The sequence below is a fragment of the Bradyrhizobium sp. CCBAU 53351 genome (assembly GCF_015291745.1).
In the GTDB taxonomy this organism is placed as follows: domain Bacteria; phylum Pseudomonadota; class Alphaproteobacteria; order Rhizobiales; family Xanthobacteraceae; genus Bradyrhizobium.
This window is the reverse complement of sequence record NZ_CP030059.1, coordinates 1924760-2149742: the sequence shown is the minus strand read 5'-3', so window position 1 is coordinate 2149742 and position 224983 is coordinate 1924760. Positions and strand designations below refer to the sequence as shown.

Sequence of the window (224983 nt, the reverse complement as noted above, 5' to 3'; positions counted from 1 at the left end):
CGTCCTCATTGACGCTGTGCCGGCCTCTTCAACCACCATCGGCGGATCATCAGGCACTGCATGGCGCAAATCGTCACGCCGGTGACAGCGACCATGCCGTAGACGGTCAAGAGCGAAACGAAATTGAACGGATCGCTCTCAAATGTGACGAGCTGCCACCTCCTGAGGTGATCCGTGCCGCGAAACAAGCCGAGCAGCGCGCCTGTCGTGCACCAGCGCCACAGCTCGGAAAGCCCGATCCACGCCATGAACAGGCAGGCTCCCCAACCGGTGATGTAGGCACCGATCGATTTCATGATGGTCAGCCATCCCGCCATGACGCGGTATCTGCCATGATCTCGGCAGGAACGGCCACCGCGAAGTCAAAACAAGGCTACCGGAAGTTGAATGCCGTGAGTCTGGACGACGCCTGTAGATGGCGGAGCGCCGTGAACCCGACGACGGCTTTCGACACGGAGCATCTCGGGTTTCGCAGGTGCTCAGCCGTCCTTCGAGCCGCATCCAGAAAATTCGCGGATCCAAATTAAACGAATCTTTTGCTTTTCATCCTCAGGTAGCAGCCGAACCTGCCCTGTTCGGAGCGAGCGAAATGGCATTCGGCAAGCGTCAGTCCGGAGTTGGTGCCGCAGCTCAAACGTTCGACGTCGGCCTGCCCGCCGCGCCCGCAGCCAGCCAGGCCACTTCCGGGACTCCGGTGGCGACAGGCAGCCCGCTCCGCTGGCTGGTTGCGCTGCTGGCTTGCGGCGCCATGCTCTACGGGCTGATCGCAAGCTACGGCGCGGGCATTCTGCGCGACCATCGCCTTTCCGGCACCTGGCAACCTGCCTATGACCTGCGTGCCACCGAAGGGACGTGCGAGCGAACGAACTTCGTGATCACCTTCTGCAGCACCAAGATCATTTCAGTCGCAAGGCCCGACCAGCCGGCCGTGATCCACAAGTTCATGATGCTCTTCAGCAGCGGCGGCGGAGAAACCCTGGTGCCGGCGCGTTCGACGACCGACCGCGCGGCGATCACGGTTCTCTATGCCGCGGAAACAAAGCTCTGGAACCGGACGGTCTCGTTTGTTTCCGTGGCGGGCCTGGTGGCGTTGTTCACCTTCGGCTCGCTGCTCCTGTTCTGGCGATCGCTCAATTCGTGAACCTGGGCGAGTAGAGCATGTCACGGCTCGTAACCGTCCTCGGTGCCGGCGGCATCTTGCTGCTGTGGGGCATCTGTCAAATGCCGTCTGGTTCCAGGGAGGCAGCGTCACGCCAGACGCTGTCCATCAGCAAAGAGCCGGACCGCATCCTGCTCGGCTGGAGCGGCCCCGTCCAGGAGCCCATGAGCGAGCGGGTGGGCGCCGCCCTTGATCAATTCAAGTCCGATCAACGCCGGCTCGTGCTGGTCCTCAACTCGCCCGGCGGCTCGATCGAGCACGGCCGCAAGGTCGTCGCCGCGATCCGCGCCCGCAACCGTGCGATGGACACGTTCGTGCAGAAGGCCGGCGTCTGTGCCTCCATGTGCGTTCCGATCTTTCTCGCGGGCACAAGGCGCGTGGCCGATCCCGACGCCTACTTCATGTTTCACGAGGCCAGCCTGACCGGCAGCGCCAGGGACATGATGAAGCGACAGGAATTAGGCGAGGCCAACAGGGCCGTGGTCGCGGAGGTCGTGAAGACCGTCGAGACGCAAGCCACCGACGACCTGTTCCACAAGGACATGGGCATTCGCCGCGTCAACACGGCCTGGCTCGCGGGACTGCGCAAGAAGATTCCCGGCCGCGATATCTGGATGAGCGCTCAACAACTCGTCGACGAGGGCTCCGGCGTCGTCGACAGCCTGAGCGTCACACCGTCCCAATAGAGGCGGTGCTGGCTGACCCATTTCGGAATCGCGGCATGTCGGAAGGGTTCCTCGCGAATCCGCGCGGCTCTATGCCGGAACGGTCGATCCGCCAACGCGTTAGCTCTCATATATAGAAGGAGAACATCATGAGCGTTGAAGGCAAGATCAAGGAAGGCGCCGGTTACATCAAGGAAGAGATGAACGAGCACGGCAAGGATCCCGAGAGCCAGCGCAAGGCCCAGGAGGGGCGCGATCTTCGCAACGAGGGCCGCATGGAAGACGGCAAGCCGCCGAAGACCACCAAGCCCGGCACCGGCCACTGAGCCGATCTGATTCAACACCGCCTCCGGTCAAAGCCGGGGGCGGTTTTTGTTTGAGCGATACGAGAGCGAGGAACGTGAGGTTCATCCCGCCGTTGCTCAAGCCTCATTGGAGGAAAGTTCATGCCCAAGACGTCGCTTGCCGAAATCGCGAAGGACATGGCCGGGATCGACATCGCCATTCTTTCGACCCACACCGAGATCGGCGAGATCGCCAACCGTCCAATGAGCAACAACGGCGATGTCGCCTATGACGGCACGTCCTACTACTTTGCTTATGAGCAAACGCGGACCGTGTCGGACATCCAGCGCAATCCGAAAGTCGCGCTCGGGTTTTCGTCGGAAGCGGGCCTGTTTTCGAACGGGATCTACGTCGCCGTCGAAGGGACCGCCGAGCTGATCCGCGACAAGGCGGCTTTCCAACAGCATTGGATTAGCGATCTCGACGATTGGTTCGACGACGGCATCGATACGCCAGGCCTCGTCCTGATCAAGGTCAAAGCCAACCGCATCACTTATTGGAAGGGCGGTGAAGAGGGTGAGGTTAAGCTCTGACCTGCGCGGGAACGTGCGGCGATTTCTTGAGTGGTTCTTCAGAAGCCGTGAAACTGGTGCCATCACCATCGCGCAGTGGCCGAATCTCGTCCTCTGGATCGTGATCGTTGCGGGAGTTCTGCTTTGGATCTGGCCTGCCGCAGGCAAATCCAGCGTCGCTTTGACGATCGTCATGAAAGCCGGACTGATCATCTGGGGCGCCGACGAGATCTTTCGCGGCGTGAATCCGTGGCGACGCTGTCTCGGCGCCGCCGTCGTCGTCTATGTGGTCACGACCGTTCTGCCGTGAAGCCATGGACATGACCGGCGGGGGGGGGTGACCCTCAGGACAGACGAACGCCCTTCATCCCTGGCCCGCCGGCGGCACCACATAGAGCGTCAGCGCGAAAACCGCATAGATGAAGATCATCAGCGCGCCGACGAACCATGCCGAGCGGCCGCTGGCGGTGATGTAGGCCGACGTGACCGTCGCGATCATCACCATGGTGACGGCGCCCGGCCAAAACTGCAGGTCCATCGGCTTCGGCCCCACGACATAGCTGAGCAGCACCAGCGCGGGTGCGACGAACAGCGCGATCTGCGAGGCGCTGCCGAGCGCGATGCTGACGGCCATGTCGAGCCGGTCCTTGCGCGCCGCACCGAACGCCACCGCGAATTCGGCGGCGGCGCCGACCAGCGAGACGACGATGAAGCCGACAAAGGCCGGGCTCATTCCGAAGGTTTCCGCCGCCTTCTGTACTGATTCCACGAAAATCTCGCTGACCAGCGCGACCAGCACGGTGACGACCAGCAGCGTGCCCACGGCTAATCCGATCGGCCAGTGCGCCTCCTTGTCGTCGCCGTGATCGGCGCTGGCGAACAATTCCTTGTGGGTCACGAGTGAGAACCACAAACCGAGTGCGTAAGCGAGGATCAGGAGGATTGAAATGCCGAGGCTGAGCTTATTCAGAACGCCCCCGTCCGGCGGCAGGTGCTCGAGATCGGCGACCGCCGAAGGCGCAAGCAACGCCACGGTTGCCATCAACAGCAGGCCCGACGAGAGCCGCGCGCCGGCGCGGTTGTACTCCTGCACGTGGTAGCGCAAGCCGCCGAGCAGCAGGCAGGCCCCCAGCATGAACACCGCGTTGGTGACGATCGCGCCCGCGATCGAGGCCTTCACCAGCATGTACTGGCCTGCGCGCAGCGCGGTGATGGCGATGATCAGTTCGGTGAGATTGCCGAGCGTGGCATTGAGCAGTCCGCCCACGGCATCGCCTGTCTTCGCGGCGACCGCCTCGGTGGCATGGCTGAGCAGGGCCGCGAGCGGCACGATGGCCAGTACCGCCAGCACGAACAGCAGCGTGTGGGAATGCGGGGCCGCCTTCTCGGCCACCAGCACGATGGGCACGAACACCAGCATCCAGAGCAAAGGAGTATTCCGGATTTCCCTGAGTAGGATCTGCATGTCGGCCGCTCTTTCCATCGATGCCTCATGGAAAGGTCCGCGAGCTTGCTGCGGGAGTGTTGATCTGGCTCAACGTCGGCCGACAGATGCGCGCCGCCATTAGCGACCGATCCGGGCAAACTAGGTGGGAGTGCACCGTGCCCCAGTCCCCAGGGCCAGGCAGCGGCTCAGTGTTTTGCCCGATGGCTCAACTTGATCGCGGCTGCGGACGCCCCCTCGGAAACGTTTCGAAAATCCCTTATCAATCAAGGGACTTCTACTGTGCATGGGGTTGTTCTTCGACTTTTTGGTCTGGAGCCTCACCCCGCCTGCAGGATCTCCGCAACCGCCGCCCCCGCCGCGATGGTGCCGAGCTTGCCGCCGACATCCCGCGTCGCCCTGCCCTCGCCGATCGCTTTGGCCACCGCCGCCTCGATCGCACGCGCGGCCTCTTCATAGCGGACGGCGCCCGTCTTCTCGCCGTGCCAGGCGAGCAGCAGCGCTGTCGACAGGATCAGCGAGATCGGATTGGCGACATCCTGTCCGGCGATATCGGGCGCCGAGCCATGCGCGGCCTGCGCCATGGCGTAGCGCTCGCCGACATTGAGCGAGCCGCCGAGGCGGAGGCTGCCGGAGAGCTCTGCCGTGAGATCGGACAGGATGTCGCCGAACATGTTGGTGGACACGATGACGTCGAAACGGTCGGGACTGCGCACCACATGCGCCATCATGGCATCGACCAGGATGTCGTCGACCGCGAGGCCGGGATAGGCCTTCGCCGCCTCGCGGCAGATGTCGAGGAACATGCCGTCGCCGATCTTGAGCACATTGGCCTTGTGCACGATGGTGAGATGCCTGCGCCGCTTCATCGCCAGACGGCAGGCGGCATGGGCGATGCGTTCGCAGCACAGCCGCGTGATCCGGCGCAGCGAGATCACGACGTCGGGCGTGACCAGCATCTCGCCATTGCCCTGTTCCAGATTGCGGTCGGCATAGAAGCCTTCAGTGTTCTCGCGGACCACGACGAGGTCGAAATCACTGATGCGGCCCGGCCTCCCCGCATAAGTGCGCGCGGGCCTGATATTGGCGTAGAGGTCGAGGTTCTTGCGAAAATGACGGGACGGATTGATCTCGCCACGCGCCTCGTCCTTGAAGTCGAACGTCGCGGTCGGGCCCAGGATCAGGCCGTCGGCGGCCCGGACGATGTCGAGCAGCTCTGGCCGTACCGTGGTGCCCGACAGCTTCAGGCTGGCATGCCCGACCGCATGCTCCTCGAGGCGCAGGTCGAGCTGGAAGCGCTCGGACGCCGCGCGCAGCACGCCCGTGGTCGCGGTCGTGATCTCAGGTCCGATGCCATCACCGGGCAGAACGACGATTTGCATGGCGCTTCCCTCGTTGCAGCAGCTGGCGCGATCATACGCCCGCGCGAAGCACCATCGCCCAGCCTTCGCGCATACACATCATGCACGCATATGCCTGTGGAAGCAGCGCGGGCCGTAGTACATGCCAATGTCCCCTCAGCGAGGCCGCCGGAGCAACGCGCCAACGCAATGACAATCACGTTACCTGCCGCCGCGCGCGAGCCCGATCATCCCATCGCCGATGGCCTTCCGGCCGCCCAGCGCCGCTGGGCGATCGCGGCGATCTTCACCGCGCTGGCGATGGCCTCGCTCGACACTGCGATCGCCAACATCGCCTTGCCCGCGATTGCCGCCGATTTGCATGTCTCACCGGAGCAGTCGGTCTGGGTGGTCAACGTCTACCAGATCGCACTGGTGGCGACGCTGCTGCCGCTCGGGGCGCTCGGCGAGATCGTCGGGCACCAGCGCATCTATCTCGGCGGCCTGATCCTGTTCACCATCGCCTCGTTGTTCTGCGCGGTGGCGTGGTCGCTGGAGAGTCTCCTGGTCGCGCGCACGCTGCAGGGCTTAGGTGCGAGCGGCATCATGAGCGTCAACACGGCGCTGGTGCGCTTCGTTTATCCGGGCCGGATGCTCGGCCGCGGTTTTGGCCACAACGCGCTCGTTGTCGCGACCGCCTTCACGTTCGGGCCGTCGATCGCCTCTGCCATCCTCGCGCTCGGCCCGTGGCCCTGGCTGTTCGCCGTCAACATCCCGTTCGGCCTCGTCGCGATCGGCATCGGCTTTGCAATGCTGCCGAAAACGCCGCGCGCCGATCATGGCTTCGATTTCCTCGGCGCGGTGCTGGCGTCGGCCTGCCTCGGCCTGTTCATCACCGGCATCGGCAGCGCCGCGCACAATCTCTCGCCTGTCCTCGTCGGCATCGAGCTGGTCGCCGCCCTTGCGCTCGGCTTGATCCTGACGCGGCGGCACGCCGATCATCCGGCGCCGATGCTGCCGATCGACCTGTTCGCCCGGCCGATGTTCGCGCTGTCGGCGGCGACGGCCGTGTGCTCCTTCGCCGTGCAGGGCCTCGCCTTCGTCTCGCTGCCGTTCTATTTCGAGGACGTGCTCGGCCGCTCGCAGGTCGAGACCGGCTTCTTCATGACGCCATGGCCGCTCGTGGTCGGCATCATGGCGCCGATCGCCGGGCGCCTGTCAGACCGCCATGCGGTCGGCCTGCTGGGCGGCATCGGCCTCGTGCTGCTCGGCCTCGGCATGGCGCTGCTCGCAACACTGCCGGCCAACCCCGCCATTGCCGACATCATCTGGCGGATGGTGATCTGCGGCATGGGGTTCGGGTTCTTCCAGGCGCCGAACATGAAGGCGGTGATGTCGAGCGCGCCGCCGCATCGCAGCGGCAGCGCCTCCGGCATCGTCGCCACCGCGCGGTTGACGGGACAGACGACGGGCGCCGCGCTTGCCGCGGCCTGCTTTGCGCTCGCCGGCCACGAGGGCGCAACGCTGGCTCTGGCGCTCGGTGCCGGCTTTGCCGCCCTCGGCAGCGTGATGAGCTTCCTGCGGCTGGCGGTGAAGTAATCCTCAGGCCAAATGGCGGGCCGCCGTCACATCGACGGCCGCCGCCGGAACGATCGTCTCGTCGTCCAGCGCGGCCAGGCGCGCATCGATGGCATCGATGACCTTTCGCGAGAACGGCCCGAGATGCGCATAGGCCGCGATCATCTGCACCGCGATCCGCGCGGATGACGTGTCACGCTTGGCGCAATTCATGAAGGTCTGCCACAGCGGCCCGCGCGCCTCGGGAATGGCGGTGACGACCTTGTGCACGGTCTCCATCGCGCCGACCCTGGCGCGGATGTCGCCCTCGGCGAGCTCGTGGCGCTGCCTGGAGCGGTCGAGCAGCGTCATCAGCTTGTCGACGCGGCCGGCGTAGGCGGCCGGGCTGTACACGCGCTCCAGCACGGTCTTGTAGTCCGTCAGAATGTCGCGCAGCGGCCGCACCGGATCGAAATTGATGCCGCCGGTGCACTGGTCGCCGCCCGTTGTCGAAGCCAGATCATGATCCGGATGCAGCCGGCCCTCCTTGGCGAGCCGCCGCGTCAGCTGCGTGTTCGGCAACGCATACAGTAGCCCGACCATGGCGACGGGAATCGCGGCCTCCTCGATGAAGTCGATCATCGCCTCCGCCATCGAGACCTTCTCGTTGTCGAAGCCGACGATGAAGCCGGCGGTAACAAGCATGCCGGCCGCGTAGATCTTATGGATGCTCTCGGCGATGTTGCGCCGCGTGTTCTGCTTCTTGCGCATCGCGACCAGCGTTGCGGGATCGGGGCTCTCGATGCCGACGAAGATGCCGAAGAAATTGGCGGCGCCCATCAGCTCCAGCAATTCAGGATCGTCGGCGAGATTGACCGACGCCTCGGTCGACAGCTCGAAAGGATAGTTGTGGGCGCGCTGCCACTCGGCCAGCTGCGGCAGGAACTGGCGCAGTGACTTCTTGTTGCCGATGAAATTGTCGTCGACGAAGTCGAGATGGCCGCGGTAGCCCATGTTGTAGAGCGTCTCGAGCTCGACGAACATCTGCTCGGTCGTCTTGGTCCTGGGCACGCGGCCGTAGAGCTCGATGATGTCGCAGAACTCGCAGGTGAACGGGCAGCCGCGCGAATATTGCACACCGAGATAGAGATAGTCCTCGAACTTCAGGAGGTCGAAACGCGGCACCGGCGTCCTGGTGACGTCGGCCTGGAATTTCGGCGCGGTGAAGATGCCGGAGCGGGCTCCGCCCTCCCAGGCCGCGATGAATTCGTCGATGACGCTCTCGGCCTCGCCGAGCACCCGGAAGTCAGCCTTTTCATAGACGTGGGGGCTCGACGTGGGATCGGGACCGCCGACGACAACCGGCTTGCCCGCCGCACGGCATTTGTCGATCAGGTGCAGCGTATCCGCCTGCTGCGGCAACATGCCGCCGGTGAATACGACGTCAGCCCAGGCGAGATCGTCGTCACCGAACGCCTGCGTGTTGCAGTCGATCAGCCGGACGGTCCAGCTCGACGGCAACATCGCCGCGACCGTAATCAGACCGAGAGGAGCGGCGGGACGCCGGACGCCCATCAGCTTGCAGGATTCGCCGAAGCTCCAGAACGATTCCGCCGTGAACAGCGGATAGAGCATCAGCACGTTGCAGGGGCTCGGCACGATCATGGAACTCCTCTGGCGTCGTTCGCACTGTAGCAAAGCATCGCCGACTTGCATCCCGACATTGGTGGCAAATTACGCTGGGCGGAACACCGGAACGTCGTCTCAGGCCGCCTGTTGGCGGCAAGAGAGAAGCCTCCGCTCGGACCCGGGCGGGCTTCGACGCGACCCCGCTTGGCCCATGATCTTCCCACACCCGCGAAAATTTTCGGCAGCCACCCCGCGGACTGTTGATTTGAACAGTTCCATTTTGCCGGACACATTGCGCGCCTGCGTCCAATCGGTGGATTGGGCCAATCAGGGGACTGCGATGGCAAACCTAATAATCAACGGAAAAACCTTCACTCTCGACGTCGAGCCGGATACGCCGCTGCTCTGGGCGATTCGCGAGAATGCCGGCCTGACCGGCACCAAATACGGTTGCGGCATTGCACAATGCGGCGCCTGCACGGTCCACATCGAAGGCGTCGCCACCCGCTCCTGCGGCGTCTCGGTCAGCGAGGCCGAGGGCAAGAAGATCACCACGATCGAGGGGCTCGCCTCGGGCGGCACCCTGCACAAGGTCCAGGAGGCCTGGATCGCCCAGGACGTGCCGCAATGCGGCTATTGCCAGAGCGGCATGATCATGGCGGTGGCGGCGCTGCTGACCGAGAAGCCGAAACCGACCGACGCCGACATCGACGAGGCCATCACCAATATCTGCCGCTGCGGCACCTTCCAGCAGGTGCGCGAAGCGATCCACACGATCGCAAGCGCCTAAAGGAGCCGCCCATGAACAAGCATGTTTCTCCCAAGATGAATCGCCGTGCCTTCGTCATCGGCAGTGCCACGCTCGGCGCCGGCCTCGCCATCGGCCTCGACATCCCCTTCGGCGGGCCCGCCATTGTGCGCGCGGCCGACGGCTCGCCCGAAATCGGCGCCTGGGTCGTGGTCAGGCCGGACGACACCGTGGTGATCCGCATCGCCCGCTCCGAGATGGGCCAGGGCTCGCTGACGGGTCTCGCCCAGCTTGTCGCCGAAGAGCTCGAATGCGACTGGACCAAGGTCACGACCGAATATCCGACACCGGGCCAGAGCGTCGCACGCAAGCGCGTCTGGGGCGATTTCTCGACCGGCGGCAGCCGCGGCATCCGCTCCTCGCAGGACTATGTCCGCAAGGGCGGCGCCACCGCGCGCGTGATGCTGATCCAGGCCGCCGCCGACGCATGGAAGGTGCCGGCCTCCGAATGCTCGGCCGAAAACAGCGTCATCACGCATAAGGCGTCGGGCCGGACCACGACCTACGGCAAGGTCGCCGAAGCCGCCGCGAAGCTGACGCCGCCGGCCGAGGTCAAGCTGAAGGACCCGAAGGACTGGAAGCTGATCGGCAAGGGCGTGAAGCGCCTCGACACCGTCGACAAGACCACCGGCGCCATGATCTACGGCGCCGACGTCAAGCTGCCGGGCATGCTGAATGCCGCGATCAAGGACTGCCCGGTGTTCGGCGGCAAGCTGAAGAGCTTTGACGAAGCCAAGATCGCCGGCATGAAAGGCGTCAAGAAGGTCGTCAAGGTCGGCGACACCGCCGTTGCTGTGGTCGCCGACACCTGGTGGCACGCCAAGACCGCGCTGGAGGCCCTGCCGATCGTCTGGGACGAAGGCGACAACGCCAAGGTCTCCAGCGAGTCGATTGCGAAATGGCTCAACGAGGGCCTCGACGATTCTCAGCCGGCCTATGTCGGCAACAAGAACGGCGATGCCAAGGCCGCGATTGCGAGTGCGGCAAAGAAGGTCGAAGCCGTCTACTCCTATCCCTACCAGAACCACGCCACGATGGAGCCGATGAACGCCACCGCGCTCTACACCGCGGATAAATGCGAGGTCTGGTGCGGCACGCAGAACGGCGAAGCCGCCTTCGCTGCAGTGCTGGAAGCGTCCGGCCTGCCCGCGGAGAAGTGCGACGTCCACAAGGTAATGCTGGGCGGTGGTTTCGGCCGGCGCGGCCAGACCGACTATGTCCGCCAGGCGGTCGTCATCGCCAAGCAGATGCCGGGCACACCGATCAAGCTGTTGTGGTCGCGCGAAGAGGACATGGCGCATGGCCGGTATCACCCGATCACCCAGTGCAAGATGACCGGCGCGTTCGATGCCAACAACAATCTGGTCGCGCTGCACTACCGCCTGTCCGGACAATCGATCCTGTTCTCGCTGCGCCCCGAGGCGCTGCAGAACGGCATGGATCCGGCGGCGTTCCAGGGCGTCGCTCAATCGGGCGAAGCCGCGTTCGGCTATTCGGTGCCGAACCTGCTGGTCGAGCACGCGATGCGCAACCCGCACGTTCCGCCCGGCTTCTGGCGCGGCGTCAACGTCAATCACAACGCGATCTACATGGAATGCTTCATGGACGAGCTGGCCCAGGCCGCAGGCCAGGACCCGCTCGAATTCCGCCGCAAGCTGATGGGCAATCACCCCAAGCACATCGCGGTGCTCAATGCGGTCGCGGAGAAGATCGGCTGGGACAAGCCGGCGCCACAGGGCATCTATCGCGGCATCGCCCAGGTCATGGGCTATGGCAGCTATGTCGCCGGCGCCGCCGAGATCTCGGTGACCGACGGCAGCAAGATCAAGGTGCATCGCATCGTCGCCTCCACCGACCCCGGCTACGTCGTCAATCCGGCGCAGGTGGAGCGGCAGATTGCGGGCTCCTTCGTCTATGGCCTCTCCGCGCTGTTCTACGGCGGCTGCACTGTCAAGGACGGCAAGATCGAGCAAACCAACTTCGACACCTACAACTCGATGCGCATCAACGAGATGCCGAAGGTGGAATCGGTGATGGTGCCGAGCGGCGGGTTCTGGGGCGGCGTCGGCGAGCCGACCATCGGTGTTGCCGCGCCGGCGGTGCTGAACGCCTATTTCGCCGCGACCGGCAAGCGCATCCGCTCGGTGCCGCTGCGCGACCAGAACATCACCTTCGCCTGAGAAACGCCGCGGCGGCCACGATAGCCGCCGCGGCACATTTTTCCGGACAAGCCTCATGAATGTGCCGGTGACACGGCGGAATGCCGTCCTCGGCATCGCCGCCGCGGCCGCATCGCTCGCCACACCTTCGATCCTGCGTGCGCAATCGGCAGGCCGCATCGTCGTGGTCGGCGGCGGCTTCGGTGGCGCGGCCTGCGCGCGTGCGCTCAAGCGCGCCGACGCGAACCTGCAGGTCACCCTGATCGAGCCGAACAAGGTTTTCACGTCCTGCCCGTTCAGCAACGAGGTGATCGCCGGGCTGCGCAAGATGGAGACGCAACGCTTCGGCTATGACAGGATCGCGGCCGAGGGCATCGTCGTGGTGGCTCAGGCCGCGACGGCCATCGACCCGCAAAAGCGTAGCGTGACCACAGCCGAAGGCACCGCGTTTGCCTATGATCGTCTCGTGCTCTCCCCCGGCATCGACTTCCATGGCGAGGCCCTGCCCGGCTATGACGAGGCCGCATCGGACAAGATGCCGCATGCCTGGAAGGCCGGCGCGCAGACGCTGCTGCTGCGCAAGCAGCTGGAAGCGATGGCAGATGGCGGCACGGTCGCCATTGCAATCCCGGCCAATCCGTCGCGCTGCCCGCCTGCGCCTTACGAGCGCGCCAGCCTGATCGCGCATTACCTGAAGACGAACAAGCCACGCTCGAAAGTCCTGATCCTCGACGCCAAGGACAATTTCTCCCAGCAGCGGCTGTTCGAGAGGGCGTGGAAGGAGCTGTACGGCGACATGATCGAGCGCGTTGGCCTGTCGCAAGGCGGCCGCGTCACCTCCGTCGATCCTGGGACCATGACCATCGTCACCGAGTTCGGCAATTACACCCCTGACGTCGCCAACGTCATCCCGCCGCAACGTGCGGGACGCATCGCCGAGATCGCGGGCGCTGCAGATACGACCGGCTGGTGCCCAATCGATCCCGTGAGCTTCGAGTCGAAACTCGTCAAAGACATCCATGTCATCGGCGATGCCTGCCTCGGCGGCGGCATCCCCAAATCGGCGTCGGCCGCAAGCGGGCAAGGCAAGGCCTGCGCCGCCGCCATCGTCCGTCTCCTCGCCGGCCGCGCGCCGGAAACGCCGCGGCTCACAGGCGTCTGCTACAACACCGTCGCACCCGGCTACGGCTTCTCCCTTGCCGGCAATTACCAGCCAAGAGGCGACATCTTCGCCGAGGTCGAAGGCGGCGCGACCAGTCCGGTCGATGCGCCACGCGAATTGCGGGCCCGCGAAGCCGCGGAGGCGGAGCGCTGGTTTCAAACCATCACGGCGGACACCTTTGGCTAGAGCGATGATGGACCAAGCTTGCCGCGAACACCTCGGTGCGCTCCCTCCCCCGCCTGCGGGGGGTGTCTCCACTCGCGAGAATCTCCAAGAAGCGAGAACCCTCACCCTCGCCTTCGGTTCGACCTCTCCCGCAAGCGGGAGAGGTAAGTGGAGTTCGCGGCAGTCGCAGCCATCCTTCCCGACATCTGCGATTGTCGCATTCCTCATAATGGGCCTCACCTTTGCCAGCGTTGTGCACGCGGACGAACTCGTCTCCTACAACATCGTCGGCGATGGCATTCCAACCTCGCTCACCGGCTCGCCTGGCGATGCCGCGCGCGGACGGACCCTGGTGCTCGCACGCAGCACGACCTGCATCCTCTGCCATTCCGGCCCCTTCCCGGAAACGCGGTTCCAGGGCGACCTCGCGCCTGACCTCACCGGGGCCGGGAACCGATGGACGGCGAGCCAGTTGCGGCTTCGACTGGTCGATGCCTCGCGATTCAACGCAGAGACCATCATGCCGTCCTACTATCGCAACGACGGCCTCGTGCGGGTCGGACGCAATTTTGCCGGCAAGGCGATATTGTCGGCCGCCGAGATCGAGGACATCGTGGCCTTTCTTGCAACGCTTCGTGACTAGGACTGTTCATGCCAACCACGCGACGACAATTCTTGAGCCTCGCCGGAGGCATCACCGCCGCCGGAACGCTCCCGATCGTCACCCTGCGTCCGCTTCGGGCAACGCCCGCGATGCTCAATGGTGCGATCCGCAACATCGTCGGCGAAGCATCCGTCAGCACCGGCAGGGTGAAGCTCGATATTCCTCCGCTGGTCGAGAACGGCAACACCGTGCCGATGACGGTGAGCGTCGCAAGCCCGATGACGGCTGACGATTACGTCAAGAGCATTCACGTCTTCAACGAGAAGAACCCGCAGCCGAACATCGGCAATTTCTATCTCGGCCTCTCCTCCGGCCGGGCCCAGGTCTCGACCCGCATCCGCCTTGCCGACACCCAGAAAGTGGTGGCGATCGCGCGTATGTCCGACGACACGTTCTGGCAGGTTGTCGCCGACGTGGTCGTGACGCTGGCGGCCTGCACCGAGGAGATGAACTGATGGCCGCGCTCATCAACGTTCCCGCGAAGGCCAAACGCGGCGACGTCATCGAGATCCGTACGCTGACCTCGCACATCATGGAAACAGGCTTCCGCCACACTGTGGACGGCAAGCTGGTGCCGCGCGACATCATCACGAGCTTCATTTGCCGTTACAACGGCGCCGAGATCTTCCGCGCCGACCTGTTTCCGGCGATCGCGGCCAATCCCTATCTGTCGTTCTTCACCGTCGCCAAGGAGAGCGGCAAGTTCGAGTTCGAATGGATCGGCGACAACGGCTACTCGTCCACCGCGTCGGCATCGATCACGGTCGAATGAGCGTTTGGCGCGCGATAGCCGCGGCGACCTTGTTCGCTGTGGCCCCTGCCCTGCTCGCCGGTGAAATTCCGCCCGATGCGCGCCGGTCCGGCTATTCGTTCATGGGACCCGACACCCGGGCGATGCAGGACGACGACACCTCCAATCCGGCCATGCTGTTCGTGCTCGACGGCGAACAGCTGTGGGCGAAGAAGACCGGCAGCGCGGAGAAGGCCTGCGCGGATTGTCATGGCGATGCGCGCGGCAGCATGAAGGGCGTCGCGGCGCGCTACCCCGCGATCGACACGACGCTCGGCCGCCCCGTCACGCTCGACCAGCGCATCAATCTCTGCAGAGCCGATCATCAGCAGGCGACGCCGCTGCCCTACGAGAGCCGCGACCTCCTCGCGCTCTCCGCCTTCGTCGCCCATCAATCGCGCGGGGCCGCGATCACGGCCGGGGACGATCCGCAGGCCAAACCCTTCGTGGAGCAAGGCCGCGAGCTCTTCATGCGGCGCGAGGGTCAGCTCAATCTCGCTTGCACCAATTGCCACGACGACAATTTCGACAAGCGCCTCGCGGGCGCGCCGATCACGCAGGGACAGCCGACCGGCTATCCGCTCTACCGCCTGGAATGGCAAACGCTGGGATCGCTGGAGAGGCGCTTGCGCAGCTGCATGAGCGGCGTGCGCGCCCAGGCTTATGAGTACGGCTCGCCCGAGCTGGTCGCGCTCGAGCTCTATCTGATGTCGCGGGCGCATGGCCTGCCGATGGAGACACCGGCAGTGCGGCCCTGAAGCGAAAGCGGCCGGCACAGGCCGGCCGCTTCACGGAAGGCCGCGCTGTTCTGCTATTCCGCCGGTGCGGCAGACATCTCCGGATGCGAGGCATAATGTTCGCCGGCGCCGAGCCTGCTGGCCGCGAACAGGCCAGCGGCCATCGCGGCATAGGCCAGCGCGACCGCGGGTGTGACGCCGAAGCCGCCGCCGATGCCGACCGCCTCGCCATGCATGAAGCCGAAATAGGTCAGCACGGCACCGACCAGCGCAAACGCCGAGGCTTTCTCGAAATCCCGCTCGATGATGAAGACGCCGATCGCACCCAGGATGAGGCCACCGAGGATGGAGCCGCCGCCCATCACCTCGAGGCCGTGGTAGAACACGCCCTGCTGCGGCAGCGCTGCGATCGCGGCAGCCTTCACCGCGTCGGCCTTGTCGGCGGCCATCCCGCCGACGGTTGCCGCCGCATTCATGGTCGAACCGAGCATCGTGTCGATCTGCAGCTTGGCCCAGGCGGCCAGATGCGGCGTCAGCGCCAGCACGATCGCGGGCGCGTGCTTGACCGGCGTGGTCTGGAACGCCTGCGCGCCGATCAGCATGCCGATGTAGAGCAGGATCGGCGAGATCGCGACCACGGGCACGAGTGCCAGCAGCACCGAGATGATGCCGAACCAGGCCAGCACGATTACCATGATGCCGGTTGCCGCCGAATAGCCGATGCGGCCGCCCATCGCCTTCCAGCCGGGATGGCCGATATAGACGGCATTGATGAAGGGATTGCCCATCAGGCAGCCGATCAGGCTGACGACGCCGTCGGCCGTGAGCACCCGCGTGGTCGGATATTCGTCGCCGGCCGCTTCCGCGCTCTCGACATTGTCCATGGCCTCGACGAGGTCGTAGATGCCGAACGGAATGGCGGTGACGAGGATGATGCCGAGAAATTCGAAACCGGAGAAGACGTGGCCGATTGCCGGGATCGGCACCGAGAAGCCGAAGTTCGCGAAGGCATCGCCAACGCCCTTGATGCTCAAGCCTCCGAGACCGAGCCCGAACAGGTTCGAGCCCCAGGCGATGACCATGCCGACCGCGATGGCGACGAGGCCTGCGGGAATGCCCCGCGGATATTTCACGCCGCCGAACCAGCTCACCAGGATGATGGCGAAGCAGACCAGGCCAATCTGCGGCGTCATGTACATTTCCAGCGCCGGCCGCATCGAGATGAAGGTGACGGAGACGCCGGCGAGCGTGCCGAGCAGTGCCGCGCGCGGCGTGATCTTGCGAATGAACGGCGCAATGAAGCCGCCGATCATGAGAATGAAGCTCTGGAAGAACACCCAGACCAGGCCGGCGGACCAGCCCTTGAGCGGATCACCCGTCTTCAGTGTGATCGGCAGCATGATCACGAAGGTGACGATGAACATGTGCGGCACGCTGACGCCCGAGGGCAGCGCGCAGACATCGTTGCGACCGGTCTTCTGCGCCAGACGGTAGGCAAGGTAGGCGTAGTAGAACGTCGAGAGGCACATCATCAGCCCGAGCGCGGGCAGGATGCGGCCGAACACCAGACTGTCCGGCATCTTCAGGACGAAGCGCAACAGGCCCGTGAGCACCAGCATGTTGACTAGGATGTTGGTGCCGAAGCCGAAAAACGCGTTCCAATCGCCAGATGTCCATAGTGCCGGCTTGAAACCGGACGTATCGATCTCAGACTTGCCGGCCGTCCCCGTCAATGTGCTCATGATCGTCCCCCTGATGTGGTCGAAGTCCTCATTGCCTCCAGAACTGCGGCCGAGTCCGTGACCCAGCCGAAGATGCCGCCTTGGGCCTTGATCATCTTCAGGCCCATCTCGTGAAACTCGGGAAAGTAGGACGCGCAGCCGTCCGACATGACGACGCAGCGGTAGCCGCGGTCATTAGCCTCGCGCACCGTGGTGTTGACGCACACTTCGGTGGTGACGCCGCACACCAGCAGGTTTTCGATACCGTATCTCTCCAGGACGTCGCCGAGCTCAGTGGCGTAGAACGCGCCTTTGCCGGGCTTGTCGATCACGACCTCGCTGTCGAGCGGATAAAGTGCGGGAATGATGTCGTGGCCGGCCTCGCCGCGAATGAGGATGCGGCCCATCGGGCCGGGATCGCCGATGCGAAGACTCGGCGCGCCGCGCTCGATCTTCGCCGGCGGCGCATCGGAGAGATCGGGCAGATGGCCTTCGCGGGTGTGGATCACCAGCATGCCGGTGTCGCGCGCCGCCGCCAGCACCGCGCCGATCGGCTTCACCGCGCGCGCCAGCTGGCTGACGTCGTTGCCCAGCGTCTCGCCGAAGCCACCGGGCTCCATGAAGTCGCGCTGCATGTCGATAATCAGAAGCGCGGTGGCGGACCAGTCGAGTGCGATCGGCTCGGGCTCGGCGCTGATGACGCCCAATGTCGGCTTGCTCAAGTCCAGCATGACGCCCGCCCCTCGCGAGAACTGCGCCAGGAGTTCTGCAAGCGGCGTGCCATTGTGTACAATTGCGACGGCGTGCAGGCCGCGGAGGAATTCGAAGCACGCTCAGAAGGTTAGGAAGAACGCCTGTGCCTGCTTATTCCCTGTGCGACGGCTTTGCGGCGTGCATTTGCCTAGAGGATGAGCGGCGCGACTTTGGTCTCCATCATTCCGAGGCACGCTGCGCCTGCGAGTCTCGGCAGCAACGCCGTCTCCCCCGGCAGGTCAGCGTTAGATAAAGCCGAGGCCCGGCCGCGCATCCTGCCGCTTGGCGGGTGTCCCGTCCCCACCCGATCTTGCACCGGCCGACAAATCGGGTAGCATTCTCTCATTGCGCAACATTTGATTGTGGAGTTTTCCGATGGCCATTTCACTGGGCGACCTCGTCCCGGAATTCCGCTCGCTGGTCAGCGAGTTGCTTCAAGCCTGTGCGGCAAACGGCGTCACCATGGTGCCGACCGAAAGCGTCAGGACGCCGGCGCAGCAGGCGCGCTACTGGCGGCAATCGCGTTCGATCATCGAGATCAACAATGCGATCGCGACGCTTCGGCAAAACGGCGCGTCGTATCTTGCGGACGTGCTGCAGTCGGTCGGCCCCCAGAACGGAGACGAGGTGACCAAGGTCCTTCCGGGGAACAGCTGGCATCAATGGGGCGAGGCCGTCGACTGCTTCTGGGAGGTCGAGGGAAGAGCCGAATGGTCCACGACCAGGAAGATCAACGGCATCAACGGCTATCAGGTCTACGCCCAGGAAGCGAAGCGGCTCGGTCTGACCGCAGGCCTGCTCTGGCCGCGGTTCAAGGATGCGCCGCATGTTCAACTACGGTCCGACGACAATCCGATCTCGTCCGGTCTGACATGGCCGCAGATCGATCAAACCATGCGCGAACGCTTCGGCGGCGCGCCTGCCGTCGCCAATTTTGGTGCCGAAATGCTGGGGGTCGCGCCGGCGCACGACCCCATCCGGCTCGCCTATAGCGCTCCCGAGGGTTGGCAGGTCTACGAGACGACCGATGTCTGCGCGGCCGTCTTCCGCGGCCGCTTCGCGGTCGACGCAGACGGGGCGCCGAAGGCCTATCACCAGAACAACGCCATCGCGCTCGATTTCCTCGCGAACGCTGGACGGCCCGGAAACTGGTGGGCGCTCGTGACCGATGCGCACGGCGTTCCCAGGGTTCAGGACAATGCGGATCCGGCGCCCGGCTATTATGTCGCAACGACATCGCTGACCAACCCCGGTTTCCCTGCCGATCGGCCCAGCCACTACATCGATGCGAGCACCATTCCGTTCGTCGTCCTGCCCGGCGGCCGCTTCCGGCACTTCACCTCGGCGAAAGTGCTGCGGCTCGGCGACCTTGGAGTCGCCTACAACAAGCTGAACGGCAAGCTCTGCTTCTGTCAGTTTGCCGAGACGGGCCCGGCCGACAAGATCGGCGAAGGCTCGATCGCGCTGGCTTCCAGCCTCGGCATCAATGCCGATCCCAAGCGGGGCGGCCTCGGAACGCGAGACGTGATCTGGACGGTGTTCGCCGGTTCGGGCGTGGGCCGAGGAATGTCGATTGCGGAGATCAATGCGACGGCACAGCCCATCTTCGAGCAATGGGGCGGGATGGCGCGCATGCGGTCATACGAACAGCTCTGACGTCGCCTGGCCTACGCGCCGTATAGCAGCCGATACTCTTCCTCGTACGGCGCGTAAGAATCCTTCAGCGTCGCCATGTTCAACAGCATGGTCGCAACCAGCGTGTTCGTCTTGTCGAACACGCTGGTCCTGGCCCAGGCGCTTTCGGTGCGGCGGCTGCCGGAGAGCGCAACCACCTCGCGCTCGACCTGGTACTCCTCGCCCTCGAAGAGCGGCCCCTTCACCAGGCGGATCTGCTGGTCGGCGAACAGGCCGACGGCCGGTCCCTTGGCCGGCAATGGATCGTCCTTGGAGCGATACTGGAACAGCACGCTCAGCATCTCCATGGGGATGATGGCCCTGCCCCACGGATTGTCGGCGCCGGAATAATAAGGCGAACTCTCGGTGATGACCGCGAGCTTCTGCCTGAGGGAGAACGGATAGAGGTCGCCCATGATCTGGTCGAACGCCATCCGTACCGTCTGCCGCTTGCCGGTCACGCCGACCCGCACGTCGCGCAGGATCACGGGATCGGCCAGCGGTTTGAGCTCGGCAAGGCGGGCCTCCAGTGCCGTCGCTGCATGGGGTTCACCGACGGACGCCGTGCCGCGCAGCACCTCCGTGCCGTCGTGCTTGACCATCTGGACCTGGCACTGACTGTTGCCGGGCAACGGCTTCGACAGGATTGCCTGCACCTCCTCGCCCTCATAGCAGACGCTGCGATAATGCGCGGACAGACATCCGGTCTCGAACCAGGCGCGGCCCCACAGACGCGCGCCGAGCGGCGCAAACTGGCTGAAATGCGTGGGACCCTCGATGGTGCCGCCCTTGAAGCCGAGCTTCTGCGCGGTGGCGTCGTCGTGGATCGAGGCATGCGCGTCGTAAGTTTGGGCCTGCAGCATCTGACGCGGCTGGCGCCATGGGCCGACCAGGGCCTCGGTCGTCTCGGTGATTTGAGTGTCGAATGCGTTTGCAGCCATGATGTCCTCCGCCAGCAAGCCATGACGAGCAGGAGCGCCACGGATGCGGCCAGCGATATTGACTTCGCCGGCCCATGCTCTTGACTGGGTATCTTCCGCTTCGCAAAGCCGCAAGCCTCCCGCGGCGCAAAATCCCTCCCGGACCAGGACAACAAGGACCTTGAAATGACGCTGTTGCAGGTCGAGCTGGACGACAAATACCGGCTCGAATCGAAGCGGATCTTCCTGTCCGGCACACAGGCCCTGGTCCGCCTGCCCATGCTGCAGCGCGAACGCGACCGGCTCCAGGGGCTGAGCACTGGCGGCTTCGTCTCCGGCTATCGCGGCTCCCCGCTCGGCATGTACGACCACGCGCTGTGGCGCGCGAAGTCGCATCTCCAGCAGCACGACATCGCCTTCGTCCCCGGACTGAACGAGGACCTGGCGGCAACCGCGGTCTGGGGCAGCCAGCAGGTCGGCCTGTTTCCCGGCGCCAAGGTCGATGGCGTGTTCGGCATCTGGTACGGCAAAGGCCCGGGTGTGGACCGCTCGGTCGATGCGCTCAAGCACGCCAATGCGGCCGGCACCGCGCTCAACGGCGGCGTGCTCGCGCTCGCCGGTGACGACCATGGCTGCCAGTCCTCGACGCTGGCGCATCAGAGCGAGCAGGTGTTCGCGGCGGCAATGATCCCCGTGATCAATCCCGCAACGCTGCAGGACTATCTCGATCTCGGCCTGTACGGTTTTGCGCTGTCGCGCTTCTCCGGCTGCTGGGTTGGCTTCAAGGCGATCAGCGAGACCGTCGAGAGCTCTGCGTCGATCGACAGCGATCCCGAGCGTATCAAAATTGTCCTTCCTGATGATTTCGAAATGCCGCCCGGCGGCCTCAACATCCGCTGGCCCGATCCGCCGCTCGAAGCGGAGAAGCGCCTGTTCGGGCCGAAGATGGCGGCCGTGCAGGCCTTTGCCCGCGCCAACCAGCTCGACCGCATCGTGCTCGATTCCAAACCCGCGCGGCTCGGTATCGTCGCGACCGGCAAGGCCTATCTCGATCTGCGGCAGGCGCTGGCCGATTTGGGCATCACCGACAAGGACGCGCAGGATCTCGGCCTTCGCATCTACAAGGTCGCGCTGACCTGGCCCTTGGAGGAAAGCGGCGCCAAGCGTTTTGCGGAAGGCCTGCAGGACGTGCTCGTGGTCGAGGAGAAGCGCGGCTTCATCGAAGACCAGCTGATGCGAATACTCTACAATATCGACGCCTCAAAGCGCCCGACCGTCACAGGCAAGCGCGACGAGCGCGGCGCGCCGCTGCTGCCGAGTGAGGGCGAGCTGACGCCGACCATCGTCGCGGGCGCATTGGTGGCGCGCCTGCGCAAGCTCGGCCATCACAGCCCGGTGCTGGAGCAGCGCCTTGCCCGGCTCGAGGCCTTCGACAATCCGGTCGCCGCAAGCACGCAGATCAAGCTCGCCCGCACGCCGTTCTTCTGCTCGGGCTGCCCGCACAACACCTCGACGCGCGTGCCCGAAGGCAGCCGCGCCATGGCCGGCATCGGCTGCCACGGCATGGCGCTGAGCATGCCGACCCGCCGCACCGATCTGATCTCGCATATGGGCGCCGAGGGCGTGAACTGGATCGGCCAGTCGCCCTTCACCAGCGAGACGCACATCTTCCAGAACCTGGGCGACGGCACCTACACCCATTCGGGCTTGCTGGCGTTGCGCGCGGCATCGGCCGCCGGCATCAACATCACCTACAAGATCCTCTACAACGACGCCGTTGCCATGACCGGCGGTCAGCCGGCGGAAGGCGCCTTCAATGTCGCGCAGATCGCACACCAGGTCTGGGCCGAAGGCGTCAAGCGGCTCGCGATCGTCTCCGACGATCCCGCCAAGTATCCGCAAGGCAATTACTTCCCGCAAGGCGCGACCATCCATCATCGCCGCGAGCTCGATGCCGTGCAGCGCGAGCTGCGCGACATCAAGGGCCTCACGGTCCTGATCTACGACCAGACCTGCGCCGCCGAGAAGCGCCGCCGCCGCAAGCGCGGGCTCTATCCGGATCCTGCCAAACGCGCCTTCATCAACGAACTGGTCTGCGAAGGCTGCGGCGATTGCTCGCAGGCCTCCAACTGCGTCTCGGTGCAACCGCTGGAGACCGAGTTCGGCCGCAAGCGCCAGATCGACCAGTCGAATTGCAACAAGGACTTCTCCTGCGTCGAAGGCTTTTGCCCCAGCTTCGTGACCGTGCATGGCGGCAGCCTGAAGCGCATGAAGACGTCGGCGGTGGATTCCGGCCAGCTGTTCGCCGATTTGCCGCTGCCGCCGGCGCGCGAGCTCGACGGCCCCTACAACATCCTCGTCACCGGCATCGGCGGCACCGGCGTCATCACCATCGGCGCAGTGCTCGGCATGGCCGCCCATGTCGATGGCCGCGGCTGCTCGGCGCTCGATTTCACGGGCCTGTCGCAGAAGAACGGCGCGGTGATGAGCCATGTTCGCATCGCCCCGAAGCCGGAAGATATTTCGGCAGTCCGCATCACCACGGGCGGTGCCGACGTCATCCTCGGCTGCGACATGATCGTCTCGGCAGGTCCCGCCGCGCTCAGCCGCGCCGAACGCGGCGTGACCAAGGCCTTTGTCAACGCCGATCTGCAGCCGACCGCGAGCTTCGTGCAAAACCCCGACCTCGATTTCGAGATGGGCACGATGCAGACCGTGCTGCGTGACGCCGTCGGCGACACGAACCTCGACATCATCGATGCGACAGGCATCGCCGCGGCGCTGATGGGCGACAGCATCGCGACCAACCCCTTCATGCTCGGCTTCGCCTTCCAGAAGGGCGCGATCCCGCTGTCGTTGGAGGCCCTGCTGCGCGCCATCGAGATCAATGGCGCCGCGATCGAGATGAACAAGCTCGCCTTCACCTGGGGCCGTCTCGCAGCCCATGACATGTCGCGGGTGCGCAGCGTGCTGCAGTTCAAGAACCGCGCCGCCGCGCCGACCAAGTCGCTCGACGACATCATCGCGACGCGCGCCGAATTCCTGACCTCCTATCAGGACAAGGCCTATGCCGACCGCTATCTCGCTGAGGTCGCCAGGGTGCGCAAGGCTGAGAATGCCGCCTCGCCGGCGTCCACGGAGCTGACCGAGGCGGTCGCCAAGAACCTGTTCAAGCTGATGTCCTACAAGGACGAGTACGAGGTCGCGCGGCTCTACACCGACGGCAGCTTCGCGAAGAAGGTGTCGGAAAAGTTCGATGGCGATTTCACGCTGAAATACCATCTCGCACCGCCGATCTTTGCCAAGCGCGACAAGGTGACGGGCCGGCTTCAGAAGCAGGAGTTCGGCGGCTGGATGCTCCACGCCTTCCGCGTTCTCGCCAGCCTGAAATTCCTGCGCGGCAGCGCGTTCGATCCGTTCGGCCGCACCGACGAGCGCCGGACCGAGCGCAAGCTGGTCGAAGATTATCTGGCGATGATCGACCGGCGGATCGTCGGGCTGAAGGCCGGGCAGATCCCGCTGCTGACGCGGCTTTCGCGCGTGCCCGAGACGATCCGCGGCTTTGGCCACGTCAAGGAAGCCAACGTCAAACTGGCGGCGGCCGAGACGGCGCGCCTGGAAGCGGAGCTGGAGAACAGCCGCTTTGCCGCGGCGGCGGAGTAACCTTCAGAGCCCGCGCTCCCTCCGCGTCATTGCGAGGAGCCCTTGCGACGAAGCAATCCAGACTGCCTCCGCGGAGAGATTCCTGGATTGCTTCGCTGCGCTCGCAATGACGGGGGTCGTAGGACGCGCTCGTCACACACTCAGTGTCATCGCCCGCGAAGGCGGGCGATCCAGTACTCCGAGACGGTTGTGATTTGACCGATAGGCCGCGGCGTACTGGATGCCCCGCTTTCGCGAGGCATGACAGCGGTGGGGATGGCTAGACTGAAGTCGTGGCGACGGCGGGCGTTGTCGCAAACGTCATCGCCCCCTCCGCCAGATGCCGCCCAGCGATGTACCCGAACGTCAGCGCCGGCCCGAGCGTGATCCCCGGCCCCGGACAATTCCCGTTCATGATCGAGCCCATGTCGTTGCCGCAGGCATAGAGGCCGGCGATCGGCGTGCCGTCCGCGCGCAGCACGCGGGCCTGCGCGTCTACCTTCAGGCCGATCGCCGTGCCGAGATCGGCCGGATAGATCCGCATCGCGAAGAACGGCCCCCGCGTGATCGGCGCGACGCAGGGATTGGGCTTGTGGCTGATGTCGCCGAGGTGGCGTTGATAGATGGTGCTGCCGCGGCCGAACTCGGGGTCACGGCCCTCCTTTGCCCCTTCGTTGTAGCTCGCCAGCGTCGCCGCGAGCACGGAGGGCTTGACGCCGATCTTGCCTGCGAGCTGTGCGATATCAGGCGCCTCGATCAACTCGCCGCTCGCCACATAACGCCGATAGCTGCGCGTGAACGGCTTGATGCGGCCAAGGCCATAGGTCCAGAGGAACGCGCGGTCGCAGATCAAATGGAACGGCCGGTCCGGCTCGCCATTGCCATCACGCAGCATGCCGAGCACGAATTCATGGTACGACAGCGCCTCGTTGACGAAGCGCCGGCCCGCGGCGTTGACGGCGATCACCCCCGGCTTGGCGCGGTCGGCTACGGTGTGCGGGAACACGCCGCGGCTGCCGTCGGCGCGGCGAAACAGCGAGGCCGGCACCCAATGGGCCGGGCTGGTCGCGTCCGTATTGAGCGCCGCACCTGTCGCTGCCGCAAGCCGCAGCCCGTCGCCGGTGCTGGAGGTGTGGGCCACCGAGACAAATCCAGCCGCCGCCGGAAAATAACGCTTGCGCAACACGGCGTCGTGCGAAAAGCCGCCGGTCGCCAGCACCACGCCGCGGCGCGCCGCGATCGGCCGGTCGCGGGAGCCATGGCGGATCACCACGCCGCTGACGCGATCACCCTGCATCGAGAGAGCCTCGACGTCGGCGCTGAAGAGAACTTCAACCTGCCGCGCCAGCAGCGAGGCGTATAACTGGGCGGCAAGCGCGTTGCCGAGATGCAGCGTCGTGCCACGCCGGCTTCGCAGCCGCTGCAGTGCATAGGCCGAGACGAGCCGCGCCGCGCGCATGGTCGAGCGCAGCGATCTTCCAACCCTGTGCAAATGCTGACTATCGGGGCGATTGACCATCATGCCACCGAACAGCGTGAACTCCGGCAGCGGTGGCCGCAATCGCGCAAAAGCTCTGCCCAGCCCCGTTCCGTCGAACGCAGCCGGCTCCAGCACGCGGCCGCCTGATGTGGCGCCCAGGCGTTCCGGATAATAGTCCGGACAGGCCTTCACCGACTGGAGACGAACTTCCGTGTTGGCTTCGAGCCAGGCGATCGCCTCGGCCCCGCGCGTGAGGAAGGCGGCGCGCAGGCCGGCATTGGCGGTTTCAGGCACCGTGCTCGACAGATATTGGACGGCATCGGCGATCGTGTCCGAGAGCCCCGCCTCCTTCATCTTGGCGTTGGCGGGGATCCAGACCATGCCCTCGGACCAGGCCGTGGTGCCGCCGACAAAGGCGGTCTTCTCGATCACCAGCACGTGCAGACCTTCGGCCGCGGCAACGGCCGCCGCCGTCATGCCACCGGCACCGGCGCCGATGACGATGACATCGTAGGTCTCATGTGTCGGCATCATGCGGCGGGTGTCCGAAAGCGAGGCATGACAAAGTCATACCTCGCCTCGCCCGTCGGACGCTAGCGGGCGGGCTTCCGCTCTACGGGATCGATATCGATCGCCCGCAGTCGGCCGAGCCGCAGCACGTCCATGGCGAGCCGCCGGCCGATCCGGTCGCGGTCGAGCACGCGGATCAGATCGTCGACGCCGTTGATCTCGACGCCGTCGAGCCTGATCACGACGTCGCCGGGCAGCAGGCCCGCCTTTGCCGCAGGTCCATCCGGCTCGATCTGCATCAGAAGCGCGCCCATCTTGTTCTCGACGCCGGCCGCGACCGCGTGCCGCCGCGGCACCGGCGCGGTCTGCCCGGCGACGCCGATATAGGCGCGGCGGACATAGCCGTGGCGGATGATCTCCGACAGCACGAATTGCGCGGTGTTGCTGGCGACAGCGAAGCAGATGCCCTGCGCCCCGTTGATGATGGCGGTGTTGATGCCGATCACCTCGGCATGCGACGACACCAGCGGTCCGCCGGAATTGCCGGGATTGAGCGCGGCGTCGGTCTGGATCACGTCCTCGATGGTGCGGCCGCTCACCGAGCGGATCGAGCGACCGAGCGCGGACACCACGCCGGCGGTGACGGTCGATTCGAAGCCGAGCGGATTGCCGATGGCGATCACCAGCTGGCCGCGCCGCAAGCTCTTGGAATTGCCGAGCGAGGCATAGGGCAGATGGCGCGCGCCGTTGGCGCGCAGCAGCGCAAGGTCGGTATCGGGATCGACACCGAGCACCTGGGCCTCGCCGACATGGCCCTCGACATCGCGCAGCCGGATCTCCTTGGACGTGCCGACCACGTGGCTGTTGGTGAGCACGAGGCCATCAGGCGAGATCACGATGCCCGAGCCGAGCCCGCCGCGCTCGCGTCTATCAGGCACCTTGGGCCCGGTCTCGACCCGCACGACCGCAGGGCCGACGCGGTCGGTCACGTCGATCACGGCATTGGAATAGGCGTCCAGCAGCGTTCCGTCATCGACCGGAGCAGCCGCCGCCGTTCGCGATGACGGTGCGTCATCGACGATATCTGAGGTGAAATCCAGCATGGCAAGAGTCCTTGAAGGCTCACACAGATGGTGGCCTGTTCCCTGCCGCGCAAGGTGCGCAGGGCTGGACTGCCCAGATGGCTAGGGCGCCCGCCTTAGCGAGCCGCCTCTTGCCTTGACCGGATCGAGCAGCGACCAGTCACCGTCAGGCAGCACATAGCCCTTGGGGAACGGCGCACGCAGCTCGAGCCCGAGCGAGCGCAGCACGCGGTCGTCGCGGTAATAGCATTGCAGGACGACGCGGACGAGCGTCGCCGCAGCAGCGCCGCCGTGCTTACGGAACTCCTGCGCGACGCCGTCGCGCGCGGTGGGCTCGAGGTCGGCAAATGGCATCCCCGCGAGCCGCGCCAGGTGATCGAGCGCTGCGGCCACCAGCCCGGTGTCACGGCCGAGCGTTGCCAGAATGTCGGCCTGGATTGCCGCATCGTCGGCGCCGGGCACCTTGTATTCATCGCTGGCGGGAATGATCATCGCGGCGATGATACGGAGGTCATCGCGCTGCCGCGGCGTCAGTTGATTATCTGCGGACATGACGGCCTCAATCGAACAAATTGGTCAGGCGCTGCTTCATCTGGTCGGCAATGTACAGCGCGAGAGCCTGGATGGTGGAGGTCGGGTTCACCCCGCCCGATGTTACGAAGATGCTGCCGTCGACGATGAAGAGGTTCTTGACGTCGTGCGAGCGGCCCCATTCGTTGACCACGGAGCGCTCCGGGTCGGTGCCCATCCGCGCGGTGCCGAGCAGATGCCATCCGCCCCACGGGATCGGCGAGTTGATGCAGATATCGGTCGCACCAGCGGCCTCGAGCACCTCCCGCCCGCGGGTGAGTGCGTGCTCCATCATCTTCCGGCTGTTCTCACTGATCGTGTAGTCGATCTTCGGCGCCGGGATGCCGTGGCTGTCCTTCAGGACCGGATCGAGCGTGACCTGGTTGTGCTCCTCCGGCAAATCCTCGCAGATCGCGGAGAAACCGAGACGATGGCCGTTGAGCTTGCGGAAAACGCGGTGATGATCCTCGCCCCACGGCAAAATGCCCTTCTGCTCGCTGACGACGGCCTCAAACACCGGCCCGGCGCCGCGCACGAACTGCACGCCGTAGCCGCGCACGAAGCCGCGCGACAGGTCGGTGTCGTACCATTCCTTGCTCCAGAGGCAGGTCGGCGGCGCGCGGTTGCTATCGGTCGGCTCCTTCACATAGCCGTAGATCTGCGCGTAGGGATGGAACATCAGATTCTTGCCGACGAGGCCGGATGAATTGGCAAGGCCGTTCGGGAAGCGGTTTGATTTCGAGTTGAGCAGCAGGCGGGGCGTGCCGACGCCGTTGCAGGCGATGATGACGACATGCGCGGGCTGGAACTGCTCGACGCCATCCTTGTCGTAATAGACCACGCCCGAGGCCATGCCGTTCTCGTCGGTGGTGATCTCGCGCACCCGGCAATGGGTGCGCAACTCGACGCCGGCGCGGATCGCATGCGGCCAATAGGTGATGTCGGTGGACGACTTCGCGCCTTGCGCGCAGGCCGGCGTGCAATGGCCGAGATTGATACAACGCGCCCGCCCCTCATAGTCCATCGTCGCGACCGTCGTGTCCGACGGCCACCAGTGCCAGCCGAGCTGGTTCATGGTCTTGCCGATGATGGCGCCGGACAATCCCATCGGCTGTGGCGGCATCGGCGGATGCGTCAGCGGCGAGAGCGGATCGCCCGAGAGGCCTGACGTGCCCATCATGCGATCGTTCTCCTCGAAGAACGGGGTCAGGGCGTCGTAGTCGATCGGCCAGTCGTCGGCGACGCCGTCCAGCGTCTTCACCTTGAAATCGGAGGGATGCAGCCGCGGCCAATGCGCGGTGTACATCACGGTCGAACCGCCAACCGCATTGTAGTTGACGACCTTGATGGGCGAATTGTCGTCGTTGATGGGATAGTCCTCGGGCCGGCCACGCACGTTCGGGCTCGACGACCATTCGCCGTAGAATTTGGCCTCCCAGTCCCGGCCCGTGCTCGGATATTCAGCCGGGTTCATCCAGCCGCCCTGCTCCAGGCAGAGAATGTGCATCTTGGTCTCGGCCAGCGACCACGCCACCGCCGCGCCCGAAGCGCCGGCGCCGATGATCAGGACGTCCACGGGGTCTTTCATCGCAACCTTGTCCTCCCGCCCTCGCCGCTTACCGGGCGATTCGGCCTGCACGGTTCGCAAGCTCCGCGAACGATAGGATCAGAGCGGCCGGGGAGTAAAGCCGCGAGGCCGGAATGTCGCACTTCGCAGGGCGCAGACCATTGGTATCGCCACATCTGGATGCTAGGAACAGGCGGTCCGAGCCATCGATAGCGAGACCTTATGTCCTTCCGAAATGTCTTTGCCGCCGCCCGCGCGTTTGCGCTTCTTTGTTTCTTCGCCTTGTCCGGATTCCTGGCGTCGTCCCAGCCGGCCTCCGCGCTGACCGCCGCCGCGACGGTGCGCGACGGCAACTCGATCCAGCTCGGCGACGTCACCTACCGGCTCGACGGCGTCGACGCGCCCGAGTTGGACCAGGTCTGCATCGACGATCATGCCGATCCCTGGACCTGCGGCATCGATGCGCGGGACCAGCTGGCCAAGCTGATCAACAAGCGGCCCGTGCGCTGTGACGATGTCGGGCCGGAGAAAAGCTTCGGCAAGCGGCACCGGGCGATCTGCACGGCCGAGGGCGACAAGTCGACGCTGAACGAGCATCTGATCAAGCTCGGCTTTGCCATCGCGCGGGAGCCGATCAAGGCGAACGTCAAGCCGGCGGCAGGCGAAGCCAGGACGGCCTCGGCCGGAATCTGGAAAGGCTGCTTTGTTGCACCGCAAGACTTCCGCGCCGGCAAGAAGGACGGCGCACTGCTGGGCGCGGCCTGCCGCCAGGACCGCGACAAGGAGATTCGCGCCGCGCTGTTCCCGGAGGAGCTGACGATGCCGCCGAGCTGCAGCATCAAGGGCAAGCTTGCGGTGCGCGCGCGCGTTACCGGCAATATCGGCATCTATCATTTGCGGGGTTGCCCGAGCTACCCGGCGACCACCAAACCGGACCGCTGGTTCTGCTCGGAGGACGACGCCCAGGCGGCCGGCTTCCGCAAGGCCTATAATTGCCGCCGGCCGAAGTGAACAAACCCGCTCACGCATCCGTGAGTGGTAGTCCGGGACCGTATTGATCCGGAATTGAACTCCTTCGCGAGTTGCTGCACTTATGAACATACGCAAGCGCTTGCGCATGCGTTTCCTTGGCGGACGATCCTCATTGGATTGTCTTTGCTTGGGCGTTTCCTCCCTAGACTTGGGCCGCTTGTCACAACAAGCGGCTCTTCTTTTTGGGCGGCCTTACGTCCTCGCGCGCTAGTGCCGCATCATGATCTGGTCCATCGGCGGCATGTTGGCGTTCAGATGCGCCATGATCCAGACCGTGCCCCCGACCACGAGGAAGACCACCAGCAATCCGAAGGCCAGCGCCAGCACGTTGTTGGTGTTGTCGGGGCCGGTCGTGATGTGCAGGAAGAACACCAGATGCACGCCCATCTGCGCGATCGCCAGCACGATGAGCGCAACGGGAATCGAGGGCTGCCAGACCAGATCAGTGCCCGCGATGAAGAACGATGTCGCCGTGAGCAGCAGCGCAAGTACGAGCCCGATGACGTAACCGAGGATTCGGGTCCCGACACTGTGTTGCTCTTCCTCACCCGGCGCGAGGTCGTGTCCGATGTGCGATTGATCGCTCATGCGCCACTCCCGAGCAAATAGACGACCGAGAACACCCCGACCCAGACGATATCGAGCGCGTGCCAGAACAACGCAAAGCACATCACCCGGCGCAGGACATCGGCGCGAAAGCCTTTTGCGAAGACCTGGGCCATCATGGTGAGCAGCCACAAGACGCCGGCGGAGACGTGCAGGCCGTGGCAGCCGACCAGCGAGAAGAACGCGGTCAGGAACGCGCTGCGCGACGGACCGAAGCCGCGCGCGACGAGGTCGGCGAATTCGCGGAACTCGATGGCGAGGAAGATCAGCCCGAGCGCGCAGGTCACGCTCATGCCGAGATAGAACCAGAACCGGTTGCGCATATCGGCCGCGATGCTGGCCATGCCGCAGGTGAAGCTCGACAGCAGCAGGCAGACCGTCTCGATCGCGACGTTCCTCTGCTCGAAAATCTCCGAGCCCTTGGGGCCGCCGGCGGTCTGGCCAGCCAGCACCGCATAGGCCGCGAAGAAGCAGGAGAACATCACGATGTCCGAGAGCAGGAAGATCCAGAAGCCGTAGGCGGTCACGATCCGCTTCGGCGCAGGACCGGGATGCTCGATCACCACACCGATGTGATGGGGATCGGCCTGCGCGTGGCCGGCGGTCGCGATCATCGCCATCAGACCGTCCCCGCCATGCTGACGAGGCTGCGCCGCTCCTCGAGATTGACGCGGTCGACCGCAGCGACTTCCTCGGCCGGAATGACGTATTCGTCATGGTCCCGCCAGGCGAACACCACGAAGGTCGCCCATGCGCCGAGGCCTCCCAGGATCACCATCCACCAGATGTGCCAGATCAGCGCAAACCCCATGATAGTGGCGAAGAACGCGCAGACAAAGCCGGTTGGGGAATTCCGGGGCATTTCGATGTCGCGATATTCGCGCTTGTCATGCTCGAGCGATTGCTGCTGCGCGCGGGCTTTCATGTCCCAATAGGCGTCTTCGCCGCGCACGTCGGGATTGAAGGCGAAATTGAACACCGGCGGCGGCGACGAGGTCGCCCATTCCAGCGAGCGGCCGTCCCAGGGATCGCCGGTCCGGTCGCGCAGCGCCTCGCGATTGCGGATGCTGACCACGAGCTGCACGATCTGGCAGATCACGCCGATCGTCAGCACCGCCATGCCGATTGCAGCAACGATCATCCAGGGCCGCCACGCCGCGACGTCGTAATGCTGCATTCGTCTGGTCATGCCGAGCATGCCTACGATGTAAAGCGGCATGAAGGTGACGAAGAAGCCGACGAAGGTGAACCAGAACGCAGCCTTGCCCCAGCGCTCGTCGAGGCGGAAACCGAACGCCTTCGGAAACCAGTATTCGAAGCCGGCGAAGGCCCCGAACAGCACGCCACCGATGATGACGTTGTGGAAGTGCGCCACCAGGAACATGCTGTTGTGAAGCACGAAATCGGCCGGGGGCACCGCCAGCAGGACGCCCGTCAATCCGCCGATGATGAAGGTGACCATGAAGCCGACCGACCACAGCATCGGTGTCGCGAAACGGATGCGGCCGCCATACATCGTGAACAGCCAATTGTAGATCTTCACCCCCGTCGGGATCGCGATGATCATGCTGGCGATGCCGAAGATGGCGTTGACGTCGGGACCCGCCCCCATCGTGAAGAAATGGTGCAGCCAGACCATGAAGGAGATGACGCAGATCGCCATGGTCGCGAGCACCATGGAACGATAGCCGAACAGCGCCTTGCCGGAGAAGGTCGAGACCACCTCGGAGAAGATGCCGAACGCGGGCAGCACCAGGATGTAGACCTCGGGATGTCCCCAGGCCCAGATCAAATTCATGAACATCATGACGTTGCCGCCGGCTTCGTTGGTGAAAAAGTGGAAGCCGAGGTAACGGTCGAGCAGCAGCATCGCGAGCGTCGCCGTGAGGATCGGAAAGGCCGCGACGATGAGGAGGTTCGAAGCGAGCGTGGTCCAGCAGAACATCGGCATGCGCAGATAGTTCATGCCCTTGGTGCGCAGCTTCAGCACTGTCGTGACGAGGTTGATGCCGGCGACCAGCGTGCCGACGCCGGAGATCTGCAGCGACCAGGCGTAATAATCGACGCCGACGCCCGGTGAATAAGACAATTCCGACAGCGGCGGAAAGGCGAGCCAGCCGGTGCGCGCGAACTCACCGATCACGAGCGACATGTTGACCAGCAACGCGCCGGTCGCGGTCAGCCAGAAGCCGACCGAATTGAGCGTCGGGAACGCGACGTCGCGCACGCCGAGCTGGAGGGGCACGACGAGATTCATCAATCCGATCACGAACGGCATCGCCACGAAAAAGATCATGATGGTGCCGTGGGCCGAGAAGATCTGGTTGTAATGCTCCGGCGGCAAGTAGCCCTGCGACTGATAGGCGACCGCCTGCTGGATCCGCATCATGATGGCGTCGCTGCCGCCGCGCAGCAGCATCACCGAGGCCAGCAGAATGTACATCACGCCGATCCGCTTGTGATCGACGCTGGTGATCCATTCGTGCCAGAGGTATGGCAGATGCCCCTTCACCACGACCCAGGCCAGCACGCCGAGGATCGCGACCAGCACGATCGCGCCTGCGACGAGCGGAATTGGCTGATCGAACGGGATAGCGGACCAGTCGAGCTTACCGAGCATCAACGCCTCCACTGTGCGGACGGCCGGCCTCGGAGATCAGCTCCGGCCCCGGTCCCGGCGGAATGTGCTGGGTCGCGATCAGGTCGAACAGGCGCGGATCTTCGAGGCGGTAGGCCGGCCTGCCCTTTTCGATGCCCTGCTGCATCAGCTTCCTGTAGCTGTCCTCGTTCAGCACCGCGTCGGTCTTCGCCGTGCCCGCCACCCACTCGGGAAAAGCCAGCGGCGATACCACGTTGACGTCGAACATCATGTCGGGAAAGCCGTCGCCGGAAAAATGCGCCGACAGCCCTTGCAGCTTGCCTTCGTTGTCGGCGCGCAGGTTCAGCTTCGTCACCATGCCGTTCATGGTGTAGATCATGCTGCCGAGCTGCGGGATGAAGAACGTGTTCATCACGCTCGACGAGGTCAGCTGGAAATTCAGCTCAGCGCCGGCCGGCACCGTCAGCGTGTTGACGGTGGCAATGCGCTGGTCGGGATAGATGAACAGCCATTTCCAGTCGAGCGAGACGGCCTGGATGCGCACCGGACTGCCCGTGCCCGGCACCGGTGCCGCGGGATCGAGCTGGTGCGAGCCAATCCAGGCGACGCCGCCGAGCAGGATCACTGTCAGCGCCGGGATCGACCACACCACCATCTCGACGCGGCCGGAATAGACGAAGTCGGGCTGGTAGCGCGCCTTGGTGTTGGAGGCGCGAAACCAGAACGCAAAGGCCAGGATCGCGACAATGGTCGGCACCACGATCACCAGCATGATGAAGACGGAATCGACCAGGATGGTTCTGTTGGCCGCAGCCACGGGCCCTTGCGGATCGAGCAGATTCATCGGCAAGCCACTGGCGGTTGGGAAGCCCCGGGACAGAGCCTAGCGCGGGACAGGCTCCGCAACAAACGCGATCGCGTGAGGTCGGTTCCCACACAACGGAAAGCTGCTGGCCCGCATGCGCCTTCGCCGTCGCGATACAGCCATGCGCACCCGGCGGGACGGCGTGCGGCACGATCGGTCTTCTGCCGCGCATCGTCCGTGCTATCGTGATGAAAAAGCAGGGAGAAAGCGTCATGCGCCTCAAGGACAAGGTCGCCATCGTGGTCGGAGCCGGACAAAGCCCGGGCGAAGGCATGGGCAACGGCCGCGCCACCGCGCTGACCTTTGCGCGGGAGGGCGCGAAGGTGTTGTGCGTCGACCATCATCTGGAGTCCGCGCAGGAAACCGTTGCGATGATCGCCGCCAAAGGCGGCACCGCCGCGGCCTTCAAGGCCGACGTGACGAAGTCGGCCGACATCGAGGCGATGGTCAAGAACGCGCAGTCGCGCTGGGACCGGATCGACGTGCTGCACAACAATGTCGGCGTCAGCCTGTCGGGCGGCGATGCCGAATTGCTGCAACTGACCGAAGAGGCGTTCGACCGCGTTGTCGCCATCAATCTGAAGAGCTGCATTCTCGCCGCGAAAGAGGTGATACCGATCATGCGCGCGCAAGGCAGCGGCGCCATCATCAACATCTCCTCGATGGCGGCGATCACGACCTATCCTTACGTCGCCTACAAGGCGACGAAGTCGGCGATGATCGCCTTCACCGAACAGCTCGCCTACCAGAACGCCGAATATGGCATCCGCGCCAACGTCATCCTGCCCGGCCTGATGAACACACCCATGGCCGTCGATACCCGCGCCCGCGAATGGCACAAGACCCGCGCCGAGGTCGAAGCCGAACGCGACAGCAAGGTGCCGCTACGCAGGAAGATGGGCACGGGCTGGGACGTCGCCAACGCCGCGCTGTTCCTCGCGTCGGACGAGGCGAACTTCATCACCGGCGTGACGCTGCCGGTGGATGGCGGGGCCAGTGTAAGACGGGGGTAGGTCCTCCTCTTCCTTCTTCCCTCTGTGGGAGAAGGTGGCGCGAAGCGCCGGATGAGGGGTTCTTTCCACGCGCCGAAATGAAAGTTGGACTCGCGGAGAGAACCCCTCACCCGTCTCGCCGCGAGCCACCCTCTCCCACAAGGGGAGAGGGTGCACCGTCACTGCCGCGCGCTTGTCACCCGCCAGATCGTGCCGTTGCCGTCCTCCGACATCAATAGCGATCCATCCTTCGTCACGGCAACTCCCACCGGCCTTCCCCAAACTTCGATGTCGCTCACCACGAAGCCCGTGACGAAATCCTCATACTCCCCCGTCGGCTTGCCGTCCTTCATGCGGATGCGGACCACCTTGTAGCCGGTGCGCTTCGACCTGTTCCACGAGCCGTGCTCGGCGGCAAAGGCATCGCCCTGATACTCGGACGGAAACTGCGTGCCCTGGTAGAAGGTCATGCCGAGCGAAGCCGAATGCGGCTGGATCAGCACATCAGGCACCGTCACCTTGTCCTTGAGATCCGGCCGCGCGCCGGCATGGCGCGGATCTTCATTGTTGCCGATGTAGAACCACGGCCAGCCATAGAACGCGCCTTCCTTCATGCTGGTGACGTAGTCGGGCACGAGATCGTCACCGAGGCCGTCGCGCTCGTTGGTCGAGCACCAGGGCAGCCCGGTCTGTGGCTGGATGGCAAGGCCCACGCAATTGCGGATGCCGGTGGCGTAGATCTTCCGCTCCTTGCCGTCGGGCGTGAAGGCCAGCACGGCGGCGCGCTCCGTCTCGCTGGCCCAGGCCGCGCCGAGCGGTTGCGCTTTCGACCAGGCTTCCAGTCCGCCCGGCGGCGTGCCCAAGCCCTCCGCGACATTGCTGAGCGAGCCGACCGACACCAGCATGCGCTTATTGTCGGGCGTGAAGACGATGTCGCGTGTGGAATGGCCGCCGTCATGCGGCAAGCTTGCCACGATCGTCTCCGCTTTGCCGCGCGCCTTGAGATCGCCGGCCTGATAGGGAAAGCGGACGACGCTGTCGGTGTTGGCGACATAGACCCATTGCGGATTGTCGCCGTTCGGGAAGAAGGCGATGCCAAAAGGCTGCCGCAAGCCGCTGGCAAACATTTCGTTGGTCGCGGCCTTGCCGCCCTCCCCGGCCCGCAACACGCGGATGGCGCCGGCCCGCGTCTCCGCGACGAAGACATCGCCGTTCGGCGCGACCCTTATGATGCGCGGCGCGCGCAGGCCTTCGGCGAACAGCTCGATCTTGAATCCAGCCGGCACCTGAAGCGCGACCTCCGGCGGTCGCGGCACCACCCGCGACGAGCTCGCAACCGACCGTGTCGCGCCGGGCTTGACCAGATCCTGCGACCGGATCAGCCTGATCGTACCGGGCTTGTCGGCCTGCCAATCGCCGTAGGCCTCCTTGCCCTGCAGCACCGGATCGGCCCGCGCGCCAGTCGCAAACAGCAGCCCTGCGGATATCGCGGCGGACAAGATTCTGCTCTTCAATTTGTCCTCCCGGCCTGCAATCTCGATGATCGACACCATCGCAGCCTATCAAAGCTCTGCCGCATCACACGTCAGCTGGTGCATGCACGATGTGCATCAGCCGCCGGCCATCGTACTGGAAAACCCCGCGGATAGGTGCGACACATTGGTCAAGCGGGGGTTGCGGTCATCAAAGCTGCGGCATCGCTGTCGCAATCGACGGGATGATCATGTGGGGATCCATCATATCGGAATGGGCGAGCCTGCTGCTCCGCTGGCTGCACGTGGTCGCTGCGATCGCCTGGATCGGCAGTTCCTTCTATTTCATCGCCCTCGACCTCAGCCTCAGGCCCAACAGCGACCTGCCGAATGGCGTCCAGGGCGAGGCCTGGCAGGTCCACGGCGGCGGCTTCTACCGGATCATGAAATATCTGGTCGCGCCCAGCCAGATGCCGGACGAGCTGACCTGGTTCAAATGGGAGGCCTACACCACCTGGCTGTCCGGCTTCGCGCTGATGGTGGTGGTGTATTATCTCGAGGCCGATCTGTTCCTGGTCGACAAGTCGATCCTCGATCTCACGCCGTTCCAGGCCGGCCTGTTCAGCCTCTTCAGCCTCGCGCTGGCGTGGCTGCTCTATGAAGGTGCCTGTCGGAGCGGGCTTGCGCAGCGCGAATTGCCCTTCACTATCGGCGGCTATCTGTTCCTGGTCGCGCTGACCTACGCCTTCACCCATGTGCTGAGCGGCCGTGGCGCCTTCAACCAGATCGGCGCGATCATCGGCACCATCATGGTCGCCAACGTCTTCGCGCTGATCATCCCGAACCAGAAGAAGATCGTCGCCAGCCTGATCGCGGGACAGGCGCCCGATCCGAAGCTCGGCAAGGCCAGCAAGGAGCGCTCGCTTCACAACAATTATCTGACGCTCCCCGTCGTCGTGCTGATGATCAGCAACCACTATCCCCTGCTCTACGCCACCCGCTTCAACTGGATCATCGTCGCGATCATCCTGGCGCTCGGCCCAGTGATCCGTCATTTCTTCAACGAGCGGCATGCCGGGCGAAAGTCGCCATGGTGGGTGTGGGGCGTGGCGGCCATCGGGGTGATTGCGATCCTCTTCCTCTCCGCCGCCGGCCCGCGCGAGGCGAAGACGGCCGCGCTGCCGGCGCAGCCGAGCCTCGCCGCTGTCGAGGAGATCGTGATGTCCCGGTGCAGCATGTGCCACGCGGCCGAGCCGGTCTGGGCCGGGATCGTGACCGCACCGAAGGGCATTGTGCTCGATACGCCCGCGCACATCCATCGCAACATCCGCCTGATCGGCCGTGTCGCGGCCTGGTCCAGCGCGATGCCGCCGGGCAACGTCACCGAAATGACCAGCCAGGAGCGCGCCGTCCTTGCTGCCTATCTCGAGCAGCGCCCTTGACGCCGTCGCGCCAATCATTTCGTGAAATGAAATTCCGCATCTCGCACTGAATTGAAAATGACTTGACGGCCTATCCGGCGTAGACAGAACCAGCGGCCGCCGGCGCGGCTCACTTCAGTTTGCAATCGAGGAAGAACAGTGGCCCTCAAGAACGTCATCGGTATCGACCACGCCGTCGTCATGGTGAAGGACCTCGACAAGGCCGCCGAGAACTACCGGCGGCTCGGCTTCACAATCTCCCCGCGCGGCACCCACAGCGCGCATATGGGCACCGGCAATTACACCATCATGTTCGACCCCGATTACATGGAGCTACTCGGCGTGCTTGCCGCAACCGAGCACAATGCCCCGGCACGCGCCTTCCTCGACAAGCGCGGCGAAGGCATCGAGCGCATCGCCTTCACCGCGGTCGATTCCGCCGCCGGCGCGGAGGAGATCCGCGCCCGCGGCCTGACGCCGATCGGCCCAACCGATTTCGAGCGGCCGGTGACGCTGCCTGACGGCACGGTCTCGGCGGCAAAATTCCGCACCTTCATGTGGCCGACCGCCGAAGCGCCCGGCGGCGTGCGCATTTTCGCCTGTCAGCACAAGACGCGCGAGACCGTGTGGATTCCCGAGTTGATGAAGCACGCCAACGCGGCGAAGCGAATCAAGCAGATTCTGATCGCAACGCCCGAGCCGGCGCAGGACGCGGCGCATCTCGGCCGGCTGATCGACCGCGAGCCGAAGGCCGAGACCGACGGCGCCGTGACAGTGCCCTCCGGCGGCGATCGCGCCGACTTCGTCTATCTCACGCTGGAGCAGCTCGGAAAGCGTTATCCCGGCGTGCCGCTCGCCGGCCTCGCCGAGCGCGGCGGCGCTGCGCTGGTGCTCGTCAGCGATGACTTCGCCGCGACGGCGAAGGCGCTGGGTTCGGCTGCCGTGCGCAGCGGGCCCGCGATCTGCGTGCCGCCAGCCAAAGCCAACGGCACCCTGCTCGCCTTCATTGACGGCTGACTTGAACGAATTCTCTAACGCGTATTGGCAGCGCGCTTGCCGGTGGTCTTGCCCTGCTGCTTCGAGGAGGAGTCCGTCGGCGCATCGAGAAAGACGACGGGCGTGCCGCGTTTGACGTTCTCGCCGAGCGCGCGCGCGTCCCAATTGGTGAGCCTGACGCAGCCGTGAGAGGCGGACTTGCTGACCCTGTCAGGCTCCGCCGTCCCGTGGATGCCATAGCCCTGCGCCGACAGCCCGATCCAGTACGATCCGACCGGGTTGTTGGGGCCCGACTTGATCTCGAAGGGCTTGTTGGATTTCACGCTCTTGAACTTGTACTCGGGATTGTAGTGATAGGTCGGCAGCTCGTTGGTGCCGGTGACCTTCAGCGTCCCCGTCGGCGTCGGCCGATCCGGACTGCCGATTGACGCCGGATAGAACGCGACCAGACGCCCGGAGCCCTCGTAAGCCTTCAGCGTCGCGCCCGCCTTGTCGATCTCGATCCTGGCGATGCGCGGAAGCTCACGCCGCGCCGGCACGCTCGCCACCACAATCGTCTCGCCGGCCTTGTCGAAGGACTTTCCCGGATTGAGTGCCTTCAACAGCTCTTCGCTCATGTGGAATTTCTCGGCGAGGCCTTCGAGCGGACTGGTGTAGCCCACCGCCTCCAGCGACTTCATGTCCTCGAGCTTGGCCGGCAGCTTTTTGAGGAAAGGCCCTTTCACATCCGCGTCGGTGATCTTGTAGTCGACGACGACAGGACCCTCGCTCGCTGCGTTCAGCTTGTCCCATAGTTCCGGGGCAATGATCTTGTCGAAGCCGAGACCGTTCTGCTCGGCGAACGCCTTCAGCGCCTTCTGCGCGTTCTCGCCGAGCTTGCCGTCGATCTGGCCGGGAGAGAATTGCGCGCGATCGAGCAAGATCTGAAGCTTCGTCACCGGCGCGTTGACCTTGTCCGCAGCCGGCGGCTTTTCCGGACGCGCTGCATCGTTCACTACCTTTGCGTCGAGATTGCCTGCGAGCGCCGGGCAGACGAGCCCCAGCAACATCGCCGCGCCAAGCATCCATCGCACCATGACCGCTCGTTCCTTTGAAAACAATGATCCGCAAAATCGCGGGCAGTTTCTCTTTGGGAACACCGTAGTAACACCGAAGGAACCGACGAGACCGCAGCTTTGCCGCAATCGGAAGGTTAAGAACTCCCTATCGCCGGCGCATCGCTGGCCGTTCATCCCACAGTTCGAGGTTGTCTCAGCAAATGCGATTTGTCGTCGCGGCTTGCGCCGCGTTTCTGGTTCTGATGTGCGACCTCGATCCATCGGCGTCGCGGCAAACATCAACTTTCGACACCGCCATTCTTCAGAACAATCATGCCTCCCCACTGGTTCCGGTGGTCGAACTCTTCCTCGCCAGCGTGCAGGCCATTGAGCTCGCCAACGCGCGCGCGGCGCATGAGGAAACGATCGAGCCGCCGCGCGCGAGCGAACCGGTCGCCGAGGAGCCGGTTTCACCGACAGATCGGTTCTGCCATGCGCTTCGCGAAGCCGCCGAGGCCAGCGGCATTCCCGTGCCGTTCTTTGCCCGCCTGCTCTGGCAGGAGAGCCGCTTCAAGTCCAACGAGGTCAGCCAGGCCGGCGCCCAGGGCGTCGCGCAGTTCATGCCGGAGACGGCCGCCGAAGTCGGGCTCGATGATCCCTTCGATCCGATGAAGGCGCTGCCGGCATCGGCCAGGTTCCTGCGCAAGCTGCGCGATGATTTCGGCAATCTCGGCCTTGCCGCAGCCGCCTACAATGCAGGCCCGGGCCGCATTCAGAAATGGCTTGCCAAACAAAGTGAGCTGCCACGCGAGACGCGCGACTATGTCCGCATCATCACCGGCACCAAGGCCGAGGACTGGACCGAACGGTCGGAGGCGCTTGCGATCCGGATCGACCTGCCGCGCGAGGCGCCTTGCGAAGGTGTGGGCAGTCTCTCGAAGGCCAAGGACGTGGCCTGGGTTCCAGTCAACCTGACACCTTCCGCCATTGCTTTCATTCGCAAGGCGGAACAGCTCGCCGCGCGGCTGTCGACGAGCCGCGCCCGCAAGCGGTTCGCAACCCTGCTGCGGAAAGGCGCTTCAGCCCACGGCAAGGCACGCAGCATGATTGCAGCACGCGCGGCCGGAAAGAGCGCGAAAGCCCGCGCCATTCGCTTCGCATCGCGCGAACGGCCTTCGGGCTAGTGTTCGGAGCCACTCGCACGAGTGGCTCCGATTTTGCTTGCTCCTCGATCTCCTCGATCCGGCGCATCTCGATAGACCGTGCCGGGAGAACGGCTGCCCCCTTCTGCACGGAACCAGCGATGCCATCGAAGAGTGCCGGGATCATCGCCTATCGCAAGCGCCGGACGCTCGAGGTGCTTCTGGTTCATCCCGGTGGCCCCTTCTGGCGGAACAAGGATCTCGGCGCATGGTCGATTCCCAAGGGAGAATACGCGGACGAAGAAGCTGCGGACGTCGCCGCGCGGCGCGAGTTCGCCGAAGAGCTCGGGCTTGAGCTGTCCGAGCCGCTGACCGCGCTTGGTCAGGTCAAGCAGCGCGGCGGCAAGCTCGTCACCGGCTTCGCGGTCGAGCTCGATTTCGACCCACGCAGCGTTCGCAGCAACAGCTTCGAGATGGAATGGCCGCCCCGGAGCGGCAAACGGCAAGTCTTCCCGGAGGTCGATCGTGCCGAATGGTTCACGCTCGAAGAAGCGCGGGAGAAGATCAATGCGGGACAACGCCCGCTGCTCGACCGCCTGGCGCAACTGGCTGGCGGCGAGTAGAGATCGCCGCAGCCAACCGGCCCCTACTCCGCCTTGATGTTCGCGGCCGCCACGACCTCGGCGAGGTCTTTGGTCTCCTTGGCGATCTTGGCGGCGTAGTCGGCGGGGCTGAGCACGCTCACGACGCCCTGCGAGCCGAGCTTCTCCGCGACCGCCGGGTCCTTGGCCGCCGCGACGATCTCCCGGTGCAGCGTTTCGAGGATCGGCGCGGGCGTCGACTTCGGCAAGAAGAAGCCGACCCAGAACGAGATGTCGAAGCCGGGATAGCCTGCTTCCGCAACGGTCGGCACATCAGGCAGCGACGGCAATCGTTCGGCCGACGACACCGCGAGCGCGCGCAGCTTGCCGGCCTTGACCAGCGGCACGGCGGAGAGCGGATCGAACACAGCCAGCACCTCCTGCGCGAGGATGCCGACCTCCGCGGCCGAACCGCCGCGATAGGGCACATGGATCAGCTTGATGCCGGCCTTCTGGCTGAGCAGCTCCATGGCGAGATGGGCAAGGTTGCCGTTGCCGCCCGAACCGTAAGCCAGCGCGCCGGGCGCAGCCTTCGCCGCGGCGACGAGATCGGCCACGGTCTTGATATCGGCCGTCTTGGGATTCTCCGGATTGACCACCAGCACGAGCGGCGCCGACACCACGGTGGTGAGTGGTGCAAAATCCTTTTCCGGATCGTAGCGGATATCCTTGAACAGCGTCTTGTTGAGCGTGATGGTGGAGGAGTTGCAGGCGAGCATGGTGTAGCCGTCGCCGTCCGCGCGCGCGACGCCTTCGGCGGCGATCATGCCGTTGGCGCCGGCGCGGTTCTCGACCACGAAGGGCTGCCCCAGCCTATTGCTCAAGCGATCGCCGATGATGCGCGCGGCGACGTCGACCGGACCGCCGGCGCTGAAGCCGACCATGACCTTGACCGGCCGCACCGGATATTTCTGCGCCAGGGCCTGCGTCGACAGCGCACAGGCGCACATTCCGGCGACGACGGCCAGCAGGCGGATGGTTCGTTGCATTGGTTTCTCCCCAGACCTCACGGCGCCGCTTGTGCAGGCTTGTTGGCGCGACGCCTCCGGAAATCATGAATAGCGGCCACGCGGGATTTCGCAATCGCGTCCGGGCACCGGCATTCCGCCACGCGGCAGGTCGGCACCCCCTGCAAACAAAAAATGCGAAAACAACCCCATGCACAGTAGACGGCCTTAGTCGAAACAAGGGCTTAGGCGGGGGGCGCCAATCTTCGGATGTGGCGAAATCGATTTTGACTCGTCGGGCAAATCAGGGGCATATTGGCATCGTCGCGACAACCGTGAGCTCCACGGCCCGCTGGGCCAGGGCTGCCTCGTGCGATCGCGCATAAGCCCTTCATCGACATCTGAAAATCGAACCCGCTGCGCGGCAGTTGCGCGGATTGGTCTCGCCCGGCGAGCCTCCGCACGCCTGCCGCGGGCCTGAGGAGATATCGACATGACGACAGCCCTGACTTGCAACAGCACGACGCCCGCCACCAAATATGACGGCAGCAGGCCGACCCCGCGGATCAAGCTCACCCGACGAAGCATCGTGATCAAGCATCCCGACGCGCAGGCCGGCGAACGGCTGATGGCCGAGGCGCTCGGCGCCGTCGACCGCGACGCGCTGCATGGCATCCTCAAGCAATTGATGAAGGCCAGCGTGATCCTGCAAAAGCCTGACGAGGCCAATCTCGCCTTCATGGTCTCGATGATGAAGGGCATCGCGCCCAGGGATTCGCTCGAGGCCATGCTGACGGCGCAGATGGTGTCCGTTCACGTCGCCACGATGCGCTCGGCCTGCCGCCTCGCCTTCACCGAAGACCTCGCGCAGCAGGAAGGCATCACGCGCACATTGACCCGGCTCGCCCGCACCTTCGCAGCCCAGTTGGAGGCGCTCAACCGTCATCGCGGCAATGGCGAGCGTCCGATCACGGTGCAGAATCTCTCGGTGCAGGACGGCGGCAGCGCGATCGTGGGGAACGTCGCGCAGCATGCGCACCTGGCCGTCGGCGAGCCCGGCGCCTCGATCAACGCGGGACCGGTCCCGTCGCGCGAAGCCGGCAAGCGCGAAAACGACCGGGCCGCAGCCATGCAAGGCGCCACCGCATGAGCGCCGGTCACATCCGCAACACGCGCGCGATGGCCGCAAGCCCGCGCTGCGGCGCCGCGACCCGCAGAGGTTTCGCCTGCCGCGCTCCAGCCGTGTGCGGCAAGCTCCGCTGCCGCATGCACGGCGGCGCGCCCGGATCGGGCGCGCCATGGGGAAACCACAACGCGCGCAAGCATGGCACTTTCACGCAAGCGCGGATCGCGGAGCGACGGGCGATCCGGGAGCTGCTGGACGATGCAGGAAAGCTGCTGAGGGAGCTGGACTCGGACTCGTGTTCACAAAGCAACATCGAGGCTTAACGGCGCCACCGGCTCACCAGCAGAAAGACCAGGGTGGGATGGGTTTGGATTGAATCGGTTGCCGCGAGGGAAAACCTCTCCCGCTTGCGGAAGAGGTCGGCGTCTCCGGACGATGCGAAGCATCGTCCCGCGCGCCGACTAAGAGCTGTATCCTCTCCCATTGCGGAAACACCCTCTGCCCACCCCTCTCTCGCAAGCGGGCGAGGGAGCGCACCTCCGCTGTCGCTATCAAACCCGATCTCATCACGCTTTAGGGCCAAAAGCGGCTGTCGTGGACCGTCGCTTGAATTGGAAGGAGCGGCCGCCTTGCAAACGGCATCTCCTTCGTGCGCAGGCGATGATGGATGAGAGATGTCGTCAGGATCTGATGAACGACAACAGGTCGGGGTTGAGGACATCCGCATGCGTGGTCAGCATGCCATGGGGGTAGCCGGGATAGGTCTTCAGCGACCCGTTCCTGAGCAAGTCGACCGCACGCGGCACAGAACTAGCGAATGGGACGACTTGATCCGCCTCGCCATGCATCACCAGCACCGGCACGGTGATCTTCTTGAGGTCTTCAGTATAATCTTCGAGCCAAGAGGCGACAGTCGCGTAGTGAGCGAGAGCACCGCCGGCCATGCCTTGGCGCCACCAGTTCGCAATGATTGCCTCCGAAGGCTTGGCCCCATCGAGGTTGTACCCGTAGAACGGATTCTCGGGGACGAAACGGTAAAATTCCGACCGGTTGCCCAGCACGCCTGCCCGGATCGCTTCGAACCACTCCGGCGGTTGACCGGACACGTTGTTCTCGCTCCGGTACATGTTCGGCGTCAGTGAAGCGACCAGAACCGCCTTCGCAACGCGCTTCTGGTGGCGAGCGACATAACGAGCCACCTCACCGCCGCCTGTCGAGTGCCCAATGTGGATCGCCTCGCGCAGGTTGAGGTGTTCTGTCAGGGCCGCGAGGTCGTCAACCCAATGGTCCATGTCGTTGCCGGTGCTGGGCTGGTCGGACCGGCCGTGGCCGCGCCGGTCGTGGGCGATCACCCGATACCCGTGATGAAGGAAGAACGTCATCTGGGCATCCCAGTCGTCCGCTGTCAGCGGCCAACCGTGGCTGAAGACGATCGGCTGACCTGATCCCCAATCCTTGTAGAAGATGTTTACACCGTCGCTAGTCGTGATCGTGGACATCGAGTCGCTCCATCTGCGCTGTCAGGCATTTCATTGAAAGGACAGCGATTGATTGATCCATTGAGCCACGCGTTACTCAACTTCACGGGTAGAGTTCTGGAATTGCGGCCCCGGTGAGCCATTGCCTTGGCACCACCCGACCGCCGGCTTGCAAAGTCGGGATCACCTTGTCGAAGCAAGGTCGCGACTCCAAACCTCATCATGATGATGGCGGAAGAACACAGCTACGTCTTTCGAAAAGACACGACGTAGAAGTCTTCATGCGCGACGAACTCGCCGATGATGAATGGGCTGCCATCAGGCCGACGCTGCCAAGCAAGCCCCGCGGCGTTCCTGGGGTGAACAACCGCCGTGTACTTAGTGATATCTTCTGGGTTTTGCGATCGTGGCGGTCTGACGAGAAAAATTCACGCCCTGGTCGATAGCGATGTCTGCGGGTCCGACAGGCTTGCCGCCAACTCCCGCGCCTTCGTTCAACTCACTTCCATCAAATTATAGCTTCGCGCTAGCGCGTCCGCGTCCTAAAGCCCGATGAGATTTGGATTGAATCGCCGTCGCGCTTTAGGTTCTTGTTCGCGCATAATCTTCTCGGAAAACCGCTTCGCATTTTTCCGGATCATGCTTTAGTGCGGCGCGTGCGCTGGATTGACGGCGGCAATCTGCAGCCCTGCCTCATCCAGCGCCTGGGCAATCTGCTTCGCCAGCAGCTTCGCCTCTTCGGTCCCGATCTGCGCGTCGGGATGTCCCTTGAAGAACGCGCAAATGGTCGTGGCGATGATGGTATTCACCTGGTGCAAATCGTCCATTTGATGCACCCGAACTTGCCGACTGCTTCACCCCGGATGGGGTGACGCGGCGGCCCGGCAGAGAAGAACCGTCAACGCAAGCCAAAGAATGACAGAATGGCCGCGATCACGACGACTAGTCCTACGAGGTAAATCAAGCCGTTCATGGAAGTGCTCCTTTCCGTTTGGTGACTGGATCTATCAGGGGGCCGTGAGCCCGCCTTTGTTGCTGGCCTGCTCATCGAGCGCGAGCTTTTCGAGCTGCACTTCCTTCTCTATGTCGTGCAGAGAGTTTCCGATCTTGTCGACGATCCTGATCAGATCGGCATCGGAGATCTTGAGGCGCCTTCGAACGGACTTGACCTGCCTTGCGTTTGCAAGATCAAGCGTTGTGCGAATGACGCGTGATGGTTTTGAGCACAGCATGAGCAGGTTTCCTGACTGGGGTAAGAGCGATCTCGTCCCTTTGTTCCGATTTTTCCCGAATCAACCGGCGATGAACGACGGTAAAAGCGAGAGGCGACGAAAGCGTCGCGATCGACAGCAGGATGCGTGGCGGCACGAAGGCTTCGTCCGCGTCGGAAGGCGGCGCGCACAAGCATAAGTTGATCCGCTGGGCTCTACCCTCAATCCGTCGACATTGCGGCCAATTGCGCCACGTTTCAGCAGCCGCATTTTCGGACCGCCTCAGCCTCGCGGTGCGGCCACCGCGCCCCGCACGGGCTCGAGGTTGGTCCGCTGCAGCGCGGTCCGTCTCTCCGCGATGGCACTGCTCAACAGACCGAGCACCAGACCAAATGCCGCGAGCTCATCTTCCTCGATGGCGCCGTCGTCGTAGCACGCGAGCGTTTCGCCGATGATGGTGTCGGCTTCGCGCTGCAAAGCCAGAAGCTCCTGGCTCGATCCCGCGGTTCGTGCGCTGGACACCATGGCCAGGATTCTGTTGCGGTGGCTGTTGGTTTCCTCTCTTTCGTCGCGATTCAGATAGCGACGCAGCCAGGCGGCGGCCGAACCGATCCCTGACAGAAGCAGCAGCCCGAACCAGAAGTAATCGCCGTACCGGTCGAGGAAGGTCCGCTCGTTGCCGTCGATAACAGCCGCCGCGCCCCGGTGCACAGGCAGTTCGGTATCCTTGTCGACGTCCGGCTTGGTAATGTGCGCTGCACCCGGCACCTGCCGTGCAATCGCCTGGCGAACTGCGAAGAGCTGACGGAAAAAGGCGGCGACCGTCGTTTCCGGCAGTGACTTTCTCGCGACGATGAGGTGGCTGACGCTGACCGTTTCAACCTTGTCATCGGGCCAGGCCGGATCCGCGTTGAAGACGCCGGGTGGAATTTCCTCCGCTTCATACCGGGGGTGCTTCAGGGCGATGGCTTCCGACGTCTCGATGGCAAGAAACTTCGGCGCGCCACGCGTCCGCGCGGTCGCGGCCACGGCATCGGATGTGATCTTGCTGTCGAGCGGCCCGACCGCCATGAATGCATCGATGGCCGGATCGCGCGCCAGATCCTCGATCTGGTCGGTACCGAAGTGTGTCACGACGACCTTGTCTGCCTCCACGCCGGAGGCGCTCAGGATGACGCGCAGCAACGCCGCATTCGCAGGCGTCCGGCCGATCACGCCGACGCGGCGACCTGCGAGATCGGCGACCTCCTTGATTTTCGGCGAAGCCTTTTGTTTCGAGCCCTTGCTTTTCGAACCCTTGCCAGCGGGGCCGGACGGAGCCCACAGCACGACGAAGTTCTTACGGACGACGGCGACGGTCTGCGCCTCCGCAGGCATGTCCAGATCTCCGCGGCCGACGGCGAGGTCGGCCTTGCCGGCCCGAAGCAAAGCAAGAGCCTCCACCGCCCCGTCGGTCTTGATCGGGCGCAGCCGGAGAGCCCGGCTTTCGCCGCCAAAGACATCGGCCATCGCCTGAATGACTTTATGATCGTCGCTGCCGACTGGTCCAACGGCGATCCGGAGGATCTCGGGCCGCAACGCATAATAGAGTGCGCCGGCCGCGGCACTAAAAACGAGAAACCCGACCGCGAAAGCCGCCAGCAAGGAATTGCCTCTCCTCCGCTCCCTGCGGGCCGCCTCACTGGTCGTCTGACCTGTACTCTCGGAGGAAGACATTGCCGCTGCCCAACCACAGATCAGGGCTTCCCGCTTTCCAGGATGCCACGTTTCCCGATCATAACGTCCGGGCGATCGCCCTGGTTCATCACGGTCCGAAGCCTGAACACCCGTTAAGCTTCGTCTCGACGGCCGGCAGGCAACCGCTGCCAGTAATGCGGAGAAGCCACATTCCGGAATAATGGGGTCCCGCTGCCGCCATTGGCGCCCGCCCCCCAATCATGTACGCCAATCCGAAATCTCTCTGGGACGAACGCTCATGACGACGGCTGCCACGAACGAGGCGGGAGACGGCACCCGCGCGCTGGTCTTTGCGCTGCTCGCGCTCGCCTGCGGCCACATGCTCTCGACCTTGCTGCGCACCATTCCGGCGGTCAGTCTCGATCTGATGGCGGCGGACTTCCGCATCGAGCCGCAAGCCCTCGCCAGCCTCACCTCGATCTATCCTTTCGCTTTCGCCGCGGCGCAGATTCCAGTCGGGGCGGCCATGGATCGCTTCGGCGTGCGCCCGGTGTCGCTGAGCCTGCTCGCAGGCACCGTGCTCGGCGCGGTGGCGTCGGCATTTGCCACCGGCGCAGCGAGCTTCGCGGTCGGGCAGTTCATGCTGGGCGTCGCCACCTCGGGCATGCTGATGTGCCCGATGACGCTGGCGGCCAAGCAATTGTCGGCAAGCCGCTTCGGGCTGTGGTCGGGCGCGATCCTCTCGATCGGCAATATCGGCATGCTGTTGTCATCGAGCCCGCTTGCCTTCGTGGTCGACAATTGGGGCTGGCGCGCCGGGTTCTGGATCTCCGCAGCTGGCGGCGTTGCGGTCGCGCTCGCCGTGTTCGCGCTGGTGCCGCACCAGCCGGCCGAGCACAAGGACGAATCCTCTCCGCTGTCGCAGATGATCGAGGTGCTCAGGCTCGGCCTCTCGCGTCCCCTGCGCGGCCTGATCGCTCTGGCGCTGGTGTCGCTCGCGACTTCACTGGTGCTGCGCGGCTTGTGGGGCGGGCCGTGGCTGATGCAGGTCAAGGGACTGTCGCGGGTCGAGGCCGGCAACCAGCTCGGCGCGTTCACGCTGGCGATGATCGCAGGTCCGCTTCTCATCGGCATGATCGACCGCAGGCTCGGCCGCCGTCGCGATCTCGTGGCGGGCACGCATATGGCGGGGGCGCTGCTGGTGGCGCTGATGGCGCTCGGGGCGCCGCGTTACGCGGTGTCCGTGCTGTCAGGCGTTCCCGTGATGCCGCCGGAATACGACCTGGTGCTGTTCGTGCTGATCGGCCTTGCGACCTCCGCCCAGCCGCTGATCTTTGGCATGTCCCGCCAGCTGGTCGAGGCGCAAGTCGCCGGCAAGGCGCTTGCGGCCGTGAACCTCGCCTTCTTTCTCGGTGCGGCCCTGATGCAGTCGGTGACCGGCGCTGTGGCGGCGTTCGCCGGGCTGCCGGCGGTGCTGCTGTTCATGGCCGCGATGCTGGCGCTCGGCGTGCGGGTCTTCCTGGCCTACACGTCTCCGCTTCGCGGGACGGGCTGAGCGTTTCGCTCACGCCGCCCGCGCGTGCTTCCAGACCGTCATGGGGCCCGAAGATCAGTACTTCGCGATCACCGGTCCGCCGAAGCGGTAATTGACCCTGAGCGTCGCCTGCTCGACGGTCAGCCGGGAGCTCGAGGTGCCCGTTGCCAGCACGCCGCCCAACCCGTCGGGAACTGTGAAGGCGACACTGCGGCTGCCGAAGTCGGTGTAGCGATATTCGCCGGCCAGGCTCCAATTCGGGTTGAAGGCCCATTCGATGCCGCCGCCGACGGTCCAGCCCCAGCGCGTGGTCGAGCCGCCGTTCGCTGCCGAGAACGACCCCGCGGGGATGGCAATGCCGGGACCGTTGACGACGGTGGTCCTGGAACCGCCGATCTCGGCGACGGCAGCGCCGCCGGTGACATAGAACAACGCGCGGTCCACCGTGACGCCGGCGCGGCCGCGGAAGCTGGCCATCCAGTCGACATGACCGAAATCGACCGTCACCGTCTGCGTCACCGCGGGCGCAAACAGCGGGGCGCCGAAGGTGCGCGAAGCGCTGGCGCTGGACCCGTTCAAACCGGTGCCGACCGCGTCGGCTTCCACGCCGAGCACGAATTGCTGGACCTGCCAATTGTAGCCGACCTGGCCGCCGCCGATGACGCCGCTGCGGCGGCCGTCACCTGCAAGGGTGCCGGTCTGTCCCGGAACGAGCGTGATGATGCCTGAGACCGGGGGCAGGACGATAAAACCGGGGAACAGCACGCCGCCATCGCTGCTGCCGGTGCTGGGAGTCCAGGCGCCGCCGACATTGGCGCCGACGTAGAATCCGGTCCAGCTGAAGACCTAGGCGGCGACCGGCAGCGGCCTCGCCTTGACCGCCATATCCGCAGCGTCAGCCGCGACGACACCGAACAACAAGGCACTTCCCGCAATTGCCGCGATCCGCATCATTGCCCCCAATATCTCTCGGCAGAGTCGGCGTGCCGCGGCGCCGGAAAACACCTTTAAGTTAGGAGCGAATCGCCGCCAAAGCTGTCACCGGGCAGCAACATCCGGACACATTATGTTCGCGCGAGATATTTGTGCGACGCGATGCCCGCGCCCATACGGCCCGGCCATGGGCGGTAGCCGAGGCCGCTTTCGGGACCATGCGCGCCTAGCAACGCAAGGGCGTGGCTCATGCGTCGAGGCCGCCTTGCACAACCGAGTACCGCAGGGGATGCTGACAGGCATCGTGCATCAAGGGAATGAATCATGCCTGTCGACACCAAAGCCGCCACCGATCGTCTCATGCGCTTTCTCGCGGTCGAGGGCGTCACCGGACAGGAGGCGGCGATCGGGCGTGAGCTCATGGCCGCGCTGAAGGAGAGCGGCGTGCCGGCGAAGGCGATCCGCCTCGACGATGCCAACACGCGGATTCCCGTACCGACCGAGACCGGCAATCTCATCGTCGACCTGCCCGGCCGCGGCGCGCTGCACAACCAGCCGCGCATCATGTTCATGACCCACATGGACACCGTGCCGCTCTGCGCCGGCGCCAAGCCGAAGAAATCGGGGCGCAAGATCGTCAACGAGGCCAAGACCGCGCTGGGCGGCGACAACCGCTGCGGCTGCGGCGTGCTGGTGACGCTGGCCGCCGAGCTCGAAAAGCAGAAGCTCGACCATCCCCCGATCACGCTGCTGTTCTGCGTGCGCGAGGAGAGCGGACTCTACGGTGCGCGCCACGTCAAGCTGGACGAGCTGGGCTCGCCGGTGATGGCCTTCAACTATGACGGCGGCTCGGCCTCCAATGTCGTCATCGGCGCCGTCGGCGCGGACCGCTGGACCGTCGAGATCTTCGGCCGCGCCTCGCATGCCGGCGTCGCGCCGGAGCGCGGCATCTCCTCGACCATGATCATGGCGCTCGCACTTGCGGACGTGAAAGCCGGCGGCTGGTTCGGCAAGGTGGTGAAGGGCAAGGGCGCGAGCGCGCGGATGGGCACCAGCAATGTCGGCCCCGTCACCGGCGGCGAAGGGCGCCCGGCGGGCGATGCCACCAACGTCGTCACCGATTACGTGCATGTGCGCGGCGAATGCCGCAGCCATGACGGAAAGTTCTTCAAGGAGATCACGAAAGCCTACAAGGCCGCATTCGAGAAGGCGGCCAAGACGGTGACGAACGCGCAAGGAAAGTCCGGCAAGGTGAAGTTCAAGGCCGAGACCGACTATTATCCGTTCCGCATGAAGGACAGCCAGCCCGTCATCAAGCGCGCGGTCGAGGCCGTATCGGCGGTCGGCGGCACGCCGAACGTCCGCACCGCCAATGGCGGGCTGGATGCCAACTGGATGGTCCGCCACGGCATCCCGACCGTGACCTTCGGCGCCGGCCAGAACGAGGCGCACACGATCGACGAATGGATCAATCTCGACGAATACGACCGGGCGTGCGCACTGGCGGTGCAGCTTGCGACGATGCGGTGAGGCAAGGGCGCAACCGACCGCTTCTGCCGCCGCGGAGATCAAAGTGGTGAGTTACGCCAAGCACATGCGCTTTGCGCATCTGTTCGGCTAACCCACCCGACGCAACAAGAACAACAAAAAGGGAGGCACCATGCCGCGCATCGCTCACATCGAATCCGGACTCTACCGGATCCCCCTTCCCGTCACGCTGTCCGACTCCACCCATGGCGAGATCACGGCGTTCGAGCTGATCACCTGCCGCATCCGTGATGCCGATGGCGCCGAAGGCGTCGGCTACACCTACACCGTCGGCCGCAATGGCGGCGCTGTCGCGGACATCCTCAGGCGCGAGATCCCGCCGCTGGTCGAGGGCCGCGAGGCCGACGATACCGAAGCGATCTGGCATCACGTCTGGTGGGCGCTGCATTATGGCGGGCGCGGCGGGCCGGTGGTGCTGGCGCTCTCCGCGCTCGACATCGCGCTGTGGGATTTGAAGGCGCGGCGGGCGAAGCTGCCGCTGTACCAATTGCTCGGCGGCTTCGATGCCCGCGTGCCGTGCTATGCCGGCGGCATCGACCTCGATCTCTCCGTGGACGAGCTGCTCGCGCAGACCGACGGCAATCTCGCGAAAGGCTTTCGGGCCATCAAGATGAAGGTCGGCCGGCCCGACCTGAAATCCGACGTCGCAAAAGTCGCCGCGATGCGGCAGCATCTCGGCGACGGCTTTCCGCTGATGGTGGATGCCAACATGAAGTGGGCCGTGGAGGAAGCGATCCGCGCGGCGCGCGCGTTCGTTCCTTATGACCTCACCTGGCTCGAGGAGCCGATCATTCCCGACGACGTGGCGGGCCACGCTCGCATCATGCAGGAGGGCGGTGTCCCCATCGCGGCGGGCGAGAATTTGCGCTCGCTGTGGGAGTTCAAGAGCTACATCGCATCAGGCGCAGTGTCCTATCCCGAGCCCGATGTCACCAATTGCGGCGGCGTTTCCACCTTCATGAAGATCGCGCGGCTGGCGGAAGCGTTCAACCTGCCCGTCACCAGCCACGGCGCCCACGACATCACCGTGCATCTGCTCGCGGCGTGCCCGAACCGCTCTTTCCTGGAGGCGCACGGGTTTGGGCTCGACACATATATCGAGCATCCGCTGGTGCTTAAGGGTGGCAAGGCGCTGGCGCCGGATCGGCCTGGGCATGGGATCAGCTTCGACTGGGCGGGGCTGGCGAAGCTGGCGTGATGCCCAATGCTTGTCATTCCGGGGCGCGACGAAGTCGCGAACCCGGAATCCATTGGGCCACGGAGCTTGCTGCGCGATGGATTCCGGGCTCGCGCCAAGAGGCGCGCCCCGGAATGACCCGAAAAAATGCGGCGCGCGTGCCTGCACGCAAGCCATTCGCTGGCGCAGGATGCGTCAGCCCAATAATCCGTTATGGTGGTAGCAACATTTTGCGAGAGACCCTGCCTTGACACCCGAGCTGCATCAGAAACTGACCAATTGGCGCCGGCATCTTCATGCGCACCCCGAGCTGTCGCTCCAGGAGAAGGAGACCTCCGCCTTCGTGCGAGCGAGGCTCACCGAACTCGGCATTCCGTTCGAGGCGGGCGTCGGCGGCCACGGCGTCGTCGCGACCTTGACCCGCGGGCATGCCCAAAGGCGGGTCGGCCTGCGCGCCGACATGGACGCGCTGCCGATCACCGAGGACACCGGCCTGCCTTACGCCTCCAGGACATCGGGCGTGATGCATGCCTGCGGCCATGACGGACACACCGCCTCGCTGCTCGGCGCCGCCGCGCTGCTCGCCGCCGATCCCAGCTGGAGCGGTACGGTCGATTTCATCTTCCAGCCGGCGGAGGAAGGCTTTGGCGGCTCGCGCGCGATGGTCGCGGCCGGGCTGTTCGACCGCTTCCCGATGGAGCGCGTGTTCGGCTTTCACAATTGGCCGGGCCTCACCGCCGGCACCATCGCCGTGCATGACGGCGTCGTCATGGCCTCCGGCGGGCGCATCACCATCACCATCGAGGGTCATGCCGGCCACGCCGGCATGCCGCATCTGACGCGCGATCCGGTGATGGCGGCCGGCCATCTCATCGTGGCGCTGCAATCGATCGTGGCGCGCGGCGTCGATCCGCTCGACACGGCCGTGCTCTCGCTCTGCACCATCGACGGCGGCACCGCGCCGAACCAGATCGCCGGACGCGTGACGATTCGCGGCACGCTGCGCTACCACCGCGAGGCGGTCAAGGACGTCATCCTCGCCGGCATCGAACGGACCTGCGCCGGCATTGCGACCACCTTCGGCGTCAAGGTCACGCCCGACATCGTCTGGGGTGTGGGTGTGGTGGTCAACACGCCCGACGAGGCGGACCTCGCGCGCATCGCCGCGCAGAAGGTGAAGGCGCCCGTGCGGCGCGACCTCGCGCCCAGCATGGCCGGCGAGGATTTTGCCCATTACCTGCAGCAGCGGCCCGGCGCCTTCGTCTGGATCGGCAACGGCGAGTTGCGCGACGGCGCGGAGCTGCACGGCCCGCGCTACGATTTCAACGACGCGATCCTGCCGGTGGCGTCGAGCTGGATGGCGGAAGTGGCCAAGGCGGCGCTGGCGTCGAACTGATCCAGCCGCACGCCGCCACGCCGACAGCAACATATTTCGTGCACGAACGTTGCCCCGGACAAGGCGCGGCCTGCCGCCGCGTCCGAGGGATGACGGATCGATGGCGCGCGTACTGATCGGAACTTCGGGCTGGCACTACGATTCCTGGCGCGGCCCGTTCTTCCCTGAAGGCGTGACGCTGAAGCAGCAGCTCAGCTATTACGCCGGACAGTTCGACACGACCGAGCTGAACGGGGTGTTCTATCGCACGCCGACGCCCGAAGCCGTGACGGGATGGCGCGAGCAGACCGGGCGCGATTTCGTCTTCGCCTGGAAGGCGTCGAAATTCATCACGCACTGGAAGCGCCTCTCGGAGCGCTCCGTCAACAGCCTCGCGCTGCTGGAGGACCGCATCTCCAGGCTCGGCGGCAAGGCCGGCCCGATCCTGTTCCAGCTGCCGCCGCAATTCGAGGCGAACGCCGACCGCCTCGCGTCTTTTTTCAAGCTGCTGTCGCGCAAGCGGCGCTACAGCTTCGAGTTCCGTCATCCGAGCTGGTACCAGCCGCGCATCCTGCGCATGCTGGCAGACGAGAACATCTCGCTCTGCCTGTCCGACCATGCCGACGCGCCCGCGCCATGGAAGCGCACGGCGGATTTCGTCTATGTGCGCGGGCACGGGCCGAGCGGGCGTTATCACGGGCACTATAGCAAGGCCGCGCTGGCACAATGGGCCAAGCGCATCAAGTCCTGGAAGCGGCAGGGCTGCGACGTCTACGTCTATTTCGACAACGACCAGAAGAGCGCGGCGCCGGCCGACGCGCGGGCGCTGAAGCGGCTGCTGTAGCGCAAAGACGCCAGCTCGAGCGGCGCCTGGCCCTTGGCCACTCTGGACCGGTTGCTGTACCATGGATCTCGCTCGAGCAGGCGAGATCCAATGAACCGACGCGAGTTTGTTTCGGGAGTGACCCTCGCAACCGCGTTTGCGGGCCTGGTACCGACCGGCGCCGCGGCGGATGGCAAGCGTGTCGCGCTGGTGATCGGCAACGGCGCCTACCGGAACGTGCCCTCCCTGCTCAATCCGCCGAACGACGCCAGCGACATCGCCGCGGCGCTAAAGCGGCTCGGCTTCACGGCCTCCCTGATCACCAACGCAGGTTTCGATGACATGCGCCGCGCCCTGCTCGCATTCGGGCGTGAGGCCGCGGGCGCCGACATGGCGGCCGCGTATTTCGCTGGTCATGGCATGGAAATCAATGGCGAGAACTGGCTGATCCCGATCGACGCAGAGCTGAAGCGGGACACCGACGCGGCCAACGAAGCCATCAGCCTCAGAAGCGTGATGTTGCAGGTGTCCAACACCACGAGCCTTGGCCTCGTCATCCTCGACGCCTGCCGCAACAATCCGTTTGCCGCCAGGATGAACCGCTCGCTCGCGACGCGGGCAACCCCGAACGCCGGGCTCAGCCGCGTCGAGCCGGCCGGCAATGTTCTCGTGGCGTATGCCGCAAGAGACGGTACCACCGCGCTCGATGGCGACGCGCGCAACAGCCCGTTCGCAACCGCGCTACTGCGCAACATCGAGACTCCGGGTGTCGAGATCACATTCATGTTCCGCAACGTCCGCGACGACGTGATGGAGGCGACCCGCAACGAGCAGCAGCCCTTCGTCTACGGCTCGCTGTCGCGCAAGGCGATCTATCTCGCCGGTCGACCGCCTGACGGCGCGGGGGACACGGCGCCGGTCAGTCCGCTTCCGGCCGCCATCTCCCCGGTTCCAGCGCACGCGCCGACGTCACCGACGATCGATCCGGCGCTGGTCGGCACCTGGGAAATCATGGTGCCGAGCCGCCGCGGACAATCCCGCTGGATCTGGCAGATCATGATCGACGGCACCTACAAGTTCCACGCCGAGCCTCCACGTTCTGCGCGTTCGCACGAGGGGAGGATCACCGCCGCGAATGGCCGCTGGAGCCTGCAAGCACTCAGAGGCTTGTCAGGTTACAGCGATGGCGGCGCCTACGAGGTCCACGACGCGCTGGCGACGATCACGGGCAAGCTCGGCACCGGTGCCTGGAAGCGTAGCGCGGACTGACGGCGCGGCCTGGTGCGTCGAGCGCTAGATGATCCCGCCCTGCCGAAGCGCCGCGATCTCGGCGTCGTCGTAGCCGAGCTCTGCGAGGACGAGATCGGTGTGCTCGCCGAGCGTCGGTGGACGGTGCGCGATTTCGCCCGGCGTTTCCGAGAGCCGGACCGCAGCACGCGTCACCGGTGCGGGCTTCGGGAGGCCGGGATAGCCGACATCCTGCATGAACCCGGCGGCGCGGATGTGCGGATGATCCAGTGCCTGTTGCGGCGAGAGCACGGGTCCGGTCGGAATCATGGCCTGGCCGAGCGTATCGACGGCCTCCTGCGTGGTGCGCTCGGCGCACCAGCGCGCCATCCGCTCGCTGATGACCGCGCCGTTGTTGCCACGGCTGATATCGTCGGCAAAGCGCGGATCGTTCAGCCACACCTCCTCCTCGCCCATCAGCCGCGCCCAGCGCTTGAACAACGGATGTCCGGTGACCTGGCATAGCACCCAGCCGTCCTTCGTGCGGTAGATGTCGGCGGGCGCCGCGGTCTGGCCGAGATTGCCCGTGGGCACGCGATTGACGTTGATGACGGCCTGCTCGATCAGCGTCGCATTGGTGAAGGACAAAGCGGTTGCGAGCAGCGCGCCCTCGACGATCTGCCCGCGTCCGGATTTGCCGCGCTCGATCAGCGCGGCGAGCGTGCCGAACGCACAATGCAGCGCGGTGCCGAAATCGACCCAGTTCACCGCGGCGCGAAACGGCGGATCGCCTGCGCCCGTCATGTACACCGATCCCGACATGACCTGCCCGACGCCGTCGAAGCCGACGCGGTCGGACCAGGGCCCCGGCCCACCGAACGCGGTTGCCGTCGTCAGGATGATGTCGGGCTTGATCGCCTTCAGCGAGTCGTAATCCAGCTTCATCGCGCGCAGGGTCTGCGGCGGCAGATTGGTGACGACGACGTCCGCGGTCGCGATCAGGCGGCGCATCACCTCCTGCCCTTCCGGCTTCATCGGATCGAGCGTGATGCACTTCTTGTTGCGGTTGACCTGGAGAAACAGCGCGCCCTCGCCATTTTCGCCGACCGGCGCCACGAAGCGGTCCTCGCTGCCGTCGCGCTTCTCGACGCGGATGACCTCGGCACCGAATTCGGCCAGCAAGGTCGCACAATAGGGGCCTGCGATATAGCGTCCGAAATCGAGGACGCGCACGCCCTCCAAAACTCCTCCCATCGATCCCTTCCCTGTTGTTGGTAGCAGATTACAGGGAAAGGCTGCCAGGGCAAGCTGCGAAGCGGCTCGCATAAGTGCTTTTGGTCATCGCATCGCGAACAGCTCCTGATGAAACCGCCGTCCGACAGGGAAGCCTTGCGCACCGAAGTCTCGTCTGAGTGCCTCCCCGAACGCCGCCGGGCCACAGAACCAGATGCTCGCCTCGCGCCATTGCGGGACGGCTTGGCGAATCCGCTCGCCGGTCAGTCGTCCATCGCGGGCGTCGATGAGGACGTGGAGACGGACATCTGCCGGGTGCGCGTCTGCGGCAAGCTTGCCGAGCGCTTCCTCATCCACGTCAGCGGTGGTGTGAAAGAGGTCAACCGCCTGCGCGACAGAGCAACCGGGAATATCCTTCATGGCCGCCTGCTTCATGCGGGCAACGAAGGGCGTGATGCCGATACCGCCGCCGATCCAGATCTGATGCGCGCAATCATCGTCGAAAGTGAAACACCCATAGGGGCCTTCCACCTTCACCTCCTGCCCGACGCGGAGCTTCTCCCGCAGCCGGCTGGTGTGGTCCCCGAGCTCCTTGGCGATGAAGACGATCCTGGGGTCTGCTGCGTTCCAGCCGGAGGCGATCGTATAGGGATGCGCACCCTCGGAGACATCGGACGTGGCGAATGCGAACTGGCCCGGCCGATGCCCCGGCCAGCCGTGAGGCACCTCGATCTCGGTCTCGATGGCTCTGACGCCGGGATAATATTTGAGCGATGTGATCCTGCCTTGCGCCTGCCGCCGAGCCCCGATGCGCCGCAGCAGCGCGACAGCCGCAGCCCACGTGCCGAAGGCGAGCAGCACCGCGACGATCCAGCCGAGCGGCGACATCCAGTAGCTGAACTTGATCAGACTGACCGCATGAAAGACCAGAACCAGATACGCGATCGCAAGCAGCCGATGCGTCTTGTAGAAGAGCCGATAGGGAAACATTTGAATGAGCGCCAAAGCAATCAGCACCACGGCGCCGTAGAAGGCCCATTCGCCCAGCCCCTCCGCTGGCTCACGAAGGCTGCCAAAGAACGCCTCGATCGGATTTTCGATGACGGGCCTTGGTCCACGCTGTGGTCGAGTCAGCACCCCTCAGCCGACCGCCCATTTCGGACCGTTGGCCCATAGCCAATGGATAGCGGCAGTCACCAGGGCGGCGATACCGAACCATTTGTGCAAGCGGTACATCTTGTCGAGACCGCTCAACCAAGCCTCCGGCCAGCGCGGTCGTAGCGCGAGGATCATCGCCATGCTCATGCAACCGATTGCCAGCACGCCGCTCAACTGCACCATTCGTTCGCGAAGCGGGAAGAAGGAGCCCGGGCCGAACGGCTGCGGCTCCGCAACCAGCCACAGCAGGACGAGAACCACCAGACTGCCCCAAAATACCCGTTTTAGCTTGTGCATGCCGTCCTTCTCTCACGAGGTTGCCGCGCAAGCTTGAACCGATCGGGCTGCGTTGCATTGAGCTGACTCAACCCCGTTCGTGATGAGCCGCATTCCGTGCATTGGCCGACGACAGTCTGATGCCTGTCCGGGCATCCTGCGTCGCCGGGCCGCAGCTCGTTCCGCTCGAGACTTTGCTCCAGCACAAACTCCTGCCCGTCGCGATCCCCCACCTGAAAGCAAAGAAGCTTTCGGAGGAATTCCGTGATGATCCCGACCAAATCGTTTGCGCTGACGGCCCTTGCACTTTGTCTTGTCCTCGGACAGCCTGCTCTCGCTGCCGGACCACACGCGCATGAAGGGCCGACCGCGACCACCCGGCCGCAGCTCGACCATGGCAAGAAGTGGCCGACCGATGATGTCTTGCGCCGCGGCATGAACGACATCAGCCTTGCGATGAGGCAATCGCTGGGACCCATTCACAGCAATGTGTTTACGTCCGCGCGGTACGAGGCTCTGGCCGCGCGAATCCAGGCGCAGGTCGATGACGTCGTGGGCAACTGCAAGCTGCCCGAGCAGGCCGACCAGCAGCTCCACCTCGTTCTCGAGCAGATCATCGACGGTGCAGCCAGGATGAAGAGCGGCACCGGCCGCGACGAGGGAGCCATCAAGATCGTGCGGGCGCTCGCTCAATATGGCGAATACTTTGACCACGCCGGCTGGCAACCGCTGAAACACTGAGGTCGATTGCCGCCTATGCCGCCACGGCCTCGTAGATGTCCTCCTCCTGGGCCGTGTGCATGCGCACCAGCGTCTCGATCGCCTCGATCACGCGTTGGGCGTCTCGAATGAGGTAGCGGTCGATCTTCTCTGACGGCAGATCCTCCGCGATCCGGGCGAGCAGCCGCGCGAGATGCAGGATCTCGCGATGCGCACGGCTCATGGCAGAGAGCCCGTGGCGGTCGCGCAGCACTTGCGTGAGCTTCGGATAGACGCTGTCTTCATCCTCGCGTTCGTGCAGCACGACGCTGCTCTGGACCAGTCGGTGCGCCTCACCAATCAAGGCGGCCGTGGATTCGGGCTCCGCATCGTCAAGCGCATCGACGATCTGGCGCAAGCGATCGAGGTCTTTGAGCAGCGCCTGATGATCGTGATGCAACGTCAGTCCCTGCTCTGCGGTGAGGCGCGGACCATTCCTGAGCAGGGGCGGATTGAGTGCCCGCAGCGCGTTCAGGATGACGGCGACGTCGATCACCTCCTGAACGATCGCGGCGGGCACGGGATCGAGCCAGCCGAGGCTGGCGGCAGCCATTGCCGCAAATGACAATCCCATCCCGACGAAAATGCTTTGCAGGGCAATGCGCCGCGCCCGCTGCGCGATGACGATCGCTTCGCCGACCCGATCCAGCCGGTCCGTGAGAATCACCACGTCCGCCGCCTCGGAGGAGGCGCTTGCACCCCGCGCGCCGAGCGCGACGCCGGTATCGGCCACGGCCAGCGCAGGGGCGTCATTGATGCCGTCCCCGACCATGATGGTCGGATGCAGACGCTGTTCGCTCCGCACCGCCTCGACCTTGTCCGAGGGAACGCGATCGGCCAGCACGGCATCGAGATCGAGCGCCGCTCCGATGGCCTGCGCCGCCGCGGCACGATCACCCGTGACCATCACCATCCGCGCGATGCCTGCATCGCGCAGCAGCCGGATCGCCCGTGGCGTGTCGGCGCGCAATTCGTCTGCCAGCAGCAACGCGCCGACGAGACGGCCGTCCACCGCGACAAAGACGATCAGCGCCGAGCGCCACGACGCACGACGAATTGCCCGCAACTCCCACGGCGACATCTCGGCGTGCGAAAGAAGCATCTCCCGCGAGCCCGCCACCACCTGGCGTCCGTCGATCCGGCCGCTGAGGCCGGACCCCATGGTCTCCTTGACGTGATCCGGCGGCTTCAGCGCGAGCCCGCGGGCGAGCGCCGCACCGACGACGGCTTTGGCAAGCACGTGATGCGAAGCTTGTTCGAGCGACGCCCCGAGCCTGAGGACCTCATCCGGATCCTCTCCCGGCGCAACTTCGACGGACAGCAATCGCGCTCCGCCGACCGTCAAGGTCCCGGTCTTGTCGAACAGCACGGTGTGCGCACGGGCCAACGCCTCCAGCGCCTTCCCGCCCTTGACCAGAATGCCGCGGCGAGCGGCTCGCGCCACCCCGGCGATGAAGGCGACGGGCGCGGCCAGGATCAAGGGGCACGGCGTCGCCGCCACCAACACGGCAAGACTGCGGGTCACGTCACCGGAGATGTACCAGGCCACAAAGGCGATGACGAGAGTCACCGGCAGGAAGATCAGCGCGTACCGGTCGGCGAGCCGCACAAAGGGAGCTCTCGCAGTTTGCGCTGCCGTCACCATGCGTACGATCCCCGCGTAGGTGCTCTCGCTGGCCGCCGCGGTCACGGTCAATTGGAAGGTCTCGCCCGCATTCAGAGACCCGGACAGAACGGCGCTTCCGCGTGTCTTCTCCACCGGGATCGGCTCGCCGGTCACCGCGGACTCGTCGATCACCACGAAGGCCGAGGCGACCACTCCGTCGACCGGTATGATCTCGCCCGCCTTGACCAGAAGCTCTTCGCCGGTCGTGACGTCCTCGATCGCGACATCCTCGATGCGCTCGCCGGACTTGCGATGGACCTGCCGCGGCGCGCGATCGACCAGGGACCTGAGATCATGCTCCGCCCGTGCGACCGCGATCTCCTCCAGCACGTTGCCGCCGGAATACATCAGCGCGACCACGGCGCCTGCGAGCGGCTGTCCGAGCGCCAACGCCGCGCTCATCGAGAGCAGAGCGATCGCGTCCACTCCGACGCGGCCTGTCAGCAGATCCTGGATGATCGAGACCGCCAATCCTGCAATCACAGGCGCCGTGCCGAGCGACCACGCGACCTCGGCCAGATCAGGTCGGCCCGCGGCCCGCGCGAGAATGCCGGCAGTCAACCCGGCGATTGCGATCGCAACCAGAGCCCATCGCAGGACCCGATCAAACGATATGGCCTGGCGCGCCTGCCCTTCGGTTCGGCTCACTGCTGTGGCGCGACGTGGCTCTTGTTCCTGTGCATGAACGCCATCATCTCCTCAAAGGTGAGCTTTCCGTCCTTGTCGCGATCCATTGCCTTGAAAATTCGCTCGTGAGCGACCTGAAACTCCGGCAACGAGACGGTTCCGTCGCCATCGGCATCCATCAGCGCGAAGATGATGCGGAAGACGACCGGCGACTGCACGGCATCACCGCCTGTCGCGCCATGCCCCTTCATTCCTTGTCCCATCATTCCCATCATATCTCCACCGCGCATCGAGCCTTGCCGCTCGGCGGACGGATTTGCAGGAGAACTCGACTGCGGCGACGCCGGCGCCTGGTCCTGTCCTGGATGATGGCTCTGATGGTCCGCTGGCGATTGAGCCAAAGCTGGCGGGCTCAGGACGGTGAACAGCAACGCTGCGGCAACGGTTCGGCCTACCATGGGGCTTCCTCCGATCCTGGTGTGGCCTGAGAGGATGGCGAACTTCGCCGAGCTCACCTTGAGCCAAGTCAAGAAGAGGTGCCCCCGTGGCTTTTCGACGCGAGCGACCTCGGCGCCGCATTCAGCCGGCGAGATCGCGCGACAGGAACCCGGCGCCGCCTGCGGCTTCATACGACCTCTTGCCTCGATGCGGCCGGCGTCCGCGACCTAGCCGCCGCCTCTGCGGGCGCAGCCGATCGCCTCCGTCAGCACCTTGCGGTCGCCGATGTGATTGGCGAGCAACAGGACCAGGCGGGCGTTCATGCGCAGGGCCTGCTCCTCGTCGAGATCGCGCTGGCTGTTGATCAGTTCGGCGTAGAAATCGTCGGGGTCGGCGATGTTCGGCGACAGATTCAGCGTCATGCGGCAAGCTCCGTCCGGTCGGCGGTGTCGTGGCCGGCGGCACGCAACAGCGCCTGGGTGATCTCCGCCTCGTCGAATCCGCTCCAGCGCGCGGCAACATATTGATCCGGGCGGAACAGATAGGTGGTTCCGGGCGAAGCGCCGTAGCGCTGCGCAAGGAGACCTGTGGGGTCCTCGATGTCACGGCCGACGAGAATGAGTTTTGCCGCGAACGGCCCCACCGTGATTTCGGTCTTGTCGCTCACCTTCCCGAAGGCCACAACCGTGAAGCCGTCGCCGAGACAATGCAGGAACCAGGCGGGCTTGCCGTCCACCGCAATCGGCGCATCCGCCGCATTCGTGCCGGGCCGCATGCTGCCCGGCAACGCATCGTGGTCGGGAGTCTTGAGCACTGATGTCACATAAGGGGTCGGCGTCGAAAGCCGGCCGCTGTTGACCAGCGGTCGCGCAAAACCGTGATGCCGGGCGAGCTCCAGCACGGCGTCGCGGAAATAGCGGCTCGATTTCGTCTTCGGGGTGATGAAGTCGGTGGCCCGCGTCGAGTTCAGGATGTTGTCGTCCGCGGCATAGGCACGCTCCTCGTGATAGCTGTCGAGGAGGGCTTCCGAGGCTTCGCCGCGCAGCACCATCGCGAGCTTCCAGGCGAGATTGTCGACATCCTGGACGCCGGTATTGGCGCCGCGCGCGCCGAACGGCGAGACCTGATGCGCGGCGTCGCCGGCGAACAGCACCCTGCCCTGCCGGAAATTGTCGATGCGACGGCAGGCGAACTGATAGATCGAGATCCATTCGAGCGTGAATTCGGTGTCCTCGCCGAGCATCGCGCGGATGCGCGGGATCACCCGCTCCGGCCGCTTTTCCTCATCGGGATCGGCCTCCCAGCCGAGCTGGAAGTCGATCCGCCAGATGTTGCCGGCCTGCCGGTGCAGCAGGACGGACTGGCCGGGATGGAACGGCGGATCGAACCAGAACCAGCGCTCGGTCGGGAAATCCGCTTTCATCGCGACGTCGGCGATCAGGAAGCGGTCCTGGAAGAACTGACCGGTGAACTCGGCGCCCACCATCTTGCGCACGTCGGAATTGGCGCCGTCGCAGGCGATGACCCATTGCGCCTCCATGGTGAAGATGCCGTCGGGCGTTTCCACCGCCAAGGTCGCATGGTCGGCGGCCTGCTTGAGGCTGATGAGACGGTGCTTCCAGCGCAGCTCGACCAGCGGATTGGCCTTGCATTTGGCCACCAGCATCTCTTCCAGATGATATTGCTGCAGATTGATCATGGCCGGCCATTGATGGTCGGCCTCGGGCAGCAGATCGAACTGGTAGGACAGCTCGTCCCGGAAGAACACCTTGCCGACGTTCCAGCTGACGCCGCGCTCGACCATGGGCGCGGCGCAACCGAGGCGGTCCCATATCTCGAGCGGACGCTTGGCGTAGCAGACCGCGCGCGAGCCGATCGAGACCGTGTCGTTGTCGTCGAGCACCACGACCGGCTGGCCACGTGCCGCGCAGTCCAGCGCCGCGGTGAGGCCGATGGGACCTGCACCGATCACCACGATCGGATGCCGCTTCACGATCCCCTCGGCCTGCTCCTGGGAACGTCGATAGCCGAACTTCGGATAGATGTAGCTCGTCATGTTCGCTTCCTGATGCACGGCCGGAGATCAATGCGCGTCCGCGAATTCCTTCTCGTGCATCCAGGCGGTGTGGCGCGGCGGACGCTTGGTGCGCGACCATTCCTCGACCATCTCATGCGCGACCGACTTCATGCGGTCGATCTGATCGGGCGTGGCCGTCCAGGCCGCGATCTCCAGGCGATGGCCGCTGGGATCGCGGAAATAGATCGATTTGAAGATGGTGTGGTCGGTGACGCCGACGACGTCGAGGCCGGCGGCCTCCGCGTGCGCTTTGGCCTCTTCGAGCTCGGCGAGGTCCTTGACCTGGAAGGCGATGTGCTGGGTCCACTCCGGCGTGTTGGGATCGCGGCCCATCGGCGGCGAGTTCGGCAGCTCAAAGAAGGCGAGGATGTTGCCGTTCCCGGCATCGAGGAAGATGTGCATGTAGGGATCGGGCGCCTTGGTCGAAGGCACGCGGTCCTCGGCTATGGCGCCGAGCAGATCCATGTTCATGACCTTCTTGTAGAACGCGACGGTGGCCTTGGCGTCGACGCAGCGATAGGCGACGTGATGGATCTTCTCGATCTTCATGATTTCGCTCCCTGGATTGCGGTTGCGAAATTCGTATCAGATGTTACTATTTCCTGGATTTGATCTGAATCAATCGGCCCGGAAGAATCTGGCTGTGGACCTAAAGGCGCGGAAACGGCGTGATGGGATGTTCGGGTGAAGCACGAGGCCGGGCCGCAGCCGCCGACCGTGTCACGGCGCAGGATGGCGGCGGGCTCGACCTGCAGCGATATTTTCCGTACCGGCTGGCGCGCCTCGCCGAGCAGGTGTCGCTCGCCGTTGCCGAGGTCTATTCCGAGCGTTTTGCGCTGACGCGGCAGGAATGGCGCGTGCTTGCGATCCTCGGCGGACGGGCGGAGATTGCGACCAAGGAGATCGGTCCGCTGACGACGCTCGACAAGATGCAGGTCAGCCGCGCCGTGCAGGCCCTGGAAGCGCGCGGCGTCGCCAGCCGCAAGCATCATCCGGACGATCGGCGTGAGCTGATCGTCTCACTGACCTCGGCCGGCCGCACGCTCTATCGCAAGATCGTGCCCTTCGCGCTGGCGCGGGAGACGGAGCTGCTGAGCGTGCTCACCGCCGAAGAAGTGAAGGTGCTCGACCGGGTGATGCACAAGCTGTCGGCAGCGCTCAGCTAGCTGGACTGTCTAGATCGCTGTGATGAACCTTTCCTTCGCGACCTGGAGCCCTCCGCAGCACGCGTCTCGGCAGGGATGAGGTGCCCAAGCGGCAATTGCGAGGTCTGCTTCAAGCGGTCGAGAACGATGGACGAGCGCACATGCGCGACGCTGTCGTGCGGCAGAAACACCTCGTTGAGCAGCCGCGAGAGCGCCTTCAGATCGGTGATCGTCGCCTTGACGAGGTAGTCCGCTTCGCCCGTGAGCGCATAGGCTTCCTGCACCTCCTCCAGGCTCTCGATCAGCTTGAGGAAGCGCCGCGAATTGTCCGGCGAGTGGGTCGCAAGCGTCACCTGCACGAAGACGACGATGCCGAGTCCGAGCGCTTCTCGGTCGAGATGGGCGTGGTAGCTCGCAATCGCGCCGGCATCTTCGAGCGCGGCGCGGCGGCGTGAGCATTGCGATGCCGACAAACCCACGATGTCGGCCAGCTCGAAATTCGACAGACGTCCATCGGATTGAAGCGCCTGCAGCAATTTGACGTCGAACTGGTCCATGCGTGATCCTTGCGCGAAACTGCAGATATTCGCATGTTTCACGCATAGCTGGGCTTTGTCGAGCGGATTTTGCGGAGATCGTGCAGCCGGGCGGCAGTATATTTCGTGTCGGAGCAGATCCCATTCCAGGAGCGCGACATTGGGCCCCTTCCCTCACGATGCCCCACCCGCCACCATTTCGGCAATCAACCCGGCCGGCACCGATGGCTTCGAGTTCGTCGAGTTCGCCCATCCGGAGCCGCAGAAGCTCGCCAAGCTCTTCGAGCAGATGGGCTACACGGAGGTCGCCCGGCACAAGACCAAGGACATCTCCCTTTGGCGCCAGGGAAAGATCAATTACGTCCTGAACCGGGAGCCGAACTCCCATGCCGCGCGCTTCGTCGCCGAGCACGGGCCTTGCGCGCCGGCGATGGCCTGGCGCGTCGTCGACGCCAAACACGCGCTGAAGCGCGTCCTCGAGCTCGGCGGCACCGAATATACCGGCAACGACAAGTCGCTCGACGTGCCGGCCGTCGTCGGCATCGGCGGATCCCTGCTGTACCTGGTCGAGACCTACGGCGCGAAAGGCTCGCCCTATTCCGCCGAGTATGACTGGATCGGTGAGGTCGATCCGGCTCCGAAGGGCGTGGGGTTCTACTATCTCGATCACCTCACGCACAACGTCATGCGCGGAAACATGGACACCTGGTACAAGTTCTACAGCCAGACGTTCAATTTCCGCGAGATCCGCTACTTCGACATTTCGGGCAAGCTGACCGGCCTGACCTCGCGCGCCCTGACGTCACCCTGCGGCAAGATCCGAATCCCGATCAACGAAAGCGCCGACGACAAGAGCCAGATCGAAGAATATCTGCGCCAGTACAAGGGCGAAGGCATCCAGCACATCGCCGTCGGCACCGACGACATCTATGCGGCGACCGACGCCATCGCCGGCCGCGGGCTCGAATTCATGCCGGGCCCGCCCTCGATCTATTACGACAAATCGTTCGACCGCGTGAAGGGCCACACCGAGCCGCTCGATCGCATGCGCAAGCACGGAATCCTGATCGACGGTGAAGGTGTCGTCAATGGCGGGGCGACCCGCATCCTGCTCCAGATCTTCTCCAAGACCGTGATCGGCCCGATCTTCTTCGAGTTCATCCAGAGGAAGGGCGACGACGGTTTTGGCGAGGGCAATTTCAAGGCCCTGTTCGAGAGCATCGAGGCCGACCAGATTCAGCGCGGCGTGCTTAAGGCGTCCTGAGGGAGGCAGCCATATCTGACGCATGGAAGAGCTATCGCGGCGCTCCAGCCGAAGGCGCAATCCTGTGCGAGGCCGTTGACATCGGCGAAGGAAGCCTCAAATCCATCAAGTTCGGCCCGGCTGATTTTCCGGTCCTGATCGTGAGGTCGGCGGGCACTTTGGTGGCCTATGTCAACGCATGTCCCCACCAGTACCTGCCGCTCGATCATCGCGGCTCCAACGTGCTGAGCGCGGACGGTGCGGTGCTTCGGTGCACCAATCACAGCGCCGGATTCCGCGTTCGGGACGGCGTTGGCGTCGAAGGACTCGGCCAGGACTGCGTGCTCGATGCCATTCCGATCGTCGTGGACGACGAGGGCCGCATTCGCGTGCGTGCCGCCTTGCCGACGTGATCGGAGATCACGCCTCATCCGCGACCGTGTTGCGGAGCACGCCGATGCCCTCCGCCTCCACCTCGACGACGTCGCCGGGCTTGAGCCAGATCGGCGGATCGAAACGCGCGCCCGCACCCGTCGGCGTACCCGTCACGATGACATCGCCGGGAACCAGGGTCGTGAACGTGGAGATGTAGTTGATGATCTTGCGGAAGGAGAAGATCATCCGGCTGGTGCGGTCCTGCTGGCGGACTTCACCGTTGACCCGGGTTTCCAGCCTGATGTCGGCAAGCTGGCTCTCATCGGTATAGGGGACAAGCCAGGGTCCGATCGAACCGGTACCGTCAAAATTCTTGCCCTGCGTCACGTTGAACTTGGCGTGCCGGACCCAATCGCGGATCGTGCCTTCGTTGCATAGCGACAGCGCGGCGATATGGTCGAGCGCCGCGGCTTGCGCAATGCGGCGACCGCCCTTGCCGATCACGATGACGATCTCGCCTTCGTAATCGAGCTGCGGGCTCTCGGGGGGACGCAGCAGGGCTTGTTCATGGCCCGTGAACGAGCGCGGAAAGCGGATGAAGAGCGAGGGATTGGAGGGGGCCGCCTGCCCGTCTTTGTATTCCTCGTTGCGGTCGGGAAAGTTGACGCCGACGCAGATGATCTTTTCCGGTGCCGGCACCGGAATTTCATAGCGGATGTCCTCGACCGGAAAATCCGCCGACAGCGCGGCGCTCTCTTCGGCCAGGGACTGCAACGCGCCGTCTTCGATCACTTCACGCAAAGAGGACCAGCGCTTGCCGTGACGCCGGGACAGATCGATGACACCGCGATCCACCAGCAAGCCATAGCCGAGCGAGCCGTTGCGGGTGAAGCTGATGAACCTCGGACGAGACATGCGTGGCCTTTCTTCTACTGTGTTCTCGGCCCGATCAGGGAGCGATGATCGGCTGGGCCGCCAGCTCGGCGTCGCGCGGCGCAACTCCGGCGAAGAGGCTGCCGTGCTCGAACCAGGATTTCGGCGCGGGCGCTCCCCACAGCGTCTGACGCTGCGGATCCTTCAGGTCCCATTTGATCGGCTCGAGATCGGGATCGACCGTCTGGTAGTCCGAGCAGTAGATTTCGATGCGGTGGCCATCGGGATCGAGGATGTAGAGGAAGAAGGCATTCGAGATGCCGTGGCGACCTGGACCACGTTCGATGTTGGAGACCCACCCCGTCGTTGCCATGAGGTCGAGCAGATCGATGATGTTGAGCGGGGTCGGCACCCAGAATGCCGTGTGGTGCAGGCGCGGGCCGCGGCCATTGGTGAAGGCGAGATCGTGAACGCCGCCTTTGCGGTGGGTCCAGGCGGCCCATAAGCGTCCGGTCTCCTCATCCGCCGTGTACTCCGTCACGCGGAAGCCGATCTCGTTGTAGAAGGCGACGGATTCATCGACGTTCGGCGAGAAGCAATTGAAGTGGTCGATGCGGAGCGGCTTCACGCCCTTGTAGAGAGCGTATTTCTGGTGGATGGGCGGCAGCCTGTCCATCTTGGAATAGAACTCGAGCGGAATGCCGTGGGGATCGCGGGTGCGGAACGTGCGCGATTGATAGGGACGCTCCACCCATTCGACCGGCAAATCCTTGCTCTTGAAGAAGTGGACGGCCTTGTCGAGGTCTTCCTCGCCGAACAATTTGAAGCCGAGATCGCGGGCCTCGATCTTGTCGGACTTCCTCAGCACGATGCAATGGTGCCCGCGCTCTTCCATCGCGCGAAGGTAGATCGCATCGGAGCTCTCGTCGGTCACCTGCAGACCGAGCGTGTCGACATAGAACGCGCGGGACTTGGCGAGATCGCTCACGCCAAATTCGACATGACTGAGACGTACGATATTGAACGGCGGATAAAGGTTAGGCGTCGGCAATGCCATGATGTCCTCCTTGATCTGCTGCGGACCGCTTAGCCGCCCAATTTCTGGATGTTATGCGCCTTGGTCGCAAACGCCACGTTCTTCGTCTCCATATAGAAATCGAACGACCAATCTCCACCGTCGCGTCCGATACCGGAACTCTTCACGCCGCCGAACGGCGTCGGCAGATGGCGCACATTCTCCGAATTGACCCAGATCATGCCGGCCTGCAGCCGGTCGGTGAGGCGGAAGGCGCGCGTGACGTCCGATGTCCAGAGATAGCCGGTGAGGCCATACTGGACATCGTTGGCGAGCGCGAGCGCCTCGGCTTCGTCCTTGAACGGAATCGCCGTCAGGACGGGGCCGAAGATCTCCTCCTGCGCGATGCGCATCTGGTTGTTGGCGCCGGTAAAGAGCGTCGGGGCGACGTAGCAGCCGCCGCCGGGACCATCGACCTTGTGGCCGCCGGTAGCAATCGTCGCGCCCTCCGACCTGCCGATCTCGAAATAGCCGAGCACCTTCTTCTCGTGGACGGGATGGATCAACGGACCGATGACGGTCTCGGGATCGAGCGGATGCCCGACCTTGATCCGGCCGGCCTTCTCCGCAACCATCGCCGTGAACTTGTCATGGATGCTCGCCTCGACGAGCAGGCGCGAGGACGAGGTGCAGCGCTCGCCATTGAGCGAGTAGATCATGAACACCGCCGCGTCCGCGGCACGATCGAGATCGGCATCGGCGAACACGATCACCGGGTTCTTGCCGCCGAGTTCGAAGTGAACACGCTTCAAGGTATCGGCGCCCTGCTTCATGATCATCGAGCCGGTGCGGCCCTCCCCGACGAAGCCGATCGCCTTGACGAGCGGGTGCTCGGTCAGCGCCTTGCCGGCGTCCTCGCCAAGACCGTTGACGAGATTCCAGACGCCCTTGGGCAGGCCGGCCTCTTCCGCGATCTCGACCAGGAGACGCGCGGTCAGCGGCGAAAATTCGGCCGGCTTGTGAACGATGGTGCAGCCGGCCGCAAGCGCCGGCGCGATCTTCCACGTCGACAGCATGAAGGGCGTGTTCCAGGGCGTGATGATGCCCACCGGACCGATCGGCACGCGGGTGGTCATGTTGACCTGGCCGTCGGTGCGAAGCGTCTTGCCATCGCGCGCCTCGGGCGCGCGGTCGGCGTAGAAGCGGAAATTCTCGGCGCCCCGCAGCGCGGCCTTGGCCATGAATTTCAGGGACTGCCCGGTATCCATGCATTCGACGAAGGCAATTTCCTCGGCGCGGGCGACGATGGCGTCGGCAACTTTGTGCAAGAGCGCTTTCCGGGCTTCCCCAGATGTCTCGGCCCATTGCGGAAAGGCTGCGTGCGCGGCCTTCGCGGCCCGGTCGATGTCCGCGGCCTTGCCATGCGCCACCTTGGCAAGCGGCTTCAGATCGACGGGAGAGATCGTTTCGAACGTCGCGCCGTCGGCAGCCGGGACGTCATCGCCGCCGATCCGGTTCAGCACGCCCTTCTCCTTGAAGCGAGCAAGGTGGCGCTCCGCCTTGTCGATGTTTTCCTGAAGCTTGGACACGACGGTTCACTCCCCTTGTGCCGGACCGCATGTGGGCAGCGACCCGCTGTTTGTTTTCGCAAAGCCAGTGACGAACGGCATCGCCCCTGTCGACGCATCAAGCCGGGGCGTCATTCAATATATTTAACATGTTAAGTATTACGACCCGTGTCAAGCGCTTTCGCGCCCCGAGCGCGAACCTGGCTCGAGAGGTTCCACGACCGAACGCCCGGATCTTCCCGATGTCGTCGGGAAATCCCAATCGGATCAATTCCGGATGGAGGGAATGTTGCGCTTGCATCGAGCGAAGCGACGGACGTCGACGCACTTGCAGGCGCGGTCCTGGCGCAGCCGCCTCAGATCCAGGCCAGCGCCGTCGGCAATTCGGGGGTCAGCAGCTTGCCGGCTGGGCCGGAGCAGCGAACCTCCGAATGCCGGCATAAGAACAGTTTGATAGAAGCGGGGAGTTTCTCGAACTCCCCCTCAAACGCCGATCTGCCTGGGCGGGCCGCGAACGACCTCCTCCCACAAGCCGTAAGGGGTTGGTCCGCCGTTCAATGCGGGTGACCTGAACCCGTCTGCGCCGGGACGGGCACGATGATGAGAGCAAAGGGCGAACCTTCGCCGGCAACGAAGGCCGCTCCGCCCTCCGCTTCGCCGCCCGAGCCGAGATCGGCGTTGGTCAGGTAGGGGGCGTAGAACATCACATGAGGCGGGAAGCTTTCGGTGCCTCCCTTTGAGTCAGGCACGATATTCTCCTTCGACAGCATGTAGATGATGCCCGGGCGGGTCGGCGGCCGGAACAAGCCCTTGATGAGCCCATCGGCCATGAAACGCCTGATCTCTTCGGGGCTCTTTCCCTGGCCGCGCAGTTCGGCGACCTTCAGCATGCGCGGCAGATGCGAGCGCGCCCCTTCTGCATCCAGGCATTCGGGCTCCTGGCTGGTGGTCATCGAATGCTGGACCAGGGCCGTGAAACCATTCTCGCTATCTCGTATTTTGACGTAGCCAGACTTCTCGAGAACATAGACTGCCGCCTTGCTCGCCACCGCCGGCGGGCAAGCGCTGAGCGCCATGGCAACCTCTGTTTCCCGATCCATCAGCCGCGGCATCCCGCTCGGAGCAGACGCTGGCTGAGCCATCGCCGTACTGGCCACCATCGGCGCGAGCAGCCCCAACAAGCAGATGGCGTCCAACGACGGGATGATCCCGTGATGTCGGCTTGTCATGAGATGTTCTCCTGGTTTTGGCTTGATGCCGGACGAGAACCGCCGAGGGCCCGGCGGGCCGAGCCAGCTCGGGCGCGAGATCGACGTCGTGCCCTCTAGACGTTCGAGCCGGCGCGGAATCGACAGAAGGCCAACATTTTTTCGGCGGGCAATGGCGTGCCGGCCGTCCGGCGCCCTCGCGCGTCGTCAGTGACCGGACCAATCGGCCCTGTCGCGCCGCGAAGACCGCCGCCTGTTCGATTGGCCAGCCGGCTGTGCCAATGGCCATAGGACATCCCGGCCCGGCGGATTTAACCTCGGGGCGCGGGACCGACACTTCGCCGGGAGAATAGCGATGATCGCCACTGCGAACCCACAGCCGTCCGACGAGCACGCGCCCTTCAGGCTCAATGCCTACCAGCAGGCGGCCGCTCGAAACTACAATCACGGCGACCTCGCCCGTCTCGCGAGTATGGAGTTCAAGGACTTCAACGAATTCCAGGATCACCTGCGCGCGACGGTGAGCGACGAACTCTTTACCTCCATCCTGATCGAGCTCAACGACGTCGACTGTGAATCGATCGGGCAGGCGCGCGATCGTATCGCGCGCGCGCTGATGAACAACCTGTTCGGGACCCCCTATGAGCTCGATCTCGAATCGAGGGCTGCGCGGCGCATTCCTGTCACGTGCCTCTGACGAGACGAGCCTGATCGCCGTAGCGCTGTTCAGTGCGGCGGCGAGATCGTCCCGGCAGGCGCGGGCCTGCGATCGACGGGCAATAGCGCAGGTCCACCAGGCTCGCTGCGACGGCGCCGATTATTGCGAAAGCCAGTTGACCCGCTCCGCTCCACCGCGGCGGCACGGAGGACAACGACAGTGCCAAGGCAGGCAGACAGAGGATCGGCCACAGCGCCGCCTTGACGAGCCGTATCGGTCTCGGCTCCCACCGCTTGACGTGTCCGCCATGGAGAAGCCAGTCGAGCATCAGGCTCACGACTGAAAGCGCCATAAGCACGCCATGCCGGAGCATTCCCGATAAAGAGCCCGGAGCAGCGGGCTGCCTTGCCTAGAACTCGCTCTACATGCTAAGGTAGAGCGCTGGGAATTTCGCCCGGAAAATTCCAGCAGATGGTGCCCGTCTCGATCGAGAAAGTCGCGCCTGATCGGGCCGCTATGCGATGCGAGCTTGGAATTCGAGCGCCAGGGTCGTAGCCGAGAGTTGGTCGCCATTCGTATGCCGGTGAATGCATCGCCCTTCGATCAGGTTTTCCGGGAATCGGGTGCGCGGATTGTCGCCGCTCTGACCGCACGCTACCGCGATCTCGATCTTGCAGAGGAGGCCTTTTCGGAGGCCTGCACGCGCGCGATCGAGGCGTGGCCCAGTCCCAGCGCACCAAGCGATCCGGCGGCTTGGCTCTATCGCGTGGCCGATCGCCACGCACTCGACCTGCTACGCCAACGGCGTGTCCGCGCGCAACTGGCCCCCGAGCCGCCACCGCCAACGCCGACGATCGAAGATGCGCTTGCGGACGACGCCAATCTCATTCCCGATGAAAGGCTGAGGCTCATTTTCATCTGCTGCCACCCTGCGGTGACGCCCGACGCCCGCGCGGCGCTGACCTTGCGGCTTGTCTGTGGTCTTTCCGTCCCCGAGATTGCGCGTGCGTTCCTGGTCGCCGAGACGACGATGGCGCAGCGGCTGGTGCGCGCCAAGCGCAAGATCGCCGAAGCCGGCGTGCCGTTCCAGGTGCCGGGACCCGAGGCGTGGCCGGAGCGACTGAACTCGGTGTTGTCGACCCTCGAGGTCGCCTATGCCAAGGCGCATGAGGATGCGGCCGGCGCAGGACCTCATGCCGGCTATGCGGCCGAGATGCTGGGCCTGACGCGGATATTGGCGGAGCTTCTGCCGCACGAGCCGGACGTGATCGCCTTGGCCGCTCTGGTCAACTTTGCCGAAGCGCGCCGTCCCGCACGCCTCGATGCGCATGGCGCCATGGTGCCGCTGTCCGAGCAGGACCCCATGTTATGGCAACGGCTGCTGATCGAGGATGGCGAGCGCTATCTTGCCCGCGCCACGAGCCTCGGGTCGCAACGCCCGCGCGTGCTGCAGGCGGCCATTCACGGGGCCTGGTGTGCCCGCCGCAGCCTCGCCGAACCTCCACCATGGCCGGAGGTGCTGCAGCTCTATGACGCCCTGCTCTCCGTTCGAGACGATCCGATCGTGCGATTGAATCGGGCGGTCGTCCTTGCCGAAGTTGCCGGCGTCGCCACAGCCCTGGCGGAGGTGGAGACGCTCGACGGCGCGGCCTTCGCGAAATTCCCACCCTATCACGCGGTTCGCGCCGATCTGCTGGGACGGAATGGGCAGAAGGAAGCGGCGTGCGAGGCCTACGCAGCGGCGCTCGCGCTGGGCTTGCCGTCGGCGGAGCAGCTCTGGATGGAGCAGCGCCTCGCAAGCCTCGGCAAATAGCGCGATTGGCCCCCGCGAGGAATTCCAACCAATCGATCCGGCGCAAGACCCGCTTACGCCACGGACGCCCCGTCGGCGGGCCGACCATCGGGAAGCGACGGTTGGCACGCCCCGCCATACCATCACTAGCCCAATACGGGCCGGATCTCGACGGCGCCGTCTTTCAGAAACGGAATCTTCTTGGCGATCATGATGGCGGCGTCGAGGTCGGGCGCATCGATGACGTAGAATCCGCCGAGCTGTTCCTTGGCGTCGGCAAACGGGCCATCGTGAACGACCTGAACGCCGTCGGCGGCCGTGCGAACGGTTGTTGCAAGAGCGACGCTCTTGAGGCCTGCGCCGGCGATCCTCGCGTTACCGACCTCCTGACTGAATGCAATGTGCCTGGCGCCGAGGTGCTGCATCGCGGCGGCATTGCCGCGCTCGGCGTCAAAAGCGGCTTCGTCTCGATAGATCAAGAAAGCGTATTGCATGGTTTTCTCCTCTTTCCTTAGCGAAGCGACGGCGTGCTCCTTCACACGACAGTCGATTCAACCTCTCCGAGTCGGATATTTCGCGATGTCCTCGTTCGTCATGCCGTTCGACAGCGCCAAGAGCCGAGCCCGAAGGCCAGCGCAGTGCCGCCACCATAGATGATCAAGCCGACATTGATAGCGGCATAAACCGCCTCGAGGCCACCGCCGAGCGCGATGCCGGCCAACGCACCGCCCCCGACGGCGACGACGAGCCGCGTGCTCGCAAAGAAGAGCGGCCAGAACGGGCGGCCAGCGCCGAGCGACGCGAAGAAGAGCGTGCCGGCAATGCCGACGAATGGGAAGGCCGGCGCAACCGTACGCAGATAGCCGATGCCGGCATCCAGCACGGCTGGATCGCTGCTGAACAAGCCGATCCAGACCGCCGGCAACGAGAATCCGAACACCCCGATTGCACCGGATACGCCGGCGGCGAGACCGGCGCCGATCCAGGCGATGCGCTCGGCCCTTGCCACCTGGCCAGCACCCATGTTCGCGCCGACCATGGCGATGACCGCAGTGCCGATGCCGGCAAAGACCGGGATCTGCGCCCCCTCGAGGCGCGAGCCGATTCCGTAGCCGGCAAGAGCCTCGGTGCCGAAATGCGCGACCAGCCATGCGATCAGCAGCAGCGTGCCGCTCGTCACGAGGTTGTTCGCCGCTGCCGGCAGACCGATGCGCAGGACCTGCCAGAACACGCGGAGCTCGATCCGTCGGCAGCGAAGCGGATTGATCTGCGTGCGGCCCGACAGGATATAGACGGCCAGGAAAGTGGTCGCGCCGACGTAGAAGATCACCGTGGCCAGCCCGGCGCCGACAATCCCGAGCTGCGGCAGCGGCCCCCAGCCCATGATGAGTGCCGGCGAAAGGATCAGGGTCACCGCGGCCCCGACAAGCGTCACGAGGGACGGCAGGCGCAATATGGCCGCCCCCCGCAGGATCGAGGTCAGGATATTGTAGAGCCAAAGCGCAGTCATGCCGGCGAAGAACACCCCGCCATAGGTGACGGCGGCTTCGAGCGCGCCGCCCGTGGCCCCCATGGCACGAAACAGGGCTGGCCCGCCGAGCAGCTCGGCGGCGGTGAATCCAAGACCGAACAGGATACCGAGGATGATCGCGTGCAGCGCAGCGGCGTCGGCCAACTCCAAGCGCCGCGCGCCCAGAGCCTGGGCAACGACTGCCGACACGCCACCACCGATCCCCGCCGTCGACATCGTCAGCATGAGCGTCACCAGGGGGACCACCAGCGTAATGCCCGCTACCGCGTCATATCCGAGCCAGCTGATGTAGTAGGCTTCCATCAGGACAAGCGCCGCCTGTACGACGATGACGGCGAGATTGCCGACGATGAGCCGCAGCATCGTGGGAAGGATCGCGCCCTCCAGCATGGCACGCGTGCGCGGTGACACCGCCGGAAGGGCGACCTTGGGCGGCTCGGCGGCGGCCTGCGCTGAAATGGTATAGGTCGGCGCCATGGTCAGCTTCCCCTGGGAGGAACTCTGCCTCGTAGACGGCCGACTTCGCTCGGAATCGACACTGCGCAGGATTTTTTTTGCGATTGCGCGTCGCGAAGCAATCGGACGGCGATGGGCGGACACACCCCACCGTCACCTTCCCTGCAACGAGCCCCGTTGGCGCGCGCCTCGCGTCGATCCGAATGTTCTTTCGGCCATGGCCGATCGTCTTCCTGATGATGCAGCCGCGAAGCTGCTAGCGTTGATGCGACAGGAGCCGCACCGGAGACGTCCCATGACCAGCACGCTTGAGTTGGTAAGGGCGGCAATCTCCTGATCGGAGTAGCCGTGAGTTCTTCTTCGCCACGTTGTCGATGATGATCTTGAACACATGCCCATGTACCTCGGTGCGGATTCGGCCGGCCCGGGTCTTGGTGTCGCTCGTTGCATGTCTCCGAATTGCTTCCAGGAGACTGCACAATGACGCGCACGCCTCTGCCATCGACCGGCGCGCGCCGATCTTCTTTGGCAACCAGCTTGGATAGATCGCCGGAATGCCGGCCACCGAATATTTGGATAACCTGTATTCAGCGGCGACGCAGCCGGCCTTCGCAACCCGTCATCGCTGAGCCTTAGCTCAGCGCAGCGAACGCAGTCCGTTCGAAGGCCATCAATTCTCCCGTCCTGCCGTCGCGTATCTTCAGGAGCCATTGGGGATCCTGAAGCAGCGCTCGCCCCACCGCGACAAGATCGAACTCCTCTCGATCGAGGCGGCGGATCAGCTCGTCGAGGGACGCCGGACGGGAGCTCTCCCCGCCATATGCGGCGATGAATTCGCCGGTCAGGCCGACCGACCCGACCGAGATCGTCGGCACCCCCGTCACCTTTTTGGCCCATCCGGCGAAGTTCAAATCGGAACCATCGAACTCCGGCTCCCAGAAGCGCCGTTGCGAGCAATGCAGGATATCGACCCCCGCGTCGACCAGCGGTTTGAGCCAGGCTTCCAACGCGCGAGGCGTATCGGCCAGTTTCACGTCGTAGTCCTGCTGTTTCCACTGGCTGATCCGCAGCAATATCGGAAAGTCGGGTCCGACCGAGTTGCGCACGGCGTGAACGATATCAGCGGCAAACCGCGCCCGGCCCGGCAGGTCCTTGCCTCCATAGGCATCCTCGCGGCGATTGGTGCCTTCCCAGAAGAATTGATCGATCAGATAGCCGTGCGCGCCGTGCAATTCGACGGCGTCGAACCCCAGGCGCTTCGCGGCAAGCGCCGCATCGGCGAAAGCGCGAATGGCGTCTGCGATGTCCTCTTCGCTCATCGGCTCGCCGAATTTCTTCTCCGGTCGCGACAGGCCGGACGGACTGTCGTAGGGGCCCGGAGGAGACCAATCCTTGGCGCGGGTGCGAACGGCTCCGACGTGCCATAGCTGCGGTGCCATCAGGCTACCGGAGGCATGCACCTCGTCGACCACACGCCGCCATCCCGCCAACTCCTTCTCCCCGTGAAAACGGGGAACATTCGGATCGTTCAAGGATGCCGGACGATCCACACCCGTGCCCTCCGAGATAATGAGGCCGACCGCTCCTTCGGCACGCCGGCGGTAATATTGCGCGACGTCCTCGGTCGGGATTCCGCCCGGAGAGAATGAGCGCGTCATCGGCGCCATCACGACCCGGTTCGGCAAGTTCAGCCCTTTCAGCTTGAAAGGCCGGAAAAGAACGCCGCTGGACATCCGTGCTCCATGATTCAGTTGATCGCGTTACGGGCTCAAAACACCTGCGCAGCAGGTTCAGCAGGTGCAATTCACTTCCCGTCGGCGCTGAGTACACTACCAAATTGCTCCCACGTGGTCCCGTTCCAGCGCTGCAGCTGCAGCTGCGTATACGCCATACTGCTTTCGGGGCCCGTGTTGATGATGACACCTGGTATGACAGTGGGAAGCGACAGCCCGCGGATGCTGCGCGATTGCCTGACGATATTCTCCCGCGAGAGATCGTTGCCACATTGCTTGAGCACCTGCTCCAGGAGCTGTCCCTGCTGGGTCCCGAACAGGTAATTGTTGTCTCCGATATCTGCGCCCGGCAGGTATTTGGCGAAGAATTCGCGATACCATTTGATGCCGGGATCGTCGGCCCACTTCTTGTCATTCGGGTCCTTCGTGATCGTCGCGGCGACTATGCCTACGGCCTTTTCCGGTCCTGCGGGGACGATGGTCGAAGACACCGAGCTCGAAACGAAGTTGATCAGGAACAGCGGCTTCCAGGCTATCTCATCGGCCTTCTTGATGGCCTGCGCTGCGAATTTTGGCGTGCCGGCCACCAAAAACGCCGATGCGCCAGACGATTTCAGCGAAACGACGTGGGAATCAATGGTCGGCTCCGTCACTTCGTAGGACGACGCGACGACTTTCTTGTCGAAATCGTCCTTCAAATAGCCCTTGAATGCATTGACGAAGTCCTTACCCAGATCGTCGTTCTGATACAGGATGGCAATCTTCGCGTCCGGCCGGGTCTGGGTGATGTATTTCGCGTAGATTCGTCCTTCGGTGTCGTAGCTTGGCAATCCCGTCGTGGTCATGGGGAATTCAGCGAAGTTCGTGAATTTCGTGACTCCGCTCACGACAAACAGATGCGGGACTTTCTTCGCGTTGACGTATTTGATAGTAGCGCTGATGCCGGGCGTACCCAGCGGGCCGAACAGGAACGCCACCTCGTCACTTTCCACGAGTTTCCTGGTCTGCTCCACCGTCTTGGGGGGACTGTAGGCATCGTCGTAGGTGACGAGGTTTATCTTCCGCCCGTTGATGCCGCCACGCTCGTTGATTGAGTTGACGTAGGCGATCATGCCCTTTCCGGTATTGCTGAGCGGCGAAGCGGGGCCGCTGAAAGGGAACGTCGCTCCTATCTTTATCTCGGATTCAGTGACGCCCGGCGTCTGCGCATGCGCGCCGGCTATGGATGCCGCGAGCGCGGCTACAATCATGGCGCCTCTCAACATTGTCATCTCCCTTCGGCGACAGGTCCGTCGCTCACCGTTTTTTCCTGTGGGCATATTCCGTTCAGAGCACTCCCGACATCCGTCAGCCAGCAGCTGCAGCGCGGGACGTCTTCGGGGCGGCCTGTTCGTTCGCCATCTCCCGTAGCTTGTGCTTCAGTATCTTGCCGGTGGAGGCCGAGGGCAGAGCGTCAAGCACGATCAGTTCGCTCGGACGCTTGTAGGACGTGAGCAATTGGGCCGTGTACGCCTTGAGGTCTTCCGCGCCGATGCTCGCGCCGGGGAGAAGCTGAACGAATGCGACGACCTCCTCGTTGCCCTCGACCTTTCGTCCGACGACGGCCGACTGAACGACCTGGTCGTGAGCGTTCAGGACCGCCTCCACCTCGGCGGGATAAACGTTGAAGCCGGAGCGGATGATAAGCTCCTTGGTGCGACCAGCGATGTAGAGATTCCCCTTGCCGTTCACCCGCGCGAGATCCCCCGTGTTGAACCATCCCTGCTCATCGATCGCCGCCGCTGTCAGGTCGGGCGCACGATAGTAGCCGAGCATGATGTTCGGACCTCGAACGTGCAGTTCGCCCACCTCTCCGGTCGCCACCTCTTTTCCTCGCCCGTCCACGATCCGGTGCTCAATGCCAGGAAGAAACGGGCCGACCGACTCGTCCGGGACAGGCTGCTCCGAACGGACCCCCGTGAGTCCCGGTGAGCATTCCGTGATGCCGTAATTGTTCAGCAGCGGAATTCCGAACTCGTCCTCGATCCGCTTCTTGAGATCGAGGTCGAGCGGAGCGCCGGCGACGGCCATGATCCGCAGGCTGCCCCGTTCGAGCTGTTGGATGCCCTTGACCGCCTTGTGTTCGAGCAGACGCTGATATGTGGCAGGTACGCCAAACAGGCTCGTAATCCCTTCCTCGGCGATGGCGTGAGCCAGCGCAGCGGGATCGGCCTTGGCCACGACATGCAACGTGCCGCCGTGCATCAGCGTCGAGATCAGCAAGATCGAATACCCGACGATGTGCGACATCGGCAGCACGCCGTAAATGCGGTCGCCTGGACCGCTCCGGCGAAGGATCCCCGACGTCCTTGCGGTGAAGAGGAGGTTGCGGTGACTCAGCATGACGCCCTTCGGTGCACCGGTCGTGCCCGAGGTGTATAAAAGGCCCGCGACCTGGCGAGCGCCATCCTCCTCGACGGGCTCCGTTTCGGCATCCGCATTGAGAGGACCGATGCCGATTCCGCCGAACGGCCCGACGGCGCCGATTATCGCACCGGCGCGAGTGGCATGATCGGCCGCTTCCTTCGACAGCGCCGAGTTGAACAGAACGCGTCTGGCGCCGCTGTGCGTCGCGATCAGGTCGATCTCTCGTGGCGAAAGGCGGGGATTGACCGGAATACCCCAGGCATCGAGCTTGCTCGCTGCGAAGAGCATCACGCCGAGGGCCACGCTGTTCTCGCTGGCAATGATCACGCGATCGCCGGGCCTGATGCCCAATCCGGCGAGATTCTTTGCCGCAGCGTCGACTGCATCCGAGAACTGCCGGTAGCTCCAGGCACGCCCGCCTTCCATGAAGGCCGGATGATCCGGAATATCCCGCACGAACGGTGCGTAGACCTCGTGCACCCTGGACGGCAGGCCGTCCAGCAGTTCGGCTGCTGTGAGCTCGTCCACGCTCCTCATGACATCCTCCTCGCGCCTTGTTTTCGGCAACGTGCGCGGTCTCCTTCAGCCGGGAGGTCCGCACCCATCATTCTTATCGGCCGGCGGAGTAAAGCGTTCTAAAATAGAACTGTCAAGACGCGCGATCGTCAATAGATCGGCACAGGAGGGATTTCTGGCGCGTATAACGAATTCCAATTTAGAATTGGCTACATCCACGCAATTGTTCGGAGGGATCAGCTGAGCGCGATTACCATTTCTCGACCCACGGCCGCAGCACGACTTCAAAAGCCCAGGTCGACCGGTGCTGGCGGTGCAGCTGCAGATAGGTTTCCGCGATATGGACAGGGTCGGCCATGTTGTCGTCCACAGTCGTTCCCGCCAGCCGGTGCGCGCGGGTCCCGTCCTCCTGAGTCCAACCGATCGCGGCATCGATCGGCACATTCGCCACATGGATTCCCTGCGGCATCAATTCTCTCGCCATGCTTTGCGCGAGTCCGGACTTGGCATGGCACGCCATCGCAAATGCACCACTTGATGGAAAGCCCTTGAGCGCCGCGCTGGCGTTCGTAAAGATGATCGTTCCTCTCGCACCATTGACGTCGGGTTCGTTTCCGAGCATGAGCCGAGCTGCCTGTTGACCTACCAGAAACGCGCTGAATGCCGAGTTTCGGATTGTTTCGAGCGCCATCATCGGGTCGGCTTCGAGAATGCCCTTGCGGAAAATGCCGGGAACGCGGCCATCGATGTTATGCACGACGAGCCTCGGCGCTCCGATCTCTCGAGCGACGTTCGCGAACAGTTGAGCCACGGCCGCCGGTTCGCTTGCATCGCAGGCGTACCGACGCACGCCGTGCATCTTTTCGAGAGTCTCAAGGACGGCTTTTTCCGGATTCCTGGCCGCGACGGCGACACGCATCCCGTTTTCGGCGAACAGCCTGGCGCAACTCGAACTGATGCCCGGGCCACCACCCACTATGAGCGCAACCTCCTGTGTAGAAGTCTGAGTGCCGGGGCTGGACTGGGTCATGTTGCTTCCTCCGATGCGTTTGATGGCTTCAGGATCTGCTCTCCGATCGTACACGCGAGAAATGGGGCCGCGCCTGCGACAGGATTCTTGGCCATGATCCTTTTCTTTCTCGAGGTGCTCTATGAGGCAGGATCGTAATTTCCGGTTGGTCCGCCGTGGATGCTAGTCTGCCACCTTGATCACGACCTTGCCCTTTGCGCGCCCGGTCTCGACATAGGCGAGCGCATCGCCGGTTTTTTCGAACGCGAAAACCTTGTCAACGAGCGGACGGATCACGCCGGATTCGATCAAGGACGTGATTTCGCGTAGCTGCTGTCCCTGCGCGCGCATGAACAGGAACGAGAAGCGCACACCAAGTTTTCCGGCTTTCTTCCGCACACCATGGCTCAGCAAGCGCATCACCAATTTCAGGAAAAGGTTCATGCCCTGCTCCCTGGCGAATTCGGGGTCGGGCGGCCCGGAGATCGAAATGAGCAGGCCGCCCGGCTTGAGCACCCGCAGAGATTTATCAAGCGTCTTGGCGTCCTGGCTGTGCAGGACCAGATCATAGCCTGACAAGATCTTCTCGAAATCCTGCGTCTTGTAGTCGATGACCAGGTCGGCGCCGAGGCTCTTGACCATTTCGACATTCTTCGCGCTCGTCGTCGTCGCCACGACCGCGCCGAGATGCTTGGCGAGCTGGATCGCGAAAGTTCCCACCCCGCCGGAGCCGGCTTGGATGAAAACCTTCTGACCAGGCTTCAGCTTGCCCACCTCGACGAGCGCCTGCCAGGCCGTCAGCCCCACCAGCGGGATCGACGCTGCCTCTTCCATGCTGATGTTCGCAGGCTTCGGCGCGACGTCGGCTTCATTCATGGCAATGAATTCGGCGAATGTTCCGATCCGATGATCGCGCGGCCGTGCATAGACCTCGTCGCCTGCCTTGAACCGCCTGACACTGCGGCCAACCCTGACGACCGTCCCGGCAACATCGTGGCCCAGAATGAAGGGCGGACGATACGGCAGGATGAGTTTGAATTCTCCATCCCTGAGCTTGGAGTCCAGCACGTTTACGGCAGTTGCGTGAACCCGGACCAGAACATCATCGTCCCGCAACTCCGGTTCTGGCATGGTTACCGGGCGCAGAGCGCCTTTCGTCTGGTATTTGTCGACGACGAATGCCTTCATGATGTCATCTCCAATTTGAAATTTGGTCGCAGCGTCAAGCGTCGAGGAAGGACAGCGCCTTCAGCACGAAATCGGCGTGGTACTGGAAAATCCCGCCATGCCCGGCATCTTCGTAGATGACCAATTGTGCGCCAGGGATACGCCGTGCCATGTCGGCGCTGTTTGCGGTCGGCACCATGATATCGTTATCGCCATTCGCGATCAGGACCGGGATGCGGATGCTGCCGAGATCCTGAGGCGCCTGCTGGCCCCAGCTCTTGATCGCCTTGAGCTGCCGCAACAAGGCCGCTGGTGTGGCTGCTTTGTCCCGATCTGCCTTGCGCTCCTTCAGCCTTGCGAGAAAAGCCTTTGCGGCTCGGCGGCCATTGGCCGTCGAGGTGAAGAACAGGTAGAATTTCGGGTCTCGCAAAGTCAGCAAGCCTTTGATCATCAGCGGCCACGACACCGGCCCAACTTTCTCGATACCTTCGCCGCCTGCCGGGCCCGTGCCGGTCAGAATCAGCTTTCGCACGAGACCAGGGGCCTTCAGCGCGATCTCCTGCGCCACGAAGCCGCCGAGGGAAAAGCCGAGCAGATCGATCTTTTCAAAACCCAGCGCGGCGACCAGAGCAATTGTATCTCGCGCCATTTCGCCAACGGTAACAGGCGCTTTCCCGCTTGAAGCGCCGATACCCTGGTAGTCGATCGCGATCACACGATGCCTAGTGGCGAGGCCATCGACGATCCGCGGATCGAAATTGTCGAGAACCGCGGCCCAATGGTTGAGAAGGATCAGCGGCACGCCGGTGCGCGGACCGATATCGCGATAGGCGAAGGTTATTCCTGCGGCACTGATCGAGAGATTCGGCGCATCGACATAGCGCACGACCGATCCCGGGTGGCTGACATAGTTTGACATCACTTGCTCCATCGCTCGGCCGGCACCGGAAGCACCCGGAATCAGCGCAATTCCCTGTTCTGTCTTGCTCATTCCGGCCTTCTCAATTTGCTCTGGAACATCGACGAACGATGCGTTACTATCAATTTAGTACGAAGTCACTACTAAAACGAGACTTACATGAAAAAACTTTCGACCCAACCCTGTATGATCGCCCGGAGCCTGGCGATTGTCGGGGACGCGTGGAGCATGTTGATCATGCGCGACGCCCATGGAGGCCTGACCCGCTTCGATGACTTTCGAAAGAGTCTCGGTATCGCGCCAACGATGCTGACAGGGCGGCTTTCAGCCCTCGTCGAGGAAGGGCTGCTGGAGAAACGTCGTTATTCGGACCGTCCGCCACGGGACGAATATGTGCTGACGGAAGCCGGGCGCGACTTTTTGCCGGTGCTCTTCGCGATCGGCGCGTGGGGACGCAAGCATCGCGGCGGAGGCAAGATGATCCGGTTCTACGACGCCGAGGGCGGAACGGAGATCGATCCCCTTACGATCGACCGTGCGACCGGGGCTCCGATCGGAACGCGTTCCATTCGTATCGCGCCAGTCGAATGAGCAATGCGCTTGAAATCTCCGGCTTGTGCGGTCGCGAGCGCGGCAGCCTAGAACTTCGGAGCAATAAATTGAGACAGTCTCACCTGTAAGTCGGCGGACGTTTCTCGATAAATGCCCGGACGGCTTCGGTGTGCTGCGCAGTGCCCGCCGCGAGGACCATCCTCTCGGCCTCCTGATCCAGTGACGTCAGGAAGTCGGCCGACAGCGCAAGGTCGAGATTGTCCTTCATGGAGGCATAGGCGCTCGCCGGGCCATTCGCCAATCCTCTCGCCATTTCGAATGCTGCGCTTTGCAGTTCGGAATCGGGCACCACGCGATTGATAAGGCCCAATTCTTCGCAGCGCCGTGCAGTGATCCGTTCAGACAAGAACATCAGTTCGCGGGCACGCGCCGTCCCCGCCAGCCGGGTCAGCAGCCACGAAATGCCGTAATCGCCGGTGAGCGCAATCCTGGCGTAGCCAGTCGTCATGATCGCGGATTCGGCTGCAATACGAAGGTCGCAAGCGAGTGCGATCGCAAGCCCGGCGCCAGCCGCCGGTCCCGGCAAAGCCGCGATGGTGGGCTTGCGCACCGAAACAAGTACGCCGGTCAGGGTTCGCTGACGTTCCCGCAACCGCGCAACCTTGTCGCTGACTGACATGGCCGGCGGGGCAGAGTTGCCGCCCATCCCCTTGACGTCGCCGCCCGAACAGAACGCAGTGCCTGCACCGGTAATCAGGAGGGCTCCGACCTGAGGATCATCTCCATTCCGTTTGATCATCCGGCGCAACGCCGGCGTAAGATGATCGGATAACGAATTTCGGGCTTCGGGTCGGTTCAAGGTAATCACCGCGACGCGATCCCTGATCGCGCACAGCAATTCGTCCGTCCCCGTGTCAACCAAGATGGATCCATCAGTCATGCTTCTGACCTTTCAAGTCCCGCGGAGAGCTATCCAAAGTGACCCAGCGCGCCGTGTCCGTGTTCGAGCATCACCAATTTTCGTTGAATGGCCGCAGTTCCGTGAGAAACGACCAGGCCGAGCGGTCCTGACCGTAGAGATGCAACAATTCGTCGGCGATCGCCGCCGGCTTGATGAAGAATTCATCCGGTTTGTCGCTCATCCGCGCACGCATCCGGGGCGTATCGATAACGGCGTCGATGAGAACGTAGGAGACGTGCACACCGAGAGGTCCCAAGTCACGTGCGATCGACTCGGCCAAAATGCGCTGTGCCGCCTTGGTCGGCGCGAAGCCGGCGAAATTGGCTTTGCCTCGGATCGAAGACGTGTTTCCGGTCACAAGGATTGCACCTCTGCCGCGATCGATCATGTGAGGCGCCACTTCCCGGGCCAAGTACAATAGGCCCATCACATTGACTTCGAAGTTGCCCCTCAGCATCTTCGGATCGATCTCGCGAAAATTCCCCCAGCCCCCGCCGACCGCGTTGTGGATGAGAACGTCAGCCGGGCCAAAACGCCGCTTTACGTCTGTGACCACAGTCCGCACCTGGCTTTCGTCCGATACGTCGCAGGTCATCGCGTGCACGTCGGGAAGCTCTTGCGCAAGCCGATCGATGAGCCCTGCAGAGCGGGCAAGCGCGATGATACGGAAACCACCGGCAGAGAAGCACTTGACGATGGCAGCTCCCGTGCCCGGGCCCACCCCGGTCACGATCGCGATTGGCTTCTCGGTCATTTGACGCTCCCTTCGACTATTGTCCGGCCGCTCTCTTGTGAATTCGCTCGGATTGCGACTGATGGGCGGCAGCTTCGTGCCCGGACACTGGGGACAAGCGCACCGGGACGTTCTTGTGGTAGGGCGTGCCCGCGATGGGATCGCGGTTGCCGCTCTCGGTGAGCAGATTGATGCGCGGTCCGTTGATCAGGCGCTCTCCGTCTGGTGTCGGGTATGCCTGACCGTAGCCGTGCGGCAGCGCCAATTGGCCTTTCCGCATGGCGTCATCGACCTTGCAGCGGACAACGAGCCGCCCGACCGACGACTCGACGGCGATCCAGTCGCCATCCTTCGCACCCAGCTCGATCAGATCGCTCGAATTGATCAACAGGGCGCCGTCCGGATCGTCGCGACGCCACGCCGGATCGCGAAATATCTGGTTGGCATTGAACATGCGACGGCCACCAGCCGCCAGCACGAACGGGAACTCCTTTGGCGCGCTAGCGGCTTGCGGATCGAGACGCGCCAGCCATTCCAGCATCTGCGGGACGACCAGCCGAACCTTGCGATCCGAATGGGCGATCAGTGACCAGACCTCGTCATACGCGTGCCGGGTAACCGCCGAGCCTTGCCGGGCGGCCACGATGGTGTCGAACAGGAGATCTCCGAGCTGATGGTCCGCCACCTCCTCGGATGCGCCGATCGCCCGCCGCACGGCTTGCGGCGATCGCTTCGCGCAAGCCAGTGCCGCGCTCCACAAGGGAGCCGCGGCCGCCGTGCCATCCGGAAGCATCTGTCCCAGCGTATGGTAGAGCACCAGGGCAGGCACCGCCGCAGGGTTTTCCGCGATGAAAGCACGAAAGGCAGCGGCGAATTCAGGTCGCGAGCGCCGCGCTATTTCACGGAGCGGCGCGAGCACATTGTCACCCGGCAGAAGCCCCAGGGCGATCGCAAGCCGCGTATAGATCTCCGGCTCCGGCAAGGTGCCCGCGAGCGGCGGCAGAACACCGGCACGAACATGAAAATAGTTTGTCGGGAACTCGTAGTTGAAGAGAGTAAATTCGGCCTTCTCGTATTGTGTGGACGCCGGGAGAACGTAATGCGCGAGCTTTGCGGTTTCGGTCATCGCAACGTCGACCACAACGCATAGGTCGAGCGATTTCAGCGCGCGTTCCACCGCCTCCGTGTTTGCGGCGGTGTTGGCGGGATTGGAGCTGTCGATCCAGGCGCAGCGCAACCGGTCCGGATGGTCCTTGAGAACGGCTTCGGGGAAAATGTTGGGCGGCAACAAGCCGCCAATGATGGCGTCGCCGGTCGGCGCGAATGTCTGGTTCGGAGAATTTCCCCATAGCGGCTGAAGCCAGCTATGCAATTGGTTGGTACCTTCACGGCCGAAATTGCCGGAAAGCATGATCAAGAGCTTCTCGAGATAGGAGTTGAGAGTCGAGTTGACGCCTTGCTGGATGCCGAGTTCAACGCGAACCACCATGGCCTTCGCGGCCGCGATCATCGCCGCGCAGCGCTCCAGCTCCGCGAGCGAGATATCGGCAGCGGCCGCCCATTCCTCAACGGGGATGTTCGATAGCGCTTGCCGCACTTCCGCAAAGCCGATCGTGTGCTCCTCAATGAACGCATGGTCGATCCGGTCGGACCGGACGAGCATGGCCAGCAGCGCGCCAAGGAGAAACGTATCCGCACCGGGACGAACCGCGAGATGCAGATCCGCCATCTCTGCGGTTTCGGTTCGCCGGGGATCGATGACGATCAGCTTGCGTGCGGGATCCTTGCGGATCTGATTGAGATGGTCGCGCGCATTGGGGAAGCCGTGCGCGATCCAGGGATTTGCCCCGATGACAAACAAGAGATCGCAATGATGGACGTCCTCCGAAGTGTGGCAGGTTTGGCTGCCGAACATGTGCCCATTGACCCAGAAGTCTCCGGTTTTTTCCTGCGAAAGAGCGTTGAAGACGCTGCGCGAGCCCAGCGCACGCAACAAGCCACTGGCGTAGGCGCCGCCAGCGTGGTTGCCCTGCCCGCCGCCGCCATAAAGGGCAATACTCCTGCCGCCATAGCTGTCAACGATGTGCCGCAGCCGCTGTGCGATTTCTGCGATCGCGACGTCCCACTCGATTTCATCAAAGCCGCCATCGGCGCGACGACGTAACGGGGTCGTGAGCCGATCCTTGTGATGCGCATAGTAGGGAATGCGCGCCGCCTTGTTGCACAGATAGCCTTGCGACTTCGGGTTTGAACGGTCGCCTCGTACCTTCTCGAGGCGCCCCTCATTCACCCAGACCTCGATGCCGCAATTTACGTAACACAGGTTGCAGGCTGTCTTGAGCCACTGGCCGGCCGTCATGGGCACCTCCCAAATTATGGTTTGTCGCAGCTCATCGCCTTCGCCGTTCTGTGCTGCCGCTTGTGAGGCCGGCCGCAGACAGTCATCCGTCCGGCGTCGAGAATATCGTCGGAAAGCTTCCCGGCGCCGACAGCACGCGACAGCACGATCGATCCAACCATGGTCGCAATGGCGCTCGTCGCGATTTGGCGCACCTGTTGAGGACCCTCGGCGGGAAGCACGTCGATCAGGATGTCAATCATCTCCTCCAGCTTGGAAGCAAGCGCCCGTTGCTCACTCGGGCTCGATCGAGCAACATCAGCGGCCAGAGCTGGAAGCGCGCAACCTTGTCTGGGATTGTCGCGGTGACGGGAACTGAGATAATCGGCGATCAGCGTCTCGAAGCGATCCCCGCTGGCCTTTCGGTTCGCCAGCTTTTTCCACCGCTCGACCATTTGGTCCATTGCAAACCCGATTGCCTCGCCAACGAGTGCGGCACGTGACTCGAAATGGTTATAGAACCCGCCGTGCGTAAGACCCGCGAGCTTCATCAGCTCGACAACGCTAAGTCCTTCAGCACCGTTTTGACGCAGGCCGTAGGAGGCATTTTCGACGATCCGGCGATGGGTCTGGCGCCTATGGTCTCCTAGGTAACGCATCTCCCCTCCGTGCAGGCTGCTGGGTGACCGCTTGTTCGAACCCGTTCCCATCCACCAGCGCCTCTGGACCGCTTTGAGAGCGGGCAATATTCCATTGCAATGTCGCCAGTGTTATATGACTATCGTCATATAACGAAGCGATCAATAGGAGAATTCGCCATGGCCGCCGCTTCCGATCCCGTCGTCATCCTCTCCGCAGCCCGTACGCCGCTCGGCCGCTTCATGGGCGAGCTCTCGCCGCTCAGTGCCCACAAGCTCGGCTCCCACGTGATTGGAGCAGCTCTGGAACGGGCCAAGCTGTCGCCAGAGCGGATCGACGAGGTGTTCATGGGCAACGTGTTGCCAGCCGGACAGGGCCAGGCGCCGGCACGCCAGGCCGCTCGCGGCGCCCAATTGCCGGATGCCACCGGCGCCACCACCATCAACAAGGTCTGTGGTTCCGGCATGAAGGCCACCATGCTGGCTCACGATATCATCAATGCGGGTTCCGCCGAGACCGTTCTGTCTGGCGGCATGGAGAGCATGAGCAACGCGCCGTATCTGCTGGCCAAGGCGCGCGGCGGCTATCGCGCCGGCCACGACCGCATCATCGACCACATGTTGATGGATGGACTGGAAGACGCCTACGAGACCGGACGCTCGATGGGCGATTTCGGCGAGGCCACGGCGGAGGCCTATCAATTCACCCGCAAGGATCAGGACGATTATGCAATCGAGACGTTGACGCGGGCCCGCAAGGCGGTTGAAGGCGGCGCCTTCAAGGCTGAGATCACTCCGGTCACATTGACTGAAAAGGCCGGGCCCCGGATCATCTCCAATGACGAGCATCCGCTCAAGGTCGATCCCGCCAAAATCCCGGGACTTAAGCCAGCGTTCCGCGCCAACGGCACCATCACGCCCGCCGCCTCATCCGCCAATGCTGACGGCGCTGCGGCGCTCATCTTGGCGAAGCGCTCGCTGGCCGATCGCGACGGCCTCCCAGTGCTCGCCGAGATCAAGGGCCATGCCACCCACAGCCAGGAGCCACAATGGTTCACCACAGCCCCGATCCCGGCTATTCGCAAGCTGTTGGACAAGGTCGGCTGGAGTGTTGGCGACGTAGATCTGTTCGAGATCAATGAGGCATTTGCCGTCGTGGCGATGGCGGCGCAGAAGGATCTCGGTATCCCCAGAGAAAAGCTGAACGTCAACGGCGGCGCCTGCGCGCTAGGTCATCCCATTGGCGCCACGGGCGCGCGGTTGATTGTGACGCTGCTGCACGCGCTTGAAGCGCGAAACCTCAAGCGCGGCGTCGCGTCGCTCTGCATTGGCGGCGGCGAAGCTACCGCCATCGCGATCGAGCGCGTCGTCCGCTGAGAACACGGCCGGTCGGACAAGAAAGAGCTCGGCGAGCGGCGCGGACCGCGTCACTCGTCGCTTAACGTACCTGTCCTAATTTCCGAAAGTTCCCATGGCCGACCTGATCAATCCCGTGCGCTGGGACGTTCCCGCGTCCAGCACCCTGCCGATCGCAGTCCTTTCCGTCCTGGCCGCGATGGGAACGCTCGCGACGAACATTCTGCTGCCGTCCTTACCGCAGATTGCGATCTCATTGAATGTCACGAGTGCGGCGGTCACGTCCGCCATCACCGTCTTTCTTGCCGTGTTCGGCTTGGGCCAGCTCCTGGTCGGACCGCTGTCGGATCGCTACGGAAGGCGTTGGCCGGTCCTGATCGGATTTGCCGTGTTCTTTGCCGGCAGCGTTTGGTGCGGTCTGGCGACCGACCTGCCCAATCTCCTGGCCGGCCGCGTTGTGCAGGCCACGGGTGCCTGCGCGACCTCCGTGCTGTCTCGCGCCATCGCCCGCGACATGTTCAGTGGCGCGGCACTGGCGCGCGCGATGGCGCTCATCATGATCGTGATGTCCGCAGCGCCCGGATTCTCGCCGCTGCTTGGCGGCGCCCTCGACTACAGCCTGGGCTGGCGCGCCGAATTCGCGCTGGTCGCGATATTCGCCGCCGTCGGCGCCGTTGCCTACAGCATCGTTCTCGGCGAAACCCACCATTCGATCGGCACGCCGCTCAATCCAGCTGCCATCGGCAGGACCTATGCCGGCCTGATTGGCGACCGCCGCTTCGCTACCCCCGCGGCCGCCTCGAGCCTCACCATGGGCGGCTTGTTCTCGATGTTTTCCGCTGCGCCACGTCTATTCATCGAAGCGTTGCACTTCACGCCGATCCAGCTAGGCCTCTTTTTCGCCGGCACCGTCTTCATCGTATTCGCCGCGGGTATGCTCGCAACAAGATTGGCGCCCCGCTACGGGCTCGATGGCCCGATCCGGGCAGGTTTGTGCGGGACGGCCGCCAGCAGCCTTGCAATCCTGCTCATCTCGATGATCAGCCCGACTTTCCTGCCGTTTCTGGGCGCGATGTGCGTTTTTCTTCTCGGCATGGGTGTTGTCAGTCCATTGGCCACTGCGCGGGCACTCTCTCCATTCGGCGAGAAGGCCGGCGCCGCCTCGGCGCTGCTCGGTTTCTTGCAGATGATTATCGCCGCGATCGGCGTATGGCTTGCCGCCACAGTGTCACATGAAGCAATGTTGGCGCTGGGCGTCGTGATGAGCGCGTTTTCCCTGCTGGCTCTTGGCCTTTACGCGCGGGGCGCGGAGTCTTGATGGGCATATGAATCCGCACAGGCTTTCCGTTCAGTCCCTCATCGGCTTTGCGAAGCCGGGCTCAGGCCTGCCGACCCGATGCCTGGCCAGCCCGACAGTTGAGCCTGTTTCCGGCGCAATCAGGTGCCGTGGAATTCCGGTTTGCTGCTGCCAGCCGGGCGCTTCATCTCGAACATGTTCTCGGTCCTGACCTCGAGGTAATCTCCACCCCGGCCGGCACGCAGTATCGGGCGCGCAAGCGCCGTGTTGTAGACACCGTCCTCGATCAATGCCTTGTCGATGTAGACTGCGACGACCTCGCCAAGCACGAACCAGCCTTCGACCTTTTCACCGCGTGCGTTGGCCAGCTGAGAGACCTCGACGACCTTGCATTCCATGGCGGCCCTGCTCTCGCCCACCCGCGGCACGGCAACGTGGCGTCCGGGTATCGGCGTCAGTCCGGCTGTTTCGAACTCGCTCACGCCGTGATCGAGCGGCGTCGCTGTCACGTTCATGCGCTCGCCGAGATCCATGGTGACAAGATTCCAGACGAACTCACGGGTTTCGCTGACGTTCTTGACGGTGTCCTTCCACGAAATCGACGAAAACCCGATGATGGGAGGATCGTAGAGGAACGCGTTGAAGAAACTGTACGGCGCCAAGTTCAATTGACCGGCGGCGTTACGCGACGAAATCCACCCAATCGGACGCGGCGCGATTATCGCATTGAACGGATTATGCCTGAGTCCGTGCCCTCTCGACGGCTCATAGTAGTGGAAGTCGGCCTGGTCCATAAGCTACCTCCGAGGCTGCCGAACGCCGTTGATCTGGCCTATCGAGCTTCATCAAAGATCGACGCACGCATGACCATGCGTGCGCATAGCCTCCGTCAGAACGTCGGGAAGCGGTAAGTCCTTCCGTCTACGCGATCGCCCGAGCCGCAGCCGGCCGCTGCCCGGTGCCGTCGAGGAAGCCGGTCAGGCGCTGCCGGATGAGTCTTTCGGCATCCGCCATGATGCGATCAATCAGCTCCTTCACGGTCGGAATGTCGTGAATGAGCCCGACGACCATGCCGCAGCTCCACGCGCCCGCATCCATGTCGCCGTCGATCATCACCTTGGGATAGACGCCCGCCACCTGCTCATGGATGTCCTCGATCTTGAGGCTCTTTCCCTTCTCGCGCTCGATCTCGAGCAGCTGCTCGACACCCTTGTTGTTCAGGACCCGCTCGGTGTTGCGTAGCGCGCGCATCACGAGCCTGGTGTCGAGTTCCGTCGCCGCGACCAGCGCCTTCTTGACGTTCTCGTGCACCGGCGCTTCCTTGGTGGCGATGAAGCGCGTGCCCATGTTCATGCCCGCAGCGCCCATCGCCAGTGCCGCAACCAGGCTGCGCGCGTCCGCCATGCCGCCGGAGGCAACGAACGGGATCTTCAGCTCCTCGGCCGCGCGCGGCAACAGAATCATGTTCGGCATGTCATCCTCGCCGGGATGGCCGCCGCACTCGAAGCCGTCGACGCTGACGGCATCGCAGCCGATCTGCTCGGCCTTCAGGGAGTGCCGGACGGAGGTGCATTTGTGGATCACCTTGATGCCGCCCGCCTTCAGGGCCGGCATGTACTGCTCGGGGCTGCGCCCGGCGGTTTCGACGATCCTGACACCGCCCTCCCTGATGGCCGCGATGTATTCCGGATAGGGCGGCGCGCTGAACGTCGGCAGGAACGTGAGGTTCACGCCGAACGGCTTGTCCGTCATATCCCGGCAGCGTGCGATCTCCTTGGCCAGCAGTTCCGGTGTTCTCTGCGTCAGACCCGTGATCAAGCCGAGCCCGCCCGCGTTGGAGACGGCCGACGCCATTTCCGCGAAGCCGACATAGTGCATTCCGCCCTGGATGATCGGGTGCTCGATGCCGAATAGTTCAGTGATCGCTGTCTTCACGAATGATCTCCCGCGTTGCCGTTCAGTGGATGATTTCGAACAGTCCGGCCGCGCCCATGCCGCCACCAATGCACATCGTCACGACGCCGTACTTCGCCTTGCGCCTCCGGCCCTCGATCAGGAGATGGCCGGTGAGCCGCGACCCGGTCATGCCGTAGGGATGGCCGATCGCGATCGAGCCGCCGTTGACGTTGAGCTTGTCCGGATCGATCCCGAGCTTGTCGCGGCAGTAGATCACCTGCACCGCATAGGCCTCGTTCAACTCCCAGAGGTCGATGTCGTCGATCTTCAGGTTATGGCGCTTGAGCAGCCGCGGGATCGCGGCGACCGGGCCGACGCCCATCTCGTCGGGCTCGACGCCGGCGGCAACGAAGCCGCGGAAGATGCCGAGCGGCTTGAGGCCCTTCTTCGCCGCAATCTTGTCGCTCATGATCACGCAGGCCGAAGCGCCGTCCGAAAGCTGGCTGGCATTTCCCGCGCTGATGGTCTTGCCCTCGAACACCGGCTTGATCTTGGCGAGGCCCTCGGCGGTGGTCTCGGGACGCGGTCCCTCGTCCTTTGTGAGCGTCACCTGCTCGTAGGTGACTTCCTTGGTGTCCTTGTTGAACAGCGCCATCCTGGTCGTGAACGGCACGATCTCGTCGTTGAAGCGGCCGGCCTGTAACGCAGCGCCGACGCGGCGTTGGCACTCGAGGCTGTATTCGTCCTGCTTGTCGCGGCCGATCTTGTAGCGCTCGGCGACGACCTCGGCCGTATCGAGCATCGACATGTACATTTCGGGCTTCATCGCCATCAGCTCGTCGTCGACGGCGTGGAATTTGTTCATGTGGTCGTTCTGCACGAGGCTGATCGACTCGACGCCTCCGCCGATCGCGACCTCGACGCCGTCGAGCATCACCGAGCGTGCGGCCACCGCGATGGCCTGCAAGCCGGAGGCGCATTGCCGGTCGATGGTCGTGCCGGCGACCGTCACCGGCAGGCCGGCGCGCATCGCGCCCTTGCGCGCCACGTTCATCACCATGGTGCCCTGCTGCATGGCGCAGCCCATGACCACGTCTTCGACTTCGCCCGGGGCGATGCCGGCGCGCTTTACCGCTTCGGCCATCACGTGCCCGGCCATGGTCGGACCGTCCGTATTGTTGAGTGCGCCGCGGTAGGCCTTCCCGACGGCCGTCCTAGCGGTGGAAACGATGACTGCTTCAGTCGTCATGCTGGCCTCTCTGTTTACGCGGCCGCGTCCAGCTGCGCGTAACGCAGCACGTGGAACGCGGGGTCGCCGAACTGGATGTTGATGGAGGAGAGTCGCTTGAAATAGTGCCCGACGTTGAGCTCGTCGGTCATTCCCATGCCGCCGTGAAGCTGCACCGCCTGGTCGGCGACGAACTTGCCCGCATAGCCGATCTTCGACTTGGCACCGGAGGCGAGCCGCGACAGGCCGGCATCGCCGTCGCTGAGGCTGAGGCTCAGATGCTGCATCAGGGAGAGCGCCTCCTGATGGGCGATGAACATGTCGACCATGCGGTGCTGCAGCACCTGGAACGAGCCGATCGTGGTGCCGAACTGCTTGCGCGTCTTGGAATATTCCAGCGTCGCCGAGTTCAGCTCGCCGATGGCGCCGACGGCTTCCGCGCAGAGCGCGCCGATGGCGCGGTCGCGGCAGGCTTCCAGCGCGGCAACGCCCTCGCCTTCCACGCCCAGCAATTGGCCGCGGACATCGCGCAGGCTGACGTCGGCGGCCCGGCGGCCGTCGATGGTCTTGAAGCTCTGGAGATCGACGCCGGTCGCGCGCCGATCGACCACGAACAGGCTGACGCCGCTGCGTTCACGGTCATCGCCGGAGGTCCGGGCCGAGACGATCAGATAGTCCGCCCAAGGCGCTGCGATCACCGCGGTCTTTGCGCCTGCCAGGACGTAATCGCTCCCTTCGCGCCGCGCTCTCGTGGCGACATGGGCAAGATCGAAACGCGATGCCTTCTCCGTCCAGGCCAGCGTCCAGATCTTCGAGCCGTCGATGATGTCCGGGATGAAGCTTTGCTGCTGCTCCGGCGAGCCCGCATGCTCGATCAATCTGCCGGCCAGCACCACCGTCTCGACGAATGGCTCGACCACGAGGTGACGGCCGAACTCATGCATGACGATCATGGTCGACAACGGACCGCCGCCGAGACCGCCGGCGCCCTCGGAGAACGGCGCAGCGAGAAGGCCTAGCTCGGCAAAAGCCGCCCACTGCTTCCGGCTGAAGCCTTCCTCGCTCGCCACGCTCTTGCGCCGCGCCTCGAAGTCGTACTGGTCGCGCAGCAGCCGCTGGACGCTGGACCGCAGCAATTCCTGCTCTTCCGTGAACTGAATATCCATCCGATCCTCCCGATCCGCCGCGGCTAGAGCCCGAGCACGGCTTTGGCGATGATGTTGCGCTGGATCTCGTTGGATCCGCCGTAGATGCTGAGCTTGCGCGCGTTCAGATATTTCTCCGACGCGGTATGGCCGTAGGTGGGACCGGGCATGAAGCGATTGGCGCTGACCGGATGCTCGCGGATGGCAAGACCGTAATTGCCGATCGCGCGATGGGTGAGTTCGGTGATGGCCTGGAAGATTTCGGTGCCGCGGATCTTGAAAAGCGAGGCGGCCGGGCCGGGATCTATGCCGCGCGCCAGCTGGGCCACGACGCGCAGCTCGGTCGCCTCCAGCGCCAGCACGTCGAGCTCGACGCGGGCAATGTCCCGCAGAAATTCGAGATGCGCGGGATCCTCGGCCGGTATTTCGGCCTTCACGATCTGTTTCAGCTTGTTGATGTAGCGGGTGGACCGGCCGATGCCGGCCATGCTGGTGCGCTCGTTGCCGAGCAGGAACTTGGCGTAGGTCCAGCCCTTGTTCTCCTCGCCGATCAGGTTCTCGGCGGGCACGCGGACGTTCTCGAGGAAGACGTCGTTGACCTCGTGGCTGCCATCGATCGTGATGATCGGCCGCACGGTGACACCGGGCGACTTCATGTCGATCAGCAGGAAGGAGATGCCGGATTGCGGCTTCGCGCTCGGATCGGTCCGCACGAGGCAGAAGATCCAGTCGGCATGCTGCGCCAGCGTGGTCCAGGTCTTGTGACCGTTGACGATGTAGTGGTCGCCGTCACGCACCGCCTTGGTTCTGACGGTTGCGAGGTCGGAGCCCGAGCCCGGCTCCGAATAACCCTGACACCACCAATCCTCGCCGGACAGGATCCGCGGCAGAAATTTCTTCTTCTGCGCCTCGTTGCCGAACGTGTAGATCACCGGCCCGACCATGGTGACGCTGAAGGCGAGCGGCGGCAGCGTGCCGGCGCGAGAGGTCTCCTGCTCGAAGATGAAGCGCTGCGTGACGGACCAGCCCGGGCCGCCATATTCCTTGGGCCAGAGCGGGGCGATCCAACCCTTGTTGTGGAGGATCCGGTGCCACAGCAGCGACTGCTCCTTGGTCAGGTCGGTCTCCGGATTGGGAACGCGCATTTCCGGCGGATAGTTCTCCGCAATGAAACTGCGCACCTCGTCACGAAACGCGGCGTCCTCGGGCGAAAGCTTGAGCTCCATCGCAGCAGGCCCGCTACCACTTCTCGCCGAAGGGACGGATCTCCAGCTCGAACGTCCATGCGCTTCTCGGCTGCTGGTAGAGCTGCCAATAGGAAGTTGCGACGGAGGACGGGGGCATCAAGGCGTCCGGATCATCCAGCGCGGTGGGCCCGAGAGCCTCCAGCCGGCGTTGCCGAACCCACTCGGTATCCACGCCGGAATCGATGATGAGATGCGCGACGTGAATGTTCTTCGGGCCAAGCTCGCGGGCCATGGCTTGCGCGACCGCACGAAGGCCAAACTTGGCGCTTGCGAAAGCAGCATAGCCGCTGCCGCCTCGGAGCGAGGCGGTCGCCCCGGTAAAGAAGATGTTGCCACCCCCGCGCGGAAGCATGAGGCGGGCCGCCTCGCGACCGGCCAGAAAGCCGGAATAGCAGGCCATTTCCCAGACCTTGCGGAAAACGCGTTCTGTGGTTTCCAGAATTGGGAAATTGACGTTCGCCCCGATATTGAAGATGCAGACTTCCAAAGGCGCGTGCTTGTCCGCATCGTTGAGGAAGGAGATGATTTCGTCTTCTTTGCGAGCGTCGAGCGAACGGGCGTGAACTTCTCCGCCGGCAGCCTCGATATCCTTGACGAGCGGAGCCAGCTTGTCGCCGTTACGACGGCCGGCAAAGACCGTGAAGCCTTCTGCGGCGAACTTTTTGGCGATCTCGCCGCCGATGAAGTCTCCGGCGCCGATGACGGCCACGGTTGCGTTTCTCTTTTGCAAGATGTCCTCCCGGTAAAGTTAGTTATGTTGCCTGCGGAATTCGGGCGTCTGCACCGCGGGGGGTTGCGCCACCTCCGCGCAAGGACTCCGCGAGCTTGTGCTTGAGTATCTTGCCGGTCGAGGTCGCCGGCAAGGCATCGAGTATGACGATTTCGGACGGCCGCTTGTAAGAAGTCAGCTGAGATCGGACGAAATGCATCAGGGTCTCTGGTGTCGTGCGCGATCCTGGCAGCAATTGCACAAAGGCCACGATTTCCTCATTGCCGTCCGCGGCACGACCGACCACAGCGGATTGCACGACGTCCTCGTGTGAGCTGAGGACTGCTTCGACCTCCGCGGGATAGACGTTGAAACCGGAACGAATGATCATTTCCTTGGTGCGGCCGGCGATGTACAGACAATCGCCATCGAAACGTGCGAGATCGCCGGTATTGAACCAGCCCTCGCTGTCAATCACCTTCGCGGTGAGCTCGGGGGCACGATAGTATCCCAGCATCACGTTGCGCCCGCGAACATGCAGCTCGCCGACTTCACCGGATACAGTCGGAAATCCTTCGATGGTTCGCACCCGCGCTTCCACACCAGGCAGCAGCGTGCCGACAGCCTGATCCGAGCGTGGCCTATCGAAACGTACGCCTGATATTCCCGGCGAGCATTCGGTGATCCCGTAGCCGTTGAGCAACGGAAGCCCGAACTCTCTTTCCACGCGCAACTTCAGGTTCAAATCCAGCGGCGCGCCGGCGACGGCAATCAAGCGCAACGAGCCTCGGGACAGTTGTTCCACGCCTGATACGCTCTTGTACTCCAGCAGGCGCTGATAGGTGGCAGGCACGCCATTGAGGATGGTGACGCCCTCCTCCGCGATGGCCTTTGCGGTCGCCGCAGGATCGTATTTGCTGACCATCCGCACCGTGCCGCCGACCATCAGCGTCATGATCAGGAGCGAGATGCCGACGATATGCGAGATCGGCAACACAAGATAGATTTTGTCGTCCTCGTTCATCCTGCGGAAGTACGCAGTGGTCTTTGCGCTGATCAGAAGGTTGTGATGCGAGAGCATCACGCCCTTGGGAGTCCCCGTTGTCCCTGACGTGTAGATCAAAACCGCGACTTGCTTTGCTGGATCAGCCTCCACCGGCTCGACTGTCGCGCTTTCGTTGAGCGGGCCAACGCCAATTTCCGGCAGCGCGCCAATTCGCCGATTCTCGGCGTCGTAGCGAGAGGCGTGAGCTGCGGCCTCTTTCGAAATACCCGACGTGAACAACATCCGCCGGGCGCCGCTGTGATCGCGGATCTGATCCAGTTCGCGCGCCGACAGGCGCGGGTTGGCGACGATTGCCCAGGCGTCGAGCCGGCTCGCCGCCAGCAGCAAAGCAGCAAGCGCAATACAGTTTTCGCTGACAATGATCATCCGATCGCCGGCCCTGATCCCCAGCGATGAAAGCACGGTGGCGATCTGGCTAACGCGCTGCTCCAGGTCTCGATAGCTCCAGGAAGCCCCGTCCTCGACCAGCGCAATCCGGTCGGGCGCTCTGGCAAGCGGCCCTGCCGTTACTTCATGGATTCGGCCCGGCAAGCCGACAGCAATCTCGTCGCCACTGATCGTCTCTGAAAGCTCCAGCACGACTGACCTCCCGACCGACCATGCCGACTTTGCAATGCGGCACACTTGGTTTCGACTTATAGTTCTTTTTTAGAACTTGTCAATCGATAAATCATCGTCGGACTTTTCCCGGAGGCGAATGGACAATCCATGTCTGATTACGGTTTTGCGTGACTGATAAAACCGCCGTTTACAATGCACCATCGGACAGCTAGTCTACAGTATCAAATAAGAACTTAATGGGAGAATCGAGGATGGCGGCGAGCCGCGGTGTAGCGATACTTGTTGGCGCAGGCGATGCCATTGGCGCGGCGGTCGCCCGGCGTTTTGCCCGAGGCGGCTATACGGTTTGCATCTGCAGGCGCGATGCCTCCAAATCGCAGGAACTGGTGGCCGAGTTGAGGGCTGCGGGGCATGACGTTCACGCATTCAGCGTGGATGCGCGCCAGGAAGCAGACGTCCAAGGCATTTTCGCGCGGGTCGAGAAGGAGCACGGGCCCGTCGAGGTTTGCCTCTACAATGCCGGCTCGAACGTCAACAAGCCTCTGCTCGACACGACGGAGAAGTTGTTCTTCAAAGCCTGGGAACTCGCCTGCTATGGTGGATTCCTGGTTGGACGTGAGGCTGCCCGCGTGATGCTGTCGCGCGGACGCGGCACCATCTTCTTTACCGGTGCGACGGCAAGCGTGCGTGGCGGCTCGGGGTTTGCAGCATTTTCATCAGCTAAGTTCGGACTTCGAGCAGTGGCCCAGGCGATGGCGCGCGAGCTTGGACCGAAGAACATTCACGTCGTGCATCTCCTGATCGACGCTGGCGTGGATAGCGAGGCGATTCACCAACGCATGAAGGCAGCGAAGGGGATCGAAGCAAGCGATATTCCGCCGGATAGCCTGACCAAGACGTCTTCCATTGCCGAAGCCTATTGGTTCACCCACCAGCAAAGCAAAGATGGCTGGACCCACGAGCTCGATCTCCGTCCGTCCGTGGAGAAATGGTAATATGGATGCGGCATCAAACCTGACCCTGTGGGGCGTTGGAACGAGTCGCACCATTCGTCCGCATTGGGCCATGCACGAACTGGGCTTAGCCTACAAGACAAAGCCCATTGGCCCGCGAACCGGTGAAACCAAGACCGCAGAATATTCGAAGCTCAATCCGCGCCAGAAGATCCCGCTGCTTCAGGATGGCGACTTCTGCATCGGCGAGAGCGCAGCGATCGTTGCCTACCTGTCGCGCATGTATTCCACGCCGGAACGATCGCTGATTCCGGAAGCCCCGCGCGAGTATGCCGCGTGGCTGGAATGGTGCTTCTTTATCGTCGCGGAGCTGGATTCCACCAGCCTTTACGTGATGCGCCGCCATCGGGCCGACGCGCTCGGACCGATCTACGGCATTGCACCCGAGGTCGTTGCCCAGGCCGGCGAGTATTTCCGCCAGCAGTTGCGCCATGTCGAAGTCGCGCTCGCAGATGGCCGGCAATTCCTGATGGGCGACCGGTTTACGAGCGCAGACATCCTGCTCACGACCTGCCTGGAGTGGGCCATCGCCTATGGCGTCGGCATTTGCGACAACGCTCAGCCCTATCTCGAACACATCAGGAAACGGGAAGCCTTTCAGCGAGCCGTTGCGGCGAATGTTCCGATGGCACCGATCACGCCGGCGCCGGCGAAGGTCTAGAATACCGTCGCCAACGGGCTTCGCGGTTAGACCGCGACGCGCAGGCTGCGCTCGGCGACCATCTTGTCGATGGCGCCGTCGTCGTAGCCCAGCTCGTGCAACACGTCGCGGGAGTGCTCACCCACCCGGGGAGCAGGCCCACCGATCGCGGCCTCGTTGATCGCAAAACGCGCCGCCGGCTTAGGTTGCCGCACCCGCCCCACTTTCGGCTGATCGAACTCCGCAATGATGTCGCGCGCGACCACCTGTTCATTGTGGATGATCTCGCTCCGCCGCAGGATCGGCGAACAGGGGACATCGGCGGCATCCAGACGCTCCAGCCATTCTGCGGTGGTGTGCTGGCTGATATATTCGGCCATCTTGTTGATGCGTGCCGTGGCGTTGACCGAGCGCGCCGATGGCGTCGCAAACCGGGGATCCTTGGCAAGCTCGGCGTCGCCGGTGGCGCGGCAGAAACCCTGCCATTCGGAATCGGAAATTGTACCGGCGGTGATGTAGCCGTCGCTGGTCTTGAACACGAGATCGGGGCGATCGTTGGGATCGGCAGCAGCGGCCTCGGCACCCACCACCGTGTATTGCATCATGCCTTCGGGCCACAAATACGAGATCATCGCATCCAGCATGGCGACCTGGATGTGATCACCCTGCCCTGTCTTCTCGCGAGCGTAGAGGGCTGCTGCGACCGCCTGGGCGGTGAACACGGCGGTGGTCTTGTCGCAGACGATAGTCCGGATCATCTGCGGACGGTTCGTGACCGGCTGCGACTGGATATCGGCAAAGCCCGAGAGGCCCTGAATGATCGGGTCGTAAACACGCTTCTTCACATAGGGTCCGGTGTCGCCGACACCGCTGATCGAGACATAGATCAGGCGCGGATGGCGCTGGCGCAACTCCTCGACGCCGAGACCGAGGCGCTCCATGGTGCCGGGCCGGAAATTCTGCACCAGCACGTCCGCCTTCGCGACCAATTTGGCCAGAACCTCACGGCCGGCCGCGCTTTTGACGTCAATCGACAGCGAGCGCTTGCCACGGTTTGACGAGATGAATAGCGCGGAGAACTCGCCTTCCTTATCAATCGTGGCACGGCTGCGCCGGGTAATGTCGCCGCCGATCGGTTCGATTTTCAGGACGTCCGCGCCCTGATCCGCCAGGAACATGGTCGCGAACGGGCCCGACACCACGCCGGTCAGATCGAGGACACGGACGCCGTTGAGTGGACCGGGCATGACATTCTCCCTGAATTGGTTTTGTTATGACGCCGACTGAATTTTCGTCCACGCAGACGCCGGACATCTGCCGGCTCTGCAGGCTCAGGTTCTGCCCTAGGCCGTCTTCGAAACGGGCTGGCCGATCTGCTCGACGATCGACTCTTCGACATCGCGGAGTTGGTCCTTGCCGAAGAACATTTCCTTTCCAACGAAGAAGGTCGGCGAGCCGAATGCGCCGCGATTGACCGCCTCGGTGGTCCGATCGATCAGCCCCTTCTTGACGTCGTCCTGCTGTGCACGCGCAAGCAACCGGTCGATATCGACGCCTGAGGAGATGAACGCTGTTCGGAAGATTTCGAGGTCATCCATCTTCTTCGGCTCCTCCCACATGTGGTGGTAGGCCGCGCGGAAATACGGCTCGAACACGCCTTCGAGCTGCGCCGCGACGGCGCCGCGCATCAACATCAGCGTATTCACCGGAAAGAACGGATTGGGACGAAACTTCGTCGCGTTATGGCGGCGAATGAAGCGCTGGGTCTCCAGAGCCTGGTATTCCGGCTTGTTCTTGATGCCACGAAGGGAATCGAACGGGGACATGTTGCCGGTCGCCTTGAAGATGCCGCCGAGCAGGATCGGGACATATTCGAATTTCACGCCGGTGCGCCGTTCGATTCCCGGAAGCGCCAGTTCCGCGAGGTAAGCATTCGGACTGCCGAAATCGAACAGGAATTCAACTTTGAGGGACATGTCAGCTCCTCCCGCAGAGCGCGATGTTGGTCGGATTTGGTGATCTTCCAGGCCGAACGCAGGCTGTCACTCATTTCTATAGTTCTAAAATTGAACTGTCAAATCTGCTCTGAAATCACGAGGTTTCGGACGAGCGGCGGGGGTATTGTATCCGCTTTAGTACCTATCTAGAATGGTGTGAGCGGCGCTGCCGCTTCCCCCTGATTCGAGCGGAACAGGCGCCGGCCGACCGGAGAGCAGAATGAAATGGGATGAACTTGAGGAAGAGCCGTGTTCGATGGCTCGTACCATCGGTGTGATTGGTGACCGCTGGACTCTCCTGATTCTCCGCGAATGCTTTCTGCGCACGCGCCGCTTCGAGGGTTTTCAGTCGGCGCTTGGAATCACACGGCACTTGCTCGCCGAGCGGTTGAAGAAGCTGGTCCGGCAGGGCGTCCTGCGCCGCATTCCCTATCAGGAATCGCCCAAGCGCCACGAGTATATCCTGACGCAAAAGGGCCTCGACCTCTATCCGATCATGATGGCGCTCGTGCATTGGGGCGACACCCACATGGTCGACGAACGCGGACGTCCCCTGCTGCATGAGCACCGCAAGTGCGGAAAGATGTTCGACCCCGTGATGGTGTGCTCGGAATGCGGCGAGCCGCTTTCAGCCAAGGAAGTTCATGTCCACCCTGGTCCCGGCGCGCGCCCGGCGCCTGAGCGGGTCTTGCTCGACAAAAAAGCAAAGCCGAAGCCCCGCAGGAAAGCGGCGTAACGGCGACGAGCCGCGTCCCCCGCAACGGCCGCAGCGTCACGGCGACAAACTCTGCGCCATCGGCTGGGTGAACTACAGCTTGATGCAGGACATCGCTTGGTTCGATTCTGGACCGGGCATTAGAAGCTCAGTTTCCAAACGCGCCGAACAATTTGGCAGGAATGGAGCTGCTTACCCAACGAACTCAACAGCTTGTATGCTGGCTGGGGCGGGAGGGATCGAACCTCCGAATGGCGGAATCAAAATCCGCTGCCTTACCGCTTGGCTACGCCCCAACAGGGGGGAACGACGGAAGACCGGGCTACCGCAGATTCCCTCAGGTGCTGCCGGTCTATAGGGAGAGAAGCAGCATTTCAACCGCTCGGAGAGGCAAAATACCACGGCCGCCGGGATCGGCCGCGCCGACACCTTATTATCGGACCGTACGAGAGGGCCCCGCAAAATCCTGATGCGGTCCCGTATCGCGACCATTGAGACCTCCCCCGTTTCATGGGAATACGGCGCCAAGACCTGTCCACGGGAGTGAACCATGACCTACCGCGCGCCGATTAATGACATGCTGCTGTCGCTCAACCATGGCGCCGGCCTCAAGGCTGCCGTGGAAGCCGGTCATTACGGCGAATTCGACATGGATATCGCCGCCGCCGTGCTGGAGGAAGCCGGCAAGTTCGCGTCCGACGTGCTGGCGCCGCTCAACAAGGTCGGCGACGAGCACGGCATCAAGCTCGACGACGGCAAGGTCACGACCGCGCCGGGCTGGCCGGACGCCTACAAGCGCTGGACCGATGGCGGCTGGAACGCGGTGGCCGGTCCCGAAGATTTCGGCGGTCAGGGCCTGCCGATCGCGATCAATGCAGCCTGCACCGAGATCTGGAGCGCGGCCAACGTCGCCTTCGGCCTCTGCCCGCTGCTGACGGCCTCGGCGATCGAGGCGCTGGACGCGCATGGCAATGACGAGTTGAAGAAAATCTATCTCGAAAAACTCGTCTCCGGCGAATGGACCGGCACGATGCAGCTCACCGAGCCGCAGGCCGGCTCCGACGTCGGCGCGCTGCGCACCCGCGCCGAGAAGCAGGCCGACGGCACCTATCGCATCAAGGGGACGAAAATCTTCATCACCTATGGCGAACACGACATGACCGACAACATCGTGCATTTCGTGCTGGCCCGCCTGCCCGATGCGCCCGCCGGCACCAAGGGGATTTCGCTCTTCCTCGTGCCGAAGTTCATGGTCAATGCCGACGGATCGCTGGGGCAGCGCAACGATATCTTCGCCAGCGGCGTCGAGCACAAGCTCGGCATGCATGCCTCCCCCACCTGCACCATGACGATGGGCGATCGTGGCGGCGCCATCGGCTTTCTGATTGGCGAAGAGAACCAGGGCATGCGCTGCATGTTCACGATGATGAACCAGGCTCGCCTCGGCGTCGGCCTGGAGGGTGTCGGCGTCGCCGACCGCGCCTATCAGCAGGCCTTGTCGTATGCCCAGGAGCGTAAGCAGGGCCGCGCCGTCGGCAGCAAGGGCGACGGCTCGGATGCGATCTTCGTCCACCCCGACGTCAAGCGCATGCTGATGCGGATGCGCGCACAGACGGCCGCCGCGCGCACCATCTGCTATGCGACCGCGGTCGCGCTCGACGTCTCCACGCGCGCCAAGGATCCGAAGGTGCGCGCGGATGCCGCCGCGCGCGCGGCGCTGTTGACGCCGATGGCCAAGGCCTATTCCACCGACATCGGCAACGAGGTCGCCTATCTCGGCGTGCAGATCCATGGCGGCATGGGCTTCATCGAGGAAACCGGCGCGGCGCAGCACTACCGCGACGCGCGCATCACCGCGATCTACGAGGGCACCAACGGCATCCAGGCGATCGACCTCGTCACGCGCAAGCTCGCGGCCAATGGCGGCGCGTCGGTGTGGGCGCTGCTCGACGAGCTCGCGGCAACCGTCAAACAGGTCGAGGCCTCCAACGATCCCGCTTTCGGCACCACCGGAGCGAAGCTGCGCGAGGCGCTCGAGGCGCTCACGCGCACCAGCAAATGGCTGCTGGAACGGGTTGCGTCCGCACCGAACGAGGCGCTTGCCGGTGCAACACCCTATCTGCAGCAATTCGGCGCCACGCTCGGCGGCTGCCTGCTCGCCTCCGAGGCGCTTGCTGCCAAGGCCGACGGCAACACGGACGCCGCGCGCTACGTCTCCCTCGCGCGCTTCTTCGCCGAGAACATCACCGTGCAGGCCGGCGCGCTGGAGCGCACCGTGACGGAGAGCGCGGAATCGGTCGCGGCGGCGGATGCGGTGCTGCTGGGGTAAGGAACGCTGGTGTCCCGGACGCGCTGCAACGCCATAGCGTGTCGACGACGCGCGTAAACGCGCTTTTGGCGTTGCTGCGCAGAGCGGGACGCAGATGGCAACAACCGACACTGCTGAGCATGGGCCCCGGCTCCGCAGCGCACCGCTGAAGTCGCGCTGCGCTGCGTCCGGGGCACGAGAGCGCCATCCGACCCGGGCTACGAAGCTGCGAGCTTCGCCCTTCTCCCCGGCCGCCACAGCACAATCCCCGCCGCCACGAGATCCAGCGCGACGCACATCGCAAACGCGCTGGTGTAATCTCCGGTGAAACTCCGCGCCAGGCCGACGATGCCGGGACCGAAGGCGCTGACGACGCCGCTGATCGACGTGCCCAATCCCATTGCGGTGGCGAAGGCGTCGGCGCCGATCTCGCGCTGGATGATCAAGGGCGGGAAGGTGATCATGTTGCCGATCGAGAAGCCGTAGACGGCGCAGCACGCCAGCAGCATCGTCGGGTTCGTGCTCTGGAGAAGCACGAACAGGGCCGCCGCCTGGCTCGTCATCGACGCGGCGCAGGCCAGACGCGGATCGAGGCGGTCGACGAAGAGGCCGAGCGACAGGCGGCCGACCACCGCCATCGCCGCCATGATGGTGACCGCGAGCCCTGCGGCGGAGCGGCCGATCAGCGGATCGAGAAAGCTCACCTGGTGAATGATGAATCCCATCTGCGCCAGCAGCGCGATCGCGATCGGCAGCACCATGGTCCAAAATGCCGCGTTGGCGAGCAGGGCCTTGCGCGAGTGGGCCGGCGTCGGCACGCCTTCACCGGAGCGGCGGTGGCCCGGCGCCTGCGCCGTCCCGGCGGGCCAGCCGATGAACATCATCACCACCGGCAGCACCAGCACCATCATCGCAAGCGTGGCCGCCAGCATGGCGGAGCGAAAGCCGATGCTGCCGGTCAGCGACAGAAGCAACGGAACGAGGATGATGCCGCCGCAGGTCGCGCCGTTGAACGCGAGACTGAGCGCGAGCCCGCGCCGGCGTTCGAACCAGGAGTTCAGCACGGTCGCGATCACCACGGTACCCATGCCGGTCCAGCCGACCGACATCAGCGCATAGGCGAGATAGAGCTGCCAGGGCGTCTGCATCAGCGCCAGCAGCGCGGTCGAAGCGCCCAGCGCCACCAGGCCGCATAGGATCAGTGCGCGCAGCCCGATACGGTCGAGCAGATCGTCGGTGAAGATGACGAGCACGGACGTCAGGAGAAACGAGAAGGTGCTGGCAGCCGAGACGATCGAGCCCGGCCAGCCATGGGCACGCTGCAGCTCGGCGAGATAAACGCCCTGGCCGTACAGGCCGAAGCCGAACATGAAGAAGGCCATCAGAAAGCAGGCCAGCACGACGCGCCAGCCGCGGTAGTGCGGCGAGGATTCGTCGACGCGGGTCGCAGCAATCATCAATCGAGCAATCGGCTAAATGGAACCGGGTCATCGTGCACTACAACCACCGGTTTTTCAAATAAAACATTGTAGCTCATTGTTGCAGTGCGCGACAGCGGCGGCTGCCCCGTGCCGGCCTTGCAGAAATTGGCGCCGAAAAGGTTGAGCCAGCGCATTGGCAGGCTTGCGAGATGATGTAGGCTGATGCCCGACGAGACTCGCAAAGCAGCGGGCATCGCGGCGACCGCAGGGGACCCTCATGCCGAATGGCAACATCGTCGTCACCGAAGAGCGTGGAACGCGCGTGATCACCCTGCGCCGTCCCGGCAAGAAGAACGCGATCACCCAGGACATGTACCGGGAGATGGGCCACGCGATCGACACCGCGCAGAACAATCCCGATATCCGCTGCATGATCATCACCGGCGGCTCCGGCGTGTTCACCGCGGGCGACGACATCGACGATTTCATGCACGCCGACACCTCGCGCCCCGAAACGCTGTCGGAAGGCGCAAAATTTCTCTATTCGCTCGCCCTCAACGTCAAACCGATCATCGCGGCCGTCGACGGAGCGTCGATCGGCATGGGCACCGTGATGCTGTTCCACTGCGACTACGTGCTCGCCTCGAATGCCGCGACCTTTTCCGCACCCTACATCCATCTCGGGCTGGTGCCGGTCGGCGCAGCCAGCCTCCTGGTGCCGAACACGATGGGATATCAGCGCGCCTTCGCGATGCTGGTGATGGGGCGGACGTTTTCCGCCGCGGAGGCGCATGCCGCCGGCCTCGTCAACACCGTGGTGTCGGCGGGACATACCGAGGTCGAGGCGCGCAAGGTGGCGCGCGATATCTGCCGGCTGCCGGCCGAAGCGGTCGCAACCTCGCGCAAGCTGCTGCGCGCGCCGGCCGAAGAGCTCACCCGCCGCATCGACCAGGAGGGCCACCTGTTCGGCGAACGGCTGAAGTCGAACGAGGCGGTGGCGGCGTTCACTGCGTTCGCGAACAGGAAGAAGCGGTAGGCGCTCGCGCATTTCCTAGGCTTGCCAGTCATTCCGGGGCGCGACGAAGTCGCGAGCCCGGAATCCATTTATCCACCGTCACTGCAGCCCAATGGATTCCGGGTTCGCGCTACGCGCGCCCCAGAATGACGGTGAGAACTTTCGTGAAATCTTCGCGCGGGGTGGCTACTCTACTTCCATGAGATACCGATCCGCCCTTGCCGCTCTCGCGCTGACCTTTGCCCTCCCCGCCACGGCTCAGACCGCGGCCCCGGTCGAGCTGCGCATCCTCGCGATCAACGATTTCCACGGCAATCTGCGCCCGCCGCCGGGTGGCATCCGTATCGGAGATCCCGAGGACAGGAGCAAGAAAGTGATGGTGGCGGCCGGCGGCGCTGAATACATGGCGACGCTGGTCAAGCAGCTGCGCGACGGACACAAGAACACGATCCTCGTCGCCGCCGGCGACCTGATCGGCGCGAGCCCGTTCCTGTCGGCGATGTTCCACGACGAGCCCTCGATCGAGTCGCTGTCGATGATGGGGCTCGCGATCAGCTCGGTCGGCAATCACGAATTCGACGAGGGCAAGACCGAGCTGCTGCGGATGCAGAACGGCGGCTGCCATCCGGTCGACGGCTGCCAGGGGCCGCATCCCTTCACCGGCGCCAAATTCCGTTATCTCGCAGCATCCACCATCGAGGCCGCGACGGGCAACAGCTTGCTGCCGCCTTATGAGATCAGGGAGTTCGAGGGCGTCCCCGTCGCCTTCATCGGGCTGACCTTGAAGGAGACCGCGGGCATCGTCTCGCCATCAGGCATCCAGGGGCTCGAATTCCGCGACGAGGCCGAGACCGTGAATGCACAGGTCGCGCAGTTGAAGGCGCGCGGCGTCGAGGCGATCGTGGTGCTGATCCACCAGGGCGGCGAGCCCGCCGGCGACTACAATGAATGCCCCGGCATCACCGGGCCGATCGTCGACATCGTGAAGAAGTTCGACCGCGCCGTCGACGTCGTCGTCAGCGGCCACACCCATCGCGCCTATGTCTGCGATATCGACGGGCGGCTCGTCACCAGCGGTGACAAATACGGCACGCTGGTCACCGCGATCGACCTGAAGCTCGATCCCGCCACGCGCGACATCGTCAGCGCCAGGGGCGAGAACGTCATCGTCGCCAATGCCTCGCTGGCGAAAGATGCGGAGCAGACCGCGCTGATCGAGGCCTATGACAGGCTCTCGGCGCCGATCGCCAACCGGCCGGCCGGATCGGTGATGCAGACGCTGTCGCGCGTGCCGAACGAGGCCGGCGAAAGCGCGCTCGGCGATGTCATTGCGGATGCGCAGCTCGCCGCGACCAAGGACGCCAGGGATGGCAGCGCTGTCATCGCGCTCACCAATCCCGGCGGCATCCGCACCGACATCGTCCCGAAGGAGAACGGCGCGATCACCTTCGGCGATGTGTTCGCCAGCCAGCCGTTCCGCAACCGCCTGGTCACGATGACGCTGACCGGCAGCCAGCTCAAGGACATGCTCGAGCAGCAATGGCTGGACCCGAAGCGGCCGCGGATCCTCCAGGTGTCGAACGGATTCAGCTATGCCTGGGATGCGTCGAAGCCATTCGGCGAGCGCGTGATCCCCGAGAAGATGACGCTGGGCGGCAGGCCGATCGAGCCTGGAAGCGGCTACCGTATCACCCTCAACGATTACCTTGCCGTCGGCGGCGACGGTTTTACCGTCGCCAAACAGGGCGCCTCGCCGCAATATGGCGGTTACGACGCGGACGCGCTGTTCGCGTTCTTCCGGGCGCACGGACCAATCGGTCCGCTACCGCCGACCCGCATCCTGCGGGTGAATTGATCCGGATCAAACGGCAGCAGCCCGGGACGCCCCTTTGCCATTGCCGCCCAAGCGCATAGATTGTGTCAGGCATTGCGTTTTGGCGCCGGATGCGCCAAGCGACGACGAAAGCCCGTTTCTTGTGAGGCCGACCTGATGAGCACGCTCCTCCTTTCCCACAAGGCCTGCCTCGACCATGTCACGCCGCCGGGACACCCTGAAAGGCCCGATCGCCTGCGCGCCGTGGAGGAAGCGCTGTCGCATGAGCGCTTCCAGTTCCTGGCGCGCGACCAGGCGCCGGAGGGCGATCTCGATCTCGTCACGCTCTGCCACAACGAGCACTACGTCACCGAGCTGCGCCACATCGCGCCGAGCAGCGGGCAGGTCTATATCGACGGCGACACGTCGATGTCGCCGGGCACGTGGGAGGCGGTGATGCGCGGCGTCGGCGGCGCGGTCGCGGCGACTGAAGCGGTGATGAAGGGCGAACACCGCAACGCCTTCGTCGCGGTGCGTCCGCCCGGGCATCACGCCGAGATCGGCAAGCCGATGGGCTTCTGCTTCTTCGACAACGTCGCGATCGCCGCGCGCCATGCGCAGCGCAAATACGGCATCAAGCGCGCCGCCATCGTCGATTTCGACGTGCATCACGGCAACGGCACCCAGGACATCTTCTGGTCGGACCCCACCGTGATGTACTGCTCGACGCATCAGATGCCGCTGTTTCCGGGCACCGGCGCCAAGGGCGAGCGCGGCGACCACGACACCATCGTCAACGCACCGCTCGCCTCCGAGGACGGCGGACCGGAATTCCGCTCCGCGTTCGAGAATCTGATCCTGCCGCAGCTCGAAAAATTCAGCCCCGAGCTGCTCGTCATCTCCGCCGGCTTCGACGCGCATTACCGCGATCCCCTGGCCTCGCTGAATTTGCGCGCGGAGGATTATGCCTGGGTGACGCGCAAGCTGATGGATCTCGCCGACAAGACCGCCGGAGGGCGTGTTGTCTCGGTGCTCGAGGGCGGCTATGACCTGCAAGGACTGAAAGAATCTGTTACGGCGCATGTCGGCGCCCTGATGGGCGCGTAGAGACGCCCGCCACATTAAGCCCGCAAAACCCGCCTTCACTCCAGCGAAAGCGAATCGGGCAATCGGAAACGGATATGGCCGAAAATACCCAAGTCGACGTCTCCAAGCTCACCTTCGAGCGCGCGATCGAGGAACTCGAAACGATCGTGAAGCGGCTCGAGGACGGCAAGGTGCCGCTCGAGGAATCCGTGACGATCTACGAGCGCGGCGAGGCGCTCAAGCGTCGCTGCGAGGAGTTGCTGCGCCAGGCCGAAGCGCGCGTCGACAAGATCACCACCGATGCCAGCGGCCAGGCCACCGGCACGGCACCGCTCGACGTCCAGTAAGCGGAGCCGAGAATTTCCTGCGGTCGCCTGACAACTGGGCGAAGCAGCTTCACGGCAAGCGTGGCCGCCGCATTGTTTTCATGATCGCACGGCGTCGTTCCGAAGCTTCGCGGTTCCGTGCAGACGGATCGATTGCCCGTCCGGTCCGGAATCGGCCTGCTGAGGGCAAAAAAGACGTCATTCAGGTAAAATAGCCTGCATAGGGGCGGGCCTGGGCCGGAACCCATGGCCCCCGCCCACGGTTAACCACTCTGGCCCGCCGGTTGCATCTGCATACCCCTAATCGGTCCGGCGGGTTGGCTTTGGCCCAAGCTTTGGTGTAAAGCTGCGCGGAGTGTGGCTTTTTGCAAGCCTTGCGTAGGCACCGATTACCGACGACAAGCGCTTCAATCTGCTAATGAAATTGGCTGGGACGGACGAAGCCGATCTAAGTGACAGGGATCACAGAGACTGAACCGGAGCGCACTTAAGCTTACCTAAGCTTGAAGACGGGGCCTTGCCCCATGCAGGTGGCTCCGACGGTTTGAGGACTCGCGCTGCGCCGATATTGTGCAAACCCATCGCGCACCGGAATGACCTTCCGGCGCTGACAAATTGGAAATCGCCGTGAACGCATACAGTAAAACGCCGCTTCTCGACACCATCCGGACGCCGGAAGACCTGCGCAAGCTCAAGATCGAGCAGGTTCGCCAGGTCGCCGACGAGCTGCGGCAGGAGACCATCGATGCCGTCTCGGTGACCGGCGGTCACTTCGGCGCGGGCCTCGGCGTGGTCGAGCTCACCACCGCGATCCATTACGTCTTCGACACGCCGCGCGACCGGCTGATCTGGGACGTCGGCCACCAGGCCTATCCGCACAAGATTCTCACCGGACGCCGCGACCGCATCCGCACGCTGCGCACCGGCGGCGGCCTGTCCGGCTTCACCAAGCGCAGCGAGAGCGATTACGATCCGTTCGGCGCGGCGCATTCCTCGACCTCGATCTCCGCCGGCCTCGGCATGGCGGTGGCGCGCGATCTCTCCGGCGGCAAGAACAACGTCATCGCCGTGATCGGTGACGGCGCGATGTCGGCGGGCATGGCCTATGAGGCCATGAACAATGCGGGCGCCATGAACTCGCGCCTGATCGTCATCCTCAACGACAACGACATGTCGATCGCGCCGCCGGTCGGCGCCATGAGCGCCTATCTGTCGCGGCTCTACTCCGGCAAGACCTATCGCACGCTGCGCGATGCGGCCAAGCAGATCAACAAGCGCCTGCCCAAGATCATCGCCAGCCGCGCCAACCGCGTCGAGGAATATTCCCGCGGCTTCATGATGGACGGCGGCACGCTGTTCGAGGAGCTCGGCTTCTACTATGTCGGCCCGATCGACGGTCACAATCTCGACCATCTGCTGCCCGTGCTGAAGAACGTGCGCGACATGGAGACCGGTCCGATCCTGGTCCACGTTGTGACGCAGAAGGGCAAGGGCTACGGCCCCGCGGAAGCGTCCGCCGACAAGTACCACGCCGTCGTCAAGTTCGACGTCGCGACCGGCACGCAGGCCAAGGCCAAGCCGAATGCGCCGGCCTACCAGAACGTGTTCGGCCAGAGCCTCGTCAAGGAAGCCCAGAAGGACGACAAGATCGTCGCCATCACCGCGGCGATGCCGTCGGGCACCGGCGTCGACATCTTCAACAAGGCCTTCCCCGACCGCACGTTCGATGTCGGCATCGCCGAGCAGCACGCGGTGACGTTCGCCGCGGGACTCGCGACCGAAGGCTACAAGCCGTTCTGCGCGATCTACTCGACCTTCCTGCAGCGCGGCTACGACCAAATCGTGCATGACGTCGCGATCCAGAACCTGCCCGTCCGCTTCGCCATCGACCGCGCCGGCCTCGTCGGCGCCGACGGTGCGACGCATGCCGGCTCGTTCGACAACACCTATCTCGGCTGTCTGCCGAACATGGTGATCATGGCGGCGGCCGATGAGGCCGAACTCGTGCACATGGTGGCGACCCAGGTCGCGATCAACGACCGTCCGAGTTCGCTGCGCTATCCGCGCGGCGAAGGCCGCGGCATCGAGATGCCCGAGGTCGGCATTCCGCTCGAGATCGGCAAGGGCCGCATGATCCGCCAGGGCAGCAAGATCGCCCTGCTCTCCTTCGGCACGCGCCTCGCCGAATGCGAGAAGGCCGCCGACGAGCTCGCCGCGCATGGCCTCTCCACCTCGATCGCGGATGCGCGCTTCATGAAGCCGCTCGATACCGAACTGGTGCTCAAGCTCGCGCGCGACCACGACGTGCTGATCACGATCGAAGAAGGCTCGGTCGGCGGCTTCGGCTCGCATGTCGCGCAGTTCCTGACCGACCAGGGCGTGCTCGACACCGGCATGGTCAAGTTCCGCTCGATGGTGCTGCCCGACGTGTTCCAGGACCACGACACCCCCGCCGCGATGTACGGCCGCGCCGGTCTCGACGCCAAGGGCATCGTCGCCAAGGTGTTCGAGGCGCTCGGCAAGGACGTCAAGGCCGAGACGGTCAAGCTGGCTTGAGGCTGGTTTACCTCTCCCGCTTGCGGGAGAGGGCGACGCGAAGCCTCGGGTGAGGGCGTTCTCCTCTCGGGGGTTCTCGATTGAGGACACAACCCTCTCCCGTAGCCGATGCTTCGCATCGGCGTTCCCTAAGAACGGCAGCCAAAGGCCGCCTTTGCCTCCCCCGCACGCGGGGCAGGCAGCAATCCGCACGCTATGGCTTGCACCTCGACCCAAATTTTCCGGTACTAACGCCATGAAAATCTATCTGGCAGGTCCCGACGTGTTCCTGCCGGATGCCATGGAAATCGGCCGGCGCAAGGTCGAGATCTGCGCGGCGCATGGCCTGACCGGCCTCTATCCCCTCGACAACGCCATCGACCTTTCCGCGTCCGACGCTTCGCGGCAGATCTTCTGCGGCAACGAGGCGATGATGGACGAGGCCGATGCCATCATCGCCAACCTCACCCCGTTCCGTGGCGCCGGTGCCGATCCCGGCACCGTCTACGAACTCGGCTATATGGCCGGGCGCAGCAAGTTCTGCCTCGCCTATTCCAACGACGGCGCCACCTATGCCGACCGCCTCGGCCGCTTCATGGACGTCACGTCCGAGGACGGGCGGCTGGTCGACGCGCAGGGCCTGACCGTCGAGGATTTCGGCCTCGTCGACAACCTCATGATGATCCACGCGCTGGAGCTGCACGGCTGCCCGCTGGTGACGCCGGCCACCATGCCCACCGACGTCTGGCACGATCTGGCCGCGTTCGAGGCTTGCGTCCGGATGGCGGCCGCGCGATTGATCGCTACATAAGCGCCAGCCCTATCTGGAGAGTCGATTGTCCCCTGCCCGCAAGCGCGCGGATGTTCTTTTGGTCGAGCGCGGCCTGTTCGAAAGCCGGGCGCGGGCGCGCGCGGCAATCGAGGCCGGTCGCGTCACGGCCGACGCCAAGCCGGTTTCAAAACCGTCGGAGACGATTGCCGAGGACGCCGTCATCCAGGCCGAGCCCGCGCACCCCTACGTTTCCCGCGGCGGCGTCAAGCTCGCCGGCGCGCTGGAGCGCTATCCGATCGAGATCGAGGACCATGTCTGCCTCGATGTCGGAGCGTCCACCGGCGGCTTCACGGAGGTGCTGCTGGCGAACGGCGCGAGCCTGGTGTTCGCCATCGACGTCGGCACCAGCCAACTGCATCCCTCGCTGCGCGGTCATTCCAAGATCGTGTCGATGGAGGAGACCGACATCCGCCTCTATGACGGCAAGAGGCTGCCGGCGCGGCCCGATGTCGTCGTCATCGACGTCAGCTTCATCTCGCTCAAGACGGTGCTGCCGGTGGCGCTCTCCCTCGCCGCCGCTCCGATGAGCCTGCTGGCGCTGATCAAGCCGCAGTTCGAGGCGGACAGGAAGCACAACAAGAAGGGCATCGTCCGCGACGCCGCCGTGCACCGGGAAATCTGCGACGATATCGCCGCCTTCGCCGCGTCGCTCGGCTGCACCGATATCGAGGTGTTTCCCTCCCCGATCGCGGGCGGCGACGGCAATGTCGAATTCTTCCTGGGCGCGCGCCGTGGTTGAGCGCCTGACCATCGATCACGTCGGCCATCGCGGCGACGGCGTCTGCCTCACGACGGGCGATGCGGTCTATGTGCCCTATACGCTGCAAGGCGAGACCGTCGAGGTCGATCACGTCGTCGGCCACCATCCCGATCGCCGCAAGCTGCTCGCGGTCGATATCGCAAGCCCCGAGCGCATCGAGCCGTTCTGCCCGCATTTCGGCGTCTGCGGCGGCTGCGCGATCCAGCACTGGGCGGCAGCGCCCTATCATTCCTGGAAGCGCGGCATCGTGGTCGAGACGCTGGCGCAGGCCGCCATCGATTGCCAGGTGGCGCCGCTGGTGGGTGCCCATGGCGCCGGCCGCCGCCGTGTCACGCTGCATGGCCGCTTCGGCACGCACGACATCCTCAAGGTCGGCTTCTCCGCGACGAGCTCGCACGACGTCATCCCGATCCACCGCTGCCCGATCCTCGATCCTGCGCTCGAAGGCGCGCTCGATGCCGCCTGGGCGCTCGCCGAGCCGCTGACGTCCAGGATGCCGGTGACCAAGCCGCTCGACATCCAGGTGACCGCCACTCTTAACGGCCTCGATGTCGACGTGCGCGGCTCCGGGCCGCTGCCGACGCCGCTCGTCACCGCGCTGTCGCGCGTCGCCGAGCAGCACCGCCTGGCGCGGCTGACGCGGCATGGCGAGCTGGTGCTGCAACGCCTGCCGCCGACGGTGAAGATGGGCCGCGCCGAGGTGACGCTGCCGCCGGGCTCGTTCCTGCAGGCAACCGTCGCAGGCGAAGAGACGCTGGCCGCGCTCGTCATCGAGCGCATCGGCAAGGCCAAGGAGGTTCTCGACCTCTTTTGCGGTGTCGGCCCGTTCGCGCTACGGCTCGCCGAGAAGGCGCGAGTCACCGCCTATGACAACGACGCCGGGGCGGTCGCGGCGCTGGCGAAGGCCGCGCGCACACCCGGCCTGAAGCCGATCAAGGCCGAACCGCGCGACCTGTTCCGCCGCCCTCTGGTGCCGCCGGAGCTGCGCGACTTCGACGCCGTGGTGTTCGATCCGCCGCGCCAGGGCGCGCAGGCGCAGGCGCTAAAGCTCGCTGCGAGCAAAGTACCGGTCGTGATCGCGGTGTCCTGCAACGTCGCGACCTTTGCCCGCGACGCGCGTCTGCTGATCGACGGCGGCTATCGGCTGGAGGCGGTGGTGCCGGTCGACCAGTTCCGGCACACGCCGCATGTGGAGCTGGTGGCGCGATTCAGCCGTTGATGGCTACGCCGACGGCTCGAATTGCGGCTGCCATCGCAAGAGGTAGGACTGCAACGAGCGCACCGCGACCGCGAGCAGGATGCCGACGAACATCATCACGAAGATGGCGACCATCATCTCACTGGCATTGGCCCGCGCCTCGGCTTCGATGATGAGCTTGCCGAGGCCGCGCTCGGCGCCGATGAACTCGCCGACGATGACGCCGATCAGCGCAAAGGACACCGCCGGCAGCAGAGAAGCGAACACCCAGGCGAGCGCCGACGGGATCACGACGGTCCGCAGCACCGTGAATTCGCTGGCGCCGAGCAGGCGGGCGGCGGCGATCTGATCGCGGTCGACCGCACGCGTTCCCTCGAAGGTGTTGAAGAACACCACGAAGAACACGACGAGCCAGGCGGTCGCGATCTTGGAGAGGTCGCCGAGGCCGAAGATCAGGATCACGAGCGGCACCAGCGCGATGCGCGGGATCGAGTTGAGCGCCACGATGTAGGGCCCGAACACGCGCGCCAGGAACTCCGAACGGCCGAGAACGAGGCCAGCCGCGATGCCGCTCGCCGAGCCGAACAGGAAGCCCCACCAGGTGTTCTTCAAGGTGACGAGCGTGGCAAGCCACAGATTGTTGTCATTGCTCTTGACGCAGGCGGCAAAACCGCCGGCGTCAGCAAAGCAGCCGAGCCGCAAAAAACTTTGCCAGATCAGCGACGGCTTGGCGACGAAATAAGGATCGAGGATTTTTGGCACAAAGGCTTTCGGCAGCAGCGCCTTGCTCCATTCGAAGCCCCACTGCCAGACGACGAGAATTGCTGCGAGAATGGCCAGTTGCCAGAACAGGATGACGATGCGGCTGTTGGACATGGTCAGTCGGCCCTGGTACGGCGGAACTCTTCGCCGAGCGAATGCCAGATGTGGGAATAGAGGCGGCCGAATTCGGCGGTCTCGCGTATGGCAACGGGATCGCGCGGACGCGGAATGGCGACGTCGAAATCTTCCTTGAGGCGTCCGGGCCGCGCCGAGAGCAGGATGATGCGGCTCGCCAAGGTCAAGGCCTCGCCGAGATCGTGAGTCACGAACAACACGGTCTGCCGTTCGCGTTCCCAGATCTCCAGTAGCGTCTTGTGCATCTCCAGCTTGGTGTGGGTGTCGAGCGCGCCGAACGGCTCGTCCATCAGCAGGATCTCGGGCTCGAGGATCAGCGTGCGCATCAAGGCGACGCGCTGGCGCATGCCGCCGGACAGCATGCGGGGAAAGCTCTGCGCAAAGCCCGTCAGCCCGGCCTTCTCGACGGCCGAAGCGACGCGCCCCGCACGCTCGACCTTCGGCAATCCGGCGATCTCCAGCCCATAGCCGATATTCTGCTCGACGGTACGCCAGGGAAACAGCGTATCGCGCTGGAAGACGTACCCGACCCCGGAGCTGACTTTGCCGGTCTCGACCGAGTCCTCGTCGATCAGGATACGTCCGCCGGAGCGCGGCAGCAGCCCCGCGACCATGTTGAGAATGGTGCTCTTGCCGCAGCCGGACGGCCCGAGCAGCGCGACGAACTCACCCTGCTTGACCTCGAAGGAGACGTCGTCCACCGCTACGAACTCTCGCCCCGACGCGTTGAAGCGCTTGGTGAGCCCCTGCACCGCTATGCGGATGCGCGCCGCCGCTGCATGATCCTCGTTGCGCGCGAGCGCAAGACCCTGGCCTGACGCGGCGATCATTTGTATTTCGCCCTGGCTGTCTGGAGGAAGCTCATGTCGACGACATCCTCGTACCTGGTCTCGGGGATATCCGTGCCCTTGCGGTACCAGGGCTTGGCGCCGCGTTCGAACGCAGCCTTGTCGATGACACCGTCATAGGCCCAGGTCGACTTGTCGAAGCCGAGCTCGGCGCTGATCGCATCGGGATCTATCCCTGAGAAATATTTCGGCGCAACGAGCGCCTGCACCTCCGCGAGCGGCGTCGCCTTCACGAAGGCCATCGCGCGATAGATCGCGTTGACATAGGCCTGCACCATCGCCTTGTCCTGCTCGACCGTGTCCTGCAGCGTGTAGATCACGAGCACCGGTAGCGTCCCGCCGAAATCCCTCTCGAACACGCCGGGTTTGGAGGTGTCGTAGATCGTCTTGCCAAAGCCCTTCTTCTCGACCTCGACGATCCAGCTCGGCGGCGCCATGATGGCGTCGAACTGCTTGGTCTGGAGCGAAGGGAACATCGTGTTGGGCCCGCCGCCCGCGACCCAGTTCACCTTGCTGCCAAGCCCGCGCGCTTCGAACACATAAGTGCCGAATACCCAGGTGCCGGACCCGATCGCGGTGGCGGCAACGATCGGCTTGGCGCCATCGGGGCGCTTGAAGTCGGCGAGCTTCTCGACCGTAGTGATGCCGCTCTCGTAGAGGTCCTGCCGGACCATGATGCTGGCGTAGGAGCACACCATCTCGGTCGCGAGAAGGATCTTGCACGGCTTGCCGCGCGCACCGAGCTGGAGCGGGTGGCTGGCATCGCCATGGGCGAACGACGCCTGCCCTGCCGCCAGCGTCTGACGCCCGAATGTGCCGGCGTTGCCGGTAATGAGCTTGGAATCGAGTCCTTCGTCTTTGAAGTACCCCTTCAGCTCCGCGATCATGCCGATGGCATACACCGGCGAGACCGGTCCGAAGGCGAGCGAGACCTGCTTGGCCTCGGCGCGCGATTGTCCCGGCAGCAGAGATGCGCCGGCCCATGCGGAGCCGGCGATCAACGCCTGGCGTCTGGTAATGCTCATGTGCTCCTCCTCCCTTTGCTCTTGTTCGATGGCACCGATCGATCAGGACGGCGCGACCTTGATCGTCCCGGCCTGTCGGAGCGCTTCGATCTCATTCGGCGACATCCCGATCTCGTTCAGGATCTCGCCGCTGTGCTCGCCGATCCCAGGTGGATCGTAGCGATTGGGCAGGCGCCTTCCGTCCATGGAAATCGGCAGCAGCGGCGTCTTGGCCTCGCCGCCGCCGGGCAGCCGAATCTCGGTCAGGCCGCCCGACCGGTTGAGATGCGGATCATCGAAGAGGTCGCCGGGTTTGTTCACCGGGGCGTAGGGCAGATCGAGTTGTTCAAGACGCGCTGCGAGATCGGCCTTGTCCCATTGCTTGAAGATCTTCGCGATCTCGGGGATCAGCCAGCTGCGATGATCGACGCGATCGTTGCTCGTCGCAAAGCGCGGATCAACGAGCCAGGCTTCGCGATCGAAGGCCCGACAGAACGCCTCCCATTGCTCTTCGCCGACGATGGTGACGAACAGCTTCGAGCCGTCCTTGGTGTCGAAAAGATCGTAGACCGGCCACGGACTGTCCTTGATCGAATATGGAATGGACGGCTGGCCGCTGACCACCTCGCACATCATGGCCTGCGCCATCAGGAACACGTTGTTCTCGTACAGCGCGCTCTGGATGTAGCGGCCCCGGCCGGTCCGCTGCCGCTCGGCGAGCGCAGCCTGGATCGCGATCACACCGAACATGCCGCCCATGACATCGTTGACCGAGGCGCCGGCGCGCATCGGACGGTCGGGCAGGCCGGTCATGTAAGCAAGGCCCCCCATCATTTGCACGACCTCGTCGAGCGCGAGGCGGTTCTCGTAAGGTCCGGGCAAATAGCCCTTGAGCGAGCAATAGATCAGACGTGGCGCGAAGGCCGCGACGCTCTCGTAGTCGAGGCCGATCCGCTTCAATAGGCCCGGCCGGAAATTCTCGATCAGGACGTCGCTGTTCTCGATGAGCCTGCGCGCGACGCCCTGGCCTTCCGCCGTCGACGTGTCGAGCGCGATGCTGCGCTTGTTGCGGCTGTAGGTGGCGAAGAAGCCGGCGGCGGGTCCCTTGAAAAACCGGGTGCGGTCGCCCTTGGGCGGCTCGACCTTGATCACGTCGGCGCCGAGATCGGCGAGGATCAAGCCGCAGCTCGGCCCCATCACCATCTGGCTGAACTCGACGACCCGAAGGCCGGCGAGCGGGCGGAGCTCCGATGCCGTCTCACGCGCAGCCATGCTCATGCCGCGCTCCGCAGGACCTTCGGGATTCCGGCCTCGTGCAGATGCCCCGTCAAATGTGCTGCCGGAATATGGCGGGCGAGAATTTCGCGCGTCTGCATCAGGCGATCGAGGTCGATGCCGGTGGAGAGGCCCATGCGTTCCAGCATGAACACGAGGTCCTCGGTGACGATGTTGCCGCGCGCTCCCGGAGCAAAGGGACAGCCCCCGAGGCCGGACACCGCGGCATCGAACCGGCGGATGCCGGCTTCGAGGCCCGCGACGGCATTGGCGAGGCCGGCACCGAGCGTGTCGTGCAGATGCAGCCGCAGGGTCATTTGCGATCCGACCTCGCGCCGCACCGCCGAGACGATCTGCCCGATCGATTTGGGCGTCGCATAACCGACGGTGTCGGCAAGCCCGATCTCGTCGGCGCGGGCCTCGGCAAAGGCACGCGCCACCTGGCACACGGCCGCTTCACTCACCTCACCCTCCAGCGAGCAGCCGAAGGAGGTGGAGATCGCGCCCATCAATTGCGGCCGCTGGCCCACAGGCCGGTCGTCGATCGCGGCGCGGACCGCGCGAAATGCTTCGATCTGCTCGTCGACCGAGCGGCGGACATTGGCCTGGTTGTGCGTCTCGCTCGCGGAGATGACGAAATAGACGGCGTCAACGCCTGCCGCGATAGCGCGCCCGGCGCCCTTCGGATTCGGCACCAGCGCGCCGATGGTCGCGGACTTGTGGGTCAGCGCATGCGCCATCACCGCATCGACGTCGGCGAATTGCGGCACGACCTTTGGCGGCACGAACGATCCGGCATCGATCTCGCGGACGCCGGCAGCGGCGATCGTGTCGATCAGTGCGCATTTGGCTTCGGTCGGAACGAAGATGTCCAGGTTCTGCAGACCGTCGCGCGGAGCAACCTCGCAAATGTAGACATCGGGCGCGCGCACCATCGGGCTCTCTCCCTGGGTCGATTGTATATTGTTGCAGAAAAGAACAATCTGTGGGACAGTCTGTCAAGCCCTAAAACTTGCATGCACTGCAATGAGCGCATCCGATAGTTCCCGACCGCGCAGCGACAAGAATGGTTCCGAACGCGCCGAGCACCTCGCCGGGCTGATCATGGCGCTCGCCCGGCGCGAGGGCATGAAGGCCGGCGACCGCCTGATCGAGCAAAGGCTTGCGGATGCGCTGGACCTTTCACGCGCGCCGATCCGGCTCGGCCTCAAGGCGCTGGAAGCGGCGGGATTGGCGCGCGGCGAGCCGCATCGCGGCTTCGTGCTGGCGAAGAATCCGACCAGCGGCGCAGCCCAGCCCGCGCTCGCGGCGGTCAGGCGCAACGAGCAGGTGTATGCGACCGTCGCGGGCGACGTGCTCGCGACACGGCTGCCGGTCGACGTCACCGAGGCGGAGCTGATGCGCCGCTATGACGTCACGCGCGCCGAGTTGCAGCGGCTGCTGGACCGGATCGCCGCCGAGGGCTGGATCGCACGCCTGCCGGGCTATGGCTGGCGTTTTGCGGAGACGGTCTCCAGTCCCGAAGCGCAAGCGCAGGCCAAGGCATTTCGCGCGGTGATCGAGCCGGCGGCCATCGCGCAGCCCGGCTTTTCGCTACCGCAGGAGGTGATCGTGCGCCTGCGCGAACGCCAGCAACGCGTGTTTGAAGGCGAGATCGAGAAGATGACGATCGGCGAGATCTTTCAGTCGGGCTGCGAATTCCACGAAGAGATTATCCGTGGAGCCGGCAACCCCTTCTTTCTCGAAGCGCTGAAGCGCGTGAACTCGATCAGACGCCTGTTCGCCTATCGCAGCTTCGCCGACCGCGAGGGCATGCGGCGGCACGTGCGCGAGCATTTGCGCCTGCTCGACGTTCTGGAGACGCGGCGCTACACCGAGGCGGCCGAGCTCATGGCCCGGCATCTGCAGCGGCCGCTGGTGGCGGGCTTGTCGTGATGCGCAAACCCGGATTGCGCGGAATTCGGTGTCCGATCTTGATTCCGGTCAATCGTTCCGGAGCCCGCCACTGCTAGACGCATCCTGCGCAACGGCAGGGAGCGGACGCTTGTGGTTGACCGGCGACAGTTCATCGCAACCGCGCTCGGGTTGTCCGCGACTGCGATCAGCGGTCTTCCCGCCGCAGGGGCGGCGATGACCTATGACGCGGCGGTGACGGCATCTCGGGCTCCGCTGCGGGCCGTGCCGCGGGATCGCGAACTCGTGCGCTTTGCCACTCTCGCGGCCAACAGCCACAACACCCAACCGTGGATCTTCGCCGCACGCGGCAACGACATCGCGATCGCGCCGGATTTTTCGCGCCGCTGCCCGGCCGTCGATCCGGACGATCATCACCTGTTCGTCAGTCTCGGCTGCGCCGCCGAAAACCTCATCCTCGCGGCGTCCACGCTGGGCTGGCGCGCCGACCCAGTCATCGACGGCGACCGGATCGTGATCGCGCTCGAGCAAGCGCCGCCCGCCCCATCTGCGTTGGCGGCCGCGATTCCGATCAGGCAATGCACCCGCGCGGCGTTCGACGGCAGGCCCGTCGCGCCCGAGACCTTGCGTCGGCTCGAGGATGCCTGTCGTCAACCTGACGTCACAGCCATCCTGATGACCGAGCGCGCCGCGCTGGCCGGGGTCGCCGACTACGTGCTCGAAGGCAATTCGGCGCAAATGCGCGACAAGGCCTTCATGCGCGAGCTCGTGAGCTGGATTCGCTTCAACGAGGCGGAAGCGCTCGCGACCATGGACGGGTTGTTCGCGCCTGCCTCGGGAAATCCCTCCCTGCCGTCATGGCTAGGGCGGCCACTTCTGAAACTCTTCTTCACCGAAAGCGGGGAAAACAAGAAGTACCGCGAACAGCTTGCCAGCTCGGCGGGTGTCGTCGCGCTCGCTGCAGATCGCAGCGACAAATCGCACTGGATCGCGGTCGGGCGCGCCTGCCAGCGCTTCGGCTTGCTGGCAACCGCGCTGGGACTGAAATATGCCTTCGTCAACCAGCCGGTCGAGGTGGCGGCGCTGAGGTCGCAATTTGCGGCCTCGCTTGGACTGGGCGAACGGCGATGCGATATCGTGATGCGCTTCGGAGCCGGTCCGGACCTGCCGAAATCGCCGCGGCGTCCGCCGGAGCTGGTGATGCGATCCTAACGCCGCAGCCCGCTCAGCGCCGGCGACTCGCCGGGCAGCATGTTCGATCGGATATCGCTGTCCATGCGGCCCGAGTCCTGCTGGATGAAACCGGCACCGAACGACAGGCTGAGATTGGAGGTCGGCTTGAATTCCACGCCCGCAAACGCGCTGTAGCCGGGTGCCGCGCCCGAGGTTAGCGGCGCAATCGAGCTGCCGATGCCATTGCCATATTTCAAAGTGTCGAAACCAGCGAAGAACGTCACGGGCAAGCCGCCCGCGGTCTTGGTGCTGTAGCCGAACTGCGTACTGTCATAAGAGAGCGCGTTGAAATTTCCGGCAAATCCGGCCTGACTGAGTCCGATCTGACCGAGCGCGCTCCAATTGAGATTGCCGCGCTGGCTGCCGACGAAGAAGCCGTTCGCCGCGCCGCTACGCGAATCCGCATCGCCAGCATTGAGGCTGGTGAAATTGCCATATCTATCGGAACTCTGGTTGGCGCCGCCACTGAGACCGAAAGGCCCGCCGGGCACCCAATATCTCAGCGGCGCGACCTGGGCCTGAACCGGGGCCGCGATCGGGCAAAGCACAGCGAGCAAGGCTACGACAACGGATGAAGGGGCAAGGCTGGACATTGAAGCTACCGTCAAGACTTTTGCAGATTATACTGCCTTGATATGGCCAATGCCAGCGCCGCGGCCGCACCAATGTCGCGGCCGTGAGCCGTCCCGACAACTGAACCTCATGCCCCCCGATCCGTTGCTCTCGCGCCTGATATCCGCGTTCCGCGACGTCCCCGGCGTCGCGGCCATCGTGCTCGGCGGCTCGCGCGCGCGAGGCAGCGCGCATCCCACTTCCGACCATGATGTCGGGCTCTATTTCGCCGCCGCGAGCCCGCTCGACACCGAGCGGCTGCTGGCGGCTGCGAAGGAGATCGCCGACGATCCCGCCGCCACGACCGTGACGCCGGTCGGCGAATGGGGACCATGGATCGTCGGCGGCGCCTGGCTGTCTGTGGAAGGCCGCAAGGTCGATCTGCTCTATCGCAATGCCGATACGGTCGAAGCCGTGATGAAGTCCTGCCATGCCGGCCTCGTCACCATGGATTATCAGCCCGGCCATCCGCACGGCTTCTGCTCGGCCATCTGGATGGGCGAGATCGCCTATTGCCAGCCCCTGCACGATCCGGAGGACCTGATCGCGCGGCTGAAATCGATCGCCCTGCCCTATCCACGACCGCTGCGCGACGTCCTGATCCAGCGCTTCCAGTGGGAAATCTCATTCGGCATCGAGAACGCCGAGCTCGCCGTTGCGCGCGGCGACCGGACCCACGTCGCGGGCTCTCTCTACAGATCGCTCGCCTGCATCGCGCAGGTGCTGTTCGCGCTCAACCAACGCTATCTCATCAACGAAAAGGGCGCGCTGCACGAAGCCGCCCTGTTGCCGCTGACGATCCCGCATCTGGCGGAACGGACCGACGACGTCTGGCGGCTGATCGGCGATGGCGCCCTTGCACCCGCTTGTGACGTCTTGCGCAACATCGACCGCGAGTTGAAGGTGCTGTCCCAATGAAGGCATGGAGAAAGCGGTGACATCTGACAATCCCGTCGCGTACCAACGTCTCGGCGACGTCGCTCGCATCACGCTACGCCGCCCGCCCGTCAACGCGCTGAGCCTCGAGATGATCCGCAGCGTCGTCGCAGCCTTCCGCCGCGCGGCGGACGATGACGGCGCGCGCGTCGTCGTGCTGGCGAGTGCGATTGCAAAACGTTTTTCGGCGGGCCTCGATCTCGACATCCTGCTCGGCAAGTCCGGCGCCGAGATCCGCGAATTCCTCCAGGCGCTCTATATCGACCTCTACGATGCGCAGTACAGGCTGGGAAAGCCGTCGATCGCCGCGGTCGGTGGCGCGGCGCGCGGCGGCGGCATGACCATGGCGGTGTCGTGCGACGTGGTGCTCGCGGCGGAGAGCGCGACGTTCGGCTATCCCGAGATCGACGTCGGCGTCATTCCCGCGATCCATTATGCGCATCTGCCGCGCATCGTCGGACGTCATCGTGCCTTCGAGCTGCTGTTCACCGGCCGGGTCTTCAGCGCCATGGAAGCGCGCGAGCTCGGCGTGCTGAACCGCGTGGTGGATGATGCCGAACTCGAGACGGAGGTGCTGAGGCTTGCGGCGCAATTTTCCGCTAAATCGGCCGCGGTGCTGCGGATGGGCCGCGCCGCCTTCATGCGCCAGGTCGATCTCGACTATCGGCGCAGCATCGCGAGCGCCGTGGATGATTTCTGCAATGTCGCAACGACCGACGAGGCGCAGGAGCGTTTGAGAGCGTTCGTGGAGAAGCGGGCGCCGAACCGGTGATGGAGAGACCGACGAAAGACGGCGCGCTCAGGCGGTCCTGTCCACGGAGGACGATGAATCGGCCGGCGGATATTTCGTCACCGGCACCATGAAGGATTTCGTGCCGACCTGGTAGATCACCTTGCCGTTCTGCCCGTCGTCTGTCGCGATCTGCGTCTGCCCGAACATGATGACGTTCTTGTAGACGTAGCCGGTGCCCTGGCGAGTGACGCCGTCGGTGGTAACGCTGACCTGCGCTTCCTTGCCGTTGACGGCCAGCACCTTGAAGCTCGCGCTCTTGCCGTTGGCGCTGGAATAGCCGCCCCAGCTTCCCATCAGACGGCTGTCGGAAGCCGGTGGGGCCTGCTTCTCGAGATTGGCGGTCTGCTTGCCGGCGCCTCCGAAGGAGAACAGCATCACCATGTTCTTGCCGTCCTTGGTGCCGACCGTGACCCCGCCGAAGGTGATGAGCGTGCCCTGGACCTCGGCAAAGCCGCGCTCAGTGTGGCCGTTATGGGTGTACTCGACCTGCGCCCGGGCGCCGCGGATGTTCACGACCTTGAAGCCGACGGGCTGGTTGTTGCCGACCCAATTGCCCTTCCAGTCGCCGACCAGAGCGCTCTGGTGATACAGCCGCTCGTTGGCGGGCGAAATCTGGTTGGTGCTCGATGAGACGATGGCCATTGGATTGCTCGGAGACGGGCCGGATAAACCCGCTTTCATTCGCTTCGGCAATGTCAGGATGCCGACTGGAAACGAACAGAAACCGGCTGATTAGGGCCCTGCACCGGTTAACGAGCCGTTAAGCTCGGGCATGGGCCGGGCGGGCAAAAGGTCTCAGCCGGCCCTTCAGCGCCCCCAGCGGTCCGACCAGATCTTTTCGCCGATCAGGCAGTTGACGCGCGGCTCCTTGTCGGCGACCCGCATCACCGGACGCTCAGGCGTGCGGCCGGCGACCTCCATCAGCAGCTTGGTGCGGATCGCTTCCTTGAATTTGTCGCGGTCCTTGATCGTGATGACGAAGGAGCCAGGGCCGCCGATGACGCAGTCCTCGTAGTAGAAATCGAGATTGTCGATATCCATGGTCGAATAGGACGGCTCCTTGACCATGATCGGCAGGCCGTTGATGACGATGCCCTTCTCGAGCGCGGCATCGCGCGCCACCGTGACCGGGCCGCCATTGTTGTTTGGGCCGTCGCCGGAAATGTCGATCACACGGCGCAGGCCCCGATAGGGATCCTCTTCGAACAGCGGCATCGCGAAGGTGATCGCGCCCGAGATCGAGGTGCGCGAGGCGCGCCGGATCGGCGTCTTCATGATCTCGGCGGCGACCGCATCCGCCGTTTCAGGACCATCGACCAGCCGCCAGGGGATGATGATCTTCTGGTCGCTGGACGCGGCCCACTCGAAATAGGTCACCGCGATCCGTCCATTCGGGCCGAGCTTCAGGGCCTGGAGGAACTCCTTCGACTGGATCGCCTGAGCATAGCCCTCGCGCTGGATCGCGAGCTCGTCCATGTCCATGGAGTAGGACACGTCGACAGCGAGGACCAGCTCGACGTCAACCGTCTGCGCGTCTCTGTCGGCCGCCGACCTATGTGGCTGACTTTTGGGCGGCTCGAATTTAGGTCCTGGCGCCGCGATGCCCGCGACGTCTCCTCCGGCAAACATGCCGGCCGCCAGCACAGCCCCGATCGAGAACAGCAAGCGCATCGCAGCCTCTCCCGTCGTATGATGCGATGGTGACATGCAATCGCCTTGCCGCAAAGCGCGAAGATCGCTTGCGCTTCACATTCAAGTTAGGAATCTGCGGGTTAGAAGGACGCGCGCTTTGCGCAATGCTGCCGCCATGTTGCGCTTGCGCTGCCGGAACAGGCGCGATCATAAGCACTGTCATTCCGGGGCGACTCGAAGAGCCGAATCCCGAATGACGGCGCCGGCCGAGACGCGCCCGCCACTTGTTCCAAGCGATTTCCATGCTAGGTTGGCCGCACAGATGGGGATGGAGTCCCCCGACAACCGCCCGGCGGCCTTGACCCGCAATCTTGGACCGTAGTGGGCTGATGACTCCTGCTTGAGGAGGGGCAATCTTTGAGCCTCTGCCTTCGGCGGGAGCATGGACAAACCCGCCGGTGGCGGGTTTTTTGTTGTCTGGTGCAAGGCCAGGAGAAGGCGAAGACGTGACGACGACGACATCGAATGCCGCACGTAGCGGGCTACCGAGAGGAATCTGGGTGCTCGGCTTCGTCTCGATGCTGATGGACATCTCCTCCGAGATGATCCACGCGCTGCTGCCGGTCTATCTCGTCACCGTGCTCGGCGCTTCGACACTGACCGTCGGCTTCATCGAGGGCATTGCGGAGGCGACCGCCTCGATCACCAAGATCTTCTCCGGCGCGCTGTCGGACTGGCTCGGCCGCCGCAAGCTGCTCGCCGCACTCGGCTATGGCCTCGCCGCATTGACCAAGCCGCTGTTCCCGCTTGCGCCCAGCGTCGGATGGCTGGTGGCGGCGCGGTTCATCGACCGCGTGGGCAAGGGCATTCGCGGCGCGCCGCGCGATGCGCTGATCGCCGATATCGCTCCCGTCGGCCTGCGCGGCGCGAGCTTTGGCCTGCGGCAATCGCTCGACACCATCGGCGCCTTCGTCGGACCGCTGGTAGCGATCGGCCTGATGTGGTGGACGGCAGATAATTTTTCCATCGTGTTCTGGGTCGCGGTGCTGCCGGCCTTCCTGTCCTTCGGCTTGATCGCGTTCGCGGTGAGCGAGCCGGAGCCGGACCCAAGCCGGGAGCCTGCAAAAAATCCGCTCAACCTCGCCGCGATGCGGCAGCTCGGAGCGGTCTATTGGCGCGTCGTCGCCGTCGGAATCATCTTCACGCTGGCGCGTTTCAGCGAGGCCTTCCTGATCCTGCGCGCACAGAACATCGGGCTGAATGCGATGTGGGTGCCGGCGGTGCTGGTGCTGATGAACATCGTCTACGCCATGTCGGCCTATCCGGCCGGCGTGCTCTCGGACCGGATCAACCGGACCGGCCTGCTCGCGCTCGGGCTCGTCTTCCTCGCCGGGGCCGATCTGGCGCTTGCGCTGCTGCCTAATCTGGCAGGCCTCGCGCTCGGTGTGGTGCTGTGGGGACTGCATATGGGGCTGACGCAGGGCCTGCTCTCGGCCCTCGTCGCCGATGCCGCACCGCCGAACCTGCGCGGCACCGCGTTCGGCTATTTCAATCTGTTCACCGGCCTTGCTCTGCTGGCCGCGAGCGTGATCGCGGGCGCGCTGTGGGACGTCTATGGTCCGGCGGGAACGTTCCTTGCGGGACTCGGCTTCGCGCTGGTCGCGCTCATCGGGCTGCTCGCCGTCGGCAACGGTCTGGCGGCGGAAGATAAATCATGACGGGAGGCTGTTCATCGTGCTGAGCGGAGCAATCGCGATCGTGGTCGGTAGCGCCCTAGGGGGCTGCACACGCTATTTCGTCTCCGGTGCGATCGCGCGGCGGCTGGGCGAGACCTTTCCGTGGGGCACCATGACCATCAACGTCACCGGCGCCTTCCTGATCGGCATTTTCGGCGCGCTGGCGACCCATCCCGGCTCGGTGTTCGCCACGCCCGATCCGTGGCTGTTCGCGGTGACAGGATTTCTCGGCTGCTACACCACGGTGTCCTCGTTCAGCCTGCAGACGCTGACGCTCGCGCGAAGCGGCGAGCCGATGCACGCGCTCGGCAACATCGTGTTCTCCGTCGGACTGTGCCTTGCCGCCGTCAGTTGCGGCTTCCTCCTTGCGGATCGTCTGGGAGGCTAGCGGCTGATGAACTCCCCTTCCGCCGAGCGCTGGCGCACTGCAATGCTCTATGCCTGGGTTGCCGCCGGCAGCATCGTCGGCGGCCTGACGCGTTATCTGGTCGGGCTTGCACTCGATACCGGACCGGGCTTTCCCTTCGCTACGCTGTTCATCAACGCGACGGGCTCGCTGATCATCGGCTTCTACGCGACGCTGACCGGCCCGGATGGCCGGATGCTGGCGCGGCCCGAGCACCGGCAGTTCGTCATGACCGGGTTCTGCGGCGGCTACACCACCTTTTCGACTTTCAGCCTGGAGACCTTCCGCCTGCTCCATGGCGGCATGAAATACACGGCGCTCGCCTACATCGCCGCTTCCGTGATCTGCTGGCTGGTGTCGGTATGGAGCGGCCATATCATGGCGAGCCGCTACAACCGCTTGACAAGGAGCTGACCATGCAAATTCCCAATCAGGCAGTTTCGCTCCGGATTTTCATCGGCGAGAGCGATCATTTCGAGGGCAAACCGCTCTATGAAGCGATCGTGATGACGGCGCGCGAGCGGCACCTTGCCGGCGCCACCGTGCTGCGCGGGCCCATGGGCTTCGGCAAATCGAGCCGGCTGCACACCTCGAAGATCCTGCGGCTTTCGGAAGATTTGCCGCTGCTGATCGAGATCGTCGACAGCGAGGACAACATCAACGCATTCCTGCCCATCCTGGATGGCATGATGTCGAGCGGGCTGATCACCTTGGAGAAGGTGCAGGTCCTGCAATATGGTGAGAAGGCTGCGAGCTGATCGCCGCGGCTGGAACCGAGCCCGCCGATTCCAGGAGGCGGAATGAACGACACCGTTACCAAGCCGAAAACCAGGACGAAGACCAAGGTCGAGCGGCCGAAGCTGCACAAGGTCATCCTGATCAACGATGACTACACGCCGCGCGAATTCGTCACCATGGTGCTGAAGGCCGAATTCCGCATGACGGAGGATCAGGCCTTTAAGGTCATGATCACCGCCCACAAGCTAGGGGCCTGCGTCGTCGCCGTATTCACCAAGGACGTCGCCGAGACCAAGGCGACCCGCGCCACCGACGCCGGCCGCGCCAAGGGCTATCCACTGCTGTTCACGACCGAGCCGGAGGAATAGCGGCTCAATCGACCAGCGCCGGCGTCTCTTCCGCCAGCCCGTACACGCGCTGCGCCTTGGAGAACCCGGCAATCGGAAATTCGCCGAGCTCGTGCCAGTCGTGCCGGCAGACATTGGCAAAACCTTCCGAGGCGACGACGGTCCGCCCCAGCCGACCCGTGATCTTCTCAAGCCTTGCGGCAAGGTTCACCGCGGGGCCGATGCAGGTGAAGTCGAGGCGGTTGCCGCCGCCGATATTGCCGTAGAGGATGTTGCCGACATGCAGCGCGACACCGAAGCGGAAGCGCTCGACGGCGTCGCCGACTGGAAAGGCCAGCGCCTCGACGCTGGCGCGGGATTCGCGCGCCGCTTCCAGCACGCGCGCGCAGACATGAGCGGCGTCGCCGACATATTCGTCGATCGGAAACACCGCGAGCAGGCCGTCGCCCATGAATTTCAGTACCTCGCCGCCATGGCCACGGATCGCGGTGACCTGGCAATCGAAATAGTGGTTGAGGATCTCGACGACGGTCTCGGCGGGCAGCCGGTCCGAGAGCGCGGTGAAGCCGCGCAGGTCCGAGAGCCAGATCGCGGCCTGCATCGTGTCGTTATGGCCACGGCGGATCTGGCCGCCGAGGATGCGCGCGCCGGCGCGGTTGCCCACATAGGTGTCGAGCAGCATCTCGGCGGTACGGCGCAGGGTGATGATCTCGCTGACGCGCGCCAGCGGCGTCACGATGGACCGGATCGCCGCGATATGGTCATCGCTGAAGCCGCCCGGATGCCGTGTCACCCAGCTCGTGGCATGGACCGAGCCGTCGAGAAACGGCATCGGCACCGCGACGTAGTCGGTCGCGCCTTCGGCCCGCATGTCGTTGACGAACGGAAACCGCGTGCTGTGGGGATCGCTTGCGCGTCCCCTGACCTCGATGCCCTGCTCGAAGACGATGCGGAGCGGACTGCGGGCGAATTCGGGGGTGTCCAGGATGTCGAAATCGACGGTGCCGACTTCGACCTCCTCCCCCTGCCGCCAGATGAAGTTGCGGCCGAAGACTTCGGGATGCAGCGTACGGATGAAAATGCCGAAACGCGTCAGCGGCAGGCCGGCCGCGACGAGATGTTCGCAGAAATCGGCAATCCCTACGGTCGACTCCTGAGCTGCCCAAGCGCCGTCGATCAGCCAGTTAGAGACGCGCTGGAGCTCGGAGCTTTGCATGCCCGCATTTGCTGACGAAGTTGCGGGATCGTCAAGCTGCGCGGTGGGTAGTACCGCGGCGCGACGCCCTACTCGGCGCTAGCGCCCCACCTGCCCGCGGTCGCGCAGAAAGTGGTCGGCCAGCACGCACGCCATCATGGCCTCGCCGACGGGAACGGCGCGGATGCCGACGCAGGGGTCATGGCGGCCCTTCGTGAAGATTTCGGTGTCTGCGCCCTGGCGATCGACAGTCCGGCGGGGCTGCAGGATCGAGGAGGTCGGCTTCACCGCGAAACGCACCACCACCGGCTGCCCCGTGGAGATCCCGCCCAGCACGCCGCCGGCATGGTTGGACAGGAAGCGCGTACCGTCATTGCCGGTGCGCATCTCGTCGGCATTCTCCTCGCCGGTGAGCTCGGCCGCGCCAAAGCCGGCGCCGATCTCGACGCCCTTCACCGCGTTGATGGTCATCATCGCCCCCGCCAGATCGGAATCGAGCTTGGCGTAGATCGGCGCGCCCAGTCCGGCGGGCACGCCTTCGGCGACGATTTCGATCACCGCGCCGATCGAGGAGCCGCTCTTGCGGATGCCGTCGAGATAGGTCTCGAAAAACGCGGCCTTGTCCTTGTCCGGGCAGAAGAACGGATTCCTTGCGATCTCGTCCCAGTCCCACTTGGCGCGGTCGATCTTGTGCGGGCCCATCTGCACCAGAGCGCCCCGCACGCGGACGTCGGGCAGCACTTTTCGCGCGATCGCACCGGCCGCGACGCGCGTCGCGGTCTCGCGCGCGGACGAGCGGCCGCCGCCGCGATAATCGCGCAGGCCGTATTTGGCTTCATAGGTGAAGTCGGCGTGCCCGGGGCGAAACTTGTCCTTGATCTCGGAATAGTCCTTCGAGCGCTGGTCGGTGTTCTCGATCAGGAGCCCGATCGGCGTGCCCGTCGTCACCTGCACGCCGGTCTCCGGATGCGCCATCACGCCGGAGAGGATTTTGACCTGGTCCGGCTCCTGGCGCTGGGTGGTGAAGCGCGATTGACCGGGCCGGCGGCGATCGAGGTCGCCCTGGATGTCGGCCTCGGTGAGCGGGATCATGGGCGGACAGCCGTCGACCACGCAGCCGATAGCCACCCCATGGCTTTCGCCGAAGGTGGTGACGCGGAACATGTGGCCGAAGGTGTTGAAGGACATCGCTGCTCGGTGGTTCGTAAGTCAGTTCTGACTTGTGGTAGCGCCGCGGAACACGGCGTTCAACCCCGTTCCTTCATTCCAGGATGGTCCGAAGGACCAGACCGCAGGTGCGCAATTGCGCACCGGGGAATCTCGAGATTCCGGGTTCGGTGCTTCGCACCGCCCCGGAATGACGATGGTGGCCTAACTGAACTTCTCCAGCCGTCCCTCGCGGAACACGTAGACGGCGCCCTGCTGGATATAGAGCTCGGCGGCGCTGGCTGGTGTCTCCAGCCCAAGCGACACCATCAGGGCCCGGCAGGTGCCGCCATGGGCGACCGCGACGGTGTCGGCCTGGAGCTGATCGTACCAGGCGCGCACGCGGATTTGGACGTCGGCATAGGTCTCCCCGCCCGCCGGACCCACCGTCCATTTGTCGGCGAGGCGCCTTGCGTAAATGTCAGGATCTTTCGCCTCGCTCTCGGCCAGCGTCAGCCCTTCCCAGCTGCCGTAGCCGATCTCGCGCAGCCGATCATCGAGCGCATAGTCGGCAACCGGTAGTTCGAGCTTGCCGCGCGCGAGCTCCATGGTCTGGCGCGCACGGCCGAGCGGGCTCGACACGTAAGGCAGCGCCGCCTTGTCGCGCCCCTCGCGCTTGAACAAATCGGCGAGGATGCTGCCGGCCTGGATGGCTTGATCGCGCCCGCGCGCGTTCAGCGGGATGTCCTTGGTGCCCTGAAGCCTGCCGAGCGCATTCCACTCGGTCTCGCCGTGGCGAAGATAGTAGATCGTGGGCACGGCCATTCCGGATTTGAAACTAGTCCTTGCCGCCGAACGAAATGTCCGGGGCATCGGGCCGCTTCATGCCCAGCACGTGATAGCCGGAATCGACGTGATGCACCTCGCCGGTGACGCCGCGCGAGAGGTCGGAGAGCAGATACAACGCGCTGCCGCCGACGTCTTCCGTCGAAACGTTGCGCCGCATCGGCGCGTTGGTCTCGTTCCACTTCAGGATATAGCGGAAGTCGCCGATGCCGGATGCCGCGAGGGTCTTGATGGGACCGGCCGAGATCGCGTTGACGCGAATGTTCTTCTCGCCGAGATCGGCGGCGAGATAGCGTACGCTAGCCTCCAGCGCCGCCTTGGCCACGCCCATCACGTTGTAATGCGGCATCCACTTCTCGGCACCGTAATAGGAGAGCGTGATCATCGAACCGCCATCCGTCATCAGCTTCTCGGCGCGCTGCGCCACGGCCGTGAACGAGTAGCAGGAGATCAGCATCGACTTGGAAAAATTCTCCGCCGTGGTGTCGACGTAGCGGCCCTCGAGCTGCTCGCCATAGGCGATCGCGTGCACCAGGAAGTCGATCTTGCCCCACTTCTCCTTCAGCACCGCGAACGCGGCATCGATGGTCGCAGCATCGGTGACGTCGCAATGGCCGAGCACGAGACCACCGATCTCGGCGGCGAGCGGCTCGACGCGCTTCTTCAGCGCATCGCCCTGATAGGTGAAGGCGAGCTCGGCGCCGGCGGCGTGGCATGCCTTGGCGATGCCCCAGGCGATCGAGCGGTTGTTGGCAAGACCGAGGATCACCCCGCGCTTTCCCTGCATCAGACCTGAATTCTGCGCCATTTTTGAACGTCCCGTCGAACTCTTGGTGAGGTCTGGAGGTACACCAGCCCTCCCCTGCGGTACAGCCCTAATACGCCGTGTTAACGCTGTTTAGAGCGGCGGAATAGCCGTTCCATTCGGGTGTTATGATCGCTATGGGCGCTCGCGCCTGACACCAGGACGTCAAGACCGCAATGAGTGCGTTTCGCCAGAGTGTGGAAGCCATGATCCCGGCGTTGCGCCGCTACGCCCGCGCGCTCACGCGCGACGCGGACGCAGCCGACGATCTGGTGCAGGACACGCTGGTGCGGGCCCTGCGCTCGGAGCGATTGTTTCTCGGGGGCGACGTCAGGAGCTGGCTCTACACGATCCTGACCAACCTCAACAAGAATCGGCGGCGCTCGCTGGCAAGGCGTCCGCAGTTCATGCAGCTGACGGACAACAACCCGGATGCCAGCGGCACCGAAGCCGAAGGCCGCGACATCGAGAGGGCGCTGGCGACGCTCGTCGAGGAGCAACGCTCGGTGTTGCTGCTGGTCATGCTGGAAGGCATGAGCTACCGCGAGGTCGCCGACATCCAGGGTGTGCCGATCGGCACCGTGATGTCGCGCCTCGCCCGCGCCCGCGCCCACGTCAAGGCCTCGCTGGAAGGCGAGCGCCCGGCACTGCGGCGGGTGAAATGATGGCAGGATTGATGCATCGCGTATTGTCCGCCGGCAGCATGCCGATGAGCGACGCGAAGTTGAACTTTGAACGACATTCAGGGCCACAGAGCCAGAGACGATCGAAATGAACGAGCGCAAGATCCCAGTGACCGAGGACGAACTGCACGCCTATGTCGACGGCGAGCTGCCGGCCGAGCGCCGCGCCGACGTCGAGGCCTGGCTTGCCGCCCATCCTGAAGAGGCCGAGCGCGTGCAGTCCTGGCGCGCGATGGCGGAGATGCTGCACGCCCGCTACGATTCCATTGCCCAGGAGCCGGTGCCGGCGCGGCTGGAGCTCGAGCGGCTGGAACGCCGCCCGCGGCAATGGCTCTATGGCGCCGCCGCGGCTGTGCTGGTTGCTTTCGTCGCCGGCGGCACGGCCGGCTGGGTCGCACACGGCGCCGCCAGCGCGCCCTCGACCTTCCAGAGCTTTACCGCGGACGCGCTCGACGCACACCGTCTCTATGTCGTCGAGGTCCGCCACCCCGTCGAGGTCGGCGGCAATGAGCGCGACCACCTCCAGGCCTGGCTGACCCGGCGCTGCGGCTGGACCGTGTTCGCGCCGAACCTGGAGGCCAGCGGGCTGAAGCTCGTCGGCGGCCGGCTTTTGCCGGGGCCAAGCGGTCCGGCCTCGTTCCTGATGTATGAAGGTGCCTCGGGCGAGCGCTACACCATCTACACGGCCAAGACCGAGAATGGTGCAACGCAAATGCGCTACGCCAAAACGGACAAGGACGGCGCGCTGTTCTGGGCCGAGCGCGGCGTCGGCTACGTCGTCAGCGGGGGCGGTGATCGCGACCGGCTGACCAAGGTGGCGCAGGCGGTCTATGATCAGGCCGAGAAAAACGGTACCTGAGAGACTGCTGCACCGCAGTGCCCAGATTCCGACATTGAAAATTTGGAATGAAGACATCGGCGCGTCTCATTATCGCACCGGATGATCACGCGAAAATGAGCAGCGTTCGATCCGCCGATCGACGCGGGCGGCCTCGATTGGGGTTTTTGGTACCGCGCTGGTCCCCCTCTCGAGGCCGCACCTTTTTATCGGCTGCCCCGCCGGACAGCCGACACGTCGAATTCGTGAAGCGCTACCACGCCTCAGGCATATGATGAGCATCATCTCCCGGACGATGCCCTAGGCCTTTAGGAGAACCCCTTCAGTTCGAATCGCCTAACCAAGCCCGCTACGTGGATTGTAGGGGTGTTGGTCCCGCCACTTCTCCATCAATGCTTCAAGCTCGGCGTCGTTCCCGTCCGGTAGCATAATCCTTACGGTGACGAAGAGATCCCCGGTTCCACCGGATTTTGGCAGGCCCTTGCCCTTGAGGCGGAAGGTCCGGCCGCTGGAGGTGTTTTTCGGGACCGAAAGCTCCACGGCGTTGCCGAGGGTAGGCACGCGGACCTTGGCCCCGAGCACGGCCTCGTAGAGCGTGACCGGCAGGTCGATCCTGAGGTCGGCGCCCTCGACCTTGAAGAACGGGTGCGGGGCAATGTTGATGGTGATCAGGAGATCGCCGGGCGGATGGCCTTGCGCGGACTCGCCTTGCCCCCGGAGCCGGATCTGCTGGCCCTCGGTGACGCCGGCGGGAATCTTGACGTTGAGCTCCTTGCCCGTCGGCAGCCGGACGCGTTTCTCGCCGCCCTTGACCGACTCTTCCAGCGAGACGGACATGGCAACGTTGACGTCGAGATCGAGCCCGACGCCGCCGGTGTCGAATTCGAACTGGGCTCCACCGCCGGCCCCGGGACGGGCGCCGCGCATCCCGCCGCCGAACATGCTGTTGAGGATATCCTCGAAGGCGCCGCCGCCCTGGCCAGGGCCGCCGCCGGAGCGGAACGAATAGCTTTCGAAGCCGCCGGGACCGGCGCGGCCACGCGGCCCGCCACCGCCCGGAAACCCCTGGAAGCGCGGCTTCCCCTCGGCGTCGATCTCGCCGCGGTCGAACTGCTTGCGCTTGTCCTCGTCGCCGATGATCTCGTTCGCCGAGTTGATCTCGGAGAAGCGCTCGGCGGCTTTGGGGTCGTCCTTGTTGCTGTCGGGATGGTGCTTCTTGGCAAGCTTGCGATAGGCGCTCTTGATCGCGGCAGCGCTAGCGCTCCGCGGCACCCCCAAGACCTCATAGGGGTCGCGCATCCGTCACGTCTCCTTCAAGAAATCGAATTGTTCAAAGGGCTCCCCGCCCCACCTACGATCCATGTGGGGGCGGAGTGGCATTTTTGCAACTAGGCTTGCCGACCGAATCCTAGCTCCGCCACGGCTTTAGCGTATGAATCTCCCAACGGCCACGGGTGCTTTGGCAGCCGGCGCCCTGGAGCCAGCTTTCGGTCGCCCCGTTGACATAGCTCGCCAGGAAATCGCGGCATTTGCGGCCGTCCTCGGCGGCATAGGATTGCGCGATCGGCGTCACCGAGCCGCGCGCCCCGGTCTCCGGATTCTCCCAATGCTGACTGGAATCCTTGTCGCCCTTGCTGAGGACGTCGGAGGCGGCGTTGCGGGCGAAGGCGAGATCGGTCTCGGTCGGCGGGGCCTCCTTCGCCGGTCGCGCGATCGAGCCGGTGAGGTCGCTGTCGTCGGCCTTGGCGTAGGCGCTCTGGTCCTTGCGGGAAAAGCTGCATCCCCCGGTACCGAGTCCGATCAGAATGATCGTCATGACGAGGCCTGTGGGTCGGATCGCCGATAGGCCAACGCGTCCCCATGCCCTATATAGGGCGGTAGCGGACGACAACGCGTTTTGGGCCGCGGGACGCAACTCGGACTCCAGACATGACCGACACGACCTCGATGAAACACCAGACACCCTTAACATCCGGTGATTTCACCGCCGCCGACGAGCCATTTGCGCTGTTCGACAGCTGGCTGAACGAGGCGATCAAGAGCGAGCCGAACGATCCGAACGCCATGGCGCTCGCAACCGTCGACCCCGACGGGCTGCCTGATGTGCGCATGGTGCTGATGAAAGGCTTCGATACCGAGGGTTTTGTCTTCTACAGCCACATCGCAAGCCAGAAGGGCCGCGAACTCGCCGCAAATCCTAAGGCCGCTTTACTTTTTCACTGGAAGTCGCTGCGCCGTCAGGTCCGCATCCGCGGCAACGTGACGCCGGTGACGGAGGCCGAGGCCGACGCCTATTTCGCCACCCGGCCCAAGCAGGCCCAGATCGGCGCCTGGGCGAGCAAGCAGTCGCAGGAGCTGGAGAGCCGCTTCGCCTTCGAACAAGCCATCGCGAAAGTCGCGGCCAGACACGTCATCGGCGAAGTGCCGCGGCCGCCGGGCTGGAGCGGCTGGCGCATCACGCCCGCGCGGATCGAGTTCTGGCACGACCGCCCATTCCGTCTGCACGACCGCATCGAATTTCGCCGTGACGCGGTCGGCCAACCGTGGTCCAAGACGCGGATGTACCCTTAAAACTTTGGGCCGACCTGAAAGATGTCCATGCCGCATTCGTCCAATGCGCCGCGCCGCACGCTGCTCCTGACCGGAGCAAGCCGCGGCATCGGCCACGCCACCGTGATCCGCTTTTCCTCGGCGGGGTGGCGCGTCATCACCTGCTCGCGGCATCCGTTCCCGGAGGATTGTCCGTGGGATGCCGGCCCTGAGGATCACATTCAGGTCGATCTCGGCAGTCCCGCGGACACGACCCGCGCGATTTCCGATATCCGCGACCGGCTCGAAGGCGGCATGCTGCATGCGCTGGTCAACAACGCCGCGATCTCGCCGAAGGGCCCCGGCGGCTCCCGGCTCGGCTCGGTCGACACCGATCTCGATACCTGGACGCATGTCTTCCACGTCAACTTCTTCGCGCCGATCATGATCGCGCGCGGGCTGATCGAGGAATTGAAGGCGGCCAAGGGATCGGTCGTGAACGTCACCTCGATCGCCGGCTCGCGCGTGCATCCGTTCGCGGGCGCCGCCTACGCCACCTCGAAGGCCGCGCTCGCCTCTCTGACGCGTGAGATGGCCTCCGACTTCGGCCGCGTCGGCGTGCGCGTCAACGCCATCGCACCGGGCGAGATCGACACTTCGATCCTGTCGCCGGGCACCGAGAAGATCGTCGAGCAGCAGATCCCGATGCACCGCCTCGGCACCCCCGACGAGGTCGCCAAGATCATCTACGTGCTGTGCACGGACACCAGCTCCTACGTCAACGGCGCGGAGATCCACATCAACGGCGGCCAGCACGTATAGGTTCTTCTCGTCATTGCGAGCACAGCAAAGCAATCCGGAATCCTTCCGCGGAAAGACTCCGGATTGCTTCGTGCCTTGCAGGCATGCCTTCGCGTTCTCGCGGCTGAATTCGCCCGAGATTTGCTTCGTCGCTCCACCCTCAAGCCAAGAGGGCGCAGGGAAGGCCGGGTGCTGGCACGCACCCGCGGTCCGCTGCGCTAGAGCACACGCAGGAAGAACCGCACAGCAGCATACAGGTGTGGCCGAACACTCGACCTTCCCTGCGCGATGGTCGGACGGCTTATGCCGCGCTCTCCCGGGAGCCGAACTTTCCTTTGGCCTCCCTCGCCGTTCGAATTGACGATGCCGTCCACCCGGTTGGGCTCGCGCGCATCTTCGAACAGGCTTGACCGTAGCAACGACGGCCAGGACCACACGGTTTTGCCGTACGCGCATTCGCTGGTCACCACGTTATCTCCCGGCCTAGTCGACGTTACCGAAAGAACGTGGCGAGACGAATTGAACAGCGCCGTTCGTCTGCACGCGGCCACGGGCTCACAGGGACTACCCGCCCTGCCCGCACCTCTCATGCCGACGCTGCCGCGTCCACCGCAAGCCCGGCTCGCGATCAAGACGACCTCGAGATCGCCCCTCCTGGTGAGCCGGGATGGGCGACACATACGCCAAAACCGAATTTCGGTAAAGTGGAATATTTTTGCGCGAGCTGGTTGACAGCAGCCGACACAGGCTGTGTTTCGGCTGAATGAGCGGTTCAGTCGACCGCTAGCGCACCTGCCCATCAGGCGTCACAGCTGACAGACCTGAAAGATAACGAAGGAAGGAAGCAAGGCGATCCAGACAACGCCGCCGCAAGACCTGGATCGCCCTTACCTTCCGTTCCTCAATCGATTCGAATCCGACGTGACCTGTCGCGCGGCCGCGGAGCGGCCGAGCTGAATGCGGTCGAGCAGTCGTCGTCATTCTCACCGTCGAGCAGCGGAGCACCACAGTGCCGGCACATGCGCACCGACATCGACGACGCCTTGCCGATCGTCATCGCCTGACGATAGTTCGCCAGATCGATGACGTTGCGGGGCGACGTTATGTGTTTCTCAACCATGGTTGTTCCTCGCGGCTACGCACTGCTTATCGCAGACAAGTTTCGCGCAAACGTTCAGCCCACCGCTCAAATTTTACCGGAGGAATTGCGGCACGGTGCACCCATCACCGCGACGCCTCAATCTCGATCTATTCTGCGACACGATGAGCCGTGTCTCTGCGTCCGGCGTAAGGTCTCGGTCACTATTTTCCGAGAGCGCGACGCGTTCAGAGCCACTTCTTGAACTTGAATATCCAGTACGGGACGATCGCGGCGATCAGCATCATCACCAGCGCCATCGGATAGCCGTGCACCCATTCGAGTTCCGGCATCACCTTGAAGTTCATGCCGTAGATCGATGCGATCAGCGTCGGCGGCATCAGGACAACGGCCATGACCGAGAACAGCTTGATGATGTTGTTCTGCTCGAGATTGACGACGCCGAGCATGGCGTCGAGCACGAAAGTGATCTTGTTGGAGAGATAGGAGGCGTGGTCGGTCAGTGATGCCACGTCACGCTGCATGGTCTTGAGCTGCTCGCGCATGTCCTTTGACCATTTCACGCCCTCCACCACCGCGGACAGGAACGTCACGACGCGGCCGATCGAGACCAGGCTCTCGCGAACCTTCGAGGTCAAATCGCCCTTGCGGCCGATCGAGATCAGGATCTGGGAATATCTCTTGGCCTGCCCGTGGCGCTCGCTCTCGGGCTCGAAGATGTCGTGGCTGACCTGGTCGATCTCGGCGCCGCATCGCTCCAGGATGTCGGCGCAACGGTCGATGACGGCGTCCAGCAGCTCCATCAGCACGGCCTCGCCGGTGATGGACGGCGCGCAGGAGCGGGCGAACTTGGCCTCGACCAGGGCAAACGGCTTGGGCTGGTCGTAGCGCACCGTGACCAGGCGATGATCGGCGAGGATGAAGGTCACCGCTGTGGTCCTGGGCATGTCGGTATCGGAGTGGCACATCAGCGTCGCGGTCATGTAGCGCGCGCCATTCTCGATATAGAGGCGGCTGGAGATCTCGATCTCCTGCATGTCCTCCCGGGTCGGAATGGCGACACCCGCGAGCCGCTCTACCGCCTTGTCCTCGGCCCCGGTCGGATTGACGAGATCGATCCAGACCGCGCTTTCGGGCAACGCGGCGAGATTCTCAACGACAACCTTCTTCAGCGCGGACTCGGAGGGAACAAACACCGAAAACATGCACGACTCCGAGGATCTGCGACAGAATGACAGCCCTTAGCGCGATTCTGGCCAGTTCACGATGACAACTGCATTAAGGAAGCGTTTGCATTTGTGGCGGTGCCATGGCCCAACTGTGGCACGGAATCGACAGTCCGGCGTTCCCCGCCCCAAAACCTCCACGCGGCCGCAAAATTTGCGGCAGAAAAGCCACAGGTAGGCTCTCGCAGCGCGGGAAAAGGGCTTCAGTGCTGGAATTGTGGCAGATTTCAACGATAATGGGATTAAACGGAGTCGAGGAACTTGGGCGTTAAGCTCAGGCGTTCCGCACGGTATTGTTTTGATTGGAACCAAACCATGTCGTCGCTGAAAGTTAAATTTGCGATTTTGGCCGCTGGCCTGATGCTGTCGGGCTGTATGCAGGCCACGCGTTACGAGGCGACCGACACCAAGGCCTTCAAGCCGAAGGACAAGGAACTGCTCGCCAAGGTCCGGTACGAAAACACCGCGGTTGCCGAGCCGTTCCGCCGCGCCATCGTCGAATACCACCGCAAGGAAACGCCGGGCTCGATCGTGGTCGATTCCGACAACCATTATCTCTACTACGTGCTGGATGGCGGCAAGGCGATCCGCTACGGCATCACCGTCGGCGAAGAAGCCATGGCCTGGTCGGGCATCGCCAAGGTGGGCAGCAAGACCGAATGGCCGGCCTGGCATCCGACCCCCGGCGAGATCTCGCGCCTGGGCGTGCCGACCTATGTCGCGCCGGGTCCGGACAATCCGATGGGCTCCCGCGCGATGTACCTCTATTCGGGCGGCAAGGACACGCTGTTCCGCATCCACGGCACCAACCAGCCGGAATATATCGGCGCCTCGATCTCCTCGGGCTGCATCCGCCTGACCAACGAGGATGCGATCGACCTCTATGATCGCGTCAAGGTCGGCACCCTCGTCGTGGTGCTCGAGCCCAAGCACGGCGACTCGCCCTACAATTCGCGGCTTGCGCTCGGCAGCAGCCAGACCGGCCAGGCGGGCAGCTACTGATCGCCCCCTGATCTCCTGACATCAGAAGCGCCGGTTTCACCGGCGCTTTTTTGTTGCCGGCTTGTGCGGCCGGGACTTGCTGCCCTCGGCTGCCGGCTTGTCCGCAGGCGCGGGAGCCTTCTCGGCCGCCTCGTCGTCGGCTCCGTCCTTGACGTTCTCCTTGGCCTCGGGCTTGGCGGCGATCTCGCGTGGCGGCGCCTCCTCGGGACGCTCCGCCGGCAGCAGCGGGGCGACCTGGGGCAAGGGATCCCAGACATTCCACTGGCAGATCCGGTAGTCGTTGCGCCGCTGCGCCAAATCGAGATGGATGTGGTCCTCGTGGTACCAGTCCGAGCCCGGACCGAGCACGGTGGAAAACCGCGTGCAGACCGAGTGCAGCACGCGCTCGCGCACGTCGCGGGACATGGTGCGGTCGGTGAGGCCGATCGACTGCCCGTTGGCCAGCTTGATGGCGCGGACATCGATGGCGTTGGCCTTGCCGTGCTCCGACAGCATTGCGCCGGCGACGCGGTTGCGGCCGCGGCACTCGAAGCTGTCGAAATTGTCGAGTTCGCCAATGGTCGTGCCGAGGCTGTTGGCCAGCGGCACCATGTCCTTGCGCAGCCAATCGGCGAGCGCGGTCGCCATGGTGCAGCGAAGGATCGCCGCCGGCTTGACCGCCACCTTCCGCTTGTCCGGCAGCACGACGGCCTCCAGCCGCACCAGATCCTCGCCGCCGCAGGCGCCAGGGCCGCGGATATCCGGAATGGAGGGCGCGATCGCGATCTCCTCGGTCAGCGCGAGACGGCAGGCCGAGACCGGTTTTGGGGGTGGCGTCGCGGCCTCGGCAGGCTTGTCGGTGCCGGGCTTGTCTGCAGAAGCAGGCTTGCCCTCGGCATCTGGCGGAGCCTCATCCGAGGCCTTGGGCGCCTCCTCGGGGCGCGGTCTCGGAAGCGGGATCTTGGCGGCATGGACCGCCGGGCGCGGCCGGGGTGCGCCGATACCGAAGATATCCAGCGGGGATGTCGATTTTCGTCCCTCCGCCCTCTCGGTGAGCACCAGCGACAATCCCAGCGCAGCGGTAACCATTGCCGCGCCAGCGGACATATAGCCGCGACAAGACCATTTGCGGCGAAAGTCCGGCAGGCTAAAACTCATGGCAATCTTTGGCCCAACGCTGAGAGCGATAACGCGCCCAGCGACTTCTCGGAGGAACGTCGGAATGCTTGGTTTGATGCAAGATTGGCCCCTGCTCTGCCACCGGATCATCGAACACGCCGCCAAAATTCATGGCAAGCAGGAGGTTGTCACACGCTCGGTCGAGGGACCGATCCATCGCACCACTTACGGCGAGATTCACAAGCGCGCGCTGAAGGTCTCGCAGATGCTGGAGCGCGACGGCATCAAGCTCGGCGACCGTGTCGCAACGATCGCCTGGAACACCTGGCGCCATCTCGAGGTGTGGTACGGCATCATGGGAATCGGCGCCATCTGCCATACCGTCAATCCCCGCCTTTTCCCCGAGCAGATTGCCTGGATCATCAACCATGCGCAGGACCGCATCGTGATGACCGACATCACCTTCGTTCCGATCCTGGAGAAGATCGCCGACAAGCTGCCGAGCGTTGAGCGCTACGTGGTGCTCACCGACAAGGCGCATATGCCGCAGACCACGCTGAAGAACGTGATCGCCTACGAGGACTGGATTGCGCAGGCGGACGGCAAATTCAAATGGAAGGACTTTGACGAGAACACGGCAGCCGCGATGTGTTACACCTCCGGCACCACCGGCGACCCCAAGGGTGTGCTGTATTCGCATCGCTCCAACGTGCTGCACGCGCTGATGGCCAACAATGTCGACGCCCTCGGCACGAGCGCGTCCGAGACAATGCTGCCGGTAGTTCCGCTGTTCCATGCCAACAGCTGGGGCATCGCCTTCTCGGCCCCTTCGCAGGGCACCAAGCTGGTCATGCCCGGCGCCAAGCTCGACGGCGCCTCGGTCTATGAACTGCTCTCGACCGAGAAGGTGACGCACACCGCCGGCGTGCCGACGGTGTGGCTGATGCTGCTCCAGCACATGTCCGCGAACAATCTCAAGCTGTCGGACCTGAAGATGGTGATCTGCGGCGGCTCGGCGATGCCGCGCTCGATGATCAAGGCCTTCCTCGACATGGGCTCGAACGTGCGTCACGCCTGGGGCATGACCGAGATGAGCCCGATCGGCAGCGTCGCGGCGCTGAAGCCGCCGTTCCAGAACGCCACCGGCGATGCACGGCTCGACGTGCTGCAGATGCAGGGCTATGCGCCCTTCGCGGTCGAGATGAAGATCACCGACGATGCCGGCAAGGAGCTGCCCTGGGACGGCAAGACCTTCGGCCGCCTCAAGGTCTCCGGCCCCGCCGTCGCCAAGGCCTATTACCGCGTCGATAGCAACATTCTCGACGAGGACGGCTTCTTCGACACCGGCGACGTCTCGACCATCGACGAGGACGGCTACATGCGGATCACCGACCGCTCCAAGGACGTGATCAAGTCCGGCGGCGAATGGATCTCCTCGATCGACCTCGAAAACCTCGCGGTCGGTCACCCCGCCGTGGCGGAAGCCGCCGTGATCGGCGTGTTCCACCCCAAATGGGACGAGCGGCCGCTCCTGATCGTGCAGCTCAAGCAGGGCCAGCAGGCCACGCGCGAGGAGATCCTGAAATACATGGACGGCAAGATCGCCAAATGGTGGATGCCCGACGACGTCGCCTTCGTCGAAGGTATTCCGCACACCGCCACCGGCAAGATCCTGAAGACGGCGCTACGCGACCAGTTCAAGGATTATCGCTTCCCGAACGCGGCGGCGTAAGGCCATCGTTCGAATGTCATTCCGGGGCGATGCGAAGCATCGAACCCGGAATGACGGTTCGTCCGGGCCGTAACAGTCCGGTCTCCCTTGAATTTGCCCCCGCGCCGTGGTCTCAACGGCGCATCGTCGCGCCGCACTGGCCGGCATCGCCAACCCCGGCAGAGCTCACTCGATGGCCCGCAGGTTTTCCGCTCCCTATCAGTCGGAGCCCGTGTCCAGCCTCGCGAGCTGGGCGCGCAATCTGGCCGTGTTCGCGGTGGTGGCGGTGGTGGTGTCGGTCATCATCGTCCGCTTCGACTTCCTGGAGCCGAAGCCGGCGCTGGCGACCTTCTTCGGTGGGCTCGCGATCGCGGGCCTCTCGATCCTGTTCGGTCTCCTAGGCTTTGCCGCGATCTGGCAGAACGGCTCGCGCGGCATGGCGCGCATCCTGCTCGCGTTCCTGATCGACGGAGCGATCCTCGCCTATCCCGCCTATCTGGCCTTGCAATATCGCAAGCTGCCGGCGATCTACGACATCACCACCGACCCGATCGACCCGCCGCGTTTCGAGGCCTTAGCGCGCCTGCGCACCGGCGAGGGCACCAACACCGCGGTCTATGCCGGCCTCTATTCGGCGGAGCAGCAGCGCCACTTCTATCCGGACATCGAGCCCGTCGAGCTCGAGATTTCCGTCGACCGCGCCTATGCGATCGCGCTCCAGCTCGTCAACAAGCGCAAATGGATCGTCATCGACGAGCGTGCACCGCAGCCGCCGCGCCGCATCGGCCGCATCGAGGCGGTGGCGCGGACGCCGATCATGGGTTTCCGCGAGGACGTTTCGATCAGGTTCGTGGCGGACGGCGATGATTCCCGCGTCGATATCCGCTCGGCCTCGCGCAATTTCGACAGCGATCTCGGCAGCAACGCCGCGCGCGTCAAGAAATTCATCGACGATCTCAACACCGCCGCCGATGCCGACGCGCTCAAGCCGGTGAAGAAGACGCCGGTGACGCCGCCGAAGGCACCGGCAAAGACGGTGAAGAAGTAGCGAATGGGAAGTGGCGAATAGCGAGTGGACGCCACCCTATTCGCTACTCCCTATTCGCCATTCGCCCTCAAGCCATCCGATACGTCCCGCCGATCACGGGATCGCCATCCGTCGCCACCACGCCGCGGGCGACCAAATCTTCCAGATGCGCCAGCACCGAATAGCCGGCGGCCGTCGTCAGCCGGGGATCGATGCCGATATAGATTGCGCGGACCATGGTCGGGATGTCGGTCTCGCCCTTGGCGAGGCGGTGCAGGATCGAGGCCTCGCGCGCCTTGCGGTGGCGGATCAGGAAGCGCACGAAGCGCCGGCCGTCGGGAATCTCCGGGCCGTGGCCGGAGAAATAGAGGTCCTCCTCGCGCGCGGCGAGCCGGTCGAGCGAGTCCATGTAGTCGATCATGGAGCCGTCGGGCGGCGCCACGATCGAGGTGGACCAGCCCATCACGTGATCGCCGACGAAAGTGAACTTTCGCTCCGGCCAGGCGAAGGCCAGATGATTGGCGGTGTGCCCCGGCGTCGCCACCGCCTCGAGCCGCCAGCCGTCGCCTTCGACGACATCGCCATCTGCGATCTTGATGTCGGGCACGAAATCCCGATCGGAGCCGGATTCCGGATTGTGCTTCTCGCTCTCGAAACGCGGGCGCGAGGCGCGGTGCGGGCCTTCGGCATAGACCGGCGCGCCCGTCACCTGCTTGATCCGCGCGGTGTTCGGCGAATGGTCGCGATGGGTATGCGTGACGAAGATATGGCTCACCGTCTCGCCGCTGATGGCATCGAGCAGCGCAGCCGCATGTGCCGCGTCGTCCGGGCCGGGATCGATGATCGCGACATTGCCCCGGCCGACGATGTAGCTGACCGTGCCGGTGAAGGTGAACGGGCTCGGATTGTTGCAGAGCACGCGGCGCACGCCGGGCCGGACTTCCTCGACGATGCCGGGCTTCAGCGGAAAATTGCGGTTGAACGGGACGTCGTCATTGTCGGACATGGCTTGCTCATACCTTGCTGACTTCGTCATGCCCGGCCTTGTGCCGGGCATCCGCGTTCTTCGCGTGGCCCTGAGACGTGGATGGCCGGGACATCTAGCGCGAAGACGTGCTTCGCGCTTTGCCCGGCCATGACGTCAGAGTTTCCTACCTCGACTCTCGAGCTCAGAAAAACGCCTGAATGCCCGTGATCGCACGTCCGAGGATCAGGGCGTGGACGTCGTGGGTGCCCTCGTAGGTGTTGACCGTCTCGAGGTTATGGACGTGGCGCATCACGTGGTACTCGATCGAGATGCCGTTGCCGCCATGCATGTCGCGTGCGACGCGGGCGATGTCGAGAGCCTTGCCGCAATTGTTGCGCTTCATGATCGAGATCATCTCGGGGGCGAACTTGCCCTCGTCCATCAGGCGGCCGACGCGAAGCGAGCCCTGGAGGCCCAGCGCGATCTCGGTCTGCATGTCGGCGAGCTTCTTCTGCACCAGCTGGGTCGCGGCGAGCGGCTTGCCGAATTGCTTGCGGTCCAGGGTGTACTGGCGGGCGCGATGCATGCAGTCCTCGGCGGCGCCGAGCACGCCCCAGGAGATGCCGTAGCGGGCGCGGTTGAGGCAGCCGAAGGGACCCTTCAGGCCGGAGACGTTGGGCAGCAGCGCGTCCTCGGGGACCACGACGCCGTCCATCACGACCTCGCCGGTGATGGAGGCGCGAAGCGACAGCTTGCCGCCGATCTTCGGGGCGGAGAGGCCCTTCATGCCCTTCTCCAGCACGAAGCCGCGGATCTGGTTGTCGTGCGCGGCCGACTTGGCCCAGACCACGAACACGTCGGCGATCGGCGCGTTCGAGATCCACATCTTGCTGCCGGTGAGGCGATAGCCGTCCGCGACCTTCTCGGCACGCGTCTTCATGCCGGCCGGATCGGAGCCCGCGTCAGGCTCGGTCAGGCCGAAGCAGCCGACCCACTCGCCGCTGGCGAGCTTCGGCAGGTACTTCTTGCGCTGGTTCTCGTCGCCATAGGCGTAGATCGGATACATCACCAGCGAGGACTGCACCGAATTCATCGAGCGGTAGCCGGAATCGACCCGCTCGATCTCGCGCGCGACCAGGCCGTAAGCCACGTAGCTCGCATTGGCGCAGCCATATTCCTCGGGCAGCGTGATGCCGATCAGGCCAAGCTCGCCCATCTCGTTGAAGATCTCGCGGTCGGTCTTCTCTTCGAGATAGGCCTTGGAGACGCGCGGCAGCAGCTTGTCCTGGGCGTAGGCGCGGGCGGTGTCGCGCACCATGCGCTCGTCTTCGGTGAGCTGCTCGTCGAGCAGGAACGGATCGTCCCACTGGAATGAAGCCGCAGCCGGCTTGTCCTTGGCCTGAGGGCGCACGCTCATGAAACGTCCTTTCGTCTGGTTCCGTCAAAATTTGCCCGACAAAGTAAAGCGCCGCGGCAACAAGTGCAATTGCATCCTGGTTTCGTCATTCCGGGGCGCTTTCAGCGCCATCCCGGAACGACACGACGTGTCAGCTCTCGAGCTGCTCGTTGGCGACGATCTCGATGCCGAAGCCCGACAGGCCCTTGTAGTCGTGCACCGAGGAGGTGAGATGCCGGATCGAGGTAACGCCAAGATCGCGCAGGATCTGCGCGCCGACGCCGACCTCGCGCCACTGCCGGTTGCGGTCGGCCTCCGTTGCGGTCTCGTCCGGCAACGCCGACACCGGCACGCCGGCCGCGCCATCGCGCAAATAGACCAGCACGCCACGGCCCGATTTCTTGAAATGCTCGAGCACCGCCGCCATGCGCTTGTGGCCCGTGAAGATGTCCTTGACGATGTTCGGCTTGTGGAAGCGCGTCAGCACGTTCTTGCCGTCACCGACGCCGTTGTAGACGAACGCGACGTGGGCGATGGAATCGAACGGCGAGCGGTAGGCATAGCCCTGCAACGGTCCGATCGGGCTTTCGGTGACGAAGGTCGAGACCCGTTCGATCAGCTTCTCGCGCGCCTGGCGGTAGGCGATCATGTCCGCGATGGTGACGTGCTTCAGCTTGTGCTGGGCGGCGAAGCGGGCGACCTGCTCGCCCTTCATCACGCTGCCGTCGTCGTTCATCAACTCGCTGATGACGCCGACCGGCGGCAGCCCTGAAAGCTTGCAGAGATCGACGGCGGCTTCCGTATGGCCGGAGCGCAAGAGCACGCCGCCGTCCTTGGCGATCAGCGGGAAGATGTGACCGGGCCGGGCGAAATCGTTGGCGCCGACGTTGGGATTGGCCAGCGCGCGGCAGCAGGAGGCGCGCTCCTCGGCGGAGATGCCGGTGCCGCCATCGGGCTTGTAGTCGATCGAGACCGTGAACGCGGTGGTGTGCGCGGAATCGTTATGGGCCACCATCGGGTCGAGCCGCAGGCGGCGAGCGTCCTCGGTGGTCACGGGCGCGCAGACGATGCCGGAGGTGTGACGGATGATGAACGCCATCTTCTCGGCGGTGCAGAGCGAGGCGGCGACGATCAGATCGCCCTCGCCCTCGCGGTCCTCGTCGTCGGTGACGACCACGAGCTCACCCCGGGCAAAGGCCTGCAAAACTTCCTGGACGCTATCGGGCATGTCCCAATCTCTATCGGTTATGAGCGGGAGGCTTAGCCGGACTTGGGGCGGGGCGCTAGTGTCCTGGACGCAACCGCTTATTCCGGGTCGCGGACCATCCGGGGCCCGGCTTGCACCGAAGATACCAGGGATATGGGCGCAGACAGCCGGAGCGGAAGGCGGCCGGCCGCCCTCAGGGCAACACTTCGCGGCGCTCGCCGAGACGCTGATCGAGCTCGGCGCGCTTGTCGGCGAGAAGGCCAGCCTGGGCCGCCTCGATGACCGTGAACAGCTCGTGCGCATCGCTGAGCCGGGTCACGGTGACGTAGCTGGCGCCGGCCTCGTAGAGCGCGCCGACATCGGCCAGCAGGTCGGCGGTGGCGACGATCAGGGCAGTCGGATTGAGCGCGCGGACGTGGCGGACCAGTTTTTCGTTGGTGGCACCCTTCAGCAGCGAATCCGGCACGCTGAGGATGATCATCTCGGACTTGCCGATGCCGGCATGGAGCAGCGTATCGACATTGCTGATATCGCCGTAGATCACGTGCAGGCCGCGCGAAAGCAGGGTCTGGTACACATTGGGGTTGAAGTCGACCACCGTGATCTGCTCGAGCAGCACCGGCGCCTGCCGTTCAATCTCGGCCAGCAGCGCGCTCGCCGCACGGAAAAACCCGAGGATGACGATACGGCGGGCCTCGCCGTGGCCGCCCTCGTGCCCCTCCTCGCCATGGCCGCTGCCGTGGTCGAGATCCCTAAGGCCGATCCGCTTCAGGGGGCCGATCGCCCAGCGGGTGATCTCGTCGCTCCGGCTCATCGCGAAGGTCGAGAGCACCGCCAGCACCACGAAGGCGAAGGAGGCGGCGTTGGCTGTCTGCGCTGCGATATGGTGATCGTTGACGCCGGTCTGGATCACCACCAGCGAGAACTCGGAGATCTGCGCGAGATTCAGCGCCGGCAACAGGCTGGCGCGCAGGCCCTGCTTCATCAGATAGAGCGGCGTGAAGGTGGTGACGATGCGGCTCACCACCGTGAAAGCCGCGATCATCAGCGCCAGTCCGATCACGGAGAGGCCGGGGATGGGAATGGTCATGCCAAGCGCGACGAAAAACAGGGTGATGAAGAAGTCGCGGAGCGTGGTGACCTTGGCGGTGACGTCGAGCGCGTAGGGAAAGGTCGAGAGCGAGACGCCGGCGATCAGGGCGCCCATCTCGCGCGACAGCGACAGCCGTTCAGCGGTCTCGGCGACGAGAAAGCACCAGGCCAGCGCGCCGAGCAGGATCAGCTCGGGGCGCCGGGCGATCTGGTGGAACAGTCGCGGCAGCACGTAGCGGCTGACCAGGAGCGCAGCAGCGACCAGCACCGCGACGCGGCCGATCGAGAGCAGGATGACGCTGGCCTGCAGATTGGCAAGACTCGGCTGCACCGCCAGGAACAGGATGGCGAAGATGTCCTGAAGCACCAGCACGCCGAGCGTGATGCGCCCCGGCAGCGTGTCGAGCTCGCGCTTCTCGTAGAGCACCTTGACGATGATCACGGTGCTCGACAGCGCACAGGCGACGCAGAGATAGACCGCATCGAAGTGCCCGCCGCCGAGCGACAGGCCGATGCCGACGAAGAACAGCACCCCGAGCAGGCAGCCGCCGAGCAGCTGGCCGCCCGCCGCGAACAGGATCACCTTTCCCGCCCGCACGATCTTCTTCAGGTCGATCTCGAGCCCGATCATGAACAGCATGAAGATCAGGCCGAGCTCGGAGATGACGCCGATCGATTCCTGCGAGTGGACCCAGCCGGTGCCGAATGGACCTATGCAGAAGCCGGCGATAAGATAGGCCAGGATCAGCGGCTGCCGTGAGAAATGGGCGAGCAGGCCCAGCATCCAGGCAAACAGAATACAGAGAGTGATGTCGCGAATGAGCTCGTGCATACCAAATTGGTCCGTTTTGCCGCACCCTAGAGGCGGGTTGCGGCGCGGCAAGCGAGCAATTCGTCACATGCGAGAAGCGTCGTTCGCAGCAATGCTGCTATGCTCTCTCGCCTTTGCCGTGCCCGCCGCCGCACAATCCAAGGTCAATATTGAACAGAACTTTGCCGATTCCCTCACCGCAATGCCGAACCAGGAACTCGCCGTCTCCGGCGGGTTCTACGTGCCCGCCTATTCCAGCGTGGCGATGAGCCAGGGCAAGCTGCGCGTCGACTTCTCGGTGACCTTGAGTGTTCACAACGCCTCCGAGACGCAAGCACTGGTAGTCAAACGCATCGCCTATTTCGACACCGCAGGCAAGCAGGTCGAGACCTACCTGAAGGGACAGGTCGCCCTGAAGCCTCTGGCGACGATCTCGATCTTCATTCCGACCGACGACGTGCGCGGCGGGACCGGCGCCAATTTCCTGGTCGACTGGGCCGCGACAGGCGAGATCGCCGAGCCCGTGGTCGAGGCGCTGATGGTTGGCGGCGTCGCCAATGCGCATTACGCTTTCATCAGCCAGGGCCGTCCGACCCGGACGGCCGGCAAGAAGTAAGCGCGTCCGCCCCCCGGGGGGCGGACGGAAAGAACAAGGCGCCCGGTGCAACGCCGGCTGCTCAACAAAACGAGGAACGCCCCCATGACGTCCAGCTTCGACTTCGCCCCCCTGTTTCCGGCAGGGCTGCCGGCCCCTTCTGGTCGCTGGACGGGCCTTGCCAAATACAGCTTCGTCGGCGGCAACAACGATTCCGAACAGGTCCCGCTCGACGAATTGGTCGAAGCGGCCAACGCGGTGCTGCGGCGCGAGGGCCGGTCGCTCGCCACTTACGGGCTGGCGCATGGCCCGCAGGGTTACCTGCCCCTGCGCGAATTCCTTGTGACCAAGCTCAAGCGCGATGCCGGCATCACCTGCACCATCGACGATCTCCTGATCGTCTCCGGCTCACTGCAGGCGCTCGACCTCGTCAACGCGACGCTGCTGACCCGCGGCGACACCGTGATCTTCGAGCAGGACAGCTATCAGGGCTCTCTGACCCGCCTGGCGCGGCTCGGCGTCAACGTCGTCGGCGTCCCCCTCGACAAGGACGGCATGCGCATGGACCTGCTGGCCGCGACCCTGGCCGATCTGAAGAGCCGCGGCATCCGGCCCAAATACATCTACACCATCCCGACGGTGCAGAATCCGACCGGCAGCATCATGCCCGAGAGCCGCCGCGCCGAGCTGGTGCGGCTCGCGACCGAGTATGGTGTGCCCATCTTCGAGGACGATTGCTATGCCGACCTCGTCTGGTCGGGGCAGCGTCCGCCGGCGATCTACGCGATGAGCGAGAGCGGCGGTGTCATCCATATCGGCTCGTTCTCCAAATCGATCGCGCCGGCGCTGCGCGTAGGCTTCATCGTGGCGCCCTGGGAGGTGATGTCGCGGATGCTGGCGCTGAAGACGGATGCGGGCTCCGGCGCGCTGGAGCAGATGGTGCTGGCGACCTATTGCAAGCCGCATTTCGCAAGCCATGTACCGGCGCTGACGAAAGCACTGCGCACCAAGCTCGACACGCTGATGGAAGCGCTGAACGAGCAGTTCGGCACGGCCGCCGAGTTCGAGGAGCCCAAGGGCGGCATCTTCCTCTGGGTCAAGCTGCCGGATCAGGTCGATACGTTGAAGCTCTATCAGGCCGCGCTCGCCGCCGGCGTCTCGATCAATCCGGGCCCGGAATGGTCGACCAACAAGAGCCATTCCAGCTCGCGGCTGCGGCTGTGCTTTGCAAGTCCCTCGCATCAGCAAATCCGCGAGGGCGTCGCCGTGCTGGCCGAGGTCTGCCGCAAGGAATTCGGCGTGCCCGCCCGCAGCGCCAATGTGGAGAAGCGGGCCTGAGGCCGCAGCCTCACGCCTCGACGTGAAACTCCACGTTGACCTGGCCGGAGCCGGACGAGGGAAAGTAGTCGCAGAGCTGTTCAGCGGCGCCGCGATAGTCGTACCAGCCGAGCGCGGCGAACAGCATGATGGTGTCGGCCATGCCGCCCTCGCCGTTGCACTTGGTGGCGTAGTCCGGGAGCATGTCGAGGAATTCGCGGTAGCGACGGCTCTGCCACAGCTCGAGCACGCGCAGATCGACCTGGCGGTTGAACTCGCTGGCGACCGAGGTCCACGCCTCGGGGCCCAGCTTCTTGTTCGGCCAGAGCCGATGCGAGAGCGAGCCGCTGGCGAGGATCGCGACCCGCTCACCGGATTCGTCGATCGCGCGGCGGGTCGCTTCACCGAGGATCCGGCTCTCCTCGAACGAGGTGAAGAGCGGCGAGGCCACCGAGACGACCTTCGCAAAGCCGTCCGGGTTCAGGTAGTGCATCGGCACGACGGTGCCGTATTCGAGCCCGAGGCTCGCCACCTCATGGGCGATCACGTTGAGGCCTGCGTCCCCGGCCCTCTCAGCGATGGCTTTCGCCAGGCCCGTGTCGCCCGGCAGATCGTAGCGCAGATCCTGGATCATCTGCGGCGCTTCGTGGCTCGTGAACGAGCCGCGATGCCGCGCATTGGCATTGATGTGGTAACCGAAATTGGAGAGCCAGTGGGTGTCGAACACCACGAAGCAGGTGACGCCGCGTTCTTTCGCCCGCCGGCCCAGCTCGCGCAAGGAACTGACCGCCGGCTCGCGCGCGGCGCGGAGCGGGCTGCCCGGTAGCTCCGACAGCATCAATGATGGAACGTGGGTGACCTTGGCGGCGAGTACGAGCTGCCCCATGGCGGTCCCCTCGAAGCGTCAGGCCGCCTGCGGCTGACTGCCGTGGATTGCGGAGGCCAGGCGCAGCAGCAGGACGATCGAGACATTGCCCTTGCCGGCCTCGATCTGGGCGATATAGCGCTCGGAAATCCCGGAACGGCGGGCCAGCTCGCGGCGCGACAGGTCGCAGCGCATGCGCGAGGACCGCAGGCGATCGCCCAGCTCGGTCAGAAACTCGGTCTCGGAATAAGGCGGCACGGCACAACTCCCTGGCAGCACTTCGCCCGCAAAATCCATGACTTGATTCAGCATTGGTCTATCCAGGTTCGCCTTCGGGAAGCGTCATCCTACCCCGGAAAAGTCCGGCTTCATTGACGCGGATCAAATTCGCGAGCGATCGGCGGCCGCCATGGACGGCAGCCGACGGGATGCTACACTTTGGAATTCTTCGAGGCGGGGGTTCTTTCAGGACATGACGCGTGGTTTGGGCCGCTGGATCGCGGCCGCGATGCTGTGGGGGGCGGTCACCGCAACTGCAAGCGCCGAGACGCTGGCCGCGACGGTCGAGCAATGGGGCCTGCTCGGCTCATGGGCGGTCGACTGCGCGGCCCGGCCCGACCGCGACAAGGGCGCGCTCTTGACCTACGAGATCCGGAAGGACGGCCGGGTGATGTACCGGCGCAATTTCGGCGAGGCCAGGGACGAGAACGAGGTGGTGTCGGCCACGGTCAACGCCGAGGGCCTGCTCAATGTGATGGTGTACTTCCCCTCGCTGCACCAGGCCCGAGAATTCGGGCTGCTACTCCTCAAGGACGGCAGCCTGCGCGCGATCTACAATCGCAGCGAGCGCGGCGAATATACGATCAAGGACGGCAAATACGTCGCCACCGGCGCGCCCACGCCGACGCAGCAGCGTTGCGACTAGCTACCTGAACAGCTGTTCAGAATTCTCCTGCGATTCTCCCGGAACGTTCGCATCAATGCGCGGTTTAGATGTGCATTCGAATTTCGAGGAGGACATCATGAAGAAGCTTGGTTATGTGGTTGCGGCCCTGGGTGCACTCGTGATCGCGGCGCCGACGCTGGCAAGCGCGGAAACGGTCGTGATCAAGCGTGGCGGTTATCACCATCATCATCACGGTCCCTACGGCGCCCGCGCCGAATTCCGCGGCCATCGCGATTACGGCTGGCATCGCGGCCATCATCGCGACAAGGTCGTGGTGATCAAGCGCAGCCATCGCCACTGGGACTAACTGAGAGCGCATATGGAAATGGCCCCTCACGGGGCCATTTCTTTGCGCATCAAGGATCGAACTAATCCCACGCCGGTGCGAAGCCCGGATTGACGCAGCGGCGATCCTTCGGCAGCGCGGCGATCTTCTTGCGATCGGCATCGTCGAGCGTGATCTTCAGCGCATCGAGGTTGGCCTGCTGGCTCTCGCGGCGCGAGGCTTTCGGGATCGCGGCGACGCCGTCCTGGTCGAGCAGCCATTTCAGCGCCACCTGCGCGGCGGTCGCGTTGTGCCTGGCGCCAATCTCGGCCAGCACCGGCTCCGATGCAATGCGCCCCTGCGCCAGCGGACAATAAGCGACGAGCGGGATCGACTTCGCCGCGAGATAGGCGCGCACCTTCGATTGATCGAGCATCGCGTGATATTCGACCTGGTTGCAGGCGATCGGCGCCCTGACGTCCTCGACCGCGATCTTGAGCAGCGCCGTGGTGAAATTAGCGACGCCGATGGCGCGGGTACGTCCCTCCTCCTTCAGCTTCATCAAGGTCTCGAACACTGCGCCCCAGTTCGCGGCCGTCGACGGCCAGTGCACGAGATAGAGATCGACATGGTCGAGCCGGAGCTTGTTCAGGCTCGCATCGAAGGCACGACGGATCGCGTCGGGACTGAGGTTCTCGTGCCAGACCTTCGTCGTGACGTGAAGCTCGGCGCGCGGCAGGCGGGACGCGGCGATGGCTGATCCGATCGGCTCCTCATTGGCATACATCTCGGCGGTGTCGATATGGCGATAGCCGATCGACAGCGCGCTCTCGACCGCGGCGCGGCAGGCATCTCCCTGCATGCGAAAGGTGCCGAGGCCGAGCTTGGGCATGCTGATGCCCTGTGTCTTCAGATTGTCCATGAACAGGCTCCTGACATATTGCATCCCGCCGACCACACCGTGAGGGCGTTGGAAGCAGACTCTTTGGTGATGGAAAAGAGGTGGCGGGAATAGCCAATCTAGCGCGGGAGCAGCCCTGCGGCCAATCAAGATCGGGTTAGAGCGGGGATGCGCGATGCGTCCTCGACGTCATGCCCGGGCTTGTCCCGGCCATGACGACGCGGAGAGGTTATCCGCCCCTCACGAATGCTGCGCAACCACCGCAGGTCGCGCCTGTGGCTGCGGCGCGATGTCGACCGACCAGAGGCTGCGGTTGTCGACGTCCTTCAAGGTCACGGTCATCACGCCGGTCGGGCCGTCGATGTCGACGCGGCCGAAGAACTGCAGGCCGAAGCACGGTGCCAGATTATCGCCCTGCGCCGCGCTGCAGCCGTTCTGGTACATCGCGACGGGCCCAAAGGTGTTGTCGAGCTCGGCGGGACCCCAGGTGCCGGCATGCAGCGGGCCCGAAACGAACTCCCAGAACGGCTCGAAATCCCTGAACTGCGCCTTGTTCGGATCGTAGTAGTGCCCGGCGGTGTAGTGCATGTCGGCGGTGAGCCAGACGATGTTGCGCACACCGGCGCGCTTGATGGAGCCGAGAAGATCGGCGATCTCGTGCTCGCGCCGATCGGGCGGCCCGTCGCCGAGCGCGACGGCGTCCAGGCTGATCAGGCCGAGCGGCAAATCGGCCGCGATCACCTTCCAGGTCGCGCGCGAGGCGGCAAGCTCGCGCTTGAGCCAGGCGAGCTGTTCGGCACCAAGGATCCAGCCGCGATGGTCGCTGCCCTTATTCCAACGGTCGTCGCGATAGCTGCGCATGTCGATCATGAAGATGTCGAGCAGCGGGCCGTAAGCGATCTTCCGATAGACCCGGCCCTGCCGCACGCCGATGTCGCGGATCGGCATGAAGTCGAAGAAGGCACGGCTAGCGCGTGCGACGAGGCGCGGGGTGCCGTCATCCTCAAAGCCTGCGTCATCGTAGCTGCCGGTCGGTGACCAGTCGTTGGTGACTTCGTGGTCGTCCCATTGCGCGAACATCGGCACCTCCGCGTGGAAGGCGCGGAAGTGCTCATCGAGATGGTTGTATTTGTAATTGCCGCGGAACTGCGCCAGCGTGTGCGCCACATCTGACTTCTCCTCGGTCACGAGGTTGCGCCAGGTCTCGCCGTTCGGCAGTTTCTGCTCGGCAGGAATCGTGCAGTCGGCGTAGATGTGATCGCCGGAATGGATGAAGAAGTCCGGTCGGTTGTCAAGCATGGTGCGATAGCTGCGATAGCCGCCGCGCGAGATGTCGATGCCCCAGCCCTGCCCTCCGACATCGCCGGACCACACGAACGAGATCGACCGGCCTGCTGCCGGCGCGGTGCGGAAATGGCCGATGCGGCTCTCGCCGCAAAGGCCGGTTGCGATGTCGTCGAAGCGGACGCGATAGAACATGTCCTGTTCGGGCGGCAGGTCGTCGAGCTGCAGCTTCGCGGTGCAATCCGCGTCCGGCAGCGCGTCGCGCGAAGCCGACGCAATGATGGTCTTGAAGCTCTCGACGGTCGAGCACTCCACGTGCATTCGCGCGGGACGGTCGGCACGCGCCCAGATGACGGCGGATCCATCGCAGACGTCGCCCGACTGGATGCCGCCTGCGACTTGCGGCCGATCAGCGGCGCGGCTGAGATAGGGTGTCGCGAGCGTGCCGAGCGAGGCAACCGCCAGGCTTGAAGTCGAACGGACCAGGAATTGCCGCCGGGTCCATGCGCGCGAGGCGCGGAGCGTTGCCATTCAGGAAACCTTCGTCGAATCGCGACGGAAGGTGCCTGCGCTCCTTAACTTCCAGCTTACGGTTTCTTGACTCCCCGCCTACGGTTTTGCGACGCGGGGATGACGGGGTGCCCCCCGTTCAGTGCTTCCAGTTGCAGATGCCGCCGGAGCGGCAGGGCCAGGTCTGGATGCGGGTGTCCATCGCCTGCGCGTCGAGCGGGTTGCCGTGACGATGCGCAAGCTTGGTGCGGGCTGCGCCGCGCGGCTGCGCGGGCCTCGCATGCGCGACCTTCGGCTCGACCGCACGGACGCGTTCGGCGGCCACCTTCTTCGGCACGTCGACGGGCTCCGCGCGCGCCTGCGCCTCGTTGCCGCCGCGCGCTTCGAGGGCGACCGGTGCAAATTGCGTCTCAGGCCCGAGACGTTTTGGAGACAGCACGGCCCTGGAGAGATCGAGACCGAGATATTCGTTTGGCTTGTAGTCGTCAGCGCGCGCGATGCCGCCCCATGCGAGCACGAGGGCAACGGCAATTGCAAAAGAACCGCTTTTCAGGACCACGGACGCCTCCTGAAATTGATTTTGAAAGGGTAATTTACCCTTATTTGGGAGGCTTCGCCTGGAATTCCAGTGGCCAAGTGCCGCCGTGGTTAAGAAGTTTGCCGGTGTCAGGCGACCTTTCGCGTCGCCCCCGTCCCATCCAGGAACCCCATCAGACGGCTGCGGATGATCTGTTCCGCCTCCCCCATGATCCGATCGATGAGTTCCTTGCAGGAGGGGATGTCGTGGATCAGCCCGGCGACCATGCCGCAGCTCCAGGCGCCGGCGTCCATCTGGCCTTCCAGCATGATCCTGGGGTAGACGCCCGCAACCTGGTCGTGGATGTCGTCGATCTTGAGCTTGTCGCCCTTCTCGCGCTCGATCTCGATGAGGCGATCGACATTGGCGTTCCTCAACACGCGCTCGGTGTTGCGCAAGCTGCGCATGATCAGGCGGGTGTCGAGCTCGGTGGCCGCGACCAGCGCGTTCTTCACGTTCTGATGCACCGGCGCCTCCTTGGTGGCGATGAAGCGCGTGCCCATGTTCATGCCGGCCGCGCCCAGCGACAAGGCCGCAACCAGGCTGCGCCCGTCCGCCATGCCGCCGGAGGCGACGAACGGAATCTTCAATTCCTCTGCCGCACGCGGCAGCAGGATCATGTTGGGAATGTCGTCCTCGCCGGGGTGACCACCGCACTCGAAGCCATCGACGCTGACGGCGTCGCAGCCGATGCGCTCGGCCTTCAGCGCGTGGCGGACCGAGGTGCATTTGTGGATCACCTTGATGCCGGCGGCCTTCAGCGCCGGCATGTACTGCTCCGGACTGCGGCCTGCGGTCTCCACCGCCTTGATGCCGCCTTCGACGATGGCCGCGATATACTCCGGATAGGGCGGCGCCGCGAAGGTCGGCAGGAAAGTGAGGTTGACGCCGAACGGCTTGTCGGTCATGTCGCGGCAGCGCGCGATCTCCTTGGCGAGCAGCTCCGGCGTCTTCTGCGTGAGACCGGTGATGATGCCGAGCCCGCCGGCATTGGAAACGGCTGCTGCCAGCTCGGCGAAGCCGACGAAATGCATGCCGCCCTGGATGATGGGGTGCTCGATGCCGAACAGCTCGGTGATCGCGGTCTTCACGTAACTACCTCCCGGAATTCTGCCTTGGATTGGGTGCAGTCTAGCCGGACTTTCGCGCCGCGGTCACCCTTTCTCTGAGATTGCAGGCAAGGCTTCCTCAATGCCCCCGCGCCGGCCCACCGAGCTTGATCGGCCGCAGCACGGCTGCCGTCGGGATCATCAGCACCGCGACGATCGCAAGCGTCCAGAACACGTCGATATAGGCGAGCAGATCGACCTGCTGCTGCAAGGTGCGACCGACCCAGGCGACCGCCTGCGATGCCGCATCGCTCGCATTGGAGCCCTGCGCCTGGAAGTAGCGCGTCATCGCATCGATGGTCTGCTGATAGCCGAGATCGGAAGGTGCGGCGTGCTCGATCAGGCGGCTCTGGTGGAATTGCTGGCGCTGCGCCAGCACCGTCTGCGCCAGCGCGACGCCCATGGATCCCCCGATGTTGCGGGCGACGTTGATCAGGGCCGAGGCCTGGTTGGTCTTGTCCGGTGGCACGCCGTCATAGGACGCGGTCGTCACCGGCAGGAACAGGAAGGGCAGACCGAGCGCAAGGAAGATGCGGGACAGCGCCGCGTAACCGTAGGTGATGTCGCCGGTCAGTCCCGTGAGATGCCACATTGAGAACGCGACGATCGCCGCGCCGAACATGATGAGGTATTTCGGTTGCACCGAGCTGACGAGGCGGCCGACCACGGGCATCAGCACCAGGGTCGCAATGCCGCCCGGCGATAGCGCGAGGCCGGCCAGCATCGCCGTGTAGTTCAGCTCGGTCTGAAGCAGTTGCGGCAGGAGCTGCGTGGTCGAGATCAGCACGGCACCGGTAGCGAGCATCACCAGGAAGCAAGCGGCGAACTGGCGGCGGCCGAGCAGGCGCAAATCGACGATGGGATCTTCGCGCGTCAGCTCCCACGGGATCAGCGCGAGCAGGCAGGCGGCGGCCAGCAGCGCGAACATGATGATCATGTTCGAGCCGAACCAGTCGTTGCGCTGGCCTTCATCTAGCACGAACTCGAGCGAGCCGAGCCCGATCGCGACGAGCAGGAAGCCAATATAGTCGACGCGCAGGCCCTTGCTGAGCAGCCTCTCCCTCTCCTCCTCCGCGCCTGAGGGCTCCCGGACCAGCGTCCCGACCAGGAACAGCGACAACAGACCCATCGGTACGTTGATCAGGAACACCCAGTGCCAGGTGTAGGTGTCGGTTATCCAGCCGCCGAGTGTCGGGCCGATCACCGGTGCGACCACGACGGCGACGCCGTAGATCGCGAAGGCCTGGCCGCGCTTGTGCGGCGGGAAGGAGTCGGCGAGGATCGCCTGCTCGCTGGTGGCCATGCCGCCGCCGCCGAGGCCCTGAAGAATGCGAAACAGCACCAGCGACTGCAGATTCCAGGCGAAGCCGCACAGCAACGAGGACAATGTGAAGGTCGCCACGCAGATCATATAGAAGCGCTTGCGGCCGATCACCGTCGACAGCCAGCCCGAGATCGACAGCACGATGGCGTTCGCGACCAGATAGCTGGTGATGACATAGGTGCTCTCGTCGATGCCGACCGCGAGGCTGCCCGCGATGTGACGCAGCGCGACATTGGCGATGGTGGTGTCGAGCACCTCCATGAAGGTCGCGATCGAGACCACGAAGGCGATGAGATAGGGATTGTGCCCGCCGGCCGCCGAACGTTCCGGCGACCAGCCGCCCGCAGACGCGCCGCCTTGCGCAGCGTCCGTCATCGCACCCTGGTCCAGGGCACGACCGACATGCCGGGACCGACAGGCAGATCGGCCGGCCAGTTGTCGACCACGATCTTCACCGGCACGCGCTGCACCACCTTGACGTAGTTGCCGGTGGCGTTCTCGGCCGGCAGAAGACTGAACGCGGTGCCGGAGCCCGGCTGCACGGAATCGACATGGCCGGTGAGCTTGCGACCGGGATAGGCATCGATGCGAATCTCGACCGGCTGGCCCGGACGCATGTCGTTCAGCTGCGTCTCCTTGTAGTTCGCGACGATCCAGACCTCGTCGGGGACGAACATCATCAGGCTCTGGCCGGCGGTGACGAACGTGCCCTTGGCGCCCGAGAGCTTGACGACGCGGCCGGACTGCGCCGCGACGACGCTGGTGTATTGCAGGTTCAATTTCGCCTGGTCGAGCTGCGCCTGCGACTGCGCGAGCTGCGCCTTGGCGCCTTCGAGCTGGGCCTGCAGCGTCTTGATGCCGAGTTGCGCCGACGTCACCGCCGTCTTGGCGCGCTCGGTGTTGGCCTGCTGCGCCTGGAGATCAGAGCGGGTCTGTTGCTGGCGCTGCACGGTGCCGGCGCCCTTCTCGACCAACTCTTCCGCGCGCTTGAACTCCTGCTGCGCGAATTGAAGCTGGGCCTGCGCCTGCTCGAGCTGCGCCTGGGCCTGCTTGATCTGCTCCTCTTGCGAAACAATCTGCGCCTCGACATTGTCGATGTTCGCCTTGGAGACGGCGACCTGCGCGCCCGCCTGCTCGATGGCGATGCGATAGTCGCGCTCGTCGATTTTGGCGAGAAGATCGCCGTCACTGACATGCTGGTTGTCAGTGACGGGAATGTCGGTCACATAGCCGCCGACCTTCGATGCCACCGAAAAGCTGCGCGCCGCGACGAACGCATCGTCGGTGGATTCGTAATGGCGCACCTCGAGCCAGTAGAGCAGACCGCCGACGATCGCGGCGATCAGCACGATGGCGCCGGCGGTCGCGAGCAGCCAATGCTCGCGAAGCCGGTCTCGCAGCGACGGCGCTGGCTTCTCCGGCTGATCCTTGGCGTCGCGCGGCGGATCGGGATTCGGTGGTGGAGCGTCCTTCGCCCTCTGCGGCTGCTCCGCGGACGGGCCACGCTCCCGTGTCTGAGCATCCACGGCCAACAACCTCTCTTGGGATTGAGCTGGCGCCAAGCCGATTTGCACCGGTCGTGCGCGCCGCGGGCCTAACCACGGCGCCGCAACATGGTTCCGCACACCCAGCGCGCCGCCGTCATTCGTGATCGCGCTGCCAACAAAAATAGAGCGCAGCATTGTGCCTGCTGCGCTCCTATTTATTCCGCGAAATCGTTTGGTTCAGTGCGTCTTGGTCCGATGCCATTTCTCGAGGTCGGGCTTCACCTCGTCCGTTCCCTGCTCCTTCTCCGGATTGCCCTTCCAGGGCTTGTCCGTTTGCCTGTGCGAACCCCAATCATTCTGATTACGGGGATCGTCGGTGGGCCGTTCCTTGCTCATTGGTTGATCCTTCTGCTACGCGAACGGGACGCCATAATAGGAATTGATACCGCGAACGGCAGCGTCATCGCTCCAGTTCCATTCGGTCTGCTCGCTATATTTGGGAGCACCTTCCAGTTCCTTGGCGGTGATCGCGGTAATGTAACCGCCAAGTTCGGTGTCGTATTTCAACGATTGCCAGGGCAGCGGATAATGATCATTGCCGAGGCCGAGGAATCCTCCGAAGCCAAGCACCGCGTAGGAGACCTTGCCGCTGATCTTGTCGATCATCACCCGTTCGATCGAGCCGATCTTGTTTCGATCGGCTCCGAAGACCGATGTTCCCTCGACCTTGTCGCTTCCGATCAGCCGACCCATTTCGTCGCGGTCCAGTTCGCCCTGATTCAGCATCGTCATTCTCCACTCAGCCATTTCTGAATCAACCGCGAGGGGGCAGCGATCGTTCCGGTCCGTGTTCCCAGGCACGAGACAGGAACATCGCAGGGAAGCAGCCGTTCTGAGCTCATCCACTCAGCCAAGGTTCGCGCGATGTCCCAGACCGTCTCCGACTTCATCGTCCAGCGTCTGCATCAATGGGGCGTGCGCCACATCTTCGGTTACCCCGGCGACGGCATCAACGGCGTGTTCGGCGCGATGAACCGGGCCCAGGGGCAGGACGGCGAGATCGGCTTCGTGCAGGCCCGGCACGAGGAGATGGCGGCGTTCATGGCGACCGCTTACGCAAAATTCTCAGGCCAGCTCGGCGTCTGCATCGCGACCTCCGGACCCGGCGCCTCGCATCTCGTCACCGGGCTCTACGATGCACTGCTCGATCACCAGCCGGTGCTGGCGATCGTGGGCCAGCAGGCCCGCAATGCCCTGGGCGGGCACTACCAGCAGGAGCTCGACCTTCTCTCGATGTTCAAGGACGTCGCGGGCGCCTATGTCATGCAGGCATCCTCGCCTGCGCAGGTGCGGCACCTGATCGACCGCGCGGTCCGGATCGCGCTGGCGCGGCGGACCCCGACCGTGATCATCCTGCCCAACGACCTGCAGGAGGAACCTTACGAAAGCCCGCCCCACGCCCACGGCACGCTGCATTCCGGCATCGGCTACAGCGCACCCAGCATCACGCCGCGCGAGGCCGACCTCGATCGCGCCGCGGAGGTGCTCAATGCCGGCAAGAAGGTTGCGATGCTCGTCGGCGCCGGCGCGCTTGGTGCCACCGACGAGGTGATCGCCGTCGCCGACCGGCTGTCGGCGGGCTGTGCCAAGGCGCTGCTCGGCAAGGCCGTGCTGTCCGACGATTTGCCATGGGTCACCGGCTCGATCGGCCTGCTCGGCACCGAGCCCAGCTACAACATGATGATGGAGTGCGACACGCTGCTGATGGTCGGATCCGCCTTCCCTTACGCCGAATTCCTGCCGAGGGAAGGCGCCGCGCGCGGCGTGCAGATCGACATCGACGCCAGCATGCTGTCGATCCGCTTTCCCATGGAGGTCAGCCTCGTCGGCGACGCCGCCGAGACACTGCGCGCATTGCTGCCGCGATTGAAACCCAGGAGCGACGGCGCCTGGCGCCATGGAATCGAAGATAACGTGGCGAAATGGTGGAAGACGCTGGACGGAAGGGCACATCAGCCCGCAGCCCCGGTCAATCCGCAGCTCGTTGCCTGGGAACTGTCCCCGCGCCTGCCCGAGCGTGCGATCGTCACCAGCGATTCCGGCTCTTGCGCCAACTGGTTCGCGCGCGACCTCAAGATGCGGCGCGGCATGACGGCCTCGCTCTCCGGCGGCCTCGCCTCGATGGGCGCCGCCGTGCCCTATGCGCTCGCCGCAAAGTATGCCCATCCGGATCGGCCGGTGATTGCCCTCGTCGGCGACGGCGCGATGCAGATGAACAACATGGCGGAATTGATCACCGCCGCGAAATATTGGCGCAGCTGGAAGGATCCGCGCCTCGTCGTCTGCGTCTTCAACAACGAGGACCTCAACCAGGTCACATGGGAGCAGCGCATCATCAACGGCGACCCGAAATTCGGGGCCTCGCAGCGCATTCCCGACGTCTCCTACTCCCGCTTCGCCGAGCTCATCGGCCTGCGCGGCATCTTCGTCGACAGCCCAGACCTGCTCGGCTCTGCCTGGGAGCAGGCGCTTGGATGCGAGATGCCCGTCGTGCTCGAGGTGAAGACCGATCCCGAAGTGCCGCCGCTGCCGCCGCATATCACGCTGCAACAGGCCAAGAACTTCTCCCTCGCCCTGATGAAGGGCGACCCGAACGAAGGCGGGATGATCAAGGGAGCAGCACGGCAGGTGCTCGAAACGATCCTGCCCGGAAAGCAATGAGGTGAACCATGAGCGACTTCCGCGACATCCAGCACGGCGTCAACGATCCCGTTCACGGCCTCGATGTGAAGCGGCAGATCAACGACAATAAGACGGCGCATGAGCGCGCGCAGCGGCATGCCGACGTGCGGGCCGACGCCACGGCCGCCTCCGACGAGCCGTTTCTGCCCGAGCGGCTTCGACGCAAGCCGACCGATCCGATCAATCCGCGCACCGGGCGCAATCCCACGGATTGATCGTTAGGAACCACGGCCCCCGAGGCGTGTTGATCGGCGCAACATGGCGCGGCTAGCGGCCGCGCGTCCAATTGGAGGGACCACACATGAAACGTGCCGTCATCGCCCTTGCTTGCGTGCTCTTCGCAGGCCCCGCGCTCGCCCAGTCGCTGGGCGAGAAGACCGGCGTCAACTCGGCGCTCGGCGTCGCACCTTCGACCGCCGACTTCGTCAAGGAGGTCGCGATCAGCGACATGTTCGAGATCGAGTCGAGCAAGCTCGCCGAGCAGAAGGGCAACGCCCAGGAGAAGAGCTTCGCGCAGCAGATGATCACCGATCACACCAAGACCAGCACCGAGCTCAAGGGCCTGGTCGGCGACAAGAAGGTCGAGGCGACGCTTCCGACGGCGCTCGACAGCTCGCACCAGAGCAAGCTCGACAAGCTCAAGAATGCCTCGGGCAAGGATTTCAGCTCGGACTACAACTCCTACCAGGTCAGCGCCCATGAGGATGCGGTGTCGCTGTTCGAGCGCTACGCCAAGGGCGGTGACAATTCCGCGCTGAAGGACTGGGCCGGCAAGACGCTGCCGGCGCTCAAGCACCATCTCGACATGGCCAAGGAGCTCGGCAAGGCCCCGAGCGTCGGCCAATCCACCAAGTAACACATTGCTGAAGGACGTCGGGCATGCCCGGCGTCCTTCGCTTAGCAACATCGACCGTCTCCGCGCATTGAGCCCTGGCCACCGCGGAGAGCATCATGTCGAATCCCAGCAAACCTCACTATCCCGCCGCCACGTCATGCACGGCGCGAGCGCAACGCTCGCGGCGGCTTCGCTGGCGTCTGCAGCGAAAGGAGAGACGTCCATGGCCGAGCACGCCTTGATCGATCCCGTCAGCCGCTATCCGAAGCCGCCGTTCAAGAAGCAGTCGCAGCCTTGGCCAGGCCTCGCCGGCCAGATGGAGCCGCGGCCCGATCATGGCGAGACCAGCTACAAGGGCTCCGGCCGGCTAGCCGGCCGCAAGGCCCTGATCACCGGCGGCGATTCCGGCATGGGCCGCGCCGCCGCGATTGCCTACGCTCGCGAGGGCGCCGACGTCGCCATCAATTACTTGCCGGCGGAAGAACCCGACGCCCAGGAAGTGATCGCGTTGATCAAGAAGGAAGGACGCATCGGACTTGCGGTCCCCGGCGACCTCAAGGACGAAGCCTTCTGCGGCAGGCTGGTCGAGCAGGCGGTGCAAGGCCTCGGCGGCCTCGATATCGTCGTCAACAACGCGGCCCGGCAACAGACCCGCGCCTCCATCCTCGACGTCCCGTCGGAGGATTTCGACGCGACCATGAAGACCAACATCTACGCGCCGTTCTGGATCATCAAGGCGGCCTTGCCTCATCTCAAACCCGGCGCTTGCATCATCGGCACGACATCGGAGCAGGCTTATGATCCCTCGCCGGATCTCTACGACTATGCGCAGACCAAGGCGGCGACGATGAACTACGTAAAGTCGCTGGCCAAGCAGCTCGCTTCCAGGGGCATCCGTGTCAACGGCGTCGCGCCGGGGCCGATCTGGACGCCGCTGCAGGTCTCCGGCGGAGCCACGATGGAGAAGCTGGAAAAATTCGGCGGCATGACACCGCTCGGCCGTCCGGGCCAGCCGGTCGAGCTCGCTTCGATCTATGTGCAGCTTGCCGCCGCCGACGCCAGCTATGCGACTGGCCAGGTATATGGCGCCGCCGGCGGATCCGGACAGCCGTAGTCAGGCCTCGCGGCGGAAGCTCCCGAAGCTCAGGAACCATCCTTGTCTCCCAGCTTTTACAAAACTGTCATGGAGGAAACATCGCCGGCTGACCGATGGCGCTCGTAACAGTCAAACCCACCCGGATCGATACGGCGATCGCGAACGGGATCGCAGACAACACGACCTCAAGCCTCGAGCACGCCGCGCAAGCACTGACTTGGGGCGCCGACGAGCATGTGCTGCTCGCGCTCGCGGCGGCCGGATGGCTTTACACCCGCCTCCATCCGCAGCATCGCCCCGTTGCCAATCACATCCTGATGGTCTCCTTCGCAACGGCCGTACTGCCGCATGTTCTGAAATCCGTGTTCGATCAGACCAGGCCTGACCGATTGACCGTCACAGGGCACCGGCATGGCGTCCCCTTCTCGGGACGGTCGCGAGACGCGTTTCCTTCCGGTCACGCCGTGCATATGGGCGCCCTCGCCTCGGCCGCCGGCCTGTTGCCGGCCATCTGGCGCCGCTTGGCACGCACGCTCGCCGTCACCTTGTCATCGACGCGCGTCGTGCTTCTCGCACATTGGGCGAGCGACGTGGTGGCGGGCTTTATCCTTGGCGTCATCGTCGAGCGATCGTTCAGGCCGTTCACGCTGGGAAGGTCAAGCCAGCAGCGAGCGTCGGCTTCGCGAGGCTTGTCATGATGGAATATGTCATGCGTTTCGTTGCCGGCGGCTTGATCGTCTCCGCCTTCGCGATCGCAGGCGACATGCTCCGGCCGAAGAGTTTTGCGGGGCTCCTCGGTGCCGCACCATCCGTCGCCCTCGCCACGCTCGGCATCGCCGTCGTCCAGCACGGCCCGCAATATGTCGCCGCCGAAAGCTGGACGATGATCTACGGCGCGGTTGCCCTCGGCTGCTACAGCCTCGCCGTCTGCCATCTGCTGATGCGGTTTCGTCTCGGGGCGCTGCCGGCGACGATCCTCGCATTTGCGGTTTGGATCGTCGTCGCGTTTGGTTTGCTTGCCGGTTTCGGAGGCGCCGCGTGATGCCGGTGAAACTGTCGACATCTTCGCTTAAGCAAACGCATTGGTACGAATACGCGGTGCGTTTCGCGCTTGGCGGCCTTGCAACGGTCGCAGCAGGCCTCCTCGGCAGCTATTTCGGGGTCTCCGTCGGCGGGCTCTTCCTGGCACTCCCCGCCATCTTCTGCGCCAGCGCGACGTTGATCGAAAGCCATGAGCGCCGCGCCAAGGAAAAGGCCGGCCTCAGCGGAGACAGACGCGGGCAACAGGCCGCAGCGCTCGACGCTGCAGGTGCCGGCCTGGGAAGCATTGGTCTCGCGGCATTCGCGAGCGTCTTTTATGTCGTGGTTTCGACGACCACGATTGGCGCGTTCGTCGCCGCCATTCTGGCATGGGCGACCGTTTCGGTCTCGGCGTGGTGGCTGAGACGAAAGCTTCGCATCACCGCTCGCACCGTGCGCATCGGGGCATCAGCGAACGGCCGCGGCATCTCCCCGTAGCATCAGAAAGCCGTACATCTCGGCTGCGGTCTGAAGCTGGTCGATACGCGCAAGAACAATCTCGCGCTGGCGTCCGTCCGGCAGGCCCGACAGCTCGTGCTCGAGCCGCAGCTTCTGCGCCGTGAGACGTTGTTCGAATGTATGGGGCTCAGACCGTCTTCGCATCTTCCGTCCTCGGTGGTTGCAGCCCAGGGCTGTTGGCCCAGCGCTCGACTTGTTCGATGACCTTCTGGTGGCTCGGCCGCACCGGTTTGGCGGCTTCGGGCTCTTCGGAGAGCTTACGGGGCAACCTGACTTCATCCGTCATGGCTTTTCTCCCTCTCAAGGAGAATGCGCGACCGCTGCCATTGTTCAATGCTAAATCATTGATTTTACTGCTTATTTTTACTCATTTGGGGACTCCACCGCCTCTTGTGGAACTTTCCCCAAGTTGGGTTGTTGAGTAACCTACTCAATCTACTCATTTGCGTGACGACCATGAACGATCTTCGCGCCGAGCGGCTTCAGGTCATGCTCTCGCCGGACGAGTTGGCCGCCGTTGACGATTTCCGGTTCAAACATCGCATGCCGACGCGGGCTGCGGCGGTCCGCGAGCTTCTCAGGTTCGGGCTGGCTGCCGCGAGCGTGGACGCAGCCGCCGGCGTGAAGTCGAGCAGCTTCGGCGTGTTCGGCCGCGGACCCGACGGGCACACGCAGGGAGAGCCCGAAAGCGGCGCCGAAGACTAGCCGGGAGACCTCCACAAGCAAACGGCCCGGGCACGGTGAGCGCCAGGGCCGTCCTTGGAGATTGCTTCCGGCGCACCGGGGGCATGACAACCGGAAGCAACCTGTCGACGCCACGCGCGAAGATTCGTTCCTCGCGCGAAATCTGCCGTTCCTCGAGTAGCTCGACGTCTAGCCGCTCGGCGCGCCGCCGGAATCATCCGGTGTCATGCCGGAGCCCGGAGTCTTGCTGTTATCGTTCAGCTTGGGATCGCGCGTCGCCTCTCGCGATGGCGAGCCTTTCGCATCGGCGTTTTGCGGATCGGTCTTGTGCACGGATTGCGCGCGCTGCTTGTCACGCGGCTGCTCCTCCGCCCGCTTGTCCTTGACGATGCCGTGGTCGGAATGGGCCATGATGTGCCTTCGCCTCTTCTGATGTCTCGAAGCGGTTACGCACTGCGGCCTCGAATGTTCCGGCGTTATGCTAGCTGTGCGCCGCGTGGATGGCGGGCGTCTTTTCCAGATGCACCTGACGCACCGTCGTCACCGTCGCAAACGCGACCGAGACGCCAAAGGCGAGAATGAGTGAAAGCAGAGCCAGACGTGGAGCCATCGCAAAACCTCCTTCTGGAATCGAAACCAACGCGATTGACTATCCCTGATCATCCTGGATTGGTCGCAAGCATTCCGTGAGCGGTCTCACACGCGCCCTCACGAAAAGGCGAGCCCTCACGCGCTCCGATGTTGAGGGGGACGGGCCGCGACGGGCGGGATCTCGCCATCCAGCCAGTCCTGCTCGTGGGCGAGCGCCGTCCAGGCGTCCGCCATGCGCGAAAAGCGCTTGTGTGCGGGTTGTCCCTCGGCGCGCTCAGCGAGCTGAAGGCAATTGTCGGCATTGTCCCTGAAGATGTCAGACTGTTTCATCGGGAAGACGTGGGGACGGAACTCCGGGGTCGCAATGCCCTTACCGCATCGTAACGTTCGGGAACTTCGCCCGCCATCCGCGGTTGATATCGATGCGAGTTCTCGTCGCCATCATATTGGCATTGATCAGCACTGTTGCGCTTGCCGACAGCACCGGCGAACGCAAGCCGCTCGACCGTCCGCCGAACGCAACGGACGTCATCGGCGGCCTGTACGATTTCAGCCGCTTTCAGCAGGGTCTGCTCGAGAGCACCGATCTGAAGGGCAACACCGAGGTCAAGAACCTCGCCGCCTTGCGGGCCGAGGAAGCGGCCAAACGCGACAAGGCGCTGAAGCAGATTCAGGAGACGATTGGCGCGGAGCCCCGCGTTGGCAAGACGACGTCCGTCAGCGCCAGCCTGGTCGAGCCCGACGCTTCGGACGGGCCGACCTACATCCGCAGCTTCTATGCCTCCCAGATTCCCGAATACGAATCGGCCATCAAGCTGCTCGAAAGCTATCTGAAGGCGCCCGACAACGCCGCGCTCGCAGCCTTCGCGCGCGAGCAGCTCCCCCTGCTGCACGCGCAGGTCAAGGATGCCGAGCGCACCATGGCCGACAAGTAGCCCTACTTGTCGTTCGGATGATGCTGCTGGCTGTGCGGACGCACGGTGCGGTCGCTCTCCGGCATCTTGTCCCGGCCCGCGTCGCCATTGTCGTCCTTGCCGCCCGACGAGGAGGTGCCGCTTCCGCTCGGGTTCGATCTGGTTGCGGCCCCCGTGGTCGGCGTATCGGCCTTCGGGGTGGCGGAGCTTGCGGCTGGGTCGCCGGTCACTGCCCCGCGGCCGCTGGGCGCACCGCCCTGCGCCAGGGCCGCCCCGGCGAACAGCATGGCCACGATCGCAGCAAGTCCTGCTTTCATGTTTGTTCTCCTCTTTGCGCGGGCTAACCGCGGGGCTCGAGCTCCGTTCCGAAGGAGGCCGGCGCCTCCCCCCGCATGACGCCCAGACAGACGGCAACCATTCTCGGAGCCGCATGGAACCAATTCGGCACATTGCGGTTATTAATGTCGGGCTGAGCAAGGCAGGTTCCATTCCTCGCGTCACACCTTGGCGCTTGATTTCGAATTTGGCTGACGCTCTATTTTGACAAATTGCGTCTGCCTTGGATTCGGCCGAGGCTTGCGGGGGAATCAGTATGAGCGACCTCGATCCCGGAGCTGCATCACGGTCCGGTCGTCGCGTCCCAAAGCCAAAAGCCAACGGTATGTCGGATCCGGATTCCCGGGCTGAACTGCTGCTCGCCTTGCAGGCGATGCGGAGCGGCGATTTCTCCGTGCGCATGAGCGGCGACTATCTCGGCATCGACGGCAAGATCGCCGACACTTTTAATGAAATCATCGCCGCCAACCAGCGCATGGCGCAACAGCTCGAGCTGGTCGGCCAGGTGGTCGGCCGCGAAGGCAAGACCCGGCAGCGCGTGAAATTCGGCCTCGCCTCGGGCTCCTGGGCCGACATGGAAGGCTCCGTCAACACGCTGATCGACGATTTGCTGTGGCCGACGCGCGAGGTGACGCGCGCGGTCGCCGCCGTCGCACAAGGCGACCTGCTCCAGACCGTCAAGCTCGACGTCGACGGCCGTCCGCTGCGCGGCGAGTTCCTGCAGTCGGCGACCATCGTCAACACCATGATCAAGCAGCTCGGCGTGTTCACCTCCGAGGTGACGCGCGTGGCGCGCGAGGTCGGCACCGAAGGAAAGCTCGGCGGCCAGGCCCAGGTGCCCGAGGTGACCGGCGTCTGGAAGGACCTCACCGAGAGCGTCAACTCGATGGCGAACAACCTGACCAACCAGGTTCGCAACATCGCCGAGGTGACGATCGCGGTCGCCAACGGCGACCTCTCCAAGAAGATCACGGTGGACGTCCGCGGCGAGATCCTGCAGCTCAAGGAAGCCATCAACACGATGGTGGACCAGCTCCGCTCCTTCGCCTCCGAAGTGACGCGCGTGGCGCGCGAGGTCGGCACCGACGGCAAGCTCGGCGGCCAGGCCATCGTGCCCGGCGTCGCCGGCACCTGGAAGGACTTGACGGACTCGGTCAACGCGATGTGCGGCAACCTGACCGCCCAGGTGCGCAACATCGCCAACGTCACCACCGCCGTGGCGCGCGGCGACCTCTCGCGCAAGATCACGGTGGACGTGCGCGGCGAAATCCTGGAGCTGAAGGACACCATCAACACCATGGTGGACCAGCTGAACTCCTTCGCCTCGGAAGTGACGCGTGTGGCGCGCGAGGTCGGCACCGAAGGAAAGCTCGGCGGCCAGGCCCAGGTGCCCGGTGTGGCCGGCACCTGGAAGGACCTCACCGACAACGTCAACTTCATGGCCTCGAACCTGACCGCGCAGGTCCGCAACATCGCCGACGTCGCCACGGCCATCGCGAGCGGCGACCTCTCGAAGAAGATCACGGTGAACGTCTCGGGCGAAATCCTTCAGCTGAAGGAGACGCTCAACACCATGGTCGACCAGCTCAACGCCTTTGCCGGCGAAGTGACGCGCGTGGCACGCGAGGTCGGCACCGAGGGCCGGCTCGGCGGCCAGGCCAACGTGCTCGGCGTCGCCGGCACCTGGAAGGACTTGACGGAGAGCGTCAACTCGATGGCGTCGAACCTGACCGCCCAGGTCCGCAACATCGCCGAGGTGACGACCGCGGTCGCTGGCGGCGACTTGTCGAAGAAGATCACGGTGGACGTGCGCGGCGAGATTCTGGAGCTGAAGGACACCATCAATACCATGGTGGACCAGCTCAACGCCTTCGCCGGCGAAGTCACGCGCGTCGCGCGCGAGGTCGGCACCGAAGGCAAGCTCGGCGGCCAAGCCGTCGTGCGCGGCGTCGGCGGTACCTGGAAGGACCTCACCGACAGCGTCAACTCGATGGCCTCGAACCTGACCGGCCAGGTCCGCAACATCGCCGAGGTCGCGACCGCGGTCGCAAAGGGCGATTTGTCGAAGAAGATCACGGTGAACGTGTCGGGCGAAATCCTTCAGCTGAAGGAAACGCTGAACACGATGGTGGACCAGCTCAACGCCTTCGCCGGCGAAGTGACGCGCGTCGCCCGCGAGGTCGGCACCGACGGCAAGCTCGGCGGTCAGGCCGGCGTGCCCGGCGTCGCCGGCACCTGGAAGGACCTCACCGACAGCGTGAACTCGATGGCGGGCAACCTCACCGCCCAGGTCCGCAACATCGCGGAAGTCGCGACCGCGATCGCCGGCGGCGACCTGTCGCGCAAGATCACCGTGGACGTGCGCGGCGAGATCCTTCAGCTCAAGGACACGCTGAACACGATGGTCGACCAGCTCAACCGCTTCGCGGGCGAGGTGACGCGCGTGGCGCGCGAGGTCGGCACCGAAGGCCGCCTGGGCGGCCAGGCCAACGTGCCCGGCGTCGCCGGCACCTGGAAGGACCTCACCGACAGTGTGAATTCGATGGCGGGCAATCTCACCGCCCAAGTCCGCAACATCGCCGAAGTGACTACCGCAGTGGCGCGCGGCGACTTGTCGCGCAAAATCACCGTGGACGTGAAGGGCGAGATCCTCGAGCTCAAGAACACCATCAACACCATGGTGGACCAGCTCAACGGCTTTGCCGGCGAAGTGACGCGCGTGGCGCGCGAGGTCGGCACCGAAGGCAAGCTCGGCGGCCAGGCCGAGGTGCCCGGCGTCGCCGGCACCTGGAAGGACCTCACCGACAACGTCAACTTCATGGCCTCGAACCTCACGGCCCAGGTCCGCAACATCGCCGAGGTCGCGACCGCGATTGCCGGCGGCGATTTGTCGAAGAAGATCACGGTGGACGTGCGCGGCGAGATCCTGCTGCTCAAGGACACCTTGAACACCATGGTCGAGCAGCTCCGCTCCTTCGCCGCCGAAGTGACGCGCGTCGCGCGCGAGGTCGGCACCGAGGGCCGCCTCGGCGGTCAGGCCGTCGTCCCGGGCGTCGGCGGCACCTGGAAGGACCTCACCGACAACGTCAACCTCCTGGCCGCGAACCTCACCACACAGGTCCGCAACATCGCCGAAGTGACCACGGCGGTGGCACGCGGCGACCTCTCGCGCAAGATCACTGTCGACGTGAAGGGCGAGATCCTCGAGCTGAAGAACACCATCAACACCATGGTGGACCAGCTCAACGCCTTTGCCGGCGAAGTGACGCGCGTGGCGCGCGAGGTCGGCACCGAAGGCAAGCTGGGCGGCCAGGCCCAGGTGCCCGGCGTCGCCGGCACCTGGAAGGACCTCACCGACACCGTGAACTTCATGGCGGCGAACCTGACCGAACAGGTGCGCGGCATCGTCAAAGTGGTGACCGCGGTTGCCGACGGCGACTTGAAGCAGCAGCTCACCGTGAAGTCGAAGGGCGAAGTCGCCGCGCTCGCCGACACCATCAACAACATGACCGAGACGCTCGCGACCTTTGCCGATCAGGTGACCAGCGTGGCGCGCGAGGTCGGCGTCGAAGGCCGGCTCGGCGGCCAAGCCAACGTGCCGAGCGCGGCCGGCACCTGGAAGGACCTCACTGGTAACGTCAACCTGCTCGCCGCCAACCTGACTTCGCAGGTGCGCGCCATTGCCGAGGTCGCGACCGCCGTGACCAAGGGCGACCTGACGCGCTCGATTCAGGTCGATGCGCGCGGCGAAATGGCCGAACTGAAGGACAACATCAACACGATGATCACGAATCTCCGTCTTACGACGGACGTGAACACCGAGCAGGACTGGCTGAAGACCAACCTCGCCAAATTCACCAACATGCTCCAGGGCCAGCGCGACCTCACCACGGTCGGCCGGCTGCTGCTGACCGAGCTGTCGCCGCTGGTGAATGCGCATACCGGCGTGATCTACCAGGTCGAGAACGAGGACAATCCGCAGCTCCTGCTGCTGGCCTCCTACGCCAGCGACGGCATCTACCCCTATCAGCGCGTGCTGCAGTTCGGCGACGGCCTGATCGGCCAATGCGCTCTCGACAAGCGGCCGCGCGTGGTCGCCGACATTCCGCCCGACGTGGTGCCGATCAACTCGGCGCTGTTCCGCGTCGCACCGAAGAACCTCGTCGTGCTGCCGGTGCTGTTCGAGGGCCAGGTCAAGGCCGTGATCGAGCTCGCCTCGCTCGTCTCCTTCACGACGTCGCAGATGACGTTCCTGGAACAGCTCACCGACTCCATCGGCATCGTGCTCAATTCGATCGAAGCGACGATGCAGACCGAAGGCCTGCTCAAGCAGTCGCAGCAGCTCGCCGGCGAGCTGCAGACCCAGCAGCGCGAATTGCAGCAGACCAACGACCAGCTCGAGCAGAAGGCGCAGCAGCTCGCCGAGCGCAACGTCGAGGTCGAACGCAAGAACCAGGAGATCGAGCAGGCCCGCCGCGCCCTGGAGGAAAAGGCGACCGAGCTTGCGCTGACCTCGAAGTACAAGTCCGAATTCCTCGCCAATATGAGCCACGAGCTGCGCACACCGCTGAACTCGATCCTGATCCTGGGACAGCAGCTCACCGACAATCCGGACGGCAACCTCTCGGCCAAGCAGGTCGAATTCGCCCGCACCATCCACGGCGCCGGCACCGACCTGCTCAATCTGATCAGCGACATTCTCGACCTGTCCAAGATCGAATCCGGCACGGTGACGGTCGACGCCGAGGAAATCCTGACCGCGAACCTGCTCGATACCGTCGGGCGTCCATTCCGGCACGAGGCGGACAACCGCAATCTGTCGTTCAAGATCGACATCGATCCGAACCTGCCGCGCAGCATCGTCACCGACTCCAAGCGCTTGCAGCAGGTTCTGAAGAACCTGCTCTCCAACGCTTTCAAGTTCACCGCCGAGGGCGAGGTCCGCCTCAAGGTCGCCGGCGCGCTCGGCGGCTGGGGAACGGATCACCCGGTGCTGAACTCCGCACCGGCCGTGATCGCGTTCGAAGTGTCCGATACCGGCATCGGCATTCCCCTGGAGAAGCAGAAGCTGATCTTCGAGGCGTTCCAGCAGGCCGACGCCGGCACCAGCCGGAAATACGGCGGCACCGGCCTTGGCCTCGCCATCAGCCGCGAGCTGGCGAGCCTGCTTGGCGGCGAGATCCATCTGCGCAGCTCGCCCGGCAAGGGGTCGTCCTTCATTCTTTACCTGCCGCTGAAATATTCCGGCCCGACGCTGGCACCGCGCGCGGCGCCAGCGCCGCAGCAGCATAACCAGCCGCCGGCGCTCCAGACGGCCGCGCCGGAGCAGCGCGTCATCGAGCAGCTTCCCGACGACCGGCTCAACCTCGAGCCCGGCGACAGCATCCTCCTGATCGTCGAGGATGACCCGCATTACGCGCGCGTGCTGGTCGACCTCGCGCGCGACAAGGGATTCAAGGTGCTCGTCGCCGCCCGCGGCGCGGAGGCGCTGGAGCTCGCCAAGCAATACCAGCCGAGAGCCGTCTCGCTCGACGTGTTCCTGCCCGACATGCTCGGCTGGACCGTGCTGAGCCAGCTCAAGCACAATCCGCTGACCCGCCACATCCCCGTGCAGATCATCACGCTGGACGAAGACCGCCAGCATGCGCTGGCGCGTGGCGCCTTCTCCTTCGTCAACAAGCCGACGACGACCGAAGGCGTTTCCGCCGCGCTGACGCAGATCAAGGAATATGCACGTCCCAGGCGCAAGCGGCTCCTGATCGTCGAGGACAACGAGGCCGAGCAGCTCTCGATCCGCGAGCTGCTGCATCACGACGACATCGAGATCGTGACGACGGACACCGGTGCCGGTGCGCTCTCGACGCTGCGCGAGGCGCCCTGCGACTGCGTGGTGCTCGACCTCCGGCTGCCCGACATGAGCGGCTTCGAGGTGCTGGACCAGATCCGCAACGACGAGGCGCTGTCGAACATTCCGGTGGTCGTCTTCACCGGCCGCGAGCTTTCGGCGGAGGAGGACGCGGAACTCCACACCATGGCACGCAGCATCGTGGTCAAGGGCGTGGAATCGCCGGAGCGGCTGCTCGACGAGACCGCACTGTTCCTGCATCGCGTGATCACGGAACTTCCGGTCGAGAAGCAGCGCATGCTGGAGAAGCTGAACAGTTCCGACGAGGACCTGATCGGCAAGACCGCCTTGCTCGTCGATGACGACGCCCGCAACATCTTCGCGCTGTCGAGCGTGCTGGAACGGCGCGGCATGAAAGTGCTGACGGCCACGACCGGCAGCGAGGCGGTGACGCTGGTCGAATCCAATCCGGAAATCGCCATCGTGCTGATGGACATCATGATGCCGCAGATGGATGGCTATCAGACCATCGGCGTCATTCGCGAAAACCCGGCCTTCGCCCGTCTTCCGATCATCGCGCTGACCGCCAAGGCGATGAAGGGTGACCGCGAGAAGTGCCTGGAGGCCGGCGCGTCCGACTATCTCGCCAAACCCGTCAACACCGATCAATTGCTGCTTGCGATCCGCATGTGGCTGCACCGCTGAGTTGGACCCGAGAATGGACCACGAAAAGGTCAACATCCTCCTCGTCGACGACCAGCCGGCCAAGCTGCTCGCCTATGAGGTGATCTTGAAGGATCTCGGCGAGAACCTCGTGATCGCCTCGTCGGGGCGCGAGGCGCTGGAGGTGCTGCTCAAGACCGAGATCGCGGTGATCCTGGTCGACGTCTGCATGCCCGAGCTCGACGGCTTCGAGCTCGCCGCGATGATCCGCGAGCATCCGCGCTTCCAGAAGACCGCGATGATCTTCATCTCCGCCATCCAGGTCAGCGACATCGACCGGCTGCGCGGCTACGAGATGGGCGCGGTCGACTACGTGCCGGTCCCGGTCGTGCCGGAAGTCCTGCGCGCCAAGATCAAGGTGTTCGCCGAACTCTACCGCAAGACCCGCGAGCTCGAACGGCTGAACCAGGAGCTGGAGGATCGCGTCCGCGCGCGCACGGCGGAGCTGGAGAACTCCACGGCGAAGCTGCGCGAGAGCGAGCAGCGGCGCAGCATGGCGATCGCCGCCGGCAAGATGGGATCCTGGGATTGGGACTGGATCAGCGGCGACTGGATGTGGGACGAAGGGCAATATCGCATCTTCGGCGTCAGCCCCGAGAGCTTCGAGGTCAACCCGGCCAACGTTCAGGCGCTGTTGCATCCCGATGACGTCGACCAGTTGCGCAAGGCGATCGCCGAGTTCAACAGGGGCACGCGGGCCTACGAGACCGAATTCCGGATCATGCGGCCCGACGGAGAAGTGCGCTGGTGCGTCGGCACGGCGGCAGCGACGGTGGACGATAGCGGTCGCGTCGTGCGCGTGAGTGGCGTCACCGTGGACATCACCGAACGCAAGCGTGCCGAGGAACGGCAGAATCTGCTGGCGCGGGAGGTCGATCATCGCGCCAAGAACGCGCTGGCGCTGGCGCAGTCGATCGTGCGCCTTACCCGGGCCGACGAGGTCAAGGCCTATGTCAACGCAGTCGAGGGACGCATCAACGCGCTGGCGCGCGTGCACACCATCCTGTCGCTGTCGAGCTGGCAGGGTGCCGAGCTCTCCAGGCTGATCGACGAGGAGCTGGCGCCCTATTCGCTCGGCGGCCAGATCATCCTGGCAGGTCCGGAGGTCCAGTTACTGCCGGCAACGGCCCAGACGCTGGCGCTCGCCCTCCATGAGCTCTTCACCAACTCGGCCAAGTACGGCGCCCTCTCGACCAGGTCGGGACGGCTCACGATCGGCTGGCAGGTCGAGGACCAATTGCTTACGCTGAACTGGGAGGAATCCGGCGGCCCGCTCGTCATGACTCCGAAATCGCGCGGCTTCGGCACGCGGAGCCTGCTGGCGAGCGTGGAGTCCCAGCTTGGTGGACAGGCCAAGTTCGATTGGCGAGCCGAAGGCCTGTTGTGCCGGCTCGAAGTGCCGTTGACACGCAAGACGGCGGCGGCGCCCGCATCCGGCGAGTTCGAGGACGCCGGCTCCGCCGAATTGCAGCGCGCATCCGGTTAGAGCGTTTTCCAGCGAAATCGCGACCGGCTCGCGTCGAGAGCCGGCGAGAACCGAGAGCTTCCGCTCCGATCCAGGCGGAGCGGAAAAGCATCAACCGGACGCCACGCTCATCATGCGTCGCATCGTCCGCGGTTCGCGCGCAACCCGCCCCTCGAGCCAGGCTTCCGTCTGGGCGAGATCGCGTAGCGCCCTGGCATAGCGGCGAGCCGCGCTTCGCTCCGCCCCGCGCGGCAGCTTGCGCGCCTTGCGCAGAATGTCCGCGGCCGCGTTGCGATAGGCCAGCGAGCGGTAAAGAAAGACTACCTTACCCATGTCGATGTTCCCGTTTTGCTGGTGCTCATCCTCGCAAGCCCGGCATGAACGTCGGATGAAGCCGTTGATGACAATTCCTTCATTCAAATGGAACCAGCGAATTATCGCCCGCGTTGCATGCCAAATTGGGATGCTGTTCCCATGCGCGCAAAAAAGTCGTCGGACTTGATCTCTGCGACCGGCCTCATCAGGCTGATGACGCATACCTTGATGGGCGCAGCCCTCGGCCTCGCCTTCAGTCTCGCGCTGATCCTCTGCAATCCGGCCGTCGCCGGCCTGCTCAGTCACGGCGGAAACCAAGCCGCGATCATCTTCGCTCTCACATTGGTGACGACTTTCGCCATCGGCGCGACACTTACCGGCGTCGTGTTCATCCTCGCCGAGGACAAGCAATCTTGAAGCGTGCGCTAAGCGCCCGAAGGCTTTGCGGGGAACTCCTGCGCTCAACGGCGGTTGGCTGCCTGCGTCAATTTAACCCAGGGAGTTCCCTCGCATGACAACGACCAAGCTCGTTCTCACCGCAATGCTGGCGACCGGTCTCGCCGCCGCGCCGCTCGCAGCACAGGCCAAGTCGCACAAGGCGAAACATGGATCGTCGATGTCGTCGTCGCAGACCACCGGCGCCAACACCAAGGCGTCCAAGGGCGCCGATCCCTCCGGCCAGGGCGGTTCGGGCCCCGGCTCCGACCAGGGCGGCACCATGACGAACAAGACCAGCAAGGGCATGACCAACACCAAGTGAGCCCAGGCCGGCACGACATCAAAAGCCCCGCGGCGACGCGGGGCCTTTTTCTTGGTCTCAGTCTGCAATCAAACACCAAATGGTCAGGCGTCAGCTCATGGCGGCCGGCGCGTTCCGAGATTGAGCCCGCGCCCCTCAGCATTCGTCTTCACGAGATGATCGAGCTGCGCCCGTTTGCGTCCGATCAGAAGTTGGGCCGCAGCATCATCAAGACCCGCGCGCTGCAACTGCCGGATGGCAGAGCCCAGTTCGAGAATCTCGGCGCGCAACCTCAAGATCCGGTAACTGTCCGGGTCCTCATCCACGGCGCCCCCCTCAAAGATTTCATCGCCCTCTGCTCGCGCGCTGGGGAATACCGGCTGTCTTCACGAGACGAAGGCGCACGCGGTCTCGGACGTCAGGCAGGACATCGGGACCGCCGGCGGCATTCCATTTCCCGATCAGCAAATTGACCTTTCGGCGCAGATCCATCTGCGCCAGGGCCTGTTCGGTGCAATCGCGATCGCCGTTGACGGAAGCGCGCACGGACGCCTCGACGTCGGCCATCTCCAGCCTCAAGGCACTGATTTTACGTCGAATTTCATTAATTCTGTTGTCCATGGCTTGTTAGAACAAAATAAGAACATATAGTCAAGCCACGAATTCAGGACGGAGATGCCAGATGCAGGTTCAAGGTAAATACGACGCCAGGATCTTTCTTGCCCAGCAGATGACGCGGGCGCAATCGCTGCGGCTGAAACGGCTGAGCGAAGAGGCCTATCAGCCCGCACAATATGCGCGCGACCTGTCCTCCACCGAGGCCGCACGGCGCATCCAGGTGCTGGAAGCGGAGATCGAGCTGGCGAATTCCTTCTAGGCTTTCGCCTGGAAGGTTGCGCGCTCTTCGGAACCATGCCCGTGTCGAACGGTTCTTCCGGCCAAGGGAGAACATGCATGGCACGCAAGGCAAAGAAGCGCCGCTACTCACGCAGCTCCGGCAGCGATGTCGAAAGCGAGATGCGCCGCTACAAGAAGGGCACGGCCAAGAGCGGCCGCAAAGGCCGTGGCGGACGCGTGAAGAGTCGCAAGCAGGCGATCGCGATCGGGCTGTCGAAGGCGCGCAAGAAGGGCAAGAAGGTCCCGAAGAAGGCCAGCAAGAAGACGTCCAAGAAGAAGACGACCAGGAAGCGGACGACGAAGAAGACAGCCAGGAAATCGTCGAAGCGCAAATCCAGCACGCGTTGATGCTGACCTGTCTCAGATCATGCTGCCCGGCATGAAGCAGCGGATCGAGACTCCGAAAGCCGTCTTCACCGGCCACACCATGGTGCGGCCGGCGCGGTTCGGCTCGGTGATGACGGCTTCATCGGGCACCTCGACCCACTCCCCGTCGAGCCGCACGCGATAGTGCCCGTTGTGCGACTCCCAGTCGGGATCGGCGACGGCAAAACCGTCGGCGTCCGAGCAGCACGGACCGAGGTGGCTGCGCAGGCTGTCGAACCACGGCTTGAGGGGCGAGTCCGCGTAGCGGCCGTCATCGCGACCAAGCGCGTTTCCACCCCAGAGCACGAACGGCGCCGCAAGCAGCGCCCCCCTCAGCGAGAGCTTCAATCGATCCATGTCGGCACCGATCAAGTGCGAACCACCGGCCAGTTCCACAAGACGGCGGCGGGTTCGAAGTTCCACGCTTGCAACTCTCGACTGCCTCGTTGCCGCCGAGCATATCCACGACTCGGAACTGTGATGACCGAACGCGGCTTTTTCGTATGAACCGGGTCACCATCGCTGCCGTTAACGAGAATGTTATCCGCGCTTGCCGTACATCCTGGCGGGCAAAGGAAAGGGCGGCCCGAGGGCCGCCCTTTGGCTTGTTGGGAAGATACGGGTCGCCTCAGGCGAGCGGCACCGCGACGAACCTCGTCGCCTCGGCGCTCCTGACCTGCAACAGCACGCTGCGCTTGCCGGATGATTTGGCCTGCGCCAGCTCCGAGCGGACGTCGCCGACATTGGCGACGGCCTTGCCGCCGACATTGAGGATGACGTCGCCGGTCTGGATGCCGCGCTGCGCCGCCGGTCCTTGCGGATCGACTTCGGTGACGACAACGCCCTTCTGGCCGGCACCCTGGACGTCACCGGCCGGAGCCAGACCGAGCCCGAGACGGGGCGTGCCGGCGCTCGGCTGCTCTACGCCCCCGTCGGCGCCGCCATTTGCCTTGGCCTGCCGCTCGTTCGGCAACTCGCCGAGAGCGAGCGTCAGTGTCTTGGTCCCGCCGTTGCGGAAGACGTCGAGCTTCACCGAACTGCCCGGCGCAATCGTGGCGATGGTGCGGGCGAGGTCGCGGGAGTCCTTGATCGCGGTGCCGTTGACGGCGGTGATGACGTCACCCGCCGCGATGCCGGCCTTCGCCGCCGGGCTGCCATCCTGCGGCGTGTCGACGATGGCGCCGCGCGCTTCCTTCAGCCCGAGGCTGTCGGCGATCTCCGACGTCACCGGCTGGACCTGCACGCCGAGCCAACCGCGGGTCACCGCGCCCTTGTCCTTCAACTGCGCAACGACGAGCTTGGCGGTCGATGCCGGAATGTCGAAACCGATGCCGACCGAGCCGCCGGAGGGCGAGAAGATCGCGGTGTTCACGCCGATCACGTTGCCGCTCATGTCGAAGGCCGGGCCGCCGGAATTGCCCTTGTTGATGGGCGCGTCGATCTGGATGAAGTCGTCATAGGGACCGTTGCCGATGTCGCGGCCGCTGGCCGAGACGATGCCGGCGGTCACCGTGCCGCCGAGACCGAAGGGATTGCCGACCGCGACCACCCAGTCGCCGATGCGCGGCTTCTGGTCGGAGAATCTGACGAACGGAAAGTCCGTCTTGCCGTCCACCTTGATCAGCGCGAGATCGGTCTTCGGATCGGTGCCGACGACCTTCGCGGTGTAGCTCGTGCCGTCGTCCAACGTCACCTGCACCGAGGTGGCGTGGTCGACGACGTGGTTGTTGGTCACGGCATAGCCGTCGGCGGAAATGAAGAAGCCGGAGCCTTCGCCTGTCATCGTCTGATGGCGCTGGCGCGGCATGCCGTTCGGGCCGCCGGGGAAACGGAAGCCGAACTGCCGCGAAAACTGGTCGAACGGCGAGCCCTCGTCGGAGTCCATCCGGTTCTGTTGCAGCATCGCGCTCTTGTCGCTGTCCTGGTCGATCCTGACCCGCACCGAGATGACGGCCGGCTTGACCCTGCTGACGAGATCACCGAAGCCCGGCGGCGTCGCGGCGGATTCCGCAGCCTCCGCCGGCGCAATGAAGGAGCTCGGGCCGAATTTTGAAGAGCCGGGAGAGGCCGCCAGCACGGCCACGCCGAGCGCGGCCACGGTGCCGAGCAGCGCGAGCCGGCGCGGCTTCAGGATCTTGCGGGACGTCGGGGTGCCGGAATTGACGCGATCGTTCATGTCGAAATGTCCATGTTGGAAGCTGTCGCCTTGCATCCAACATGGACATCGTCACCTTACGACGTCCCGTCCGTCCGATTAAATCTTGGCAAAGAACATGCGAGCGGACACCAGTCGGAAGATCGTTTCCGCACATTTGATGCAGCTCAACGCAAGTCCTTCGGGCAGTGAAAAACTGCGGCCACCGGATGATGTTCATCGGAGGCGCCCCATGTACAAAGATATTCTCGTTCACATCCCCACCGAACGCCCCATGCGCTCCGCGATCGATGGCTCGATTTCGCTGGCAGCGCAGTTCAACGCCCATCTCGACGCGGTCGCGGTCGGCTATGTCGCAACCAGTGCAGCCTATGTGATGGAAGGCGGCGCTGCGGTTGCCGCCGTGTTCGAGCTGGAACGCGAGCGCGCCGTGGAGCGGGCCGAGGCGGCCCTCTCGGTGTTCGAGATCGAAGCGGCGAACGCCGGCATCTCCTACGCCTGCCGTCCGCTCGGCGCGATCCCGGTGGATGCAGCCGGCTCGCTCGGCGAGATGGCGCGGCTGCACGACCTCAGCGTCGTGCTTCAGCCCGAGCCTGCGCACGGCTCGTTCGACAACGACGTACCCGGCGAGATCCTGTTCCAATCCGGCGGCCCGGTGTTGTTCCTGCCCTACACCTTCCATGGCGCATTCAAGGCAGGCCGGATCGGCATCTGCTGGGACGGCAGCCGCGTCGCGGCCCGTGCCGTGCACGACGCAGCGCCATTCCTGGCGCGCGCCGAGGAGATCGTGATCATCACCATCAACGAAGCCAAAGCGGTCTCGGACGAAGCGTCAGCGAACAATCTGGCAAGACATCTCGGCCGGCGTGGACTGTCGACGCGCACGGTCGGCCTGTCGGCGACGCGCGCCGACATCCAGCCGACCATCCTGTCGCTGGCGGCCGACAAGGGGCTCGATCTCCTGGTGATGGGCGGCTACGGCCATTCGCGCTTGCAGGAACGCGTTCTCGGCGGCGTCACCCGTGCTATGCTGGAAGCCATGACGGTCCCGACGCTGATGTCGCATTGAGACCAACAGGCACCGTCACGCCGCGACCGGAGTTTCCCAGGCCTCGGGCGCTGCGGCGCCCTCGTCGTGCTTCGCGTTGCAGGCGTCGAAATGCGCCTTGAGCTCGACCTCGGCGAGATACTCGAAATGTTCGGCCTGGCCGAGGAGTTCCCAGTTCTGAAGCGGCCGGTAAGCCGCCTGCTGACGACAGAGGGACGCCAGCGCCCGGTAGCGACGTACGTTCTCCATGAGACCCTCCCTCGCATTCGCAGAGCTTATTGCCCCTATTTACGTCAGGCCGATGGCGGTAGTGCAAAAGATTTGCTGCGCCCCCCGCGGCGCTTGGCCTCGGCTCGCTATTAGGAAATATATGTCCGGGTCAAAGTTCCAAATGGTGTCGGACTGACGCCCGGAACCGCGCCGCTGGACTTGGGCTAGGCGTAGAGCCGGCGCTCCACGGTCACGCCGATCAGGTCGAGGTAGCGTTCGATCAGGTCAGGCCGGCCGACCAGATAGCCCTGCATCTCCTCGCAGGCCTCGCGCGCCAGGAAGGCCCGCTGCGCTTCCGTCTCCACCCCTTCGGCGATGACCGGGATGTTCAGGGCGTGCGCGAGGCTCAGGACCGCACGGACGATCTCGGCCGATTGCGGCGACGCCTCCAGGTTGGAGATGAAACCGCGGTCGATCTTGATCTTGTCGAACGGGAAGGACTGGAGATAGGACAGCGAGGAATAGCCGGTGCCGAAATCGTCCATCGCGATGCGGACGCCGAGCGCTTTCAGCCGCCGTAGCAGGTTGAGCGCGCGGGTGAAATCGCCGATCAGCACGCCCTCGGTGATCTCGACCTCGAGCCGCGTCGGCGAAAGCCCGGTCTCCAGCAGGATCTGGTGGATACAACGTTCGAGATCGCCGGCCTGGAACTGGACCGGGGACAGATTGACGGCGACCTGCAAAGGACGCGGCCAGGATGCCGCCTCGCGGCACGCTTCGCGCAAGACCCATTCGCCGATCTCGACGATCAGCCCAATCTCCTCGGCAAGCGGAATGAACTGGTCCGGCGGCACGAAGCCGCGTGTCGGATGGTTCCAGCGCAGCAGAGCCTCGAAGCCGATGACTTCGCCATCCACCCGCGCCTGCGGCTGGAAGTAGACCAGGAACTGGTTCTGCTCCAGCGCCTGTCGCAGATCGTGCTGCAACAGCCTGCGGTCGCGCAGCTCCTGGTCCATCTCGGATTCGAAGACCCGGACCCGCCCCCTGCCCTCGCGCTTCGCGCGATAGAGCGCTGAATCGGCGTTGGCGAGCAGCGTGGCGGCATTGACGCCGTCATCCGGATAGAACGCAATGCCGATGCTGAGGCCGACATGGGGGAGATAGTCGTCGACCTCGAGCTCCTTGCCGATCGTGTCGACCAGGCGTTCGGCGAGCGCCAGAACGTCCTCCCGGTTGATGTCGTCGGGCATCAGGATCATGAACTCGTCGCCGCCGATCCGGGCGACGAAGGCACCGTCGGCTTCCGCGGCAAGCCGGTCCGCCGCCGCCCGCATCAGCATGTCGCCGACGGGATGGCCGAATACGTCGTTGACCTCCTTGAAGCGGTCGAGATCGAGGCTGAGCACGGCAAAACTGGTCGCCGCCTCCTGCGCCCGCTCCAGCCGCTCGTCGAGCGCGGCGTTGAAGGCGCTACGGTTCGGCAGGTCGGTCAACGCATCATGATGCGCGAGATGGCTGATCCGCGCCTCGTTCGTGATCCTCTCGGTAATGTCCTCGATCACGCCGACCAGATATTGCGGCGCGCCCGCACCGTCCCTGATCAGCAACTTGCGCGAGTTGACGAGACGATCGCGGCCCTTGACGCCGACTTCGAGCAGATGCCCCTCCAGGAACATCGGCGAGCCGCTGTCGACGACGCGGCGATCCTGCTCGTTGACGACACGGGCGATACTGTCCGGAAAGATCTGCTCCGGAGTCTTGCCCAGCATCTCCTCGCGCGGCATTCCGTAATATTCTTCGCCGGCGCGGTTGAGCAGGACGTAGCGGGAGTCCTTCGCATCCTTGGCGAATACCGCGATCGGGATGTTCTCGATGATGCTGTCGAGGAATTCGCGCGCCCGCAGCAGATCCTGCTCGGCGCGCTTGTGCGTCTGTTCGAGCTCCTCGATCATCAGCTTGATAGCACGGTCGGTGCGACGGCGATCCCGGTCGCTCTCCTCATAGGCCGCGCCGACGAGCTCACAGAGCTTGGTCACATCGACCTGTCCGGATTCGTCCGTCGCCTGGCGGATCTGTCTTGCGAGCAACCGATGCATGGTCAAGCGGCCGCCTCCGCGATGACAGTGACGGTCATGGTCTGGTTATGCAGCTCGCAGCGGCCGGATGCGGCCGGCGGGGCGATCTCGCCGTAGGAGTAGAATCCGATCCGGACGACGTCCTCGCCGAGTTCGGCGGCAACGGCATCCAGCTCGTCCTGCGTACGCTGCCCCATCACCCTGCGGCGGCCGGTACAGCTGACCAGAATCGCAAGCTTGTCGCCGGCGACCCCTTCCGCGAGGGCGCTGCGTGCCTGCCTGCCGGCCTCGCCGGCACCGGCGGCGAGACTGTCGAAATTGGCGCGCATCAATTGCGCGGTACATCCTTCCGGAATGTCGGCGGCGAATGTCAGGGTGCGGGCATTGCGATCCACCGCGAACACCGAGCGCACGATCTGCCGGTTCGGCTCCGCCTCGTCGTGAATGCGCAACGGGAATGCCAGGCCCGAACCCGGCATCGCCTCGGCCTCCTCCTCGCCGAGATAGCGAGTATAGAGGTCCAGCGGCGGCTCGCCGTCGAGCTCCACGACTACCGATCCTTCCGCCTTCGTCACCTTGCGGCGAGGCCCGAACACATCCCAGCCGCCGGCGCAGCCATGCGCGAAACGGAACGAGGCGCCGTAGAATGCGATTGCGGCGACACGGTTGGGCGACGGCTCCGCGTCGGCTCCGACGATCGTCTGTTCAAATCGGGTTCCATCGCCGGCGAGCCCGCCGGTGACGGGCAAATCCGGCCCTAGCACTTCAGTGATTCCGGCAAGCAGTTCGCCCCCGTTCACCGCCAACCCGTCCGACAGGACAAACAGGCCCGCCAAATCGGCCGCCATAACCTGGCGAGCAAGACGCGCGCCACAGGCCCGAGACGCGTCGCGGCTCTCAATGAGCTCCTGCACCAGCCGCACCTGCGTGCGGGCAAAGCGCAAGGCGACCGCGACCACTTCGTCGTCGCAAATGTCGTCGCCATGAATTTGTCCGCCGGTGCTGCAACCGACGATATGGCTGTCGGGATAGAGCCCGCGCAGCTCGCCATAACGTTCGCCGTCCACCAGTTGCTCACGGCTGCCGAAATAAAGCACGAGCTGGGGAGGCTCGCGCAGGGCATCCGCTCCGCGCCAGCCATGGGCAGCATTCCAGTGAAGATATTGAATCTGCATCCCACACTCTCTGCAGTCCTTGAACCACAGATTGTGAAGCGGCGCATTGCGTCGCCGTTAATCGCCTGCGTACTTCGGCACCGTTGGTTACCCCGACATGAAAGCATTGCGGAGTCGCGCCAAATTCTCCGTAAGACTCCGGAAAAACTTCGATACCGCCGCGCAATAGCCTGGAGATGCCACCCGTAACCTACCGGGTGCACGCGCCTTCGCCGACGCGCATCGGCTGCACGGCATTATCCTGCCGCTTCGGAACCCGCCCCGACTCGGCAGCGCTGCGAATGGCCTGGATGTTCGCGGCATAATCGGCAACGCTCTTGCCGCGGAAGACAGCGGAACCCGCCACCAGCGTATCGGCGCCGGCTGCCGCCACGGCAGCGGCATTGTCGCGCGTGATACCCCCGTCGACCTCGAGCCGGATCGGCCGGTCGCCGATCATGGCTCGAATGCGCCTGATCTTCTCGAGCTGGGATTCGAGGAAGGACTGGCCGCCGAAGCCGGGATTGACCGTCATCACCAGCACGAGATCGAGACGGTCCAGCACGTATTCGATCGCGCTCTCGGGCGTCGCGGGATTCAAGCTCACGCCGGCCTTCTTGCCGAGTGCGCGGATCGCCTGGAGCGAGCGGTCGAGATGGGCGCCCGCTTCGGCATGCACCGTGATGACGTCGGCTCCGCACCTCGCGAACGCCTCGAGATAGGGATCGACAGGCGCGATCATGAGATGCACGTCGAAAATCCTCTTCGTCGTCGGCCGGATCGCCTTGATAATGTCGGCGCCGAAGCTAATGTTCGGCACGAAGTGCCCGTCCATGACGTCGCAATGGATCCAGTCGGCGCCGGCCGCGTCGATGGCCGCGACCTCCTCGCCGAGACGCGCGAAATCCGCAGCCAGGATCGACGGCGCGATGATGATCTCTCTGCTCATGATTTTGCACTCCGCGCATCAGCGCCGCCGCTGAAGACGCGGCTCGCCAGGACGTCCATGGGATCGATGGTTTCGAGGTCGGCGACATCGAGCATGCGGTCGAGATCGGACACCAGGCGATCGGCCTGCCGCAGCCGGATGCGGTCGACGGCGTTGCGGATCGAGCGCGCATTGGAGAAGAAAGGCTGGGTCCGGCGCAGCGCGATGTATGTCTCGAACGCCTCGCGCGCCGCCGCCGAGAAGCGATAACCGCGCTCCTTCAACATCAGCTCGGCGATGACGAGCAGCTCGGCCTCCGCATAGTCGGGGAATTCGATGTGGTGGGCGATGCGCGAGCGGAAGCCGGGATTGGAGGCGAAGAAGCTCGTCATGCGCTCGCCATAGCCGGCGAGGATCACGACGAGGTCCTCGCGCTGGTTCTCCATCACCTGGAGCAGGATCTCGATGGCCTCCTGGCCGTAGTCGCGCTCGTTGTCGGGGCGATGGAGATAGTAGGCCTCGTCGATGAACAGCACGCCGCCCATCGCCTTCTTCAAGATCTCCTTGGTCTTCGGCGCCGTGTGGCCGATATATTGGCCGACGAGATCGTCGCGCGTCACCGAGATCACCTGCCCGCGCCGCACGAAGCCGAGGCCGTGCAGAATCCTGGCCATGCGCAGCGCCACCGTCGTCTTGCCGGTGCCGGGATTGCCGGTGAACGACATGTGCAGCGTCGGCGGTGCCGACGCCAGCCCCGCGCGCTGCCTGATACGTTCGATCAGCAGCAGTGAGGCGATCTGGCGCACGCGGCTCTTCACCGGCCTCAATCCGACCAGCTCCTGCTCGAGCTGCTGCAGCGTGTCGGTGATCCCGGCCGCTTCAGCTTCCTTGCGGAGATCGAAATGGGTCTCGCCGGCCTCGGCCGGGGTTGCGTGGGGAACATCCAGCATGGCTACCCTCGAAGAAAAGAGCTTCGCCGCGGGGGAGCGGCGAAGCAGTGGTCCGCCAACGAAACGGAGCAGGGAGTGCTCCGCGCGGAGGAGAATGGTTATGGAGAGGCGTGCGCAGCCGGCTTCCGCACCGTGGTGTAACGGATCGCGCGACCGCCGACTTCCTGCCGTACCAGTTCGAACTCCGCCTCTTGCGGCGGCCGGTTGACGAGGAAGGAAATCCGCACCGATTCCCAGCCATGGCTGGAATCGAATCCGCTGATGCGAATGTAGCTATTACCATACACCCTGCGGCACTCGGCGAGCTCCATCATCACGCCGGCGGCATCCTGAAGGTCGAACATCGGCAGGCCCCACATCTCCCAATAGGTGTTGCGGGGATGCGGATCGTCGGTGAACTCGATGTTCACCGCCCAGCCATTGGTGAGGCAATACTGCACCTGCTTGTAGATCTGGTCGTCGGTCAGATCCGGCAGGAACGAGAAGCAGCCTTGAGTCAGCTTCATGTCAAATCTCCCTAAACGGTTTCGAGCGCGGTCGGCACGAAGTCCGGCGTGTCGGTGGATTGATAGTTGAAGGTCACGTCCTTCCAGACTTCGAGCGCCGCCTTCAGCGGCGTGCAGGTCTCGGCCGCCCGAGCCAGGATTTCCGGACCCTCGTGGACGTAATCGCGGCCCTCGTTGCGGGCGAGGATCATCGCTTCCAGCGCGACGCGGTTGGCGATCGCGCCGGCCGCAATGCCCATGGGATGGCCGATGGTGCCGCCGCCAAACTGCAGCACGACGTCTTCGCCCAGGAGATCGAGCAGCTGATGCATCTGGCCTGCATGGATGCCGCCGGAGGCGACCGGCATCATCTTGTTGAGGCTCGCCCAGGACTGGTCGAAGAACAGGCCATGCTCGAGCTTGGTCGGGTTGAAGTCCTCGCGGCAGACGTCATAGTAGCCGCGCGTGGTGTTGGGATCGCCTTCGAGCTTGCCGACCACCGTGCCGGCATGGATGTGGTCGACACCGGCGAGCCGCATCCACTTCGCGATGACGCGGAACGACACGCCATGGCTCTTCTGCCGCGTATAGGTCGAATGACCGGCGCGATGCAGATGCAGGATCATGTCGTTGCGCCGCGCCCATTTGGCCATCGACTGGATCGCGGTGTAGCCGATCACGAGGTCGATCATGACGATGCAGGAGCCGAGCTCCTTGGCGAACTCCGCGCGCTCGTACATGTCCTCCATCGTGCCCGCGGTGACGTTCAGGTAGGTGCCCTTCACTTCGCCGGAAGCCGCCTGTGCGCGGTTCACGGCTTCCATGCAATAGAGGAAACGATCGCGCCAGTGCATGAAGGGCTGCGAGTTGATGTTCTCGTCGTCCTTGGTGAAGTCGAGTCCGCCCTTCAGCGCCTCATAGACCACGCGGCCGTAGTTGCGGCCCGAAAGCCCGAGCTTCGGCTTCACCGTCGCGCCCAGCAGCGGCCGGCCGAACTTGTCGAGCCGCTCGCGCTCGACCACGATGCCGGTCGCGGGTCCCTGGAACGTCTTCACATAGGCGACGGGGAAGCGCATGTCTTCGAGACGCAGCGCCTTCAGCGGCTTGAAGCCGAACACGTTGCCGATGATCGAGGCCGACAGGTTTGCGATCGAGCCCGGCTCGAACAGGTCGAGATCATAGGCGATGTAGGCGAAATACGAGCCGGGCGAGCCCGGGACAGGATCGACGCGATAGCATTTTGCGCGATACTTCTCGGCGGCGGTCAGGCGATCGGTCCACACCACGGTCCAGGTCGCGGTAGAGGATTCACCGGCGACCGCGGCGGAAGCCTCGATCGGATCGACGCCCTCCTGCGGCGTCACGCGGAACAGCGCGATGACGTCGGTGTCCTTCGGCGTGTAGTCAGGCTCCCAATAGCCCATGCGCTTGTATTCCATCACGCCCGAACGATAGCGTTCCTTGCCGCGGACGGTGCCTGCGTGTGCATTCATGGCTCTCTCCTGCTCTTCTCTCTCTGAATGATTAGGCCGCAACAGGCTCGCGCGCGCCGATGCGCGGATCGAGCTCGCCGGCGCGGTAACGCCGCGCCATCTCGCTCAACGGAATGACCTTGATCCTGCTGGCGTGGCCCGCGGTGCCGAACTGCTCGAAACGATCGCGGCAGAGCTCGCGCATCGCATCCATCGCCGGCTTGAGGAATTTGCGTGGATCGAACTCTGAGCGCGTCTCCGCCGCAACCTTGCGGAACACCGCGGTCATCGCCAGCCGGCAGTCGGTGTCGATATTGACCTTGCGCACGCCGCTCTTGATGCCGCGGACGATCTCCTCGACCGGCACGCCCCAGGTCTGCGGCATCTCACCGCCGAACTGGTTGAACATGTCCTGCAGCAGCTGCGGCACCGAGGAGGAGCCGTGCATGACGAGATGCGTATTCGGCAACCGGCGGTGGATCTCCTCGACCACCCGCATCGCCAGGATGTCACCGTCCGGTTTCCGGCTGAACTTGTAGGCGCCGTGCGAGGTGCCCATCGCAATCGCGAGGGCATCGACCTTGGTGGCGCGGACGAAGTCGACGGCCTGGTCGGGATCGGTCAGGAGCTGGTCGTGGCTGACCTTGCCCTCGACACCATGACCATCTTCCTGCTCGCCGCCGCCATGTTCAAGCGAGCCGAGCACGCCGAGCTCGCCTTCGACGGAGGCGCCAGTCCAGTGGGCGAGATCGACGACGCGGCGGGTGATCGCGACATTATAATCGTAATCGGCGGCAGTCTTGGCATCGGCCTTGAGGGAACCGTCCATCATCACCGAGGTAAAGCCATGGGCAATCGCGGACGCGCAGGTCGCCTCGTCGTTGCCGTGGTCCTGGTGCATGCAGAGCGGGATGTCCGGATAGGTCCGCTCCAGCGCATCGATCATGTGCGAGAGCATGAGATCGCCGGCATAGCTGCGCGCGCCGCGCGAGGCCTGGATGATCACTGGCGCATCGACCTCGGCCGCCGCCTGCATGATCGCGATGCCCTGCTCCATGTTGTTGATGTTGAACGCCGGCACCGCGTAGCCATGGCCGGCCGCGTGATCGAGCAATTGGCGAAGGGTGATACGAGCCACGATTGATCCTCCTTATTGGCGCTTGCGGGCGATTGCCCGGCGGGCGGCTTCCGCAATGCTCTGGGGCGTGATGCCGAATTCGCGATACAGCACCGGCGCCGGCGCCGAAGCGCCGAAACCGCGCATGCCGACGAATTCGCCGTCCGTGCCGATCCAGCGATGCCAATCGCCGGCGACGGCGGCCTCTACACCGACGCACGGCGCGGTGCCGAGCACGGCGGCGCGGTAATCGTCGGGCTGCTCCTCGAACAGGGCGAAGCACGGCGCGGACACCACGGCCGCGCGGATATGCTCGGTCGCAAGCAGGCGAGCGGCTTCCAGCGCAATCGAGACTTCCGAGCCGGTCGCCATCAGCGTCACGTCGCGGCCGCCGTCCGGCGAGACCACGAGATAGGCGCCGCACGCGACGCGGTTTCTGCCGCGCGCGTCGCTGCGGAAGGTCGGCAGCGCCTGCCGCGACAGGCACAGGACGGACGGACGGTTCTCGGAGCTGAGTGCGCAGTCCCAGGCCTCCAGGGTCTCCACCGCGTCGGCGGGGCGGAACACGAGGAGATTGGGGATCACCCGCAGCGCCGCGAGATGCTCGACCGGCTGGTGCGTCGGGCCGTCCTCGCCGAGGCCGATCGAGTCGTGCGTCATCACGTGGATGACGCGCAGCCGCATCAGCGCCGCAAGGCGGATCGCGGGCCGGCTGTAATCGGAGAACGCCAGGAACGTGCCGCCATAAGGAATGAAGCCGCCATGAAGCGCGAGGCCGTTCATCGCCGCGGCCATGCCGTGCTCGCGAATGCCGTAATGGATGTAGTCGCCAGCGAACGCGTCGCGCTTGACGGGCGCCTGCGTCTTGGCATGCGTGAGGTTCGAATGCGTCAGGTCCGCGGAGCCGCCGACCAGGCCGGCAATCGTCCCGGCGATGCCATCGAGCACCTGTTGCGAGGCCTGCCGCGTCGCGAGCTTCGGACGTTCGGATGCGAAGCGTTCGCGCAATCTCGCGGCGGCCAGCGCATAGGCGGCAGGCAGAGCGACGGCCTTGCCTTCGACGAACATGTCGCGCTGCTCCGGCGTCGCGCGTTCATAGCGATCGAGCCAGGCGAGCCGATCGACCTGCCCGCGCTGCCCGATCATTCGCCACGCCTTGAGGATCGGCAGCGGCACCACGAAGGGCTGATAATCCCAACCGAGCGTCCGCCGCGCCGCCGCGGCCTGCTCGGTCCCGAGCGGCGCGCCGTGCGCCTTTTCCGTGCCTTGCCTGTCGGGCGCGCCGTAGCCGATGATGGTGCGGCAGGCGATCAGCGACGGCTTTGCGGTCTCCCGCTCATCCGCGATCGCCTGCGCAATGGCATCGGGATCGTGCCCGTCGATGCTGCGCACCGACCAGCCGGAGGCGGCGAAACGCGCGAGCTGATCATCGGAGGTGGCCAGCGAGGTCGGTCCGTCGATCGAGATTCCGTTGTCGTCGAACAGCACGATCAGACGGCCGAGCCCGAGATGGCCGGCGAGCGAGATCGCTTCCTGGCTGAGGCCTTCCATCAGGCAGCCGTCGCCGGCGATCACATAGGTGAAGTGATCGACGAGGCCGTCGCCATGCCGCGCGTTCGCCATGCGCTCGGCGAGCGCCATGCCGACCGCCGTCGCGATGCCCTGACCCAGCGGCCCCGTCGTGGTCTCGACACCAGGGGTGTGCCCGTATTCCGGATGCCCGGGTGTCTTCGAACCCCACTGCCGGAAGGCCTTGATGTCGTCGAGGCTGACGTCTCCACCGGTCAAATGCAGGAGCGCATAGAGCAGCATCGAGCCGTGGCCGGCCGAGAGGACAAAACGGTCGCGGTCCGGCCAATTGGGATGAGCCGAGTCGAATTTCAGGAAGCGCGAGAACAGCACGGCTGCGACATCGGCCATGCCCATGGGCAGGCCGGGATGGCCCGACTGCGACGTCTCGATGGCATCGACCGCGAGGAAGCGGACGGCGTTGGCGAGATCATTGCGCGTGACCGCCGAGAGGTCGGCTTCGGCGTGGACGGAGATGTTCATCGGTGTCTCTCCCTGTTCACTTCAGGCTGCGCTTGCGCTCGATCAGCTGCATGATCAGTGGCGTCAGGATCAGCTGCATCGCCAGATCGAGCTTCGCGCCGGGGCAGACGATGGAATTGGCGCGCGACATCCAGCTCTGCGGCAGCATCGACAGCAGATAGGGGAAGTCGATGCCGCGCGGATTCTTGAAGCGGATCACCACCATCGATTCATCCGGCGTCGGGATCCAGCGCGCGATGAACGGATTGGAGGTATCCACCGTCGGCACGCGCTGGAAGTTGATGTCGGTCTCGGAGAATTGCGGGCAGATGTAGTGGATGTAATCCGGCATCCGCCGCAGGATGGTGTCGGTGACGGCCTCGGTCGAATATCCGCGCGCGCTGCGGTCGCGGTGCAGCTTCTGGATCCATTCGAGATTGATGACCGGCACGACGCCGATCTTGAGGTCGGCATAGCGCGCGACGTTGACCTTGTCGGTGACCACGGCGCCGTGCAGGCCCTCGTAGAACAACAGGTCCGAGTTCTCCGGCAGCTTCTCCCAATCGGTGAAGGTGCCGGGCGCCGCGCCGTGCAGCGCGGACTCTTCGGCGTCGTGCACATAGTGCCGCGTCACCGCCGTGCCGGTCTCGCCATAGTCGCGGAAGGCCCGCTCCAGCTCCTCGAACAGATTGGTCCCGGGGCTGAAATGGCTGAAATGCCTGTTGCCGCGATCGGCTTCCTTGGCCATCTGCGCGCGCATCTCGGCGCGGTCGTAGCGGTGAAAGGCGTCACCCTCGATGTAGGCGGCGTTGACCTTCTCGCGGAAGAATATCTGCTCGAACGTCTTCTTCACCGAGGTGGTGCCGGCGCCGGAGGAGCCGGTGATGGAGATGATCGGATGCTTCCTGGACATGCGTCACCCTCCTCACAGCCGGAAGAAGCCACGCCGCGCGAACAGCGGCGCCGAGACGCTGGCAACCAGCAGCGGATCGCAATGCAGCTCCTCGACGCGGTGCACCTCGTTGCTCGAGCCCATGATCAGCGGCGCGCGTTGGTGCAGGCTGTGCGCCGAGAGGTCGAGGATGCGCTCGCGCCCGGTCGTGGCCGAGCCGCCCGCCTGCTCGATGATCATGGCCATCGGATGCGCCTCGTAGACAAGGCGCAGGCGGCCGTCGCCATAGCCGGGACGCGCGTCGGAGGGATAGAGGAACACGCCGCCGCGGGTGAGGATGCGATAGGCCTCGGCGACCAGCGAGCCGATCCAGCGCATGTTGAAATCATGGTTGGCGGGGCCTTCGACGCCGGCGAGACATTCGTCGATGAAGGCGCGCACCGGCGAATCCCAATGCCGGCGGTTCGAGGCGTTGATCGCGAATTCCTCACACGCCTCGGCGATCTGCACGCCGCTGCGGGCGAGGCGGAAGCAGCCCGCCTTGCGGTCGAGCGTGAAGATGTCGACGCCCTCGCCAAGCGTCAGCACCAGGGAGGTCTGCGGGCCGTAGGTGACGAAGCCCGCCGCGAGCTGCGCCGAGCCGCGCTGATGGAAGGCGAGCGTGAGGTCATCCGGGGCAGGCAGGATCGAGAAGATCGTGCCGACGGTCATGTTGATGTCGATGTTGGAGGAGCCGTCGAGCGGGTCGATCGCGACGCAGATCTTTGCCTCGCGATCGCCGATCTGGGCCTCGCGCATCTCCTCCGACGCCAGCGCTGCGATCGGCAGCTTGCTGAGGCAGCGGCGCAGGATCGCATCCGCCTGGATGTCGAGGTTGCGTTGGACGTCGCCGTCGCTGTTGAGCCCCCTCGTCAGGCCGGAGGCATCCGCGAGATCGCCTGACGCGATGAGGTCGGCGATCTCGATGGCCGCTGCCGCGATGGCATCGACCGCGGCGGCCACGGCCAGCGCATGCGGCGCGGTCTCGGAATACCGTTGAAGGTGATCGTCCAGCCTGAGTTGCCCGGTCATCTGCGTTCATCCCCTTTGCCGGCGCCGCATCCGTTCCCTCCCCTCTGGAGGTCGTTGCGGTCAGTCCCGGCATCAGGAGATTGACAGGGGCAGCTTAATAAGGAAAATTTCTATTCATAATGACCGTCAAAGAATTTTCTTATAATGGTCTCAGCCATGCGGCGGCTCAGCTCCGGCATCTGACGATCCGGCAGCTGCGTTCGCTTGCCGCGCTCTCAGCCAAGGGCAGTGTGACGGCCGCGTCCGGCCATCTCGGGCTGACCCAGCCGGCCGTGACCCAGCAGCTCCGGCAGCTGCAGGACCTCGCAGGCTTGCCGCTGGTGCAGCGGACCGGCGACGGCATGCTGCTGACGGAGGCGGGCAAGGAGGTCCTCGCGCTGGCCGAGCGGGTCGAGGCCGCGATCACGGATTGCCAGGGCGCACTCGATCTGCTCGCGGGGCGGACCGGCGGCACGGTGCATCTCGGCGCGGTCTCGACCGCGAAATATTTCGTGCCGCATGCGATCGCGGCGTTCTCCAAGCGCTATCCCAAGATCGAGATCAAGCTCACCATCGGCAATCGCGAGGAGATCCGAGGGGCCATGCACGGCTACGACCTCGATTTCGCAGTGATGGGTCGGCCACCGGCCGACGTCAGCGTCGACGTCCGCCAGCTCGGCCGCAATCCGCACATCATCGTCGCGCGCAAGGGACACTGGCTGGAGAAGGATTCCGGCCTCAACCTGACCGATCTCGTGCACGAAACCTTCCTCACCCGCGAGCCCGGCTCGGGCACGCGGACGCTGATGGAGGGCATGTTCCAGAAGTCGGACCTCGAGCCGATCATCGGCATGGAGATGAGCAGCAACGAGACCATCAAGCAGGCTGTGATCGCCGGGCTCGGCATCGCCTTCATCTCGGCCCACACCGTGGCGCACGAGCTCACCGAGGGCCGGCTCGTCGTGCTCGACGTCGCGGGCCTGCCGATCGTGCGGCAATGGTACGTGATCCGCCGCAGCGACAAGGTGCTGCTGCCGCCGGCGCAGGCGATGTTCGATTTTCTGGGCTCGGAAGGGTCGAACTATCTGCCCGACGTGCCCGAGTTCGGCGGGCGATAATGCGCCGGCGCTCAGCTCATCAGCTTCATCGCGACGGTGGCCGCCAGGATCACGATGATCTGGAGCAGGCGCTCCGTCGTGAAGATGCGGTTGAACGTGGTCATCGCTTGCCCCGGCCGGCGTGAAGGTGATTTGGATCGGCCCGTTGCTAGCACAGGTGGGCCGCGAGACAACTCCGTAATTGCCACGGGTGCAGCGGGGTAACTACTCACGCCCTCCCCGACCGACGATCGATCCACCACGCAAGGCCGCGTGCGGCCCCCTCTTCGAACCCGATGGACGGTATGCCTGCGATCACCTCGCGAAGGCGGCGGACGTCGGCGGCCATGATCGGCTCGGCGTCGACCCCCGTGGCGGTGACGGCGCCGAACCTGACCAGATGGCGCGCATCGAGGAGCTCAGCGACGTGCTCGATTACGCTGCGCAGGCTGCGCACGTCACCGCTGGCGAGATTGACCGCGCCGGTGAGATCGCTGTCGAGCACGGCAGCGATCAACTGTGCGAGGTCATCGACATAGACGAAGTCGCGCAGCTGCCCGCCATGCGAGCAGTCGAAGGGCTGTCCCGCGTGAAGGCTTCGGATCAGCGACGGGATGAGGCGCGCTTCGGGCTCGTGCGGGCCGAACGGGACAAACACGCGGCCCCACGCGGCGCCCGCCGCGATATAGGCTTCGGCCGCGGCGAGCTTGGCTTGTCCGTACAATGTCGTGGGACGGCATTGGCTGGTGCGCTCCTCGCAAGGTCCGCCCTGCGGTCCGTATTCGAGGCAGCTTCCGATGCCGAGGATGCGCTCGGTGCCGCAGGCCCTGGCGCGCGCGAGCAGGTCGATGCTGGCCTCCGCCCAGAGCCGGTTGACCGGATCCTCGCGGTAGTGGCCCGGCCGGGCCTCCCAGGCGAGATGAACGAGGTGCGTCGGCCGCACTGCGGCCAGTGCCTCCTCGCGGCCGGCTTCGGTGAGGAGATCGGCCGCACGCCACGTCATGCCTGACATCGCCGGCTGCGCCGTGCGCGCGATGCCATGAACCTCGAAGCCGCGAGCCGCCAGCACAGGCAGCAATGCGCGGCCGATGAAGCCTGACGCGCCCGTGACCAGCACCCGCCTCATGCGAGATACGGCAGCGCGCGGTCGCGCGCGGACAGGATCGGATCAGGCAGCGGCCATGCGATCGCCAGCGACGGATCGTCCCAGCGAATGCCGGCTGCGCCTTGCGCGTCATAGGGCACGTCGATGCAATACATCAGCTCGGTCCCGTCCACGAGCGTCTGGAAGCCGTGCGCGCATCCGGCGGGAATGAACACGGCGTTGTGCCGATCGGCGGCGAGCTCGACCGAGCACCATTGTCCATAGCTCGGCAGCGACCGGCGCAAATCGACGATCACGTCGAAGGCGCGGCCGGCAATGCAGCGCACCAGTTTGGCCTCCGGCCGGCTGGCCTGGTGGTGCAGCCCTCGCAGGGTGCCGGCGCGTTCGTTGCGGGAGAGGCTATGTTGCGCGAAATGCGTCGGCAATCCATGCGCCGCGAACGCCTCGGCGTCGAACAGTCGGGCGAAGAATCCGCGCGCATCAGGCTCCGGCTCGATCCCGATTTCAACCACGCCCGGCAGCGCCAATGGAGTGAACTTCATCTCGGGCCCCCGCAACGCGACACCGCCGTTGCGAACATCCGTTCACCGAAACGCCTTTTCGGTTGCATCATGCGCAACGTTGGCGGAATTTCCGTGACGTGTGAGAATTCACTAACAGCCGCCGCACGACGGCACAACGGGACGCCCCGTTCATGGACAGGCATCGATGCCGCTTCTGCGCGCGGGCGCTCGACGAGACCTTCGTCGATCTCGGCCTGTCGCCTTTGGCGAACTCCTTCGTCCCGACGGAGCGGGCGGATGCGGCCGAGCCGACCTATCCGCTGCATGCCCGCGCGTGCGGTGCCTGCGGGCTGGTCCAGCTTCCGCAATTCGAGCCTGCGGCCAACATCTTCGACCGCTATCTCTACTATTCGTCCTATTCCGAGAGCTGGCTGCGTCACGCGGAGAGCTACGCCGACGAGATGATCGCCCGCGCGAGGCTCGGTGCAGCGTCCAAGGTGATCGAGATCGCCAGCAATGACGGATATTTGCTGCAATATTTTCAACGCGCCGGCATCCGCGCGCTCGGGATCGAGCCGGCCAGCGGTCCGGCGGCGACGGCGATCGCCAAGGGGATTCCGACCCGGACCTGCTATTTTGGCCGCGGTGCCGCCGCAGCGCTTCGCGCCGAAGGCCACGAGCCGGACCTGATCGTCGCCAACAACGTGCTGCCGCATGTCCCCGACCTCAACGATTTCGTCGCGGGTCTGCGCATTCTCCTGCCCGAGACCGGCCGTGCGACGCTGGAGCTGCCGCATCTGTTGCATCTGATCGAACAGATCCAGTTCGACACGATCTATCACGAACACCTCTCGTACTTCTCGCTCGCGACGCTGGAGACGGTGTTTCGCGCGCATGGCTTGCGCGTCTTCGACGTGGACGAATTGCCGACCCATGGCGGCTCGCTGCGCCTGCATGTCTGCGCCGAAGCCGCGCCTCAGGGCGCTTCGCCCACGCTCGAGAGGTTGCGTCAACGCGAAAGGGACGCCGGGCTCGACCAGCCTGCGACCTATCGTGATTTTCAGGCGAAGGTCGCGGCGAAGCGCGAGATGATCCGCGGCTTTCTCGTCGGCGCGCAGCGCGCGGGCAAGACGGTGGTGGCCTATGGCGCGCCCGCGAAAGGCAACACGCTGCTCAATTATTGCGGCGTCACGCGCAAGTTGATTTCGTTCACCGTGGACCGCAATCCGCACAAGCAGGGCCTGCTGCTGCCGGGAACGTATCTGCCGATCCGCGATCCCGCCGCCTTGATCGCAGCTAGGCCCGATTACGTCTTCATCCTGCCCTGGAATCTGAAGGACGAGATCATCGCGCAGCTGGCGGAGGTTCGCGCGTGGGGCGGACAATTCGTGGTGCCCGCGTCCGATCTTTCGATCGTATCCTGAGCGATGGTTAACGATCAGGCAGCGAGCGGAGCGGAATGGTCCGCGCGCAAAGCGAAATAGGCTTCCAGCTCCGACAGAGCCCGCTCTTCCCAATCCTTCGCCTGCTCCAGCAGCGACCAGCTCTGGCCCGGGCGGAAAGCAGCGGTCTGGCGATAGAGCGATGCGATGCCGCGATAGCGGCGCACATTCTCCAAGATGGCGTGACCGTTCATGTCCGAAAACTCCCTCGTCATTCCCGGGGGAGAAATTGCGGCCAAATCTTTTTCGAAAAGTTAGCGGCGCGCGGCAAGCTCGCGGATGGTTGCCGGACTGTTGCGCGCACGCAACGCGCGACGTGCTGCCAGGACGATTTCGGAGACGATTTCGAAAGCGATTTATTGCGGATTCGTTGCCGCGCTCTCGGCCGGGGACTTCAGCCCGCCGCGGCTGATGATCCTCACCGTCTCGCGGCAGAGATCGGCAAGGCCGATCAGCAGCACCGCGAGCAGGCAGAACAGGTTGATGGAATCGGTATTTGCGCTGCTCAGCGCGTTGAACTCGAAGAAGGGCGGAATGAACGCCCACCACACCAGCGGAATGGTGAACAGTGCGGCAAATCCCGCCGCCGGCGTGCCCGCGACGAGGCCGAGCACGAACAAGCCGGGCAGGAACACCGCAAAATAGAGCTTCGCGCCGAGCGCGATGCAGATGCCCTGAAGCACAGCCGACACAGCGACGACGACGCATCCAAGCAGAAATGCCTGCCACGACCATGGCCGTACCCGCGGTACGCCAAACAGTCCCGCACGCCTCATCAGCCTCCCCCTGCCGCCCTTTGACCGGGCCCGCTTGAGACGAAAGTACTACAGCCGCAGGCAAACCGCGAGATGGAAATTGCAGCCGAATGGGATTGGTAAACGAGCCGCAAGGCACGGCCCGGGGAGGCCTGCAGGCTGGTTGGGGTGCGTGTCCCGGACGAGCTGCAGCGCCGTTTGGCGTTGCGGCGCAGCGGCCGGATCCAGCAGCGGCACGGTCCAATGCGGTGCGATGGTCCCCGCCTCTCTAGCGCACCACCCCGGACGATGCTCCGCATCGCCGGGGGCGCGGCGGTGCGTCCGGGGCACGGGAGTGACAGCGGGCGAAACGGGCGACGGCCACGGCCTGTCCCCGGGTATCGCTGCGCTGATTCGGGCTACGACGAGGAGATCATGCCTTTGCCCGCACGGGCGATCCATCCGCCATCGTCATCACGCCCTTCCGGTCCACGATCATGCCATAGGTCTGCGGCTGACGGTGGACGTCGAAATTGAAGGTGGTGCGCTTGTAGGAATTGCAGAGGTCGAGATCGCAGCGGGCGAGCGCGAGCTCGTCGCCCTTGGTGGCGCAGCGCGCGATGATCTCGCCCGAGGGCGCGATGATGCAGCTGCCGCCGATGTGGTCGACACCCTCCTCGACGCCGGCCTTGGCGACGCCGACCACGAAGGTCCCGTTCTGATAGGCGCCGGCCTGCATGACCAGGTGGTTGTGGAACAGCGAGAGATCGTCATGCTCGGGCGCGGGCGGATTGTGCACCGGCGTGTTGTACCCGATCATCACCATCTCGACGCCCTGCAGGCCCATCACCCGATAGGTCTCGCTCCAGCGGCGGTCATTGCAGATCGCCATGCCCATCACACCGCCGAACGCATTGGCGACGCCGAAGCCGCTGCCCGGCTCGAAATAGCGCTTCTCCAGATGCTGAAATTTCCGCCAAGGCTCATGCTCGGCATGACCGGGCAGATGAACCTTGCGATACTTCAAGGTGATCGCGCCGCTCTTGTCCACGAGAATGGACGTGTTGTAGCGCCTGACGATTCCGGCCTCGACCGCCAGTTCGGCATAGCCGAGGCTGAAACCGATGCCGCTCGCGCGCGCAAGATCGAACAGGGCTCGCGTCTCCGGGCCCGGCATCTCGCGCTCGAAGAAGCTGTCGATTTCGGCCTGATCCTCAAAATACCAGCGCGGAAAAAACGTCGTCAGCGCGAGCTCGGGATAGACGATGAGGTCGCAGCCACTGGCCTTCGCCTCGCGCATCAAGGCCATCAGCCGTGCCACGACTTGGGTCCGGCTCTCGCTCCTCGCGATCGGGCCAAGCTGGCCGGCCGCAACAGTCACAAATCTCGTCACGCGTGATTCCTTCATGTCCCGGAGTGCGTCGGGCCTGAGCCTAATGAGCGGCGCACCGCGCGCACAGGCCGGCTCGCCCGTCGTCGTGACGGCACACAATCAAATTTCATGCCTGCGGGTATCATCGTGCGGAGCCGCGCGCGCCTTGGCAAAGAATCGGGAACTTCGTTGCGGATATGCAACGGTTCCCCACGGTCTGAAGCCGGACAAAACAAACTCCCAATCCGGCCACGAACCGCTCTCACAAGGCCGTGAGACTATCAGGGGAACGACGATGCGTGCACAACGCGTTTGGAAAGTGAATGGGGACGCCAGCATCGGGCATCTCCAATCGAAACTGGACGATCTCAATAAGCGCCTGGGTCAGCTGGAAAGCCTGCATTCTTCGAGCGGGAAGCTCGAAGAGCTCAAAGCGAGCGCGCTCAGCCTGTCCCGCGAGATCGACGACATCCGCTGCGCCGAGGCGACGGCGGCCTTGAGCGAGTTGCTGCGGAAGTAATCAGCAGGGCTGAGCTTGTCGATTCGGGGCGCTGAAGGAACCAACGTCACGTGCCGCCATTTCCATGAGAGCATGGAGCACGATCATGACCAGGCACCTGACGCGAGCCCATCTCGCACGCGGCGTGGCCGGCGCGGTGTCCACGCTGGTCCTTTGCGCGACGGCGGCCTTCGCCCTCGCGCGCCATTTTGCGCTGTGAGGGATTTGGCATGACCTCCGACCCCGAGGAGCAGGTACGGCTGCAAGGCTTTGGCGAGATGACGTTGCGCACCGCTGTCGCGACGCTGATGCAGCTCGCGCCGCGCGAGCGATCGGAGGCTGCGATCTTCCGCGTGCGCGACGGCGTGCGCCTCGCGGAAAGCGAGGTTGCCGAGCTCGCCTCGAACTGGGGCATCGAATCCGCACCAAAGGTGCGATCGCCGCGACTGGTCCCCGAGCAGCACTGGCCGGACATCGTCCGCGGCATGGTGCGCGAGGCGCCGCTGCCGGCGCTGATGGTCGCGTTCCTCGCGGGCGTTGTGATAGCGCGGCGGTAGAGCCCCGCGCCAGACTGCCGACGACCTCGTCCCGCAAATGCCTGGCCGCCGCAGCGGCCAGGCGGATGAGGCAGTCGTCTCAATGGTGCATTTTCTTTCCGCGGGCCGGCGGCAGCAGAACGGTGTCGATGACGTGGATGACGCCGTTGGACGCTTCGATATCCGGCTGGATCACGTGCGCATCGTTGACGCGGACACCGAGACTTCCGTCGACGTTCACGGGCTGACCTTGAACGGTCGCCACCTTGAGCGACTTGCCGGCGACATCGGCAGCCTTCACACGGCCTGGGATGACGTGATACTTCAGAATGGCCGCCAGCTTGGCCTTGTTCTTCAACAGCGACTCGACCGTTCCGGGCGGCAGCTTGGCGAAGGCTGCATCATTGGGCGCGAACACGGTGTAGGGGCCCTTGCCCTTGAGCGTATTGACGAGGCCGGCCGCTTTCACGGCCGTCACCAGCGTGGTGAACGAGCCGGCAGACACCGCCGTGTCCACGATGTCGGCGGCGCGTGCCGCAGACGAACCAAGCAGGCCAGCGACCATGGCCGCTCCGGCCACGAACGAACGAATTGCGGGCGTCATCAAATTCTCCAGATGTGATTGATCCATGCCGACGCGATGGGTGCACGCGCTATCGCGCATCCATCGTCCGATCCGTTGCGATCGACCCCCTTGAAACGAAGCCTCGCGACGGCTGGATCACCGCTCTTTTGAAAATCGACGGGCAGTGACGAGACGCCGCACCGACGTTCCACCGGTCCGGGCCGGACATTCAGCTCAAGGTCTTGATCACGAAACTCTTCAGCCGCTGCGCCGGCAGCGGAAGACGGTCGCGTTCAAGGATCGCGATCTCCGTGTCCTTAAGATCGGGCATTGGCTTTCCGTCCACCACGTGGAGATCGGGAGGGACCATATCCTTCGGAAGCACCGTCACGCCAAGCCGCGCGCGGACCGCGGCAAGTGTCCCGGCCAGCGAACCGCAGGTGTAGGCGACACGCCATGATCGTCTGGCGCGGTCGAGGGCTTCGGTTGCGCGCTTCCGGTAGACACAGGGTTTCGGCGAGACCGCGAGCGGAAGCACGCCTTGCCTGAGATCGACGCCGCCGGTGACCCAGACCAGCGGCTCACGCCACACGCGGGTGCCGGGGATTTCGATCGAGCGCTCGCGTTTGATCAGCGCCAGATCGAAAGCACCTTTGCGAAAGCGCTCGATCAGGTTCATCGTCAGATCGCAGGTGACTTCGAGATCGACCTGGGGATAGGCGTGGGCGAACCGGGCAAGCACATCGGGAAGATGGCGGGTCGCGAAATCCTCGGGCGCGCCGAGGCGAACGAGGCCCCGCATCGCCGGCTCCTGAATGCGCGCAACCATTTCGTCATTCAAGTCGAGCATGCGCCGGGCATCGTCGAAGAACGTCTCGCCTTCCGGGGTCAACGCGACCGCTTGCGGCGACCGTTCGAGCAATTTGCCACCGACCATTTGCTCGAGCCGGCGGATTTGCAGGGAGATCGTCGACTGCTGCAAGCCCAGCGTCTGCGCGGCGCGCGTGAAGTTGCCGAGCGAGACGATGGTGACGAAGGACCTGATCAGGTCGATGTCGAGGTTTTGGCGCGGACGAGCCATTATCATTGCCTTTTTCAATGATGATCCTTGATACAATCAATTTTGGCAAACACCAACGAAAAGCTATGCAGCCCTCCGTTCGCCCCAACCCGCCAGGAGGTCCCATGCTCGCGCTCGCCGTTCAGAATCTCGTCTCACCCTCGGTGCTGTTCTTCGGCGTGGGCCTCGGCGCCTCGCTCGGCCGCTCGGACCTCTCCGTGCCGGAGGCGATCGCGCGCTTCCTTTCGCTCTATCTGCTGATCTCGATCGGCTTTCGTGGCGGCGCCGAGGTCGCCCATCAGGGCCTGACGCTGGCGCTGGTGTTGACGATCGGGGCCGGCGTGGTGCTGTCGGCCGGCCTGCCCTTCATTGCCTACGCCCTGCTGCGCTATGGCGCGGGCCTCGACCACATCAACGCCGCCGCCGTGGCCAGTCACTACGGGTCCATCTCGGCCGTGACGTTCGTGGCCGTGACCGGCGCGCTCACCCAGCTCGCGCTGCCCTTTGACGGCTATATGATCGCGGTCGCGGCCGCGATGGAGACACCGGCGATCTTCTCGGCGCTGCTGATCGCGCGCAGCGGACAAGGGAAAGCGAAAGGCGAGTTCTCCGGAGGCTTTTTGCGCGAGATCGCACTCAACGGCTCGATCGTTGCCTTGCTCGGCGCGTTCGCGGTCGGCTGCATCACGGGTGAACGCGGGATGACCTCGCTGAGGCCCTTCCTGCTCGATGCATTCCCCGGCTTCCTGTGCGTCTTCCTGCTCGACATGGGCCTGATCGCCGGGCGCGGGCTGCGGGACGGCTGGAAATCGCTGTCTGCTGCGGTCGTAGGCTTTGCCTGGGTGATGCCGCTGATCGGCGCCGCATTCGCTGCGACTTTCGCCTGGCTCATCGGGCTGTCGCCAGGCAGCACCGCGATCCTGATGACGCTAGGGGCATCCGCCTCCTATATCGCCGTTCCGGCCGCGATGCGACTGGCCCTGCCCGCCGCGAACCCGGCGATCGCTCTGACGCTCTCGCTCGGCCTGACCTTTCCCTTCAATCTGATCGTCGGCATCCCGCTCTACATCGCCGCCGCCCAGATCATCGCACGGTGAAGACAGCATGCAGATGTTTGCCAAGAAGCGGATCGATATCCTGATCGAGCGGGCGCTGCTGAAGCGGCTGACCGACGAACTCGAGCGCACGGGCGTGAGCGGTTACTCCGTCGCGCCCCTCGCCGGCGGGCGTGGCCACGCCGGTCGGTGGGAAGCGGATGGCCAGATCAGCGATGCCGCCGGAATGTTCGCGCTGTGGTGTATCGTGGACGCAGCTCGCCTCGACGAGCTGCTTCAGGCCGTCTTCGCCATCGTCGCCCGGCAGGTGGGCCTGGTCTCGGTCAGTGACGTGCAGGTGGTGCGTCCGGAGCTGTTTTGACGGCAACAGGCGCGGCTGGTCGGGCCGGCGCCTGGACCGACGAACCTTGGCGGTGTGCAAAGCTTCATGCCATGCCGCCGCAGCAAGCCGCCCTGCCCCGCCAAATCGGCCGTGGACCCGATCCCGAAATCGTAGCAGAAAGGCGCTCCGAGGCGCTGACAGCCGGTCTGCCAAGCCTCTGGAAAACGTCAACTTTTGGAAGAATGGTCGGAGTGGCAGGATTCGAACCTGCGACCCCTGCGTCCCGAACGCAGTGCTCTACCGGGCTGAGCCACACTCCGACAAGAGGCCGGCTTATAGCGTCGGGTTTGGCGCACCGCAAGCGGCCGAGATGAGGAATTTTGTCCCTGTGAAAACGGGTGTTGAAACGCTGATTTTACCGGCCGGTGCGGCCGGCGCGGAGGCTGCCGCCCGGCGGCTGGCGGCCGGCGGGCTGGTCGCGTTTCCGACCGAGACGGTCTACGGGCTTGGGGCGGATGCCGCCAACGCCACCGCGATTGCCCATCTCTACGCCGCCAAGGGGCGGCCGGCGTTCAATCCGCTTATTGCCCATGTGCCTGATATCGCCGCCGCGCGCCGGATCGGGCGGTTCGACGCGCGCGCGTTGAAGCTTGCCGAGGCGTTCTGGCCGGGGCCGCTGACGCTGGTGGTGCCGAAGACGGAGAACTGCCCGGTGGCGGATCTCGCCACCGCTGGCCTCGACACGGTCGCGATCCGCATTCCCGCCCACCCGGTCGCGCAGGCGATCCTGCGCGCCTTCGGCGGGGCGGTGGTGGCACCGTCCGCCAACATCTCCGGCCACGTCTCGCCGACACTGGCCGCCCATGTCGAGAGCGACCTGTCAGGGCGGATCGACCTGATCGTCGACGGCGGGCCCGTCGCGGTCGGCGTCGAATCGACCATCGTCGGCTGCTTCGAGACCGCGATGCTGCTGCGGCCCGGCGGGCTGTCGCGCGAGCGGATCGAGGCGGTGCTCGGCGAGCCCCTGGCGCGGCCGCCGGTGGAGGCCGAAATCGGCGACAGCCAGCCGCTGGCGCCGGGCATGCTGGCCTCGCATTACGCGCCGCGCGCGCCTGTGCGGCTGAAAGCGCAGGACGTGGCGCCAAGCGAAGCGCTGCTGGCGTTCGGTCCTGCACGCCTACCCGGCATGGAGGCCGCCGCCGCTGTCATGAATTTGTCGCCCACCTCTGATCTCGATGAAGCCGCCGCCAATCTGTTCGGCTATCTTCGCGAGCTCGATGCGAAGGGCCCGCGGGCGATTGCGGTGATGGCGATCCCCGAGGAAGATTTGGGTGAAGCGATCAACGACCGGTTGCGCCGGGCGGCGGTTGCGCGCTGAGAAGCTTGAGAAGAGACACGACAATGAACGTCAACACACCCGCCGTCCCGCCGCTTGCGCCCGAGCTGATCGAGCAATTTCGTGAGATCGTCGGCGAGCGTCACGCGATCACCGATGCCAACGATATCCAGCCCTACGTCACCGAGGAGCGCAATCTGTTCCACGGCCGCTCGCCGCTGGTGCTGCGCCCGGGCTCGACGGCCGAAGTCTCCGACATCTGCAAGCTCGCCTCCGCGCACAGGATCGCGCTGGTGCCGCAGGGCGGCAACACCGGGCTCGTCGGCGGCCAGACCCCGCACAATGGCGAGGTCGTGGTGTCGCTGCGCAGGCTCGACAAGATCCGCGAGGTCGACACTGCCTCCAATACCATGACGTGTGAGGCCGGCGTCGTGCTGCAGGTGGCGCAGCAAAAGGCCTCCGACGTGGACCGGCTGTTTCCGCTGTCGCTGGGCGCGGAAGGCAGCTGCACCATCGGTGGCAATCTCTCGACCAATGCCGGCGGCACCGCCGCGCTCGCCTATGGCGTCGCGCGCGAGATGGCATTGGGGCTCGAGGTCGTGCTCGCTGACGGGCGCGTCCTCAATACGCTCTCGAAGCTGAAAAAGGACAACACCGGCTACAATCTGCACAATCTCTTCATCGGCGCCGAAGGCACGCTCGGCATCATCACCGCGGCGACCCTGAAACTGTTTCCGAAGCCGCGAGCGGTCGAGACCGCCTATGTCGGGCTGAAGTCGCCGGCTGCGGCCTTGAAGCTGCTGACGATCGCGCAGGGCGAAGCCGCCAATGCGCTGACGAGCTTTGAGCTGCTGTCGGAGATGGCCGTCGACTTCTCGGTGCGGCACGGCATCGACGTGCGCGATCCGCTCGCGGAGAAACATCCCTGGTACGTGCTGATGGAATTGTCCTCGCCCGGCGACGACGCCCGCACGCCGCTGGAGACGATCCTGGCCCGCGCCATGGAAGAGGAGATCGTCGACGACGCCGTGATCGCGGCGAGCCTTGCCCAGCGCAACAATTTCTGGAAGCTGCGCGAGGAGATGTCAGCGGCGCAGAAGCCCGAGGGCGGCTCGATCAAGCACGACATCTCGGTGCCCGTCGCCGCCGTGCCCGCCTTCATCGCCGAGGCAGATGCCGCCGTGGTGAAGCTGATCCCGGGCGCGCGGCCGGTGCCGTTCGGCCATCTCGGCGACGGCAATCTGCATTACAATGTCAGTCAGCCGGTCGGCGCCGACACCGCCGATTATTTGGCGCGCTGGCACGATGTGAACGCCGTGGTGTTCGAGATCGTGCTGCGCATGGGCGGCTCGATCTCCGCCGAGCACGGCATCGGCGTGCTCAAGCGCGACGAGCTGCCCGACGTCAAGGACAAGACCGCGATCGAGCTGATGCGCGCGATCAAGGCGATGCTCGATCCGCAGGGCATCATGAATCCGGGGAAGGTGCTGTGAGTGCGCTCGCGATCTCCGCGATCACCGATGCCGACGTCGAACCGGTGGTGGCGCTGTGGCAGCGCTGCGGCCTGACGCGGCCCTGGAACGATCCGCATGCCGACATCGCCCTGGCGCGGCGGCGCGACAATTCCACCGTGCTGATCGGCCGCGAGGGCGGCGCGATCGTGGCGACAATCATGGTCGGCCATGATGGCCATCGTGGCTGGGTCTATTATGTCGCGGTCGATCCAGACTGCCAGAAGCGCGGCTTCGGCCGCCTCATCATGGCGGCGGCCGAGGAGTGGCTGCGCGCGGCCGGAATTTCGAAGCTGCAGCTCCTGGTCCGCCGCGAGAACGAAGCGGCCAATGCGTTCTACGGCTCGCTGGGCTTCGAGCTATCGACCTCCGTGATGTTCCAGAAGTGGCTCGACGGCCGCACTCCCACCTAGTTCCGGAAGAAGATCATGACCGTTTCCGACCGCGTCCGCATCAAGGACGTCCGCGTGCTCTCGAACAATTGGACCACGCTCAAGAACACCACGTTCGAGTACCGGCGCGCCAGCGGCGAATGGCAAACGCAGCATCGCGAGACCTATGAGCGCGACAACGCCGCCGCCGTGCTGCCGTATAATCTCGCGCGGCGCACCGTGATCCTGGTGAAGCAATTCCGCCTGCCGGCCTTCATACGCGGCTACGACGACCTGTTGATCGAGGCGGCCGCCGGCGTTTTGGATAATGCCGAGCCCGAGGAGCGCATCCGCGCCGAGGCGGAGGAAGAGACCGGGTATCGCCTGCATCACGTCCACAAGGTGTTCGAGGCGTTCATGAGCCCGGGCGCCATCACCGAGAAACTGCATTTCTTCGTCGCCGAGTACGAGCCGGAGATGCGGGTCAGCGACGGCGGCGGCCTCGAGCACGAGGGCGAGGACATCGAGGTGCTGGAGCTCTCGATCGACGAGGCCCTGGCGATGATCACTGACGGCCGCATCATCGACGCCAAGGCCATCATGCTGCTGCAATACGCGGCGCTGCACGTGTTCAGGTGAGCTTCTTACCCTCCCCTGGAGGGGCCCCTCCAGGGGAGGGTAAGTGGCAGCACCGATGCCGCAGCATCCTCACATGCAATTCAGCCCTGCGCTGCCCCGCTCCCCTGTTGAGCACCCCCAAAACTATCTCTAGTCTGTCGCCAACCAAGAACCAGGAGACGCGCCCATGACCGCGCCGCGCGACGACGAATTCGGCTTTGCGCCCGACTATGATTCTCCCATCCCCTACATGCAGCGCACGCGCGAATATTACGCGGCGATCGGCTACACCACGGCGTATCGCTGGGCGCATTACACTGCAGCGCCGTTCCAGCCGCTGAAGAAGCCGCTGGCGAAGTCGCGCGTGACCATCATCACCACCGCCGCGCCCTACGATCCCGCCAAGGGCGACCAGGGGCCGGGCGCGGCTTATAATGGCAGCGCGAAGTTCTACCAGGTCTATGACGGCGACACGTCGAGAGAGCACGACCTGCGCATCTCGCATATCGGCTACGACCGCAAGCACACCAGCGCCACCGACAACGGCACCTGGTTTCCGCTGCCGCAGCTGTTGAAGGCGAGCGCGGCGGGCCGGATCGGCGAGGTTGCCCCGCGCTTCTTCGGCGCGCCGACCAACCGCAGCCACCGCGTCACGCTCGACACCGATGCACCGGAAATTCTGGCGCGCTGCCTTGCCGATAAGGTCGACGTCGCGGTGCTGGTGCCGAACTGCCCGGTCTGCCACCAGACCACGGCGCTGGTGGCGCGGCATCTCGAGGCCGGCGGCATCCCGACCGTGATCATGGGTTGCGCCAAGGACATCATCGAGCACGCGGCCGCGCCGCGCTTCCTGTTCTCCGACTTCCCGCTCGGCAATTCCGCCGGCAAGCCGCACGACGTCGCCTCGCAGGCGCAGACGCTGGAGCTGGCGCTTCAGCTGCTGGAGACCGCGAGCGGCCCGCAGACGACGATGCAGTCGCCGCTGCGCTGGAGCGAGGACGCCTCCTGGAAGCTCGACTACAACAACGTCGCGCAGCTCTCTCCGGAAGAACTGGCACGCCGCCGCGCCGAGTTCGACAAGCAGAAGGAGATCGCGCGCGGCAACCGCGCCGCCTGACGGCTCCAGGAACAATAATTATCGGGAGAACGACGTGACGCGACCGTTCGAGGGCGTGAAGATCCTGGATTTCACGCAAGTGCTGGCCGGCCCCTATGCGAGCTACCAGCTCGCGCTGCTCGGGGCCGACGTCATCAAGGTCGAGCGGCGCGAGGGCGAGGACATGCGCCGCACGCCGCTCTCACGCGAATGGGCCGAGCGCGGGCTGGCACCGGCGTTCCAGGCGATCAACGGCAACAAGCGCAGCCTGACGCTCGATCTGCAGAAGCCGGAGGCGATCGCGATCGTGAAGAAGCTTGCCGCGACCGTCGACGTCGTGATGGAGAATTTCCGCCCGGGCGTGATGGACAAGCTCGGCATCGGCTACGAGGCGCTTTCGGCGATCAATCCAAAACTGATCTATTGCGCGGTGTCGGGTTTTGGCCAGACCGGCCCGGATCGTTTGCGGCCCGGCTATGACGGCAAGATGCAGGCGCTGTCGGGCATCATGGCGATCACCGGCCATCCCGAGACCGGGCCGACGCGCGCGGGCTTTGCGGTGTGCGACGTGCTCTCGGGCGCGACCGCTGCCTTCGGCGTCTCGAGCGCGCTCTACCAGCGCGACCGCACCGGCAAGGGACAGCTCATCGACGTCTCCATGCTGGAGGCGACAATGGCCTTCCTCTCCGGGCAGATCGCGGACTGGTCGGTCGCGGGACATCGCCAGCAACTGTCGGGCAACCAGGCGGTGAGCCGCCGGACCACGGCAAACCTGTTCAAATGCGGCGACGGCCATATCCTGCTCGCCGTCAACAACGAGAAGCAGTATCGCGCGCTGATGTCCGCGCTCGGCCGCGAAGACACGCTGAGCGACCCACGCTTTGCCGACTGGTTCTCGCGCAACGAGAACGAGCCGGCCTTGCGCGCCATCATCGAGGAGGCGCTTGCGGCGAGGCCTGCGCGCGAATGGGAGACCATTCTGGAAGACGCCGGCGCGCCTTGCGCCAGCATCTGGAAGGTCGAGGAAGTCATCGACCATCCGCAAATCAAGGCGCGCGGCGCGATCCAGGAACTCGACACGCCCTACGGCCGGCTGCGCTTTGCCGGCAGCGGCTTCAAGCTCGCCCATGGCGGCGGCCGGCTGGACCGGATGGCGCCGGAGCTGGGCGCCGATACGGATGCGGTGCTGGACGAGCTGGGATTCGATGCCGCCGAGATTGCGGCGTTGAGGGCGAGGGAGATCGTTTAAAACACCGCTGCCGCAGGGTGGCAGTGATTAGAACAACGAGCCCTGTCCGTCATCCGATGATGCAGCAGTAACCTTCCGCGCCGCCTTCTTCGGCTTGGCCGCTTCAGCTTCCGCCGCCATCTCCTCCGCACTGACCGGCAAGAGCAGCTGCTCGTCGTCATTGGCGACGCGGTTGACGCGGGTGGAGACGGGGTGCCAGGCGAATTCGCCGATGCGTGGGGCGGCGAGCAGCGGCAGGATCGAATCGACATCGTCGCCTTTGATGTCGAGCCAGCGTTCGACATCGCGCTCGCCGATGGTGACGGGCACGCGGTCATGCAGCGCGGCGAGATCCTCGCCCGCCGCGGCCGTGACGATCGCGACGGTGTCAAGCTCCTCGCCGTTCGGGCCGGCCCAGGTCTCGAACACCGCAGCGAAGCCAAGCGGCGCGCCGTCGGCGCGGTGGATGAAGAAGGGCTGCTTGCGGCCGTCCTCCACCTTCCATTCGTAATAGCCATCGGCCGGGATCAGGCCGCGCCGCCGGCGAATCGCCCGCTTGAATGCGGGCTTCTCGAGGATCGTCTCCGAGCGGGCATTGATCAGGAGGGTAAAGCTCTTGGGATCCTTGACCCAGCCGGGCAGCAATCCCCAGCGCATCAGCCGGAAATGCCGCGCGCCGTTCTCGACCAGCACGACCGGAATCGGTTGTGTCGGCGCGACATTGTACCGAGGCGGGAAATTCGGCTGCTCGACATAGCCGAACAGTTGCCGCAAAGCCGCGGGGGCCGAAGTTATGACGAAGCGTCCACACATCTCAGGGCGTCTATATAGGGTCCGTTCAGGTCCTTTTAACCCCGAACGTTAACACTGTGGCAGATGAGCTCAACGGCCTCCCAACCCGCGCGGACGCATGTACAGACGGGCCCCGAGGCCGCCGCCTGGGCCGAGCGGCTGCGCGTGGCCAATATCAACCCGCGGACCGGGCTTGCCACTGACTATCTCAACCATTTCAATGAAGCCGTGATGCTGCTGGAAATGGTTCCGGACATGCCGGAATGCGCCGAGGATTTTTTGACCTGGTCGCCCCTGTCCTATGCCGAGCATTTCACGGCGTCGAATTTCAAGGCGCGCGACCTCGCCATCGAAGCCTATGAGAAGGCCGATCCCAACGTGCGCGCCCAGTTCGACCACCTCACGGATACCATGACCTCGATCCTGACCGCGGTCGGCACGGCCATGCGCGAGGTCGAGAAGGACACGACGCGGATCCGCCTCGCCGAGCAGGCCGCGCTCTGGGTCAAGCCGCTGATCGCGGCCTGCGGCGGTATCATCCACGGCGGCGCCGAAGCCGACGTCGATACCATCATGGCGAACTGAGCCAATTCCTGTAGGAACCAGTCCTGTAAAACAGGTCTCGTAAGAAATGGCGTCGGTCGTCCAGCCCACCCACCCCCAGCTTGCCGTGAGTGCCGCGATTTTCCGCGACGGCAAGGTGCTGCTGACCCGTCGCGCCCGTTCGCCGGCGAAGGGGTTCTATTCGCTGCCCGGCGGCCGGGTCGAGTTCGGCGAATCGCTGCACCAGGCGCTTAAGCGCGAGGTCGATGAGGAGACCGGGCTCGACATTGCCGTCGCAGGCCTTGCCGGCTGGCGCGAGGTGCTGCCGGCCGCGCCCGGCGCCGGCCATTATCTGATCATGTCGTTTGCCGCCCGCTGGGTGGCCAGGGAGCCGTCCCTCAACGACGAGCTCGACGATTACCGCTGGATCTCCCCTAGCGCCCTGGCGAGCCTTACCGACCTCAAGCTGACCGGGGGGCTGGAAGAGGTGATCCAGTCCGCCGCGCGGCTGATTGGCCCCTGAGCGCCCCCGCCTTGCGTCCACCGCCTCGAGGGGGCATACACCCCGCCGATGTCCACGCGATTTCTGGCCATTTTTGTCCTGATTCTCGCCTGCGCCTCCGGACCCATTCGGGCCCAGGACGTGGCGGCGCCGTTCGACGCCGATTTGCAGCGGCTGGCCGAGATCCTCGGCGGGCTGCACTATCTGCGCGGCGTCTGCGGGTCCAACGAGGGCAACAAATGGCGCAACGAAATGCAGGCGCTGATCGATGCCGAAACCCCCTCCGGGGAGCGCCGCACCCGCATGATCGCCGGTTTCAACCGCGGCTATAACGGCTTCCAGCAGACCTACCGCAGCTGCACGCCGGCCGCGACGGTGGCGATCCGCCGCTATATCGAGGAAGGCTCGAAGATCTCGCGGGATCTGACGGCGCGTTACGCGAACTAGTTCTCTCCTCGTGTCATTCCGGGGCGAGCGCAGCGCGAGCCCGGAATCCATTCATCCACCGACTCTGTAGCGCGATGGATTCTCAGGTGCGCAATTACGCACCATAGCTCGCGACTTCGTCGCGCCCCGGAATGACAGCCGGGCCGGAACTCTGTCATCGACTTTGTACACAGCCGTTAACCGTTCCTAAAGATGTGGCCTAGCGGTCGTTAACGCCCGTGCTACACCTCTCGCACAGCGCATCGCCGTGGATCGCGCCCCAGCCCTGATCGAGTTTCATGAGCCAGCCGATTTCCTACGCCCCCGCCCGCGCGCCGCTGCCCGATCACGAGCAGAAACAGGCCGCACTGAGCTATCTCAACGAGGCTTGGGCCGAAGCGCGCCATGACGGCGTGGACGGCGACTGCCTGGCACAGGCGAGCCTGTTCGCGGCCTTTGCCGAGCTCGTCGGCACCTATGGCGAGGACGCGGTCGCCAAATTCGTCGAAGGCTTCCCCGGCCGTATCCGCAACGGCGAATTCTCGGTCGACATCTGCAGGCAGTAGGCTTCCGAAAATGACCCCGCCGCTTGGGCGGGGCCAGTCAACGGATGAATGACTTTGCGAAGAGATTTGGCCGAAAGGCTTCGCAAAAGTCTGCCGGCTTTATCGCACGGAAGCCGCTTGCCCCCGACAAGCATTAGTCTCGCAATGGCCGGGAGATGTTCCTGACGGAGTCGGGAATGCGCTCCCTCCCCCTCACGGCTCGATCTTGAGCGTCGCTTTCATGTTGGGATGATAGCGGCAGTAATATTCGACCGTTCCCACCTTTTTCAGAACTGACGTCGCCGATGCCTTGGGCGGCAACTTCACGTCGAAATCACCGTTCTTCGCGGTGGCGGTATGGGCGAAGACGTCCTTGTTGATCCAGCTGACGGTATCGCCGACTTTGGCCGACACCTCAGCCGGCGAGATCACGAGGTTCTCCATCGTGATCTCGATCGTCGCGGCGTGCGCCGGGACGACCATCGCGGCGAAGACAAGCGCGATGGGAAACGAAGTCAGCCGCCCCGACATCATCGCACACTCCCTATTTCAGCTCGGCCGCGACATGTTCGGCGTGCTGCTGATGGCCCTGGAAGATCTTCAGGCCGGTCTGCAGCAGGCTCTTCAGCTCGGCGTTGCTCGCCGACGGAATCAGCTGCGTCTCCAGCGCGCCGTTGACCGCCTTGTGGTAGGCGACCTCGTTGGCGACATAGGCCTTGTCGAAGGCAGCACCGCTCAGCTTGTCGAGCTCGGCCAGCTTGTCGCTCGCCTGCTTGGACAGCGCCTTGCTGGTGTCGTTGTCTTCAGGGGTGACGTTCAGCTTCTTGACCAGCGCGAGCGCCTGCTTGTTGACGGCCTCGTGGTCACGCAGCATGTCCTCAGCGAACGCCTTCACGTCCTTGCTCTTGGCCTTCTTCTGCGCCTGCTTGGCCGCGTTGATGTCGATCACGCCAGCGGTGTAGGCGATATGGGCGATCTGCGGATCGGTGGGCTTGTCGGCGGCGCTGGCGCCTTGCAGCAGCGCGGGGCTCGACAACAGAATGGCCGCGGCGATCGCCGCGCTCCGTCGGGTGAACATGGCTTGGTGCTCCTGTGGTGCCGGCATTGCCCGGCGCGTTGCGTCACAGGGATTGGATGGCAGTTTCGCGCAAACGTTCCCGAAAAATGACGCGCCGACGCCAATCAACAGATGCCAATCAGCCGATGCCGAGGCGTTTGAGCACAGCCTCCGTCAGGCGTTCGCAACGCTGCCCGGCAAACGGAAAGGCGTCCATCACGACGGGGCCGATCTTTTTCTCGACGTTCTCGCGCAGCAGGGCGCGCGCACGATGCAAACGCGTCTTCACGGTCTCGGGCTTGATGCCGAGCAGCTCGGCCGTCTCCTCCATGCTCATCCCCTCCATCACCCGCGCGATGAAGACCATGCGGAAGGCGTCGGGCAATTCGTCGACCGCGTGTTCGACGACGCGCTGGATTTCGCGTTGAGCCATGGATCTTTCCGGATCGGTTGCGGCGGACGAAAGGGGGAACTTGATGATCTGTGCTTCTAGCGTTGCCTCCGGCACCGATCCCAGCTCGACCTGCGGCCTCCGGCTGCGCAGGCGCCCTAGCGCTTCGTTGATGGCAATGCGCGACAACCAGGTCGACAGCGCCGACGTACCAAGAAAGCCGTCGAGATGCGTGAAGGCGCGGACATAGGTTTCCTGCACCACGTCCTCGGCCTCACTGTCGCTGCGCAGAATGCCGCGGGCGAGGCGATAGAGCCTGCGGTTGTTGCCCTGCATGATCTCGCGCAATGCGGCTTCGTCTCGGCGCCGCGCGCGCTCGATCAGCTCGGTTTCCGATGTCCTGGCACCGGCCGACAGGCCGGCTGCGGTCCCTTGCATGGTGGCTGCCTTATCTCCATTGGTTCCGGACATCGGATGCAGGCCCAGGGGAAAGGTTCCCGGATTTCTTACACTCGCCTGGAGAGCCCCTCCAGGGGTAGCCAAGCACACCTAATCCGTCTCGATCGGCAGTGCCGGGTCCCTCGCCCATTCGCCCATCGAGGCGTCGTAGAGCGTCAGCCTGTCGTAGCCGAGCTGCGTCAGCAGGAAGAGGTCGATCGTCGCCGAGATGCCGCCGCCGCAATAGAGGATCACGTTCTTGTCGCGCGTGACGCCGGCAGCTGTGAATTTGGCTTCGGCGTCGGCGAGCGTCGTCAAGGTCTTGTCGGCATTGACGAGCGTCGCGGCCGATACGTTGACGCTGCCGGGCACACGGCCGGGCCGGCCGTAGCGGCTCGGCTCGAGGCCGCGATGAAATTGCGGACCGAGCGCGTTGACGATCACCGTCGCGGGATCGCCGATCCGCGCCTTCACGGCGGTCTTGTCGACGAAGAAATCCGCGCGCGGCGTGGCCTTGAAGGTCGTCGCGGGATAGCCTTTCGGTATGCCAGTCTCGATTGGGCGTCCCTCCTCCTTCCATTTGTCGAAGCCGCCGTCGAGCACCTGCGCATCGACGCCGAGCGAGCGCAGCATCCACCAGAACCGCGTCGCCCACATCATGGTGCCGATGCTGTAGAGCACGATGGTCTTGCCGGCATCGAGGCCGTGGCGGCCGAAGGCGGCCTCGAGCTGGGCCACGTCAGGCATCATGAAGAACTGTTGCGACGAGGCGTCGGAGAACTCGCCCTGCAGGTCGAGGAAATCGGCGCCGGGGATGTGGCCGGCCGCGAAGGTCTTGTCGCCGGGGACCGCGCGATACGGCACGTCGCTGCCCGGCGGGACGGGTTCGTTATAGGTCGTGCAGTCGTAGAGGCGGAGGTTGGGATCGCCGAGGATGGCGGCGAGCTGGTCGGTGGTGATGAGGGCGGCTGGCTCTGACATCGGAATGCACTCCCGTTCGAAAGGAAGTGTAGCTCTCTCCTCTCGTCATTGCGAGCCACCGGGTCCGCGCGAAGCGCGGCCCGATGACAGGCTCCGCGAAGCAATCCGGAATCTTTCCGCGGAGGGACGCTGGATTGCTTCGTCGCAAGGGCTCCTCGCAAGGACGGGGATGGTGCGTTCGTCCCCGACCGAAGCGTCCTACTGCGTCAGCGTCTCCAGAAACCGCACCGGCTCGCCCTGCGATGGTGTCACCAGCTCGCCCTGCCACATCACGCGGCGGCCGCGGACAAACGTGCCGACGGGCCAGCCTGTGACACGCAGGCCGTCATAGGGGGTCCAGCCTGCCTTCGACGCGACCCATTTGTTGGTGATGGTTTCGCTGCGCTTGAGGTCGACGACCGTGAAGTCGGCGTCGTAGCCCGCGGCGATGCGGCCCTTGCAGGCCATGTTGTAGAGACGCGCGGGGCCGGCGCTGGTCAGGTCGACGAAGCGCGCCAGGGAGAGCCGGCCCGCGTTGACGTGGTCGAGCATCAGCGGCACCAGCGTCTGCACGCCGGTCATGCCGGAGGGCGAGGCGGGATAGGTCTTCTGCTTCTCCTCCAGCGTATGCGGAGCGTGGTCGGAGCCAAGCACGTCGATGATGCCCTGCTCGATGCCGCGCCAGATGCCAGCACGGTGATCGGCGCCGCGCACCGGCGGGTTCATCTGCGCCAGCGTGCCGAGGCGCTCATAGCATTCCGGCGCGACCAGCGTGAGATGATGCGGCGTCGCCTCGCAAGAGGCGACGTCCTTGTGATCCCTGAGGAACTCGATCTCTTCCTTGGTCGAGATGTGCAGCACGTGGATGCGCTTGCCGGTCTCGTGCGCGAGCTTGACCAGGCGCTGCGTGGCCATCAGCGCCGCGGTTTCGTCGCGCCAGACCGGATGCGAGCGCGGATCGCCTTCGAGACGCAGAGATTTGCGATCGTTGAGACGGTACTCATCCTCGGCATGGAAGGCGGCGCGGCGGCGGATTACCTGAAAAATGCGGCGCAGGCTTTCGTCGTCCTCCACGAGGAGCGCACCGGTCGAGGAGCCGATGAACACTTTGACGCCGGCGCAGCCGGGCGCGCGCTCCAGCACCGGCAGGTCCTGCACGTTCTCGCGGGTGCCGCCGATGAAGAAGGCGAAATCGCAATGCATGCGGTGATGGGCGCGCTTCACCTTGTCGGTGAAGGTGGCCTCGGTCACGGTGAGCGGCGAGGTGTTCGGCATCTCGAACACGGCGGTGACGCCGCCCATCGCGGCGCTGCGCGAGCCTGTCTCGAGGTCTTCCTTCTGCTCCAGCCCGGGCTCGCGGAAATGCACCTGGGTGTCCATCACGCCGGGCAGGATGTGCAGGCCCTTGCAGTCGATCACCTCCGCGGCGGAGGCCTGCGACAGCGGACCCAGTTCGGCGATGCGGCCCTTGGTGATGCCGATATCGCGAACACCCTCGCCGTCCTGGTTGACGACGGTGCCATTCTTGAGGATCACATCGAAGCGTTGGGTCATGGCTGAAGGCCTCTCTCGTCCCCAAGCGCAGGGCTCGAGGTCTTGTCGTTTATGCCTCGCGGGCTTACGTTCCGGAGCAACATGTCGCAAGAGATTTTCGCATGAAATCAGCGTTTCTTCCCGACCGGGGCGTGGTCAAGGTCGCGGGCGAGGATGCGCGCAACTTCCTCAACGGCCTGGTCACGACCGACGTCGACAGGTTGAAGCCGGGCCTGGGGCGATTCGGCGCGCTGCTGACGCCGCAGGGCAAGATCATCGTCGATTTCCTGATCACCGAGGTGCCCGCAGGCCATGGCGGCGGGTTCCTGCTCGACTGCCCGAAAGCGCTGGCGGATAGCCTCGCCACCAAGCTGAAATTCTACAAGCTGCGCGCCAAGGTCACGGTGGAAAACCTCGATCTCGGCGTGCTCGGCGCCTGGGATGGCCAGCCAGCGGCCCAGCCCGATCTTGCGTTCGCCGATCCGCGCCAGGACGGGCTCGGCTATCGCATCCTGATCCCCGAGGATCTCAAGCAGAAGCTCTCCGACCTCATCGGGGCCGAGCTTGTCGATGCGACCGAATACGAGGCGCACCGCATCGCGCTCGGCGTGCCGCGCGGCGGGCTCGACTTCTCGTACAACGACGCCTTTCCGCACGAGACCAACATGGACCGCCTTGCCGGCGTCGATTTCGACAAGGGCTGCTATGTCGGCCAGGAGGTCGTCTCGCGCATGCAGCATCGCGGCACCGCACGCACCCGCAGCGTCAAGGTGCTGCTTGACGACTTCTCGCCGGAGGCCGGCGTCAGCGTCATGGCCGGCGACAAGCCGGTCGGCACCATGGGCTCGTCGGCGCAAGGCAAGGGCATTGCCCTGGTGCGCATCGACCGCGTCGCCGAGGCGCTCGATGCCGGCCAGCCGCTGACCGCTGGCGGGCTCGCGTTGAAGCTGGCAGACCCGGACGTCGTTCGTATCCCCG

Annotated in this window: 225 protein-coding genes, 2 tRNA genes, 3 pseudogenes and 1 riboswitch (1 of these 231 only partly in view); of the genes and pseudogenes, 104 read left to right on the top strand and 126 right to left on the bottom strand. The window is 64.6% G+C overall.

Going from position 1 to position 224983, the window contains the following annotated elements:
• Positions 1-5: 5 nt before the first annotated feature.
• Entirely contained in the window at positions 6-317 is a 312-nt protein-coding gene (locus tag XH83_RS10175; protein ID WP_194406863.1) for a hypothetical protein, read from the bottom strand.
• Positions 318-415: 98 nt separating this feature from the next.
• Here XH83_RS10175 and XH83_RS10170 point away from each other — a divergent pair, with 98 nt between their 5' ends.
• The 5 genes from XH83_RS10170 to XH83_RS10150 all read left to right on the top strand — a co-directional run bounded on the left by XH83_RS10170 (position 416) and on the right by XH83_RS10150 (position 2991).
• A complete protein-coding gene (locus XH83_RS10170) occupies positions 416-1141 on the top strand; it encodes a hypothetical protein (RefSeq protein ID WP_194406862.1) in 726 nt (241 codons plus the stop codon).
• A gap of 17 nt (positions 1142-1158) precedes the next feature.
• A complete protein-coding gene (locus tag XH83_RS10165) occupies positions 1159-1845 on the top strand; it encodes an ATP-dependent Clp protease proteolytic subunit (RefSeq protein WP_194406861.1) in 687 nt (228 codons plus the stop codon).
• 128 nt (positions 1846-1973) lie between these two features.
• A complete protein-coding gene (locus XH83_RS10160) occupies positions 1974-2150 on the top strand; it encodes a hypothetical protein (protein WP_018322718.1) in 177 nt (58 codons plus the stop codon).
• Positions 2151-2270: 120 nt separating this feature from the next.
• Complete coding sequence (locus XH83_RS10155) at positions 2271-2702, top strand: pyridoxamine 5'-phosphate oxidase family protein (RefSeq protein ID WP_194406860.1); 432 nt, start codon at positions 2271-2273, stop codon at positions 2700-2702.
• A gap of 13 nt (positions 2703-2715) precedes the next feature.
• Positions 2716-2991 (top strand): hypothetical protein, encoded by a 276-nt coding sequence (locus XH83_RS10150; protein ID WP_194408220.1) that lies wholly within the window; start codon positions 2716-2718, stop codon positions 2989-2991.
• A gap of 54 nt (positions 2992-3045) precedes the next feature.
• On the opposite strand, the gene cax is transcribed toward XH83_RS10150, so the two are convergent.
• Complete coding sequence (cax, locus tag XH83_RS10145; protein WP_194406859.1) at positions 3046-4146, bottom strand: calcium/proton exchanger; 1101 nt, start codon at positions 4144-4146, stop codon at positions 3046-3048.
• Between the two features lie 299 nt (positions 4147-4445).
• Entirely contained in the window at positions 4446-5507 is a 1062-nt protein-coding gene (locus XH83_RS10140) for an isocitrate/isopropylmalate dehydrogenase family protein (protein ID WP_194406858.1), read from the bottom strand.
• A 168-nt stretch (positions 5508-5675) separates the two neighbouring features.
• Between XH83_RS10140 and XH83_RS10135 the strand changes: the two genes are divergently transcribed.
• Positions 5676-7064, top strand: coding sequence for an MFS transporter (locus XH83_RS10135; RefSeq protein WP_194406857.1), 1389 nt, complete (start codon positions 5676-5678; stop codon positions 7062-7064).
• Positions 7065-7067: 3 nt separating this feature from the next.
• Here the strand turns inward: XH83_RS10135 and XH83_RS10130 are convergent, their stop codons facing one another.
• The gene (locus XH83_RS10130) at positions 7068-8687 is read right to left on the bottom strand and encodes a B12-binding domain-containing radical SAM protein (protein ID WP_194406856.1); all 1620 of its coding nucleotides are present in this window, start codon (positions 8685-8687) and stop codon (positions 7068-7070) included.
• Between the two features lie 304 nt (positions 8688-8991).
• Between XH83_RS10130 and XH83_RS10125 the strand changes: the two genes are divergently transcribed.
• The 7 genes from XH83_RS10125 to soxA all read left to right on the top strand — a co-directional run bounded on the left by XH83_RS10125 (position 8992) and on the right by soxA (position 15157).
• Complete coding sequence (locus XH83_RS10125; protein WP_194406855.1) at positions 8992-9441, top strand: (2Fe-2S)-binding protein; 450 nt, start codon at positions 8992-8994, stop codon at positions 9439-9441.
• An 11-nt stretch (positions 9442-9452) separates the two neighbouring features.
• Positions 9453-11639: a molybdopterin cofactor-binding domain-containing protein gene (locus XH83_RS10120; RefSeq protein WP_194406854.1), complete on the top strand. Its 2187-nt coding sequence runs from the start codon at positions 9453-9455 to the stop codon at positions 11637-11639.
• Between the two features lie 55 nt (positions 11640-11694).
• Positions 11695-12966, top strand: coding sequence for an NAD(P)/FAD-dependent oxidoreductase (locus XH83_RS10115; protein ID WP_194406853.1), 1272 nt, complete (start codon positions 11695-11697; stop codon positions 12964-12966).
• A 208-nt stretch (positions 12967-13174) separates the two neighbouring features.
• On the top strand, positions 13175-13588 hold the full coding sequence (gene soxX / locus XH83_RS10110; protein WP_194406852.1) for a sulfur oxidation c-type cytochrome SoxX: 414 nt from the start codon (positions 13175-13177) through the stop codon (positions 13586-13588).
• Positions 13589-13596: 8 nt separating this feature from the next.
• Positions 13597-14064, top strand: a complete 468-nt coding sequence (locus tag XH83_RS10105; protein ID WP_194406851.1) for a SoxY-related AACIE arm protein — start codon at positions 13597-13599, stop codon at positions 14062-14064.
• Positions 14064-14381, top strand: coding sequence for a thiosulfate oxidation carrier complex protein SoxZ (gene soxZ, locus XH83_RS10100; RefSeq protein ID WP_194406850.1), 318 nt, complete (start codon positions 14064-14066; stop codon positions 14379-14381). Before XH83_RS10105 ends, soxZ begins: the two co-directional genes overlap by 1 nt.
• Positions 14378-15157 carry a sulfur oxidation c-type cytochrome SoxA gene (gene soxA / locus XH83_RS10095; RefSeq protein WP_194406849.1) on the top strand — a complete coding sequence of 260 codons (780 nt, stop codon included), beginning with the start codon at positions 14378-14380 and terminating at the stop codon, positions 15155-15157. Before soxZ ends, soxA begins: the two co-directional genes overlap by 4 nt.
• A gap of 53 nt (positions 15158-15210) precedes the next feature.
• Here the strand turns inward: soxA and XH83_RS10090 are convergent, their stop codons facing one another.
• Entirely contained in the window at positions 15211-16878 is a 1668-nt protein-coding gene (locus tag XH83_RS10090) for a regulator (protein WP_194406848.1), read from the bottom strand.
• The gene (locus XH83_RS10085) at positions 16875-17588 is read right to left on the bottom strand and encodes a cysteine hydrolase family protein (protein ID WP_194406847.1); all 714 of its coding nucleotides are present in this window, start codon (positions 17586-17588) and stop codon (positions 16875-16877) included. Before XH83_RS10085 ends, XH83_RS10090 begins: the two co-directional genes overlap by 4 nt.
• A 397-nt stretch (positions 17589-17985) precedes the next feature.
• Between XH83_RS10085 and XH83_RS10080 the strand changes: the two genes are divergently transcribed.
• Complete coding sequence (locus tag XH83_RS10080; RefSeq protein WP_194406846.1) at positions 17986-19266, top strand: glycoside hydrolase family 75 protein; 1281 nt, start codon at positions 17986-17988, stop codon at positions 19264-19266.
• An 11-nt stretch (positions 19267-19277) separates the two neighbouring features.
• Here XH83_RS10080 and XH83_RS10075 read toward each other — a convergent pair whose 3' ends face one another.
• Positions 19278-20225 carry a hypothetical protein gene (locus tag XH83_RS10075; protein WP_194406845.1) on the bottom strand — a complete coding sequence of 316 codons (948 nt, stop codon included), beginning with the start codon at positions 20223-20225 and terminating at the stop codon, positions 19278-19280.
• A gap of 165 nt (positions 20226-20390) precedes the next feature.
• Between XH83_RS10075 and XH83_RS10070 the strand changes: the two genes are divergently transcribed.
• On the top strand, positions 20391-23867 hold the full coding sequence (locus tag XH83_RS10070) for an indolepyruvate ferredoxin oxidoreductase family protein (protein ID WP_194406844.1): 3477 nt from the start codon (positions 20391-20393) through the stop codon (positions 23865-23867).
• 259 nt (positions 23868-24126) lie between these two features.
• Here XH83_RS10070 and XH83_RS10065 read toward each other — a convergent pair whose 3' ends face one another.
• The 4 genes from XH83_RS10065 to XH83_RS10050 form a co-directional block, all read right to left on the bottom strand.
• Complete coding sequence (locus XH83_RS10065; protein ID WP_194406843.1) at positions 24127-25860, bottom strand: FAD-dependent oxidoreductase; 1734 nt, start codon at positions 25858-25860, stop codon at positions 24127-24129.
• A gap of 59 nt (positions 25861-25919) precedes the next feature.
• Positions 25920-26939: a S1C family serine protease gene (locus XH83_RS10060; protein WP_194406842.1), complete on the bottom strand. Its 1020-nt coding sequence runs from the start codon at positions 26937-26939 to the stop codon at positions 25920-25922.
• 81 nt (positions 26940-27020) lie between these two features.
• Entirely contained in the window at positions 27021-27470 is a 450-nt protein-coding gene (locus XH83_RS10055) for a hypothetical protein (protein WP_194406841.1), read from the bottom strand.
• Positions 27471-27477: 7 nt separating this feature from the next.
• Positions 27478-29076, bottom strand: a complete 1599-nt coding sequence (locus tag XH83_RS10050; RefSeq protein ID WP_194406840.1) for a GMC family oxidoreductase — start codon at positions 29074-29076, stop codon at positions 27478-27480.
• Positions 29077-29277: 201 nt separating this feature from the next.
• Here XH83_RS10050 and XH83_RS10045 point away from each other — a divergent pair, with 201 nt between their 5' ends.
• Positions 29278-30066 (top strand): thermonuclease family protein, encoded by a 789-nt coding sequence (locus XH83_RS10045; protein WP_194406839.1) that lies wholly within the window; start codon positions 29278-29280, stop codon positions 30064-30066.
• 228 nt (positions 30067-30294) lie between these two features.
• Here XH83_RS10045 and cyoD read toward each other — a convergent pair whose 3' ends face one another.
• The 4 genes from cyoD to XH83_RS10025 are packed head-to-tail and all read right to left on the bottom strand — an operon-like array spanning position 30295 to position 34136.
• Positions 30295-30675 (bottom strand): cytochrome o ubiquinol oxidase subunit IV, encoded by a 381-nt coding sequence (gene cyoD / locus XH83_RS10040; protein WP_194406838.1) that lies wholly within the window; start codon positions 30673-30675, stop codon positions 30295-30297.
• The gene (locus XH83_RS10035; protein WP_194406837.1) at positions 30672-31313 is read right to left on the bottom strand and encodes a cytochrome (ubi)quinol oxidase subunit III; all 642 of its coding nucleotides are present in this window, start codon (positions 31311-31313) and stop codon (positions 30672-30674) included. The genes cyoD and XH83_RS10035 overlap by 4 nt, the downstream gene beginning before the upstream one ends.
• On the bottom strand, positions 31313-33313 hold the full coding sequence (gene cyoB, locus XH83_RS10030; RefSeq protein WP_194406836.1) for a cytochrome o ubiquinol oxidase subunit I: 2001 nt from the start codon (positions 33311-33313) through the stop codon (positions 31313-31315). Before cyoB ends, XH83_RS10035 begins: the two co-directional genes overlap by 1 nt.
• Positions 33303-34136 (bottom strand): cytochrome ubiquinol oxidase subunit II, encoded by an 834-nt coding sequence (locus tag XH83_RS10025; protein ID WP_194406835.1) that lies wholly within the window; start codon positions 34134-34136, stop codon positions 33303-33305. The genes cyoB and XH83_RS10025 overlap by 11 nt, the downstream gene beginning before the upstream one ends.
• 233 nt (positions 34137-34369) lie before the next feature.
• Between XH83_RS10025 and XH83_RS10020 the strand changes: the two genes are divergently transcribed.
• Positions 34370-35170 carry an SDR family NAD(P)-dependent oxidoreductase gene (locus XH83_RS10020; RefSeq protein WP_194406834.1) on the top strand — a complete coding sequence of 267 codons (801 nt, stop codon included), beginning with the start codon at positions 34370-34372 and terminating at the stop codon, positions 35168-35170.
• Positions 35171-35328: 158 nt separating this feature from the next.
• Here XH83_RS10020 and XH83_RS10015 read toward each other — a convergent pair whose 3' ends face one another.
• On the bottom strand, positions 35329-36663 hold the full coding sequence (locus tag XH83_RS10015; RefSeq protein ID WP_194406833.1) for a sorbosone dehydrogenase family protein: 1335 nt from the start codon (positions 36661-36663) through the stop codon (positions 35329-35331).
• 209 nt (positions 36664-36872) lie between these two features.
• Here XH83_RS10015 and XH83_RS10010 point away from each other — a divergent pair, with 209 nt between their 5' ends.
• Positions 36873-38063: a urate hydroxylase PuuD gene (locus XH83_RS10010; protein ID WP_194406832.1), complete on the top strand. Its 1191-nt coding sequence runs from the start codon at positions 36873-36875 to the stop codon at positions 38061-38063.
• A gap of 138 nt (positions 38064-38201) precedes the next feature.
• Entirely contained in the window at positions 38202-39059 is an 858-nt protein-coding gene (locus tag XH83_RS10005; protein ID WP_194406831.1) for a VOC family protein, read from the top strand.
• 14 nt (positions 39060-39073) lie between these two features.
• On the opposite strand, the gene XH83_RS10000 is transcribed toward XH83_RS10005, so the two are convergent.
• On the bottom strand, positions 39074-40114 hold the full coding sequence (locus tag XH83_RS10000) for a L,D-transpeptidase family protein (protein WP_194406830.1): 1041 nt from the start codon (positions 40112-40114) through the stop codon (positions 39074-39076).
• A gap of 182 nt (positions 40115-40296) precedes the next feature.
• On the opposite strand from XH83_RS10000, the gene XH83_RS09995 reads away from it, so the two are divergent.
• Both XH83_RS09995 and XH83_RS09990 read left to right on the top strand, forming a co-directional pair.
• The gene (locus XH83_RS09995) at positions 40297-41259 is read left to right on the top strand and encodes a lytic transglycosylase domain-containing protein (RefSeq protein WP_194406829.1); all 963 of its coding nucleotides are present in this window, start codon (positions 40297-40299) and stop codon (positions 41257-41259) included.
• A gap of 119 nt (positions 41260-41378) precedes the next feature.
• Entirely contained in the window at positions 41379-41840 is a 462-nt protein-coding gene (locus XH83_RS09990; RefSeq protein ID WP_194406828.1) for an NUDIX domain-containing protein, read from the top strand.
• A gap of 23 nt (positions 41841-41863) precedes the next feature.
• Here XH83_RS09990 and XH83_RS09985 read toward each other — a convergent pair whose 3' ends face one another.
• The gene (locus XH83_RS09985; RefSeq protein WP_194406827.1) at positions 41864-42847 is read right to left on the bottom strand and encodes a tripartite tricarboxylate transporter substrate binding protein; all 984 of its coding nucleotides are present in this window, start codon (positions 42845-42847) and stop codon (positions 41864-41866) included.
• A 451-nt stretch (positions 42848-43298) separates the two neighbouring features.
• On the opposite strand from XH83_RS09985, the gene XH83_RS09980 reads away from it, so the two are divergent.
• Together XH83_RS09980 and XH83_RS40305 are read left to right on the top strand one after the other, a co-directional pair.
• The gene (locus tag XH83_RS09980) at positions 43299-43955 is read left to right on the top strand and encodes a hypothetical protein (RefSeq protein ID WP_194406826.1); all 657 of its coding nucleotides are present in this window, start codon (positions 43299-43301) and stop codon (positions 43953-43955) included.
• Positions 43952-44254 (top strand): HGGxSTG domain-containing protein, encoded by a 303-nt coding sequence (locus XH83_RS40305; RefSeq protein WP_371746313.1) that lies wholly within the window; start codon positions 43952-43954, stop codon positions 44252-44254. The genes XH83_RS09980 and XH83_RS40305 overlap by 4 nt, the downstream gene beginning before the upstream one ends.
• 357 nt (positions 44255-44611) lie before the next feature.
• Here XH83_RS40305 and XH83_RS09975 read toward each other — a convergent pair whose 3' ends face one another.
• Complete coding sequence (locus XH83_RS09975; protein WP_194406825.1) at positions 44612-45430, bottom strand: alpha/beta fold hydrolase; 819 nt, start codon at positions 45428-45430, stop codon at positions 44612-44614.
• Positions 45431-45690: 260 nt separating this feature from the next.
• Here XH83_RS09975 and XH83_RS39690 point away from each other — a divergent pair.
• Positions 45691-45822 (top strand): annotated as a pseudogene (locus tag XH83_RS39690) (IS5/IS1182 family transposase); the annotation flags it as partial.
• Positions 45823-46053: 231 nt separating this feature from the next.
• Here XH83_RS39690 and XH83_RS09970 read toward each other — a convergent pair.
• The 3 genes from XH83_RS09970 to XH83_RS09960 form a co-directional block, all read right to left on the bottom strand.
• A complete protein-coding gene (locus tag XH83_RS09970; protein WP_194406824.1) occupies positions 46054-46236 on the bottom strand; it encodes a hypothetical protein in 183 nt (60 codons plus the stop codon).
• 180 nt (positions 46237-46416) lie between these two features.
• Complete coding sequence (locus tag XH83_RS09965) at positions 46417-46641, bottom strand: hypothetical protein (protein ID WP_194406823.1); 225 nt, start codon at positions 46639-46641, stop codon at positions 46417-46419.
• 261 nt (positions 46642-46902) lie between these two features.
• A complete protein-coding gene (locus XH83_RS09960; RefSeq protein ID WP_194406822.1) occupies positions 46903-48336 on the bottom strand; it encodes a TAXI family TRAP transporter solute-binding subunit in 1434 nt (477 codons plus the stop codon).
• Positions 48337-48595: 259 nt separating this feature from the next.
• On the opposite strand from XH83_RS09960, the gene XH83_RS09955 reads away from it, so the two are divergent.
• A complete protein-coding gene (locus XH83_RS09955; protein WP_194406821.1) occupies positions 48596-49852 on the top strand; it encodes an MFS transporter in 1257 nt (418 codons plus the stop codon).
• Between the two features lie 54 nt (positions 49853-49906).
• On the opposite strand, the pseudogene XH83_RS09950 reads toward XH83_RS09955, so the two are convergent.
• Positions 49907-50611: pseudogene (locus tag XH83_RS09950) on the bottom strand (outer membrane protein); the annotation flags it as partial.
• Between the two features lie 477 nt (positions 50612-51088).
• Between XH83_RS09950 and XH83_RS09945 the strand changes: the two are divergent.
• From XH83_RS09945 to XH83_RS09925, 5 genes are all read left to right on the top strand, one after another.
• Positions 51089-52294 carry a M20/M25/M40 family metallo-hydrolase gene (locus tag XH83_RS09945; RefSeq protein ID WP_194406820.1) on the top strand — a complete coding sequence of 402 codons (1206 nt, stop codon included), beginning with the start codon at positions 51089-51091 and terminating at the stop codon, positions 52292-52294.
• 130 nt (positions 52295-52424) lie between these two features.
• On the top strand, positions 52425-53510 hold the full coding sequence (locus XH83_RS09940) for a mandelate racemase/muconate lactonizing enzyme family protein (protein ID WP_194406819.1): 1086 nt from the start codon (positions 52425-52427) through the stop codon (positions 53508-53510).
• 226 nt (positions 53511-53736) lie between these two features.
• Positions 53737-54885, top strand: a complete 1149-nt coding sequence (locus XH83_RS09935; protein ID WP_194406818.1) for an amidohydrolase — start codon at positions 53737-53739, stop codon at positions 54883-54885.
• 100 nt (positions 54886-54985) lie between these two features.
• Positions 54986-55708, top strand: coding sequence for a DUF72 domain-containing protein (locus tag XH83_RS09930; RefSeq protein WP_194406817.1), 723 nt, complete (start codon positions 54986-54988; stop codon positions 55706-55708).
• A gap of 117 nt (positions 55709-55825) precedes the next feature.
• A complete protein-coding gene (locus tag XH83_RS09925) occupies positions 55826-56956 on the top strand; it encodes a caspase family protein (protein WP_194406816.1) in 1131 nt (376 codons plus the stop codon).
• 24 nt (positions 56957-56980) lie between these two features.
• On the opposite strand, the gene XH83_RS09920 is transcribed toward XH83_RS09925, so the two are convergent.
• Entirely contained in the window at positions 56981-58168 is a 1188-nt protein-coding gene (locus tag XH83_RS09920) for a CaiB/BaiF CoA-transferase family protein (protein ID WP_194406815.1), read from the bottom strand.
• A gap of 84 nt (positions 58169-58252) precedes the next feature.
• Positions 58253-59602, bottom strand: a pseudogene (locus XH83_RS09915) (ferric reductase-like transmembrane domain-containing protein).
• A gap of 246 nt (positions 59603-59848) precedes the next feature.
• Between XH83_RS09915 and XH83_RS09910 the strand changes: the two are divergent.
• Entirely contained in the window at positions 59849-60322 is a 474-nt protein-coding gene (locus tag XH83_RS09910) for a hypothetical protein (RefSeq protein ID WP_246776451.1), read from the top strand.
• 13 nt (positions 60323-60335) lie between these two features.
• Here the strand turns inward: XH83_RS09910 and XH83_RS09905 are convergent, their stop codons facing one another.
• The 5 genes from XH83_RS09905 to XH83_RS09885 are packed head-to-tail and all read right to left on the bottom strand — an operon-like array spanning position 60336 to position 65697.
• The gene (locus tag XH83_RS09905) at positions 60336-62621 is read right to left on the bottom strand and encodes a heavy metal translocating P-type ATPase (RefSeq protein WP_194408218.1); all 2286 of its coding nucleotides are present in this window, start codon (positions 62619-62621) and stop codon (positions 60336-60338) included.
• A 29-nt stretch (positions 62622-62650) separates the two neighbouring features.
• A complete protein-coding gene (locus tag XH83_RS09900) occupies positions 62651-63262 on the bottom strand; it encodes an EF-hand domain-containing protein (RefSeq protein WP_371746311.1) in 612 nt (203 codons plus the stop codon).
• 36 nt (positions 63263-63298) lie between these two features.
• Positions 63299-63493, bottom strand: coding sequence for a DUF2783 domain-containing protein (locus XH83_RS09895; RefSeq protein WP_194406814.1), 195 nt, complete (start codon positions 63491-63493; stop codon positions 63299-63301).
• A complete protein-coding gene (locus tag XH83_RS09890) occupies positions 63490-65127 on the bottom strand; it encodes an FAD-dependent oxidoreductase (protein ID WP_194406813.1) in 1638 nt (545 codons plus the stop codon). The genes XH83_RS09895 and XH83_RS09890 overlap by 4 nt, the downstream gene beginning before the upstream one ends.
• 27 nt (positions 65128-65154) lie before the next feature.
• Positions 65155-65697, bottom strand: coding sequence for a VOC family protein (locus XH83_RS09885; protein ID WP_194406812.1), 543 nt, complete (start codon positions 65695-65697; stop codon positions 65155-65157).
• A gap of 122 nt (positions 65698-65819) precedes the next feature.
• Between XH83_RS09885 and XH83_RS09880 the strand changes: the two genes are divergently transcribed.
• The gene (locus tag XH83_RS09880) at positions 65820-66314 is read left to right on the top strand and encodes a MarR family winged helix-turn-helix transcriptional regulator (RefSeq protein WP_194406811.1); all 495 of its coding nucleotides are present in this window, start codon (positions 65820-65822) and stop codon (positions 66312-66314) included.
• On the opposite strand, the gene XH83_RS09875 is transcribed toward XH83_RS09880, so the two are convergent.
• On the bottom strand, positions 66311-66850 hold the full coding sequence (locus tag XH83_RS09875; protein ID WP_194406810.1) for an Lrp/AsnC family transcriptional regulator: 540 nt from the start codon (positions 66848-66850) through the stop codon (positions 66311-66313). The genes XH83_RS09880 and XH83_RS09875 overlap by 4 nt on opposite strands.
• A 139-nt stretch (positions 66851-66989) precedes the next feature.
• On the opposite strand from XH83_RS09875, the gene hppD reads away from it, so the two are divergent.
• Both hppD and XH83_RS09865 read left to right on the top strand, forming a co-directional pair.
• Positions 66990-68093 (top strand): 4-hydroxyphenylpyruvate dioxygenase, encoded by a 1104-nt coding sequence (hppD, locus tag XH83_RS09870; RefSeq protein ID WP_194406809.1) that lies wholly within the window; start codon positions 66990-66992, stop codon positions 68091-68093.
• Positions 68090-68485, top strand: a complete 396-nt coding sequence (locus XH83_RS09865) for a Rieske 2Fe-2S domain-containing protein (protein ID WP_210347012.1) — start codon at positions 68090-68092, stop codon at positions 68483-68485. Before hppD ends, XH83_RS09865 begins: the two co-directional genes overlap by 4 nt.
• Positions 68486-68492: 7 nt before the next feature.
• Here the strand turns inward: XH83_RS09865 and XH83_RS09860 are convergent, their stop codons facing one another.
• The 4 genes from XH83_RS09860 to XH83_RS09845 all read right to left on the bottom strand — a co-directional run bounded on the left by XH83_RS09860 (position 68493) and on the right by XH83_RS09845 (position 73132).
• On the bottom strand, positions 68493-69362 hold the full coding sequence (locus tag XH83_RS09860) for a fumarylacetoacetate hydrolase family protein (protein ID WP_194408215.1): 870 nt from the start codon (positions 69360-69362) through the stop codon (positions 68493-68495).
• Between the two features lie 34 nt (positions 69363-69396).
• Positions 69397-70377 carry a 3,4-dihydroxyphenylacetate 2,3-dioxygenase gene (gene hpaD, locus XH83_RS09855; RefSeq protein WP_194406808.1) on the bottom strand — a complete coding sequence of 327 codons (981 nt, stop codon included), beginning with the start codon at positions 70375-70377 and terminating at the stop codon, positions 69397-69399.
• A gap of 29 nt (positions 70378-70406) precedes the next feature.
• Positions 70407-71924 (bottom strand): 5-carboxymethyl-2-hydroxymuconate semialdehyde dehydrogenase, encoded by a 1518-nt coding sequence (gene hpaE, locus XH83_RS09850; RefSeq protein ID WP_194406807.1) that lies wholly within the window; start codon positions 71922-71924, stop codon positions 70407-70409.
• 533 nt (positions 71925-72457) lie between these two features.
• Positions 72458-73132, bottom strand: coding sequence for a hypothetical protein (locus tag XH83_RS09845; protein ID WP_194406806.1), 675 nt, complete (start codon positions 73130-73132; stop codon positions 72458-72460).
• A gap of 334 nt (positions 73133-73466) precedes the next feature.
• Between XH83_RS09845 and XH83_RS09840 the strand changes: the two genes are divergently transcribed.
• Positions 73467-73808, top strand: a complete 342-nt coding sequence (locus XH83_RS09840) for a hypothetical protein (RefSeq protein WP_194406805.1) — start codon at positions 73467-73469, stop codon at positions 73806-73808.
• A gap of 538 nt (positions 73809-74346) precedes the next feature.
• Complete coding sequence (locus XH83_RS09835) at positions 74347-75582, top strand: RNA polymerase sigma factor (protein WP_194406804.1); 1236 nt, start codon at positions 74347-74349, stop codon at positions 75580-75582.
• Between the two features lie 125 nt (positions 75583-75707).
• Here the strand turns inward: XH83_RS09835 and XH83_RS09830 are convergent, their stop codons facing one another.
• The 8 genes from XH83_RS09830 to XH83_RS09795 all read right to left on the bottom strand — a co-directional run bounded on the left by XH83_RS09830 (position 75708) and on the right by XH83_RS09795 (position 85298).
• Complete coding sequence (locus XH83_RS09830; protein ID WP_194406803.1) at positions 75708-76055, bottom strand: YciI family protein; 348 nt, start codon at positions 76053-76055, stop codon at positions 75708-75710.
• Between the two features lie 98 nt (positions 76056-76153).
• A complete protein-coding gene (locus tag XH83_RS09825; RefSeq protein WP_194406802.1) occupies positions 76154-77482 on the bottom strand; it encodes an MATE family efflux transporter in 1329 nt (442 codons plus the stop codon).
• A 698-nt stretch (positions 77483-78180) separates the two neighbouring features.
• The gene (locus tag XH83_RS09820; RefSeq protein WP_194406801.1) at positions 78181-79281 is read right to left on the bottom strand and encodes an NADH:flavin oxidoreductase; all 1101 of its coding nucleotides are present in this window, start codon (positions 79279-79281) and stop codon (positions 78181-78183) included.
• Positions 79282-79352: 71 nt separating this feature from the next.
• Complete coding sequence (locus XH83_RS09815) at positions 79353-80531, bottom strand: ABC transporter substrate-binding protein (protein WP_211418316.1); 1179 nt, start codon at positions 80529-80531, stop codon at positions 79353-79355.
• A gap of 97 nt (positions 80532-80628) precedes the next feature.
• A complete protein-coding gene (locus XH83_RS09810) occupies positions 80629-82224 on the bottom strand; it encodes a class I adenylate-forming enzyme family protein (protein WP_194406799.1) in 1596 nt (531 codons plus the stop codon).
• Between the two features lie 229 nt (positions 82225-82453).
• A complete protein-coding gene (locus tag XH83_RS09805; RefSeq protein WP_194406798.1) occupies positions 82454-83233 on the bottom strand; it encodes an SDR family oxidoreductase in 780 nt (259 codons plus the stop codon).
• Between the two features lie 162 nt (positions 83234-83395).
• On the bottom strand, positions 83396-84400 hold the full coding sequence (locus XH83_RS09800) for an NADP-dependent oxidoreductase (RefSeq protein WP_194406797.1): 1005 nt from the start codon (positions 84398-84400) through the stop codon (positions 83396-83398).
• Positions 84401-84434: 34 nt separating this feature from the next.
• On the bottom strand, positions 84435-85298 hold the full coding sequence (locus XH83_RS09795; protein ID WP_194406796.1) for an alpha/beta fold hydrolase: 864 nt from the start codon (positions 85296-85298) through the stop codon (positions 84435-84437).
• A 159-nt stretch (positions 85299-85457) separates the two neighbouring features.
• On the opposite strand from XH83_RS09795, the gene XH83_RS09790 reads away from it, so the two are divergent.
• A complete protein-coding gene (locus XH83_RS09790) occupies positions 85458-85889 on the top strand; it encodes a helix-turn-helix domain-containing protein (RefSeq protein WP_194406795.1) in 432 nt (143 codons plus the stop codon).
• 79 nt (positions 85890-85968) lie between these two features.
• On the opposite strand, the gene XH83_RS09785 is transcribed toward XH83_RS09790, so the two are convergent.
• From XH83_RS09785 to XH83_RS09770, 4 genes are all read right to left on the bottom strand, one after another.
• A complete protein-coding gene (locus XH83_RS09785) occupies positions 85969-86790 on the bottom strand; it encodes an enoyl-CoA hydratase-related protein (RefSeq protein ID WP_194406794.1) in 822 nt (273 codons plus the stop codon).
• 70 nt (positions 86791-86860) lie between these two features.
• Positions 86861-87565, bottom strand: a complete 705-nt coding sequence (locus XH83_RS09780; protein WP_194406793.1) for an SDR family NAD(P)-dependent oxidoreductase — start codon at positions 87563-87565, stop codon at positions 86861-86863.
• 16 nt (positions 87566-87581) lie between these two features.
• Positions 87582-89903 carry a molybdopterin-dependent oxidoreductase gene (locus XH83_RS09775; RefSeq protein ID WP_194406792.1) on the bottom strand — a complete coding sequence of 774 codons (2322 nt, stop codon included), beginning with the start codon at positions 89901-89903 and terminating at the stop codon, positions 87582-87584.
• Between the two features lie 14 nt (positions 89904-89917).
• A complete protein-coding gene (locus tag XH83_RS09770) occupies positions 89918-90541 on the bottom strand; it encodes a TetR/AcrR family transcriptional regulator (RefSeq protein WP_194406791.1) in 624 nt (207 codons plus the stop codon).
• A gap of 159 nt (positions 90542-90700) precedes the next feature.
• Here XH83_RS09770 and XH83_RS09765 point away from each other — a divergent pair, with 159 nt between their 5' ends.
• Positions 90701-91897 (top strand): acetyl-CoA C-acyltransferase, encoded by a 1197-nt coding sequence (locus XH83_RS09765; protein WP_194406790.1) that lies wholly within the window; start codon positions 90701-90703, stop codon positions 91895-91897.
• Positions 91898-91991: 94 nt separating this feature from the next.
• Positions 91992-93194: a multidrug effflux MFS transporter gene (locus tag XH83_RS09760; protein WP_194406789.1), complete on the top strand. Its 1203-nt coding sequence runs from the start codon at positions 91992-91994 to the stop codon at positions 93192-93194.
• A 119-nt stretch (positions 93195-93313) separates the two neighbouring features.
• Here XH83_RS09760 and XH83_RS09755 read toward each other — a convergent pair whose 3' ends face one another.
• The 7 genes from XH83_RS09755 to XH83_RS09725 all read right to left on the bottom strand — a co-directional run bounded on the left by XH83_RS09755 (position 93314) and on the right by XH83_RS09725 (position 101043).
• The gene (locus tag XH83_RS09755) at positions 93314-93967 is read right to left on the bottom strand and encodes a flavin reductase family protein (RefSeq protein ID WP_194406788.1); all 654 of its coding nucleotides are present in this window, start codon (positions 93965-93967) and stop codon (positions 93314-93316) included.
• A gap of 127 nt (positions 93968-94094) precedes the next feature.
• A complete protein-coding gene (locus XH83_RS09750) occupies positions 94095-95108 on the bottom strand; it encodes a nitronate monooxygenase family protein (RefSeq protein WP_194406787.1) in 1014 nt (337 codons plus the stop codon).
• 22 nt (positions 95109-95130) lie between these two features.
• Positions 95131-96318 (bottom strand): acetyl-CoA C-acyltransferase, encoded by a 1188-nt coding sequence (locus XH83_RS09745; protein WP_194406786.1) that lies wholly within the window; start codon positions 96316-96318, stop codon positions 95131-95133.
• A gap of 14 nt (positions 96319-96332) precedes the next feature.
• Positions 96333-97463, bottom strand: coding sequence for an acyl-CoA dehydrogenase family protein (locus XH83_RS09740; protein WP_194406785.1), 1131 nt, complete (start codon positions 97461-97463; stop codon positions 96333-96335).
• A 23-nt stretch (positions 97464-97486) separates the two neighbouring features.
• Positions 97487-98668: an acyl-CoA dehydrogenase family protein gene (locus XH83_RS09735; protein WP_194406784.1), complete on the bottom strand. Its 1182-nt coding sequence runs from the start codon at positions 98666-98668 to the stop codon at positions 97487-97489.
• Between the two features lie 13 nt (positions 98669-98681).
• On the bottom strand, positions 98682-99419 hold the full coding sequence (locus XH83_RS09730) for an SDR family oxidoreductase (protein WP_194406783.1): 738 nt from the start codon (positions 99417-99419) through the stop codon (positions 98682-98684).
• Between the two features lie 22 nt (positions 99420-99441).
• On the bottom strand, positions 99442-101043 hold the full coding sequence (locus XH83_RS09725) for a class I adenylate-forming enzyme family protein (protein WP_246776450.1): 1602 nt from the start codon (positions 101041-101043) through the stop codon (positions 99442-99444).
• 233 nt (positions 101044-101276) lie between these two features.
• On the opposite strand from XH83_RS09725, the gene XH83_RS09720 reads away from it, so the two are divergent.
• Together XH83_RS09720 and XH83_RS09715 are read left to right on the top strand one after the other, a co-directional pair.
• On the top strand, positions 101277-102020 hold the full coding sequence (locus XH83_RS09720; RefSeq protein WP_194406782.1) for an SDR family NAD(P)-dependent oxidoreductase: 744 nt from the start codon (positions 101277-101279) through the stop codon (positions 102018-102020).
• Between the two features lie 70 nt (positions 102021-102090).
• Positions 102091-102699 (top strand): glutathione S-transferase family protein, encoded by a 609-nt coding sequence (locus XH83_RS09715; RefSeq protein WP_246776492.1) that lies wholly within the window; start codon positions 102091-102093, stop codon positions 102697-102699.
• Positions 102700-102725: 26 nt separating this feature from the next.
• Here the strand turns inward: XH83_RS09715 and XH83_RS09710 are convergent, their stop codons facing one another.
• Together XH83_RS09710 and XH83_RS09705 are read right to left on the bottom strand one after the other, a co-directional pair.
• Complete coding sequence (locus XH83_RS09710; protein WP_194406781.1) at positions 102726-103925, bottom strand: CaiB/BaiF CoA-transferase family protein; 1200 nt, start codon at positions 103923-103925, stop codon at positions 102726-102728.
• A 96-nt stretch (positions 103926-104021) separates the two neighbouring features.
• Positions 104022-104654, bottom strand: coding sequence for a 2-hydroxychromene-2-carboxylate isomerase (locus tag XH83_RS09705; protein ID WP_194406780.1), 633 nt, complete (start codon positions 104652-104654; stop codon positions 104022-104024).
• Between the two features lie 241 nt (positions 104655-104895).
• Between XH83_RS09705 and XH83_RS09700 the strand changes: the two genes are divergently transcribed.
• Positions 104896-105411 carry a helix-turn-helix domain-containing protein gene (locus XH83_RS09700; RefSeq protein ID WP_194406779.1) on the top strand — a complete coding sequence of 172 codons (516 nt, stop codon included), beginning with the start codon at positions 104896-104898 and terminating at the stop codon, positions 105409-105411.
• Positions 105412-105611: 200 nt separating this feature from the next.
• Here XH83_RS09700 and XH83_RS09695 read toward each other — a convergent pair.
• A tRNA-Gln gene (locus XH83_RS09695) sits at positions 105612-105686 on the bottom strand.
• A gap of 254 nt (positions 105687-105940) precedes the next feature.
• Here XH83_RS09695 and XH83_RS09690 point away from each other — a divergent pair.
• Positions 105941-107719, top strand: coding sequence for an acyl-CoA dehydrogenase (locus XH83_RS09690; RefSeq protein ID WP_194406778.1), 1779 nt, complete (start codon positions 105941-105943; stop codon positions 107717-107719).
• 197 nt (positions 107720-107916) lie between these two features.
• Here XH83_RS09690 and XH83_RS09685 read toward each other — a convergent pair whose 3' ends face one another.
• Together XH83_RS09685 and XH83_RS09680 are read right to left on the bottom strand one after the other, a co-directional pair.
• Positions 107917-109155: an MFS transporter gene (locus tag XH83_RS09685; protein WP_194406777.1), complete on the bottom strand. Its 1239-nt coding sequence runs from the start codon at positions 109153-109155 to the stop codon at positions 107917-107919.
• Positions 109155-109313, bottom strand: coding sequence for a hypothetical protein (locus XH83_RS09680; protein ID WP_194406776.1), 159 nt, complete (start codon positions 109311-109313; stop codon positions 109155-109157). The genes XH83_RS09685 and XH83_RS09680 overlap by 1 nt, the downstream gene beginning before the upstream one ends.
• 83 nt (positions 109314-109396) lie before the next feature.
• Between XH83_RS09680 and XH83_RS09675 the strand changes: the two genes are divergently transcribed.
• The 8 genes from XH83_RS09675 to XH83_RS09640 all read left to right on the top strand — a co-directional run bounded on the left by XH83_RS09675 (position 109397) and on the right by XH83_RS09640 (position 118705).
• Entirely contained in the window at positions 109397-110155 is a 759-nt protein-coding gene (locus XH83_RS09675; RefSeq protein WP_194406775.1) for an enoyl-CoA hydratase-related protein, read from the top strand.
• A 178-nt stretch (positions 110156-110333) separates the two neighbouring features.
• Positions 110334-111989 carry a bifunctional UDP-sugar hydrolase/5'-nucleotidase gene (locus XH83_RS09670; protein WP_194406774.1) on the top strand — a complete coding sequence of 552 codons (1656 nt, stop codon included), beginning with the start codon at positions 110334-110336 and terminating at the stop codon, positions 111987-111989.
• A 135-nt stretch (positions 111990-112124) separates the two neighbouring features.
• Positions 112125-113054, top strand: a complete 930-nt coding sequence (locus tag XH83_RS09665; RefSeq protein ID WP_194406773.1) for a histone deacetylase family protein — start codon at positions 112125-112127, stop codon at positions 113052-113054.
• Between the two features lie 74 nt (positions 113055-113128).
• On the top strand, positions 113129-113380 hold the full coding sequence (locus XH83_RS09660; RefSeq protein ID WP_091964702.1) for an exodeoxyribonuclease VII small subunit: 252 nt from the start codon (positions 113129-113131) through the stop codon (positions 113378-113380).
• A 606-nt stretch (positions 113381-113986) separates the two neighbouring features.
• On the top strand, positions 113987-115915 hold the full coding sequence (gene dxs, locus XH83_RS09655) for a 1-deoxy-D-xylulose-5-phosphate synthase (protein ID WP_194406772.1): 1929 nt from the start codon (positions 113987-113989) through the stop codon (positions 115913-115915).
• Between the two features lie 235 nt (positions 115916-116150).
• Complete coding sequence (locus tag XH83_RS09650) at positions 116151-116705, top strand: nucleoside 2-deoxyribosyltransferase (RefSeq protein WP_194406771.1); 555 nt, start codon at positions 116151-116153, stop codon at positions 116703-116705.
• A 25-nt stretch (positions 116706-116730) separates the two neighbouring features.
• Positions 116731-117465: a TlyA family RNA methyltransferase gene (locus tag XH83_RS09645; protein ID WP_194406770.1), complete on the top strand. Its 735-nt coding sequence runs from the start codon at positions 116731-116733 to the stop codon at positions 117463-117465.
• Positions 117458-118705 carry a class I SAM-dependent RNA methyltransferase gene (locus XH83_RS09640; RefSeq protein WP_194408212.1) on the top strand — a complete coding sequence of 416 codons (1248 nt, stop codon included), beginning with the start codon at positions 117458-117460 and terminating at the stop codon, positions 118703-118705. The genes XH83_RS09645 and XH83_RS09640 overlap by 8 nt, the downstream gene beginning before the upstream one ends.
• A gap of 3 nt (positions 118706-118708) precedes the next feature.
• Here the strand turns inward: XH83_RS09640 and XH83_RS09635 are convergent, their stop codons facing one another.
• From XH83_RS09635 to XH83_RS09615, 5 genes are read right to left on the bottom strand one after another with little or no spacing between them, the layout of a single operon-like run.
• A complete protein-coding gene (locus tag XH83_RS09635) occupies positions 118709-119560 on the bottom strand; it encodes an ABC transporter permease (protein ID WP_194406769.1) in 852 nt (283 codons plus the stop codon).
• A gap of 2 nt (positions 119561-119562) precedes the next feature.
• Positions 119563-120411: an ABC transporter ATP-binding protein gene (locus tag XH83_RS09630; protein ID WP_194406768.1), complete on the bottom strand. Its 849-nt coding sequence runs from the start codon at positions 120409-120411 to the stop codon at positions 119563-119565.
• Positions 120408-121454, bottom strand: coding sequence for an ABC transporter substrate-binding protein (locus XH83_RS09625; RefSeq protein ID WP_194406767.1), 1047 nt, complete (start codon positions 121452-121454; stop codon positions 120408-120410). Before XH83_RS09625 ends, XH83_RS09630 begins: the two co-directional genes overlap by 4 nt.
• Before the next feature lie 42 nt (positions 121455-121496).
• On the bottom strand, positions 121497-122711 hold the full coding sequence (locus XH83_RS09620; RefSeq protein WP_194406766.1) for a CaiB/BaiF CoA-transferase family protein: 1215 nt from the start codon (positions 122709-122711) through the stop codon (positions 121497-121499).
• Positions 122708-123643, bottom strand: a complete 936-nt coding sequence (locus XH83_RS09615) for a hydroxymethylglutaryl-CoA lyase (RefSeq protein WP_194406765.1) — start codon at positions 123641-123643, stop codon at positions 122708-122710. The genes XH83_RS09620 and XH83_RS09615 overlap by 4 nt, the downstream gene beginning before the upstream one ends.
• Before the next feature lie 91 nt (positions 123644-123734).
• On the opposite strand from XH83_RS09615, the gene XH83_RS09610 reads away from it, so the two are divergent.
• The gene (locus XH83_RS09610) at positions 123735-124643 is read left to right on the top strand and encodes a GntR family transcriptional regulator (protein ID WP_246776449.1); all 909 of its coding nucleotides are present in this window, start codon (positions 123735-123737) and stop codon (positions 124641-124643) included.
• 195 nt (positions 124644-124838) lie between these two features.
• The gene (locus tag XH83_RS09605; RefSeq protein WP_371746356.1) at positions 124839-125834 is read left to right on the top strand and encodes a Tat pathway signal protein; all 996 of its coding nucleotides are present in this window, start codon (positions 124839-124841) and stop codon (positions 125832-125834) included.
• Here the strand turns inward: XH83_RS09605 and XH83_RS09600 are convergent.
• Entirely contained in the window at positions 125831-126448 is a 618-nt protein-coding gene (locus XH83_RS09600; protein ID WP_194406763.1) for a hypothetical protein, read from the bottom strand. The two genes, XH83_RS09605 and XH83_RS09600, sit on opposite strands and share 4 nt — an antisense overlap.
• Positions 126449-126557: 109 nt before the next feature.
• Here XH83_RS09600 and XH83_RS09595 point away from each other — a divergent pair, with 109 nt between their 5' ends.
• Both XH83_RS09595 and XH83_RS09590 read left to right on the top strand, forming a co-directional pair.
• Complete coding sequence (locus XH83_RS09595) at positions 126558-127385, top strand: nucleotidyltransferase domain-containing protein (protein WP_194406762.1); 828 nt, start codon at positions 126558-126560, stop codon at positions 127383-127385.
• A 16-nt stretch (positions 127386-127401) separates the two neighbouring features.
• Positions 127402-128175: an enoyl-CoA hydratase/isomerase family protein gene (locus tag XH83_RS09590; RefSeq protein ID WP_246776448.1), complete on the top strand. Its 774-nt coding sequence runs from the start codon at positions 127402-127404 to the stop codon at positions 128173-128175.
• Between the two features lie 27 nt (positions 128176-128202).
• Here the strand turns inward: XH83_RS09590 and XH83_RS09585 are convergent, their stop codons facing one another.
• Both XH83_RS09585 and XH83_RS09580 read right to left on the bottom strand, forming a co-directional pair.
• On the bottom strand, positions 128203-128838 hold the full coding sequence (locus tag XH83_RS09585; RefSeq protein WP_194406760.1) for a hypothetical protein: 636 nt from the start codon (positions 128836-128838) through the stop codon (positions 128203-128205).
• A 165-nt stretch (positions 128839-129003) separates the two neighbouring features.
• Complete coding sequence (locus tag XH83_RS09580; protein ID WP_194406759.1) at positions 129004-129867, bottom strand: DUF1194 domain-containing protein; 864 nt, start codon at positions 129865-129867, stop codon at positions 129004-129006.
• 276 nt (positions 129868-130143) lie between these two features.
• Positions 130144-130234, top strand: a riboswitch (Fluoride riboswitch).
• A gap of 100 nt (positions 130235-130334) precedes the next feature.
• Between XH83_RS09580 and XH83_RS09575 the strand changes: the two genes are divergently transcribed.
• Genes XH83_RS09575 through clpS form a run of 5 tightly spaced genes read left to right on the top strand, consistent with a single transcriptional unit; the run spans position 130335 to position 133076 of the window.
• A complete protein-coding gene (locus XH83_RS09575) occupies positions 130335-131546 on the top strand; it encodes an MFS transporter (RefSeq protein ID WP_194406758.1) in 1212 nt (403 codons plus the stop codon).
• A 16-nt stretch (positions 131547-131562) separates the two neighbouring features.
• Positions 131563-131952 (top strand): fluoride efflux transporter CrcB, encoded by a 390-nt coding sequence (gene crcB / locus XH83_RS09570; protein WP_371746308.1) that lies wholly within the window; start codon positions 131563-131565, stop codon positions 131950-131952.
• Between the two features lie 6 nt (positions 131953-131958).
• On the top strand, positions 131959-132384 hold the full coding sequence (gene crcB / locus XH83_RS09565; protein ID WP_194406757.1) for a fluoride efflux transporter CrcB: 426 nt from the start codon (positions 131959-131961) through the stop codon (positions 132382-132384).
• A 2-nt stretch (positions 132385-132386) separates the two neighbouring features.
• Positions 132387-132728 (top strand): DUF190 domain-containing protein, encoded by a 342-nt coding sequence (locus tag XH83_RS09560; RefSeq protein WP_194406756.1) that lies wholly within the window; start codon positions 132387-132389, stop codon positions 132726-132728.
• A gap of 42 nt (positions 132729-132770) precedes the next feature.
• Positions 132771-133076 carry an ATP-dependent Clp protease adapter ClpS gene (gene clpS, locus XH83_RS09555; RefSeq protein WP_194406755.1) on the top strand — a complete coding sequence of 102 codons (306 nt, stop codon included), beginning with the start codon at positions 132771-132773 and terminating at the stop codon, positions 133074-133076.
• A 4-nt stretch (positions 133077-133080) separates the two neighbouring features.
• On the opposite strand, the gene XH83_RS09550 is transcribed toward clpS, so the two are convergent.
• From XH83_RS09550 to fabI, 4 genes are all read right to left on the bottom strand, one after another.
• The gene (locus XH83_RS09550) at positions 133081-134271 is read right to left on the bottom strand and encodes an adenylate/guanylate cyclase domain-containing protein (protein ID WP_194406754.1); all 1191 of its coding nucleotides are present in this window, start codon (positions 134269-134271) and stop codon (positions 133081-133083) included.
• A gap of 78 nt (positions 134272-134349) precedes the next feature.
• A complete protein-coding gene (gene aroC / locus XH83_RS09545; protein ID WP_194406753.1) occupies positions 134350-135438 on the bottom strand; it encodes a chorismate synthase in 1089 nt (362 codons plus the stop codon).
• Positions 135439-135621: 183 nt separating this feature from the next.
• Positions 135622-136221 carry a histidine phosphatase family protein gene (locus XH83_RS09540; RefSeq protein ID WP_194406752.1) on the bottom strand — a complete coding sequence of 200 codons (600 nt, stop codon included), beginning with the start codon at positions 136219-136221 and terminating at the stop codon, positions 135622-135624.
• Between the two features lie 13 nt (positions 136222-136234).
• Positions 136235-137050, bottom strand: a complete 816-nt coding sequence (gene fabI, locus XH83_RS09535) for an enoyl-ACP reductase FabI (protein WP_194406751.1) — start codon at positions 137048-137050, stop codon at positions 136235-136237.
• A 173-nt stretch (positions 137051-137223) separates the two neighbouring features.
• On the opposite strand from fabI, the gene XH83_RS09530 reads away from it, so the two are divergent.
• Positions 137224-137712 (top strand): sigma-70 family RNA polymerase sigma factor, encoded by a 489-nt coding sequence (locus tag XH83_RS09530; RefSeq protein ID WP_194406750.1) that lies wholly within the window; start codon positions 137224-137226, stop codon positions 137710-137712.
• 106 nt (positions 137713-137818) lie between these two features.
• Entirely contained in the window at positions 137819-138589 is a 771-nt protein-coding gene (locus XH83_RS09525; RefSeq protein ID WP_194406749.1) for an anti-sigma factor, read from the top strand.
• Between the two features lie 315 nt (positions 138590-138904).
• Here XH83_RS09525 and XH83_RS09520 read toward each other — a convergent pair whose 3' ends face one another.
• A complete protein-coding gene (locus tag XH83_RS09520; RefSeq protein ID WP_194406748.1) occupies positions 138905-139867 on the bottom strand; it encodes a DnaJ C-terminal domain-containing protein in 963 nt (320 codons plus the stop codon).
• Between the two features lie 109 nt (positions 139868-139976).
• A complete protein-coding gene (locus tag XH83_RS09515) occupies positions 139977-140384 on the bottom strand; it encodes an RT0821/Lpp0805 family surface protein (protein ID WP_194406747.1) in 408 nt (135 codons plus the stop codon).
• Positions 140385-140497: 113 nt separating this feature from the next.
• Here XH83_RS09515 and pdxH point away from each other — a divergent pair, with 113 nt between their 5' ends.
• Entirely contained in the window at positions 140498-141139 is a 642-nt protein-coding gene (pdxH, locus tag XH83_RS09510) for a pyridoxamine 5'-phosphate oxidase (protein WP_194406746.1), read from the top strand.
• Positions 141140-141166: 27 nt separating this feature from the next.
• Positions 141167-141919, top strand: a complete 753-nt coding sequence (locus tag XH83_RS09505; RefSeq protein ID WP_194406745.1) for an SDR family NAD(P)-dependent oxidoreductase — start codon at positions 141167-141169, stop codon at positions 141917-141919.
• An 880-nt stretch (positions 141920-142799) separates the two neighbouring features.
• Here XH83_RS09505 and XH83_RS09500 read toward each other — a convergent pair.
• The gene (locus tag XH83_RS09500; RefSeq protein WP_194406744.1) at positions 142800-143018 is read right to left on the bottom strand and encodes a hypothetical protein; all 219 of its coding nucleotides are present in this window, start codon (positions 143016-143018) and stop codon (positions 142800-142802) included.
• A 206-nt stretch (positions 143019-143224) separates the two neighbouring features.
• Positions 143225-144202 carry a magnesium transporter CorA family protein gene (locus XH83_RS09495; protein ID WP_194406743.1) on the bottom strand — a complete coding sequence of 326 codons (978 nt, stop codon included), beginning with the start codon at positions 144200-144202 and terminating at the stop codon, positions 143225-143227.
• A gap of 336 nt (positions 144203-144538) precedes the next feature.
• Here XH83_RS09495 and XH83_RS09490 point away from each other — a divergent pair, with 336 nt between their 5' ends.
• Positions 144539-145225, top strand: a complete 687-nt coding sequence (locus XH83_RS09490) for a L,D-transpeptidase (protein ID WP_194406742.1) — start codon at positions 144539-144541, stop codon at positions 145223-145225.
• Positions 145226-145261: 36 nt separating this feature from the next.
• Here the strand turns inward: XH83_RS09490 and XH83_RS09485 are convergent, their stop codons facing one another.
• Positions 145262-146362 carry an extensin family protein gene (locus XH83_RS09485; RefSeq protein WP_194406741.1) on the bottom strand — a complete coding sequence of 367 codons (1101 nt, stop codon included), beginning with the start codon at positions 146360-146362 and terminating at the stop codon, positions 145262-145264.
• 64 nt (positions 146363-146426) lie between these two features.
• On the opposite strand from XH83_RS09485, the gene XH83_RS09480 reads away from it, so the two are divergent.
• Both XH83_RS09480 and XH83_RS09475 read left to right on the top strand, forming a co-directional pair.
• Entirely contained in the window at positions 146427-148055 is a 1629-nt protein-coding gene (locus XH83_RS09480; protein ID WP_194406740.1) for a fatty-acid--CoA ligase, read from the top strand.
• A gap of 172 nt (positions 148056-148227) precedes the next feature.
• Positions 148228-149082, top strand: a complete 855-nt coding sequence (locus XH83_RS09475) for a DUF1499 domain-containing protein (RefSeq protein WP_194406739.1) — start codon at positions 148228-148230, stop codon at positions 149080-149082.
• Positions 149083-149149: 67 nt separating this feature from the next.
• Here XH83_RS09475 and XH83_RS09470 read toward each other — a convergent pair whose 3' ends face one another.
• From XH83_RS09470 to XH83_RS09455, 4 genes are all read right to left on the bottom strand, one after another.
• Entirely contained in the window at positions 149150-150067 is a 918-nt protein-coding gene (locus XH83_RS09470; protein WP_194406738.1) for an MBL fold metallo-hydrolase, read from the bottom strand.
• Positions 150068-150230: 163 nt separating this feature from the next.
• Positions 150231-151445, bottom strand: a complete 1215-nt coding sequence (locus tag XH83_RS09465) for an acyl-CoA dehydrogenase (RefSeq protein ID WP_194406737.1) — start codon at positions 151443-151445, stop codon at positions 150231-150233.
• Between the two features lie 130 nt (positions 151446-151575).
• Complete coding sequence (gene ribB / locus XH83_RS09460; RefSeq protein WP_194406736.1) at positions 151576-152652, bottom strand: 3,4-dihydroxy-2-butanone-4-phosphate synthase; 1077 nt, start codon at positions 152650-152652, stop codon at positions 151576-151578.
• A 172-nt stretch (positions 152653-152824) separates the two neighbouring features.
• The gene (locus XH83_RS09455) at positions 152825-154555 is read right to left on the bottom strand and encodes a cation:proton antiporter (protein ID WP_194406735.1); all 1731 of its coding nucleotides are present in this window, start codon (positions 154553-154555) and stop codon (positions 152825-152827) included.
• A gap of 91 nt (positions 154556-154646) precedes the next feature.
• Here XH83_RS09455 and XH83_RS09450 point away from each other — a divergent pair, with 91 nt between their 5' ends.
• Together XH83_RS09450 and XH83_RS09445 are read left to right on the top strand one after the other, a co-directional pair.
• The gene (locus XH83_RS09450; RefSeq protein ID WP_194406734.1) at positions 154647-155150 is read left to right on the top strand and encodes a DUF3124 domain-containing protein; all 504 of its coding nucleotides are present in this window, start codon (positions 154647-154649) and stop codon (positions 155148-155150) included.
• Between the two features lie 84 nt (positions 155151-155234).
• The gene (locus XH83_RS09445; protein WP_194406733.1) at positions 155235-156467 is read left to right on the top strand and encodes a PLP-dependent aminotransferase family protein; all 1233 of its coding nucleotides are present in this window, start codon (positions 155235-155237) and stop codon (positions 156465-156467) included.
• A 10-nt stretch (positions 156468-156477) separates the two neighbouring features.
• On the opposite strand, the gene hpaD (XH83_RS09440) is transcribed toward XH83_RS09445, so the two are convergent.
• Both hpaD (XH83_RS09440) and XH83_RS09435 read right to left on the bottom strand, forming a co-directional pair.
• The gene (gene hpaD, locus XH83_RS09440) at positions 156478-157332 is read right to left on the bottom strand and encodes a 3,4-dihydroxyphenylacetate 2,3-dioxygenase (protein WP_194406732.1); all 855 of its coding nucleotides are present in this window, start codon (positions 157330-157332) and stop codon (positions 156478-156480) included.
• Between the two features lie 18 nt (positions 157333-157350).
• A complete protein-coding gene (locus XH83_RS09435) occupies positions 157351-157623 on the bottom strand; it encodes a helix-turn-helix domain-containing protein (protein ID WP_128916759.1) in 273 nt (90 codons plus the stop codon).
• A gap of 160 nt (positions 157624-157783) precedes the next feature.
• Between XH83_RS09435 and XH83_RS09430 the strand changes: the two genes are divergently transcribed.
• Complete coding sequence (locus XH83_RS09430) at positions 157784-158236, top strand: hypothetical protein (RefSeq protein WP_194406731.1); 453 nt, start codon at positions 157784-157786, stop codon at positions 158234-158236.
• Between the two features lie 97 nt (positions 158237-158333).
• Positions 158334-158564, top strand: a complete 231-nt coding sequence (locus XH83_RS09425; RefSeq protein ID WP_194406730.1) for a hypothetical protein — start codon at positions 158334-158336, stop codon at positions 158562-158564.
• 61 nt (positions 158565-158625) lie between these two features.
• Here the strand turns inward: XH83_RS09425 and XH83_RS09420 are convergent, their stop codons facing one another.
• The 8 genes from XH83_RS09420 to XH83_RS09385 form a co-directional block, all read right to left on the bottom strand.
• Positions 158626-159444, bottom strand: coding sequence for an aldo/keto reductase (locus tag XH83_RS09420; protein WP_194406729.1), 819 nt, complete (start codon positions 159442-159444; stop codon positions 158626-158628).
• Positions 159445-159663: 219 nt separating this feature from the next.
• The gene (locus XH83_RS09415; protein ID WP_194406728.1) at positions 159664-161238 is read right to left on the bottom strand and encodes an alkaline phosphatase; all 1575 of its coding nucleotides are present in this window, start codon (positions 161236-161238) and stop codon (positions 159664-159666) included.
• Positions 161239-161356: 118 nt separating this feature from the next.
• Positions 161357-161776 (bottom strand): hypothetical protein, encoded by a 420-nt coding sequence (locus XH83_RS09410; protein ID WP_194406727.1) that lies wholly within the window; start codon positions 161774-161776, stop codon positions 161357-161359.
• Positions 161777-161883: 107 nt separating this feature from the next.
• Entirely contained in the window at positions 161884-162885 is a 1002-nt protein-coding gene (locus tag XH83_RS09405) for a nitronate monooxygenase family protein (RefSeq protein ID WP_194406726.1), read from the bottom strand.
• A 97-nt stretch (positions 162886-162982) separates the two neighbouring features.
• The gene (locus XH83_RS09400; RefSeq protein ID WP_194406725.1) at positions 162983-164602 is read right to left on the bottom strand and encodes a DHA2 family efflux MFS transporter permease subunit; all 1620 of its coding nucleotides are present in this window, start codon (positions 164600-164602) and stop codon (positions 162983-162985) included.
• Positions 164599-165753, bottom strand: coding sequence for an HlyD family secretion protein (locus XH83_RS09395; RefSeq protein WP_194408209.1), 1155 nt, complete (start codon positions 165751-165753; stop codon positions 164599-164601). Before XH83_RS09395 ends, XH83_RS09400 begins: the two co-directional genes overlap by 4 nt.
• A 198-nt stretch (positions 165754-165951) precedes the next feature.
• Positions 165952-166110: a hypothetical protein gene (locus XH83_RS09390; protein ID WP_194406724.1), complete on the bottom strand. Its 159-nt coding sequence runs from the start codon at positions 166108-166110 to the stop codon at positions 165952-165954.
• A gap of 15 nt (positions 166111-166125) precedes the next feature.
• Entirely contained in the window at positions 166126-166500 is a 375-nt protein-coding gene (locus tag XH83_RS09385; protein WP_194408208.1) for a PRC-barrel domain-containing protein, read from the bottom strand.
• Between the two features lie 138 nt (positions 166501-166638).
• Here XH83_RS09385 and XH83_RS09380 point away from each other — a divergent pair, with 138 nt between their 5' ends.
• The 7 genes from XH83_RS09380 (at position 166639) to XH83_RS09350 (ending at position 171905) form a co-directional block, all read left to right on the top strand.
• A complete protein-coding gene (locus tag XH83_RS09380) occupies positions 166639-168435 on the top strand; it encodes a thiamine pyrophosphate-requiring protein (RefSeq protein WP_194406723.1) in 1797 nt (598 codons plus the stop codon).
• A gap of 8 nt (positions 168436-168443) precedes the next feature.
• A complete protein-coding gene (locus XH83_RS09375; RefSeq protein WP_194406722.1) occupies positions 168444-168671 on the top strand; it encodes a hypothetical protein in 228 nt (75 codons plus the stop codon).
• A gap of 86 nt (positions 168672-168757) precedes the next feature.
• Positions 168758-169312, top strand: a complete 555-nt coding sequence (locus tag XH83_RS09370) for a DUF4142 domain-containing protein (protein ID WP_194406721.1) — start codon at positions 168758-168760, stop codon at positions 169310-169312.
• A 202-nt stretch (positions 169313-169514) separates the two neighbouring features.
• On the top strand, positions 169515-170405 hold the full coding sequence (locus XH83_RS09365) for an SDR family oxidoreductase (RefSeq protein WP_194406720.1): 891 nt from the start codon (positions 169515-169517) through the stop codon (positions 170403-170405).
• A gap of 95 nt (positions 170406-170500) precedes the next feature.
• Positions 170501-171085, top strand: coding sequence for a phosphatase PAP2 family protein (locus XH83_RS09360; protein ID WP_194406719.1), 585 nt, complete (start codon positions 170501-170503; stop codon positions 171083-171085).
• Positions 171082-171429, top strand: coding sequence for a DUF3147 family protein (locus XH83_RS09355; RefSeq protein ID WP_194406718.1), 348 nt, complete (start codon positions 171082-171084; stop codon positions 171427-171429). The genes XH83_RS09360 and XH83_RS09355 overlap by 4 nt, the downstream gene beginning before the upstream one ends.
• Positions 171429-171905: a hypothetical protein gene (locus XH83_RS09350; RefSeq protein WP_194406717.1), complete on the top strand. Its 477-nt coding sequence runs from the start codon at positions 171429-171431 to the stop codon at positions 171903-171905. The genes XH83_RS09355 and XH83_RS09350 overlap by 1 nt, the downstream gene beginning before the upstream one ends.
• Here XH83_RS09350 and XH83_RS09345 read toward each other — a convergent pair.
• Together XH83_RS09345 and XH83_RS09340 are read right to left on the bottom strand one after the other, a co-directional pair.
• On the bottom strand, positions 171876-172070 hold the full coding sequence (locus tag XH83_RS09345) for a hypothetical protein (protein WP_194406716.1): 195 nt from the start codon (positions 172068-172070) through the stop codon (positions 171876-171878). The genes XH83_RS09350 and XH83_RS09345 overlap by 30 nt on opposite strands.
• Entirely contained in the window at positions 172054-172212 is a 159-nt protein-coding gene (locus XH83_RS09340; protein ID WP_194406715.1) for a hypothetical protein, read from the bottom strand. Before XH83_RS09340 ends, XH83_RS09345 begins: the two co-directional genes overlap by 17 nt.
• Before the next feature lie 170 nt (positions 172213-172382).
• Here XH83_RS09340 and XH83_RS09335 point away from each other — a divergent pair, with 170 nt between their 5' ends.
• Complete coding sequence (locus XH83_RS09335) at positions 172383-172631, top strand: hypothetical protein (RefSeq protein WP_194406714.1); 249 nt, start codon at positions 172383-172385, stop codon at positions 172629-172631.
• Between the two features lie 168 nt (positions 172632-172799).
• On the opposite strand, the gene XH83_RS09330 is transcribed toward XH83_RS09335, so the two are convergent.
• From XH83_RS09330 to XH83_RS09325, 3 genes are all read right to left on the bottom strand, one after another.
• Complete coding sequence (locus XH83_RS09330; protein ID WP_194406713.1) at positions 172800-173021, bottom strand: hypothetical protein; 222 nt, start codon at positions 173019-173021, stop codon at positions 172800-172802.
• Between the two features lie 70 nt (positions 173022-173091).
• Positions 173092-173220 (bottom strand): hypothetical protein, encoded by a 129-nt coding sequence (locus XH83_RS40200; protein ID WP_256438924.1) that lies wholly within the window; start codon positions 173218-173220, stop codon positions 173092-173094.
• 116 nt (positions 173221-173336) lie between these two features.
• Positions 173337-173531, bottom strand: coding sequence for a hypothetical protein (locus tag XH83_RS09325; RefSeq protein ID WP_194406712.1), 195 nt, complete (start codon positions 173529-173531; stop codon positions 173337-173339).
• A 92-nt stretch (positions 173532-173623) separates the two neighbouring features.
• On the opposite strand from XH83_RS09325, the gene XH83_RS09320 reads away from it, so the two are divergent.
• On the top strand, positions 173624-174136 hold the full coding sequence (locus tag XH83_RS09320) for a DUF4142 domain-containing protein (RefSeq protein WP_194406711.1): 513 nt from the start codon (positions 173624-173626) through the stop codon (positions 174134-174136).
• A gap of 2 nt (positions 174137-174138) precedes the next feature.
• Here the strand turns inward: XH83_RS09320 and XH83_RS09315 are convergent, their stop codons facing one another.
• Positions 174139-174432, bottom strand: a complete 294-nt coding sequence (locus tag XH83_RS09315) for a hypothetical protein (RefSeq protein WP_194406710.1) — start codon at positions 174430-174432, stop codon at positions 174139-174141.
• Between the two features lie 275 nt (positions 174433-174707).
• On the opposite strand from XH83_RS09315, the gene XH83_RS09310 reads away from it, so the two are divergent.
• Complete coding sequence (locus tag XH83_RS09310) at positions 174708-181001, top strand: HAMP domain-containing protein (RefSeq protein ID WP_194406709.1); 6294 nt, start codon at positions 174708-174710, stop codon at positions 180999-181001.
• A gap of 13 nt (positions 181002-181014) precedes the next feature.
• Positions 181015-182505, top strand: a complete 1491-nt coding sequence (locus XH83_RS09305; RefSeq protein ID WP_194406708.1) for an HWE histidine kinase domain-containing protein — start codon at positions 181015-181017, stop codon at positions 182503-182505.
• 90 nt (positions 182506-182595) lie between these two features.
• Here XH83_RS09305 and XH83_RS09300 read toward each other — a convergent pair whose 3' ends face one another.
• The gene (locus tag XH83_RS09300) at positions 182596-182817 is read right to left on the bottom strand and encodes a hypothetical protein (RefSeq protein WP_194406707.1); all 222 of its coding nucleotides are present in this window, start codon (positions 182815-182817) and stop codon (positions 182596-182598) included.
• Positions 182818-182958: 141 nt separating this feature from the next.
• On the opposite strand from XH83_RS09300, the gene XH83_RS09295 reads away from it, so the two are divergent.
• Together XH83_RS09295 and XH83_RS09290 are read left to right on the top strand one after the other, a co-directional pair.
• Complete coding sequence (locus tag XH83_RS09295) at positions 182959-183216, top strand: hypothetical protein (RefSeq protein WP_194406706.1); 258 nt, start codon at positions 182959-182961, stop codon at positions 183214-183216.
• A gap of 94 nt (positions 183217-183310) precedes the next feature.
• A complete protein-coding gene (locus tag XH83_RS09290) occupies positions 183311-183559 on the top strand; it encodes a hypothetical protein (RefSeq protein WP_194406705.1) in 249 nt (82 codons plus the stop codon).
• Positions 183560-183654: 95 nt separating this feature from the next.
• Here the strand turns inward: XH83_RS09290 and XH83_RS09285 are convergent, their stop codons facing one another.
• Together XH83_RS09285 and XH83_RS09280 are read right to left on the bottom strand one after the other, a co-directional pair.
• Complete coding sequence (locus XH83_RS09285; RefSeq protein WP_194406704.1) at positions 183655-183864, bottom strand: hypothetical protein; 210 nt, start codon at positions 183862-183864, stop codon at positions 183655-183657.
• Positions 183865-183883: 19 nt separating this feature from the next.
• A complete protein-coding gene (locus tag XH83_RS09280; RefSeq protein ID WP_194406703.1) occupies positions 183884-184105 on the bottom strand; it encodes a hypothetical protein in 222 nt (73 codons plus the stop codon).
• Between the two features lie 115 nt (positions 184106-184220).
• On the opposite strand from XH83_RS09280, the gene XH83_RS09275 reads away from it, so the two are divergent.
• Both XH83_RS09275 and XH83_RS09270 read left to right on the top strand, forming a co-directional pair.
• Positions 184221-184415: a DUF3072 domain-containing protein gene (locus XH83_RS09275; RefSeq protein ID WP_194406702.1), complete on the top strand. Its 195-nt coding sequence runs from the start codon at positions 184221-184223 to the stop codon at positions 184413-184415.
• A gap of 77 nt (positions 184416-184492) precedes the next feature.
• Complete coding sequence (locus XH83_RS09270; RefSeq protein ID WP_194406701.1) at positions 184493-184783, top strand: DUF6496 domain-containing protein; 291 nt, start codon at positions 184493-184495, stop codon at positions 184781-184783.
• 12 nt (positions 184784-184795) lie between these two features.
• On the opposite strand, the gene XH83_RS09265 is transcribed toward XH83_RS09270, so the two are convergent.
• Together XH83_RS09265 and XH83_RS09260 are read right to left on the bottom strand one after the other, a co-directional pair.
• Entirely contained in the window at positions 184796-185158 is a 363-nt protein-coding gene (locus XH83_RS09265; RefSeq protein WP_194408207.1) for a hypothetical protein, read from the bottom strand.
• A 271-nt stretch (positions 185159-185429) separates the two neighbouring features.
• A complete protein-coding gene (locus tag XH83_RS09260; protein ID WP_194406700.1) occupies positions 185430-186977 on the bottom strand; it encodes a Do family serine endopeptidase in 1548 nt (515 codons plus the stop codon).
• 211 nt (positions 186978-187188) lie between these two features.
• On the opposite strand from XH83_RS09260, the gene XH83_RS09255 reads away from it, so the two are divergent.
• Positions 187189-188025, top strand: a complete 837-nt coding sequence (locus tag XH83_RS09255) for a universal stress protein (RefSeq protein ID WP_194406699.1) — start codon at positions 187189-187191, stop codon at positions 188023-188025.
• Positions 188026-188040: 15 nt separating this feature from the next.
• On the opposite strand, the gene XH83_RS09250 is transcribed toward XH83_RS09255, so the two are convergent.
• The 11 genes from XH83_RS09250 to XH83_RS09200 form a co-directional block, all read right to left on the bottom strand.
• A complete protein-coding gene (locus XH83_RS09250) occupies positions 188041-188253 on the bottom strand; it encodes a hypothetical protein (protein WP_194406698.1) in 213 nt (70 codons plus the stop codon).
• Between the two features lie 185 nt (positions 188254-188438).
• Positions 188439-190310: a bifunctional diguanylate cyclase/phosphodiesterase gene (locus XH83_RS09245; protein ID WP_246776491.1), complete on the bottom strand. Its 1872-nt coding sequence runs from the start codon at positions 190308-190310 to the stop codon at positions 188439-188441.
• Between the two features lie 2 nt (positions 190311-190312).
• Complete coding sequence (locus XH83_RS09240; protein WP_194406696.1) at positions 190313-191464, bottom strand: FIST signal transduction protein; 1152 nt, start codon at positions 191462-191464, stop codon at positions 190313-190315.
• A 190-nt stretch (positions 191465-191654) separates the two neighbouring features.
• Positions 191655-192392, bottom strand: coding sequence for a ribulose-phosphate 3-epimerase (gene rpe / locus XH83_RS09235; RefSeq protein ID WP_194406695.1), 738 nt, complete (start codon positions 192390-192392; stop codon positions 191655-191657).
• Complete coding sequence (gene cbbX / locus XH83_RS09230; protein ID WP_194406694.1) at positions 192389-193321, bottom strand: CbbX protein; 933 nt, start codon at positions 193319-193321, stop codon at positions 192389-192391. Before cbbX ends, rpe begins: the two co-directional genes overlap by 4 nt.
• A 98-nt stretch (positions 193322-193419) precedes the next feature.
• Positions 193420-193827, bottom strand: coding sequence for a ribulose bisphosphate carboxylase small subunit (locus XH83_RS09225; protein WP_194406693.1), 408 nt, complete (start codon positions 193825-193827; stop codon positions 193420-193422).
• Between the two features lie 11 nt (positions 193828-193838).
• Positions 193839-195299, bottom strand: a complete 1461-nt coding sequence (locus XH83_RS09220) for a form I ribulose bisphosphate carboxylase large subunit (RefSeq protein ID WP_194406692.1) — start codon at positions 195297-195299, stop codon at positions 193839-193841.
• 31 nt (positions 195300-195330) lie between these two features.
• The gene (fba, locus tag XH83_RS09215) at positions 195331-196416 is read right to left on the bottom strand and encodes a class II fructose-bisphosphate aldolase (RefSeq protein WP_194406691.1); all 1086 of its coding nucleotides are present in this window, start codon (positions 196414-196416) and stop codon (positions 195331-195333) included.
• Between the two features lie 12 nt (positions 196417-196428).
• Positions 196429-198447, bottom strand: a complete 2019-nt coding sequence (gene tkt / locus XH83_RS09210) for a transketolase (RefSeq protein ID WP_194406690.1) — start codon at positions 198445-198447, stop codon at positions 196429-196431.
• Between the two features lie 16 nt (positions 198448-198463).
• A complete protein-coding gene (locus XH83_RS09205) occupies positions 198464-199339 on the bottom strand; it encodes a phosphoribulokinase (RefSeq protein WP_194406689.1) in 876 nt (291 codons plus the stop codon).
• A gap of 12 nt (positions 199340-199351) precedes the next feature.
• Positions 199352-200389 carry a class 1 fructose-bisphosphatase gene (locus XH83_RS09200; RefSeq protein WP_194406688.1) on the bottom strand — a complete coding sequence of 346 codons (1038 nt, stop codon included), beginning with the start codon at positions 200387-200389 and terminating at the stop codon, positions 199352-199354.
• Between the two features lie 119 nt (positions 200390-200508).
• Here XH83_RS09200 and XH83_RS09195 point away from each other — a divergent pair, with 119 nt between their 5' ends.
• Positions 200509-201486, top strand: coding sequence for a LysR family transcriptional regulator (locus tag XH83_RS09195; protein WP_194406687.1), 978 nt, complete (start codon positions 200509-200511; stop codon positions 201484-201486).
• A gap of 208 nt (positions 201487-201694) precedes the next feature.
• On the opposite strand, the gene XH83_RS09190 is transcribed toward XH83_RS09195, so the two are convergent.
• Positions 201695-202591, bottom strand: coding sequence for an NAD(P)-dependent oxidoreductase (locus tag XH83_RS09190; protein WP_194406686.1), 897 nt, complete (start codon positions 202589-202591; stop codon positions 201695-201697).
• Complete coding sequence (gene rfbC / locus XH83_RS09185; RefSeq protein WP_194406685.1) at positions 202588-203112, bottom strand: dTDP-4-dehydrorhamnose 3,5-epimerase; 525 nt, start codon at positions 203110-203112, stop codon at positions 202588-202590. The genes XH83_RS09190 and rfbC overlap by 4 nt, the downstream gene beginning before the upstream one ends.
• A 152-nt stretch (positions 203113-203264) precedes the next feature.
• Here rfbC and XH83_RS09180 point away from each other — a divergent pair, with 152 nt between their 5' ends.
• Complete coding sequence (locus XH83_RS09180) at positions 203265-204497, top strand: class I SAM-dependent methyltransferase (RefSeq protein WP_194406684.1); 1233 nt, start codon at positions 203265-203267, stop codon at positions 204495-204497.
• 14 nt (positions 204498-204511) lie between these two features.
• Here XH83_RS09180 and XH83_RS09175 read toward each other — a convergent pair whose 3' ends face one another.
• The 3 genes from XH83_RS09175 to XH83_RS09165 all read right to left on the bottom strand — a co-directional run bounded on the left by XH83_RS09175 (position 204512) and on the right by XH83_RS09165 (position 206642).
• Positions 204512-204709: a hypothetical protein gene (locus XH83_RS09175; RefSeq protein ID WP_194406683.1), complete on the bottom strand. Its 198-nt coding sequence runs from the start codon at positions 204707-204709 to the stop codon at positions 204512-204514.
• 162 nt (positions 204710-204871) lie between these two features.
• A complete protein-coding gene (locus tag XH83_RS09170; protein ID WP_194406682.1) occupies positions 204872-205291 on the bottom strand; it encodes a DUF4118 domain-containing protein in 420 nt (139 codons plus the stop codon).
• A gap of 391 nt (positions 205292-205682) precedes the next feature.
• A complete protein-coding gene (locus XH83_RS09165; RefSeq protein WP_194406681.1) occupies positions 205683-206642 on the bottom strand; it encodes an N-carbamoyl-D-amino-acid hydrolase in 960 nt (319 codons plus the stop codon).
• A 43-nt stretch (positions 206643-206685) separates the two neighbouring features.
• Here XH83_RS09165 and XH83_RS39685 point away from each other — a divergent pair, with 43 nt between their 5' ends.
• Positions 206686-207141 (top strand): hypothetical protein, encoded by a 456-nt coding sequence (locus XH83_RS39685; RefSeq protein ID WP_246776445.1) that lies wholly within the window; start codon positions 206686-206688, stop codon positions 207139-207141.
• Between the two features lie 209 nt (positions 207142-207350).
• Positions 207351-207677, top strand: a complete 327-nt coding sequence (locus XH83_RS09155; protein ID WP_194406679.1) for a hypothetical protein — start codon at positions 207351-207353, stop codon at positions 207675-207677.
• A 79-nt stretch (positions 207678-207756) separates the two neighbouring features.
• Here the strand turns inward: XH83_RS09155 and XH83_RS09150 are convergent, their stop codons facing one another.
• Positions 207757-208221: a fasciclin domain-containing protein gene (locus tag XH83_RS09150; protein WP_194408206.1), complete on the bottom strand. Its 465-nt coding sequence runs from the start codon at positions 208219-208221 to the stop codon at positions 207757-207759.
• A gap of 229 nt (positions 208222-208450) precedes the next feature.
• Complete coding sequence (locus XH83_RS09145; protein WP_194406678.1) at positions 208451-209302, bottom strand: LysR family transcriptional regulator; 852 nt, start codon at positions 209300-209302, stop codon at positions 208451-208453.
• Positions 209303-209406: 104 nt separating this feature from the next.
• Here XH83_RS09145 and XH83_RS09140 point away from each other — a divergent pair, with 104 nt between their 5' ends.
• Together XH83_RS09140 and XH83_RS09135 are read left to right on the top strand one after the other, a co-directional pair.
• Positions 209407-210378 carry a sodium-dependent bicarbonate transport family permease gene (locus XH83_RS09140; protein WP_194406677.1) on the top strand — a complete coding sequence of 324 codons (972 nt, stop codon included), beginning with the start codon at positions 209407-209409 and terminating at the stop codon, positions 210376-210378.
• Positions 210379-210385: 7 nt separating this feature from the next.
• Positions 210386-210697, top strand: coding sequence for a P-II family nitrogen regulator (locus XH83_RS09135; protein ID WP_194406676.1), 312 nt, complete (start codon positions 210386-210388; stop codon positions 210695-210697).
• Positions 210698-210901: 204 nt separating this feature from the next.
• Here the strand turns inward: XH83_RS09135 and XH83_RS09130 are convergent.
• Positions 210902-210978: transfer RNA gene (locus XH83_RS09130), tRNA-Pro, on the bottom strand.
• 68 nt (positions 210979-211046) lie between these two features.
• Here XH83_RS09130 and XH83_RS09125 point away from each other — a divergent pair.
• The 6 genes from XH83_RS09125 (at position 211047) to XH83_RS09100 (ending at position 216839) form a co-directional block, all read left to right on the top strand.
• On the top strand, positions 211047-212036 hold the full coding sequence (locus tag XH83_RS09125; RefSeq protein WP_194406675.1) for an L-threonylcarbamoyladenylate synthase: 990 nt from the start codon (positions 211047-211049) through the stop codon (positions 212034-212036).
• Positions 212037-212059: 23 nt separating this feature from the next.
• Entirely contained in the window at positions 212060-213487 is a 1428-nt protein-coding gene (locus XH83_RS09120; protein ID WP_194406674.1) for an FAD-binding oxidoreductase, read from the top strand.
• Positions 213484-213918: a GNAT family acetyltransferase gene (locus XH83_RS09115; protein WP_194406673.1), complete on the top strand. Its 435-nt coding sequence runs from the start codon at positions 213484-213486 to the stop codon at positions 213916-213918. The genes XH83_RS09120 and XH83_RS09115 overlap by 4 nt, the downstream gene beginning before the upstream one ends.
• 15 nt (positions 213919-213933) lie before the next feature.
• Positions 213934-214515 (top strand): NUDIX domain-containing protein, encoded by a 582-nt coding sequence (locus XH83_RS09110; protein ID WP_194406672.1) that lies wholly within the window; start codon positions 213934-213936, stop codon positions 214513-214515.
• Positions 214516-214681: 166 nt separating this feature from the next.
• Positions 214682-215611, top strand: coding sequence for a glycine reductase (locus tag XH83_RS09105; RefSeq protein ID WP_194406671.1), 930 nt, complete (start codon positions 214682-214684; stop codon positions 215609-215611).
• A gap of 34 nt (positions 215612-215645) precedes the next feature.
• Positions 215646-216839, top strand: coding sequence for a CaiB/BaiF CoA-transferase family protein (locus XH83_RS09100; RefSeq protein WP_194406670.1), 1194 nt, complete (start codon positions 215646-215648; stop codon positions 216837-216839).
• Positions 216840-216866: 27 nt separating this feature from the next.
• Here XH83_RS09100 and XH83_RS09095 read toward each other — a convergent pair whose 3' ends face one another.
• Positions 216867-217631 carry an SOS response-associated peptidase gene (locus XH83_RS09095; RefSeq protein ID WP_194406669.1) on the bottom strand — a complete coding sequence of 255 codons (765 nt, stop codon included), beginning with the start codon at positions 217629-217631 and terminating at the stop codon, positions 216867-216869.
• Between the two features lie 63 nt (positions 217632-217694).
• On the opposite strand from XH83_RS09095, the gene XH83_RS09090 reads away from it, so the two are divergent.
• The 4 genes from XH83_RS09090 to XH83_RS09075 all read left to right on the top strand — a co-directional run bounded on the left by XH83_RS09090 (position 217695) and on the right by XH83_RS09075 (position 219647).
• Complete coding sequence (locus tag XH83_RS09090) at positions 217695-218195, top strand: hypothetical protein (protein WP_194406668.1); 501 nt, start codon at positions 217695-217697, stop codon at positions 218193-218195.
• 46 nt (positions 218196-218241) lie between these two features.
• On the top strand, positions 218242-218676 hold the full coding sequence (locus tag XH83_RS09085) for an NUDIX hydrolase (RefSeq protein WP_194406667.1): 435 nt from the start codon (positions 218242-218244) through the stop codon (positions 218674-218676).
• Between the two features lie 48 nt (positions 218677-218724).
• The gene (locus XH83_RS09080) at positions 218725-219102 is read left to right on the top strand and encodes a TIGR02301 family protein (RefSeq protein ID WP_194406666.1); all 378 of its coding nucleotides are present in this window, start codon (positions 218725-218727) and stop codon (positions 219100-219102) included.
• Positions 219103-219380: 278 nt separating this feature from the next.
• The gene (locus XH83_RS09075; RefSeq protein WP_028134933.1) at positions 219381-219647 is read left to right on the top strand and encodes a hypothetical protein; all 267 of its coding nucleotides are present in this window, start codon (positions 219381-219383) and stop codon (positions 219645-219647) included.
• Between the two features lie 192 nt (positions 219648-219839).
• On the opposite strand, the gene XH83_RS09070 is transcribed toward XH83_RS09075, so the two are convergent.
• The 5 genes from XH83_RS09070 to XH83_RS09050 form a co-directional block, all read right to left on the bottom strand.
• Positions 219840-220160, bottom strand: coding sequence for a cupredoxin domain-containing protein (locus XH83_RS09070; protein WP_194406665.1), 321 nt, complete (start codon positions 220158-220160; stop codon positions 219840-219842).
• A 10-nt stretch (positions 220161-220170) separates the two neighbouring features.
• On the bottom strand, positions 220171-220704 hold the full coding sequence (locus tag XH83_RS09065; RefSeq protein ID WP_194406664.1) for a DUF4142 domain-containing protein: 534 nt from the start codon (positions 220702-220704) through the stop codon (positions 220171-220173).
• A gap of 118 nt (positions 220705-220822) precedes the next feature.
• A complete protein-coding gene (locus tag XH83_RS09060; RefSeq protein WP_194406663.1) occupies positions 220823-221512 on the bottom strand; it encodes an RNA polymerase sigma factor in 690 nt (229 codons plus the stop codon).
• Positions 221513-221623: 111 nt separating this feature from the next.
• Positions 221624-222493 (bottom strand): sulfurtransferase, encoded by an 870-nt coding sequence (locus tag XH83_RS09055; RefSeq protein WP_194406662.1) that lies wholly within the window; start codon positions 222491-222493, stop codon positions 221624-221626.
• Positions 222494-222691: 198 nt separating this feature from the next.
• Positions 222692-224026 (bottom strand): dihydroorotase, encoded by a 1335-nt coding sequence (locus XH83_RS09050; RefSeq protein WP_194406661.1) that lies wholly within the window; start codon positions 224024-224026, stop codon positions 222692-222694.
• A gap of 101 nt (positions 224027-224127) precedes the next feature.
• Between XH83_RS09050 and XH83_RS09045 the strand changes: the two genes are divergently transcribed.
• Positions 224128-224983: the 5' portion of a folate-binding protein YgfZ gene (locus XH83_RS09045; RefSeq protein ID WP_194406660.1), read on the top strand. It continues 20 nt past the right edge of the window; the window shows 856 of its 876 coding nt (coding positions 1-856); the start codon lies at positions 224128-224130; its stop codon lies beyond the right edge, outside the window.

Coding starts and splice junctions, on each gene's coding strand:
- XH83_RS10175 (WP_194406863.1), bottom strand. CDS start 317: ATGGCGGGATGGCTGACCATCATGAAATCGATCGGTGCCTACATCACC.
- XH83_RS10170 (WP_194406862.1), top strand. CDS start 416: ATGGCGGAGCGCCGTGAACCCGACGACGGCTTTCGACACGGAGCATCT.
- XH83_RS10165 (WP_194406861.1), top strand. CDS start 1,159: ATGTCACGGCTCGTAACCGTCCTCGGTGCCGGCGGCATCTTGCTGCTG.
- XH83_RS10160 (WP_018322718.1), top strand. CDS start 1,974: ATGAGCGTTGAAGGCAAGATCAAGGAAGGCGCCGGTTACATCAAGGAA.
- XH83_RS10155 (WP_194406860.1), top strand. CDS start 2,271: ATGCCCAAGACGTCGCTTGCCGAAATCGCGAAGGACATGGCCGGGATC.
- cax (WP_194406859.1), bottom strand. CDS start 4,146: ATGCAGATCCTACTCAGGGAAATCCGGAATACTCCTTTGCTCTGGATG.
- XH83_RS10140 (WP_194406858.1), bottom strand. CDS start 5,507: ATGCAAATCGTCGTTCTGCCCGGTGATGGCATCGGACCTGAGATCACG.
- XH83_RS10135 (WP_194406857.1), top strand. CDS start 5,676: ATGACAATCACGTTACCTGCCGCCGCGCGCGAGCCCGATCATCCCATC.
- XH83_RS10130 (WP_194406856.1), bottom strand. CDS start 8,687: ATGATCGTGCCGAGCCCCTGCAACGTGCTGATGCTCTATCCGCTGTTC.
- XH83_RS10125 (WP_194406855.1), top strand. CDS start 8,992: ATGGCAAACCTAATAATCAACGGAAAAACCTTCACTCTCGACGTCGAG.
- XH83_RS10120 (WP_194406854.1), top strand. CDS start 9,453: ATGAACAAGCATGTTTCTCCCAAGATGAATCGCCGTGCCTTCGTCATC.
- XH83_RS10115 (WP_194406853.1), top strand. CDS start 11,695: ATGAATGTGCCGGTGACACGGCGGAATGCCGTCCTCGGCATCGCCGCC.
- soxX (WP_194406852.1), top strand. CDS start 13,175: ATGGGCCTCACCTTTGCCAGCGTTGTGCACGCGGACGAACTCGTCTCC.
- XH83_RS10105 (WP_194406851.1), top strand. CDS start 13,597: ATGCCAACCACGCGACGACAATTCTTGAGCCTCGCCGGAGGCATCACC.
- soxZ (WP_194406850.1), top strand. CDS start 14,064: ATGGCCGCGCTCATCAACGTTCCCGCGAAGGCCAAACGCGGCGACGTC.
- soxA (WP_194406849.1), top strand. CDS start 14,378: ATGAGCGTTTGGCGCGCGATAGCCGCGGCGACCTTGTTCGCTGTGGCC.
- XH83_RS10090 (WP_194406848.1), bottom strand. CDS start 16,878: ATGAGCACATTGACGGGGACGGCCGGCAAGTCTGAGATCGATACGTCC.
- XH83_RS10085 (WP_194406847.1), bottom strand. CDS start 17,588: ATGCTGGACTTGAGCAAGCCGACATTGGGCGTCATCAGCGCCGAGCCC.
- XH83_RS10080 (WP_194406846.1), top strand. CDS start 17,986: ATGGCCATTTCACTGGGCGACCTCGTCCCGGAATTCCGCTCGCTGGTC.
- XH83_RS10075 (WP_194406845.1), bottom strand. CDS start 20,225: ATGGCTGCAAACGCATTCGACACTCAAATCACCGAGACGACCGAGGCC.
- XH83_RS10070 (WP_194406844.1), top strand. CDS start 20,391: ATGACGCTGTTGCAGGTCGAGCTGGACGACAAATACCGGCTCGAATCG.
- XH83_RS10065 (WP_194406843.1), bottom strand. CDS start 25,860: ATGATGCCGACACATGAGACCTACGATGTCATCGTCATCGGCGCCGGT.
- XH83_RS10060 (WP_194406842.1), bottom strand. CDS start 26,939: ATGCTGGATTTCACCTCAGATATCGTCGATGACGCACCGTCATCGCGA.
- XH83_RS10055 (WP_194406841.1), bottom strand. CDS start 27,470: ATGTCCGCAGATAATCAACTGACGCCGCGGCAGCGCGATGACCTCCGT.
- XH83_RS10050 (WP_194406840.1), bottom strand. CDS start 29,076: ATGAAAGACCCCGTGGACGTCCTGATCATCGGCGCCGGCGCTTCGGGC.
- XH83_RS10045 (WP_194406839.1), top strand. CDS start 29,278: ATGTCCTTCCGAAATGTCTTTGCCGCCGCCCGCGCGTTTGCGCTTCTT.
- cyoD (WP_194406838.1), bottom strand. CDS start 30,675: ATGAGCGATCAATCGCACATCGGACACGACCTCGCGCCGGGTGAGGAA.
- XH83_RS10035 (WP_194406837.1), bottom strand. CDS start 31,313: ATGGCGATGATCGCGACCGCCGGCCACGCGCAGGCCGATCCCCATCAC.
- cyoB (WP_194406836.1), bottom strand. CDS start 33,313: ATGCTCGGTAAGCTCGACTGGTCCGCTATCCCGTTCGATCAGCCAATT.
- XH83_RS10025 (WP_194406835.1), bottom strand. CDS start 34,136: ATGAATCTGCTCGATCCGCAAGGGCCCGTGGCTGCGGCCAACAGAACC.
- XH83_RS10020 (WP_194406834.1), top strand. CDS start 34,370: ATGCGCCTCAAGGACAAGGTCGCCATCGTGGTCGGAGCCGGACAAAGC.
- XH83_RS10010 (WP_194406832.1), top strand. CDS start 36,873: ATGTGGGGATCCATCATATCGGAATGGGCGAGCCTGCTGCTCCGCTGG.
- XH83_RS10000 (WP_194406830.1), bottom strand. CDS start 40,114: ATGGTGCGATGGATGCTTGGCGCGGCGATGTTGCTGGGGCTCGTCTGC.
- XH83_RS09995 (WP_194406829.1), top strand. CDS start 40,297: ATGCGATTTGTCGTCGCGGCTTGCGCCGCGTTTCTGGTTCTGATGTGC.
- XH83_RS09990 (WP_194406828.1), top strand. CDS start 41,379: ATGCCATCGAAGAGTGCCGGGATCATCGCCTATCGCAAGCGCCGGACG.
- XH83_RS09985 (WP_194406827.1), bottom strand. CDS start 42,847: ATGCAACGAACCATCCGCCTGCTGGCCGTCGTCGCCGGAATGTGCGCC.
- XH83_RS09980 (WP_194406826.1), top strand. CDS start 43,299: ATGACGACAGCCCTGACTTGCAACAGCACGACGCCCGCCACCAAATAT.
- XH83_RS40305 (WP_371746313.1), top strand. CDS start 43,952: ATGAGCGCCGGTCACATCCGCAACACGCGCGCGATGGCCGCAAGCCCG.
- XH83_RS09975 (WP_194406825.1), bottom strand. CDS start 45,430: ATGTCCACGATCACGACTAGCGACGGTGTAAACATCTTCTACAAGGAT.
- XH83_RS09970 (WP_194406824.1), bottom strand. CDS start 46,236: ATGGACGATTTGCACCAGGTGAATACCATCATCGCCACGACCATTTGC.
- XH83_RS09965 (WP_194406823.1), bottom strand. CDS start 46,641: ATGCTGTGCTCAAAACCATCACGCGTCATTCGCACAACGCTTGATCTT.
- XH83_RS09960 (WP_194406822.1), bottom strand. CDS start 48,336: ATGTCTTCCTCCGAGAGTACAGGTCAGACGACCAGTGAGGCGGCCCGC.
- XH83_RS09955 (WP_194406821.1), top strand. CDS start 48,596: ATGACGACGGCTGCCACGAACGAGGCGGGAGACGGCACCCGCGCGCTG.
- XH83_RS09945 (WP_194406820.1), top strand. CDS start 51,089: ATGCCTGTCGACACCAAAGCCGCCACCGATCGTCTCATGCGCTTTCTC.
- XH83_RS09940 (WP_194406819.1), top strand. CDS start 52,425: ATGCCGCGCATCGCTCACATCGAATCCGGACTCTACCGGATCCCCCTT.
- XH83_RS09930 (WP_194406817.1), top strand. CDS start 54,986: ATGGCGCGCGTACTGATCGGAACTTCGGGCTGGCACTACGATTCCTGG.
- XH83_RS09920 (WP_194406815.1), bottom strand. CDS start 58,168: ATGGGAGGAGTTTTGGAGGGCGTGCGCGTCCTCGATTTCGGACGCTAT.
- XH83_RS09910 (WP_246776451.1), top strand. CDS start 59,849: ATGATCCCGACCAAATCGTTTGCGCTGACGGCCCTTGCACTTTGTCTT.
- XH83_RS09900 (WP_371746311.1), bottom strand. CDS start 63,262: ATGAAGCCGCAGGCGGCGCCGGGTTCCTGTCGCGCGATCTCGCCGGCT.
- XH83_RS09895 (WP_194406814.1), bottom strand. CDS start 63,493: ATGACGCTGAATCTGTCGCCGAACATCGCCGACCCCGACGATTTCTAC.
- XH83_RS09890 (WP_194406813.1), bottom strand. CDS start 65,127: ATGACGAGCTACATCTATCCGAAGTTCGGCTATCGACGTTCCCAGGAG.
- XH83_RS09885 (WP_194406812.1), bottom strand. CDS start 65,697: ATGAAGATCGAGAAGATCCATCACGTCGCCTATCGCTGCGTCGACGCC.
- XH83_RS09880 (WP_194406811.1), top strand. CDS start 65,820: ATGGGATGTTCGGGTGAAGCACGAGGCCGGGCCGCAGCCGCCGACCGT.
- XH83_RS09875 (WP_194406810.1), bottom strand. CDS start 66,850: ATGGACCAGTTCGACGTCAAATTGCTGCAGGCGCTTCAATCCGATGGA.
- XH83_RS09860 (WP_194408215.1), bottom strand. CDS start 69,362: ATGTCTCGTCCGAGGTTCATCAGCTTCACCCGCAACGGCTCGCTCGGC.
- hpaD (WP_194406808.1), bottom strand. CDS start 70,377: ATGGCATTGCCGACGCCTAACCTTTATCCGCCGTTCAATATCGTACGT.
- XH83_RS09845 (WP_194406806.1), bottom strand. CDS start 73,132: ATGACAAGCCGACATCACGGGATCATCCCGTCGTTGGACGCCATCTGC.
- XH83_RS09840 (WP_194406805.1), top strand. CDS start 73,467: ATGATCGCCACTGCGAACCCACAGCCGTCCGACGAGCACGCGCCCTTC.
- XH83_RS09835 (WP_194406804.1), top strand. CDS start 74,347: ATGCCGGTGAATGCATCGCCCTTCGATCAGGTTTTCCGGGAATCGGGT.
- XH83_RS09830 (WP_194406803.1), bottom strand. CDS start 76,055: ATGCAATACGCTTTCTTGATCTATCGAGACGAAGCCGCTTTTGACGCC.
- XH83_RS09825 (WP_194406802.1), bottom strand. CDS start 77,482: ATGCTGGAGGGCGCGATCCTTCCCACGATGCTGCGGCTCATCGTCGGC.
- XH83_RS09820 (WP_194406801.1), bottom strand. CDS start 79,281: ATGTCCAGCGGCGTTCTTTTCCGGCCTTTCAAGCTGAAAGGGCTGAAC.
- XH83_RS09815 (WP_211418316.1), bottom strand. CDS start 80,531: ATGATTGTAGCCGCGCTCGCGGCATCCATAGCCGGCGCGCATGCGCAG.
- XH83_RS09810 (WP_194406799.1), bottom strand. CDS start 82,224: ATGAGGAGCGTGGACGAGCTCACAGCAGCCGAACTGCTGGACGGCCTG.
- XH83_RS09805 (WP_194406798.1), bottom strand. CDS start 83,233: ATGACCCAGTCCAGCCCCGGCACTCAGACTTCTACACAGGAGGTTGCG.
- XH83_RS09800 (WP_194406797.1), bottom strand. CDS start 84,400: ATGAAGGCATTCGTCGTCGACAAATACCAGACGAAAGGCGCTCTGCGC.
- XH83_RS09795 (WP_194406796.1), bottom strand. CDS start 85,298: ATGTCAAACTATGTCAGCCACCCGGGATCGGTCGTGCGCTATGTCGAT.
- XH83_RS09790 (WP_194406795.1), top strand. CDS start 85,458: ATGAAAAAACTTTCGACCCAACCCTGTATGATCGCCCGGAGCCTGGCG.
- XH83_RS09785 (WP_194406794.1), bottom strand. CDS start 86,790: ATGACTGATGGATCCATCTTGGTTGACACGGGGACGGACGAATTGCTG.
- XH83_RS09780 (WP_194406793.1), bottom strand. CDS start 87,565: ATGACCGAGAAGCCAATCGCGATCGTGACCGGGGTGGGCCCGGGCACG.
- XH83_RS09775 (WP_194406792.1), bottom strand. CDS start 89,903: ATGACGGCCGGCCAGTGGCTCAAGACAGCCTGCAACCTGTGTTACGTA.
- XH83_RS09770 (WP_194406791.1), bottom strand. CDS start 90,541: ATGCGTTACCTAGGAGACCATAGGCGCCAGACCCATCGCCGGATCGTC.
- XH83_RS09765 (WP_194406790.1), top strand. CDS start 90,701: ATGGCCGCCGCTTCCGATCCCGTCGTCATCCTCTCCGCAGCCCGTACG.
- XH83_RS09760 (WP_194406789.1), top strand. CDS start 91,992: ATGGCCGACCTGATCAATCCCGTGCGCTGGGACGTTCCCGCGTCCAGC.
- XH83_RS09755 (WP_194406788.1), bottom strand. CDS start 93,967: ATGGACCAGGCCGACTTCCACTACTATGAGCCGTCGAGAGGGCACGGA.
- XH83_RS09745 (WP_194406786.1), bottom strand. CDS start 96,318: ATGACGACTGAAGCAGTCATCGTTTCCACCGCTAGGACGGCCGTCGGG.
- XH83_RS09740 (WP_194406785.1), bottom strand. CDS start 97,463: ATGGATATTCAGTTCACGGAAGAGCAGGAATTGCTGCGGTCCAGCGTC.
- XH83_RS09735 (WP_194406784.1), bottom strand. CDS start 98,668: ATGGAGCTCAAGCTTTCGCCCGAGGACGCCGCGTTTCGTGACGAGGTG.
- XH83_RS09720 (WP_194406782.1), top strand. CDS start 101,277: ATGGCGGCGAGCCGCGGTGTAGCGATACTTGTTGGCGCAGGCGATGCC.
- XH83_RS09715 (WP_246776492.1), top strand. CDS start 102,091: ATGCACGAACTGGGCTTAGCCTACAAGACAAAGCCCATTGGCCCGCGA.
- XH83_RS09710 (WP_194406781.1), bottom strand. CDS start 103,925: ATGCCCGGTCCACTCAACGGCGTCCGTGTCCTCGATCTGACCGGCGTG.
- XH83_RS09705 (WP_194406780.1), bottom strand. CDS start 104,654: ATGTCCCTCAAAGTTGAATTCCTGTTCGATTTCGGCAGTCCGAATGCT.
- XH83_RS09700 (WP_194406779.1), top strand. CDS start 104,896: ATGAAATGGGATGAACTTGAGGAAGAGCCGTGTTCGATGGCTCGTACC.
- XH83_RS09690 (WP_194406778.1), top strand. CDS start 105,941: ATGACCTACCGCGCGCCGATTAATGACATGCTGCTGTCGCTCAACCAT.
- XH83_RS09685 (WP_194406777.1), bottom strand. CDS start 109,155: ATGATTGCTGCGACCCGCGTCGACGAATCCTCGCCGCACTACCGCGGC.
- XH83_RS09680 (WP_194406776.1), bottom strand. CDS start 109,313: ATGCGCTGGCTCAACCTTTTCGGCGCCAATTTCTGCAAGGCCGGCACG.
- XH83_RS09675 (WP_194406775.1), top strand. CDS start 109,397: ATGCCGAATGGCAACATCGTCGTCACCGAAGAGCGTGGAACGCGCGTG.
- XH83_RS09670 (WP_194406774.1), top strand. CDS start 110,334: ATGAGATACCGATCCGCCCTTGCCGCTCTCGCGCTGACCTTTGCCCTC.
- XH83_RS09665 (WP_194406773.1), top strand. CDS start 112,125: ATGAGCACGCTCCTCCTTTCCCACAAGGCCTGCCTCGACCATGTCACG.
- XH83_RS09660 (WP_091964702.1), top strand. CDS start 113,129: ATGGCCGAAAATACCCAAGTCGACGTCTCCAAGCTCACCTTCGAGCGC.
- XH83_RS09650 (WP_194406771.1), top strand. CDS start 116,151: ATGAAAATCTATCTGGCAGGTCCCGACGTGTTCCTGCCGGATGCCATG.
- XH83_RS09635 (WP_194406769.1), bottom strand. CDS start 119,560: ATGTCCAACAGCCGCATCGTCATCCTGTTCTGGCAACTGGCCATTCTC.
- XH83_RS09630 (WP_194406768.1), bottom strand. CDS start 120,411: ATGATCGCCGCGTCAGGCCAGGGTCTTGCGCTCGCGCGCAACGAGGAT.
- XH83_RS09625 (WP_194406767.1), bottom strand. CDS start 121,454: ATGAGCATTACCAGACGCCAGGCGTTGATCGCCGGCTCCGCATGGGCC.
- XH83_RS09620 (WP_194406766.1), bottom strand. CDS start 122,711: ATGAGCATGGCTGCGCGTGAGACGGCATCGGAGCTCCGCCCGCTCGCC.
- XH83_RS09615 (WP_194406765.1), bottom strand. CDS start 123,643: ATGGTGCGCGCGCCCGATGTCTACATTTGCGAGGTTGCTCCGCGCGAC.
- XH83_RS09610 (WP_246776449.1), top strand. CDS start 123,735: ATGAGCGCATCCGATAGTTCCCGACCGCGCAGCGACAAGAATGGTTCC.
- XH83_RS09605 (WP_371746356.1), top strand. CDS start 124,839: ATGACCTATGACGCGGCGGTGACGGCATCTCGGGCTCCGCTGCGGGCC.
- XH83_RS09600 (WP_194406763.1), bottom strand. CDS start 126,448: ATGTCCAGCCTTGCCCCTTCATCCGTTGTCGTAGCCTTGCTCGCTGTG.
- XH83_RS09595 (WP_194406762.1), top strand. CDS start 126,558: ATGCCCCCCGATCCGTTGCTCTCGCGCCTGATATCCGCGTTCCGCGAC.
- XH83_RS09585 (WP_194406760.1), bottom strand. CDS start 128,838: ATGGCCATCGTCTCATCGAGCACCAACCAGATTTCGCCCGCCAACGAG.
- XH83_RS09580 (WP_194406759.1), bottom strand. CDS start 129,867: ATGCGCTTGCTGTTCTCGATCGGGGCTGTGCTGGCGGCCGGCATGTTT.
- crcB (WP_194406757.1), top strand. CDS start 131,959: ATGAACTCCCCTTCCGCCGAGCGCTGGCGCACTGCAATGCTCTATGCC.
- XH83_RS09560 (WP_194406756.1), top strand. CDS start 132,387: ATGCAAATTCCCAATCAGGCAGTTTCGCTCCGGATTTTCATCGGCGAG.
- clpS (WP_194406755.1), top strand. CDS start 132,771: ATGAACGACACCGTTACCAAGCCGAAAACCAGGACGAAGACCAAGGTC.
- XH83_RS09550 (WP_194406754.1), bottom strand. CDS start 134,271: ATGCAAAGCTCCGAGCTCCAGCGCGTCTCTAACTGGCTGATCGACGGC.
- aroC (WP_194406753.1), bottom strand. CDS start 135,438: ATGTCCTTCAACACCTTCGGCCACATGTTCCGCGTCACCACCTTCGGC.
- XH83_RS09540 (WP_194406752.1), bottom strand. CDS start 136,221: ATGGCCGTGCCCACGATCTACTATCTTCGCCACGGCGAGACCGAGTGG.
- fabI (WP_194406751.1), bottom strand. CDS start 137,050: ATGGCGCAGAATTCAGGTCTGATGCAGGGAAAGCGCGGGGTGATCCTC.
- XH83_RS09530 (WP_194406750.1), top strand. CDS start 137,224: ATGAGTGCGTTTCGCCAGAGTGTGGAAGCCATGATCCCGGCGTTGCGC.
- XH83_RS09525 (WP_194406749.1), top strand. CDS start 137,819: ATGAACGAGCGCAAGATCCCAGTGACCGAGGACGAACTGCACGCCTAT.
- XH83_RS09520 (WP_194406748.1), bottom strand. CDS start 139,867: ATGCGCGACCCCTATGAGGTCTTGGGGGTGCCGCGGAGCGCTAGCGCT.
- XH83_RS09515 (WP_194406747.1), bottom strand. CDS start 140,384: ATGACGATCATTCTGATCGGACTCGGTACCGGGGGATGCAGCTTTTCC.
- pdxH (WP_194406746.1), top strand. CDS start 140,498: ATGACCGACACGACCTCGATGAAACACCAGACACCCTTAACATCCGGT.
- XH83_RS09505 (WP_194406745.1), top strand. CDS start 141,167: ATGCCGCATTCGTCCAATGCGCCGCGCCGCACGCTGCTCCTGACCGGA.
- XH83_RS09500 (WP_194406744.1), bottom strand. CDS start 143,018: ATGGTTGAGAAACACATAACGTCGCCCCGCAACGTCATCGATCTGGCG.
- XH83_RS09495 (WP_194406743.1), bottom strand. CDS start 144,202: ATGTTTTCGGTGTTTGTTCCCTCCGAGTCCGCGCTGAAGAAGGTTGTC.
- XH83_RS09490 (WP_194406742.1), top strand. CDS start 144,539: ATGTCGTCGCTGAAAGTTAAATTTGCGATTTTGGCCGCTGGCCTGATG.
- XH83_RS09485 (WP_194406741.1), bottom strand. CDS start 146,362: ATGAGTTTTAGCCTGCCGGACTTTCGCCGCAAATGGTCTTGTCGCGGC.
- XH83_RS09480 (WP_194406740.1), top strand. CDS start 146,427: ATGCTTGGTTTGATGCAAGATTGGCCCCTGCTCTGCCACCGGATCATC.
- XH83_RS09475 (WP_194406739.1), top strand. CDS start 148,228: ATGGCCCGCAGGTTTTCCGCTCCCTATCAGTCGGAGCCCGTGTCCAGC.
- XH83_RS09470 (WP_194406738.1), bottom strand. CDS start 150,067: ATGTCCGACAATGACGACGTCCCGTTCAACCGCAATTTTCCGCTGAAG.
- XH83_RS09465 (WP_194406737.1), bottom strand. CDS start 151,445: ATGAGCGTGCGCCCTCAGGCCAAGGACAAGCCGGCTGCGGCTTCATTC.
- ribB (WP_194406736.1), bottom strand. CDS start 152,652: ATGCCCGATAGCGTCCAGGAAGTTTTGCAGGCCTTTGCCCGGGGTGAG.
- XH83_RS09455 (WP_194406735.1), bottom strand. CDS start 154,555: ATGCACGAGCTCATTCGCGACATCACTCTCTGTATTCTGTTTGCCTGG.
- XH83_RS09450 (WP_194406734.1), top strand. CDS start 154,647: ATGCTGCTATGCTCTCTCGCCTTTGCCGTGCCCGCCGCCGCACAATCC.
- XH83_RS09445 (WP_194406733.1), top strand. CDS start 155,235: ATGACGTCCAGCTTCGACTTCGCCCCCCTGTTTCCGGCAGGGCTGCCG.
- hpaD (WP_194406732.1), bottom strand. CDS start 157,332: ATGGGGCAGCTCGTACTCGCCGCCAAGGTCACCCACGTTCCATCATTG.
- XH83_RS09435 (WP_128916759.1), bottom strand. CDS start 157,623: ATGCTGAATCAAGTCATGGATTTTGCGGGCGAAGTGCTGCCAGGGAGT.
- XH83_RS09430 (WP_194406731.1), top strand. CDS start 157,784: ATGACGCGTGGTTTGGGCCGCTGGATCGCGGCCGCGATGCTGTGGGGG.
- XH83_RS09425 (WP_194406730.1), top strand. CDS start 158,334: ATGAAGAAGCTTGGTTATGTGGTTGCGGCCCTGGGTGCACTCGTGATC.
- XH83_RS09420 (WP_194406729.1), bottom strand. CDS start 159,444: ATGGACAATCTGAAGACACAGGGCATCAGCATGCCCAAGCTCGGCCTC.
- XH83_RS09415 (WP_194406728.1), bottom strand. CDS start 161,238: ATGGCAACGCTCCGCGCCTCGCGCGCATGGACCCGGCGGCAATTCCTG.
- XH83_RS09400 (WP_194406725.1), bottom strand. CDS start 164,602: ATGACGGACGCTGCGCAAGGCGGCGCGTCTGCGGGCGGCTGGTCGCCG.
- XH83_RS09390 (WP_194406724.1), bottom strand. CDS start 166,110: ATGAGCAAGGAACGGCCCACCGACGATCCCCGTAATCAGAATGATTGG.
- XH83_RS09385 (WP_194408208.1), bottom strand. CDS start 166,500: ATGCTGAATCAGGGCGAACTGGACCGCGACGAAATGGGTCGGCTGATC.
- XH83_RS09380 (WP_194406723.1), top strand. CDS start 166,639: ATGTCCCAGACCGTCTCCGACTTCATCGTCCAGCGTCTGCATCAATGG.
- XH83_RS09375 (WP_194406722.1), top strand. CDS start 168,444: ATGAGCGACTTCCGCGACATCCAGCACGGCGTCAACGATCCCGTTCAC.
- XH83_RS09370 (WP_194406721.1), top strand. CDS start 168,758: ATGAAACGTGCCGTCATCGCCCTTGCTTGCGTGCTCTTCGCAGGCCCC.
- XH83_RS09365 (WP_194406720.1), top strand. CDS start 169,515: ATGGCCGAGCACGCCTTGATCGATCCCGTCAGCCGCTATCCGAAGCCG.
- XH83_RS09360 (WP_194406719.1), top strand. CDS start 170,501: ATGGCGCTCGTAACAGTCAAACCCACCCGGATCGATACGGCGATCGCG.
- XH83_RS09355 (WP_194406718.1), top strand. CDS start 171,082: ATGATGGAATATGTCATGCGTTTCGTTGCCGGCGGCTTGATCGTCTCC.
- XH83_RS09350 (WP_194406717.1), top strand. CDS start 171,429: ATGCCGGTGAAACTGTCGACATCTTCGCTTAAGCAAACGCATTGGTAC.
- XH83_RS09345 (WP_194406716.1), bottom strand. CDS start 172,070: ATGCGAAGACGGTCTGAGCCCCATACATTCGAACAACGTCTCACGGCG.
- XH83_RS09340 (WP_194406715.1), bottom strand. CDS start 172,212: ATGACGGATGAAGTCAGGTTGCCCCGTAAGCTCTCCGAAGAGCCCGAA.
- XH83_RS09335 (WP_194406714.1), top strand. CDS start 172,383: ATGAACGATCTTCGCGCCGAGCGGCTTCAGGTCATGCTCTCGCCGGAC.
- XH83_RS09330 (WP_194406713.1), bottom strand. CDS start 173,021: ATGGCCCATTCCGACCACGGCATCGTCAAGGACAAGCGGGCGGAGGAG.
- XH83_RS40200 (WP_256438924.1), bottom strand. CDS start 173,220: ATGGCTCCACGTCTGGCTCTGCTTTCACTCATTCTCGCCTTTGGCGTC.
- XH83_RS09325 (WP_194406712.1), bottom strand. CDS start 173,531: ATGAAACAGTCTGACATCTTCAGGGACAATGCCGACAATTGCCTTCAG.
- XH83_RS09320 (WP_194406711.1), top strand. CDS start 173,624: ATGCGAGTTCTCGTCGCCATCATATTGGCATTGATCAGCACTGTTGCG.
- XH83_RS09315 (WP_194406710.1), bottom strand. CDS start 174,432: ATGAAAGCAGGACTTGCTGCGATCGTGGCCATGCTGTTCGCCGGGGCG.
- XH83_RS09310 (WP_194406709.1), top strand. CDS start 174,708: ATGAGCGACCTCGATCCCGGAGCTGCATCACGGTCCGGTCGTCGCGTC.
- XH83_RS09305 (WP_194406708.1), top strand. CDS start 181,015: ATGGACCACGAAAAGGTCAACATCCTCCTCGTCGACGACCAGCCGGCC.
- XH83_RS09300 (WP_194406707.1), bottom strand. CDS start 182,817: ATGGGTAAGGTAGTCTTTCTTTACCGCTCGCTGGCCTATCGCAACGCG.
- XH83_RS09295 (WP_194406706.1), top strand. CDS start 182,959: ATGCGCGCAAAAAAGTCGTCGGACTTGATCTCTGCGACCGGCCTCATC.
- XH83_RS09290 (WP_194406705.1), top strand. CDS start 183,311: ATGACAACGACCAAGCTCGTTCTCACCGCAATGCTGGCGACCGGTCTC.
- XH83_RS09280 (WP_194406703.1), bottom strand. CDS start 184,105: ATGGCCGACGTCGAGGCGTCCGTGCGCGCTTCCGTCAACGGCGATCGC.
- XH83_RS09275 (WP_194406702.1), top strand. CDS start 184,221: ATGCAGGTTCAAGGTAAATACGACGCCAGGATCTTTCTTGCCCAGCAG.
- XH83_RS09270 (WP_194406701.1), top strand. CDS start 184,493: ATGGCACGCAAGGCAAAGAAGCGCCGCTACTCACGCAGCTCCGGCAGC.
- XH83_RS09265 (WP_194408207.1), bottom strand. CDS start 185,158: ATGGATCGATTGAAGCTCTCGCTGAGGGGGGCGCTGCTTGCGGCGCCG.
- XH83_RS09260 (WP_194406700.1), bottom strand. CDS start 186,977: ATGAACGATCGCGTCAATTCCGGCACCCCGACGTCCCGCAAGATCCTG.
- XH83_RS09255 (WP_194406699.1), top strand. CDS start 187,189: ATGTACAAAGATATTCTCGTTCACATCCCCACCGAACGCCCCATGCGC.
- XH83_RS09250 (WP_194406698.1), bottom strand. CDS start 188,253: ATGGAGAACGTACGTCGCTACCGGGCGCTGGCGTCCCTCTGTCGTCAG.
- XH83_RS09245 (WP_246776491.1), bottom strand. CDS start 190,310: ATGCATCGGTTGCTCGCAAGACAGATCCGCCAGGCGACGGACGAATCC.
- XH83_RS09240 (WP_194406696.1), bottom strand. CDS start 191,464: ATGCAGATTCAATATCTTCACTGGAATGCTGCCCATGGCTGGCGCGGA.
- rpe (WP_194406695.1), bottom strand. CDS start 192,392: ATGAGCAGAGAGATCATCATCGCGCCGTCGATCCTGGCTGCGGATTTC.
- cbbX (WP_194406694.1), bottom strand. CDS start 193,321: ATGCTGGATGTTCCCCACGCAACCCCGGCCGAGGCCGGCGAGACCCAT.
- XH83_RS09225 (WP_194406693.1), bottom strand. CDS start 193,827: ATGAAGCTGACTCAAGGCTGCTTCTCGTTCCTGCCGGATCTGACCGAC.
- XH83_RS09220 (WP_194406692.1), bottom strand. CDS start 195,299: ATGAATGCACACGCAGGCACCGTCCGCGGCAAGGAACGCTATCGTTCG.
- tkt (WP_194406690.1), bottom strand. CDS start 198,447: ATGAACATCTCCGTCCACGCCGAAGCCGACCTCTCGGCGGTCACGCGC.
- XH83_RS09205 (WP_194406689.1), bottom strand. CDS start 199,339: ATGTCCAGGAAGCATCCGATCATCTCCATCACCGGCTCCTCCGGCGCC.
- XH83_RS09200 (WP_194406688.1), bottom strand. CDS start 200,389: ATGACCGGGCAACTCAGGCTGGACGATCACCTTCAACGGTATTCCGAG.
- XH83_RS09195 (WP_194406687.1), top strand. CDS start 200,509: ATGACCGTCAAAGAATTTTCTTATAATGGTCTCAGCCATGCGGCGGCT.
- XH83_RS09190 (WP_194406686.1), bottom strand. CDS start 202,591: ATGAGGCGGGTGCTGGTCACGGGCGCGTCAGGCTTCATCGGCCGCGCA.
- rfbC (WP_194406685.1), bottom strand. CDS start 203,112: ATGAAGTTCACTCCATTGGCGCTGCCGGGCGTGGTTGAAATCGGGATC.
- XH83_RS09180 (WP_194406684.1), top strand. CDS start 203,265: ATGGACAGGCATCGATGCCGCTTCTGCGCGCGGGCGCTCGACGAGACC.
- XH83_RS09175 (WP_194406683.1), bottom strand. CDS start 204,709: ATGAACGGTCACGCCATCTTGGAGAATGTGCGCCGCTATCGCGGCATC.
- XH83_RS09170 (WP_194406682.1), bottom strand. CDS start 205,291: ATGAGGCGTGCGGGACTGTTTGGCGTACCGCGGGTACGGCCATGGTCG.
- XH83_RS39685 (WP_246776445.1), top strand. CDS start 206,686: ATGAGCGGCGCACCGCGCGCACAGGCCGGCTCGCCCGTCGTCGTGACG.
- XH83_RS09155 (WP_194406679.1), top strand. CDS start 207,351: ATGACCTCCGACCCCGAGGAGCAGGTACGGCTGCAAGGCTTTGGCGAG.
- XH83_RS09150 (WP_194408206.1), bottom strand. CDS start 208,221: ATGGTCGCTGGCCTGCTTGGTTCGTCTGCGGCACGCGCCGCCGACATC.
- XH83_RS09145 (WP_194406678.1), bottom strand. CDS start 209,302: ATGGCTCGTCCGCGCCAAAACCTCGACATCGACCTGATCAGGTCCTTC.
- XH83_RS09140 (WP_194406677.1), top strand. CDS start 209,407: ATGCTCGCGCTCGCCGTTCAGAATCTCGTCTCACCCTCGGTGCTGTTC.
- XH83_RS09135 (WP_194406676.1), top strand. CDS start 210,386: ATGCAGATGTTTGCCAAGAAGCGGATCGATATCCTGATCGAGCGGGCG.
- XH83_RS09120 (WP_194406674.1), top strand. CDS start 212,060: ATGAACGTCAACACACCCGCCGTCCCGCCGCTTGCGCCCGAGCTGATC.
- XH83_RS09110 (WP_194406672.1), top strand. CDS start 213,934: ATGACCGTTTCCGACCGCGTCCGCATCAAGGACGTCCGCGTGCTCTCG.
- XH83_RS09105 (WP_194406671.1), top strand. CDS start 214,682: ATGACCGCGCCGCGCGACGACGAATTCGGCTTTGCGCCCGACTATGAT.
- XH83_RS09095 (WP_194406669.1), bottom strand. CDS start 217,631: ATGTGTGGACGCTTCGTCATAACTTCGGCCCCCGCGGCTTTGCGGCAA.
- XH83_RS09090 (WP_194406668.1), top strand. CDS start 217,695: ATGAGCTCAACGGCCTCCCAACCCGCGCGGACGCATGTACAGACGGGC.
- XH83_RS09085 (WP_194406667.1), top strand. CDS start 218,242: ATGGCGTCGGTCGTCCAGCCCACCCACCCCCAGCTTGCCGTGAGTGCC.
- XH83_RS09080 (WP_194406666.1), top strand. CDS start 218,725: ATGTCCACGCGATTTCTGGCCATTTTTGTCCTGATTCTCGCCTGCGCC.
- XH83_RS09075 (WP_028134933.1), top strand. CDS start 219,381: ATGAGCCAGCCGATTTCCTACGCCCCCGCCCGCGCGCCGCTGCCCGAT.
- XH83_RS09070 (WP_194406665.1), bottom strand. CDS start 220,160: ATGATGTCGGGGCGGCTGACTTCGTTTCCCATCGCGCTTGTCTTCGCC.
- XH83_RS09065 (WP_194406664.1), bottom strand. CDS start 220,704: ATGTTCACCCGACGGAGCGCGGCGATCGCCGCGGCCATTCTGTTGTCG.
- XH83_RS09060 (WP_194406663.1), bottom strand. CDS start 221,512: ATGCAAGGGACCGCAGCCGGCCTGTCGGCCGGTGCCAGGACATCGGAA.
- XH83_RS09055 (WP_194406662.1), bottom strand. CDS start 222,493: ATGTCAGAGCCAGCCGCCCTCATCACCACCGACCAGCTCGCCGCCATC.
- XH83_RS09050 (WP_194406661.1), bottom strand. CDS start 224,026: ATGACCCAACGCTTCGATGTGATCCTCAAGAATGGCACCGTCGTCAAC.